The organism is Sediminicola sp. 1XM1-17 (assembly GCF_037203765.1).
Lineage (GTDB): Bacteria > Bacteroidota > Bacteroidia > Flavobacteriales > Flavobacteriaceae > Sediminicola.
Window position 1 is genome coordinate 57,672 of sequence record NZ_JBBCAS010000004.1, and the last position, 230,686, is coordinate 288,357.

The window sequence follows — 230,686 nt, forward strand, 5'->3', positions numbered from 1 at the left end:
AGGAATGGTAGATACTGGCGGCCCATTTTTGGTCTTCCAAGGCTATCTGTGCATTGGCTATTTTTTCCTCTGACTCGTACAATAAGGTGGCGATCAGGTCAATGACCACTCCGGCACATTCACCGACCCCAATGGCCTGAACATATTCCTCGGTATTCCCCCAATCGATGAAGTCGTCTTGGGTGAGGTTCTCGATATCTGCCAAAGGCTTTAAGAAATCATAGAAATAGATCTGGCCTTTCCCCACATAATAATCCACAAATGACTGTCCGTTGCCGTTGGCTTCAAAATCGTCCAATATCAGCCGTAATGCTTCCGGCCCCCTTTTACTGGGCACCTTGATTACCTTATCGGCAAACAATCCTTTACCGTTTCCAAAATTTCCACCTCCAAGCAATACCTGTAATGCCGGAGCAACCAATTTTTCCTTGGTCCGGATGGACATCCCCTGAAACCCTATATTGGCCATATTGTGCTGTCCACAGGCATTCATACAACCACTGATCTTGATGACCACATCAGGGTTCTTGATATATTGTGGATATTCGGTGGCAATCACCCTTTCCAATTCGGCGGCAATACCTGTACTACTGGCAATCCCCAGATTACATGTATCCGTTCCGGGACAGGCCGTTATATCCAACGCTTTGTTGTAGCCGGCTTCGGCAAATCCCAATTTTTCCAATTCCACATAAAACAATGGCAATAAGCTGTCCTTTACATACGGGATCAGGATATTCTGACGCAACGACAAACGTATTTCCCCTGCGGCATATTTCTCTACCAAATCTGCCAAGGCACGAGCCTTATCTATATAAAAATCGCCAAGTTTCACCTTGATCCCTATGGCGACAAATCCTGTTTGTTTTTGAGGCACTATATTGGTGGCTTTCCAATTTTCAAAAGCCTCTTGATTATGAATGTTCACCTCCGGTGCTTTTACATCCGCTATTTTCGGTTGCGGATAGGCAGCTGCGTCAATAGGATACGTTTTAAATGGTATTGCTTTTTGCTCTGCTTCGAGCAACTCCCTAAAACCATCAAGACCTAAATCCTTCAATAAGAATTTCATCCTGGCCTTGGCCCTGCTCTTACGTTCCCCATAACGATCGAACACCCGTACCACCCCTTCCATCAAAGGAATGATCTGATCACTCGGCAAAAAAGAAAACAATTCATCTGCATGGCGTGGCTGGGAGCCCAGACCACCGCCCAACATCACCTTAAAACCGGGCACCCCATTTTCGAGCTTGGCAATAAAGCCCAGATCATGCATATACGACAGTCCCGTATCGGCGTCACTGGCAGAAAAGGACACTTTGAACTTCCTCCCCATTTCTTGGCTTATCGGGTTTCTTAAAAAGTATTGGAACAGGGCATGTGCATAGGGAGACACATCAAAGGGTTCCTCCCGATCTATACCTGCCGTTTCACTTGCAGTTACATTTCTTACCGTATTACCACAAGCTTCCCTTAATGTAACATCATCTTGTTCCAATTGGGCCCATAGTTCCGGAGTCCGATTAAGATCTACATAATGGATCTGAATGTCCTGCCTGGTAGTAATATGAAGTCGTCCTGTGGAATACTCCTCAGAAACATCACAGATCCTGCGCAATTGGTTGGACAATACTTTGCCATAAGGCAATTTAATACGTATCATCTGAACCCCTTCTTGACGCTGTCCATAAACCCCTCTAGCCAAACGGAGACTTCTAAATTTCTCCTCGTCCAATTTTCCTTCGTGGAACTGGCGTATTTTGGCCTCCAAATCAATGATATCCTTTTGTACTATCGGATTTTCTATTTCTGTTCTAAAACTTTGCATAGGAACGCTTCTCTAATGATTATTGACTGTTTTGTTACATTCCTATATATTCTATATACTTAATAGGATAATAATAACAAGAACGTTTATTTTATTTTGTTCTCAACATGGGTTAGTTTATAAAACCAACTCCAGCTGTTGTATTGGATTGGGTATCTATAAGTATAAACGACCCGTTGGATTTGTTGTCCTTGTAGGCATCAAAATAAATGGGTCTGCTCAATTTAATACTTACCTCCCCTATTTCGTTCAAGGCCAATTTGTTGTTGGCATCCGCTACACCTGTATAATCCGTGGATACCACATTTTTGATGGCATCTATCTTTGACAATACCTTATTGGTGTTGTGCTGAACCAGGTATTTTGTTCCTGGCAGCAATTGCTTTCCATCCATCCAACAAACGGTTGCGGTGATCTGCTTTTCTATTTTTGGCAGTTCGTTGCTTTTGACCAACATATCCCCCCTGGTGATATTGATATCATCCTCTAAGGTTATGTTGACCGAACTTCCGGCAACGGCCTCGTCATAATTTTTGTCAAAAAAGTAAATTTCCTTTACCCTGGATTGCGTCAAGGAAGGCAAAACGGTAACATTGTCACCCACTTTTAAGCTACCACCATATATTTTACCAGCATAGCCTCTAAAATCATGATATTCGTCCATTTTGGGTCGGATGACGGTCTGAACGGGAAAACGCACCTGACCTTTCTCATGGACATCGGCGACCTCCAAATTTTCCAGATGTCCCAGAATGGTATCGCCCGTGTACCATGACATGGCTTCCGTTCTTTTTACAATATTATCTCCTTTTAGTGCGCTAACCGGTATATAGCTTACCTGTTGCTCTTGGTAGGTACTCTTCGCATTCAAGGCCTCAAAATCCCTTTTGATATCATTGAAAACCGCTTCAGAATAGTCTACCAGGTCCATTTTGTTAACAGCAACAATCACGTCTTTGACCTTTAATAGGTTATTGATAAAGAAATGGCGATAGGTCTGTTCTATAACTCCTTTCCTAGCATCGATCAGTATAATGGCCACTTGGGAGGTTGATGCACCGGTAACCATGTTCCGGGTATACTCCACATGTCCCGGGGTATCGGCAATGATGTAACTTTTGGTAGGTGTGGAAAAGTAAATATGGGCCACATCAATAGTAATGCCTTGTTCCCTTTCCGCTACGAGTCCGTCAGTAGCCAACGAAAAATCCAAATAATCATACCCTCGCTGCCTGCTGCTGCGCTCTATGGCCTCCAACTTATCATCGGTAAGGGATTTGGTATCGTAAAGCAACCTTCCGATCAAGGTACTCTTCCCATCATCCACACTTCCTGCTGTTGCTATTTTTAGTACTTCCATTACTTTTTACGCCTCTCCCAAGGAGAGGATCTTTATTATGTTCTTATCTTTTGATTTTGGATTGTTGGATTCCGATATCGGACCAATGCTCTAGAAATATCCTTGTTGCTTGCGTTTTTCCATCGCCGCCTCGGAACGCTTATCATCTATTCGGGCACCGCGTTCAGATATTTTTGATTCCCTTATTTCGGAAACTACCTTATCAATGGTATCTGCATGGGATAATACGGCCGCCGTACAGGACATATCCCCAACGGTTCTAAACCTTACCGTTCTTTCCTCTACCTTTTCATCTTCTGCCCTAAATACCACTCCGTCTTCCGCTGACCAGATCAATCCATCTCTTTGAAATATTTTGCGCTTGTGGGCAAAGTATATGGATGGGATCTCAATGTCCTCTTTTTGGATATAACTCCAGACATCCAGTTCGGTCCAGTTGCTGATTGGGAAGACCCTAACATTCTGGCCTATCTCTATCTCCCCGTTCAACATATCGAACAATTCTGGACGCTGGTTTTTCTCGTCCCATTGTCCAAAGTCGTCACGAACAGAAAAAATACGCTCCTTGGCCCTCGCCTTTTCCTCATCCCTTCGGGCACCCCCTATACAGGCGTCGAACTTAAATTCCTCAATAGCATCCAAAAGTGTAGTGGTCTGCAACATGTTCCTACTGGCATATTTTCCGGTTTCCTCTACCACCTTGCCCTGATCTATGGAATCCTGCACCTTGCGGATGATCAGTTCAACACCCAGTTCTTTCGCCAGTTTGTCCCTGAATTCAATGGTTTCCGGAAAATTGTGCCCTGTATCTATGTGCATCAATGGGAATGGGATTTTTGCCGGAAAAAAGGCCTTTTGTGCCAATCTCACCAAGGTTATGGAATCCTTGCCACCCGAAAATAACAATACAGGTTTTTCAAATTGGGCCACAACCTCTCTAAAGATGTAAATGGCTTCATTCTCCAGGGCATTGTTGTCCAAAACCCTTGCTTGCAAACTTTTTGTTAGCTGTTGTGAATCTATTGTTGCTGTTTCCAAACTTTCTATTTTTTTATTTCCCATTCCATAAGGAAGTAGAAATGTTTAATTAATGCGCTCTTTACTTAAGTGTGCAATCCACACTCCCTGTTCTCCAATACTTTTGTCGGGTCAAAATACTTATGCTCATTGGGCAAACCAAGATGAGCGAGATATGCATCCAACTGGGCATCGTTCCAATGATAAAACGGACTCACCTTTAATACCCCATCCTTACTTTGGCTCAAGATATCCAAGGTATCACGCAAGGCGGTCTGACCCTTTCTCAAATTGGTGAACCAGACATCTGGCTTATGCTCCTCCATGGCCCTTTTAAAAGGCTCCAATTTTACTTGTTCCGTAAAAATGGCGTGCCTAGGGTCTTCAATATCGGGGATACCCATTATGGCATCCCTATGTGCGGCCGTCTGCTTGGGCACATATAATTTTATGTTCAATCCTAAGGTGTCAATCAACTCCTCGGCATGCCTATAGGTATTGGGGGTATTGTAGCCCGTATCGCACCAGATGACCGGAACATCTTTTTCAACATCCGTTACAGCATGTAAAATAGCTACTTCATAAGGCCTAAAATTTGTGGTAACCACCGCATTTTGGGCATATTGAAAAGCCCAGGAAATGATTTCCTCAGGTGGGATCCCTTTGAATTGGGCGTTTAGGTCTTTTATCTGTTGTTCCGTAAATTTCATTTTCCTTGATTTAAATACTTAAAAATTCAATGCCCGTTATTTGCCCCAGTTTATGGCATTCCATGCCCTTTCGTGAAAAAAGTACAACAACATCTTAGTGAACAGTTCCACCACACCAATAGAAATGGCCACTTTGGCAGTTCCTGTAACCATCCAAGAAATTAATATGGTATCCAAGGTTCCAATAATTCTCCAGCTAATAGATTTTACGATACTCCTCTTTGGACGCTCCGATTTTCTATCAGAACTATAGCTCGTACTATTTGATTTTTTATCTAATATCAATTGATCTGCAATCATGTGAAACAATTTAATCTAAATCCCTATAGATTTAGTAGAGTAAGCAAAAATAGAATTTATTTTGAAACTTGGACGCAAAAGAAAGATCAATATTACTTTTACCCTATAGTTTTAGTAGATTAATTAAAAATACCTGAGAATTTTGAGGATTTCCCATTGAAATCTGGCAGTAACCTAAAAAAATGTGCTTAAGAAATTAGATCGGCGAGGGTATTGTTACCAAAAACTTCCAATGTACTGTCCCTTACTTGAATCATAAGTTTGTGAACGGAACAGCTATCCTCATCGGGGCAGTCACTGCACTTTTCGTAAAAATTGAGACTAACGCAAGGCACCAGGGCAATGGGTCCTTCCAAAACCCGCATTACCGTGGTCATAGGGATATCCTTTGGCTCCTTTATCAGGTAGTAGCCCCCTCCCTTTCCTTTTTTGGAGCCCAAAAAGCCCGTTTTACGCAAGGTGAGCAGGATGCTTTCCAAAAACTTTTGGGAAATATTCTCGTGCTTGGCAATTTCGGCAATTTGCACGGGCTCCCTATCCTTTTGGATGGCCAAAAAGGTGAGTGCCTTTAATCCGTATTTGGTCTTTTTAGAAAGCATCCCACGAATATAGGAAAATTTGGAATTGCTTAGTACTACCGATACTCCTGTTTTTTTTGGAGGTGGTCCATTCCTACCAATTAACCTAGGGCTTGATCTATATCGGCAATGATGTCATCAATATGTTCCAATCCTACGGATACTCTCACCATACCATCCGTAATCCCGGCTCCCAACCGCTCTTCCGATGTCAGTTTACTGTGGGTGGTTGAAGCAGGATGGGTCACAATACTGCGTGCATCCCCCAAATTGGCGGACAATGACAGTAATTTAATGGCATCGAAGAATTTTTTTCCAGCCTCTACCCCGCCCTTCACATCAAAGGCAACGACACATCCTCCAGCTTTCATTTGCTTCTTTGCGATTTCATATTGGGGGTGCGACTTCAAAAAGGGATATTTTACCCAATTGACCTTGGGATGTTCCTCCAAGAATTGGGCTAGCTTTAGGGCATTTTCACAATGGCGGTCTACCCGTACCGACAAGGTTTCCAAACTTTTGGAAAGGACCCAGGCATTGAAGGGCGAAAGGGCTGGACCCGTAATGCGGGAAAACCTATATACCTTGTCCATCAATTCCCTGCCTCCAACGGTGATCCCTGCCAGGACACGGCCTTGACCGTCCATCAGCTTGGTCCCAGAATGAATGACCAGATGCGCACCAAATTTTATGGGCTGCTGTAAATAGGGTGAAGCAAAACAATTGTCCACAATAAAGATCAAATTGTGTTTTTTGGCAATCTTGCCCAAAACTTCAAGATCCAAGATATCTACCCCCGGATTGGTCGGAGATTCTGCATAGATTATTTTGGTCCTTGGGGTGATCAGGCTTTCAATGGTATCTACCTCGTTTATATTGAAATAACTGGTATTGATGTTCCACTTCGGAAAAAATTGGGTGAAAAGGCTGTGGGTAGAGCCAAAAATACTACGGGAAGAGATGATATGGTCACCACTTTCCAAAAGAGCCGCAAAGGTTGAAAAAACGGCTGCCATACCCGATGCAAAGGCAAACCCGTCCTCAGCTCCTTCCATTTTACATACCTTCTCTATAAACTCGGATGAATTGGGATTGCTGTATCTGGAATAGATATTCCTTTCTTTTTCCTCGGCAAAGGATGCCCTCATATCCTCGGCATCCTCAAAAACAAAACTGGAGGTCAGGTACATGGGCGTCGAATGCTCCAAATACTGACTTCTTTCCATTTGGGTCCTTATGGCTTCCGTTTCAAACTGTCTTTTTTTCATAATCAACTTTTCTCTGTAATTCGTAATATATCTCCAAAAACCCCTCTAGCGGTCACCGCAGCTCCGGCTCCTGCACCTTGGATCACCAAAGGCTTTTCACCATAAGATTCTGTATAGATCTCAATGATGGAATCCGATCCCTTCACTTGGCCCAAGGCACTTTCTTTGGGTACCGATATCAATTTTACCTGCAATACGCCTTTCTCCTTTTGAAGATCCCCGGAAAGGTCTCCTACATACCGCAGTACATGGTTGGGCTTTTGTTCTTTTTTGATTTTTTCAAACTTTTCATCCAACACGTCCAAATGTTGTAAAAAATCCGAAACAGACCCCTCCCTTAATTCATTGGGGATCAAGTTTTGTATTTCAATATCTGCAAACTCGTTGCTCAGGTCAAGCTCCCTCGCTAGGATAAGTAGTTTTCTGCCCACATCATTTCCGGAAAGATCCTCCCTGGCATCCGGTTCTGTGAACCCTTTCTCCATGGCCTCCTTTAGAATACTGGAAAATGGTGTGTCTACCTCTGAAAAGGTATTGAAAATATAGCTCAAGGAACCAGAAAAAACTCCTTTTATCCTGGTGATATTTTCCCCGGACATGTGCAATAATTTGATTGTATCTATCAAGGGCAATCCTGCTCCCACATTGGTCTCGTAAAGGTATTGCTTTTGATGCTTGTCCAACTCTTCCCGCAGCAATTGATAGAAATCATAACCCAAGGTATTGGCGATCTTGTTGGAGGATACCAGATCGAAGCCGTTTTCCACAAAATCGAAGTAATGGGCCACAAAATCCCGATTGGCAGTATTGTCTACAGCGATCAAATTTTCCAAATGATGGTTCCTGGCAAAATCAAAAATATCCTGTAATTGATATTCCAGGCCTTTTGAAACAATATCCGACTTCCAATTCTTGGATATGCCTTTCGAATTAAAGAGTACTTTTTTGGAATTGGCAACCGCAAAAACATTGAGGTGTATGCCGTTCCTTTTTTCTATCTTCTTGGAAGATTTCAATATCTGGTCAATTAGGGTTCCCCCTACATTTCCATGCCCAAAAACGGCAATGTTCACCTTTTTGCTGATGCCAAATATCTGGCCGTGCATTACATTGAGTGCCTTGTGCAGGTCCGATTTTTTAAGCACCAAACTCACGTTCTTCCCCGATACCGTATTATTGAACAACAAGGGTACTATTTGGTTTTTTATCAGGGCATTATATGGCTTGTGAAAAGTGCTCAAGTCCTCCCCTATGATGGAAATGATAGAAACATCCTCAACCACGGTGATCATACTGATATCCTGGGAATGGAAATCGTGTTCAAACTCCTTTTCAAGGGCCATCTTTGCCAAGACCGACTTGTCGGTGGCCACAACCAATCCGATCCCCCTCTCAGAAGATCCTTGTGAAATAATGCTCACACTGATTTTATTATCGCCCAAGGCCCTAAAAATCCTGGCATCTACCCCTACCTTGCCCAAGAGACCGCGACCTTCCAAATTAATCAGGGACATATGTTCAAATACAGAAAGGGATTTGATGCCCTCCACATCGGTTTTTGCACTGATAAGGGTACCCTGGTTGTCATTATTGAAGGTGTTCAAAATCCGTAACGGAATATTTTTCTCGATCAACGGAATAATGGTCTTGGCATGCAATATGGTCGTTCCAAAATTGGCCAGCTCATTGGCCTCCCCATAAGAAAGCTCTGAAATAATCTTGGCATCTGGCACCAAATCCGGATTCGCCGTAAAAATCCCGTCCACATGGGTGTAGCTCTGCAACTCTTCGGCATTGAGGTAGTTAGACAACAAGGAGGCGGTATAATTACTGCCGTTCCTTCCCAAGGTCGTAGTTGCATTGTCTGTGTTTGAGGCAATAAAACCTGCAATGACCGCAACACTATCTGTTTCCAATTTCCCAAATTCATAGACCACATTATCCCTGGAAAGGCCATCCAAAACTTGGGCATCCCCATAGGTGCCATCGGTTTTAATCAAGTTTCTCGAATCCAACAATTTGGCCTTGACACCTCTTCCGATCAATAGTTTTGTCAACAGTTTGGCAGAAATCAGTTCCCCATAGGACAACACCTGGTCCTTGATCTTGGAGCTATAATCGCCTAGAAGGGACACCCCTTCCAGCAATTTGACGAGTTCAGAGAATTCCTTGGACAAATCCACATTGTTGTAGGTATGTCTTTGATACCTCTCAAAAGCTTCAAAATCCTCGGAATAATCCTTTCCATGGGCCGCCTTATCCAAAATGGCCTCCAACTGGTCGGTTGCGTTATCTCTGGCAGACAATACCACCGCAATTTTTTCGCCATCGTTCACCTTGGAGGTAATGATATCCAATACCCTATCTATTCCCTCCCCATTGGCCAAAGATTTTCCACCGAACTTCAATACTTTGATCCTTTTGGAATCCCCGTTTTGATCAAAAATACCTTTGAGCAATTCCTGCACCTGATCAAATTCTATCAAAAAAGCATCGTGTCCGTGGAGCGAATGGATTTCGCCATAGGTTACCTTACTATTGGCCTGGGCCCATTGTTTAAAAGTCTCTTTATTTTCTTTTGCAGTAAAAAACAGATCCGAATCTACCCCTATGATATGAATATTGGTATCGCTCTTTTGCAATTTCAAAAACCGATCCTCTCCTCCTCTGGTCACATCTATGGTCTTTAATAATTGATTGGCCAATTTGTAGGCCGATAGTTGAAAGCGTTCCTGTAATTTATTCCCATGGTGCAACAACCAACTCTCTACGTTAAATACTTTTAACTCTTCATTGGTGCTTCTTTGAAAGCGCTCCTTAAATGACTCGGGGGTCCTGTAGCACAGCATGGCATGCATACGGGCATCTTGGACAGGCTGTTTGGAATTCACCAAAAACTGTTCTTGGATCTGACAATTGGCAATCAACCAATCTGTAGATTTCCAATCCGAGGCCACTGGAATCAGATGTTCGGTAAGATTGGGCTTTAGAACCGCCATTTCCCAGGCAATACCTCCTCCCAAAGAGCCACCGATCAAGGCATATAGCCTTTTAACTTCCAATAAATCCAACCCTTGCAAAAAGATATTGGCAATATCCCTGGCTACAAAATCTTTATAGTTATCAATCACAAAGCCATCGTACCCATTGCCAGGCACATTAAAACAGAGGACAGTATATTTTTTGGTATCAATACACTTATCATCACCAATCAAGGCCGACCACCAACCGTGTTCCCCGGCGACATCAGAATTTCCGGTAAGCGCATGGTTTACCAGCACGATAGGGGCGGTGTGCAATTCTGGACCGAAAAGCTGATAGGACAATGAAATATCCAAACTGCTCCCACTATAGGTCTTGTAATTATCAATCTTTAAATGCTTCAACATATGGCAGTCAAATTAAAGGTGAACTTTTCACATAGATTTCCGATCAGGGTCATCAAATATGATGTTCAACAGAATAAAATCCGATAAAATTAAAAAAGCCAAACCCTCTATCGCCTCTATGGCGATCAGGTAAATCAAAAAAAGTTAAAAAGAAAAGACGGTTGCCGGGGCAACCTTTTTTGTTATCTGTCCCAAATGAATTGGGCAGAATTTAGCACCTTCATTGCTATTGGAGCAAAGGGTTGCTAAGGCTTCATAGGGTCTATTCCCTCCGCCTTTCTTGATAACTATTCAATACGTGTTTGAACTTTAGGTCTACAAATATAGGTTCGGAATATTTAAATTCCGTATACTCTTCAATAAAATTACAATTGGAAGGCCGCTTTCACTTTGTCTATGGCGTCCAATTTTTCCCAAGTAAACAACTCTACTTCCTTTTCGATCCGACCGTTATAGGGCGATTCAAAAACTTTGTTCACCTTTTGCGGCTCTTTGCCCATATGTCCATAGGCCGCTGTTTCAAAATAAATAGGATTGCGCAGTTTTAGGCGATCTTCAATAGCAAAAGGCCTCATATCGAATAATTCTGCTACCTTCTTGGCTATCTCACCATCACTCAAATTCACCTTGGCAGTGCCATAGGTATCCACATAGATAGATGTTGGTTTAACCACACCAATGGCATAACTCACCTGCACCAACATTTCGTCGGCAACTCCAGCTGCCACCAAATTCTTGGCCGCATGGCGGGCTGCATAGGCGGCACTCCTATCTACCTTGCTCGGATCTTTCCCACTGAAGGCTCCACCTCCATGGGCACCTTTGCCACCATAGGTATCCACAATGATCTTCCTTCCGGTAAGACCGGTATCCCCATGGGGACCACCAACAACGAATTTACCGGTCGGATTGATATGGTAGGTAATATGATCATCGAACAATACTTGCAAGGATTCCGGCAGTTGTGCCTTTACCTTTGGAATAAGGATCGTAATAACATCCTTTTTTATTTTTTCCAACATCACCTCATCATCGGCATCAAACTGATCATGTTGGGTTGAAACCACAATGGTATCTATGCGTTGGGGTACGTTCTCATTGGAGTATTCAATGGTCACCTGTGCTTTGGCATCCGGTCTCAAATAAGTGATTTCCTTATTTTCCCTTCTCATCAAAGCCAATTCTTGGAGTATTTTATGGGAAATGTCCAACGCCAAAGGCATATAGTTTTCCGTTTCCTTGGTAGCATACCCAAACATCATTCCCTGGTCACCGGCGCCCTGCTCTTCTTTGGCACCCCTGTCTACCCCTTGGTTGATATCCTTGGATTGTTCATGGATCAAGGAAATAACCCCACAGGAATCCCCACTAAATTGGTATTCCCCTTTGGTGTATCCTATTTTATTGATGACATCCCTGGCTATTTGCTGTAAATCCAAATAGGTATGGCTCTTGACCTCCCCGGCAAGGATTACTTGCCCTGTGGTCACCAATGTCTCACAAGCTACCTTGCTTTCCGAGTCGAAGGCCAAAAAATTGTCCAACAAGGCATCACTAATTTGATCTGCTATTTTATCTGGGTGTCCCTCACTTACCGATTCCGAGGTGAATAAATACGCCATAAATTCCAATCTTTTTTTTAATTGAGTATTGGATTTGACGTAAAGTGGTAAAGAAGTTTACATACTGAAAGAACTTCAGTAGGAACTGCTTTAGCATTTTTAAGAACCCGGAACGTTTCCGGAACTCGAGGTTGCAATCAGTCAAATCCTTCCTCTTCAAATTGTCGGACAAAAGTAGGAGAATTCAAATTGACGACAAAATCTTTAACAACAAATTACACCGGCTTTCAAATTTGACCAATATTCGACCTATACATTGGGCACTCCTGTGAACTTCCATTGACGTAAAAAACAGTGCCATTTTTTTCATCGTATATTCTATGAAAGATTTTCACTTCATTACGATAACTTGTATCTTGTGGCCCCCAAACAGTTTAATGATACTGGTAACATTGGGCACTAATCACAAACATTAAAGATTATGCATATAGCGGTTGCTGGAAATATAGGAGCAGGAAAAACGACCCTGACCAGATTACTGGCCAAACATTATAAATGGGAAGCTCATTTTGAGGATGTGGTGGACAATCCCTACCTGGACGATTTTTACAATCAAATGGAACGCTGGAGTTTTAACCTGCAGATCTATTTCCTCAATAGCCGATTCCGACAAATTCTACAGATCCGCGAAAGCGGAAAGAGTATTATACAGGATAGGACCATTTACGAGGATGCCTTTATTTTTGCACCCAACCTTCATGCAATGGGACTAATGACCAACCGCGATTTTACCAATTATTCCAGTCTTTTTGAACTTATGGAAAGCTTGGTACAAGCGCCAGATCTTATGATTTATCTGCGCAGTTCCATTCCGAATCTGGTAAATCAGATCCATAAGCGCGGTAGGGATTACGAAAACACCATTTCCATTGATTACCTCAGTAGATTAAACGAACGTTATGAGGCTTGGGTGGAAGGATATGAAAAGGGGCCCCTTCTGATCATTGATGTGGATAAATTGGACTTTGTAGACAACCCAGAGGATTTGGGATTGATACTTAATAAAATTGACGCCGAAATAAATGGCCTATTTTAAGTCAAACACCTACCCAAATTAATAGTAGTTAATGATTCTACTAATGTTGAAATAAGAATACAACTTATTTCAACACGATCAATCCATTTTTTAGGGCATGTTGAATGGCTTGGTCGCTGTCTTCTACCATTAGCACTGGAATATCCTTATAGTCCCTGTACAAACCAGCTACACGTAACATTTTTTTCCGGTGCTTCACACTGCGCAAATAAATAGCCTTAATCCTATCTGGATACATTTTGGCTATTTCCAGATAGATATCGGCATCCTTCTCCCCACTATCTCCGATAAGTACAAATGCCAATGAAGGATACGTTTTTAGAATATTCAAGATCTCATGGTTTTTATGTGGGCGATGGTCTGGCCCCTTCAACTTATGTCTATTGAAAAATGCACCCAAGCTCCGCAATAAAATGGGGCCCTTGGGAAAGTTATTGTTTTTTAAAAAGAATTTTAGATATAGGTATAAATTCCACGGACTGTTACTCACATAAAAAATAGGGTTCGATTTATCACCAGGAGCACCCCTGTGCAACAAATGATAAAATTCCGGTGCTCCCGACAAGGGAATCCTTCTATCTGGGGTTTTTAAAAAGGTGTTATACAAAACCCGCCATTTTAACCAGGACATCATACCTGTATGCAGAATGGTATCATCAATATCGCTAATAACACCAAAATCAGAGGACAGGGAAGGAATCAACATTTCCCCGGGAAATCGGTTTTCAAGTTGAATATTTCTTTTTATGGATTCATCTGCATAGGAAACTTCAAAAGCCAACCAACCCTCCTCATTGCACATAGACTGTAGATTGGTTTTATTCAAGGCCAACAAAAAATAGCCTTCCGCATCCGTTTCAAACTCATGGAAATCCCCATTGGGAAGTTTCAGTTTGATTCGGCAATTGGCAACAACGTCCGTCCCGAAACGTTTCCAAGAATTTATTAAAAGGTGAATAACATTTTTTTTTGTTAGATCAATATTCTCATCCTCAAGGGCACGGCCCTTAATGTACAAATGAGTGTCAGAGCCATATGTTTGAAAGACAGTAATCTGTAAGGGGTCCGTGCTCCTAAATAATCCCATATCTTAAAATTTAATTTTTCAGGTCCAGATCCATTTAAAGACACCTTCCTGTACAATATATATCATTGTAAATGTGAATATAATTATTTCCCCCAAAAGACATCTCCTTGAATTACAAAACAGACCATGCAGCCTTAAAAATATCATATCCACAGCGAGAAAATTTCAATCCCACTTAACTATATTATTGGTACGTAAAAATGTAAAAGCCGCCCATGTTTTATGGGCGGCTTTTATTGTAAAGGTCAACACGTTTTTACCTATTGTGCTATCTGAACCTTTACATCTTTTCTAAAAGATTCTACCTGTACTTTGACCTCATCAGGGGTACCTACAAACTTTTTTTCCTGTACAACTTCTTCCCCGTTCACCATGGTGGTATATGTAACAATGGCCTCAGCAGCAGCATTGTCCATCACCATCATCTCCACACGGACCTCCTGTTCCGTCTGGGCTACCCCGTTTTCAACGGCATGACCTCCCAAAATTGGGGCGATCACCAACCCGATCAAACAGGTAAGCTTAATCAGAATATTCATGGACGGACCTGAAGTATCTTTAAATGGATCACCAACAGTATCACCGGTTACCGCAGCCTTATGGGCATCGGAACCCTTATAGGTCATTTCACCATTGATTTCAACCCCTGCCTCAAAAGATTTCTTGGCGTTGTCCCAAGCACCCCCAGCGTTGTTTTGGAATATAGCCCACAACACTCCGGATACGGTAACACCGGCCATATAACCTCCAAGCATTTCTGCGATCAACTGGTCGTTGTCCGAGTATACCAACTTTCCGAGCAAGACAATAGCGATGGGAAACCCTATGGTCAAAATACCCGGCAACATCATTTCGCGCAGGGCTGCCTTGGTAGATATCTCCACACACTTACCGTACTCTGGTTTACCGGTACCTTCCATAATACCTGGAATCTCTTTAAATTGCCTACGTACCTCATACACCATGTCCATGGCCGCCTTTCCTACGGAGTTCATCGCCAAGGCCGAGAACACCACGGGAATCATCCCACCGACAAAGAGCATCGCCAAAACTGGCGCCTTAAATATGTTGATACCATCTATTCCCGTAAAGGTCACATAGGCCGCAAACAAGGCCAAGGATGTCAAGGCCGCAGAGGCAATAGCAAAACCTTTTCCGGTAGCAGCCGTGGTATTCCCCACAGAGTCCAAAATATCGGTACGTGTACGCACTTCTTTGGGCAGCTCACTCATTTCTGCAATCCCCCCGGCATTGTCCGAGATGGGTCCAAAGGCATCAATGGCCAATTGCATGGCCGTTGTTGCCATCATGGCCGAAGCAGCCAGAGCTACCCCATAAAATCCTGCAAAAGCATAAGACGCCCAAATAGCGGCTGCAAATATCAGCACGGTAGGGAAGGTCGAAATCATCCCAGTTGCCAATCCGGCAATGACATTGGTTCCAGCACCTGTACTCGATTTTTGAACAATCGCCAATACCGGCTTAGTCCCCAAGCCCGTATAGTACTCGGTGACAGATGAGATAATCCCTCCTACTGCCAAACCTACCACGGTAGCATAAAATACCCTCATGGAGGAGATATCTTTCAATCCTTCTCCGAAGAATTCCATTTTCATGGTTTCGGGCAGCATATATTTTACCAATATAAAGCAGGTCACAAGGGTCAATCCAATGGAAATCCAGTTTCCAATATTCAATGCTCCCTGTACCTGGGCCTCTTTGGCATCATTACTTTTTATTTTGACCAACATGGTCCCGATGACGGAAAACAAAATTCCAAAACCAGCAATGGTCATCGGCAACAAAATAGGTCCGATGCCTCCAAAAGCGTCTTGGATATTTCCTCCCATATCCTTGATCACATAATTCCCCAAAACCATGGCCGCAAGTACGGTAGCAACATAGGATCCGAACAAATCGGCACCCATACCGGCTACGTCTCCTACGTTGTCACCAACGTTGTCCGCAATGGTGGCCGGGTTACGGGGATCATCCTCGGGGATTCCCGCTTCCACCTTACCTACCAAATCGGCTCCCACATCGGCAGCTTTGGTATAAATACCTCCACCCACACGGGCAAAAAGGGCTATAGACTCGGCTCCCAAAGAGAATCCTGCCAAAGTTTCGAGAACAATGGTCATATCCTCGGTAGAAGTCCATGTACCGTTCATAAAGAAATGGAACAGTATGATAAAGAATGCGGTAAGCCCCAATACTGCCAGTCCGGCCACTCCCAATCCCATAACGGTACCACCGCCAAAGGATACTTTTAATGCTTGGGGCAAACTGGTACGTGCTGCCTGTGTGGTCCTCACGTTTGTTTTGGTTGCAATCTTCATTCCCATATTTCCTGCCAAAGCAGAGAAAAAGGCTCCAAAAACAAAAGCCACAACAATAAGGATATGTGTTGTAGGAACAATAAATGAAATTACGGCCAAGGCAATACTGGCTCCAATGACAAAGAAGGTCAGTAATTTGTATTCCGCCTTAAGAAATGCCAATGCGCCTTCATAGATGTGATCGGAAATCTCTTTCATCTTTCCATCTCCAGCGTCTTGTTTTAAAACCCAGGCTCTTTTTACCCACATAAAAAGTAGCCCAATGATTGCCATAATTATTGGCACATAAATCATAATTGAATCCATTCGTTAGTTTGTTAAAATTTTAGCTGGACTAAAGTAGTAAAATCAATTAGAAATAAAAAAAGCAATATTCCGCTAAGAATATTGCTTATATGATAAAAATTGTTATGCTATTTTATTAGGAAATGGTCACATCGCTAAGTGGAACATCACTATCCGCAAAACGGTTGATACACTTCAATACAATTTCTTTGGCTTCGCTGACATCTCCCCATCCGCCAACATCAACTTTTTTCTTTTCCAAATCCTTGTAAACCTGGAAGAAATGCTCGATCTCCTTGATAAGGTGAGGGTTCAATTCACTTAGGTCATTTACTTTGTTCCAGATAGGATCCGAAACGGGCACACAGATTACTTTTTCATCTGGACCTTTCTCATCGGTCATATGGAAAACACCAATGGGCTTCACCTCCATTACACATCCAGGAAACGTGGGCTCGGTCACCAATACCAACACATCCAAAGGATCCCCATCCAACGCCAATGTTTCTGGCACAAAACCATAATCGGCCGGATACATCATTGAAGAAAAGATCATACGGTCGTATCGAATCTTCTTCAATTTAAAATCATACTCGTATTTGTTTCTGCTCCCTTTTGGGATTTCAATTAGAACATCGAACGATGTTATTTCTTCTATACTCATGTTTTATTAAATTGTGGTGCAAATATAATTGAAAAAAACCAGTAGACCTTAGAAAAAAGGCACCATGGCCGATATGTTCCTAAAAACTAAACCCAAATGATCCCGTAACGCCAAACGCCCTAGCATCAGGATTTTCCAAATAATTTCCCCTAAAGTTAAAATCGATCCGTAGAATTCTAAATATATTCCCTACCCCCAGGGAGTATTCGTAATACATCTTATTGGAAGGTGCCATCAACGGCACATTGGTTGGACTGCTCAATGCAATATTCTCATCGGAAAGGTCTCCCCAGGCGCCCCTGATTCCCACGATCTCCCTCAAATTCCATTTTCTCATAAATGGGATCCTAGAAAACAACCGCCCATTAAAATTATGCTCCAAATGCACGGAAGCATAGGTATCGGTTACAAATTCATAAAAATTGAGGTTGGCAAAACTGCCGTATACAGAGAACAAGGTCTGGTTTCCGGGTACCACATTGAGCAGCCCCAAGGGAACCTCCCCAAACGTTTTGCCAACTTCCACCGTACTCAATAACCTGCCCCATCCCAATTGCCACGGCTGGCTATAGGAGAATTGGAGTTTTCGATAATCAAAATCACTTTCCATGACACCTTCCAGCCCTTGACTATAGCTTAGGAACATGGTACTAAAATCATCATTAATGTTACGCCTTTCCACGCCGTACCCTATCGTCCTTTTCCCTGGAGTGTATACCACCTGGGTGCTGATCTCGAATTGCTTGATTTCAGAGGAAACCCCCGTTGGGGATGAGGGATCCACATAATCCAGGCTAAAAAGATCGGGCAATGCGGAACTGAGCGTTCTAAATGAGCTGCCCACTCCAAATTTCAGATTGGTAATTGGCTCCATCTCCATATTGAATGCCGTAAGGTTGATGTTGCTGAGCCTATTGTTGGCGCCAACGGTGAGCACGGAGGACGATGCTTGGCTACGCCCCAGAACATCAGTGGTTGCCGTTAAGCTGATCCCCAACTGACCGATATCCCTGCGATTTCCTCCGGAAATGATCAACCTGTTCTTTTTGTCGACCAACCATTTGGCAGAGAATCCATGCTTAAATTTATGGTCCCCGAAACCGTGGGCCAAATATCCTTCCAAGCGCCATGGGTCATTTTGCCCAAAATAGGTACGCGCCCCCATCCTTAAGCGCAAGCCCTCTGCCTCGTTGTAACCAAAAACGGTAAAAACGCTGCCGATATCAATGTTCCATTTATCAATTTCTATATAACCACTGCCCAAAATACTGGCTACATTATAGATCGATTTAAATTTGGGAACGGTACGCAGCGTGTCCAATAGTTGGTAGATCCCCTTTTCGTCCTTGTTCAAGGGCTCCAACCTGTTATCTACCCAAAAATCATCCTGCTTCTCGAAGACCGATGGGTCAAATTGATTGGCATCCGCCTTATAGAATTCCCTAGGTTTGGGAATATCAAACATATAATTATTGTAAACAGTGGTCCTTTTGCCGTATACCCCCCTTGCCTTCTCCTTTTTGCTGAAACTAAAATCACTTAGCATATAATCCCGCTTCAATAGAAAAACAGAATCGTTCAGCACTTCAAATTCCTGTTCAATATAAATATCCTTGACCCAGTTGATATTGGCACTACGCGTAACTTCCAAATTTATTTTCTTTATGGCGAAGGTGGTATCGTTCACCCAAAAATCGCCCTTAAAGGTCAGTTCATTCTTGCGCCTCGGATAGTAAATAATGTTGTAGCACCATTTATTGCCTATAAACGCACTGTCCGCCAAGACATAATTGTAGGTATCCACCCCGGTCTTGGACAAGGGACTTGTAAAACTCTTATCGAAAAATTTTATATAGTTGTTGTAGATATCGTAATCCGAGTACAAATCCTTGACAAAGGCTATTAATGCCTGGTTATTGCTGAACCCCGAGTTTTTATTGCCCAAAATGTCCTCCTTCGTCTCAGCCAATTTGTTATCCCCATATACTTTTGAAAAGGTCTCATTTAAAAATATGGGCAGATAGGTCTTCCCGGTTATCCGGGATGTATCCAGATCTTCAAATACAAATTCCATTCCCCTAAAGAGCCTGCTCTTGATCAGGGCACTATCTATGGTATTCAGATCAAATTCAACCTTTTCATATTTATCATATTGATATTGTTTGAATTTGCTGACACCATTCTCCCTTTTTTTCGCCCAGATCTTCTTCAGGATATCTATGGCCGGATTGTTTTTTTTGGATTGCTTGCCCATATAGACCACCACTTCATCCAATTGCTCACTGGATTCCACCAAGACCGCTTTTAGATCGTAATTGATCTTGGCCGACAAGGGCAGCTCCAATTTATCGTAACCGATAAACGAAATAACCAAAGCATTATAGGTCTCATCGGACTCCATATAAAACACCCCATTGTCATTGGTAATGGTTCCCTGGGAAGAATTCTTGAACAGCACATTGGCAAAGGCTACCGGTTCTCCGGCCTCGTCCACAACAACACCACTGACCTTGGTCTGTGCATTGGACCACAAAAAGGCAAGAAAAAATAAAGACAATAGAATTCTTTTCATGAAGCAATACGTATGATTATCGGGAACTATCACAATGAATTCCCGAAAGCTTTGTTGTCAGGGGTTCCATTATTTTACAAACCACAACACCTATCATAAAAACAAAAGCTTTGCCGACACTTGGTCGACAAAGCTAAATTACCTTAACAAAACAATGTTATTTATTTATATAACACTTTTTTAACTGCCTTGATCACATCGTTGTGGTTTGGCAACCATTCCTCCAATAAAACTGGAGAGTATGGCGCTGGCGTATCGGCAGTATTTATTTTAATGATAGGCGCATCCAAGTAATCAAATGCCTGGGATTGTACCTGATATGTTATTTCTGTGGCAACGTTTCCAAATGGCCAAGCCTCTTCAAGGATAACCAATCTGTTGGTCTTTTTAACAGATTTTAATATGGCATCGTGGTCCATAGGACGTACGGTACGCAAATCTATGATCTCACAGCTGATACCTTCTTTTTCCAATTCCTCGGCAGCGGTATAAGCCTCTTTTATAATTTTCCCAAATGATACTATGGTTACGTCATTCCCCTCTCTCTTTATATCTGCAACACCCAATGGAATGGTATATTCACCTTCTGGGGTCTCCCCTTTATCACCGTACATTTGTTCCGATTCCATAAAAATAACCGGATCATCATCCCTAATGGCCGCCTTTAGAAGACCTTTTGCATCATAAGGATTGGAAGGCACAACGACTTTAAGCCCGGGACAATTGGCGAACCAGCTCTCGAAAGCCTGTGAGTGGGTTGCTCCCAACTGACCGGCAGAACCTGTAGGACCTCTAAACACAATAGGACAATTGAACTGCCCACCAGACATTTGCCTGATCTTTGCGGCGTTGCTAATGATCTGGTCAATACCAACCAATGCAAAGTTAAAGGTCATGAATTCAATGATAGGCCTGTTTCCACCCATGGCAGAACCAACTCCAACACCTGCAAAACCCAACTCGGAAATAGGAGTATCTATGACCCTGTCCGGACCAAATTCGTCCAACATCCCTTTAGAAGCCTTGTAAGCCCCATTATATTCCGCAACTTCTTCTCCCATTAAATAAATGGACTCATCACGTCTCATTTCCTCGGACATTGCCTCCGCTATGGCTTCTCTAAATTGTATTGTTCTCATGTATAATAGAGTAAAGTTTTTCTTTTCGTCTTAAAACGCAAGCAAAAATAGGAAATTATATGTCAATTAATACCCTGAAAGAATCAAAATAACAACAAATTTACTATGCATGCATAGCAAATTAAAAAATAAAAGTTATCTTTGGGAAATTCATTTTTAAGAAAAAGAAAAACTATAAATCAAAATGAAAATACTCGTTTGCATAAGTAACGTTCCGGACACAACTTCAAAAATAAATTTTACCGACAATGACACCAAGTTTGATACCAATGGGGTTCAATTTGTCATCAATCCGAATGATGAATTTGGACTCACAAGAGCTATGTGGTTCAAAGAAAAGCAAGGTGCCACGGTACATGTTGCCAATGTTGGTGGGGCCAATACAGAACCTACCATCAGAAAGGCCTTGGCCATTGGGGCAGATGAAGCCATTAGGGTAAATGCAGAACCTACGGATGGTTATTTTGTTGCCCAGCAATTGTCCGAAGTAGTAAAAAATGGCGGTTACGACCTTGTTATCGCAGGAAGGGAATCCATTGATTACAACGGAGGAATGGTACCGGGCATTATGGCCACAATGTTGGATATGAACTTTATCAACACTTGCGTGAATCTCGAAATCGATGGCGATAAGGTCACGGCTATCAGAGAAATAGACGGCGGTAAAGAAAAATTGGCCACTTCCCTACCCCTGATCATCGGAGGTCAAAAAGGACTAGTGGAAGAAAGCGATCTTAGAATCCCGAATATGAGGGGAATCATGATGGCACGCCAGAAAAAATTGAATGTGGTGGAACCGGTTGATGCCAAAGCTACCACCAAAGATGAGAAATTTGAAAAACCGGCACCTAAAGGGGCGGTCAAATTGGTCAGTGCGGACAATATTGATGAATTGATCAATTTGTTGCACAATGAGGCCAAGGTCATCTAATCCAATCCCGCTATTTCACGGGATTACCATCAACCACGATAGTTTTATCAACACAAAATTTAAAAAATGTCAGTTTTAGTATATACAGAATCAGAAAACGGAAAGTTCAAAAAGAACGCCTTCGAAGTAGCATCCTATGCTTACGAGGTTGCCCAACTATTGGGAACTACGGTTACGGCCATCTCCTTTAACACCTCCAACAACGAGGCGTTGGGAGCATATGGGGTCACCAAGGTTTTGGACGTCAGTAACGATAAGTTAAAAACATTTAATGCCAAGGCGTACGCCAATACCATTGCAGAGGCTGCCAAAAAAGAAGGCTCCAAGGCAATTATTGTCAGCTCCAGTACGGACACCAAATATTTGGCACCGATTGTCTCAGCCAAATTAGAGGCAGGATATGTACCCAATGTGGTAAGTACCCCGGAAAGCGCAAGTCCGTTTACCGTAAAAAGAACAGCCTTTAGCAATAAAGGTTTTGCACATACAGAGATCAACACGGATATTAAAATTGTGGGCGTATCCAACAATGCCTTTGGCGTCAAAGAAAACAATACTACGGCAGCCGTGGAAGCATTTGACCCGACCATTACGGACGCTGATTTTTCCACCAAATCCACAGAGGTTGATAAGGTAGTGGGGAAAGCCACCATCGCCGATGCCGACATTGTGGTCTCTGGTGGCCGTGGATTAAAGGGACCGGAGAACTGGGGAATGATCGAAGAATTGGCTGATGTTCTCGGTGCAGCAACCGCTTGTTCAAAGCCCGTTTCCGATTTGGGCTGGAGACCTCATGGGGAACACGTGGGACAGACTGGAAAGCCCGTAGCCAGCAACCTTTATATTGCCATTGGTATCTCTGGAGCTATACAGCATCTAGCAGGGGTAAGCTCTTCCAAGGTAAAAGTTGTCATAAACACAGACGCCGAAGCCCCATTTTTTAAAGCGGCCGATTACGGAATTGTAGGGGACGCTTTTGAAGTGGTACCGGAACTCATCGAAAAATTAAAAGAATTTAAGGCACAAAACGCTTAATTTTTGTTAAATTGTGCCCCTTAAAGGGCTGTTAAATATTAGGACAAACCTTTTATTTTAACAGCCTTTTTTTGTTTATTTAATGATATGAGTTTAGTTAGATTAAAAATAAAAGGGATATCCTACAGCCAAACACAAAATGGCGCGTATGCCCTTATATTGAATGAAGTTGACGGCGACCGCAAACTACCAATAGTCATAGGCGCCTTTGAGGCTCAATCCATTGCCATAGCTTTGGAAAAGGAAATTAAACCCCCAAGACCCCTTACCCACGATCTTTTTAAGAATTTCGCTGATAGATTTGAGATCATTGTCAAACAAGTGATCATCCACAAATTGGTAGATGGGGTATTTTATTCCAGTATTATCTGCGAAAGGGATAAGATTGAGGAAATCATTGACGCAAGAACCAGTGACGCCATTGCTTTGGCACTTCGCTTTAATGCCCCCATATTTACCTATAAGACCATTTTGGACAAGGCCGGGATATTTTTAAAATTTTCCTCCAAGGACAAGGAAAAAGAAGAGAGTACGGAGAGCATTATGGTAGATGAAATACTTCAGGAAGGCGAAACCGTGGAAATAGATAGCGGTGCCTCTGATGCATACAAAGAATTATCACTAGAAGAATTACACCAAGAATTGGATAAGGCAGTAACCAATGAAGACTACGAAAAAGCTGCAAAACTAAGGGACGAAATATCTAAGCGTCAGCGCTAAACCAAAAATTGTTTTATGAAATATAGCTTTTTGATTACCCTATCAATATGCCTGACCGTTTTCTCCACTTTTGCACAAGAACCAGTCCTTACAGACACCATACAGCAAGTAACCACCCCCATAACCGATAATAGCACGCCTGCACTGCTGGCCACTTCCTCAGAAATTGTCCCGAACCAAGGATTCACCACCCAAGGTCTTTTCAGGGGAATTTTGGGTATGGCCGTATTAATTTTGATATCCGTACTTTTTAGTTCCAATAGAAAGGCCATCAATTGGAAAACGGTGGGAATAGGTCTCTCCCTTCAGTTGATGATAGCCATTGGCGTTTTGCAGGTCCCCTTTATACAAATGGTATTCGAAAAAATAGGACAGGTATTTGTAAGCATCTTGGATTTTACCAATGCCGGTAGTAAGTTTTTGTTTGAAGGCCTGGTGGTGGACATGGATACTTTTGGATTTATCTTTGCCTTTCAGGTATTACCTACCATCATTTTCTTTTCAGCCCTTACCTCCGTGCTGTTCTACTTGGGAATTATCCAAAAAGTCGTTAGGGCACTGGCGTGGTTACTGACAAAAACCTTGGGGATCTCCGGAGCAGAAAGTCTTTCTGTGGCCGGTAATATCTTTTTGGGACAAACCGAAGCCCCCTTGCTCATAAAGGCCTATCTGGAAAAAATGAACAAGTCTGAAATGTTGTTGGTCATGATCGGCGGAATGGCCACTGTGGCAGGAGCTGTATTGGCCGCCTACATTGGGTTTTTGGGTGGCAGCGACGAAATGTTGCGACTTCAATTTGCCAAGCATTTACTGGCAGCATCCGTCATGGCAGCACCGGGAGCCATTATTATCTCCAAAATACTCTATCCACAGACAGAAGAAGTAGTAACCGATGTAGCGGTATCCACAGAAAAAATTGGATCCAATATCCTTGATGCCATTGCCAACGGAACCACCGAAGGATTAAAATTGGCGGTAAACGTTGGGGCCATGCTCCTAGTTTTTGTTGCTTTTATCGCGATGCTCAACGGAATCTTTGGTTGGATAGGTGAAATTACCACCATCAACAGTTGGATTGCCGCAAATTCATCTTACGACAAACTATCCCTGGAAGCTATTTTAGGGACCATCTTTGCCCCTTTGATGTGGCTGATAGGGGTTGCCGACAAAGATATTTCCCTTATGGGACAGTTATTGGGAATCAAATTGGCGGCCAGCGAATTTATCGGCTATATCCAATTGGCGGAATTAAAGGATGTGGTCAATGGCACCCATTTGGCCTACAACAAATCGGTCATCATGGCCACCTATATGCTATGTGGATTTGCAAATTTTGCCTCTATTGGCATCCAAATTGGGGGAATAGGATCCTTGGCGCCAAACCAAAGGAAAACCTTGTCCGAATTTGGTATGAAGGCAGTATTGGGAGGGTCCTTGGCTTCTTTATTGTCCGCAACCATTGCAGGGATGATCTTGGGATAATTCCTCCAGACAAAGCAAAATATTGCTGGTTGATAAGTTTTTATAAGTAGGAAAGTAGAATAACGTCATTTTTTTTACTCTTTGTTTATTTTCGTATCAGATAGTACCACAGTTTTACTTGTGGCCATAAGAAGAATGACCCATGAAACAATACCACGACTTACTCCGACACGTTCTAGCTTCTGGCAATCAAAAAGGAGACCGTACCGGAACAGGCACGATTAGTGTTTTTGGATATCAAATGAGATTTGACCTCAGCGAAGGGTTCCCTATGGTGACCACAAAAAAACTGCATCTTAAATCTATTGTACACGAATTGCTTTGGTTCCTCAAAGGAGACACCAACGTTACCTATCTACAAGAAAATGGGGTGCGCATCTGGAACGAATGGGCCGATGAAAATGGAAACTTAGGACCGGTTTACGGCTATCAATGGCGTAATTGGAACGGAGAGGAGATAGACCAGATCAAAGAGGTCATCCATTCTCTGAAGACCAATCCTAATAGCCGCAGGATGTTGGTATCCGCTTGGAACCCAAGTGTTTTACCGGACACCTCAGTCTCATTCTCCGAAAACGTCGCCAATGGAAAGGCGGCATTACCTCCTTGCCATGCCTTTTTCCAATTCTATGTGGCAGATGGAAAACTGTCTTGCCAGTTGTACCAACGCAGCGCAGATATCTTTTTAGGAGTACCTTTCAATATTGCTTCTTATGCACTCTTCACCCTGATGATGGCCCAGGTATGCGATCTGCAACCTGGAGAATTCATCCACACTTTTGGGGATGCGCATATCTACAACAACCACCTGGAGCAAGTAGAACTTCAATTGAGCAGGGAACCCAGGCCATTGCCAAAGATGGTCCTAAACCCCGATGTAAAGGATATTTTTGATTTTAAATTTGAGGATTTCACCTTGGTAGACTATAACCCACATCCTCACATCAAAGGAGCTGTAGCTGTATAGGATCATGTAACATCCCTTTATACTTTATTTCTTTTTGTGCAGCTGCGTCAATCTTTTGTATAGCCAAGATGCTGAACGCACCTACAGTATAAATGAAATAAGCACTTTTCCCAATTTTAAAGAAATCAAGTGCACCAACCCCAACAACCTTGAATGCTTCAAATTCCAGATCAATGAGCACATCAGGAGAAACTTTCGGTATCCTATGGAAGCCAAGTTGTCCGGAAAGGTCTATATTCAATTTACCATAGACCCTTTTGGAAATACGGTGGATATAAGGGCCAGGGGTAGCCATAACATATTTGAGAAGGCAGGTATTGAGATCATTGAAAAAATAAAAGATTTAGAACCTGCAACAATAGACGGAAAAGCAATTGCACTAACCTATAGCCTCCCTATCACCTTTAAGGGTATTAATCCTGGGGAAATCTTTGAGGACACAGAAGAAAGCCATGCCATACAACCCTATAATGAAGTCCATGAGGCCCCTCTATATGAAGGGTGTCAGGGTGCCAAAAATAAATCAGCATGTTTTCAAGAAAAACTCAATCGCGACATCACCGATTTTGTCCATCGTAGCATTAAAAATATCCCCGACCATTCGGTTAAAATATATTTTGAAATTAAAACAGATCTTACAATTTCAGATCTTGTGATTATTACTTCCAATAAACATACAAAAAAGTCGTACGAAACATTTTTTGATAGCCCGCTAAAGATCATAGCCCCAGCAAAAGATGGTAATGGCGACAACATCACAACATATTATACCACAGATTTAAAGAGTATTTCTCGAGAAGTACGTCAACGATAATTCTTTTTATGTCGTACTAAAATTCCCGGATCAAAACAATTCAAGCGGCTTAGGGTCAATCGTTGTGCTATATGGGTCAAAACGAAAAAAGATAAATTAAGTATCTTTATAAGTATCAACCCAAGTACGATGATCCTTACCGCAACACTCTTGGATTTCTTTACCGAAACCAGAAAACATACCGAAAACATATGCGCCCCACTGGAAATAGAGGACTATGTGGTGCAGCCCATGGAGGACGTTTCTCCCCCAAAATGGCATTTAGGGCACAGTACTTGGTTTTTTGAGGAATTCATTCTTAAGAAATTCAAAAAGGATTACAAGGTCTTTGATGCCGACTTTTCCTTTGTATTCAACAGCTATTACGAATCGGTGGGCAAAAGGGTCGTACGCTCCGATAGGGGCAACCTCTCCAGACCATCGGTGGACAAAGTTTATGAATATCGGGATCACGTTACAACCGCCATTCAAAATCTATTTACCGAACGTACCGATCAGGAATTGGATTCTTTATTGGAGATCGGGATCCATCATGAGAAACAGCACCAAGAATTATTGCTGACAGATATCAAGTATATTTTGGGGAACAACCCTTTGCTCCCCTCCTACGGTAAAACGCTTCAAGAACAACCAACAGAGAACCATACACAGGAATGGATAGCGATGGCCGAAGGCATCTATGACATAGGGCATCATGGAAATGAATTTTGCTACGATAATGAGCTGGGATACCATAAGGTCTTTTTGCATGCATACCAAATTTCATCCACCCTGGTCACTAATGGGGAATACCTCGAATTTATAAATGCCGGTGGGTATGAACATTTTGAATATTGGCACGCCGACGGATGGGATTGGGTAAAAACCCAGCAGATCAAAGCACCACTATATTGGCACCTTATTGATGGATCATGGCATAACTATACGTTGGCAGGTTTACAGTCCGTATTACTGAAGGCTCCCGTTACACATCTCTCCTATTACGAAGCCTTTGCCTTTGCACAGTGGAAAGGGGTGCGCCTCCCCACAGAATTTGAATGGGAAGCCGCACAAAAGTTGTTTCCTTGGGGAAAACGATGGGAATGGACAGAGAGTGCATACCTACCCTATCCCAACTATATTAAGGCCGAAGGTGCTCTCGGGGAATACAATGGAAAATTCATGGTAGGACAAAAAGTCCTCCGGGGCGGCTCCATAGCCACACCAACAAAACACACTCGGTCAACCTACCGAAATTTCTTTCCACCCTCGGCAAGGTGGCAGTATTTCGGGCTAAGACTGGCAAAATAATTTCGATATATTAAACATGCAAGACAACACCCGCACGATATCAATGTCCCAATTTGAACAAGAAGTGTATTCAGGATTAACGGCCTCTCCAAAATATTTATCCTCCAAATATTTCTATGACGAGAAGGGAGACAAAATTTTCCAGGATATCATGGCCATGCCCGAATATTACCTGACCAATTGTGAGTACGATATCTTTGAAAATCACAAATCGGATATCATCAAACTATTTACCCAGGAATCAAAAAGTTTCAATCTTATCGAATTGGGAGCTGGGGACGGCAAAAAGACCAAAATACTTCTAAAGCACTTGACCGCAAGCCATATTGATTTTAAATATCTTCCTATTGATATCAGTCAGAATGCCTTGGACCAATTGGAAAAATCGTTGCAGATTGAGATGCCGACCTTACAAACAGAAACCCTTCAGGGCACCTATTTAGAAACCTTGGAAAGGATAAATTCACTGAGGGACACCAAAAAAGTCATTCTCTTTTTGGGTTCCAATGTTGGTAACTTAATGCACCAACAGGCCGTGTCATTTTTACAACAGGTACAAGAATCCATGAAGGAGGACGACCTCTTCTTTGTAGGATTCGACCAGAAAAAACACCCTCAGACCATTTTGGATGCCTATAATGACAAGAGCGGAATTACCGAGGCCTTCAATAAAAATATCTTGATTCGCATCAATAAAGAACTCAAGGCAAATTTTATTCCCGACAAATTCTTACATTGGGAGACCTATGATCCCGAAACAGGGACCGCCAAAAGTTTTTTGGTATCCAAGGAGGAGCAGCTTGTGAACCTTCAAGATTTGGACCTTACTGTCTCTTTTAAGCAATGGGAGAGCATACATACCGAAATATCCCAAAAATATGACGATGAGATTGTTTCATGGCTCGCCGATAGATCCGGATTAAAAATTGTCGCCCAATTTTCGGACCACAAGAAATATTATAAAAATTACGCCTTTAAAAAAATATAGAAAATGAAAGCCATTTGGAACAATACCGTAATTGCAGAAAGTGATGAGACCGTAGTTGTGGAAAACAACCACTATTTCCCTGCAAATAGTATAAAGCAAGAATATTTTAAGCCCAGCGATACGCACACCACATGTGCATGGAAGGGCAAGGCATCGTATTATTCCCTAGAAGTAGACGGGAAGGAAAACAAGGATGCGGCCTGGTACTATCCAGAAGTTAGCGAATTGGCAAAATCCATTAAGGGCCATGTCGCATTTTGGAAAGGAGTCACCATTGAAAAATAGTCCAATGGTGACCTTTCTATAATTTTTTAAAGTGCCAGGATAGGATTCTCGGTACCAGCAAACTCATTCCACTTAAAACCATCGGCTTCAGCTTCGGTAGCGTATTCACCATCTATCAAATACTTAAATTCATAAGTGTTTTCTACAGGTAGGTCAAACGCTCCCTTAAAGGTACCGTTCTTCAATTTTTTCAAAACATGTTTCTTTGGATTCCAATCATTGAAATCACCTACTACAGAAACTTTTTTTGCATCCTCAGCAGGCACAGTAAAAGTTACTTTACAAACTGGTTTAGTCTTTAGATATTGTTTAGCAATTGCCATAATTCCATTATTAAATTATAGCACAAAAAAACGGATTAAAAAGCTCATTGACAATGATTTACATCACAATTATCATTTTGATAAAATTTAGGGGTCTTTTAATAAACTTTAACAACAAAGCATCGAAATAATTCTGATGTCTCTAAAGCCTACTTCATTGATTTTAGCACCTTTACTATTTTCTGGAGGTCTTTTTCTGTATTGTAAATGTGAAAACTCAATCGGATTCCCCCTCCTCTTTGGGCGCAGAGCACATCTTTTTCCGTCAATAGTTGAAAAAGTTTTTCTCCCCCTTTAATATTAAAAATAGTACTGTGGTCCTGACGGTTCACTACGGCCTCTTCCAACAGGCCCAAAGCCGATAATTCCTTTTTGGCCAATAGCGAAAGTTCCTTAAGATGTGCCGTGACATGGTCCATGCCAATTTTATTCAGGAAATCCAATGAAAATTTAAGGCTCCCAAAATTCAGGGTATCCAAATGTCCAGGTTCAAAATGCTTGCTAAACGTAATATTATCTTTGGCGGACAAATCTATATTGGCAGAATTGAATCCAATGGATTTAGGAGTAAAATAGCTTTTAATCCCATCTTTGAACAACATGAAGCCGTTCCCATAACCTGCCAATAGCCATTTATAACCACTGGCGCCCAGAATATCTATCCCCGATTCCTCAAAGTGAAAACTTTCGGTACCACAGTATTGCGTACCATCAGCAATTATGATCAAAGCGGGATAATCCTTCTTCAAGGTCTTTAAAAAACCCAGATCTATTTTAATACCATTGGTCCACTGCACCAGACTCAGTGCCAATACGGTAATCCCCTTGGCTTTTACCGCTTCCAAGATATCCCGCTCCAATTGTTCCCCTATGCCAACCTTGAAAATGTTGAACCCCCTATTTTCAAAGGGCCAATTCAGGGACGGATAATCCCCTTCCAGCAACAATACTTTCTGCTCTTTGGGCAAACCTTCCAACAAGAGATTCAAACCAATGGAAAAATTGGGCAGTAGGGCCACATTGGAGGGATCGCAACCGAAGAACTGTCCCACTGTTTTTCGTGTATTTCCAATCATTTTGTTCGATTTCGCCTTCATGATGCTCCCTTCGATCAAAAAATCAAGGTCGTGCTCCTGACGCCAGTCCAACAAATCATCGTAGAGCAATCCTGAGGCGGCAGTATTGGCATAAACATATTGGTTGAGGATGGGAAACTGCTTTATGATCTTTTGCATATGGAACTGAAATGTGAATTGGTAATTGACTTATCTTTGTAAGTAAAGATACTTATTCCATGTTTTCCAAAAATAAAAAGACATCAAAAATAGATGTAGAACAACACGAGTTATTAGAACACGCCCACGTCAGAATCCGAGAGAAAAAAAGGTTGTACAACCATTTTATAGTCTTCCTGGTTGGGAGTGTTTTTTTGGTACTGATCAACAAAATTCTAAAATATGGGGAAGCCTATGATTGGTTTATCTGGGCCATTACCTTTTGGGCCTTCCTGTTTGTGATCCATGCGGTAAACGTACTACTTGCCAAAAAGTTTATGGGCCTGGATTGGGAACGTAGGCAGCGGGAAAAATTAGTCGAGAAACAGAAGCAAAAGATTGCCGAAATCCAAAAAGAAATAGAGACGGAGTTTCCGCTGAGCAATATCAACCAAAAAAAAGATCAGTGGGAAAATTAATCATGATAGCCGCCGTAGCGGAGAACAATGCCCTTGGCAAGGACAACGACCTCTTGTGGCACCTTCCGGACGATTTTAAACGTTTCAAGACCTTGACCACCGGACATAAGATTGTCATGGGAAGAAAGACTTTTGAGAGCTTTCCCAAACCTTTGCCCAATAGACACCATATCATCATTACCAGGGACAAGGATTACCATGTGGAACACCCCAATTGCACCATTGTACACTCCTTAGGGGACGCTTTGGATTTAGTAAAAGGTGAGGACACCTCTTTTATTATAGGCGGTGGAGAAATCTACACCCTGGCCATGCCATTTTGCGATGTTCTGGAGGTTACCAGGGTTCATGGAACCTATGATGCCGATGCTTATTTCCCTACCATAGATCCATCGGTCTGGACATTGGAACGCGAAGAATATCATGCGAAGGATGAAAAGCACGCTGTAGATTTCACCTATAGGACCTTTATTAGGAAAGGTATTTAGAAATCCAGATAGGCCGTTTTATGCTTGGCCTCCACATCAGAGAGAAAACTGGCCAGAATATCAGGATCTGCATTGGTATAAAATTGGTGATCCCCCTCTTTCTCCGGATTTGCCAAAAGGTTGTTCTCCTTTAATATGGCCATGGTCTGCCTAGCAATGGCGGCACCGGAATCCAAAATTTCCACATGTGGCGGAATCATTTCTTTAAGTACCGGGATCAGATAAGGATAATGCGTACAGCCCAGTACCAAGTAATCCATACCGGCAGCCAACATAGGCTCCAGATAGGTCTGTAACAATTTCTTTGTTTCCTCTGAATGTACCTTCCCAGCTTCAATCAAGGGCACCAGTCCGGTACCCACCTGCACAACCTTGTTGATATGGCCCGCATGGTTCTGTGATGTGGCAAAAAAGAGTTCGCTGGATAAGGTACCCTTGGTAGCCAACACCCCAACCGTCTTTGATTTGGAACGCAGTGCAGCAGGTTTTATCGCCGGCTCTGTTCCAATAAAGGGAACGTTATACTGTTTTCGAACATGGGAGATGGCGTTGGTCGTTGCCGTATTACAGGCCACAACGATCAGCTTGCAGCCTCTTGACAACAAAAAGTCGATGTTCTTGACACTCAACTGCAGAATCTCCTCTTTTGATTTTTCACCGTAGGGGGCATTTTTGCTATCCGCCAAATAAATGGTATCCTCATTGGGGAGCAATTTCTCAATTTCCCTCCAAACCGAAGTACCTCCCACGCCAGAATCAAAAATGCCGATTGGCCTATTATCCATATTGCTCATTCTGCAATTAAAAGTATGAAGTTACACCCTAATTCCCATAGGAAATTTTATAAAATATAGTATTGGGAACAACCGTGTACGATGTGCTAAAATAAAAAAACCACACAATTGCTTGTGTGGTTTTTTATGTGATAAGGTTCTAATTTCTTAGAAGCCCAATTGCTTCTTCACATCTGGCAACAGGTCTTTTCCTTTGGCCACGATCAATCCACCACCTTGGGTAGCATCGATCACATAGTCGTATCCTAGGGAAGCGGCAACTTTTTCAATCGCTGCTTTGGCTTTCTCGGTGATAGGACCCATTAGCTCACCTTGCTTCTTTTGCAATTCTTGGTAAGCAGCCTGCTCGGCCTCTTTGATGTTCTTGTCGAATCCTTGTAATTCCAAAGCTCTCTTCTCGTTCTCTTCTGGAGTCTTGGAAGCAGATTCGTTGGAATACTGGGTATACTTATTTTTAAGTTCGGTCATAGAACTTTCGATATCGGCCCTATATGTTTCCTGTAATTTTTTCAATTCTGCTTGTGCCTTTTTCATTTCGGGCATTTGAGACAATAGTTGTTCCACATTGATATGTGCTACCTTGCTCTGAGCGTTGACAAAACTAGTAGCTCCTACAAACAATACAATCGCTACAGCTATTTTCTTTAAGTGTTTCATGATTTTGATTACTATTTACGTGTTAAATTAATGGTTTCAAACTTCTATATGTGTCAATTCCTAGTTGACGGTATCCTTCTTTACTTCGCCTTCTTTTCTTTCTTCTGCTTTCGCTTTTCTTTGGGCCTCACGTTCCTCGAGCAATTTTTTACGTCTTTCCTCGTAGGCTTTTTTGCGCTCTTCCCTTAATTTCAACTGCTCCGCTCTTTTTTCCTCTGCACTTTGCTCCCTTGCTTTTTGAGCAGCCTCCGCATTTTGAATCCTTTCCTGTAACTCCTCGCTGATGACCTCTTCTTCCGGTTCGTCGTCACCTCCAAACGCATCCAAGCGACTATCTACATCATTCCCATTCAAAGGCTTGCTGATTCTCCTGGTCCTAGCAATACCTCTGAGCACCAAGTCACTGATATCGTGCCTTTTTTCGGAATACAACATTACAACATCCGCAGAACTATCAAAAATAAAATCATATTTTTTGTTGGCACCAATCTTCTGGACCTCATTAAAAACCTGATCTTGTATGGGCTGTATCAATCTGCGCTTTTGCAAGACCAGATCCCCTTGGGGTCCAAAACGATCTTGTTGGTATTGAAACATTTCATTCTCCAGCACTTGAATCTCCTCTTCCCTTTCAGCAATCAGCTCATTGGTCAAAAGTACCTTTTCGGCCATTAGATCCTTCTTCATCTGCTCTACAACGCTCTGCTTTTGTTCTATCTCCACTTTCCATTTCTGGACCTTGCCCTCCAACTGTGCATTGGCTTCCCGATACTCCTCTACATTTTCCAAGATGTATTCCATATCCACATAACCGATTCTTACCCCACGTTGGGCAAAAATGGCTGTAGAGAAGAATACAGCTGCTATAATTAAAAGAACTTTCGTTTTCATCCTGTTTACTTTTTAGTATATAGAAAATATCGTGCCAAAATAAGTAAATAATTTAAAATGAATATATTTCATATCAAAGCACGTATGGGAAAGCCCTTTGGTTTCTTAGAATTGCTGTCCGATAATAAAGTGGGTCTGCCATCCGCTGGGACCAACAGAACCTGGAATATTATCACTATCAAATCCGTAACCAAAATCTATTCCCAAAAGACCAAAGGCTGGCATAAAGATACGCAATCCTACCCCTGCAGATCTTTTAATCTGAAATGGATCAAAATTACTAAAACTGTTGAAGGAGTTACCACCTTCCAAAAAGGCAAGGCCATATATGGAGGCCGATGGCTTAAGGGTCAAAGGATACCTCAATTCCAAAGAGAACTTATTGTATACAACCCCACCTTCTTGCTCCTGCCTTCCGGTAGCTTGATTTATGGTAAAAGGTGTTAAAGATTGATTTTCATAACCTCTTAACTGCACTACATCCCTACCATCCAGGGTAAAGTTACCCAGACCGTCTCCACCAACAAAGAAACGCTCAAAAGGTACATTGCCAATGGCGCTATTGTAATTACCTAGGAAACCAAATTCTGCATTGGTTCTCAAAACCAACTTATCCACTAGATTGGTATACCAATCTCCCTTGAATTTCACCTTATAATACTCTTGCCATTTAAAACGTTCACGATCTACCGCTTCCAAAGCCTCCACATCCTGATTTTCAATGGCCGTCTGCTCATCTTCATTTAATTGGGAATAATCCTTGCCATTAAACAGAGAATAAGGAGGAGTAAATTTGGCCGTGATCTCAAAACTAGAACCTCCAAGCGGAAAGATAGGGTTAGGTCCTGAGGATTTACGGGACAACCCAAAAGTATATGCCAAAGAGTTCGATTTTCCATTTCCAAAATTGAACAATCCAATATTGTAATCCTGGAAGTCATATAATTGATAGCTCAAAGAGTGTGATATCGTAAAGAAATCGTCTGGCCACTGCAAACGTTTGGCCAAACCTAGTGAAACACCAGTAATGGAAAACTGCCTATCCTTATCTATATCTCTATTTACAAAATCAAATTGAAACTGTTGTGTCCTTGAAAGCGACATGTTGAACCTTACCGGTTTTTTACCACCCAACCAAGGTTCGGAAAAGTTAAGGCTATACACCCTAAAAGTCCTACTGGCCTGTAAACGCAAGGACATGGTCTGCCCATCTCCCATCGGAACCGGTTTATAGGCCTCGCCATTAAATATATTCCTCAAAGAGAAATTACTAAAGGATAGCCCTAAGGTACCAATGAACCCACCGCCACCATAACCACCTTGCAATTCTATCTGGCTTGATCCGGATTCCACCAAGCTATAGTTGATGTCCACTGTACCGTCATTCGGGTTTGGATTGATAATGTCTGGCTTGATGTTCTCTGCATCAAAGAAGCCCAACTGGCCCAATTCACGGATACTACGGATTATATTGTCCTTGCTGTACTTCTGTCCGGGACGAGTCCTAAGTTCCCTAAAAATAACATGGTCATTGGTCTTGTCGTTTCCTTCAACTGTTACATGGTTCAAGAAAGTTTCCTTCCCTTCAATAATACGGATCTCAAAATTGATGGTATCGTTTTGGGCAGAAATCTCCACTGGGTTTACGCTGGAGAACAGGTATCCATTGTTCTGATATAAATTGGTAATATCCTCACCATCAGGTTTGCTATCATCTGCAATACGCTTTTTCAGTAATACCCCATTATAGGTATCTCCTTTTTTAATACCCAAAACTTGGCCCAAGATACGGTCCGAATACACGGTGTTTCCAACAAAGTCTATATCCCCAAAGTAATATTTGTTGCCCTCTTCTACCTGAATTTTAAGTTTGATATTATTCTCGTCTACCTTTACAATGGTATCGGAAATTACCCTGGCATCCCTGAATCCGTTTTCGGCATACTTCTCAATCAATGAAGTCAGATCCTCCTTGTAGTCGGCCTCAATATATTTGGATTTCTTCCAGAAGCGGTAGAATTTCTTTTGCTTTGTATTCTTTAGGGATTTGGCCAGTTTTTTATCGGAAAGCTGTTCATTTCCAACAAACTCAATATCGTTGATCTTAACCTTATCCCCCTTTTTGATGTTGATCACCATTTTCTGGGTATTGCTACCAACGGTATCCGCAGCAGTAGCAATGGTGACCTTGGTGTTCAGGTATCCTTGCTTTTTATACTTGTTCTGAAGGTAGTTTTTGGTATTGGCAATTAAACTTTCCGTGATTTTCTTGCCTTTTTTAAGGTCAGTATCCTTAATAATATCCTCTACCTTTCTTTTCTTGACACCATAAACGGTAACTTCTGACAAGGTTGGGCGTTCCAGAATATTCAGTTCAAGAAATATTTTATCGTCCTCAATATTGGTAATATAAAAGGCAATATCACTAAAAAGCTCCAAGCCCCACAACTTGTTGATTACGGCACTAATTTCTTCACCCGGAATGGTAATGGGCTGTCCTTCCCTAAGTCCGGTATAGGTTTTTACCGTCTGCTCGTTGTAACTCTGTAGGCCCGTTACTTCCAGGCCTCCCAAAATATACCTTTTCCCATCCTCATAGGACGTGTCCTGTGCGGTGGTCAAAGTGGTAAAAAAAAGGAGTAGGATTGTTGTTAAAAGTTCAAAGGATATGAACTTTCTCATATCGCTAGTTAAGTTGTTCGCTAGTTTTTCCAAATCTTCGTTCTCTGTTTTGGTAATTTATAATGGCCTCTACCAAATGATGCTCTTTAAAATCGGGCCAAAATACATCAATAAAATATAATTCGGCATATGCAATCTGCCAAAGTAAAAAGTTGCTTATTCTATGCTCTCCGCTAGTCCTAATTAGCAGGTCCACATCGGGCAAATCATGCGTGTAAAGATGGTTATTTATAATCGTTTCGTCAATCTTTTCGGGAGAAATTATATTATTTTTAACTTTGATACTTATTTGCTCCACGGCGTTCCTAATCTCCTCCCTTGCGCCATAGCTCAGGGCCAAGGTAAGGGTCATTCCAGAATTTTCCGCCGTTTTGTCCATCACTTCTTTCAGCTCCTTATTGGCCTTCTTTGGCAAGGAGTCTATATTCCCTATGGCGTTTAAACGGATATTGTTCTTGTTCAGGGTTTTGAGCTCTTTTTTCAAGGAAGAGACCAAAATTTTCATCAGGGTATCCACTTCAATTTTGGGCCTATTCCAATTTTCCGTGGAAAAAGTGTACAGAGTGAGGTATCCGATACCGATCTTAGCACAATTTTCCACAGTTTCCCTAACCGTTTTCACGCCGTTCTCATGACCGAAAACACGTAGTTTTCCCTGTTTTTTGGCCCACCTTCCATTGCCGTCCATGATAATGGCCAGATGCGCTGGTAAATTCTGATTTTTGATATCTTCCAAAGTGTTCATCATCCCATATTACTCAAAGCAATCACGGCAAGGTTTCCTACCAAAGGTATAGGTCAGGGTCAACCCTGAAAAAACGTACCAATCATCACTAAAAACATTCCCAAATCTAAACTGTTCATAATTGGATCCCGCAGGGTTACTGCCATCCAAATTATCTGTAAAGGTATATCTCCCTCCTATTTCCGCACCTAAAATCAGGTACTGGTTTATTCTTGCCTTGGCACCTACCGTCATAGGAATCGCAAAAGAACCATCTCTTTGCCCTCCTTCAATCTCCTGCAACTGCCCTGCATCAAAATAAGCGTAATCATACCTAAAGTACGTTAGCCCGGTATACAGATAAGGCGTGAATGCCGGTCCCAACCGATGTAAATTGTACTCCACAAAATTAAATTCCAATCCTGCGGACACTTCCAAGATGGAATTGTCCATCACATAACCCCTATTTTGTCTCGAGGGCATGTCCGATTTAAAATCATCGGCAGTGAACTTACCATATATAGCGCTTGCACGCCAAGCATACCTTTTGCTTTTATTCCATTTGAACAACCCACCGACGGCCGGGCCCGAGGGCAAAATATAATTGCTCCTACCCACATCCCCTATATTATTTGCACCTCCGGCAAAAACACCGACTTCGTAGGTCTGCGCGCTCAATTGACCAAATAACATGGCTAGAATTACAACAAAAAATGTCCTCATAAATCCTAAAAGTTTGCAAATATAACCATTTCAGCTTTTTAGCCTAGTTAAATGAGCATACATGTGTTCTCAATTTGATAAACAATTTTTAGCTTCGTTTATTGTCCAAGACAGGGGTCAATTTCGGCGATCCTCCCCCCATAACAATTTGTTGCGAAGTGTTTTAAAAAAACTCTCAGAAGTATATTCGATCATCTTGATGGTGAAGGCCGCTTTTTTTACCAAAACCTCCCTACCGTTTTCCAAGGTTGCAATACGGGAATCCAGGGAAAGCAGATGGTATTCCTCACGGCCGGAAACACGTAGTCTTATTTCGGTATTGTCCGAGACCACCAAGGGCCTCGCATTTAGATTATGGGGGGCAATAGGCGTCAAAACCAATGATTTTGCAGTAGGCGCAATGACCGGCCCACCACAGCTCAAAGAATACCCGGTAGAGCCGGTGGGTGTGGAAACAATGAGTCCGTCTGCCCAATAGGATGTAAGGTACTCATTGTTCAAATGGGTCTCTACCGTGATCATGGAAGTAGTGTCCTTACGGCTGACAGTTATTTCATTGAGGGCAAAATTGAGATCCCCAAATTCAGGAATATCCTCATCGGCATGCACCTCCAACAGACTTCTCTCTACGATGGTATAGGCCCCGGCAACAAATTCCTGTACCACTTTGCGCACATCTTCCTTTTTAAAGGTAGACAGAAACCCCAACCTACCTGTGTTTACCCCTACTATGGGGATATCGAGTTCCCGTACATAGGTAATGGCACGCAGAATGGTCCCATCCCCTCCAAAACTCACGAACATATCAAAGGAATTGTCCAGACCGTTCAAGATGTTGAACGTCTTGTGGGGCGAGAGTTTCCCCGATGCATACAAAAGCTCGTAGAATTCCTCTTCAAAATAGGCTTCGGAGTCGGACTTGCCAAGCTCATCCAACAAAGCAACAACATATTCCAGGGCATTATTTTGGTACGTTTGACCGTAAATGGCAATCTTCATAAATACTAGACGTTAAGATATTTGTCCAAATAATCGGAACGCTGCTTTAGATTCTCCATGAACTGATCGTCCGTATTGCCAAAAAGTATGGTGTAGTTATATCTCCTAAAAGTCTGCATGATATCATTGATCTCGGAAGCCCCTATTTTAATGGTCACCTCCACCACGTCATTTTTCATTTCGGTAACAAAACCGCCCAACAACTTGCTATTATTGCTTTCCACAATTTGAGCGATCTCACTAAAGGAATAATCTTTTATTCCTTTGCTCAGGACCAAAACTCCGCCAGGTTCGGTAAAAAACGGCGTATCTATAAAGACCGATACCACATCTGCCAAATTGTAATACCCAATCAGATTTTGATCTTTATCCATAACGGGCACCAAATTGGCCTCATTTCTTGCAAAAGCCTCCAACACGTCCAACCACGAGGTCTCCGTGTTTACAAAAAACGACTCCAAGTTATATCGGTAATCCTCAATCTTTTTACTTCCTTCAAAAGTCTCCAGATCGTTTTCACTGAGAAGTCCCATAAATTTATCCTCATCGGTCACCGCCACATGGGAATAGGTGGTGTTCTTAAAGAATTTGATGACTTCCTTTAAGGAATCCCCTATTTTGAATACGGGGAGGTTTCTAATAATGCGGGATTGAATCTCCATAATTCTTAAATATAATGCAAATTACTAATTTAAAATGGCAAAAAGCATGCCTTATTTGTATTTTTGCGAGGATAAATTCAGCATTAGAACATGACAAAACTTAGTGTTAACGTAAATAAAATAGCCACCTTGAGAAATGCAAGGGGCGGAAACGTCCCCGATCTGATCAAGGTAGCCATGGATATAGAGGCTTTTGGAGCACAAGGTATCACCATACACCCGCGCCCTGATGAAAGACATATAAGGTACCAAGATGCCAGGGATCTGAAAAAGGTGGTGACCACCGAATTCAATATTGAAGGCAATCCGGTAAAAAAATTCATGGATCTGGTTTTGGAGGTAAAGCCTACCCAGGTCACATTGGTACCCGACAGTGTGGATGCCATTACTTCCAACGCAGGCTGGGACACCCTTAAACACAAAGATTTCCTGAAGGACGTGATCGCCACCTTCAAACAACACGGGATACGAACCTCCATTTTTGTGGATGCCAATACCAAGATGGTGGAAGGTGCCGCAGAAACCGGAACGGACAGGATTGAGCTTTATACCGAAAGTTACGCCAAGGCTTTTATGGAGGGCAATGCCGAACGCAGCAGGGCCGGAATACTTCCTTTTATAGAGGCCGCCAAAGTGGCCCATAGCCTTAATTTGGGAATCAATGCGGGGCACGACCTCAGTTTGGACAACATACAATATTTCAAGGAGAACACTCCGCACCTACTCGAGGTCTCCATAGGGCATGCCCTTATCTGCGAGTCCCTCTATCTTGGTCTGGAGAACGTTGTGAACATGTATTTAAACAAGCTCAAATAATGCCGTTATTACATTCGAATATTTTAGGAAAAGGAAGCCCCTTATTGATTCTTCACGGCTTTTTGGGTATGTCGGACAATTGGAAAACATTGGGCTCCCAATATGCAGAGGAAGGCTTTGAAGTTCACCTGTTGGACCAGCGCAACCACGGAAAAAGCTTTCACTCCAATGATTTCAATTACGATCTGCTGGCCAAGGACGTATTGGAGTATAAACAGCACCACCAATTACAGGAAGTCATTGTTATAGGGCATTCCATGGGCGGAAAAACGGCCATGCAATTAGCCTGTGCCTACCCCAATGTGGTGTCCAAATTATTGGTAGCGGACATTGCCCCCAAATACTACCCTCCACATCACGATGAGATCCTGAATGGCCTGAATGCCCTAGATCTCAACAGTATCGAGTCCAGAACCGAGGCCGACAAACAGTTGGCGAAACACATTTCAAATTTTGGGGTGCGACAGTTTCTATTGAAAAACCTGTACTGGGAAAGCAAGGAAAAGCTCGGATTTAGGTTCAACCTTGCCGTGCTGAGCACCAAAATGGAAGAAGTGGGCGAAAACATAGGTTCTACCGCCAATTTCCAGGGTCCCACCCTATTTTTAAGGGGCGATAGATCCGAATATGTAACCCCACAGGACCTTCCCGAAATAAAAAGACACTTTCCCTTGGCCGAATTGGACACTATTGAAAAGGCAGGTCATTGGCTTCATGCCGAAAATCCGGAATCCTTTTTTGAGAAATCCATGGCCTTCATGAAAGGCTAAAAGAAAAATGACTCGAAAAGACCTCGTGTCCATCTAACATAAAATGCCATGCCAAGGTGTAGAAAATTCAATCAAAATATAATCCTTGGGCCAATTGGGATTACAATTAATTGTTTACATTTATTACGAAAAACAGAGACCAGACCTAAACGTTAGATACATGAAACTCATTCTTAGAATCCTTTTGAGCGCCCTTGCTGTTGTGATATTGGCAAAAATTCTGCCCGGTATAAGTGTGGACACCTATACCACAGCCATTATCGTTGCCATTGTCCTGAGTATTCTGAACTTTATTGTAAAACCCATATTGGTCATTTTGACCCTCCCCATCACCATCTTGACCCTAGGACTTTTCCTGCTGATTATCAATGCCATAATCATACTTTTGGCAGACAATCTAATTTCCGGTTTTGACGTCAGCAACATATGGTGGGCGCTTCTTTTCAGCCTTTTATTGTCCTTCCTACAATCTATATTATATTCTCTCCTGAAAGAGGATAAAAATAATTGAGTTACCGTTTGACATTCAGTAATTTAAAAACTTGGCGGACTTATTAAAATGTACTACTTTTGCATCCCATTTTATTTATGTAAAATTCGATACTAGAGATGAACATCACAAAAGAGCAGATTGACGAGTTAAATGCTGTTGTAAAAGTTGCCATTACAAAGGACGATTACAAGGACAAGGTAGAAAATATTTTAAAAGACTACAGAAAGCAAGCCAATATCCCAGGTTTTAGAAAAGGCCAGGTTCCTATGGGCTTGATAAAAAAGCAATACGGGAAGGCCGTTTTGGTTGACGAAGTAAACAAACTTCTACAGGACAACCTTAACAAGTACCTTACCGAAGAAAAATTGGATGTTCTTGGAAACCCGCTTCCAAAACAACAGGACAATTTTAACTGGGATGCCGAAGAGCTCGATTTCGAATTCGAATTAGGTTTGGCCCCAAGTTTTGAGATTGACTTAAAATCCAAAAAAGCCATAACCCATTACCAGATTGTTGCTGACAAGAAAATGATCGAGGAGCAAGTGGAGCGTATCCAAAAACAATACGGGAAACTGGTAAACAAACAAGAGGTTGGCAAAAAAGATGAGATCACCGGAGTTTTCAAAAATGAAGAAGAAGGGATAGACAAGAAGTCGACTCTTGAAATGGATCAGATCTCCAACAAAAAAGTTACGGACAGCCTATTGGGCAAAAAAGCAGGAGATGCGGTTACCTTAAAGACAAAAGGTCTTTTCAAGGAAGATCACCTACTTGCCAATACATTGGGTGTTCAGGCAGACAGAGCTGAAAACTTGGATATTGAAGTTACTTTCACCATCGAAGAAATCAACGAAAGGGAGCCTGCCAAATTGGACCAGGAATTGTTCGACAAACTTTTTGGAAAAGATGTTGTCACTTCCAAGGAAGAGCTAGAGGCCAGAATAAAAGAAGATTCCGAAAAGCAGTTTGAACAACAGGCCGATCAGAAATTATTGAACGATGTTACCGAGTATTTCATTGAGAACACCAAATTTGACCTTCCTGCGGAATTCTTGACAAAATGGATACAAACCACCGGAGAGAAGCCATTGACCGAGGAAGAGGCAAAAGCAGAATACGAAAAATCCGAAAAGGGATTGCGTTACCAATTGATCGAAGGCAAGATCATCAAAGAAAATGATATTCAGGTACAGTTTGAGGAGCTGAAAGATTTCGCCAAAGGATTTATCAAAACACAAATGGCCCAATTTGGACAATTGGATCCCAAAGAGGAAGAATTGGACAATATTGCTGCAAGAGTTTTGTCAAACCAAGACGAAGTTCGTAGATTGTCCGAACAATTGATGAGCCAGAAGCTATTGAAATTATACAAAGAGAAAGCAAATTTGAAAACTAAAGAAGTGACCTACGAGAACTTTGTGAAAGAAGTTTATGGGTAGTTTTCAAAAATAATTTAAGTATCTTTACGGTGCCGGAAATTATTTTTCGGCACCTTTTTTTGTTTCAAAAAAATATCGAAGAAAACACATGGATTACGGAAAAGAGTTCAAGAACTACGCTATAAAAGACCAAGGGATCAGCAGCACGTACTATGACAAAATCATTAGTACCATGTACCCATCGGCAATGACCCCGAACATCATCGAGGAGAGACAGTTAAATGCCATTGCAATGGATGTTTTTTCCAGGTTGATGATGGATAGGATCATTTTTTTGGGAACAGGCATCAATGACCAGGTTGCCAATATTGTTCAAGCACAATTATTGTTTTTGGAAAGTGCAGATGCCTCCAAGGACATTCAGATCTACATCAACTCCCCAGGGGGAAGTGTATATGCAGGTCTTGGAATCTACGACACCATGCAATTTATAAAGCCCGATGTGGCCACCATATGCACAGGAATGGCTGCCTCTATGGGCGCCGTATTGCTTTGTGCCGGTGAAAAAGGAAAACGAAGTGGGCTGACACATTCCCGTGTTATGATCCACCAACCTTTGGGAGGAGCACAGGGGCAGGCAAGTGATATAGAAATCACTGCAAGGGAAATCCTAAAACTAAAGGATGAATTGTACCAGATCATCGCAAATCACTCAGGACAATCCTTTGAAAAAGTAAGTGATGACAGTGACAGGGATTACTGGATGAAAGCCAACGAAGCCCTGAAATACGGGATGATCGATGAAATTTTAGTAAGGGATACCAAATAATCCCGACAAAGGAAAAGCACATACGGAAAGAAATTTTCGTACAGATAAACCAAAAACCCAATAACTGCGTTATTGAGTTTTATGTTACCCCCATTATTATGGCAAAAGAAAACTTAGAATGCTCTTTTTGCGGAAGGAAAAAACCGGAAACCAATCTATTGATTGCCGGCTTGGATGCACATATTTGTGACCGATGTATTGAGCAAGCGCACGGAATCGTTGCCGAAGAATCCAAACAATCCAACAAGAACGATCTATCGTCTGAATTGACTCTTAGAAAACCTTTGGATATCAAAGAATTCTTGGATACGTTCATCATTGGACAGGACAGGACCAAAAAGGTGATGTCCGTTGCTGTGTACAACCACTACAAGCGTTTGTTACAGCCCAAGAGCAAGGAAGATGATATTGAAATCCAAAAGAGCAATATCATCATGGCCGGGCAAACGGGAACCGGAAAAACATTGATGGCCAAAACCATTGCCAAAATGTTGAATGTTCCCTTGGCCATTGTAGATGCCACGGTTTTGACCGAAGCAGGTTACGTGGGAGAAGATGTGGAAAGCATCTTGACAAGATTGCTTCAGGCTGCGGATTACAATTTGGAAAAAGCGGAACGAGGTATCGTTTTTATTGATGAAATAGACAAGATTGCCCGTAAAAGCGACAACCCCTCCATTACCAGGGACGTTTCCGGGGAAGGAGTACAGCAGGGATTGTTGAAACTCTTGGAAGGTACCGTAGTGAACGTTCCACCAAAAGGAGGACGCAAGCATCCGGACCAGAAATTTATTGAGGTCAATACAGAAAATATCTTGTTTATTGCAGGTGGCGCCTTTGATGGTATAGAACGTATCATCACCAAACGCTTGAACATGCAGGCCGTAGGTTATAGCGCTTCCAAAGCAGAGGACAATCTGGACAATAACAATATCCTACAATATATCATCCCAAAGGACTTAAAAGAATTTGGATTGATCCCCGAGATCATTGGGCGACTACCAGTCCTTACCCATATGAACCCCTTGGACGAGGAAACATTGCGTGCCATCCTTACCGAACCCAAGAACGCCATTATCAAACAGTATGAAAAATTGTTTGCCATGGACGATATCAGCTTTAAGATTACTGATGAAGCGCTAAACTACATCGTAAAAAAAGCTATTGAGTACAAATTGGGTGCCCGAGGATTACGATCACTCTGTGAGGCTATTTTCACGGATGCGATGTTCGAATTGCCAAGCAGTGATGAAAGGGAATTCAAAGTAACCAAATCCTATGCAGAGGAGAAACTTTCCTTTGTGACCTTGAAAAAACTAAAAGCAGCTTCTTAGGACTGAAGCTGCTTTTTTATTGCCATACCCAAAAGGTCCTTACAAACCTTTTGTATAATTTTCTCATCGGAATACAGTTCGTGCCCAAAGTTGGGTACAATATCAAATTCCAAATCCAACTTTTTCGCCCAGGCATCGGACGGTCTAAATTCATCCTTACCTCCATACACCAAGGTTGTTCTGCATTTCGGTTTTTCCGATTCATTTCTGATCCTGGTGGCCGAAACGGTATACAGCGATTTCATTTTCAAACCTGCCAGTGCGGCCTTCCATGCTATGGTCCCTCCGGTACTGAATGCCAAAAAATGACTGGGTACGGATTCCTTCTTCAATAGATGTGCTACTGCCGTGTTTATACCGCCGTTTACAAAGGCCTGATGTACATTTTTATTGGAGTCAATAGCCAAATCTATATTTGCCAATTGTTGGCAATCATAAAATTCGATATCAAAATGCTGTTGCAAATACCCTAAATAAGAAGTGATCCAGAGTCCTTTTTTTGCACCCCACATATCTGATAATACTACAAGTCGTTCTGCCATAATGAAAAGTTTTAAAGGTTAATAGGGGGCTGTTATTAACGACAATTTGCGTCATTATCCGCTAAAAACAATATTTACTTGTTCATTTGCAGCAATTCTTCGACATAAGTGCGTTCGTTGGACAATCTGGGTATCTTATGCTGTCCTCCCAATTTGTCCTTGGATTTTAGCCAATCATAGAACAGATTCTGTCGTGCTATGTGTACTTTGGGCATTCTCAAGGTCATGCTATTGTACCGCTTTGCCTCATAATCGGAATTCAGGGATTTAAGGGCATTGTCCAGTATTTCCGTGAAATATTCGATCTCTTCGGGCTCGGTCCTGAATTCTATGATCCATTCATGCGCCCCTTTCTCCTTATCGCTCATAAATATGGGAGCTGCGGTATAATCCTTGATCTCGGCACCCGTTTTTTTACAGATACTTTTAAGGGCCTCTTCCGCATTCTCTATGATCAACTCTTCCCCAAAAACATTGATATGGTGCTTGGTCCTGCCCGTTACCTTGATACGGTAGGGGTCTGTAGAGGTAAAACGCACGGTATCCCCTATCTTATAGCGCCAGAGTCCGGCATTGGTAGTAATAATGATGGCGTAATTCACCTTGGTCTGTACTTCCCACAATGGGATTACCCTTTGCTCCAAGGTTCCATAATGGTCCATGGGTATAAACTCATAGAAAATACCGTAATCCAACATCAACAAAAGGTCATCGGCATGGTTCCGGTCCTGTATGGCAAAAAACCCTTCGGAGGCGTTATATATTTCGTAATAGTTAAAGTTCTTTCGGGGCAACAACAGTTTGTACTGCTCTTTATAGGGACCAAAATTGACCCCTCCATGGAAATAAACCTCCAAATTTTCCCAGACCCTGAACAGATGTTCCTTCCCAGTTTCTTCCAGCACATTGTTCAACAGCACCAACATCCATGAAGGCACTCCTGCCAAACTCGTCACATTTTCCTGTACACTCTCCTTAATAATGGCATGCATTTTGGATTCCCATTCACTCATCAAGGAAACCTTGTTGCTGGGGGTACTGCTCAATTCTGCCCAGAATGGCATGTTATCTATGAGTATGGCGGAAAGATCCCCAAAAAAGGTCCCGTTATCCTGATACAACTCCTTGCTGCCACCCAGACGGAGACTTTTTCCCGTAAACAATTGGGAATTTTCGTTGTTGTTGAGATAAAGGCACAGCAGGTCCTTCCCCGACTTGTAGTGGCAATCTTCCAGCGCCTCTGAACTTACGGGTATAAACTTACTTTTGGCATTGGTGGTGCCACTGCTTTTGGCAAACCACTTGATGGATGTGGGCCAGAAAATATTTTGCTCCCCTTTTCTGGTCCGTTCTATCATGGGTTCTATCTCTTCATAAGAGACAATGGGCACACGCTCTGCAAAGGTTTTGTAATTAACAATGGATTCAAAGCCGTATTTTTTTCCTATTTCCGTGTCCTCGGCAATGGTCAATAATTGGCGCAACACCTCTTCCTGTACTTCCCCCGGATATTTCAGGAAAAGTTCTATCTGGTGATCGCGCTTTTTCAACAACCAAGATGCTATTGAATTAAATAATGGTATGGGCATTTTTCGGTATCTTTATCCTAAAATGATAGGCTTTAATCTAATGGCTAATTTCATTAAAAATAGCTTTTAAAATTATCATTTTCAAATTGAAATTTAATTTAAAAAAATGCTTTTATGCAGTTTGAAGGAGTCTTAAAAAAAATGCAAACAGAATTAGGGAATCCTATTCAATATTATCTGGTTTTTGAAAACGACTTTCTAAATGTCAACCAAGTGCTGGACAAAGAGTTGGAAATAAAATTTATAAAATACCAGTGCCTCAATTGTCATTTGGACAAAACCATCTACAGACAGGGATTTTGCCGAAATTGCTTTTTTGAAATTCCTTCCGCCGGTGATTGGATCATGAGACCTGAACTGAGTACGGCGCATTTGGACCAGGAAGATAGGGATTTGGAGTACGAAAAGAAGGTACAGCTACAACCACACATTGTCTATCTGGCCAATTCCAGCAACATAAAAGTAGGGGTCACCAGAAAATCCCAAGTCCCTACAAGATGGATCGACCAAGGGGCGCACGAGGCCATAGAGATCGTAGAAGTGCCAAATCGCTATTTGGCCGGAATTACCGAGGTTGCCCTTAAAGACCATATTGGCGACAAGACCAATTGGCGAAAAATGCTTACCAACAATGTGGATGATGAGGATCTGGTGGCCTATAGAAACAAATTGAGGCAGTACATCCCGGAGGAAGCTGCCCCATATTTTATTGAAAGCAACCAGGAAAGCCACATGGAATTCCCTGTATTGCGCTATCCGGAAAAAGTAAAAAGCCTAAACCTTGAAAAGACCCCACATTTTAAGGGGATCCTTAAAGGCATCAAGGGCCAGTATCTCATCTTTGAGGATAATACCGTTTTCAATGTCAGGGGCAGCGAGGGCTATTATATTTCCCTGGGGATTAGTTAACGCTGTCCTTTTTAACCTCGGCTTCTTTCTTCTTCTTGTTCAGAAAACCTCCCAGCACACCTGAGGCAGCTTCTTTTATTGCGTCTTTCTTGGGTGTGGTACCGGTTTTTGTGGCAGCGGTATCTTGGGTTTTCGTCTTATTCCCTATCAGGCCTCCCAGAACTTCCTTCACTCCCTCTTGTCCACCAGACTTTTGGGCCGTGGAGTCCTTCGTTTTGGCATCACCTCCCAATAGACCACCTATCAAACTTTTCGCCTTATCCTTGCCCTGGTCCATCAACTTTTGCTTCTGTATTTCCACCAGTTGGGAGGTTAGGTTTTTTACGCCACTGGTAAGGTCCGTACTTACTTTGGGACTGTTGTACATTCCTCCGATGTTGGCAGTAACGGGAATGGTCAACCCTTCCAAGGACTTATCATCTATTTTAGCAAGGAGGTTATTAATTTCCTTGCCCAAATACTTTGCAGGGACCTCCAAGGTAGCGGCATAGTTCAATTTTTGATCGAAGGTATGGCTACCGGCCACGTTGATGGCTATATCCTGATACTTGATGGTGAACGGCTTTACTTTGACGATCCCATCCTCAAAATTCAGGGCCGTTTTCAGCTCCTTTAAATCCAACTTCTTAAAATCGATGAAATTCAATGCCCCGTCCAAACTGGACAACACCTGTGATTTTTCCGAATCGATCTTTTCTGTAAACAAAGAGGCAAGGATATTCCCCGATAAGCTGATCAGATCAGGGGTAAAATCGTCCTTCAGATTTCCCGACAGTGCAATATCGGAATTAAGCGTACCTTGAAGTACATTGGCTATAGGTGCCAAAACTTTGAAAAGCTCCAAGGATTTAAAAGTTTCCCCTATCTTAAAACTGTCCATTCCCAACTTCATGGCGAAGGTTGGTGTTTCGCTTTTGGTGGACACCTCCCCACTGAATGCCATCTTTCCATCAAATATGGAAGAGGTCATATTCACAAGTTCCGCCTTTTCGTCTTTGATCTTAAGAGTTCCCGAAACATTTTTCAGGGTAAGATTATCATAGAGCACATTGTTCGCCGTGGCATTTATGGTACAATCCAAAAACGAAGGTATTTTGATCTTTTCTTCGGCTACGGGCGCGGCCTCGGCTTTGGCCTCTGCACCGCCCTCTCCTTCCGTTTCTGCCACCATAAAATCATTAAGGGCAAAAGTGTTTGATTTAAGATTGAAATTGCCCTCTACCTGTTCATCGTTGAACATAAAGCCCAAAAGGTTGTTGATAGTTCCGGTAACATCAAAATCTGTCTTTCCGGTTGTTCCCTTCAATTCATTCAAGGTCACCGTTTTTGGATTAAAAGTCACGGCCGTTTTTTCCAATTTCACGGCATTGGGGATCTCGGCCGACTTATATTCGAACCCCTGAAGGGTCAGATTACCACTTGTGTTGGTATTTTCATACTGTTTTTTCTCTACCGTGGCCATATCAAAGGCGGTAGTAATATCTGCCGTCAGGATTCCCTTTAGATCCAAATCTGCAGGAACCGGATACGCCTTGGAAATATTGGCCAGGTTCATTTTACCGTCCACGTGGGCATTGACCTTGGTATTCCCCATAAGGTCGCGAATATTGGCCACCATATTGAACTTGTCCTGATCGATCATAAAACTCAGCTTGCGGATATCCACAAAGGTATCTTCGGTAATCCCAGTGGTATTGGTAATTTCCGTATCAATAAAGACATTGCTCACCGATTTTGGCAGATCAGGGTATTTAAAGGATGCATTGTCCGATTTGATGTCAATTTTAAACTGTGGAATATGAAGATCATCCACGATACCCGTAAATTTCCCTGTAACAATAAAATTACCGGTAGTCTTTACATTTTCTATGTTTTTGGAATAGGTTTCCGGAATCACCGCCAAAAAGTTTTTGAAGTCCGATGAAGGAGTCTTAAAACTGATGTTCACCTCCTGTCCTTCTTCCAACATCTTTACGTAGCCTTCAAATACCAAGGGCAATTGGTTCACCAAGGCCTCGTTCTTCAGGAAGGTGTATTTCTCCTCTTTTAGGTCCACCCCGATCAGGGCTTTTAGCTGTACCGGGTTTTTGTTCAAATAATTGGTACTGTCCATCTCAAAAGAGACCAAGGCAGTGGTCTGTGTATCCAACTCCGATTTCTCCAAGGAAAGATCCCCCGTCCCGTTGTGGTTCATCTCTGCAATTTCCAATCGCATATTGGATGCCATGTCATGGTAAACAACGGTGGAGTTCAGAATTTCATATTTCTGTAGGGTAAGCAAAAAATTGTCATCCGTCTCCTGGGCGTCGGGGCCCTTGTCCAGGGCAATATCGTAATTGGCGTTTTCCGCCATATCATATTTAATGTTCAATTGGGCACCATCCACTTTTAGGTAGGTAAGCTCAATGGGCTCTTGGGAATCGTTGAACAATTCCATCACGGACATTTTCAGCTCCACCTCTTTGGAGGCGAACAAAGTATCCCCGGCAAAAGGGGCCTTGTTTATCAGGGAGATCCCTTCCAAGGTAACTGTGGCGTTAGGGAAACTTTTGAAGAAACTAAGATCGGCTTCCGCAAAATCAAAGGTAGCGTTGATACTTGTATTAACCTTTTCCTTGATCAGTTTGGTTATTTTTCCTTTGAGAAAAAATGGTGCTGCAATTAGTGTTCCTACGAGGACCACCAAAACAATACCTGTTATTTTTAATGCTTTATTTTTCATAAATACCTAAGCGTTTTGCATTGCGATAAACAATTTTACAGCAATGTATTTCATTATTACCTTGAAACAAAAACAATTGAAATTTTTTATACTTCCAGATCTATTTCCTGTCCTATTTCAAGTTTAAACCGTTTTCTAAATATATGTACGAAAAAATACAAAAAAGGAGTGTCTATAAATGCTATTAAAATCTTAAAAATAAATCCACTTACCACAAGACCGTAAAACATACTCCATGGAATCACCTGAAAAACACACAATAGGCCAACTACGGTGAAGGTATCTATAAACTGCGAAGAGAAGGTAGAAAAGTTGTTCCGCAGCCAGAGCAGCTTGCCTTTGGTAATGCGTTTCCAAAAGTGATAGATGGCTATATCCACGTATTGTGCCAGCAGATAGGCAATCATTGAGGCCAGAACCGCCACGGGCGACAGGGCAAAAACCGTATTGAAAATCTCATCATTAACAGGGGATGAATCTACCGCTGGCGCCACGTTTGCCAAATATATGATCCCCATGGAAAAAAAAGAGGCAAAAATACCGGCGGTCACGATCTGATTGGCTTTTTTGGCCCCATAGATCTCAGAGATAAGATCGGTGATGAGAAAGGTAATGGGGTACGGCAAGATCCCAACTGAGATCACAAACAATGGAGCACCAAAAATGGTGGCATCCTCCCCAAAAGGCATCCAATAAAAGAATTTTTGAAAAATAAGGTTTGAAACCACCAAGGAGGTGATAAAAAGCGCACCCAAATACAAGTATATGGTATGCGCAAATTTCTTATCCCTATAGGTCATATTTATTTGATGTTAAGCACAAAGGGCATTCTTGCCTGAACACCTTTCTGCTCCATGGCCGCTTTCACCTGTTGTAAGATTCCATAGATCTCCGTACCTACTTCTTCTTTGATAAATGCCTGTTTGGCCTTGGCACTGCTGCCTCCCAGATCTTCCATCAACTGCTCAAATCCGGTTTTGTATTTTGGAAAATTTTTGATGCCGTAAGAGGACAGTCCCACCATGGAGGCCGCTTCCTCTATGGCTTCCTCCAGGCCGCCAAGTTCATCTACCAACCCCAGTCTTTTGGCATCTACGCCACTCCATACTCGACCCTGCGCCAAACTATCGGCATTGGCAATGGATATATCCCTTCCCTGTGCTACTCTTGAAAGAAATGTCTTATAGGTAGATTCCACTCCTTCCTGAACGGTCTTCCTAAAGGTATCGCTCATCGGCTCAAATAGGGAATAGTCCACAGAATTCCTATTGGTTCCCACCTGTTCCGCATTGACACCAATATCTGCCGCCAATTCGGTCATATTGGGCACTACGCCAAATACTCCTATGGATCCGGTGATGGTCGTAGGCTCAGCAAAAATCTTATCCGCGCCCACGGCAATATAATAGCCTCCCGAAGCGGCTACATCCCCCATGGAGACTACTACCGGCTTCATTTCTTTGGTCAGTTCCACTTCCCTCCATATAATATCCGAGGTCAGTGCACTACCACCCGGAGAGTTCACCCTAAGGACAATGGCCTTGACAGATTTGTCTTCCCTAGCTTTGATGAGGGCGTCATTGATAATATCGGCCCCTATGACATTTGGACCCCCCTCTCCATAAATAATTTCGCCCTGGGCATAGATGACCGCAATTTTATCGGACCCAGTGTGCAACTTCTTTTTCTTGGCATACTTAATATAATCGTTAAGATCTACATAATTAAGATCCCTATCGTTTTCAATACCCGCAGCATCCCTCAATTTGGATTCATACTGATCGTAATACAGGATATCGTCAATCAATCCGGAGGCCTTGGCATATTCAGGCGTTCTGGCCCCAAGGGTATCAGCAATGATATTTAGGTTTTCTGGACTGATATTTCTACCATCCGAGATATCGTGCACCATAGAAGACCACAAGGACCCTATCAATTCTTTGATCTGTGTCCTATTGGCATCACTCATCTCATTGGATAGGAAGGGCTCCACGGCACTTTTGTATTTCCCATGACGGATCACCTCCATTTTGATCCCCGTTTTTTCCTGCAGCTCCTTAAAGAACAAAACTTCGGACGAAAGTCCTTTAAAATCCATCATTCCCACAGGGTTCATGAATATTCCATTCGCAACGCTGGAAAGGTAGTAGTCCTTCTGCATATAAAAATCCCCGTAGGCATATACAAATTTCCCGCTTTCCCTAAAGTCCTTTAGGGCCTTGCGAATTGCTTGTGTCTGCGACATTCCTGCCAGGATATAATTGTTGTTTATACTGATCCCTTTGATATTCTCATCTCCTTTGGCAACATGGATAGCATGTAATATTTCATCCAATCCCTGGGATCTATCGAACAAACCAGCGAAAGGATCTGCGTCTGCATTCCCAACAAAATCGCTTATGGGGTCCTCAAGATGAAGTTCCAAAATGGAATTTTTCTTGATACTCACACTGTCCTCGGCACCCCCAATAAGGCTGCCCAGAATAATAAACATGACAAACAGGATCCCAAACGCGAAGAGGGTACCCAATATTGAGGCCAAAAGATTCCTTAAAAAATTCATTCAGTAGAAATTAAATTTGCGGTTCCAAAGATAGGCATTGTAAACGTTCTGCATTCACAACATCCTATCTAACTAGTCGTAAACTATTACAATTTGTTACAAAGAATTATTTCAATTGTTTTATGGATTATCCTGAATTAAGTCGGTTTCTTTTATTTATTTTGCTTTCCCAATTATGAATAATTCCAAGACCACATATCTCTCTATAGGAAGCAACCTGGGTGACAAGTTGAATAACTTGCAGGAAGCCGTCTTTGCCATTCAGAAAAAGGCAGGATTTATAACCGCCGTCTCTTCTGTTTACAAAACTCCGGCCTGGGGTTTCCAAGGGGACAATTTTTTAAATGCATGCTTGTCCCTACAGACCTTTTTGTCCCCGGAACAGCTCTTGGAGGCCATCCTGGACGTGGAAACCTCCTTGGGAAGGACTAGGAACCTTGAGGAAGGTTATCAGCCCAGGACCATAGATATAGATATCATTTATTACGAATACGAGATCATCCATACCGAGAATTTGGTGATCCCCCATCCAAATCTACAAAAAAGGAGATTTGTCTTAAGGCCATTGGCGGATATCGCCCCACAATTTTATCATCCCATTATCAATAAGGACACTAGAAATCTATTGCAGGAATGCCCTGATAAGAGTGTCGCGGAAAAAACCTTACTTAAATTGTACAAGAGCAAAGAAGAACTTTTTTCCAAACTACATTTTATAACGATCGAAGGGAATATTGGTGCCGGGAAAACTACCTTGGCCAATATGATCGCCGACGACTTTAATGCCAAACTGGTTTTGGAACGATTTGCGGACAACCCCTTCCTACCCAAATTTTACGAGGACCAATCCCGTTATGCCTTTCCTCTGGAGATGTCTTTCTTGGCCGATCGTTACCAGCAGTTTACGGACGATACCTCACAATTTGACCTGTTCAAAAATTTCATGGTCAGCGATTACGATATCTACAAGTCTCTCATCTTTGCCAATGTAACCTTACAGGAGGAGGAGTTTTCACTTTATAGGAAGGTGTTCACCTTTATGCACAAAGAGATAAAGAAACCGGATATTTTCATCTATCTATATCAAAATTCCGAGCGTTTGTTATCGAACATCAAAAAGAGGGGGCGCGATTACGAGCAGAACATTTCCTCTGAATATTTGGAAAAAATCAATAGGGGTTATCTCGATTTTATCAAGAGTTCCCCGGAGCGCAGGAGCCTGATCATTGATGTCAGCGAGCTCGATTTTGTTCAGAACCAGAAGGATTATGAGTATATCTTGGATGAAATACAAAAATTCACCGTTTCCCTGCCATAGGCCACTTATTTTTGCCCAATTATTGTATAAATCAAACAGATTTACTTAATTGCAGTGCAAAACCAAGCGAAACTAACTAACTCAAACTTTTAATCAGACCCAATTTCACGATTGGGTCTTTTTATTTTCCGGCGGTTTTGGCGGCCTTTTTTATTTTTGACCACAGGTCCCAGACCACTACGCCCGCACTTACCGATATATTCAAGGAGTGCTTGGTACCATACTGCGGTATTTCAATGACCTTATCACAGGCCGTGACCACGTCTTGGGCCACCCCTTTAACTTCGTTTCCAAAGACCAGCACCTGTTTTTTATCTGAAGTAGGGTTATAGTCGTTGAGCATGATGGCATGTTCCGCCTGTTCTATGGCCAAGGTCTCGTACCCCAAAAGCTTACATTCCTCTACCAGTTCCAAAGTATCCTGGCGATACTCCCAAGCGACGCTATCGGTTGCCCCCAGTGCAGTCTTGTGGATATCCTTATGGGGAGGGGTGGCAGTGATACCGCACAGATAAATTTTCTCTACCAAAAAAGCATCGGCGGTCCTGAACACGGATCCTATATTGTTAAGGCTTCTAATGTTATCCAAAACTATAATGATAGGAGACTTTTCTGCCTCTTTAAATTCACCTACATCCAGCCTGTTAAGTTCGCTATTTTCTAATTTTCGCATGTATACTTTTTGTTTTCGTCATTTTCTGCCCAGCATATAACCTTAAAGCCCGACAGCCTAAAAGTTATTCCCAAAATATCAACAATGGTTTGCCAACCCTAAAGAAAATGGTACTTTCGTTCCTATAAGATATCTGCAAAAATAAGTTAATAAAATCGCTTTGGCCAATTCAAAAAAAACAAAAAAGGTAACCCCTTTAATGCAACAGTACAATACCATCAAGACCAAATATCCTGATGCCCTATTGTTGTTCCGTGTAGGCGATTTTTATGAAACTTTTGGAGAGGACGCCGTCAAGGCCTCCAAGATCCTGGGCATTATCCTGACCCATAGGAACAATGGGGGCGACCGCACGGAATTGGCCGGCTTTCCGCACCATTCCCTGAACACCTATTTGCCAAAATTGGTAAAGGCTGGGCAACGGGTGGCCATCTGCGACCAGCTTGAAGATCCCAAACAGACCAAGACCATCGTAAAAAGAGGGGTCACGGAACTGGTAACCCCGGGAGTGGCCTTCAATGATGATATCCTGAATGCCAAGGACAACAATTTCCTTTGTGCCGTTCATTTTGGCAGAAAGACCATAGGGGTCTCCTTTTTGGATATTTCCACGGGAGAGTTTTTGACTTCCGAAGGAACCGAGGAGCAGATCGATAAACTGCTTCAAAATTTTTCACCCAACGAGGTTTTGGTTTCCAAAGCGAACAAAAAGGAATTCTTGGAAGTTTTTGGTAAGCAGTTCCATACCTTTTTTACGGAAGACTGGATCTTCCAGGAGGATTATGCCCTGGAAACGCTCACCAACCATTTCAAGACCAACACCCTTAAAGGTTTTGGGGTAGACCATTTAACCTATGGGGTGGTAGCTTCAGGAGCCGTCTTGCATTACCTATCGGAAACCCAGCACCACCAATTACAACACATCAATAGATTACAGCGTATAGCCGAGGAGGAATATATATGGATGGATAGGTTTACCATCCGAAACCTGGAACTCTACCACTCCACCAATCTCAATGCCGTCACCTTATTGGATGTCATTGACAAGACCATATCCCCTATGGGCGGACGCTTGCTTAAAAGGTGGTTGGCGCTGCCACTGAAGAATATTGAAAAGATAAGACGTAGGCACCAGGTCATTTCCTATTTGTACAAGGAACCCACTACACTTCAGAAACTCCAGCACAACATCAAACAAATGGGCGATCTGGAGCGCTTGATCTCCAAGGTGGCCACGGGGAAGATCAGCCCCAAGGAGGTAATCCAGCTAAAAAATTCATTGGAGGCTGTTGTCCCTGTCAAGCAACTGACCACCAAAAGCCCCAATGAGGCCGTAAAACTCATAGGCGACCAATTGCACTCCTGTGAGCTGCTACGGACCAAGATCAAGGAAATGATCAGTGAGGAGGCACCAGTAAACATTTTAAAAGGAAGTACCATAGCCCAAGGATATTCCGCAGAACTGGACGAACTACGGGGCTTGGCCTTTTCCGGGAAGGACTACCTCAACAAAATGTTGGAAAGGGAAACCAAAAACACTGGTATCACCTCCCTTAAGATAGCCTCCAATAATGTATTTGGCTATTATATCGAGGTCCGCAACACGCATAGGGACAAGGTGCCGGAGGAATGGATCCGCAAGCAGACCTTGGTCAATGCAGAACGATATATCACGGAGGAGCTCAAGGAATATGAGTCCAAAATTCTGGGTGCCGAGGAGCGCATCCAAAATTTGGAACAGCAACTGTTCTCCCAGTTGATTGTTTGGATGCAGGAATATATCTCCCCGGTACAGAACAATGCGCAACTGATAGCGCAGCTCGACTGCCTTTGTGGGTTTACCCAACTGGCAAAAGACAACAATTACGTGGCTCCGACCATGAACGATTCTACGGAATTGCTCATAAAAAATGGCAGGCATCCGGTCATAGAAAAGCAACTGCCATTGGGCGAGGCCTATATTGCCAATGATGTGACCCTGAACCGGGAGGAACAGCAGATCATTATGATCACGGGACCCAATATGAGTGGTAAATCGGCCATCCTGCGTCAAACGGCCTTGATCGTGCTTCTGGCACAGATGGGAAGTTTTGTTCCTGCAGCATCCGCAGAAATTGGCTATGTGGACAAGATCTTCACCCGTGTAGGTGCCAGCGACAATATTTCTATGGGAGAATCTACCTTTATGGTGGAGATGAACGAAACCGCCTCTATTTTGAACAACCTCTCAGAACGCAGTTTGGTATTGTTGGATGAGATTGGACGCGGTACCAGCACATATGACGGTATTTCCATAGCCTGGGCCATCTCGGAATATCTACATGAGCACCCGGCAAGGGCGAAAACCCTCTTTGCTACCCATTACCATGAGATCAATGAGATGACGGCCACCTTTCCGAGGATCAAAAACTACAACGTGTCCGTCAAGGAACTGAAAGACAACGTGCTTTTCTTGCGCAAGCTCACCCCTGGGGGCAGCGAGCACAGTTTTGGAATCCATGTGGCCAAAATGGCGGGGATGCCCCAACAGGTGATCCATAAGGCCAATAAAATTCTGAAGAAATTGGAGAAATCCCATTCCAACGAAGAGCTCACCGATAATTTGAAGGCGGCCCAGAATGAAATGCAGTTGAGCTTTTTTAATTTGGACGATCCCTTGTTAGCACAGATCAAGGAGGAGATCCTTCATTTGGACATCAATACCCTCACTCCGGTGGAGGCCCTGATGAAATTGAATGAGATTCAACGTTTGCTGTCCAAAAAGAAGAACGCCTAATCATTACGGTATTCCCCTATTCCATTGGTTTTTAGGATGTTTGAATGCGGTCTATGGCCGATGGTTATTGGGGTCTATTTTTTTTATTTCTTTTTAAACAAATTTCTTTGCCTTTTATAGAATTGTATTAAATTTGCATCCGCATCAGACAAAGATGCTGCCCTTTGGGGCATATGTTCTTAACAATCGCGAAAATAGCTCAGTTGGTAGAGCGCCACCTTGCCAAGGTGGAGGTCGCGGGTTCGAATCCCGTTTTTCGCTCCATTTTTGATCGAAAAATTGGTGTTGCGGCCAGCACTTCTTTTAGCGCCGTTTTTCGCTCATATTACAATCCACGTTCTACCAATGGTAGGACCGCTGCGCAAGCAGAGGCTCGAGTGGTGGAATTGGTAGACACGTTGGACTTAAAATCCAATGGACATTAGTCCGTGCGGGTTCAAGTCCCGCCTCGAGTACAGATGAAGAAAAGACCAAAGCGAAAGCTTTGGTCTTTTTTGTTTTAAGTGCTGAGTCAAATTTATTTGAGCGAAAGCGGGCAAAACAAAAATAACAGTCCTGAAAGGAACGGCCTTTTCTTCTCAACATGTTCGAACGGGACTCACCGAACGAAGTGAGGTAATTCTCGCCTTCCAAATCAATACCATATTTAATAGATTAATTACCCAAGCTTTCTTGTTTTAAGTGCTGAGTCAAATTTATTTGAGCGAAAGCGGGCAAAACAATAATAACAGTCCTGGAAGGACCGGTCTTTTCTTCTCAACATGTTCGAACGGGACTCACCGAACGTAGTGAGGTAATTCTCGCCTTCCAAATCAATACCATATTTAAATAGTAAATCGAGGCTTCTTTGTTTTAAGTGCTGAGCCAAATGTATTTGAGCGAAAGCGGGCAAAACAAAAATAACAGTCCTGAAAGGACCGGTCTTTTCTTCTCAACATGTTCGAACGGGACTCACCGATCGAAGTGAGGTAATTCCCGCCTCAATTTCCTCAAAATTTTAACTGATAAACATTTGCCAAATTTATTTGAAAAAAAAGGCAAAACACAATTATGGCTCATTGCGCATGATATTATCCAAAAACACTCTTGAAAGCACTACTTATACACTATAAAATCTGTGATGGTCTCAGCCAACAACTCTCTGCCATATGAGTTCCAATGGCCATCATATATAAGTGTCGTCTCCTTTTTGGCATTCTTAAATGTGTTTGAAAAATCTATATATTTAATTCCCTGATCATTACAAAAAGCAATAAATTTTTTGCCGGCTTGTCGGCCATCATACAATAATACTGTTTTGGTTTTATCAAATCCGTACCTGTCAATGAGATCATTAAAGTTGGAAATTCTTGACATTTCCAAATCATCTTTTTTCTCAACGCTACTGTTATATGCATAAACCGGATTAAAGTTTTTTATACCTTTCGTTTTATCGCTTATATAGTTTTTCACGCTTCCAAGTAAACCTATGTCTGTCAGATATATAAAAAGCTTACTACTTTTTAATGTTTTGTGTAATATGGTATTGGCCCTCGAAATTCGATCATAATCCGGCTCATAATAGGACCTCTCAAAATCATTCTCAAATTTCAAATAGAGGAAAATTTTATCCACATTGAGAAATTCTTTTTTATAGGCATGCAATAAATGCATCTGGTCGGCCATATCATACCCCCCAATACCATATTCCAACACTTTGACTGAATCCAATTTTGATTCTATCATCTGCCCCAAGGAGTTCTTATAAGGTTGATGGAACCCTTCTATAAAAGAATCACCAACTAGGGCAATTTCATACGAATCCATTTTTGGTTTAACGGTATTTACCGTATTGAATCCATTCTGATTAATTCTAAATTCAGTAACATGTTGCCTTCTGTTTCCAGTAACATTGAAACCTCTTTGATTTGGAACTCGCTTTTCAACACCAAATTCATCTATATATCTTTTAGGAGTTTCAGAGTATAAATGAAAAATCCTGACCAAACATTCAATTATCAGAAAAACTACTACGAACGAAACGCATAATTTGTAAATCAATTTTCCCATGAGCTATTAAAATTGAAAATATATGAAAGACCTTCCGCTATTGTTATAAAATAATATCATGGCAAATACAACAAGACTATAGGTAGCCAAGCGCACTCCCCTATATTTAAATTGAAATGGCTTACGCTCATTTCTCCTTATTACATATTCATAGATGACGAAAACAGCAAGAAGAAGGTAAAAATCCAACATCCTATAACCATCGGGATGAATATATTCGTGATAGGAGAATTGATCAACAATCTGATTGATATATCCAAAAGCATCCTTTAAGTTAGGAGATCTAAAAAAAATCCTGGAAAAACTCACGAGGGAAAAGGTCAAAAGCACCTGCAAACATTCTTTAAAGGTTGGAAATATAGTTTTTTCAGCTATCACGTTGTCCGCATAAATTCTATTTCTACCCATTAAAAAAACAGGTATGTAAAACAAAGCATGCAAGCCTCCCCAAATGATAAAGGTCCAATTTGCACCGTGCCAAAAACCACTGACCAAAAAAATGATTATTATATTCCGTACCGAAAGCAGTTTTGACACCTTCGAACCGCCCATGGGAATGTACAAGTAGTGCCTAAACCAGGTAGATAAGGATATATGCCATCTTTGCCAATATTCGGCTACATTTCTGGAGAAATTTGGAAACTTAAAATTACTTTTTAATTCAATTCCCAATAGTTTGGCTGAACCAATTGCAATATCGGTATACCCACTAAAATCACCGTAAACCTGAAAGCTAAAAAAAACAATCCCCAATACTAAAGTTGAAGCTGGGTACACGTGATAATTGGCAAAAATATCGTCCACTATAGGGGCTAGGGAATCTGCTATAACGATTTTTTTGAACAAACCCCACAATATCAACTTTAATCCATCTGCCGTTTGATCGTAATTAAAAACTCTTTTAGAAGTAATTTGAGAAAGCAAATTCGAAGCCCTTTCAATAGGACCAGCTACCAATTGAGGAAAGAAGCTGACAAATGCCATAAATGCAATAAAGTTTTTTGTGGGCTTTATTTTTTTATAATAAATATCCATCGAATAAGACATCGTCTGGAAGGTATAAAAAGAGATCCCGACTGGTAACAGGACACTCAAAGACCAAGCACTTTTTATCTGGTATCCAAAAAAACTGCTCATATCCAAGAAGGAATCAATAAAAAAATTAAAGTATTTATAGGTGCCTAAGAGGGCCAAATTAAAAAATACACTAGCCAATAACCATCTTTTACTTAAAATTGGATTATCCCTATGTCTAAATATTTGTAGCCCTACACAATAATCAACAATGGTACTTAGAAATATCAACGACAAAAAACGAATATCCCAACAGCCATAAAAGAAATAGCTAACCACAATGATAAAACTATTCTGTTGGGCAATATTTTTGTTTAAAACGAGCCAATAAACCGCAAATACAATTGGCAAGAATAAAAAATAGTCAAAAGAATTAAATAACATAAGCGTTTAAAAATCAATTAGTCCTCTTCTATCCCTAGGTACCAACACAATAATAATACATTAATCAGCTCTTATAAATTATATTCACATAATCGATTAAAATCCTAGGACCTTCAAATTAATTCTGATATGAAATAAATTCACTCTACCTTTCCATTTTATGGTTTGATATACTCTGTCTATAGCCCAGGACGCATTTGGATTTGATCTTTTAGCTCTTAAAAAATAAGAGTCTATTCAGCATTTAGAACAGGGGGAAGGTTACTAATAACTCATTAAGCGAAAATAATCAGTAATATTTTAAGACACAAGTCTTTAATAAGATCTTCATCGATTTTAAAAGGCCTTTGACATGATAATGAACCACGGGTCGTAATCCGTAAAGGATCAACCATACTTCTTTTCAATTTTCTGCCATTTTTTATTAAAAAATCAATCCAAAATCATTTTATCAAGAAACTAATCCTTCATCCCATTAAGAATTTGGTTTCTTTAACACATTAAAGACTTGATGACGTAACGCCCATTGGCAGTAAAACAAATAGCCTACCATCTCTTTTTCAATGAATTAACCACCAAATCATGCATTTCATCCTCTATTTAGGTATTTGGAAGTCTGAAAACCGAAGGGACGGGTTACTGAATTTCATTTGCGTGATCTAAGAATAGGACACTTAAGAAAATGAAAAAAACACACTGATCTTACTTGCTTTGGTCCTAGTTATTTTTACCGGCTGCAGTAAAGATGACAACACTGAATCCGCTCTTGTGAGCAAGGTATTTCAATTGAATACTGTGTCCGACTCCAACATTAGTGGAACGGCTACTTTATTCAAAAAAAGAAAGGATTAACGGAAATAGTATTGCAGATCAGCAGCTCTTTAACCGATATCCACCCTGCTAAAATCTACTTGAACAATGTTGCTCAAGGTGGTGAAGTAGCTAATACTTTAGCCGCAATTGAGTGTGACTGTGAATCGAGCACAACCTTGGTTTCCAAATTGGACAATGGAACTGCCATTTCCTACGATGAACTTGTAAAGTTTAATGGACATTTAAAAATCCATCAAAATGAAGATCACATGGAAGTCATTATTGCACAGGGCAACATAGGCGCCAACGTACAATAATCAAGAAAATGAATTACCACTAAAAACCCCTGGCTGTTGGTCAGGCTTTTTGTTTACTATTGTTTTACCTACTTCATGATGATCTTTCTAAGGGATGTCCCATAAGGCGTTTCTAAAACAATGGCGTAAACACCTGCTGGTTTGCCAGAGATATCCATGGAAATATTATACGAAGATTCTCCTCTTGCTTTTTCTGAGGCTATCAATGCATTATTGGCAAAACTGAATACCTTAATGCTCACATTTCCCCGTTCGGATAGCTTAATTTGAGTATTGAATTGTCCATTTGTTGGGTTCGGGAATATGACAAAATCCTCAACAATCTTCTTTTTGAATTCTATCTCCTCCTCATTCACAGTTCCATCTTTCGCCAAGACCAAAACCTTTTTGGTCTGTTGGGCACTGCATGGTCCGCGATGGGTAATAATTCCTATTTCGTATTCGCCTGGGCTATTAAAAACAAGTTCAGCTTCATCATTATCCTTTTTAACCACTGTTGCTTCTTCTGGAATTATCCACTCTAATCTTTCCGGCAATGGATAACTGATATCTACCAAAATTAAAGGTTCCCCAACGAATACTTGACTGGACACCGCAAATTCAGCACTGATCTCCTCTGTACTTACATCTATAAAAATAGCACCTTGGGCAGTACAGCCATGTTGACCTTCCACTACCAATGTATAGTTCCCTGTTTTGGTCAATATTACTTTGGACTCTGTACTGGTATATCCTTGATCCGAAGACCACGAATAGGTTGCCGTTGGGTCGGCCACTGTGGCATCCAATTCCAGCTGCTGTCCGTCACACAAAACCCTATCCTCACCAAGGTCAACCCATAGAGGAAGAGGATCTTCCAAGATATAAGTCCGGGTTATTGGTCCATCGCCAAAACCGCTGATTGTTACTGTGTATGTCCCTGCTGGAAGTCCGTTAATATCGCTAGTAGTATCTCCTGTACTCCACGAATAGGAAAACACTCCGTTTCCTTTATTTACAACAACCGATATACTTCCATCCGTAGTCCCCGCACAGGTAGGTGACACCATTGTTCCCTCTACAATATCAGGCTGTGAGACTACATAACTTTCACTGATTGTACAGCCATTTCCATCGGTAATCGAAACTTCGTATGTATCCGCCGAAAGGTTGTCTATTCGATTTGTTTCCCCAACGAATGCATTATCTGAAAGTCTGTTCCATCTGATGCCATATGATCCTGAGCCTCCTGAAATTTCCAAGGCAATACTCCCATCGTTTGCCTGATATTCCGACACATCCTTTAGATTGGCACTTGCAATTCGTAATGGATCGGAAGGCGCCTCAATGGTAATACTCCTTTCTGTAAAACATCCATTTGCATCTACCACCTCAATAACATAATCACCGGCGAGCAGTCCGCTCAAATCTTCTGTGGTTTCTCCGTTGTCCCAATAATATTGATAGGGTTCGGTTCCTCCAACAACTGAAATTGCTATATTTCCCGTCGCTTCACCATAACAAAGCACATCAACCTTCCCATCTATATAAATTTCCAATACATCCGGTGCAACTACAGTTAGTGGGGCACTATCAACGGATATCGAATTGGCATCTGTAACACGTACAAAATATTCTCCTGTAGATAAATCACCTATAATTCCTGAATCTTCAGATAACAGGGTGTTCGAACCATTTTGAACAGCAAACCATTGGTAGGTATAAGGCGCCACACCTCCGTCTACAGTGGCGGTCAATTCCGCAAAATCGTCATTATAACAATCAAGGAATACAGTTTGAGTCAAACTGGCTATCAATTCACCAGGCTCGGCAATCCTAAAATCACGAGTAAAATAACAGCCATCGCCATCAATAATATTATTGGCATCTCTTAATACAAGGGTATAAGTCCCACCTTCCAAATTACTGATATCCTCATCGGTTGAAGTAAAACCATCATCGGAAGACCATTGATAACTGAAAGGAGCTGTCCCTCCGAACACAGTAATGGAAATTGCGCCATCGGCCGTGTTAGCGGCGGTAAGGTTTTTTTCCTGATCAACAATAATTCCTAATTCTTGTGGTTGGGTTATAACACCACTTGTAAATACTTCGCAATTATTAGCGTCTCGTACCATTACTTCATAGTTGCCAGCCACCAGTTTATTGAACTGATTATTGTTTTGAAAATTGATCCCATCTATTGCATATGAAAAAGGTGGAGTACCTCCGCTAACATTTACTTGTAGTACTCCATCACCGCCACCAAAACAGGATACTTCAGTAGGCACTATATCGACTGATAGATTTTCGGGCTCTAAAACCGTAATTTGTCTACTTGTTACCGGCGGATTAGCTGTTTCATCAGCTATGGTTAGCGTATAAATTCCGGCAGGAACATCCACTAAATCCTTGCCTGCTGTACTGATTACGTTATTTGACGCCACCTCTCTCCATTCAAAAGTGATGTTCCCATTACCGGTTACAGTTGAAGTAATTCTGCCAGAAGATTCACCTTTACAACGTACATCCGTTACCTCAATATTGGTAATGGCAAGCGGCCCTGGCTCGCCTACATTAAATTCTCCCGAAAATGTACATCCATTATCATCCGTAACCAACACTTGGTAAGCTCCTGCGACAAGGCCTGTTAAATTTTGCGCTGCACTACCATTCACATTTGGGCCTGACCATTCATAAGAATAGGCTCCAGTGCCACCAATAACTTCCAAATCAATTGCCCCATCCGAACCGCCGGTGGTAGTAGCATTAGTTATGCTTGTTTTTGTAGTATCGATAGCAATGGCAACCGGCTCAACAACCTCAACATTATCTTCAAACAAACATCCATTCGCATCCCGTACGGTAACCAAATAAATTCTTGCCGATAAATCGGCAAAGGTGTTGCTGTCTTGAAATCCGAAGCGGTCATCAATGGCAAATTGATAGGGAGCTGTTCCACCCGAAGCGTTGATGGTAATTTGACCATCACTCCCATTAAAGCAAGATGTTCCTATTGGGGTTATACCACCTCCAAGGGCTTCCAAAGGCTCCGATATTGAAACTGAAGCGGTCACTGCAGGATCGCCTGAGGCATCCGTTAGATCTAGATTATAGGTCCCTTCTGAGAGTCCGACTATATCTGCCTGGTTTGGTACTGAAAAGCTTGGGTCACCATCTTTTGTCCAAATAAAAGTAAAAGGAGGCGTTCCAGAAACCTCAACAGTTATACTTCCTGTTACATCCCCTTTGCAAAGTACATCGGTTGCATTTAGGGAAGTAATACCCAAGGGTCCAGGTTCGGTAATGGGTATTGGACCAAGATTTACGGAACAGTTATTAGCATCCGTCACTACCACTTGATATTCCCCAGCTGTGAGTCCGACTAAATTCTGTTGTTCCGAGGTAAAACCATTGGGTCCCGACCAAGCAAAACTATAGGGTCCTGTTCCTCCGGATGATTCTATAAAAATTTCCCCATCATTGCCGCCGTTGGTGGTTACGCTCTTCCTTTGTTCCGTTATTTCCGAAACCATAAGTTGATCAGGTTCATCAATAAATATAGAGGCTGAAGGGGCTGACTCACAACCGTTTTCATTTCTTACCGTTACCCTATAAAAACCAGGAGGTAAATTCGTGATGGTATTGCCATTAAGAGGTATCCAGTCCGACTCTATTGGCGCCAACTCAAAAGTATATTCATAATTGGTCCCCCCTGAAAGAACTAAAACAATGGAACCATCATTACTACCATTACAACTGACATCATTTGGAACTGGGCTATCCATGACCACAGGATCAGGTTCATTTATCAAATAGGTAGCGGTAGTGGTACTAAAGTTGTCCGGATCGTTAAAATCTGCATCTGAGACCCTACCGGATGATACTCTCAACACGTAGTCCCCTGCCTCACTAAGATTATTCAGTGCTATGGTACCAGATGTTCCTAATTGAATAGCAGAAGCAGTTCCATTAATGATCCATTGGTACTTGTAATTTGTGGTATAATCAATAACTTCCGCACTTACATGACCGTCGGAACCCCCAAAACAACTAATCTGATTGGTTTGTTCCGAAGCGAGATCAGGTACAGGATCTGAGGTCACTACTATGTTTTCAGAGGTGATTTCACATCCCTTGGAATCAGTAATAGTAATGCGATAGGTGCCTATTTCTAAATTAGAAAAATCTACTCTTTTGATTTGTGGATTGTTTACAACTGTCGCATTACCTACCTCATTGAAATCAGAGGTTCCTGAGATTTGCTTTTCAAGTTTGAAAGAATAGTTCGGAGTTCCACCATCATACTCAATTGTAACAAAGCCATCAGCACTTGTATTCGAGGAGGCTCTTCCTGAATTTGGATTACTAAAAAATAAAGGGCTAATTGATTTAATAGCTATTGGATCTGTAGGCTCACTTATACAACCACTTTGACTTCTAGCTAGAAAAACATAATTACCTCCATCCAAACCAGAAATAGTTGGAGAGCTCTGCCAACTATCAGGGACTCCCTGTATACTATATTCCAAGGAAGCATCCGTGTTTGGCGCATATCCACCACCAGTTCCGACAATAGTAACACTTCCTGTTTCCCCTGCGCAATTGGGTTGGTTTATATTTTCTGGTGGAATAGAAATATCAATTTGGGTTGGCCTACTAATTGTAAATTGTGGAGTGATTTCTCCGCTTTTTACATCCACGTCACCCTGGTTTGGAAAGTCGTATCTGACCTCCTGATAAATAATATAATAATCCGCATAATCGAAAGTATTCCCATTGGTATCTGCAAAGCTACCCTCCAATTCAGAATATGTACCATTAAAATCACCTCCTTCTACATCAAGTAAGGTTATCCCTAAGGGATCTGCAAAAACTTGATTCGGAAAAGACGGATTTTCAGCTTTGAGTTCAGTAGGGCTTGGGTCTTCAGGTGGTGTTCCTTGATAAATAAAATAGCGCATTTCATAACCCGCTTCAACATTCTTATCAAATGTAAGGGTTACAGTTCCATCATTGGCTCCGACACAGGTTTCGTTTGTTGATGACGTTTTCTTTAACTCAGGTGAGCAAGGTTTGATATCGATTACTGTACTATAACTAATAGGGTGATGAACAAATTTTGCTATTAGTTCAACTGGTTTATCAGTATAGTCTATGGAGTTTGTTGATAATTCAGATGCAGAAAAAACAATTGGATTTTCACCGTCATGGCCAACTAAGTAACGTTCTACACCGTTGGCCAGTTTATAATACCATTTATCTACCTCTAAATTATAACAATCTGAAATAATTGGAACTGAAATTGATTTGCACTCTTCAAAAGGTTTATTATTAATAGGAGGCAGTATATTTATTTTGTTAATTCGAACAACAGAATTAACCGATCCAGACCTTGCACTTGAGGTACCATTACTATTACAAAATGCCCTTAAGGTATTATTACAACTAGCAGAATCAAAGTTTAGAACTGCAGAATCACCGCAACGACCAAGAGGTAAATTTTCTATCTGAAACCATGAAACGTCAACAGAATATTCAATTATTTCAAAATCCAAATTCAATACAATAACAATATTTTTCTGACCATTAACCCCTCTAAAAGAATCAATAAGAACTTCCTCTGCATCTCCATTAGCCTTCAAAACACTTACGGTAGTACTTGCAGTTGTAACAGTTCCAGTAGAACTAAAATCACATTCAAGTTTGTAATAATTCTGGGAATATCCTGTTAAAACACAACCCAATAGTATAGCGAAAACCAATAAATATCTCCTCATAACCCTAATATTTTAAATTAACCTTTTGGATCATTGATGTCCGTCCCCCACTCAATACCAATTGCAACCCATAGGTATAATTGGTATTAATTTCTAAATCCACATCATTATAACCTTTGGCAGTACCTTCCAAGGTTTTGTACAATTTCAATCCAGCCTCCCCTTTCCCCCGGTACAACCTGTATTCCAAAACTTCTTGGTTCTTGACTCTCCATGAAAGGTTGATGAATCTTAGTTCTCGGTCTACCATCCCAGAAAATTTAAGATCCTCCCTATCCAAACTTTTACCTTGCCATACGACCGATAAGGATTCCGTGGGAATACTCTCCAAGTTTCCCCCATCTTTAGCAACCATAGTATAATTATATACATCGCGCTGTTCTATAGACGTATCCAGATATGTAGAATCGGATATTTTGTTGGTTGTCATTAGTTGCTCCCACAAGGCTTCCTTATCATCGCCCCTTTTTCGGTAGATGGCATGAGCCACAACATCTTCACTACTACTTGGAATCCAGTTGAGCTGAATCCCTGACTCTGTCACCAAATAATTCTTAAATACTGGTGGAGATGGTGGTGTAACATCTGGTTTTTCTACCGTCAATACCTCAGAGAATTTTGAACGGTTGTAACGCTGGTCCTCCGCCCTAATTTTGTAATACACTTCCCGATTCAAATTGTTCACCTGAATGGTGTCTGTATAACTTTCTCCTTTTAGCACTGTTTGAGTGACCTCACTAAATTCCAGCTTTGGGTTATTTGACCTAAAAATTCGATAGCCTCCAAGATCTTCTTCGAGATTTTTAGTCCACTCCAGCTTAATGATTCCCGTGGTATCCATCACCCCTTTTAAGCCAAACGGTGGGGCTGGTGGGGTCGAATCTATCGGTTGAACAAGGGTTGGAAAAGATTCGCTTTCCATTCCGTTTTTACCCATGGCAACCACCGTATAGTAATTGACACGTTTTAGTCCCATTATCCTCGTTTCCCTATCTATAGCTTTTATTGCGCTTTTTACTGTTTCAAAAGGGCCTTTATTGCCGGTGGAACGCCTTACCTCAAAACCTGAAATAAAATCATTTCCCTTGGGATCAAAATCCCAAAAAAGGACTACTTCATCGTCAGTAGGAATTTCCTTTTTGTAAATTCTGGGAGCATATTCCAACTTTTGTTCTGCCATGCCCGAAACCACTTCCGAACTAGGTCCTGTTTCTCCAAAAGCATTTTTTCCCTTGATGCGATAGTAATAAGTCATTTTATTGGGAATGGAATCCGTGTAGGATAGGGATATTTCTTTGGTGTTATTCGATTCCTGCGCACTAAAAATAGGAACCCCGTTCAACTGCTCAAAGCTAATAGCGTCATTGGAACGCTCCACATGGTAACTCGTATATATACCTTTTAGGAGATCAAAATTCCAATTCAGTGTAACATATCCATCTCCAAAATTTGGTGTCACACCTATTGGCTTTGGGAGCTCTTCATATAAATCTGGGCTAGCATATACGCTACCACTTTCGATATCAAATGCCATTTCTTGAGGAACAGCCACAGCAATAGAATACAAATACCTTTCACCCTGTTTTACTGTAGCATCCTCAAACGCCCACCCAGCCAACTTGGCCGCTTCATAGTTTTGTTCGGCCGCCAGAAGGGCAAAGGTAAAACGTTGCTCCAGCTCATCATTTACAGCATAGATACTGCCCATGGCACTTCCAGGAACCGATGTTTCAAAACTATCGCCATATAAGGCTTGGGCCAAGATGGCCGCATTTTGTTCTTTAGTCGCCAAGGCTTCCCATGCTTCCAAGGGAGCTGGTTTTAAGGGAGCTGAAACCAATACCTTCTTTTCAATTGGGATTACGGCCTCCCCGTTACGTGAAATGGTACTTCGTTCTATCAAAAAACCATATTCGTTTGCCTTTTTCCAAGCGCTCGGCTCATCCACAGCCCACCTTAACAATACCTTTTCCGATAAAGACCTTGAAATTACCTGTACGGCAGGAGCTTCTTGGGCCCTGAGGACATTCATCATCAACAATACTATGACAAAACTATATTTCACTTTCTTATTTTTATTGTAGGACCTATCCCAATCCTATTAATCATTCTTATATTTTATCTCGTAGCCCTTTTTATACAAATCTCCGGGAGTTCTATATATTAACTGCGCCTTAAAATTCCCCAAGGGCAATGCGGGAAACGAGCTTTGTATTAAATATATGTAGGCATCATATTTTACTTGATCTCCTCCTGAACTACTATATCTGTTCACGATTCTATGTCTTAGATAAATCATATCTGATTTATACTGGTACGGAAGATTGTAGACAAAAGGAATCCTATTTTTCACCCAAGCTGAATTAGGATTATTGTCCAGATTGTTTAGATATTCCTGACCGATATAAAAGGAACGGATGGGGGGCACTCCAAGAAGGTCTTCTTCCCTATTCACCCTTATATCCCCATCCAATGGATATTTCTCATAGATCAAAGGGTAAATCTTATTCTTATAATAGGAATCGGCCAACACGGCCTGGGCATAGATCATAGGTTTGGACCCGGTATACCTACCTCCCATTATTTCCATCTTCTCCAGATACTCGTAATCCGACACCTTAATAGAAAGGGAATGCACATCAGCATAAATAAAATTCGTCAGGTTGTCTATCACATTTAAATCGCGAATTTTATCCTTGAAGGAGGCATGTTGACTCGTTTTAAAGTCATATTCCAAAATGGATTTAGGAGCTCCATTGGAAATGGTCACATTTGCTGCCATTTTATTGGAGACCACCGCACTTCCCGAAGTATTTATGGTTTCTTTTTCCTGTGTGTTCGAGGCTACATCAAACCAATTGGTTGCTCCACCTTCCTCATCAGCCAGTAGATCGGTTTCTTCCATAACAATCTCTGTTTGTATGTCTGCTCCCGGAGGAAATGCCATCAGATTAAGATTGTAAGATGTATTCAAAACCATATCAGGGATATCATAGAAAACTGTGGCTTTCCCCCTATCATAATTCAAATTGGTTCGAACACCCTGACCGTTTGAATTCGATACAAACTCGGCACGCATCTCATATCCGCCATCAAACAGATAGTGCTGGGCCGTTTTCATCTTTACATACCCTTTATTAAATTCCTCAGGATAGAAGCTCTTTTGATCAAAGACCGGATACATATAGGCGATATTTTCCAAGGGGATATGGTCCGGGGCCTTATCAGTTTTAAATATTACCTCCATTTTTTCAATGACAGGCTTCCCATTTTCTACCATGGTCTGGTAGGAGCCGCCTATTTTTTCATCAAAACTGACTTCCACCATTACCTTTACCTCTTTTTCTGAGGGCAAGGTTTCTTCTGGTTTGAAGGTAACGGCATCATTAGTATCGTTCCACTCCAAGGTTCCCATCAGTTCCTTTCCTTCCGATGTGACTTCAAAATTTTGTAACTGTAGTTTAAATGTCCTTATACCGTCCTCTAGATCTACCGTAAAATCTTTATTGGCAGCATAATTAAAAATAGCCTGAGGCGCAGCAAAGACCGAAACGTCATCGCTCTTATCCCTTGGGGTTATATCCGATATCATAGGTACGCCCACGGCATTGTTAATATTCTCAAGTTCGCACTCTTCCCCCATCTCTACTTTAAGACGCATACGTCCCTTGACCAATCCGCCCAAAATATTGTAGTACATCCCCACATAGCCCTGTACATAAACGGGATTGGGAAATTGCCCCCTCAGCATTGCTGCAACTCCAGCTTCTGCAATTTGAAAATTCCCTTTGACAAATACCAGATTTACTTTTACTCCAAATTCCCCGTAGAGATAGGCATACACCTGCCCCATTGAATACCACCCGTCATTACCAACGGGACCGGGGTGACCTACACATTTGGCATTTGGGTAATAGGCATGCATGACATCAAATCCGGCGCCGGCTTCCAGTGCCGCATAAAAAATGGCAAATTCATAATTCTTGCGATAAGCAAAATTGAGTCCAAAAGCAAAACCCTTTCCTGCTGCCAATTGATTCTCCTGCCTATTGCCGTTCAGCATATCGCTACCCAAAATTTTCACTACCTGTGGATGTGGATCCAATTGGGACGGGAGCTCCGTTCCTGTCATAAAATACCCCCCAACTTCCAATTCTTCCGTTCCCAAGGCAAAAATCAATGACAGCCTTCGTTGTGGTGATCCTATGTGCAAATACCAATCATTGGGACCGGTGTGGATTTTAGCCCAACCAGCCAAGTTGTTATCTCCACCCCCTCGAATTCCCTCGGTATCCATATAGAGTTCAAAATCCCCATCGAAAGTGCGATTGACAAAGTCTTTCTCTATCCCGATATATACTCCGATCTTCCCTGAAGAGGCCACATCACGAACGGGAATAGCTTCTTTTGACAGTTCCAAATAATTTCCATATTTTGAAAGCTGCTCCACCAATTTTGGATTCTTCTCGGCAAAATCATTGATCTTTTCTTCGAGTTTTGAAAGTTCTTCAAGCTCTTTGGTGCCATCGTTAGATTCACTGGCCATCATTGCCCCTTCACCGGTGAACCCAATCCTATTGAGTCCGCCATGGGTATTGAATTCCATTTCCAAATACGCCTTACCATTGAAAGCATCCGGATTGGGCGTGCCTATTTTTACGCCGGCCCGAAGTCCTAGTCCATACGCTTCATTAGGTCTATATACCGCAGAAGAAGGAGTGAACCCATCCTTATTGCCCCATAATTTTTTCATTTTATAGGAGACACCCCCTACCAAGGAAGTGATCAATAATTTGCTGTTTGATGAGGCACTATTGTTTTCTGTCCAGATATCCACATTCCAATATCTAAATTCCTTTTTGCCAAAAATGGCCTTACCACGTGCTTTAAAATCGAGCTCCTTTATCGTGGCGGTTAAATCCCCCCTGAAACCATCTCCATACCAGCTATGGTCCTCCATGATTTCCAATTCTCCTTTGAGAGCCACCCCACTTTTCTCGTAGTCGATTTTAATTCCATCGACTTTTACGCTTTCAAATTTCCAGTTCTGAATAGATGCTCCTTTGTCCAACTGCCCTAAAATGGCCATACTGGTGGTAGCATGGGAACCTTCACCATCCAAGTTTAAAATGAGATCAAAAGAAAGTCCCAATTGATCTACAGGAGTGATAAGCTCCAGATCCGAAACCGAGGCGGGAAAGCCCATCAGTTTCATTTCCCCGGTAAAACCGAAAGATTTGGCACTAAAGGCCTTTTTTCCTGGTTCCGTTTCCAATTTCAGTTCCTCAAAATTTATTCCCGGAAAGCTAAACCCTTTACCATCCTTTTCCAGTTCTTCCTTGGAAGGCGGTTCCTCTCCGTCTTTGAGTCCTATTTTTCCTATGACCGATAGTTGTCCGGTAAGATTGGCATAGGGGTACACATTCCCATCTTTCACATCGATCCCCACTTTGGAGTTTCGTTCCAACAGTATTTCTCCTAAGAACACCGGGGCTTTATAATCACTTTTTCTACCTACTTCCAACCCATAGCCATTAACATCTATATAGCCCTTGTACTCTATAGGCTCCTTTAAAATAGGAACGGAAATATCGCCACCCATGGAACCCCCAGTGAGGGAATTCATTGCTAGGGTAATGCTCACATCTTCTACGGTAAAGGCCCATTTTCCTGCTGCGCCTTCCCCAACATTTAAAACATTTTCCCCAAAAAAAGTTCCTGAAACGCCTTGGCCGTCCAAAATCAGATCTTTGGCGCCAAATTCTACACGACCTTCCGGAGCATTGTTTTTTTCGATGCCCTTGGGCAGCATTACACTGACTTCCTTGGCATAGAATCCTCGCCATAACTTTCTGTCGGCATTACTATATATGGCGCTGTATTCCTTTGGGAATTTTATGCCCGAAGCATTCTTGCTATCACTGAGATCCAATACGGCACGTTTTACATTGAAACCCCAACCTTTGAGTCCGACCACCTCAAATTTGGGTAGGGTCACATCTAGCAGCACATCATTCCAGCCATTGGCCTGAATGCTAAAGGAAGCCCCTACATAACATTTGTTATTCACTACATTCTCTGTATCCTTTAGGTACTGATTGTCCCTACTATCCCCACACACATAGTTGCCCCCGCTGGTAATGGGCAGCAATACATTACGGGAAATCCGCAGATCACCTTCTAGGCCAATAGATTTTAGGCCAGAGCAATCAAATTCTACGTATGATTGATCACTAAAAGCCCCTGTTTCCAGATCGATGCCACCTTTTAAGGTCAGCAACCAATTGTCCCCATTCATGGGAATGGCCTGATTGCCCAAGAGCACTAGTTTCATATCCACGAGAAGGGCACCATCATGTGAGAGTTTGATCCCTTCGGCGCCAAAATACAGGACGCGTTCTGATAGACTATCCTCGGCTTTTTCCGGGATGGTGAGTTTTGCCCAGGCTTTAAATTCTGCATATTGGGGCGTGAATTTCACTTGGGAAATAGCAAGTTGCACGGTGTTGCCAGAGGTAGAATCTTTTTTACTGAGGCCAACCGGTAATTGGAGTAATTCTTTCCCGGTAATAATTTCTACAAAATTCCCTAGTTTTTGAACCGCTTCAAATGCCCTTTTAGCCTGACTCACCAAGGTATCCACCTTTGGATTACTGGTATAATGGGCTTTAAGGTATGCCTGATTGAATTCCGGAGCTCGGTTGAGAAAAGGAACCTTAAAATTGTTGTTTTCTTTTAACTTCTGATCTAGGATTGGGAAGGATCTAAAGGTCTTTGTTTCTTCTAATGTTTTGGGAGCATTATGATTGTTTTTAATTCCAAATACAGAGGTATTGAAAAATGCCGATTGCTGCAATTTGGCCAATTGCTGTTGTATGGCCGACTTGGTCTTTGTAGAGTCACCAGGGTTTGACAAATTATTGTCTGTACCAGTAGTTACCCAAACATCATTACTTATATATGCTGGAACCTTTTCATTTGTAGAGAAATTGTTTGGAGAGGCCCACAAGAAGCAAGTCCACAATAGTAGTATAATGTATAGGTAGTTTTTCGTCATAATTGTTGGTTATGGTTGGTGTTTTCTACTCATCTTATTTTTTAATTATTTCAATTCTCACCGTTGATGGCACGAGCGTGACGCTCGCGCTAGCGGGGTTACCCCATAGGACGCAACTCCATAATAGTAAGATGATGTATAGGTAGTTTTTTGTCATAATTGTTGATTATGATTTTTAAGCTTTTTATTTGCTTCTGCGATTACCCTATCAATATTTGCATCATGTTCTGAATCGCTTTTTAGTGTTTCAGCTATAAATACTCTAAGTGGTAGGCAAGCATTACAAGTAATTTCAATTTCTATATTGGTATTTATTGTTGGAAACCCAGTACAATTTTCTGAATTGACTTCAATTTTGTTTAAATCATAATCGTTGGGCTGTAACCAAATTCGATATGCTTTGTTACCTAAATCATCTCTTAAGGCAGTGAAATCTCTTATTTTTGACTTAAATGATGTTTTAAATTGTTCTTTAAAATCGTTTTTCAACTCAGAATATTGATATAGTTGTAATATTAAGGTCACTATACCACTGGCAATTAGTGTCATTAAAATTATATACCATAACATTCCAATTTTTTCAGGAAGGGTTTCGGAAAAATCGCCTCTAATACGCCCACCGGCTTTCGGTAAAAAGCCAAAAGGGATAAACGCACCAAATAAAGCAATGGCAATTGCTCCTAAAAAAAACTTTACAGCTGTACTTTTAATCTGTTGTAGTCTTTTTGAGATTTTTAAATTATCTTCTTGACTGGTTTTTTCCCTAGGCATCGTGCTCTTTAATTAAATTTTCCGGTAAAGGTTTATCTATGTTATAATAAACCCTTTCTGGTACATTTATATCCCCATTTTTATAAAACGCACCTTTTATGGCATCGCCATTTAACAATATTTCTCCTTTAAAAATTAATTCAATATTTTCTCCATAATAATAGTTCCATTTCATTTTAATTTTATTTTTATTTAATAGTTTGTAACTGCCTATTGATACAGGATCTTTATCATCTTCGATAATTTTTTTTAAATTTTTAAATTTAATTGCTCTATTTATTTTTGGAATTTTCCCAAATAAATCATTAGAATGATTTTTGTTATATGTTGACGCGAATTGAGTAGCCACATTTTTATTGTATATATATATGTATATATTAATTAAAGATTTGGAAAATCCTCCTTGAACATCATTTTCTGATATTATTTCTATAGGAGTTATAGTTCGGTATTCTTTACCTGTTATTTGCATTCTAATATTTCCAATTAGTTATCCAATCCATATTACTTAAATCCACCTCATCAAGGTTTAAAGATGTACCATCCTTGAATTTTACAATCTTTACATCTCTATCTCTTAAATATTTTATTTCTTTAGCAAAACCACTTGGTGCATATAGACCAGTAATTTCATTTTGGTCAACTCGACCATTCTTCCACGCCTTAAACAAATCTTGATGAATTGGGTTTGTTGTAAATATAATTTCAATTTTATCTTTATTTTCTATTAAAAAGTCTAAATACTTTACATTGAAATCATCAAAGAAATTAGCGGTATTGGGCATACCTGCCATTTCATCCGGTAGGTTTAGTAAAGATATACTGCCACCTTTGAGAACCTCAGGGCTATTTTCAGCAAAACGGTAGTTTTTATACATGTTCAATTGGTCTAGAACGTCTTTTGTGCCCAATTCATATTCGGCACCTGTTGTTCTTGATGGGTTATAACTTCCTAAATACACATTCAACTTATCCGTATATCTGACCAAAGTGCCTTTTGAACCAAAATTTAGTTGTTTGGTAGTTCTATCAAAACCGTGTATAAATTTTAACTTGTCGATTAGTTTTTCGTAGTCATCAGCGGTAACAAGCGGATCTAAAAGTTTTGCTCCATCAGAGGATAAAAACCCCCAGCCTAAAGGTATTTGTTTTTCTGCATCAAAAAAGAGTAAACGACCATCTTTAGCATCCGGAACCAGCTTTACGTAAAATTTAGAATCTCGACTTAGATATTGGGTATGTTCCAAAGTACTATTTTTTCCCAAATTCCAAAATGTTCCCGCACGTACCTGTTCGATTATAGCTTCTCCGGAATCGGTTTCTCCAACTTTGTATGTAAATGATTTAAATCTACCAGCAATACTTTTAGTATTACCTAGTATATTGTTTTCTGTTTTAAGAATTTTTCCAGCATTTGTAAGAAACACTGATTTCACAAGGGCAAGTTTAGCCTTTTTTAATCTTTCAAGTATTTTTGTAACTCTATTTAAATCAGAAGTTTTCCCTGCATCAGAGGCATCTTTAATAATTTTTAAAAATAATACCTCAATATATTTAACAGCTTCTTTTTCATCAGATACCAAAGTCAGTAATTTGCTTTCATTTAAATTATCGAAGCTATCAAAAACACTATTCAGCTGAACTAAAGAAGGAATATCGTTCGAGCCACTATAATTTTTAGCAACCTCTGAAATTATCTCTCGCATAGGTCTGTCACCCAATGTTGCTAGATTGTCAAACGCACCTGCTACCCCAGTTGCTGTCGAAAAAATATCTAATGCGGTCTTTAACTCTGCTAATTCTGCATTATCACTTATTGAAGTAGATACAATACCAGTTCCAGAACTTACCAAATCTGAAACCAACAATATTTTCCTCAATTTGCTAAGTCCTTTTATAGAATTCAAAGTTCCACCAGTGCCTATTAAGGAGGCTACGTCAAAAGAAGTGCTAATTCCTTGTAGTGTAGTTTCTTTATTTCCAGAATCTGAAACATAAGCAAGGGCTATGGCTGGTAAAGGAATATTACCTGTATACCCAATAGCCTGTTCGTATTCCTTAAGAAGTGTAATATTTGATTTGTTAGTAAATAATACCAGATCAAAAGGTTTAAGATCTGGATCAGGTGAAAATATTACTCCCGAACTTGAAAACCCTAAATCATCAGTCTGTTTAAGGCGGATGGTACCATCAGCCATAAAATCATAAGAAATATCTTTTATTTTCAGATTTTTAGTAATGGCATCATCTGAAAGTTTATCTACTATTTGTGTCCAAATGTTATTTGATAAAATTTCAATCCCTATATTTTTAATGAAATTGTTGTATTCAAAAACAAATATTCTATCTCCTATATTATCAATTGCTTCTGACAATCTTTTCTCATAAAAATCTGTAGCTCCTAGAATGAGCTTTGTAAATAGGACAATTAGTTCTTTTCTATTATTGGAAGTAAGATTAAAAAGAATATCATCATCAACATTAGTAAATAACTGCTGGTATAGATATTTATCGTTGTCTGGCAAATTACTGTAGTAATTCTTACTTTCAATTTTTGTCAGCAGAATTCCCTTATCCGTAGAGTTAAATTCGTTTACCGCAACGTTTAATAAATGAAGAACACTTTTCTCGTATTGGGTGGTGAATGTGCTACCCTCCGTGATTTCCCCTTGGGAAAGTATTTTACTTATTAGTCTATAGATCAATTCAACGTTAAGAGTTCTTACGATATCTTGTTCACTAGCTGCATTAATCGTATTTGAAATTTTAGCTATCTCTGTAATATCGATTAAATCTGGGTCATCTTTTATTGTGTAGAGAAAACTATAGGCTTCTTGTTGCTGCTTTTGAACGTAGTACATTAAAAAGGAATAATATTCCTTCAAATAATTAAATCTATTCTTGGGAATCTCCTGTTTTTCATCACATTGATAATAGCCAGATGATGTTACATCTTCTGGATCCATATCACCTGTAGCAACATAATTACAATCGCAATAGACTTCAATTAAGTCCTTTTCAAAGGCATATCGAGTTTGGATATAGTCAGGATTACAAGCTTGCCAATTATCAAACCAATTTGGATTAGCACTCTTTTCAAATAAAGATTGATAAGCATGGGCAACCTCTAATATTCGATTCTTTAAGAAAAGAGATTCATCCTCAGAAGAATAATTAAAAACCTGTTGAAGAATTTCTTTTTTATAACTGGTTTGTGAATTTCCGAACATCCCATTTGTCCGTAATGATTTTGTTTTCCGAACGTTACCGGAAATCTGATATGGCCATATTGGAAAATCAAATATTTCTGGAATTTTTTTAGAAGTTCCATCATATGCCTTTGTCGTTGTGCTTTCTACAAGGTAAAGTTTAGCCTCATCCACAGAGCTTGTCAAAAACATAATATGGAATTTACCATTATTAGAAGAAGACTTAAATTGCTCATCCTTATTATTTTCTGAAAAATACCCTTCAAAAATACCTTCAGTAATCTTGGATTTATATTTAGTAGGTTTTCCCCCCTCTAAAAGTTTAAAACTGAACAATGTACCTGGCAGGGATTTACTGTCTAACCCCGGGTTTTGTATACCGTAATAAAAAGTAACGTCCAATACATCAGAAGGCAAATCAACAAAGTCCCCTGCAGGTGTGACAAAAGTGAAAGTACTATCTACATTTTTTCCAAAATTCTCAGTGACTTTTGCAAATGACACATCAGAACCTGCAAATGCCCAGTTTTGGCCATCCTCCTCATCCTGGAAAACATAAAATTTTAAGGCAGGGTTATGCAATTGTGCCCAATGCATATGGGGCAACAGACTAGCATCATCTTTATAGTCCATCAACCAATCGGTTGCTCCTTGTGCAGAACCGTATTCTGTAAATGGATGTTGTAAGGCAAATACACCATGGCCTAACTCATGGGCAATGGTAGTGGCCAGATCATCTTTCCCTTCCTCAGCAACTGTAAGATCTCCATTGAACACAAAACCAAATTGCCTTTGTAAAGGCATAAACCCGCCAATGGATTTAGTGGTTTTTACTATCGAATCAAATACAAATAGATAGTAAGCATTAGAATTGTAAACTATCTTTGATTTTAGGTCTTCAATCACCGCTTTTTGCTCAGCATTGTAATTGGACAACCAAGGAGTATCACCAATTTCCAATTCATTATCCCCTCCCAATACATTTTTACTAAGTGAAGCTGATTGGGTACTTAAATTTAGGGTTGCTACCCCTTTCTTAAAGATGTCTTTTACAGCGTCTACAGTAGTTTGTGGTATAGACACCCCATCAACAGCCACCAAAACTACATTTACCGCTCTATCTGTTAAATGCCAAAGCTTAAAAGCACCTGCTGTTAATTGCCGTTCTTCTTCTGTTTTGGAAGGGACCACAGCATAAATGGTTTCATTTTCTAAGGTATATCTCCCTGTTAGCGTAAGCACAGGGGCACCATCTATTTCCTCCCAAGGAATCACTTCGCCCGACTTCGTTTTAAATATGAGGTCTTTTAGCGTGTAGTCTGAATTAGTAAACTCAACGTTCGCTCTTACCTTTATAACATCGCCTTTAGCCACTGCCTGATGTACCAGAGTGTATGGATTGCCATCTGCATCGAGAATAGTTACATATTCTTTTTTAAGTTTCTCACTATTGGTTTCTGGCATTTGGTCATAACCATACTTCCCATTATCCTCAAAAGTGACTATTATCCCTTTTGCCGTTAGGGCTTTTAACTCTCCATCTTGAGAAACACCTGTTACATTCCCAGTTGATACGGAACCAGCTGGATCTATCTTACCACCTTCGGTAATATATCCTCCAGCATCAACATGATATACATTGCCTTCACCATCTATAACAACCTTATCGTCACCTAAGGGACTGGTTTCTGTTGCTCCATTCTGAGGGTTTGTGATTATTAGAATACCATCTTCAATCTTAATATCATTCTCTGGATCCAATACCCAATTGATCCGAATTTCATCCAAATCATTATTGCCTTCAAAAGGTTCTCCTATCGCTTCAACTACATCCGTAACCGTCTCAATAGCCACATCCACATCTACAATATTCGCGAGGGTTGGGTCGTACATGGTGATTACGATACCCTCGGCCATTTGCTTATCGGTATTGATTAACACATTGGTAAATTCTACCCCTACCCTAATACTGTTCAAATAAGGAATGGTCACATAGCCCTTCCCGGTAAACCTGCCATTACTGCCGCTTACCTCCAATATTTTTACAGGAAAATCCCCGGCGGTGAACTGTTCCCCTATAGTAATTTTTGGTAAGGGTTCGGTATTATCTAAACTGAAGTCGGGCGTAATGCCGCACTCATACACACTGGCCTCATCATCGGCGATAAAGGTGGTAAACTGCCTTACCGTACTCCAATCGCTCTGGGTAACGACGCATTTTTTCTGTACCTGGTATTCGTAAACCGCCCCAGCCTTTAAGTCCCAAAGCGTAGTAGTATTGGAAGTGGTCCTATTAAAAAACCACTCATTACCGTTTCCTTTTTTGCGGTAGCGTACTGCATACTCCGGAACATCCGTAGAAAAATCGTCCCAAAAAATATTGGCATTGGTACTCCCCTTTACCTCGTGGTTTATAGCACTCGGTAAGCTACATACTCCAGCATAGCTGAAAGAATATATTTCACTATATCCCTGGTTTTTAAAGAGCCCTATTTCTTCCGTTCCTTGCCTGGCCTTGGCCTGTACCCGCCAGGCATAATTCTTATTGGATAGAAACAATGGATCGGACGGACCATACACATAGGTAGTGGCCGTAGTAGTGGTTTGAAAAATCGGGGGCGAACTCAGAAAGGCCGCTTGGGGATCTACATAATTATCCCAAATCTCCACAATACTAAGCTCGTACTCCACATTGCTCACATTGATCTGCCTAGGTGTCCACTGGAATACAATATTCTGGGGATTGCGCTCCTCTATATTGATCTTGTTATAGGGCGACACCAAAAATGGAGGCTCATTCTGAAAGATGACCGTAGTGGCACAGCTCTTTTGTGACAAGCGGTTGCCGGACAAGACATCTATAATTTCAAAACAGAACTGATAGGCCCCTTCCTTGATAGGTTGGCCATACACATTGGGAGCAATTCCTGTAATATTTTCAAATCTAAAATAAGGCGCCAATTCCACATTGGTAAGGGTCAGTGGGATCCCGCCTTCCAAAAAGAGTGTTGGCGCCCCAACTACAATATCATTACTCTGAAACGCAATCCCATTGCCCTGGAAATATGCTTTGAGTCGCACTTCCCTATTGGTAATGGTAAAATCATTGAGCACAATCTGCACCCTGAGTGGACTGTTTATGGTACTGGCATCGGCATAATTATTAATATAAATAGGTGATGGAGGAATGGCCTGCGGAATTACCTGTACGGGAAAGGCTTGGGCCGATACTACGTTTATATTACCAAGAACCAATAATACCCCTAAAACAAAGAAACGGGACACCATTGCTTTCCCCTTAGAAAGCATGCATGCCTTTCCAAAGAAAAAAGAATACCATTGTAGTAGACTGTGTAATAGTATCTCCATCCGTTAGTTTTTGTTGATGTATTTAAGTTCAAAAGTCTCTGGATTTACGGTCCTGAGCGACTTTTTATAATAAAAATCTATGATTTCATTTTCCAAGAGCTCTTCCAAGCGTTCCATATCCGCATTGACATCAAAATCCTTGTACGCCCTCGGCGCCATAGTCTCTTTGAATTCCTTTAGATCCCCAGTGGGTTGAGCCACAACCTCCATGTCTACAAATTCTGAAAACTGCTGTTGCATCCATCGGTGCCCCACCAATCTCTCCAACCGAATTTGTTGATCCTGTACTAGGATTTTATATGCTTTTTCCAACTCCTGATCTTCCAAGGATGTAATTTCTATATTGTGAATCGGATGCTGGTCCACCTTCAGTTTCTGGTCTACAAATAGTTGCTCCAATACCACATCCATTTTCCTCATATCGCGCTTTATTTTTTGAATAGTACTGAAAAGCGCTGCGTTATAAACCGGTTGAAAATCGCCATAATCATATAAGGCTGCTAAGAAACTAAGGGCATAATCTTTATAAGTTTCGTCCTTATCCTGTTTTTTGACAATGGCCAACAGCAGCACCAGTTCATCCTTTTTAAAGGTCGGTATAGCTGCAAACTGACTACTACCAAAAACGGTGGACAGCTGATTGTTGATATTGGGAATGGTTCCGCTATAGACTACATTTCTATACCTAAAGCTGATGGTATTCGCATTGGCATTGCGACCGCGAAGGTCAAGGTTGAGTTTAAAATTATCGAAGGTATAGCTATACCCAAAAGTAATAGTGACATCGGTGGTATTTGCCGTGGTTGCGTTTCGGAATAGGGTAAGCACATTAAGACTGAAATTGTGCTTTTGCAGCCAGACATAATTACCGCCCATCCTAAAATTATAGACACTTCCCTGTTGTTCCCCATTTTTAAAAGAGGTATTGTAGGAACTGGAAAGATTGGTGCGTAATTTTTTATCAAAAAATTGTTTGCCCACCGCCATGGTTGGTCCTAGGGTGAGGTTTTTATCTACCCCTATGGTATTATAGGAGGTGTTGGCCGCCAAGGAAATACTAAGCGCCTCTTTGGGATAACCCAAGGTATAAGCCGCCATACCATTGTAAAAAGTAGAAAGCCCACCTTCAATGGTCTCCCCTTCTTGTTGGTTGTTGGAATTCTGATAGACCAAATTTAAATTGGTGGTATGTTGTTTGGTCTCGGTCTGCTTTAGGATGTAATTGATGCCCAAATTGGCATTCTGGGAAATTTGCCGGTAGTTGAGCGTGTCCACATTGTCAAACTGATTCACCTGGTTGATATAATCAAACTGGTCACGGATGTTGGTGTACGATTGAAAGTTGGAATAAGACCCGTTTAGACCCAAGCGATCTGAAGCTGTATAATTTACATTAATGGAGGTCACGATCCGCTGTTGGTCCGAAGATTTGGCCTTGTCCAAATTATCTTGTTGCACCCCCGCATTTACACTTAAATTAACCTTTCCATCAAAGATGGTCTGATTGGCATTGACCGTAATATTCTCGAGATCATTGTTGAAAAAATAAGCCCCAAAGGTTTTATAATCTGGATCTATTCGTTCATAACCGGCACCTAAAGACCCATTACCAGCTGGATAATTAAAGGAGGCGTTTAACGCATTGTAATAATTGGTGCTTAGGTTTTCATTTAGAACAAAGGACAATAACCCTTTTTCGGTTCTTTCTTCGGTTAATCTGTTATCTTCCGTTACTCCTGAAATGGCGTATTCTATTCGAATTTGGGCCTTTTCAAAAAGCTGGAACTCGGACTCAAAGGATACTACCGTATTTTCTTTGGGAGTCAGACCCAATTCAATAGGAATGGGATTTTCCAAAGAATTCTCATCATCTTTTGCTTTAAAAAAGATGATTCCGAGTTTGGCGATTTCAAAATCGTAAGACGTTTTTAGTCCAAACCCCATGCGCTGATACGCCGTTAAGGCTTCCGGTGCTTCTGGGTTGTATTCTGTGGACCTTAGAAATCTGCCATACATGGCACTGATCTGAAAAGGCCCTTCCGGAGTTAGGTCTATTCCTGCACCCGTAAATTGATGTCCACTTAGTGTATATGGCGAAAAGGTCATCGCCACATCCCCCAAATGCGCAGCCACCCACTTATAAGAAGGATTAAAGCTGAACCTATTGAATTTAAAGGGATTCGGAAAATCGAATTCCTGATTGGAATAGGTAAACGAAAGCGGCACATTGTACAAACCAGCAATATTAAAATTTAAATTACCTGTTAGGTAATACGTCAATGCCTGCCTATTGGCGGCACCATCATAATACACCGCATTGGCGGCAAATCCTCCATTGTACCTTAAGAACTTTTCTTTGCCCAATTGGTCAAAATTTACAGATTGGGAAAAGGCAATTCCACAGCACATAAAAAAGGGAACAAAATATTTTAACAACGAAAATTTTCTTAAAAACTTAAATATAAGTTAAAATTTCAAAATAGAAGAATATTTTCGACAAACAACATTGAGATTAAATTTGAACCTATTGCCCCAATCGCTTAGTATTTATAACTCATACGGGAGATCGGCCCATGCCAAGTATAGAAAATAAACAAGGCCAAAATGGTCATTTGTTGAATATGCTTACATTTTAATGCTGTACATCGTTTTTATTTGCCGTTAAAAGGGAGAAATGCAATACAGACAAGTTTACAGCTACTTTTACAGTGTATAATCCATTAATTAAAAACAACTGTATGAAAGCTCCTAAATACCTACTAATCATGTTACTTGCAATTATTGCAAGTGGTTGTGGCAAAGACGACGCCACCGAAGTTATCCTAGCGAAAAATGTATTTGCATTGAGTCCGGTTGCAGATTCAAAAATCTCTGGCAACGTTTCCTTTGTGAAATACGAAGACGGCAGAACGGAAGTTATTTTGCAGATCAACAATTCTTCTGAAGACATACATCCTGCCTTTATTTATGCCAACAGCCTTGCGGAAGGAGGTCCTGTGGCCCTAACACTTGCTCCGATTGAATGTGATTGTGAGGAAAGTATTACCGTAGTATCCAAGTGGGACAATGGTTCACCGGTGAGCTATGAGGACCTGATCAATTTTGACGGTCACCTAAAAATACATCAGAACAAAGATCACCTGGAAATTGTTATTGCTCAAGGAAACATCGGAGCCAACGCACAATAATATACCTATTAAAATATTTTTAAACCCTAACCTCCACCGGTTAGGGTTTTTTGATACCTTTATTTAAGCAACCAGTACCGTGGTATATCTTATTTAAATTTGTTCAACTGTTAATTCCTCCGACGAAAATAAAATAGCTTTTACTACCTTTAAATTGGAATTGACCAAGAATGATAAAAAGAATTATCCGTATTTTTCTACTATTAGCAACCACACTGATATTGGTGTTGTTCATTAGTACTTTTTCAATCCAGCTCTTTACCCAAGGCAAGACCTACTATACGGCCAAAAATATCCCAAAAAATAAGGTTGGGATTATCCTTGGAACTTCCAAACGACTGACAACCGGAAAACCGAATCCCTATTACCACAACAGGATAGCGGCCACAGTAAGGCTCTTCAATGCTAAGAAAATTGAATTTGTTTTGGTCAGCGGAGATAATGCCACCCTGAACTACAACGAACCCTACACCATTAAAAAAGACCTGATCAAGGCCGGGATTCCCGAAGACCGTATTTTTTTGGATTATGCCGGTTTTAGAACATTGGACTCCATGGTAAGGGCCAAATATGTGTTTGGGTTGGACAGCGTTACCGTTATTTCACAAAAGTTCCATAATGAAAGGGCCATATTTCTGGCCGAAAGGAAAGGACTCCATGCCATAGGTTTCAACGCCAAGGATATTACAGGTAGCGATGGACTGAAAGTGCGACTCAGGGAATATTTTGCCCGGGTCAAGGTTTTTATTGACCTGACCTTTAATACCCAACCCAAATTTTACGGCAAGAAAATAGAGATTAAATAACATGAGTCATCCATCATTATTCCCTCCATTTTTTTTAATTACGAATCTTTAAAAAATAGTACATTAGGGGCATTAGCCAACCACAACCAAATGTCCAGATTAAAGATCCTCCTTAAAAACCTTGGTCCAGGCCTTCTTTTTGCCAGTATGGCCATTGGTACCTCCCATTTAGTATTATCTACCAAAGCCGGTGCCCAATATGGTTGGCTCATGGTGATCCCCATCATCCTTGCCAATGTACTAAAATATCCCTTCTTTGAATTTGGGGTACGCTATACCAACGTCACCAACAAAACACTGATTGAAGGCTATCTTAACAGAGGAAAAGGTTACTTGTGGTTCTACGCCCTGATCACCCTGGTTTCTACATTCACCATTTTGGCCACACTTTATGTGGTCACCTCCGGACTGTTCATCAACCTGTTCAAAATCAATAATGCATCGGTGAGTTGGGTGGCCCTGGGACTGTTTGTATTTATCAGCATTCTTCTGATTATCGGTAAATACAAGTTTCTGGAAACATCCCTTAAATTTGTGGTGACCATCCTTTTTATAGCCTTGATCGTGACCACCACCTTGGTCATTTTAAAAGGCAATGTGCCCGCCGATGAGACTTTTGTGCCCCTGCCCATCTTTAACGAAGTAGGCATATTGTTCCTAATTGGCCTTGTAGGATGGATGCCAACCGCGGTTGAAGCCTCTAGCTGGATCAGCCTTTGGACCATTGAAAAATTTAAAATGACCCATAGCAAATTATCCCTACAGGAAGCTATTCAAGAATTTAATGTGGGTTATTTTTTAACCGGACTCCTAGCCATATTCTTTATGGTCATAGGTTGGATGACCCTTTATGGCACCAATACCGAAATAAGTGGCAATGCTGTAGCTTTTTCCGACCAATTGATACAAATGTTCACAACCCACATTGGACAATGGACCTATGTTTTTATTGCCGTTGCTGCCTTTGCAACCATGTTCAGTACCTGTATGACCGCCCATGACGCACTGGCAAGGGTAAGTTTGGACATCATTGGTCTATTGTCCCCGAAAGCTAAGACCAAAGCCACCAAAATACAGTTTTCCCTGGCCATCATTGTGTTGTCTATGATCAACTTTGTGGTGATTACCGTTTTTAGCGGCAACATGGGGCAGTTGGTGGCTTTGGCCACATTTGTTTCTTTTGTCCTTGCCCCTATCATTGGATATATGAATCTTAAAAATGTGATGAGCAAGGATTTGCCAGTAGCGGCACAGCCCGGTAGAGGATTAAGGCTATTGACCTATTTGGGCATCGTATTTCTCAGTTTTTTTGCCATTTATTACTGTTGGATGATACTATTTTAACCTGACCGTAGAACGTAAAATCTATATTTTAATCAAGAGTTAACATAGAAAACTTGAAATATTCGTCTGAATTCAAGACCTTTACACCCTAAAGAGCGATAGTATGAGATTGATTAGCATCATAAGAAAGACCAAAAACGAAAAAAGGTACACCAAAAAAATGGGTAACTTCTATACCAAGGTGACCTATATCAAAAAAGCAATTTTGGGTATCCCAGTGCGTACTTTGCACAAATATCGCGAGACCTATTACGGAAAAGTAAAGGACTGCGAAACTTGTAACCTGGCCAAATAATTACTCCTTAAGCATAGTATTGTAGTTCAAGACTACAATCAAGGTTCTTTCGTTCTGTTGGTGCAACATATCCAAACAGAACACACCGTTGGTACAATTATTTGTAATCTTCTCCTCCCCAAAACCTACCGAAAACAGGATGTTTTCATTGGACACTCCTTTCTCTAGCAGGTACTTCTTGATGGCATCAGATCGATCTTGCGACAATCTAAGGTTATAGCTGTTACTCCCCCTACTGTCCGTATATGTGGCAATGCGCAATTGAAGTTTGGGAAACTTGGTCACGGCATCCACTACCTTGTTCAGCTCCATGGCTATTTCCGGGGTTATTGTACTCCTACCCTTGCCAAAATAAAACTTTTTAAGTTTTAATACCGTCTGATTTTCTTTCTCCTCTACCATATCCTCCAAGGCTATGATACCGATATCGAATACATCTTGCTGCAAACTGTCCAGCTCCTTGTCACGAAAGGTTACGGCATAGGTAGAATGTCTGTCGTTGGATGCCTCTACACGTATTATCTTTTGAAAAGGTACCTCTACAGCATAATTACCGTCCGCATTGGCATATATCTCCTTGATTAAGGATCCATCCTTATCCAACAAACGCACCTGAGCCTTTTCGACCCCTTGGTTTGTTGCCAGATTGAACACCTTCCCCTTAATGGCAAAAGTTTTTAGTCCAAGGGAAGCACTGCTAGTAAAGGAATAGATATCGTCATTTCCCTTACCACCTGCCCGATTGGAAGCAAAATACCCCATAAGACCTTGGGACGCCTTTTCCCTTATGATCAAACCGAAGTCGTCCGAAGCAGAATTAATGCCACTTCCCAGGTTGACAGGGATGCTGAATTCCTCATTGCCCCTGATGTTGGATTTGTAAACGTCCATCCCTCCCATACCATAAAATATATCGGAAGAAAAGTAAAGACTGTTGTCATAGATGTAAGGCGCTATTTCATTCCCGGCCGTATTGATCCTTGGACCCAAATTAATTGGGGACGACATGATCTGCCCATTATTGGTGTACACAAAATAGATATCTGTTCCACCATAGCCCTCGGGAAAGTTTGCTGCAAAATATAACTTACCCGTTGTAGACTCAAAAAATGGATAGTAAAATGATTTGCTCAGGTCCCGCAACAAGAATCTGAATGCCCCATTTTGATCTACCATTCCTATGGACAACGCATTTTTTCCATTCTCGTCAAAAGAAAGTGCATCACCATTGGCATTGGAAAGGATATAAAATATACTTTTCAACTCCTTGGCATAGTATGGTGTGGCCTCATGGAATATGGTTTCCGGAATTTTGTCAAAAGAATGTGATACCAAAACATCGCCATCTTTTTCTATACGTCCAATCATGATATCCATGTAGGATTCTCCTGATGGGGCATATTTTTCTTTGATATTCTCATTTCTGGCACTCGTAAAAAGGATACGATCATCATAAAATGTAGGCGAAAAATCTGCTTGGGGACTATTGGTCTGAATATTCAAAACTTCGATTCCACTTTCGGGTTGAGCTTTTAAAAGCTCTCTGTTGAAATCATAATTTTCGAGAATTTCTTCGGGGAACGATTTTTTTCTTGTTTCCAAAAAGGTACTGATCCTTTCCCTTCCTTCAGTCTTGGACATGGATTGAAGCATCTTATTGAAATACGAGTTGGACATGGTGGTATCTTTCTTGAAAATGTCCATATAGAGCTCACCGGACCTTTTATAGTCACCAGTTTTGAAATAAGCATCCGCCAAGTTCAAATATTGTTGCTTGTTCAGCTTATTTCTGCGCATCTCTACCTGATACTGTTTGATAGCTGCCTTATAGGAATAACTAAAAAACAGATCATCTGCCTTCGATCTTTTATCTTGCGCCGTGGTTATTGTTGCCAATAATAAGAAAACTAAAAGTGCTCTCAATTTCATGTTTCGTTACTTTTTAAAAGAATCTAGGGGTGTCTATTTGCTTTGATTTGCCCTTGGCATTTTTATTTCTATCCCTTTTACTTCCGTCACCTGACCCTAAATAGAACTTTAGGATTACTTCATGGGACCCGCTGTTGTACTCTCCCAAGCTATTGGTGTTGTAATCATAGGAGTAACCCAAAAATGCACTACTGGATATTTGAAAGCCGGCCAGACCGCTGACGGCATTGTCCACTCTATATGAGGCGCCTAGCGTAAATACATCGCTGATCAAAAAATTGGTGGATACGTTGATATTCACAGGTGCTCCCTTCAGGTAGTTTACCAAAAATGCCGGCTTGAATTTCAGTCCCTCCGACAAATCAAATATATAACCCCCAATTAAATTAAATTGCAACTTGTCATCTACCACGGTAGCCACTTCCTCATCATATATTCCATTGGTCAGGAAATTGGGCACGGACAATCCGGTATACCAGTTATCGGCATATAAAAATGCTCCCGCACCAATGGTGGGATAAAATTTGTTGATCGTCGATTGGTCCAATAACGGTTCATTGGGATTTTCGAAATTACCCTTGGAAAAATCCACGTTCAAAAACGAACCCCCGGCATCCAATCCAAAAGAGAGTTTGGTATCATTTGAAAACTGAACCTGAAAAGAATAGGCCAAGTCTACAAAGGTCTGTGTGGATGGTCCCAATTGATCGTTTATCACATTGAAGCCGATTCCATTTTTCTCATTGGCCAAAGGAATGTTCATTCCAAAGCGCATGGTTCTGGGCGCTCCTTCAATATCGATCCATTGAGCCCTGTAGAGACCTGCAATTTCTGTCTTTTCCACGGTACCCACATAGGCAGGGTTAAAACTACCTATATTATACATGTACTGGGTGTATTGCGGCTCCTTTTGCGCAACTACCTCAAAGGTTGCCATCAATACTACTATGCAACAAAATAAAATATTTCTGTTCCCCATTTTGCGTTTGCTGTAAAACATATTGCTATTTATCTTATGATTTGGATCCATCCTTTTCTCACTTCAGAACCCTCCCCTAGGTCTAGAATATAGAAATAGGTCCCTTTGGGCAATTCCCCATTGTCACCTTCACCTGTCCAGCTATTATCGTATCCTGTGATCGATAGGACTTGGTTCCCGTAACGGTCGTATATTTCCAAAGTATTGTTCGGATAGGTTTCAATATCGTTGATGATCAAAATATCATTGATCCCATCGCCATTGGGAGAGAATTGGTTGAAGATAAAACCGGGCTCATCGCTGGATCGCGGTGCAACTTCTACCGTGGCCGTCCCCACATTGTTGGCAGTATTACCATCCTCTGGGGAGGAACTCACCAGAGAAGCTATATTCTGGAAGGTACCCTCTCTGGGAACCGTAACCGTAATTGTTAATGTACTTACCTCTTCAGGGGCCACCGACATTAGTTCCCACCTCCCTGCTACTTCATCATAGATGCCATTGGAGGCCACATGGGATACATACTGAAACCCAAGGGAAGAGTCTATCAGTTCGTTGATGACCACATTTGCAACGGTGATCTGGCTCAGGTTGGTCAGGGTGACGGTGAATATTACCTGTCTTCCTTCGGTTGGACTGGCGTTATCTACCGTCTTCTCCAGCTGAAGATCAATCCTACAGGCTGCAGAAATATTTGGGATACAGGCATCGTCATTGGCAGGATCCAATTGGTCTACCACCCCGTCACTATCGGAGTCCATGGAATTGGAATCCAAGGCATCAATGATTCCATCCCCATCTTCGTCCAAGGGATTGGCCGTGTCATCACCTACTTCCACACCGTCCTCAATACCATCACCATCCGAATCGGGATTGTTGGGGTCTGTACCCAAGGTATTCTCCGTACCGTCCAATAGCCCATCGTTATCGGAATCTACCGTACATGAAACGACCGTAACGGTGACCGAGACAGATTCATTAGAACAGGGAGCTTCAGCCCCCGTTGTAGTATAGGTGAAAACATAATCACCATTGGCGAGACCTTCAAAATCCACAATGTTATTGGCACCTATGACCAATGATCCCGATGGGTCCGTATCAATGGTCCATGTTCCCGGATCAGCACCGGTCAACGTATCGTCCAGATCCAAAGTGGTAGGTCCGCCCGCAGCCACGCTACAAGAACCAATGTCCGTGGCGGTACCTGCATTGGGCTGTTCAAAAACGGTTACTGTGACCGGTACCCTTGCAGAGGTACAGTCGTTGGCCGAGGCCTCCACATAAAAGACTGTGGTGCTGCTTACATTTGGCGAAAAAGTTGCTCCCTCCGCCAAGATGGTTGTTCCAGTCTCGGAATCGAACCATCTGATAGTTGCTTCCTCGCTGACCGTAACGTTCAGGTCTACGGTACCTCCCTCACAAATAGGTTCTGGATCTTCCACGGAAATTTCCGGCGAAAAATTGAGCTCCAACTCCAAGGTAGCAGCTGGACTATAGCAGTCGTTTGCCGAATCATAGTAAAATCCGAAATAGGTTGCCGCGATGGTCACCACCGTATTGTTGAGCCTTCCGGATACATTATAGGGATCAGAGACCCTGCTCCAGACCAAGGTTAGTCCGGAAGGAATATTATTTACATATTCGTTCAGGTCCTGGTTGATGGAATCACAGAAAATGGTGTCCACCGCAGGATCCAAAGGGGGAGCAGTATTGCCGGCCGGACAGACCTCATCGTCAACAATTGTTCCGATACCTGTTGCATCTCCCAAGAAGACCAAGATATTGCTCACATTGCTCAAGGTCACCGTAAAATCCTCATCCTGTTCTACGGCACCATCATTGTTGATGGGTACCGAAATGGTCCTGCTTTCCCCACTGGCACCCGTAAAATTGAGAGTCCCACTAGTAGCAGCATAGTCTTGTCCAGCTATTGCACTACCATTGGATGTTGCGTAATCTACGGTAAAACTGCCCGCAGCATTACCAGTCAAGGTTACCGTAAAGATGGCTGGTCCAGTATTCTCGTTTACCACCACATCCCCAATAGTTAGATTGGCAGAGTCGTTATCCACTATACTGGCTGTACCGGTATTATTGGTAATATTGATTGTTCCTGAACCGTTCACATTGCTCAAGGTAACAATGAATGTTTCACTGGGTTCTACAAAAATATCATTCAGAATCGGGACTGTAATGGTACGATTTTGCCCATTGGTCCCTGTAAAATTTAAAGTGCCATTGGTTTCCGTATAATCCGAACCTGCACTTGCCGATTGGTCGGAAGTGGCATAATCTACCGTAAATCCGCTTGGCACATTACCCGTTAGTGTCACAATGAAGGACACGGAACCCGCTGCTTCGTTCACCGTAACGGTAGCTGAGTTAATTGCAATACTCGCTGTGTCGTTATCGGAGATATTTACGGTGGAATTTGAGGAGGCACCTATAGTATAACCTGTGCCAGCCACTATGGTCAAGGTTACCGATTCCGTACCTTCCACCAAGGAATCATCCAAAGGATTCAATGTCACCGTACTGGTCTGGGCACCATTGGGTATGGTCACAGAGCCGGACAATGCATTAAAATCTGTACCCGAATCAGCACTACCACTAACGTTATAATTCACTGTAATTGGAGAACCACTGATGTTGGTTGTATTTAGACTGATTGTGAATGTGCCCGTTGTAGGGCCAGCTTCCGAAGCGGTGGCATCTGTAGCTGAAATGGTGGCTATGTAATTATCATTGTCTTCGATGGTAACCGTGGCTGTGTTGTTGGGGGAGGCAGCCACTGCATAACCGCTGCCCGCAGCTAGGGTCAGGGTCACTATTTCGGCGCCCTCCACAAGAACATCGTTCACCGGACTTATCACAACTACTGCACTACTAGCAGCATTAGGTATAGATACGCTTCCACTTAATGTTCCATAGTCTGTTGTATTCGTTGCACTCCCCGAAATTGAATAATTTACAATGATGGGGACACCAGTAGTGTTAGCGGTACTTAGGCTTACCGTGAAAGTTCCCGTTGTGGAACTCGCCTCGGTGGCCGTGTCATCAGTAGCCACTATGGAGGCCGTGTAGGTGTCATTATCGGTGATGTTAACCGTGTCCGTATTGTTCGGCGAGGCAGCGACCACATATCCAGTTCCTGAAGCAAGGGTCAGTATAACCGTCTCGTTGCCCTCCACCAAGGCATCGTCAACAGGAGTTATGGTCACGGTCCCGGTGCTTGCCCCGTTCGCTATGGATACGCTGGTACCAATGGTGGCGTAATCAGCAGTATTCCCTGCGCTACCGCCTATGGAATAGTTCACCACTATGGGAGATCCCGTGGCATTAGGTGTGTTCAGGTTAATTGTAAAGGTTCCTGGATCTGCTCCTGCCTCCGAAGAAGCATCATCGGTAGCATTGATCGAGGCTATATAGGAGTCATTATCGGTGATGTTAACCGTGTCCGTATTGTTCGGCGAGGCAGCGACCACATATCCAGTTCCTGAAGCAAGGGTCAGTACAACCGTCTCGTTGCCCTCCACCAAGGCATCGTCAACAGGAGTTATGGTCACGGTCCCGGAGCTTGCCCCGTTCGCTATGGATACGCTGGTACCAATGGTGGCGTAATCAGCAGTATTCCCTGCGCTACCGCCTATGGAATAGTTCACCACTATGGGAGATCCCGTGGCATTTGGTGTGTTCAGGCTTACCGTGAAAATCCCCGTTGTGGAACTCGCCTCAGTGGCCGTGTCATCAGTGGCCGCTATGGAGGCCGTGTAGGAGTCATTATCGGTGATGTTAACCGTGTCCGTATTGTTCGGCGAGGCAGCGACCACATATCCAGTTCCCGAAGCAAGGGTCAGTACAACCGTCTCGTTGCCCTCCACCAAGGCATCGTCAACAGGAGTTATGGTCACGGTCCCGGAGCTTGCCCCGTTCGCTATGGATACGCTGGTACCAATGGTGGCGTAATCAGCAGTATTCCCTGCGCTACCATCTATGGAATAGTTCACCACTATGGGAGATCCCGTGGCATTAGGTGTGTTTAGGCTTACCGTGAAAATCCCCGTTGTGGAACTCTCCTCGGTGGCCGTGTCATCAGTGGCCGCTATGGAGGCCGTGTAGGTGTCATTATCGGTGATGTTAACCGTGTCCGTATTGTTCGGCGAGGCAGCGACCACATATCCAGTTCCTGAAGCAAGGGTCAGTATAACCGTCTCGTTGCCCTCCACCAAGGCATCGTCAACAGGAGTTATGGTCACGGTCCCGGTGCTTGCCCCGTTCGCTATGGATACGCTGGTACCAATGGTGGCGTAATCAGCAGTATTCCCTGCGCTACCATCTATGGTATAGTTCACCACTATGGGAGATCCCGTGGCATTTGGTGTGTTCAGGCTAATTGTAAAGGTCCCTGGATCTGCTCCTGCCTCCGAAGAAGCATCATCGGTAGCATTGATCGAGGCTATATAGGAGTCATTGTCTTCAATGGTTACCGTTGCAGTATTGTTCGGGGAGGCCGCAACGGTATATGAAGGGTCAGCTGAAAGTTCAACCACTATTGTTTCATTGCCTTCTACAAGGACGTCGTCCAAAACGGTCACCAAAATGTCTTCTGATCCTCCCCCAGCTACAGTATATCCAACGGTAATGGAACCGGATAGTGCCGTATAATCATCACCGGCCGTTGCAGTACTCGATCCAAGCACAGCGTAAAATACATCTACACTTCCGTCAACTGCAGCACCTGGAGCCACCGAAACTGTAAAACTAGTAGGTGTTGGACCAGCCTCTTGGCCATTACCATTTTGGATAATAGAAACCGTCGGAACCTGTCCATATCCATGTAATCCAAAAATTAAAAATACACCAACTAGGACAATCCTGCTTAAACTGTTATTTTTTATACTCTTGAGGTAGTAAGTATATAAATTTTCTAATATCATAGCTTTTATCCTAAAAACCCTGCTAAATTCGAATCCATATCAAGCTGAATTCTTGCAAAAAATAGGGGGTGTAATATTACGAAAAAAGTCGCCTACAGTCTAACTATCAAGGTTAAATCAGCAAATATCAGATAAATTGCAACAAAAAGCAGGACTGCCAATTTTTCATTCAATTTGAAACCTCAAATAGATCTATCTCATGAGCTGTATCCATCCTTTTATCGCTTGGGAACCGTCACCCAGATTCAACACATAGAAATAAGTCCCCTTAGGTAATTTGCCATTATCTCCGTCCCCTTTCCAACTGTTATTGTAGCCCTTGACGGATACGACCTGGTTTCCATTTCGGTCGAATATTTCCAAGGTATTGTTTGGATAGATTTCAATATCGTTGATGATCAATATATCATTGATTCCATCACCATTGGGAGAGAACTGATTAAACACATAGCCAGGATCATCGCTGGATCGCGGTGAAACCTCTACCATGGCCGTGCCCACATTATTGGCATTATTAACATCCGCTGGGGAGGAACTCACCAGAGAAGCTATATTCTGGAAGGTTCCCTCTCTGGGAACCGTTGCCGTGATAGTCAATGTACTTAATTCTTCAGGGGCCACCGACATCAGCTCCCACCTTCCAGCTACTTCATCATAGATACCATTGGAGGCCGCATGGGACACATACTGAAACCCTAGGGAAGAGTCTATAAGTTCGTTGATGACCACCTCCGCGACCGTAAACTGACTCAGGTTGGTCAGGGTGATGGTAAAGGTCACCTGTCTTCCTACGGTAGGATTGGCATTGTCCACGGTCTTTACGAGCTGAAGGTCAACTCCACAAGCTTCAGAAATATTTGGGATACAGGGGTCTTCATTGGCAGGGTCCAATTGGTCCATAACTCCATCGCTATCGGAATCTATGGTATTGGACTCCAAGGCATCAATGATGCCGTCACCGTCTTCATCCAATGGGCTATTGATATTATCACCCACTTCCACGCCGTCATTGATACCATCGCCATCCGTATCGGGATTGTTGGGGTCCGTGCCCAAGGTATTTTCGCTCACATCAAAGAGTCCGTCATTATCCGAATCCACGGCGCAAGTCGTTACCGCAATGGTCACGGAAACAGAATTGTCGGCACAAGGTGCTTGAGCCCCAGTAGTGGTATAGGTAAATACATAATCACCATTGGCCAAGCCCTCAAAATTGACAACATTCCCAGACCCTATCCTTATAGATCCGGAAGGATCTGTTGCAATGGTCCATCTACCTGGGTCTGCCCCAGTAAGTGTATTATCCAGATCCAAGGTGGTCTGTCCTCCTGAAGCCCCACTACAGACCGTTCTATTCGTTGCGACACCCGCATTTGGCTCTTCTAAAACTGTTGCGGTAACTGCCACCCTTTCAGAAGTACAGCCATTGGCCGCAGCCTCTACATAAAAAACAGTAGTCTCGCTCACGCTAGGCATATAGGATGACCCTTGTGCCAAAATGGTAGAACCTGTCTGTGAACGGTACCACCTTATGGTCGCATCTTCGCTCACCGTAACGTTTAGACTAACAGTCCCCGCTCCACAGATCGGTTGCGAATTTCCCACAGTAATCTCAGGTGAAAAATTGAGTTCCAGCTCCAAGGTCGCTGGTGGACTATAGCAGTTGTTTGCCGAATCAAAATAAAATCCAAAATAGGTAGCCGCAGTGGTCACAACGGTATTATTGAGCCGCCCGGAACCATTAAAGGGATCCGAGACCCTACTCCATACCAAGGAAAGTCCGGAAGGAATAGTATTCACATAATCGTTCAGGTCCTGGTTGATGGCATTACAGAAAACAGTATCCACAGCGGGGTCCAATACCGGGGCCATATCGCCGGCCGGACAATCGTCATCATCCACAATGGTGGCTAGACCGGTATCATCGCTAATACCTACTGCCGCGTTGCTCACCTTACTCAAGGTCATCTTAAAATCTTCATCTTCCTCTACAAGGGAATTATTGATTATTGGGACGGAGATGGTTCTTCGCTGGCCACTTTCTCCCGTGAAACCAATGGTCCCACTGGTACGTGTATAGTCCTGTCCCGCTTCGGCGGTTCCATTTGAGGTAGTAAAATCTACCGTAAAATTTTCCACGGAATTTCCGGTAAGTGTTACCGTAAATACTGCCGCTCCCCCATTTTCATTCACCACAACATCATCTATGGAAATATTGGATGTGGATGCCGCTTCATTATCTTCATTGGTGACCTGAATCTTGATATCATCGAGTTCTAGATAATCCTCGTCCTCTGTATCCTCATCTATTCCAATAACAATATTATATGTAATAGGCCCATCAAAGGCCACGTCATCCACAGGATTAACCCTTACCGTCCTTTCGTCATCCCAATTGGACCTCTTAAAAGTAAGCTTGCTCCGGGACAAGGTCCCTTCGGTCAAATCTTCCGAAACAAGAAACAACTCTACATCATCCGAGGGTCGGGAGTTCAGGACAACCTTAAATTCTACCGAAGAACCACCCTCAATGGTTGTCAATGTCTTGGGAGTCACACTAATTCCCTTTTGACCATAACCACAAAAGACTGATATGAATAACACACAGGCCATCACTGCCCTAAATTTTGAACGATACGTTATAGGCTTAAAAGTAGAGGGGACTAAGTAGTTTGTCTTCATATTTTGCCTAAAGATGGATTGGTTATTTACAACCCAAAGCAAGTCAAAAAAAATGGATTGAGCCACCCTCAATCCATGAAAGATTTAGCTCAATCCATTACTAGGTATTTTACAGATAAATTAGGACAGTTCAGCGGACATTGTTTCCGCTTCTCCATGTATTTTTTTCACCAATCCCTGCAATACTTTCCCTGGACCCACTTCTGTAAATAGGGTGGCCCCATCTTTTACCATGTTTTGTACACTTTGGGTCCATTTTACAGGAGCTGTCAATTGGGAAATAAGATTCTTTTTAATTTCTTCCGCATCGGTTACTGCCGTAGTGGTCACATTCTGGTAAATCGGACAGGTTGGCGCACTGAATTTCGTGTTTTCAATAGCCGCTGCCAATTCTTCCCTGGCTGGTTCCATCAAAGGGGAATGAAATGCCCCTCCTACAGGCAATACCAGTGCCCTACGGGCGCCAGCTTCCTTTAGTTTTTCACAGGCCGTATTGATAGCTTCCACTTCTCCGGAAATCACCAATTGTCCTGGGCAGTTATAATTTGCGGGTACCACCACACCTTCTATTTCCGAACAAATTTGTTCTACAACAGCATCATCCAAACCTAAAACGGCCGCCATGGTACTTGGTTGCAGCTCGCAGGCCTTTTGCATGGCCATAGCACGTTGGGAAACCAATTTCAATCCGTCTTCAAATGTCAAGACCCCATTGGCCACCAAGGCTGAAAACTCTCCCAAGGAATGACCTGCTACCATATCGGGCTTAAAACCATCTCCCAGCACTTTGCTCAATATTACAGAATGTAAAAATATCGCAGGCTGTGTTACCTTGGTCTCCTTCAAATCTTCCGCAGTTCCTTGGAACATAATATCTGTTATGGAGAACCCCAAAATGGTATTGGCCTTTTCAAAAAGCTCCTGGGCCAAGGGATACTTTTCATAAAGATCTAATCCCATTCCTACAAATTGTGCTCCCTGACCTGGAAATATATACGCGTTCATTTCATTTAAATTTAAGTTGAAACAAAAATAAGATTATTTGTATTAATGGGAAGTATTTGGGCAGTTCTAATGAATCTTATGGGCAAAAAACTGCCCGAAAAATGGTTCCATTACGATTTCTACAATCCCGTATCCCTTTCAAGAAACCCAGTATCCCTTATTATTCCTCTTTGAACCAACTGGAATATTTCACATAGGCATTGGCAATCCTATCAATTTCACCAGAGCTCAATTCCGGACTGATGTCCTTTATTTTTTTTGCCGGCATTCCTGCAAATATACTACCGGCAGGCACGTGTGTACCTTTGGTAAGCACAGCTCCCGCAGCTATAATACTATTGCTTTCCACAACACAATCATCCATCACTATGCTGCCCATACCAATAAGCACATTATCATGAATGGTACAACCGTGAACCAGGGCATTGTGTCCTATGGAAACATTACTGCCAATAGTGGTGGCCGCCTTTAAATAGGTACAGTGAATTACCGCCCCATCCTGTACATTGACCTTATCCCCCATTTTTATAAAGTTCACATCTCCTCGCAAAACCGCATTGAACCAAATACTGCATTGACTGCCCATGGTTACATCCCCTACAATGGTTGCGTTATCAGCGATATAACAATCTTCTCCTATTACCGGGGTTTTACCATTAACCGTTTTAATGACCATCTTTTAATTTTTAATTAATCTTATTGCTCTATTCAAAATACGATAAAAGTTGCTGCTTTCTGGAAGCGGCCACCAATAATTCCTTTCCGTTGGAAATCACAACACTCCCTCCCTTGCCCTTCCTGTACTTGACAACCTCATTGACATTGACCAGATAGGATTTATGAATGCGGGCAAAGGCAAAACCTGACAGTGCATCTTCAAAATATTTTAAGGTCTTGCTGACCACCAACCGCTGGTCTTCCAGATAGATCTCTGTGTAATTATCGTCGGCCTTGCAGTACAAAATATCGGCCACGTTCAGTACCTGAAATCCGTCTTGCTGTGGAAGGGTAATTTTTCCTTTGACTCTATTCAGTACCGGTGTCAGGATTTTATCCTCCAAAGCATTTTCGCGTTCCTTTACCTCCGCAACATAGGCAACTGCCTTTACCAATTCATCGATATCTATGGGCTTCATCAAATAGTAGGCAGCATGCTGGTTTAGGGCATCCATGGCGTACTGATTGTAAGCCGTCACAAAAATAGTCTCAAAAGTCCTATTTGGCAATTGGTCCAATAAATCAAAGGCATTGCCATAGGGCATTTCCACATCCAAGAATACGATGTCGGGATTGTTTTTCTCCAACAAGACCAACCCATCCTTGATGGTTGCCGCTTCTCCAAGTACGTTTACATTTTTACAATATTTTGCCAGGTAATTTCTTAAAATTTCCCGGCTATTGGCTTCGTCTTCTATGATCAATGCTGTTAGCCCCATTATTCCTTTTTTAAGATCAGTTCTACCTTGGTTCCCGTTTCATCCTCACGTAGGTCAGAAATTGTTACGGCCACCCTATCCTTGTACATATCGTTCAGGATGGCAATCCGTTTTTTGATATTGCCCATTCCTTTGGATCGCTGTTTCAATTGATTGGGGGTTTTTAGTTCCCCAGATTTTTTTCTGCCAATACCATCATCAGAAATTGTGATCAGGATCTCGTTATGTCCTTTTTCCTGTAATTCAATTTTCAAAAAACCCTTGTCCTCTTTATAACGAAGACCATGCCATATGGCATTCTCGATATAAGGCTGGAGCAGCATCGGAGGAATTTGGAATTTGTCGATCTCTATTCGATCATCCACATGAAGCTGGTACTCAAACTTATCGGGAAATCTACTGTGCTCCAATTTTACATAGAGCTCCAACAAATCCAACTCTTTGGTCAAGGGAATAAAATCCTCCTCTGAATTTTCCAATACCGATCTCATCAAGGTTGAAAAATCACTCAAAAACCTATTGGCACTTCGTTCATCACTTTTGGCAATATAATTATTGACCGAGTTGAGGGCATTGAAAATAAAATGGGGGTTCATCTGGGAACGAAGTGATTTTAGGGCCAATAAATTGTTGGCCAATTTTTGTTGCCTATTGCTCCGGTAGAAGAAAAACACCACCAAACCCATCAGCAATAATCCCAAGACCAGGGAATAAATGATCCATATCTGCCTTTTATTGCTTTCGGCAATCAGCTCTTGCTCCGTAAGCGCAAGATCGTATTTACTCTGTGATAGCTGCCGCTCCTGTTCCAATCCTGATATTCTGCTCTGTTTGGCCGCTATTTCCCGATTAAATCGTGCCGCCCTTGAGAGTTCCTGTTCTTTACGGACGTACAGGGTATCCACAACCGAAACATATTGCTGGTAGGTTTCCAAGGCTTTGGAATACTCCCCTGTATATTTGTACAATTCTGATAATTTCCGAGTGGCATCTTTTTGCACCACCAAATCGTCGTCGGCATCGGCCTCTTTTATACTTTGTTGCAGATAGGGAATAGCCTCACTAAGTTTATCTTGGGCGATATACGCATTGGCAATCTTGTAATTGATGCGTTGGGTAGTAATGGTATCTACCATTGTTGACGGTTTATTTTTGGCGACCTTGGATTTGGGAATCCTATTGAGTTCATCCAAACTCTTTTTGCGCAATTCAATTTCTTCCGAATATTGACTTTTTTGATTATAAAAGTCCGCCACCTTCTCCTTTTCCTGTACGGCACGCTGAGGCGCCTGCTTACTTGCCAATTTTAAGGAACTGTCATAAAATTCTTCAGCTTGTTCCATTTTATTATCCTGCGCATAGGCTGTGCCTATTTTAGAATTGAGATCGGTCATTTTTGGCGTGATCAAATTCTGCTTGGCCAACTGTAATCCCCTATTGTAATTCTTTAGGGCATCCATAATATTCCCTAGACCCATTTGTGCATCACCCAATCCTTCGTAAATCTCTACCTTCTGGTAAGGGATCATATCCCCACCTTTGACCAAAGCGAGAAAGATCCTTTCGGCATTATCATAATCTCTGTTCATGAGATAGGATTTTCCCAATAAAATTTCTGTTTTAATGGTCCTATTGTTCCTAAGGGCATCCAGGTAATTGGCAATCGCCAGATCATATTGCTTATGATAATGATAAATTTCGCCCAAGGCACTCAATGACTCGGCCATTTTCCCCTTGTCCCCCCTAGACCCCAATTTCAAAATGGATTTCGTTATAAAATCCAAACTAATATCAATGTTGGTCTTCTTGTATCGCAGAGCAGAATCCAACAACATCTGATGGGTAACCTTTGGATTGGATCGGTCGCCACCAGAGCTACCAGGAACATAACCTTCCACCAGAACCTTTAATTCCTCCTGATTTTTGACCATATAATACAAGGTCTGGAAATCTGAACCTTCAATGACCAACCGATCGCCAATAGCAACCTTAAGTTTAAACTCCCCAAGGCCATTGGTGGTCGTATAGCTACCTTTTCCGTTGGTCACACTCACCCCACTGATCGGAGTATTATTTTCTTTTCCAACCACAGTGCCTTGTAAGTCAAAAGTATTTCCCTTTGGTTTTACCTGTGATATCACCGTGGCAAAACAAAAAAGCAACAGGACTACTATATATTTTCTTTTGGGCATGTGGATTATTGATTGTGCTAAACTTAACTGATTTAAGTGATACTAAAAAATGTGAAAATCCGGATTCTTGACAAGTTTAGGCATCCTATACCCGCTTTACACATCCATAGGGTGCGTTCCCTCATTGCAATGTATGCTTCACTCATTGTAGGTTTTATAAATAAAAAGATGGATTTAGTTTTAAGGACAATTCAGTATTAATCAAAAACCAGAGAAATGAAAAATCTTATACTAACAATCAGTTTGGGCATTTTGACGATAAGTATGGTCAATGCCCATGGTGCCTCTACCCCAGCAAAGGACAATCCTGTATCACTAGGGTATTCCCCAGCTCTAAAAAAACTGGAAACCAAATCTAGACCAAAAGTTAAAATAGCGCTGTTATTGGACACCAGCAATAGCATGGATGGCCTAATCAATCAGGCAAAAGCCCAATTGTGGGATGTCGTGAACAAATTCGGCTATGTTAAATGTGGCAATGACACTAGGCCCCAACTGCAAATTGCCATCTACGAGTACGGTAATGACAATCTATCACCCAAAGAAGGATACATTAGGCAGGTGATTGGTTTTAGCGGTGATCTGGATGAGATTTCCGAAAAGCTCTTTTCCCTAACCACCAATGGCGGAGAGGAATATTGCGGGCAGGCCATACAGACTTCCCTGAACCAGCTGGAATGGGGCAAAAATGAGGACGATCTAAAACTTATATTTATTGCAGGGAACGAACCCTTTACCCAAGGCCGACTGAATTATTGGGACGCTGCCACCAATGCCAAAGAAAAGGACATTGTGGTCAATACCATCTTTTGTGGTGATTACGAGCAAGGCATCTCCACCAAATGGAAGCATGGGGCAACAATGACGGGTGGGGAATATATGGCCATTGACCACAACAGAAAAGTAGTGCATATGGTCACTCCTTATGACGAGGTGATCATACAATTGAATGCCCGACTTAACAAAACCTATATTTCCTACGGCGCTTTGGGAGCATCAAAAATGGCCATGCAGAGCAGACAGGACCAAAATGCAGAAGCTCTAGAAGAAGCTGTTATGGTAAAAAGAGCGGTGAGCAAAAGTTCCAGACTGTACAGCAATTCAGAATGGGATTTAGTGGACGCCTCCAAAAGCGCCGATTTTGACGTTTCAAAAGTTAATAAAGAGCAGTTGCCACAAGAATTAAAAAACAAGTCGGACCAAGAAATAGCCCAGTTCATACAAACCAAGAAGCAAGAACGGGATAAGATCCAAAAAGAAATACAATCGCTCAATTCCAAGCGCGAGGCCTATTTGGCAAAAAACCAAAAAGATCCCTCTGAGGGAGCATTGGAAAACGCACTTTTATCGGCCATAAAGAAACAGGCCATGAAGAAAAATTATACTTGGGAGTAGATCATAGATGCAAGCTTATGGCCCAAAAGCGATAGGCTTGTTTTTAATTGACAGCCGGACATTTACAATCAAACCTCTTTTCTGCCTGACCAAAGTCGTACCCTAAAGTGATCTGATGGAACCCTCCATTGTCAAATCTGATATCCCCCATTTGGTATGAATAGTTATAGGACACCAAAAACTGACCTATGTTGGCACCTACAATGGGTGTTACCAATTGTAATCTTTGTTGTCCAAAATCACCATTGGTCTGGAATTGGGCCCCATCAAAACTTCTTCTGTAGGACAAACCACCCCAAATAGTACCAAAAGGCACAGTCTTGTAAACCTTGGTGTTGATATCAATTGTTTTTTCTTTCGTAAAATCGGTCATCTGGAACAATACGGAAGGCTCCAACTGAATTTCTCTTTTTCCAAAAACATACCCTACTGAAAACAAATATCTCCTTAGGTTATCGAACTCCTGAGCCGTGTATAGATCACGCCCACTTCCCAGGGCATTCAATACTGCGGTATGGGCATAAAATTCCAAAAAGTTATATGAAAAGCCAAAATCCACATTGAAATAGGCAGCCGTATTTTTAACGCCCGTAATCAAGGGATCTGGAACGATGGATCTAAATTCGGTTTCATCCAAGCTGCTCAATATTACGCCAACACTGGCTCCAAATGACAATTGGTTCAAAAACCGTGCATCGCCTCCTAATTTCAAATGATGGGCATAAGTTCCTTTAAATCCGGTTTGGGAGTGGTAACCGTTGGCATCATTAAATAATATTCCCCCCAATCCACTATTTTCACCAACCCTGAAATTGGCATTAAAAGTCTGAAGGCTTGGAGCTTCATCTACATTGAACCATTGCTTTCTTGCCGTAAGTCTAATTTTACCCCCATCACTGATCCCCGCCATGGATGGATAGACCAAATAGTAATTGTCCGCGAGGTAGTCAAAATACACCGGTATTCCTTCCTGTGCCATGGCTGGTGTACTAAGAGCAAAAGAAGCCATCAAAGCTAAAAGAAGTCGTTTCATCTAAAAAATGGGGTAAATATTCCTAAACCGTCCAAATATAAAATATAACGGATGAAATACAACATTAGTATAAAGTGGGTAAAATAGGAATTCCTTTGTACTTTTGCATAAAATATTTTTCTTATGAAGGAGTACACCATTACCATATACGAAACTACCAACCCACAGATATTAAAATTTGAGACCAACCATTTCATAACCAAAAACAACAATTATGAATTTAAGGATATTGATCAGGCGAAGAATTCACCCTTGGCCCAGCAATTATTCTATCTTCCGTTCGTAAAAACAGTCTATATCTCTGGTAATTTTATTGCCTTGGAGCGTTATGATATTGTACAGTGGTCCGATGTCCGCGATGAAGTGGCACAACAGATTGTAGAATACCTCAACAGCGGTGCCCCTATTGTCCATGAAGAACTGGACCAGAAAAAGGTTCCCGCGACAGTGTATGCAGAAAACACACCAAACCCTGCAGCCATGCGTTTTGTATCCAATAAAATGTTGGTACCTACCGCTTTTGAGTTCAAAAATATTGATGAAGCCAAAGATTCTGCATTGGCAACTGCCCTTTTTAAGTTTCCTTTTGTCAAGGAAGTATTCTTTGATGAGAATTATGTGTCCGTAATCAAATACGACGTTGCAGATTGGAATGACATCACCTTGGAAATAAGGGAATTTATCAGAGAATTCCTTGCCGATGGTAAAGAAGTGGTTTCAGCTACCAGTGTTGCCAAACAAAAAGCGGAAGCTCCTTCCAGCCAAGTCCATACGGACAATTTGGACGACACCTCCAAAAAAATCATAGATATCCTGGAAGAATACGTAAAACCTGCCGTAGCCAGCGATGGTGGAAACATACTTTTCAAATCCTACGATGCGGAAAGCAAAACGGTAAATGTTGTTTTGCAGGGAGCATGCAGTGGTTGCCCTTCCTCCACTTTTACCTTAAAGAACGGCATTGAGAATATGTTAAAGAATATGATGGGTGATAAGATCAACGAGGTGGTTGCCCTTAACGGTTAATTTTTAGGAAAATCAAATACGTGTTAACAACAAAATTTTTAAAGCGCCTTTTATAGGCGCTTTTTTATGTCTTATAAACCCCTCTTTTGTACCTTCATAGCTAGAACAACTCCAAACGCATTATCTCTTATGGCCCACAAACACACCAACAACCTCATTCATGAGAGCAGCCCTTACCTTCTCCAACACGCCCATAATCCGGTACACTGGGAGGCATGGAGCAAAGAACTGATGGATCGCGCACAAAAGGAAAACAAATTGGTCTTGGTCAGTATAGGCTATGCTGCCTGCCACTGGTGCCATGTCATGGAACACGAATGTTTTGAGGATGAGGCCGTAGCCGCGGTCATGAACGAACACTTTATCTGCATCAAAATAGACCGGGAAGAGCGACCGGATATTGATCATATCTATATGGAAGCCCTACAAATGATGACCGGCAGTGGCGGATGGCCCCTCAATGTAGTGACCCTTCCCGACGGCAAACCCTTTTGGGGCGCCACCTACGTAAAAAAACAGGACTGGGTGACCGTATTGAAACAACTCTGGGATTTGTATCAGAAGGAACCCAAAAAGGTCATACAATATGCCGAAAATTTAGCCGAAGGAATCCGTACCATCAATTTGGTGGAGAGAAAAGAGGGAATTCCGGTAATCTCCATGCCAAATTTAAAGGAGGCCATTGCGCTATGGTCATCCTATTTCGATACATTTTTGGGCGGACATAAACGGGCACCAAAATTTATGATGCCCTGTAATTTGGATTTCCTCCTACATTATGCCCATGTGACCAAGGACGAAGCTATACATGACTATGTCAATGTAACCTTGACCCGCATGGCCAATGGGGGTATTTTTGATCATATCGGGGGTGGATTTTCAAGATATGCCGTAGACACAAAATGGCATGTTCCACATTTTGAAAAAATGCTCTACGACAATGGACAGATGGTTAGTGTATATGCCAAAGCATTTGCTGTGACCCAAAACGACCTCTACAAAAAGATCGTCGAAGAAACGATCAACTTTGTGACCAGGGAACTTATGGCCCCAAACTACGGTTTCTATTCTTCTTTGGATGCTGATAGTCTAAACAAGGAAGGAACGCTGGAGGAAGGAGCCTATTACGTATGGACAAAAACTGAACTGCAGCAATTACTGGGAAATGATTATAACGTATTCCAGGATTATTACAATATCAATGAATATGGGCACTGGGAGCATGGAAACTACGTGCTGATCAAAGATATACCCGATATGGAAATTGCGGAGAGACACGGACTGACGGTTACGGCATTGGGTGATATTATAGAGGGCTGCAAAAAAATCTTAATAAAGGAAAGGGACAAAAGGAACCCACCCCGATTGGATGATAAGATATTGACCTCTTGGAACGCATTGATGCTTAAAGGCCTGGTGGATGCCTCCAAATACCTAAGGAACGATGACTATTTAAAACTTGCGATCAAGAATGCAAATTTCATCCTGACACATTTGACCGATAAGGAAGACGGACTCTTTCACAACCACAAAGATGGCAGAAGTACCATATCCGGTTTTTTAGAAGATTATGCTGCCTTGATAGATGCCTTTTTTGCGCTCTACGAAGCCAGTTTTGAAGAGAAGTGGTTGCTAAAAGCCAAGGCATTGCTGAACCATTGTATCAAAAACTTTTATGATGATAAAAGTGCCCTGTTCTTTTTTACTGCAAAAAATGATGATTTTATAATACGAAGGTCCTTGGAGGTATCCGATAATGTCATACCCGCTTCCAATAGTATCATGGCCAATTGTTTATTTAAATTTGGAAAACTTTTCCCTTCTGAAGCCTACAGTACCATTGCCCAACAAATGCTTTTGAATGTTCAGGAGAATTTTGCCAAAAATGCCCAGGGCCACGCCCATTGGTTACATTTGGTATTATACCACCATTTTGACTTTTATGAAATTGCCATTATCGGAAGCGAAGCAGAAGACAAAAGAACAGAAATCAATGGCCATTATCTCCCGCAGGCCTTGGTGGCAGGTAGTCAAGAAGCTACAAGTACGCTACTAGTATTGCAAAATAGATTCGTGGAGCACCAGACCCCCATCTACCTCTGCCAAGATACAAGTTGCAAATTACCCGTAAACACCATTGAAGAGGCCCTATCACAGCTGAATGCCGGAAACAAGGATTAACAGTACTTTAAGCCCATAAACTTGATAGGAGACCCTATTTTTTGTTTTTTTGTGTTAAAATTTAGAAAAAGTATATGATAGAAATTGACAAAGTAGAAAAATACGCGAGTGATTTGACCCAATGGGCCATTGAGTTTTTACCAAATTTAATAGCTGCCGTGCTCATCCTATTCATAGGGTTATGGGTGGTCAAAATAATCAATAAACTAGTCCATAAATTCTTTGAGAAACAAGAATTTGACAAAGCTCTGGAGCACTTCCTACAAAGCTTTATCAGCGTTGCCCTAAAATTTCTGTTGTTTGTATTGGTGATAACGCAATTGGGCGTACAGTCGTCCTCATTGGTAGCCATAGTGGGTGCCGCCGGACTTGCAGTTGGATTGGCCCTACAGGGATCGTTGGCAAATTTTGCCGGTGGTGTATTGATTCTGATCTTCAAACCCTTTAAAGTGGGGGACTTTATTTCGGCCCAAGGGGTAGACGGTACGGTTACCGAGATTTCCATTTTCACTACAAAACTGAGCACCTTCGGAAATCAGATTGCCATAGTTCCAAACGGACAATTGTCCAATAACAATATCATTAATTACAATGCACAGGAAACCCGACGTGATAAGATTACCATGGGTATTGGATACGGTGCCAACATAAAAGAGGCCAAGGACATTTTATTGCAGATCTGTGCAGAAAATGAAACCATCTTAAAGGATCCAGCTCCGGTAGTTTATGTGGATGCCTTGGCAGATAGTTCTGTGAACCTATCCCTACGTTTTTGGGCCAAGAACCCTGATTTCTGGGATGCCCATTTTTATGTTATGGAACAAGCCAAATATAGGTTTGATGCCGCAGGAATTGAAATACCATTTCCACAAAGGGTTATGCACAAGGCCTAAACCTTCTTCTGCTGCAATACAAAATCTTTTAAGTAGTAGGGTTCGAAGTAAGCGACGTTTTCAAATTCGCTTGCTTCGAATTTTTTTTGGGATAACTGGGCCATCTCCCTTGCCGATGGTACTACCTTGGTATCCAAGACAACATTTTGATGCTGGATGATCTCCCTGCACTTTTCAGCCCCACTGCCTATGATATGAACGGAATGGGATTTTAAATATTCCCGAAACGAATCAGGGGTGATTATTTCAGCTTCGGTAGCTCTTATTTCTTGCCAATCACGGTCATATACTGCAGAATACACCTCCATTCTTCGTGCGTCCAATACGGGAACAATTAAGTGATCCTGGGATACCACAAGTTGGTGGGCCATACTCTCCAAGGTGGGAATTGAAATAAGTGGCACCTCCAAGGAAAAGCACAATCCCTTGGCAGCAGAAACACCGATACGAAGTCCGGTATAAGATCCTGGACCCTTACTTACCGCAACGGCATCAATATCCTGTAAAGAAAAGGAAGCCTCCTCCAAGACTTCCTTTATATAATTATGTAACTGTTCCGCATGGGAATAATTGGCACTATCATTTTCCTTGATCGCTAGTACCTTTCCTTCTTGCGCCAAACTAACCGAACAATTGGTTGTTGCGGTCTCTAAATTTAATATCAAAGCCATAATGGCTACAAATATACTTTAGTTTATGGTTATTGGAATACCAAAATAAAACTCTAATACCTTTAACCTGAAAATATAGTCATATTTTGTACGTATCAAATCCGCCTCGGCATTATCTACCCTAGCTTGGGACTGACTGAAATCGAAGGCATTCATGAGTCCTACTTCAAAACGCTCCCTTGTATACTCATAAGCAGTTCTTCTCGCCTCCAAGGTCTTTTGAGCAGCCTCATACGATTTAAATGTATTTTTCACATCAGCATATGCTTGGTTAACATTAGCCTCTAAAGCCAACTTATCCTGCTCTAACTGAAGTTTATTCCTATCTACATTAATTTCTGACCGCTTTATATTGTTTCTTACACTGAAACCATTGAAAATGGGGATAGACAATTGTGCTCCATAGGAAATACCATCGTTCATCCACAATTGGTCACCAAAACTAGTGGTCATAAAAGTATTGGTATTAGGATCGAAGGTAGGCTGATCAGAGTATCGGGTATTATAATTGAAAAAACCTCTTAAGGTAGGATAAAGTGCGCCCTTGGCAATATCGAGATCTTTTTCGGCCACATCCACATTGGATTCAGATAATTTTATGTCATTTCTGAAGGTAAGGGCCTTGTCAAAAATGGTCTTTGGCGAATTGTCCAGAATATTCGACGGAGGCACCATAAATTCTTGATCTACGATATCAAAATTATCATAATCCGTGATCTGTAACAATTGGGCCAGATTGATACGGGAAATAAACACAAGGTTCTCCGCGTTTACGATCTGTTGTTCCTGGTTGGCCGCCGTAGCTTCTACCTCCAATAAATCGCCTTTGGGCAGAACCCCCGATTCTACCAATTCCTTGGTGCGTTTCAAATCCTGTTCTGTGACGGCATATTGTGCCTTAAACACAATCAAGGATTCCTTGTTCAACAAAATTTGCAAATACGCATTGGCCACCGCCAACCCTATATCGTCCTTCAAATCCTCCAACCTGTATTGGCTGGCAATTGCCGCAAGTTTTGCACGGTTCAATCTGTGTATATTCCTGAGTCCATCAAACAGAACAGCGGAAGAAGACAATCCTCCTGAAGCCGTAATAATGGTCGTGGTTACTGGTTGGTTGTTGGTAGGATCAAAAGACAATCCTGTGTTCCCGGACACTGTTGAAGATGCACTCAAGCTTGGCAGAAAGCCTCCAATCGCATCAGATTTATCCAGTTCTACACTTTTCAAATCCAATTCAAACTGTTCAATCGTCAAATTGTTCTCGTAGGCATATTCAACACACTCCTGCAAAGTCCATTTCTTCATTTGTGCCGAAGCAGATCCTATGGAAAAAAGGACTAAAACTATAATTAATTTAACTTTCATTGGTAACTGTTTTTTGATGATTGAACTAGTTTAGTTTGTTTCTTCCTCCTCATCAGTTCCTTGCTTAATAGGTTCTGTCTTATTCCAAATCTTCACCTTATCGTCCTTGGTAAGCCCTTCTACAATTTCCACGTTCACTCCGTCCGAAATTCCTATTTTGACATCCCTACGCTCAAATTTCTGATCTCCAGTGGACACTTCCACATAGGGCTCATCCGTTGTTTTGTCAAATTGCAACAAGGCTTCGGGAATTACCATGACATCATCTTTCTTTTCCAAAACAAGGGATGCATTGGCACTATACCCGGCACGGATCAGAAAATCATCTTCTACGGTAACATCACCTTCTATCTTGAACTGAACAGCACCTGCCTCTTCCACACCTTTTGGTGCAATAAATCTAAGTTTGGCGTCAAATTCCTTATCATCAATAGCCCCAAGACTTATTTTTAAGGGCATGCCCAATTGCAACTTTCCTACCTCACCTTCATCTACCTTTCCTTCGAAGATCATCACACTCAAATCGGCAATAGTGGCTATGGTTGTCCCATCATTGAAGTTGTTGCTTTGGATCACCTGGTCTCCCTCTTTTACAGGTATCTCCAAAATTGTTCCGGACACCAACGCCCTAATATTGGTATTCGCTGTTGATGAACCACCGGCAGATCCCACACGGATAATCTGATAGTCGGATTGGGCATTCTGCAATTCAATCTTAGCCCTGTCATACTGTAATTGTTGGGTGTTGAAATCTTGGCTGGAAACCACCCCTTTATCAAAAAGAACTTTATTCCTATCGTACTCAATTTTGGCATTGTTCAATGCCACTTCGGCGTTCTTTACCCTTCCCCTAGCCTGGTTCAGCGATTGCTCATTGGGAACTACCTTAATTTTCGCAATCAGGTCCCCAGCTTTTACCTTGGCGCCTTCTTTGAGGTATATTTTATCGATTATCCCAGACACCTGAGGTTTGATCTGAACCTCATCTTCTGGAACAACTTTCCCTGTGGCCACGGTCTTCTTTTCTATACTGGCCGTAAAAGGGTTTTTTGTTTCGTATGTAATGGCGGATTTACTATTCGATTTAACGAAAAATGCCGCAGCCCATAATGCTCCCAACACTACGACTCCTATCAATACGTATTTTACAATTTTGTTCATTTTGTTCGTATTTATTTAATGATATAGTTTAGTTTATTCTTCTCTTAATGCGTCAATAGGTTTAATGCTGACCGCACGCTGTGCCGGTATCAAGCCTATCAAGGTACCCAAGATGACCATGATGGCCAAGGCTCCCAAAACATAGGGGATCGGGACTGTTGGATTGGCATATGGAAAATCTGAGTCCTGTGTTAACGTATTGATGAGGCTAAGTACTCCGGCACCCATGATGATCCCTATCACCCCAGCAATCATTGTTAGTAGGACCGATTCCAAAATAATTAGGGACCGTACTTCTCTTGGCGTTGCGCCCAGAGCGCGCCTGACCCCAAGTTCTTTGGTTCTTTCCTTTACGGAGATCAAAAGAATATTGCCAATGCCTATGACCCCGGCCAAAATAGTGGCAACACCTACCACAAGGGACAAAAAGGTCAACCCTTCTGCAAAGCCAACAATTCTGTTAAAAATCTCACCCAAGTTGAAGGATCCAAAAGCCCTCTCATCATCTGGGTTAACATTGTGAATATTTTTTAGTAGCGTTTTTACATCCTTCTCCACTTGTATCACATCTGCATCGTCAAAAGCTGCAATCGTCAACCAAGAAACATCTTCACCGGTGTTGTACAATTTTCTAAATGTGCTGAATGGAATGTAGATATCGGAATCGCTTTCAAAACCACCACCAGGCGTAAATTTGTGCACCCCAACAACTTGGAAAAACACATTGTCTATCCTAATAAAACCTCCTATAGGGTCTTCATCCTTTTCAAACAGTTCCTTTTGAGTACGTTCTCCTATGACACAAACTTTTCTTGCTTGGTCTATATCTTCGTCATTGATGAACCTGCCCCCGTCATATATCTTCTTGGTAGCTATCTTTGTCAATACAGGATAATCTCCATAAACAGCGTAATTACCAGACTTGGTTCCCCTAATAATCTGGGCCGGACCGCTACCAAAAACTCCTTTTACATTTCTAGGTGCGATAAATTGTATCTCTGAAATCCTATTTTCCAGTACGGTTACATCTTGCAATTTCAGTTGTAGTTGTCTCCCCGTTTTAAATCCTTTGTATGGCATACTGGTGCTTTGCGCCCAAGCGAACATACTGTTCATAGCCACATTTTCGAACTGTTTTTCAAAACCATTGTCCAGTCCTTTTGCCGCTCCCGACAAAACGATATAAATGAAGATACCCCACAAAACACCCACTACGGTGATGATGGTACGGGTCTTGTTCTTACTTATAGAACCGTAAATTTCCTGCCATGTATTTCTGTCAAATATAAATCGCATGTTATTCGTCTCTTAAGGCTACAATTGGTTTAATATCGGCAGCTCTCTTGGCAGGTAAATAGCCTGCAAGTGCTCCAAAGAAAATCAATACTATAGTGGCGGAAATCGCCATGGTTAAATTGATAAATGGATTGGTGATAAAGTAATCCTTCAAGGTATCCCCAAGGGAGCCTAAAATGGCGATTCCCAAGATCATCCCTATAAACCCGGAAACGGTAGTTATAAATACCGATTCCAACAATATGGTGCCAATAACAGATTTTGGAGTGGCACCCAATGCCTTTCTAATTCCAAGCTCCTTGGTGCGTTCCTTTACCACAAACACCATAATATTACTGATTCCAATAATTCCGGCTATAATAGTTCCAAAGGCCACAAAAGCTACTATCATTTGCAGTACCCGGGCAAATTGTTGGTTCTGCTTCAGTTGATCGGCAATATTCCGTATAAAGATGCCGCTCTCGTCATCTGGACTGATATTTTTCTTATCCTTGATGAACCTCGTCAGACTCCTGTCGAAGGCCATCGCACCGACATATCCAATTTCCGGTTTAAACCCAACGATAATTTGATCTATCTTATCTGTATTCTTTTCTATGAGCTGTCGTGTGGTATATGGAATATAAATCATTCTTTCCTCATTGTCGCCACCCTCGTCCTGAAACACGCCAATGACCATAAAGGCACTTCCGCCAATGTCAATATAGTTGCCTATGGCATTTTCTGAACCGAAAAGGTCCTGCTCCACCAACCTTCCAATCACCGCATATTTGGTTCTGTCAATGATATCAGCCTCATTCAGGTACCTACCCTTCATCATGATGGTCTTCTCTGCAAACTGATGGGCAGGACCTACCGCTCTATTGGAATAGTTGTTGGAATCATTCTTATATTTTACCAAGCTACTTCTAGAGATCCTCGGTGTGGAGTATTCCAAAAACATGGGGAAGTTTTTCTCGATGTCAGCCAAATCGCTATTGTCGAATTCTATCTGTCTATTGGCCTTATAGCCCTTGTATGGTTTTGTGGTCCTCCCCGGAAACACAAAAAATACGTTGGTGGCATCGTCTCCAAAAAAATCATCGAAGGTGTTGATAAGTCCGTTTCCAAAACCAAAAAGGACCACAAAAATAAAAATACCCAAGGCCACGGTAAAACCGGACAGGAAGGTCCGTAGCTTGTTCTTTTGTATCGTCTGGAAAATTTCTTTCCAATTGTCCCTACTAAACATATTGCGCAGCCCTTACTTGTTCAACCTTTTTATCTTCCAAGATCACCCCATCTTTCAAATGAACAATACGCTTGCACATATTGGCAATATCTGGCTCATGGGTAACAATCAAAATGGTATTGCCTTTATCATTAATTTTTTGGATCAGATCCATCACCTCATAGGAGGTTTTACTATCCAGGGCTCCTGTTGGCTCATCCGCCAATAACACTTTGGGTTCGGCCGCCATGGCCCGTGCAATGGCCACACGTTGCTTTTGTCCACCGGACAATTCATTGGGCAAGTGTCCGGCCCATTCCTTAAGACCTACCTGTTCCAAATATTTCAAGGCCTTTTCCTGTCGCTCTTTTCTGCCGACTTTCTGGTAATACAGGGGCAGGGCAACATTCTCCAAAGCTGTTTTATAGTTGATCAAGTTGAAAGATTGAAATACAAAGCCCAAAAATTTGTTTCTATAATTGGCCGCCTTGGTTTCGTTCAGATTCACAATTGGCACCCCATCCAAAGTATAGGAACCTTCATCCAATTCATCCAACATACCCAAAATGTTCAATAAGGTAGATTTCCCAGATCCCGAAGAACCCATAATGGCGACCAACTCACCTTCCTCTACAGAAAAATTGATACCTTTTAGAACATGGAGAGCATTACTTCCCATCTTATAGGATTTATGAAGATCTTTAATTTCTATCATAACAAATTGTATTGGGTGTTTGCGTTTTAATACGCTGATAGGACTCATATGAATCCAATTTGTTACAACATTTGGGCTAAATTATTTTCAAATGGGATATTTATTATTCTTTTAAAAGCCAGCTTTTTGAATTATTCCGGAATCTTTTATGTGGTCATGGTGCGCTCTAGGGGGAGGTATGAAAATAAAAAGGCCCGCCAACAGGTACATGGTTTGGGTCTTGGAGAAAACGGGAAGCACGGACCCCAAGAAGTATCCTGCAGTCAGGGAATCCCATAAATTTTCAGTATTATTTGAACAAAAGAAAATCTATCGGTTGCGGAGTGCTCCAGCCTATGGAGAGCATTATTAAGGCAGTAAAGAACAGAAAGATCCGCTATGAATCTAGGATCTCATTTTTCTATAAATGAAATAGAACAAACCGGCAACCAGGATATAGGGCACCGCCATAAGATAAACAATACCATTATTGATCCCTTCTGCCGCGGAAGTATCAGCCTCACTTTCAAGGACAGCACGACACATGGCACACTGGGCCTCAGCAAATTGGGGCAACAAAAACGCCAGTAGTACAAGGATGGTTATGATACTTTTATTTTGCATAGCGTCTTCTTTTATCAATAGCTATAGTAAGGTGATATCATTAAATATACAATGACCCCGGTAACGGCCACGTAGAGCCAAATAGGAAAGGTAATCTTGGCCAATTTTCTGTGCGCTTCAAATTTCTGAAGATAGGCCTTGGCATAGGTCCTCAACACCAATGGAATGATGGCTATGGACAGCACAATATGGGTGACCAGAATAAAATAATAAACCACCTTGATATATCCTTCCCCACCAAAAACAGTGGAATCAGAGGTCATATGATAGGCCACATACATCAGTAAGAACGCTAGGGAAAGCGCAATACAGGTGGTCATCAAGTTTTGGTGCAACTTGCGTTTGCCATTTTTTATGGCCCATACGGCCACCACCAACAATAGGGCGGTCAGACCATTGACGGACGCATAAATTGGAGGCAAAAACGAAAGAGGCTCCACGTTTGGCAATTTTACTCCAAACAATATGGCAACCACTACTGGTATTACAATGGATACCAAAGTTATCAGTTTATTAAATTTCTTTTCTCTTACAGTAATAGCATCCATCCTACTCTTCCAATAATTTTTTAATATCCTCCTTTAAAATAGCAATCTGTTCCTGTTCTCCCTGGTCGTTCTGTCCCTCAGACTCTGTAATGGTACCCCTATAATAAATAATCGGGTTTCCAAACTCATCTACCCTAGACCGGATAAACCCTTTTTTATCCACAAGCGCAAAAAGGCCTGAATGTTCAAAACCTCCCGGGGCATTCGGGGTCTGGGCCGCAAATATATTGAAGCCGTCATTGGCCAGATCATAGATCTCCCCACTGCTGCCGGTCAACAAATGCCAATCGATATTGGTTATCCCATAGGTTTCTGCATATTTCTTTAAGACCGATGGGGTATCATATTCAGGATTGATGGTAAAAGAAGCCACGCCAAAGTTTTCGAAATCCTTGAACTCCTCTTGAATCTCCACCAAATTCCTGTTCATTATAGGACAGATACTGGGACAGGTTGTGAAGAAGAATTCCACCACGTATACTTTTCCCCTATAATCCTTTTCAGTAATGTTAAGGCTATCCTGGTTAATCAAAGAGAATGGAGGCACCCTCCTTTTCTCACCATTGAATTCTATATACGATAGGGACCCACTATTGTCCTTAACGTTCATTCGGTCGTTTTGTACTACGGTTCCGCTCTTTACCCGATCTACGATCCTGGGTATAAAAATGATTCCAAAAATGAGCACAATCAATGAAACCCAAACATAGGTGTATTTATTCTTCATCAGTTGCTTCTTTCGGCGTTGTTTTTCTTTAAGGCCATGCGATATTCTGCAAAGATGATCTTAACATCATCCTCCATCTTATTGTTCAGATCGGCTACGGATGTGGTATTAAAACCGTACTTGGTGCCATTTCCATCATCATCCTTTCTTCCCCTTAGGCTTTTATCCTTGTCCACAATAAACACAAAGGGGGTACCCAGGTTTTCCTCTAAAATGATATCTGTTTTCAAGCTAGCGAACAAGGTCCTGATTTCATTGGGTTCCCCATAGACAAACTTCCACTTGGAAATATCTCCCAAACTACCTAGATCTTTCTTTAATTCCTCCACCTTGCCTTCTGTGCCCTTGGGCATGACCATGACGAACTGAAAATCATTGAATTCGTAAAATGGTTTGTATATTTTTTGATTCAAATTGAAAGCATTGCCCTTTTTAAGCGCTACCTCCTCACCCAAAAAGCCAAGTATGGTAATTTTATCCTGTAGGGTATACGTCGGGTCTATTTCAGAAATATCGGAGACATTCTCTGTCAGTATGGGAAGCTTTCCAAAATTATTTATACCAGATGCAAAAAAGAGATAGGCAACTATGGGAAGTATAAACAAAACAACTAAAACGAATACTTTTTTCATACTATATGGTAGGGTACAAAAATAAAAAAGACGGTATAAAAACCGTCTTTTAATTCTGTTAATTATACGTTAGAAATTCCATTTAATGAATCCATCCTTGTACACCTGAAAGATATAATCTGCTTCGAACAGCAAAATAAAGATCAGGTAGGCGACCAAGAAAATTGGTGTCCAAACTATAGTTCTTCTCAAAGAGCTTTTTTCATCCCGCAAGTGCATAAAATCCCATGCAATATAGTAGGCTTTAACCAAGGTAAGGATGATAAAGATCCAGTTCAGTGATTTCATTCCCAAAACGTAGGATTTGGTCAAAATTTCTGGCTTTATAATACCCAAGGCAACTTCAACTGCTGTGACCAAGGTTAAGAAAATCAATACTCCCCAAATTTTCTGGGTGTTCGACTTGAACTTCAATAGACCTCTAAAAATTTCTAATTTGTGTGCGTGTGCCATTTTATATGTTTTATATGCGCCTCCTATTCTTTAACCAGTATGGAGGTTGTATTTTTTTGAAATGATTATACCAAATAAAAGAATGTGAATACGAATACCCAAACCAAATCCACAAAGTGCCAGTAAAGTCCAACTTTCTCCACCATTTCATAATGACCCCTGCGTTCGTAAGTACCCAAGATCACATTGAAGAAGATAATCAGGTTGATGACTACTCCCGAGAATACGTGGAATCCGTGGAATCCGGTGATAAAGAAAAAGAAATCGGCAAACAAACGACTGCCATATTCATTGTGGATCAGATTTGCACCTTCTACCACATATTTTGCGTTCTCCAAAGATTTTAATGATTCTTCCCTACTAAGAACTGTCTTCTCTCCTTCTTCGTTCAACAATTCTGTACGGATCACAATATTGGAGTTGGCCTTAAAGCCTTCAACAACTTCATTTACGGAATATGTTGCCAAAGTACCTTCCTCTTCGAACCACAGTCCATTTTTACTCTCATGAGCAATACGCTCTTCAGGCAACTGGGCCGTAAAATCAGCCAATGCAGCACGTTCTCCGGTATCGGCCTTTACGAATTGCAGGATACGACCACCTTTGGTCTCGATAGCACCGTAATCCCCTTTGATAAAAGTTGCCCATTCCCAGGCCTGTGAACCAACGAAAATGGCACCACCGATAATGGTCAGGAACATATACCAGATAACACTCTTCTGTTTCATTTTATGACCAGCGTCTACTGCCAAAACCATCGTTACAGATGACATGATCAGGATAAAGGTCATAAATGCCACATAGTACATAGGGAAATTCCCGTGAAAGAAAGGAACGTGGGTAAATACCTCATCGGCAATTGGCCATGTCTCTATAAACTTAAATCTGGAAAATCCGTAAGCCGCCAAAAAGCCGGAAAAGGTCAAGGCATCAGACACAATGAAGAACCACATCATCATTTTACCATAACTTGCTCCTAGAGGTCGATTCTCGCTTCCGCCTCCCCAAACGTTTTCTTCTGTACCCGTTGTTACCGTAGTATCCATATATAAACTATCGTATTAATAAAATTTTCACAAATTTACATTTTTTTCGTCTACACAAAATTTTTGAGTTTTAAAAAATAGGAAAAATTTCATGTATTTCAGGAAGTAGTTGACATTTTCGCCTCTATTTCCCAGAATTCCCCTTTATTTAGTTTTAATAGAAATAAAAGAACAAGATGAGATAGACCCATAAGAGGTCCAAAAAGTGCCAAAAGGTAGCTCCCAATTCCAGTCCCAAGAACTCCTTGGAGGAATATTTTCCCTTGATCTGGTTGTACAACACCACCGAGAGGGATATTAATCCTGCAACCACATGCAGTATGTGGACCATAGCAATCAAAAAGATATAGGACATGGTAATACTACTGGTAGGCCCTGTAAAATAGTAACCTTGTGCAATCATTTCGGAAAACCCATTGAACTGCAAAAAGATAAAGGCAAGTCCCAATACAAAGGTGATCCACAACCAATTGGTGCACATCTTGCGGTTATCGGCCTTGATGGCAGATTTGGCCAGGATGTATGTTACGCTACTCATCACCAGTACCACCGTACTGTACAAAAATGAAGAGGGCAACTGCAGATCGGTGAGCCAATCTTCCCTTGTACTACTTACAATATAGGCACTGGTCCAGCCAGCAAAACCCATGATCAAACTTACTATCCCGAACCAGAGCATCATTTTCTTTGCCCTATCGTTCTTCTCCTTTGGAGTACCTGTTGTTAAATCCATAAATTGTTAAATAAATTTATCCACTACATATACCACCTGCATCAAGGTGATGTACGAAACACTTGCCAACATAAGACTCTTGGCAGATTTGTTATCTTTTCTTTCGTAAAGCCGCATGGCAAAAAACAGCATGACCAGCCCCATGATAAAAATAATAATTGCCGCTCCAATGGATAATTGGAGTCGACCTGTAATGCCAAAAACCGGGATTACAGAGATCACCATCATCCAAATGGTATACATGATAATCTGAAGTGCGGTCCCTTTGTCCTTCTTTCCCGTTGGAAGCATCTTAAATCCACCTTTCTTATAATCCTCATCGAGCATCCATCCCAAGGCCCAAAAATGGGGGAACTGCCAAAAAAACTGTATCATGAATAGTGTTCCCGGCTCTATCCCAAAATCATTGGTAGCTGCAACCCACCCGAGCATAAAGGGTATGGCTCCTGGAAAAGCACCCACAAATACCGAAAGCGGTGTTTTGGTCTTTAACGGGGTATAGACACTGGTGTATAAAAAGATGGAAATAGCACCGAACATGGCGGTCTTTGGATTGAGAATATAAAGGGACACCAAACCAATAATGGTCAGGACAACGGCGATGGCCATTGCGGTATTCACGGACATCCTACCCGAAGGGATAGGCCTGTTTTTGGTCCGGTTCATCAAGGCATCCAAATCTTTCTCGATGATCTGATTAAAAGCATTGGAGGCCCCAACCATACAATACCCACCAAATGCCAATAAGAAAAGGGACAGATAACTGATCTCTACGGCACCTAGAAAATAACCGGCAATTGAGGAAAAGACAACGCTTACCGCCAGCCTAGCTTTGGTAATCTCTTTAAAATCAGCAAAAACCAAAGACCATAAGGTACTTTTTGCTGTTTGAACCGCAGTCTTCATTTAGTATTTTTAAAAGGAGTGCAAAGATAAGACCCAATTGATTTTTTTCCAACCTATTACGGGTATTTATGTTATTTTGAAGTCACAAACCTATCTTTCACTCATAAACCATCTCAATTAAAGAATACAAACACCCTGCAGCCACTTTTCCCTAACCTGTTTTCCATCACATTTTGAGCCTTATGACAGAAAACTAAGGCTAATACCGCAACCTTGGCCAACATATGCTACATTCTCAAAAAGAAAACCCTGACCAAGGCCAGGGTTTTTATTGTTTTCAAAACAAATCCTATGGATCTAGGACCATTTTGGTCTAATAATTACTGTAGTTTAAAGGTAATCGGAATACTGAAAGGAACCCTTACCGCTCTACCCCTTTGTTTACCAGGAGTCATTTTTGGCAATCTGCTGATAATTCTTTCCGCCTCTTTTTCCAAGTTTTGGTCCGGTCCACGCATTCTAATGTTTCCAATGCTACCATCCTTTTGGATTACGAACATCACACTAACCCTACCTTGAACACCCATTTCTTGGGCTATTTCCGGGTAACGGAAGTTCTTACGGATATGATCTTGCATTTTTTCATTGAAACATGCCCTCTTATCCTTTTCGTTTTCACATCCAGGGAATACGGGTACATCTTCAATAACTGCAAATGGAACGTCAATTTCTTCTTCAACATCCTCAACGGCGATATCTTCCACCTCAATGATTTCCTCTTCTTGGGAAGTTTCAGTTGATTTTATCACTGTTTCCTCAACTTCAACCTCATCTTCAACAACCGTAATGATCTCAGGTGCTGCTGGTGGCGGTGGAGGTGGTGGAGTCTTGATCTGTTCCGTCATTGGAACTTCTTCATCCAACATATCTTCCACGTTCAAAGAAACGTCATATGTAGTCTGTTCATCGTAAGTTTTCCATTCCAAAGCACGCCATGTAATCAACATCACAACAAACAAGCCTATAACAAAGTACATGCCGCTGTTTTTTGTCAAATCTGCCTTTGGATTCTTTTTTGGTTCCATATAGTTAGTTTTAAGGTTTGCTAATTTAAATATTAATTTAATAAAAAAACAATTAATTTTTCCATTTTAACTGCCTTTTCCCAGAAAATTGGAGTTTTATGGACAGAGCACCAAATAAAGCCCCTAAAGTGTTCGCCAGGACATCAAATATATCTCCCTCCCTGGCAACAGTCAACTCACTTTGTATCACCTCAATAACTATACCATAAAGCACCATTACGGCAACAATAGTAATTATTGATTTCACAAGACCTCGTTTACCATGAGTTCTTTCCCTAATGGTCAAAGCCCCAAACACCGTCCCAACATAATAAAAAGTAAAATGAACCAGTTTATCCAAATTGGCTATTTCAAAATTTGGAAGGTCATTCTCTGAGAAAGAAAATAAGCTGAGCAGTGTTATGAACACCATCCAGCTTATAAATGCAATTGTAAATAGGCTGTTATTAAGCACCTATCAATTCCTTGTAATCTGCATCACTCAAAAGTCCATCAACTTCCGAAGGATCGCTTAACTTTATTTTGATCATCCACCCCTCTCCGTAAGGATCGGTATTTACCTTCTCGGGCTCATCTTCCAACAATGTATTAAACTCAACGATCTCCCCACTCAATGGAAGAAAAAGGTCGGAAACCGTTTTAACAGCTTCTACCGTTCCAAATATTTCTTCCTTATCCAAAGTTTCATCCAAGGTCTCCACTTCTACGTAAACGATATCACCTAATTCCCCTTGGGCAAAATCTGTGATCCCCACTGTTGCAATATCCCCTTCAATCTTAACCCACTCGTGGTCTTTGGTATACTTTAATTCGGACGGTACGCTCATGTCTTTAATTTAATTGTTAGAGCCGCAAATGTATGGGATTTTAGGAATCTATTCAAAAAAAGTAATTCATTATTAACAATTCACAAGAAAGCCCTGACCCAGTTCCAGAAATTCGGTTCTTACCAGCTTAATTACCAAAATTGTACCGTATGGTAAACCCAGTATTGATGGTAGACTGTGGGAAAGCCGTAGAAACCGCAAACTGGGAAAATGAGTAATCATAGAAGAACAGGGCGTTCAAGGTTTTGCTCAAGGCATAATCTGCGGTAAACTTTACAGACAATAGGTTTTGCCCCGATGTTATTTGGTTGTTCGTGATATCCAAATTCCTTATGATCGTGACATTGTCCCTTAAGGTAGCATCTGCCTTTAAGTTAAGATCCCCTTTGAAACGCTGTTTCTCTCCTCCAATATTGGTCACCAATTTTACATCTTTAAACCTATATCCAAGTCCAACCGTATATTCCTTTCCATTGATCTCCGTTAGTAGGTCGTTGTCAAAACTCAAGGAGAGTGCCCTATCCGTTCTTACCTCGGCCACCACACTCATTGAATTTTTCATTTCAAAATCGACCCTCATCAAGGGGTTGAACTGATCTGTCAACACCACATTATTGATAATATTATCCGGCAAAAAATCCCCGTTTTCAGGATCAATAGGCGTGTTCTGCTTCTCCAGATTGGTCTGGAATGAGTTGATACTATAGGCGGCCCTATATCCATGGCTCAAAGAAAAACGCTTGAATTTCTTCTTGAACCATTTGTTCTGCATCAAGCCGGTATATTTAATGTTCCAGTTTGGAATTGGAATTTCCCTGAAGGCATCCAGGTTCACCCTATCCACATCTTGGCCGGTATAGGCTGCAAAGAATGCCGGCAACAATACTTCTTGTTGGTTTTTGCCGTATCGTTCCGGAAATCCATCCGCATCCACCTGTCCTGTAGACTGACCCCTATCGGACACCAATCTATTGGCAATAGTGATCCTGTTGCTCTTGAACTCCTCAAAACTTTCCGAAGTAAATTCATCACTTTTCCCAAAGGAGGTACCGATCATGATCGTGGAAATACTAAAGTTTCCATAATTGTTCCCCAATAGGTTTTCATATTCAAATGTACCATCCGCCAATTGGTTGACCTTGAAATTCTCCTGATAACTTTCAGAGAATTGCCTATCGGCCACCAAATCTATGGTAAGGTCCTTTAAAGGTTGTGCCGTAGCCGTAATGTTCAGCTGCTTGTTGGCACGTTCGATAAATTGCTGGTTGAACTCAGAAAAAGTAGTCAACCATCCATTACGGGCAGCTTCAAAACGCACATCGGCCTGACTTCCGAACACAAATCCTATGGTTGGCTTTGCTGTCCCGATAAATCCGATGGACCTAGTGTATCCGGGAAGCACCTTACCATTGTTCTCACTGTAGTTCACATTGACCCGCTTCACCATGGTGAGGACATCTACGGCGGTATTGAAAAGACCGCTGGTTTTCTGTTGGGTCTTTTGTTCTGCTTCGTCCCTTTTGGAAAGGTTACCCGCCTTATCCCTTCTTGTATTGTTTGCGCTTGCCGCTTCTTTGGAGCTCCTTTTCTTCAGACCCAAATAATCATATAGCTTTTGCATCCCCAGGGAGGCAGTGATCGTATGGGTATTGGCATTTTGAATGGTATTGATGGAAACATTTTCCTGACCCGGTTCCAACCTAGCAATCTCGTTCAGGGCATCGCCTCCCCTTTGCCAATCAAAATTACTGGTGTAGCTGTATTGGGCATTGATAAAATCGAGGGCAGGAATCTTATTGAAAGGGACCTCATAGTTCAGTTGCATCTGCTGCGAATGTCTATTGGGCTCCCCAATATCCCAAAAGCCGTCCCATAGCCCTAGGGCCGGATCAATTCCAGAATCTTGATTTCCTTCTTCTTCGAAAAAATTACGGACAATGTTGTTGTTCGATGCCGTTAGATTCAATCTCAATGACTTGCTCAAGCTGTAGTTCAACGCATATTGCCAATTAAAAAGATAGTTTCGCTGTTGCAGTACAGGAAGATCCAAAGATTCTACCCCAGGTTCCAGAACATCCCTAAAACGCTGTTGGTTAAAAGACCTGTTAATATTGGAATTAATGGCAATACTGGTAGGCAACAGGTTAAAATTCAAATCCTTCAACCATTTCAGATAGCTACCATTGAACAAGGAATCCTTTTTAGCAAACGGTGCAATGGTGGCGGGTTTAAAATTATGGTTGTACACCATTCCTGTAACCACATTCTGGTCCCGTAATTCCGCGATCTGGAAATCCCTATGATCGGTTTCGTTATAGGAATAGTTGAACGTAAAATTTTCCACATCGTAGAAATTGGCATCGGCTTCCTCTCCACGGTTTTTTCTGACCCCTATAAGGTTGATACTGGTTCTTTTAGTATAATCCTCTGCCTGCTCCTTTATGGCATCTGCCTCCGCTTGGGAGCCTGCGGCCGACACCCGATCCTCCAACTTCAAATCGTCATATACAGGATCAAATTCTGGGGTGATCAGCGACTCTGATATCCCGTAGTTGAAAGGCAGCTGTATTCCCCATTTTTTTGGCAACAATTGTCCGACATTTACATTGGTCACCACATCATAGGAAACAGCATCTTCCCGAGATCTCTCATTGGGCATTTGATCTATACCACCAAATCCAGAAGTACTCTTGCTTCCCGTGGCGGAGAAGTTGGCAAAATCCGCAATATTGGCATCTACGGCAGCTACGGCGGCCCATCCCCCATTATTATCCAATCCGGCAAGACGTAGTTCGTTGAACCATACCTCTCCCCTTGCTGGCAAATTATCTATATTCTTAACCCCAACCATCAAACTTCTCAAGCTCCCCAAGGATGGGTTACCCCGAATTCCTATACGAACCCTACCGGGCGATCTGGGCGCAAATTCATCAACGGGCACTACCTCCCCATCTACAATTTCATAGAAATTGACGGTATTCAACGATTGGCTGGATATTCCCAACGATTTTACCTTGGAAAGATCGTCCAATGCAATGTCAATCTCGTTTACCTCTGGCCAAATGTCCGTATCCAAGGAAGAACCAAAAGGGGTAAACTGCAATGGAAGTTCTATTTGATAGAAGTTCTGGGTAAAATCTGTTCCAATCCTTAAAAAACCAACCAAAGGGGTCTCGTCATTGGTATAATCGCTGTCCACTATTTTTTCGGCATGCATGAACATCTTTAAACGCTCATACTGCCTAATATCAATATTTACATTTTTGAACACCCCTCTGGAATCCTCAGATTCCAAATTCTCCACTACAAAGGACAGGGATTGCTCATTTTGGCGGATTATAGTGTTGTTGTTGTTCAATTGCTCCCTGATGACACCTGGAGGGAGCACATAGGGAATAGGTGTTCTGGCATTGTTCTCTTCAATGTTGACCGTATTGACGTCAACAAAAGTACCATCATCAGCGGGATTGTTATCCACTTCCGGCTGTAGTGAGTTGGTATAGGTACGCCAATCGCCACGTACGAGATCCAAGGTAGCAAAACGCAGGGTTACGTCGTCTGAAAAGTTGGTAAGGTACATACGCATAAAACTGATGGACCTAAAATCACTGATGCCTCCAACGGCATCTGTAAAATCACTAAGTGGAATCTTATACTGTATCCACCTTCTGTTCAGGGTTGTCCCATTGGGCAACTGAGGGGTAACCCCTTCTTTTATATCGGTAACATACTTGTCATTGATGGTCGTATTCGGCTTAATGGCAATACGGTACTCGTAATAACTGTTGACCGTGTTCATAGTCAGATCCCTATCCACGTCTTCCACATCGGGCAAGGTGGTAGACCCCCTATTGGTGTTGGTCACCTGTACTGGAGAGTTTCCCTGTGGGTTGTTAAAATCCAAATACCTATTGAGAATACCACCCTCCCTGTTCAGGTAATATTGGTAGTTGTCCAATGCAGGGTCGGTAGCCGGATTATTTGAGTACAATGAGGATTCAGAAGCATCATCAAGACCGTCAAAACCCAAATCCTGCAATCCCCTATTGGTCTCATTGGTATCAAAAGCGTACACCAACGATTGTGTAGCAGGCACCTTTCCCCAAGTAGTTTCGGTCACCAGATCGTTGCTATTGACCCCCGGCAAACCATTTTCATATTGTTTTCTTCCGTCTTTTAGGATATCCTCAGATATGTTCCCAAAGTTGAAGACCAGTTCTCCACTGGAGGTCGTGTTACCGTCCACATAGGGATCCAATACCCAAAACTGAACAAACTCCACATTGGACTGTTCAAAGTTGGTACTGCTAAGGGCGCGCATGATCCCTCCCCATTTATTGTTGGGCTGTTCGCCACCAAAATTTGGGTTATTGTTATAGGGCCCTTTTAAATTAGGATAGTAGGATACATCCAAGGTGCTCTGCACGGTAGTTTGCCCTTGGGCAATATCTACCTGAGGAAAAACCTCATCTATAAACACCCTTCTGGTTGGATTGGTAGAAAGATCTGAATCTGTAATTCCTGTAGGCCTTTGATTGGTATAAAAAATGGGATCGATGGTGTACCAGGCCATTTTTGCCCTTTGGTACCCCGTTTCCAATCCATTCTTGCCATCGGTAAATTCCACAGGGGCACTGGCCAAGGACCAGCCCAGAGAAGAGCGGATATCTATCAGGGATTGTGCTCCCTCAAAATCATCCACATAGGTTGTGGTCTCCCCCTCAAAATCTGCATTTTTTGGCGACCCGGGCTGTAGCCATGCCACCTCTCCCCGAACCGACAGATTGGATGGAACATCGGTATCTATATTGGGTAATTTATTGGCCAATCTGGTAAGAAAGGGCACTTCGGTAGAAAAGTTCCCGTTCACACCGAAGATACTGTTGTTTACCGGCTCCACCCCATAGTTGGATTTTTGGGTCAGTGGACGCTCATTGAGATTCAATAAAGTAGCACCCAACAAAAAGTTCTTGTTGAATTGATGCTCTACATTCACCCCTGTAAATCTTCTGCTCTGTTGCCCAAATACCGCATTGTTCTCTACGGAAATATTAATTGGGGTATTGGAAGCCTCCAAACTGGGATCCAATATTTGAACCGTTCCCGCTTGATAGTTTACTGTATAATCTATACCCTCCTGTAATTGGCGTCCACCTGCCGTTACACGTACCGACCCTTGGGGCACGTTAAAAGCGCCAATGGGAATTCCGTTGCTGCCCTCGGATTTATATTGTCCCTTGATGATAAATTTATTTTTATCTGCGTCTTGAAGGGCAGCAGCCTTGGTCAGGGCATACATATTCCTAAAGACGTATTTCTGTTGGTTAACGTTGTAACCTTGGCCATCATTTACATCATAGTTTCCACCGCCCAGGGTTTCAAACAAATATTCCCCAAAGGGCTCTACCTTGGTGAAAATAATTCTTCCCGATTGTGTGTCGACCGTTATTCCTGGTACAAAGTCAAAAAAACCGTCCCCTCCACTCTGAATATCGTTATAGGTATTCAAACGGTCCAGATTAAAGACGTCCAAAAGGATTCGCTCCTCCAATGGTTTAGGGTTGTTCGGCCAACCAGCCCCTGGAGAGTTGTCTACCGGGGTAATATAATTTCTTGGGGTAGGATCCGAATACAAAATATTCAATTTGAAGTCGTCCTGACTCAACTGAAAGGCACCCGTAGAATAGATGTTTTTCATCATCAAGTCCCAAATTGGATCTATCACATTGGTGATATTACTTTTCAAAAGCTTTAAGACCAAAGTATTGTTGTTGACCACCGGATTCTGGGTACCTGAGGATACGCTGGTGGCATCGACTCCCCCGTTGGCAAATTCTCCTACTTGATAGACCTCTCCATTGAAGGTATATTGAAACGCAACAGCCAAAACTTCGTCATTGCTCAAGCGCTGGTTCAATGAAACATACCCCAACTGGGTATTGAATTGGTAGTCCCTCCCATTATCCAACTTACGCGCATTTTCCAATATGGCGTAGTCGAACCCCTGGTTCACATCATATGAAGGAACATTAAAACCGCTCTCAACAGTGGCAATATCCCTTACCTGTGGCGTCAAAGCCCCTCCATTACCAATCAATGCCGGATCGTAATCATTGGCATTGTTCCTGGGCAAATCTCCTGCGGAAGAAGAATTGAAAAATCCTGGCGGGTTACTGTTGAGCCTACCTATTCTTGTTTTGGAAGGCACTGCCTCCCCAAGATCCTGTAGGGCAACCACATTTCTTACGTTTAAGGTCTGCTGGCTTCTATTGGTCACCCACACTTCCAATCTAGTGATCTGAACCTGACTTCTGATGAACGGGTAATTTTCAAGGGCCCTATCGTAATTGTCCCTAAAATATTGTGAAAGGAAAAAATGCTTGTCCTCATCATAGTCCAAGGAAGAAAGGGAATAATCATTTAAGGTACCCCCACCCTGAGCCACTACGGTATTGCTCTGTGAGCGTTGTTCTGAAAAAACCGTTGTGACACTGGTCTTTCCAAATTGCAATTTTGTCTTTACCCCAAATAAACTCTGTGCCCCAGTGATCAAGGAACTGTTCAGCGGCATGTTCACATTACCGATCTCTATGGATTGGACTATATCATCTTCCGTGGGGGTGTAATCCAACTTTACCAAGTTCTGGAAGTCGAAGGTAGCCTCGGTATCGTAATTGGCGGTCACCTGAAGGCGCTCTCCAATTTTGCCCAGCATGCTCAAACTGATGCGCTGATCAAAATCGAAGGATAGGTTGGTCCTATTTCGTGGAGAAAGGGCCGGATTATCGTTCTTTTGCCAAATAACCCCCAAATCCATAGCTACGGAACCCTGGGGTATTACCTCTATGGTATTACCTCCAAAAATAGATTCGAAGAAATTGTTGTTTACATAAAAATTGGGCAGTAAATTTTTTCTCGCTTCCTCGCTTCCAGCCTTTCTTCCGGAATATGCATCCATTTTCTCCTTAAAGTAGGATTTCATATCCTCCTTTTTTACCAAATCCCGGTACTGTTCTGGAGTTAGAATTATGGGATAGCTTATATCGTATTTCCCCACACTTTCCGTGAAGATATAGCGATCCATTTTAGGATCATAGGTGTATTTTGCGACTATACTATTCGGGTTTTTCAACAATAGCCTTCCCAGGGCCACACCGGTTTTTGTGGAATCCACCTCCTGCTCCTCCGTCTCTTGACCGGATGCAGTTTGGAAGGTCCCGATAATAATGGCACCGATTAGTAAAAACTTAAATAGAAAAGATGTAAGAAATGATTTTGCCCCTGTTTTCAAACTTTTTACAAATTTTTAAGCGCCAGTTTAATAATATTCTCAACGCTTAGTGAGGGATCTTGACCCAAAACTTTATCCACCACTTTTTCTGCTTGTTTGCGGACAAATCCAAGAACCTCTAATGCTGATAACGCTTCATCCTTATTTGTATTGTTTGAAGTGGCCGAAACTTCATCTATATCGTAAATTTTAAGAATTTTGTCCTTTAAATCCAAAATTGCCCGTTGGGCCGTTTTTGCTCCAATCCCTTTAATTCCTTGGATTGTGGCCACATCTCCAGTTGCAATGGCATCCCTGACCTGCCCCGGTGACAAGGAGGACAACATGGTCCTGGCCGTGCTAGATCCAATACCTGAAACGGACAACAACAACCTGAATATTTCACGTTCCGACTTTTCTGCAAAACCGAACAGGGTATGGGAATCTTCTTTCACCTGCAAATGGGTAAAAAGCTGTATGCTTTCCGAATCTCCGATTTTTGAAAATGTATGTAGGGAAATATTAACAAAATATCCTACCCCTGAGCACTCTATGACTACGTGGGTAGGATTTTTTTCAACCAATTTCCCCTTAAGATGGGTGACCATAGATGTTGATTATTTAACCTCAGATTTTGCCTTCTTTCTTCGCTCCCTTTCTTGGGCATCCACAACGGCTACAGCGGACATGTTGACGATCTCATCTACGCTGGCTCCTAATTGCATGATATGGACAGCTTTACGCAAGCCGACCATAATTGGCCCAATGGAGTCCGATTTGTTTAATTCTTTTAGCAATTTATAAGTGATGTTGGCCGATTCCAAATTGGGGAACACCAAGGTGTTTACATTTTTCCCTGCCAATTTCGAAAATGGAAATTTGCTTTGGTGCAATTCTTTGTTCAGGGCAAAATCGATCTGCACTTCTCCGTCTACCACCAATTCGGGGTTCGATTCGTGCAAAATCTTTACCGCTTGTTTTACCTTAGCCGCATGTGGATGGTTCGATGATCCAAAATTGGCATAGGACAACATGGCCATCACTGGCTGGAATCCAAATGTTTTGGCAACATTGGCGGTCATTCTGGCAATTTCTGCCAATTCTTCCCCACTAGGATCTATATTAATGGCCGTATCGGATAAGAACAAAGGACCGCGATCGGTGATCATGATATTTACCGTCGCCACTTTTTTAACATCCGAAGCCTTGCCTATGACTTCAAAAATTGGTTTTACTACCGTTGGATAGGCCCTGGAATAACCTGAGATCATTCCGTCGGCATCTCCTTCCCTTACCATCATGGCCCCAAAATAATTACGCTCCCTCATTTTTATACGGGCACCATATAGACTAACGCCACTTCTGTTCCTGGATTCACAGTACTTAATGGAATACTTATCCTTGGTTTCATTGGATTCGTCACTGTTGGGATCAATAATGAGCACATCGGCATCAAATTCCAGCTCCTTTTTAAGCTCTAAAATAACCTCTTTTCTTCCTAATAAGATGGGAATAGCAATACCCTCGTCATAGCATATTTGCGCTGCTTTGAGCACGTCCAAATGATCTGCTTCGGCAAATACGATTCTTTTTGGGTTCGATTTTGCCCTGTTGTGGAGCAAGCGAACCACTTTATTATCGTTTCCGGAGCGCTGCATGAGCTCTTCTTTATATTTTTCCCAATCTTCAATGGGCATTTTGGCAACGCCACTTTCCATGGCGGCCTTGGCCACCGCTGGTGGGATTTCGGAAATAAGCCTAGGATCAAATGGTTTTGGGATAATATAATCCTTACCAAATGCTAGCCTGGTCTCACCGTAGGCAATATTTACCTGTTCCGGCACTGGAGCTTTGGCCAGTTCAGCCAACGCCTTTACAGCAGCCATCTTCATTTCCTCATTGATCTTTGTGGCCCTAACATCCAAGGCCCCTCTAAAAATAAATGGGAATCCAAGCACATTGTTCACTTGGTTGGGATGATCGGATCTGCCGGTCGCCATCACGATATCCTCTCTGGTCTTATATGCTATGTCATATGCGATCTCGGGATCCGGATTGGCCATTGCAAATACAATGGGATTTTTGGCCATGGACAGCAACATTTCAGGAGATACGATATTGGCAATGGACAGCCCAACAAAAACATCGGCATCAACCATAGCTTCTTCCAAGGTATCTATCTTTCTATCGGTGGCAAACTCCAACTTCTCTCCAGAAAGATTCTCCCTATCGCTACGGATCACCCCTTTACTGTCCAACATTACAATATTCTTACTGCTAGCCCCAAATGCCTTGTACAATTTGGTACAGGATACCGCGGCAGCACCGGCTCCACTGATAACGATTCGCACGTCTTCAATTTTCTTTTTCGTAATCTCCAGGGCGTTCAACAAAGCGGCGGCAGAAATAATGGCCGTTCCGTGCTGATCGTCGTGCATTACCGGAATATCCAGTTCTTCTTTTAATCTTCTTTCAATTTCAAATGCCTCAGGAGCTTTGATATCTTCCAAGTTGATCCCGCCAAAGGTAGGGGCGATCATTTTCACCGTTTCCACAAATTTGTCCACATCCTTGGTATCCACCTCAATATCGATCCCATCAATATCAGCAAAGATCTTGAACAAAAGACTTTTTCCCTCCATCACGGGTTTTGATGCTTCAGGTCCAATATCTCCCAATCCCAAAACGGCTGTTCCGTTGGATATTACTGCAACTATGTTTCCCTTGGCCGTATATTTATAAACGTTATCCTTGTCCTTTGCAATTTCCAAGCAAGGTTCCGCTACACCCGGAGAATAAGCAAGTCCCAGATCTCGCTGGGTAGCATAGGGTTTCGTAGGAACAATCTTAATCTTTCCAGGTTGCGGCTTGGCGTGATAGACCAAAGCCTCCCTTCTCCTTTTTTCTTTGCTCATATAAGTGTCATTTAAAAAAAACAAATTTAATGGTATTCTTTATATAAAAATGTTTTGGATGGATTAAAACAAAAAAAGCATCAACAAATGTGGATGCCTTTTTTAATTTTATCATAAATATCCCCACCAAAATATGAAAACGGTATTGATCCCTTTTCCTTTTGGCACCCCTTATAACCGGTAGATCAAATCTCAGTTTTAGGCACTTTCAGTCTCAGGGCCAACATTCCTGCAATTACAAAAAATACACCTCCAAATAATATGGCATTGATAGCGTTACCGCCCAAGAGGTATTTATAGATGGGACCAAATGTCAACGTTTCTATCCCCATTGGAATAACGATCATCATATTCAAAATACCCATATATACCCCACGGCGTTCTTGAGGAACCACCTTGGAGACCATGGTATAGGGAATACCCATCATTGCAGCCCATCCGATTCCAAATAACACCATGGGCACAAGCACCAAGGTTGGATCAGGAATAAAAGGGATGGCGAACAGAGCCAATGCAACACCCACCAAACTTATGGAATACACATTTTTACCCCCAAACTTTAATGTCAAAGGCACCAAAGCCAAGGCTACGACCATAGTAACAATATTATACGTCAAACTCATTTGGGCAGATTGGGATGCAGCTTGTGAAATGCCGTAATCCATGGTAAGCATGAATAAAGGAGTTATATACTGCCAGTATACGAATAAGGCGTACCATTGAAAGAGATAGACTGCGCCCAGTTTCCACATGAATATTGGCATATCCTTTACAGCACTTACGATTTCCCCAAAAGGTTTTGCAATTCGCTCCCCAAGTGGTTTTCCCTTGGTCTCATTAATTTCTGCCAATTCTTCTGGTGTAGGTGGAATTTCAGGGGTTTTTATGACAGACCATAATATGGTCGCAATGGAGAGTATACCTCCGATATAAAAGGAATAATAAATCCATTTGGGTATCTTTCCCCCAGCTTCAACCGTGTCCGCACCAAAGAGATATTGGAACAAAACAATGGACCCCATAGCCAATAGAATACCGGCACCAACAAAGAGACTTTGCATTTGATAACCGAGACTCAATTGCTTTTCTGGTAATTTATCTCCGACAAAAGCACGATAGGGTTCCATGGCCATATTATTACCAACATCCAAAATCCATAACAGCCCTACGGCGAACCATAATACCGGACTTGATGGAAATGCGAACAAGCACAAACTACCAATAATAGCCCCTATCAAGAAAAATGGCTTTCTCCTACCCCATTTCGGTGACCACGTTTTATCTGAAATGGCTCCAATGATCGGCTGCACGATCAAGCCAGTCACTGGACCGGCAATATTCAATATGGGCAACATGTCCTCTGGAGCTCCCAAAAAGAGAAATATGGGATTGATAGCTGTCTGCTGCAATCCAAAACTGTACTGGATCCCAAGAAATCCAACGTTCATATTAAAGATCTGCCAAAAACTTAACTTCGGTTTTATTATCATTTCAAGTACGTATTAGCCATGTATATTGAATAAGGTTTCTTTATGCAATTCCATGCCCATGGAGTGCCGAACAATGCCATAATTCAGAATAGTCAAATTTTTGTTTACTCTTCTTGAGGAATTCACAAAACCCACAGCTATCGAATATAGTATAATTAGAGCCTTCTTAAAAAAAACTTAAAAAGAAAATCAAAAATTTAACAACGAAAACGATGTAGTAGGATTTTGTTGTTACTTCAAGAAATCTATATTCCTGCTCAGTCCTGAAAATTTTGTTCGTTTCACCGCCGACTTTTGAAAGACCTTTTTGAAGACATCCTCGGTAATTTCCTCCCAATCTTTTTTGGTCATGGACAAAAGATCGGGATGAGGGTTAAAAAGTGGTTCGTTATGGGCTTTGGAAAACCTGTTCCAGGGACATACATCTTGGCAAACATCACAACCGAACATCCAGTCGTCCATTTTTCCCTTGAAGTCCGATGGTATTTGATTCTTTAGTTCTATGGTAAGATAAGAGATACACTTACTGCCATCTACCACATAAGGCTCTACAATGGCCTGGGTTGGGCAGGCGTCCAAGCAGGCGGTGCAGGTGCCACAATGATCGGTAACCCTATGATCGTACTCCAAATCCAAGTCGACGATAAGCTCAGCAATAAAATAAAAGGACCCCACTTGCTGGGTGAGCAGATTACTGTGTTTTCCTATCCATCCCAAACCGCTTTTTGCCGCCCATGCCTTGTCCAAGACCGGTGCCGAATCTACAAATGCCCGCCCGTTGACCTCTCCTATTTCGGTGGTCATGAATTCTTGAAGGGATTTTAATTTGGATTTTATAACGTGGTGATAATCCTGCCCGTAAGCATATTTGGATAGTTTGTAACTATTCTCATTTTGTTTTTGCTCTGGGTAGTAATTGAGCAATAGGGAAATGACAGACTTTGCTCCATCCACCAACAAACGGGGATCCAACCGCTTGTCAAAATGGTTCTCCATATACCCCATCTCCCCATGCATATTTCTATTGAGCCAACCCTCCAATCGAGGCGCTTCCTCTTCTAAAAATTCTGCCTTTGAAATACCGCATGATAGGAAACCAAGACGTTTTGCTTCCGATTTAATCATGGCGGTATGTTGTTGAATATTTTTCAATTATCGTGCTTCAAACCGTAAAGGTACATTCTTTGGCTTCAAAGATATCAACGGATTGATCTCCACCTCTTCCAAAGCGGTTTTGATCCTATATTTTCCAATAATTTCTGACACGGCAAGTATCATTTCATACATGGCAAAATTATTGCCCACACACATCCGGGGTCCGGCACCAAAGGGATAGTAATAATCCCCATAGTCCTTCTTATCGGCTGTTGCGAAGCGACTGGGAACAAATGCGGCAGGTTTTTCCCAAAATTCGGCATAACGATGCAATTCATAGATAGACATCAGTACCAAGGTATCCTTGGGCAAGGAAATATCCTCATAGACATCATCTTCCACAGCCATCCTATCAATCACATAAGCCGGGGGATATAACCTTAGTGCCTCATCCAAACATTGTTTTACCAATGGCAACTGCATAGCACCCTGCATGAGATCCAGCTCGGGATCATCGAAATTCACCTTGGATACCTCCTCAAACACCTGTTCTTGAATTTCAGGGTGCTTGGCCAATAAAAACAAGGCAAAGCCAAGAGTATTGGCCGTTGTTTCATGACCCGCCGTAAAGAGGATCAATACTTCATCTATCAATTGCCCATCGGGCATGGACGAACCATCTTCATAGCGTGCCTGAAGCAACATGTCCAAAAGATCATCCTTCTCCTGCCCTGAGTTTCTTCGCTCGTCTATAATTTCCAACAGCAACTTTTGTCCTTCTTTCGCCATTTCCAGATGCCTGTCTATTTTTCCACTTAATCGATACCACCATCGCAAATACGGCTGTCTCATCTCCTTGATGAGCATTCGCTGGTTGGCCTCGGTAATGTGTTGTAGTTTGGACATGCGTTCCCTGATGTCCGAACTGCTGAAAAGTGATTTCGCAACAACCTGAAATGCCAAGTCCCCCATAAGGGGAAAAACATCCTGTTCTATATTGGGTTTTATGCGCTGCAGCTCAAATAATATAGCTTCCCTGATGACACCCATTAAATTTTGTAACTTTTTCTTGTGAAAAGCTGGCTGTACCATCCTCCTATGGGTTCTCCAATGCTCTCCATTGGAGGTCAGGATTCCATGACCTATATATTTGGCGAGATCTACCGTCTGTAGGGGAGATTTTTCAAACTTCTTGTGCTGCTTTTGTAGAATATGTTTTATAAGTCCAGGGTTTCTGGTAAACAGTACCGTTTCCTTGGTAGTAAGCTGAACTTTAAAGCTATCTCCGTGAGCCTCAAAATTTTCATGGTGAAAGGGCAAGGGGTTTTTAAGGATCCTCCTTGCATTTTTTAATACTTGAAATCTGGATACTAACTTCAAAACATGAATTTAAAAGGGATGATAAGTAATTCTTTATAGCCCAATAAGACGATTTAGAACAGCCCCCCTTGGACACTTCCCTTGATCCTACCCAGATGTCTGTAGGCCAATTCGGTTACTTCCCTGCCCCTTGGGGTACGCATAATAAAACCCTGTTGGATAAGAAAAGGTTCGTAGACCTCCTCTATGGTTTCCGCACTTTCGGAAACTGCCGTTGCCAACGTTGTGATCCCTACGGGACCTCCTTTAAACTTATCAATGATGGTGGTCAAGATTTTATTGTCCATTTCATCCAGACCATGGGCATCTACATTTAACGCCTTTAGGCCAAAGCGTGAGATTTCCATATCTATTTTTCCGTTGCCCTTGATTTGTGCAAAATCGCGCACCCTTCTCAATAATGCGTTGCAAATTCTAGGGGTCCCCCGGCTCCTTCCGGCTATTTCAATGGCAGCATCTTGGGTGATCGGTGTTTTTAAAATATCTGCACTACGTTCCACGATGGTAGAAAGCAGTTCAGTGGAATAATATTGCAAGCGACTCTGGATTCCGAACCTTGCACGCATGGGCGCTGTCAACAATCCCGAGCGGGTAGTGGCACCAATCAAGGTAAATGGATTCAAGTTGATCTGTACCGATCGGGCATTGGGGCCCGATTCTATCATAATATCTATTTTGTAGTCCTCCATGGCAGAATATAAATACTCCTCCACAATGGGACTCAACCTATGTATCTCATCAATGAACAGCACATCCCGCTCCTCCAGGTTGGTCAACAATCCTGCAAGATCCCCTGGCTTGTCCAGCACTGGTCCGGATGTCATTTTAATGCCCACTCCAAGTTCATTGGCCAAGATATGGGCCAACGTGGTCTTCCCCAGTCCCGGAGGTCCGTGAAACAAGGTATGGTCCAAGGCCTCCCCTCTTAGGTTGGCAGCCTGAACAAAAATCTTTAAGTTTTCCAGGACTTGTTCCTGACCGGTAAAATCATCAAAGGAAATGGGGCGCAATGCCCTTTCAATATCAAATTCCTCGTTGGAAAAATTATTGGCCGTTGGATCTAGGTTCTCATTCATACTCCAACAAAGATAATGGAAATAGGCACTACTTTTTTAGTACAGGCTCCGTTAATTTATCACCCTAATCCTTCCGTTTGATGAGCTCAGAAGTGTCCAAAAACTCATGAACGGTAATTTTGGGATTGGCGTAAATATAGATCTTGGACGATCCGCTTGTTGATAATTCCAAGGATTCGTTTGCCCTAAGATAGGCACTTGACCCGCCTTCCAATTTGGCATCTATAACTTTTGCCTCATATCTTTCCGCCTTGAGATCGGCATTATCATGAAGAAGGTGTTGCATCATGTCCACTGCCCCTTCCATGACGGCCGAAGCATTGGAAAACAATTCCACAAAACTAGATTGTCCTACGGCATAAATCCGGGCTTCTGACCTCTCCTTCATATTCACATTGAGGGAATCTACCGCGAAATTAAAGTCGCCCGAACTTTTATCATCCATTACTAAACGTAACAATCCAGCACTTGCATTGAGTTCCATCCTGGCGGAACCCATAATATCAAGATCTAAAATATCGGTATTCAACGATTCCTTGGAAACCATCTTTCCGTCTTCCTGAACTATTTTTATCAAATCGTTGTAATAGACGGTAATTTCCAATTTCTTTCTAGACCGAATGTTGTAAAAAGAGGAAATATATAGAGTGCTGTCCTCCACCTTAAACTTCAAGATATCCATTAGGTTGTTATCGGCAACAACTTTATAGGATTCCATTGGTGCCTTAACAAGCTCTATATCCAAATCGTCCTTTAACTCGATGGTATGAAAGGCAGGGAGTTCTTCCTTCATCTCAGCAACTTCCCTATTCCCTTTTATTTTCGGTTTTCTTTGTGCCATAACACCCACATGGCATAGAAGCAACAGAAGTACAATTACATTTTTCATCCTAAATATTTATACCGCCCACGCGGTCTGTTTACTATTATTAAAGATATTATAAAAAAATTGAATACTGATTTATAAGGTTGGGAGATAAAAAAAGCCCCCAACTAAAATTAGCTGGGGGCCTTCACATATAATTGTTAACCTTAGTGGTTCATCTCTTCTTCGTTCTCCTGTAAAGGAGTCGTTTGTGGCACGAAATCCTGTCCTGCGATTATGTATTCCCCATTCTCATAGGTCTTACTGTAATCATAGGCCCAACGGTGTACTTCCGGAATTTTACCAGGCCAGTTACCGTGGATATGCTCTACAGGAGTAGTCCATTCCATGGTATTTGATTTCCATGGATTCTGCTCTGCTTTCTTACCGTAGAATATACTGTGTATAAAGTTGTACAAGAATACGATCTGGGCAGCACCTGCAATAAGAGCGAAGGTGGTGATCAATATCTGAACATCCGTAAGATCATCAAACATTGGGAATGCCGTGTTCTGATAGTAACGTCTTGGCACTCCGGCCATACCCACAAAGTGCATTGGGAAGAAAACCCCGTACGCACAGATGGCAGTGATCCAGAAATGAACATAACCTAAATTCTTGTTCATCATTTTTCCAAACATTTTTGGGAACCAGTGGTACACTCCCGCAAACAAACCATACAAGGCAGAGATACCCATTACCAAATGGAAGTGAGCAACTACGAAATACGTATCGTGAACGTTGATATCCAAGGTACTATCACCAAGGATGATACCTGTTAGACCCCCACTGATGAAGGTAGAAACCAAACCAATGGAAAATAGCATGGCAGGGTTCAACTGCAGGTTACCTTTCCATAGCGTGGTAATATAGTTGAAGGCCTTAACCGCAGACGGTATGGCGATCAATAATGTTGTAAATGTAAATACTGATCCAAGGAATGGGTTCATTCCAGAAATAAACATATGGTGACCCCATACGATTGTAGACAAGAACGCAATGGCCAATATGGAGGCTACCATCGCCCTATATCCAAAAATAGGCTTACGTGCATTGGTAGACATAACTTCAGAAGTAATACCCAAAGCTGGCAACAATACAATGTATACTTCAGGGTGACCCAAGAACCAGAACAAGTGTTCGTAAAGTACTGGAGATCCTCCTTGGTAATGCAACACTTCTCCTTGGATAAAGATATCCGACAGGAAAAATGATGTTCCAAAACTTCTATCCATGATCAACAACAACGCTGCAGAAAACAATACAGGGAAAGATATTACCCCAATTACCGCAGTAACGAAGAATGCCCAAATTGTCAAAGGCAACCTAGTCATGGACATACCCTTTGTACGCAAGTTGATCACAGTTACGATATAGTTCAAAGATCCAAGCAAAGAAGAAGCGATGAAAATTGCCATGGATGTCAACCACATGGTCATTCCCAATCCTGATCCCGGTTGTGCCATTGGCAATGCGGACAATGGAGGGTATACCGTCCATCCCGCCGCTGCAGGTCCTGATTCCAAAAACAATGAGGCAACCATGATTACAGAGGACAAAAAGAACAACCAGTAAGAAATCATGTTCAATAAACCAGAAGCCATATCCCTTGCACCAATTTGCAATGGAATCAATAGATTACTAAAAGTTCCACTCAAACCAGCGGTCAATACAAAAAATACCATGATGGTCCCGTGAATGGTAACCAATGCCAAATAAACATCGGCATCCATAACGCCACCTGGCGCCCATTTGCCCAATAAGGCTTCAAAGATCGGGAAAGATTCACCAGGCCAAGCCAATTGCATCCTGAACAATAGGGACATAGCAATTCCTATAAAACCCATTATCAAACCAGTAATCAAATACTGCTTTGCAATCATCTTATGGTCTTGACTAAATATGTATTTAGTTATAAAGGTTTCCTTATGATGATGCCCATGATCATCTGCGTGATCCTCTACATGTGCGTGTGCGTGTGCTGTTGCAGACATAATCCAATACTTATTTTATATTAATTTTCTTTTTATAGCCTTATTCCTGAGTTGAAGCCATTGTGGCAGCGAAGGTCTGTTGTTGCGCCATCCACTTGTTGTAATCCTCTTCAGATTCCACAATAATCTTCATTTGCATGTTATAATGTGATTTACCACATATCTTATTACATAGCAAGATATAATCAAACTCCCATGGTTCAGAGTTGGGCAATCCTTCAGCAGCTCTTTCTGCACGGATACCGTTTACTCTTTTTACCTTATCCACTACGTCCGGATTTAGACGCATTTCTTCTGTTGTAATCGTTGGTGTGTAGGAGAATTGTGTAATCATCCCCGGAACACAGTTCATTTGTGCTCTAAAATGAGGCATGTATGCAGAATGAAGTACATCCTGAGATCTCATTTTAAAATTCACTTTTCTACCTACGGGCAAATGCAATTCTTTAACGATGATATCATCTCCCGCGTTTGGATCAGATTCATCCAATCCCATCACGTTGGCTTTATCAATATCGATCATTCTTACGTTGGCCTCTCCAAGAACATTGTCCTCTCCACCATATCTTGCCGTCCAGTTAAATTGCTGGGCATATAGCTCTACTATCAAAGGATCGTCCTCGTCATTGATATCCATGATATTGGTCCATGTGTAAAGACCCCAAAGTATCAATCCGGCAAGCACTATAACAGGAATGATGGTCCAGATAAACTCCAATCTATCGTTATCAGCATAGAACAAGGCCTTTTTACCCTTTTCACCTCTGTATTTATACGAGAAGTAATGCAATAATGCCTGAGTGATGGTCTGTACGATGAAGATGATAATAAAAGAAACTATCATCAAGCTATCATATTCACCTCCATGTTCAGATGCAGCTTCAGGAAGCAAGACTTTGCTATATTTCCAAAAACTGAAAATGGTGATCCCATAAAGGAATATCAAAAATGCAAACATGAGGTAACCATTGTACTTGTTATCCTTGTCGTTTGCTATTTGTGAATTATCTGCCTTGATCTGGGACAATTCAAATATTTTGGTCATTTGCCAAATTGCAATTGCCACTAATACTAAAACAGCTATTGTTAATAATGCAGTCATTGTATGATTTGATATTATTCTTTAAAACTAATTCTAATAATGAAAATGCTTACTCTCTTCGATGAACGGATTACGTTTTGGAGTCATCGGAGCCTTTGTCATGGCCCTGAAGATCCAGAATATAAACAATCCAGCGAATAATAATACCGCTCCGATCTCAGGTATTCCAATAAACCATTGGTCCCCTACTGTAGATGGCATTATCATATTAAATATGTCCACGTAATGTCCACATAAAATCACCACTCCGGCCATAACGACAAACCAGTTCATTCTTTTGAAATCACTGTTCATCAACAATAGCACAGGGAACAAAAAGTTCATGGCCACCATTCCGAAGAATATCAATTTATAATCCGCGATACGCGTCACAAAATAAGTAACTTCCTCTGGTATGTTAGAGTACCATATCAACATAAATTGTGAGAACCATAGGTAGGTCCAGAAGATACTGATACCGAACATAAACTTTGCCAAATCATGGATATGACTGTTGTTTACCTCTGGCAAGAAACCTCTAGATTTTAAGTAAATGGTCACCAAGGCAATTACTGTGATACCTGATACGAACATACTGGCAAATACATACCAACCAAATAAGGTACTGAACCAGTGTGGGTCAACACTCATAATCCAATCCCAAGACATCATGGATTCCGAAATCAAGAACAATACCAAGAACGCAGCAGAAACTCTAAAGTTCTTCACGAAATTACTGTTGTCACTGGAATTATCCTGTGCGATAGACAATTTCCTTGAAAATTCACGGTACCCGATCCAAATAGCCAAATAGATTGCAGCCCTGATCAGGAAAAAGGTAGGATTTAAATAACCTGCCTTGCCCTGTAATAACTTATCCTCTGCCACTACTTCCGCATCCATCCAAACAAACAGATGGTTCATATGCATGGTAGATAGTACCAAGATTACAAATACAATGATTCCCCCAGGAACTATATATGCCGTAATACCTTCCATTACCCTGAACAACAATGGGGACCAACCTGCCTGTGCAGCCCGTTGTATGGCATAGAATGCCAAGGTACCCAACGCCAACATCATAAAGAAGAAGGCCGCAACATAAAGGGCAGACCATGGTCTGTTCTGTAGTTGGTGCAATAAATGCTCATCATGTGAAGAGTCGTGGGCCTCTGCCGTAGCAGCTGCTCCATGATCACCATCGGTAGCGTGCATAGCTTCCTCTCCATGAGCACTTCCATGCCCATCTCCGTGGCCAGCTACCATTTCCTTTGCTTCTTCAACATTGGACGGCATTGAAAGAAATCCTACTCCAACACCCAATGCGCCAACAACCATTAAAATAATTGAAGCAATTTTTAGTCTATTTGAAAAAGTGTACATACTTCTAAATCTATGTATTATTTTGTTAAGTCTTGTTTCAGTTTCATAACGTACTCAGCAACTTGCCAACGCTCCTTATGATTCAATTGGCCTGCATAAGACCCCATGGAGTTCAATCCATAATAAATGGTGTGGTAGGTACCACCTACACTTATATTACGTGCGGCATCATCATAACTTGGTACACCCAATATTTTTTCGCGCTCCACCAAGGTACCTTTTCCGTCACCTTTCTCGCCGTGACAAATGGCACAATATATATTGTAAAGCTCCATACCAACCTTCATGTTGTCTTCCTGCTGAAGTGAATCCAATGGACTGGCCTGTATTTTGGCCAACTCCTTGCCTTCAGGACCATTATCAAACTCGTAGGGCATTTTCCCCCTAGGAACGGTATGGTCCGCAGGAATCAGTGCTTCCTGCTGATTTGGAAGGAAATCTACTTTTTGATAGGTCTCATATCCAACAGGAACATACATGTTTGGCATGTACTGGTAGTTTGGGCTATTCTTATCAGCGCAAGATGCTACTGATAAAACCAATCCTAAAACAATTACTATTTTGCTAAAACTGTTCATAATACTATGACTACTTTTCTGTAATATTAATTTCCACTGCCCCTGTACTCAGCAACAACTCCTTTAATTCAGCTTCATTATCATGAATCTCAATCTCCATCAAGAAATGGTCATCCGTTGTTCTTACATCTGGATTCTCAGCTTCCTTGAAAGGCCACAATTTACTTCTCATATAAAAAGTGATCACCATTAAGTGGGCCGCGAAAAATACCGTCAACTCAAACATGATAGGAACAAAGGCCGGCATGTTCTCCAAATAGCTAAAACTTGGTTTACCACCTATGTCCTGGGGCCAATCTTGAATCATCATATAATTCATCATGGTAATGGCCACAGACAATCCCACACATCCATACATAAAGGACATGATTGCAAGTCTGGTTGGAGCTAGGCCCATGGCCTTGTCCAAACCGTGCACAGGAAAAGGGCAGTATACCTCTTCTATATGGAATTTGGCAGCCTTTACTTTTTTGACCGCGTGCATCAGCACATCGTCGTCATTATAAAATGCATGTATAACTTTAGATGACATAATTACTTCTTGTTATTTAAAATCTTAGCCTGTCCTGCCCAATCATCCCTTTGTGCCCTTCCTGGAAATGATCCAGTTATTGAGTCCAACAAGTCATATTCTTTTTGGGTCATTCTACTTACCTGAGCGAAGGTATATACTCCAATTTGATTCAGGGTAATTTCCATCTGAGGTCCTATTCCCTTTATCTGCTTTAGATCATCCGGAGTATCCACAGCGCTATCAAAAACACCTATCGACGTCAACAAGGCAGAAACCTGTTCTTTGGAATCCGCTTCTGGAAGCGACTTCTCCTCAACAATTTTTTCCTTTATATCAGCCACTCTGTTAATTTCATACATTGGCTTGCCGGCTTCTCTTAAGGTCTTGTATTTCTCCCCTGAAGATTTCAAGATAGACTTCACCTCTGCCTGGGCAATTACTGGGAAGGTTCTTGAGTACAATAAGAAAAGTACAAAGAAGAAACCAATGGTCCCTATAAATATTCCTATATCCACAAACGTTGGGGAGAACATGGTCCAAGATGATGGAAGGTAATCCCTGTGCAACGATGTAACGATAATTACGAAACGCTCAAACCACATCCCTATGTTCACCACAATGGAGATAAAGAAAGAGAACATGATGCTTGTTCGTAGTTTTTTGGACCACATGAACTGCGGTGAGAACACGTTACAGGTCATCATTGCCCAGTATGCCCAAGCGTAAGGACCGGTAGCCCTGTTCAAGAATGCATACTGCTCATATTCCACTCCGGAATACCAAGCCATAAACAACTCTGTGATGTAGGCACACCCAACGATAGAACCTGTAATCATAATTACAATGTTCATCAATTCAATATGCTGTATCGTGATATAAGCTTCCAAATTACTCACCTTTCTCATGATGATCAACAAGGTATTCACCATTGCAAATCCTGAGAATACCGCACCAGCAACAAAGTATGGTGGGAAAATAGTGGTATGCCATCCCGGTATCACGGACGTAGCAAAGTCAAAGGATACAATGGTATGTACGGAAAGTACCAATGGTGTGGCCAAACCTGCCAAAACCAGGGAGACTTCCTCGAAACGCTGCCAATCCTTGGCGCGACCTGTCCAACCAAAGCTCAACAAGCTGTATATCTTTTTCTGGAAAGGCTTTACGGCCCTATCACGGATCATAGCGAAATCGGGCAACAAACCTGTCCACCAGAAAACCAATGACACGGATAGATACGTTGATATCGCAAATACGTCCCAAAGCAATGGGGAGTTAAAGTTAACCCAAAGGGATCCAAACTGGTTGGGAATAGGCAGTACCCAATATGCCAACCAAGGACGTCCCATGTGAATGATCGGGAACAGACCTGCCTGGATCACAGAAAAGATGGTCATGGCCTCCGCTGAACGGTTGATGGCCATTCTCCACTTCTGTCTGAACAATAATAGTACTGCAGAGATCAACGTTCCCGCGTGACCGATACCTACCCACCAAACGAAGTTGGTAATATCCCAGGCCCAGCCCACAGTTTTGTTCAATCCCCAAGTACCAATACCTGTAGAAATAGTATAAATAATACAACCGATTCCCCAAAGGAACGCCAGTAGAGAAATGGAAAAAACAATCCACCACTGTTTGTTGGCTTTCCCTTCTACCGGAGCTGCAATATCAACGGTTACATCGTGGTAACCTTTGTCTCCAATTACTAGGGGTTTTCGTATAGGTGCTTCGTAATGCGACGCCATAATTTATAATATAGTTACTTTACTTTTTTATTATGCTTCGTTTGTATTTCTCACTTTAACGTGATAGAACACATTTGGTTTTGTACCCACATGCTCCAACAAGTGATACATACGGTCACTCTTCTTCAACTCAGCAACCTCACTCTCTTTATCGTTGATGTCCCCAAATACCATTGCCCCATTGCTACAAGCAGCCGAACAAGCGGTCTGGAATTCACTGTCCTTCACGGTACGTCCATCTCTCTTGGCGTCCAAAATACTCTTCTGTGTCTTTTGGATACACATGGAACATTTTTCCATGACACCGCGCGAACGTACATTGACATCAGGATTGATTACCATCTTACCTAAGTCGTTGTTCATATGGTAATCGAACTCATCGTTGTTGTTGTACAAGAACCAGTTGAAACGACGCACTTTATAAGGACAGTTGTTGGCACAATATCTTGTACCCACACATCTGTTGTATGCCATATGGTTCTGACCTTGACGGCTATGTGATGTAGCAGCTACCGGACAAACAGTCTCACAAGGAGCATGGTTACAGTGCTGACACATAACTGGCTGGAAGGCTACCTGTGGATTGGAAGCTGGATCTTCCAACTCTCCAAAACCACCCAAAGAACCTTTATCACCGGACAATCCGGCAAAACTCTCTTTTTTCTCATCATCCTGCTCAAAGGTTTCCTCAGAAGAATAGTATCTATCGATACGCAACCAATGCATATCCCTTGATTTTCTAACTTCTTCTTTACCAACAACAGGTACATTGTTTTCTGCGTGACATGCTATAACACAAGCCCCACATCCCGTACAGGCATTTAAATCTATGGAAAGGTTAAAGTGATGTCCTATAGATCTGTCAAAGCTATCCCACAAATCAACAGAAGTAGCCTCTACCTCTTGGTGATCCAACGACACTTTTGGTGTTACATTCCACTCATGGGAATCCTTGGTATTGAATATCTCCAAAGAAGTTTCCTTGATGATATCTCCCCTACCCATTAACGTTTTTTGCAATTGGACACACGCAAATTCGTGCATACCGGCAGATTTTTCAATACTAACCGCCTGTTGTCCCGCAAAACCTTGGTACAATGCATAGGCATTTACACCTGTCTGCATCTCTTCTTTCATCCCAGCTTTTCTGCCATACCCAAAAGAAAGACCCACAGAACCGTTGGCCTGACCTGGTTGAACGATCACCGGCACATTATCTATACTAACACCGTTGACGGTCAATTTGGCATAACTACCATTCAGACCTCCATTGGCAACATTTTCATTGATCAAACCTAGCTTTTCAGCATCGGCCTTGGAAACGGTAACATAGTTATCCCAAGACACCCTTGTAATAGGATCCGGGAATTCTTGCAACCACGGGTTGTTGGCCTGCTGACCATCACCCATTCCAATTTTGGAATACAAGCTCAACTCCATCCCAGTAGATGCAGAAGAGGCCAGACTATTGATTGCAGATGCCAATGGCACTACTGAAGCTTCCATAGTCCCAGCAACGGGTGCAGCTACTGCCTCACCTTCAACTACCGGAGCAGCAGACGCAGCAAAAACACCATCATGCAATGCCTGATTCCACTCTCCAGAGCCTAAAATTCCAGCTCCCCAAGTTTCCTTGATATAATCATAATAGCTCTTATCACTATCCATCCATTTCAAAAGGGCCGTTTGTAGCTGACGCGTATCAAACAATTCCTTGATCGTAGGCTGCATAAGACTATAATGTCCTTTTTTCATTTCTGCATCGCCCCATGATTCCAAATAATGGGATGCAGCACCAACATACTGAACCGCCATTGCAGTTTCCGTATTGTTCAGTGCAAAGGCAACAGAAAGATCTACTTTTTTAAGTCCTTCGGCAAAATCGGCACTGTTCGGCAAAGAATACATTGGGTTTACACCATCAATGATCACCGCTCCAACTGTTCCTGCATTCATATCGGCAATCAACTGATTAACCGCCGCAACATTACCTTGTCTTACATATTTTGGAGCCTTGGCATCAAAAGCCTTGCTCTGCAACATTTCATTGATTGCCAATACCACAGATTGCGCATTGACATCATCCAAACCTGTTACTACAACCGCATCAGACCCAGCTTTTTGGATCTCCTTTGCAGCAGCCTCAACAGCTTTGGCAACTTTTTCTGGCAAATCACCACCAACAGATGTTCCGTTCAATTGCCCGTACAACTTGGCCAAGGCCACTTTTTGTTGTGACGGAGTCAAAGCAACACGCTTATCCGCATTGGCACCGGCCAAAGACATATTTGATTCGAATTGTATGTGTCTGGACATTTTTCCATTCTTGGGCACGCGCCCTTTGGAATATCCACCATCATATCCTCCACCTTGCCAATCTCCCAAGAAGTCAGCACCGAAAGAAACAATCAATCCAGCTTTTTCAAAATCATAATCAGCCAAAGCCCTTTCGCCGTATTTGGCAGCAAAAGCACTTAAAGCCGCATCTTCGGAAACAGCATCGTAAACCACGTGGTTCACATTTCCAAAGGCCGCTTTAAAATCTCCCACCAACCTGGTAGTTGACGGACTCGCATAAGTCTGTGTCAAAATTGCGATCTGCTTACCTGAATTCTTCAAAGAACCAAGCTTGGCTTTTACCGCATTGTCAAGAACACTCCATTCAACAGGCTCTCCGTTGAACATAGGCCCCTGCAACCTTGTACTGTCATACAAGGACAATACAGAAGCCTGAACCCTGGCGTTAGCACCACCGTTCACTTTGGCATCGGTATTGTTCTCCACCTTTATTGGCCTACCCTCACGGGTCTTGATCAATATACTGGCAAAATCAAAACCATTGGCTATCGTAGTAGCATAGTAATTGGCCACACCCGGTATTATGCTTTCTGGTTGAACAACATAAGGTATGGACTTGATAACAGGTCCCTCACAAGCCGCCAACGTAGCTGCAGCCGTACTGAAACCTACATATTTTAGAAAGTCCCTTCTATTTGTTGAAGAGGATGCCAAATTGTCCTTATTCCCCAAAAACTCATCTACTGGGATATCCTGGACAAATTCGTTCTGTCTTAGCGTCTCAACAATGGAATCGTTAGGATTTAACTCCGCCTCGCTCTTCCAATATTTTTTGTTTGATGACATATGATATATCTGAAAATTATCTTCTTGTTAACCTTTATTAATAGTGACATTTACCACATTCCAATCCACCCATCTGAGCCGCTGTTAGCGTCTCAACACCGTACTTCTTGGAAAGCTCCTCGTGTATCTTATCGTAGTACTCATTACCTTCAACCTTCACGTTGGTCTCCCTGTGACAGTTGATACACCATCCCATTGTCAATGGAGAATACTGATACATAATTTCCATCTCCTCTACAGGACCATGGCATGTCTGACATTCAACCCCCGCAACAGAAACGTGCTGAGAGTGGTTAAAGTAGGCAAAATCCGGAAGGTTGTGGATTCTTACCCATTCTACAGGCTCTGATTTCCCAGTATACTTCTGGTTCTCCTCGTCCCAACCCACAGCTTTGTACAACTTTTTGATTTCACCTGTGTAAAAATCATTGGTGTATCCATTCGCCAGATCCTCGGCACTTGGCCCCTCAGGATTTCCTTTGTACTCGTAAATGGACTTATGGCAGTTCATACATACATTCAGCGCCGGTATTCCAGAATGCTTGGAAACCCTTGCAGACGAATGACAGTACTTACATTCTATTTTATTGTCTCCAGCATGGATCTTGTGGGAATAGTGGATCGGCTGCACAGGAGCATACCCCTGATCGATACCAACCTGCATAAAGTAGCCATACACATAGTAAGCACTTCCCAACAACAAGAAGATTACGGTAACCAATACCAAAAATTGATTTTGAGCGAATGCCTTCCAGATCGGCGTTCTCTTTTCTGCCTTCTCTTTTTCAACAACGACACCATTGGCCTCAGCGATACGTCTCAAGGTCTGGTTGACCAAAACAAGCATCACAACCAACAGTCCGAACACCAACACCAACGCACCCAAGATAAGCTCATTTGATATTCCGGATGCATCAGGAGCAGCACCAGGCACCGCACCTGGAACAGGAGGCACTACAGCCGCAACCGGAGGAGCATCGGTATACGCCAAGATATCATCGATATCCGCGTTGCTCAACGTTGGGAAAGCCGTCATGGCAGCTTGATTGTACTCATTGTAGATTTTCACAGCGGCAGGATCACCTGATTTGATCATCCCAGCACTATTCTTGATCCAAGAATACAACCACTCCCTGTCATGTCTTTCGGTAACACCGGCCAATGCAGGACCGGTCATTTTCCTATCCAAAGCGTGACAAGCGGCACAATTTTGATTAAACAGTTGCTTTCCTTTTGCCGGATCACCAGCACCTGCAGGAGCTTCTGCAGCAACCTCAGTATCTTCGACAACAGCCTCCTCTTGAGCAAAAAGAGATGTTGAAAACAGTAGAAACACTACTAAACTGATACCTAAAAACTTAGAAATTTGATTACGGTATGGAACCTTTTTCATATTAAAAATATTTCTATCGAAATCTTGGCACGATATTTACTTGTTAATACACAAGCTATACTTATCGCCGTTTAAATTGCAGACAAAAATACGACATAGACTTTATTTTGGAAATGTTAATGGATTGATAATTTATAATTTATAGCCATTCTAAATAGAATAAATTTATACCGGTTTCATGGATAAAAAATTACTTTTGCAAAAGTCTTTAATACTAAGCTAGATACATAATGAGAACAGTTTTCAGCACTTTAATATTGCTCTTTTTTTCTACGACAATTTTTGCCCAACAAGGCACAATTTCCATAGAACAAGATCCAAAAATTGATGCTTTGGTCCAAATTTACAAGGCAAGCACAGACATTGCCGATGTATACAGAATCCAAATATATTTTGGGTCCCTCAATGAAGCCAAAGAAATAAAAATGCAGGCCGAGGGCGATTATCCGGACTGGTATTCAAAAATTGATTTTATCACTCCGAGCTACCGTGTTAGGATAGGACAATTCAAAACCAAACTGGAAGCAGAACGCAACCTGATAGATGTCCGAAAGAAATACCCAAGCGCCCTGCTCATACAGCCTGAGAAGAAATAATCCAGATTTGGAACGTACTTAAAACAAAAAAAACCTGTCGCGCGACAGGTTTTTTTTGTTTCAAATATGAGTCTTATGCTTATTTCAGCTTCTTCTTAACAGCTACTTCCTGGAAGGCTTCTACAATATCGCTTTCCCTGATATCATTGTAGTTCTTGATCTGAAGACCACAATCGTACCCTTTGGATACTTCTTTCACGTCATCCTTGAAACGCTTCAAGGAAGCCAGTTCCCCAGTATAAATCACTACACCATCACGAATCAAGCGAATATTGGAGTTTCTAAAGATCTTACCGCTGGTCACCATACAACCTGCAATGGTTCCAACTTTGGATATCTTGAAGGTCTCCCTAATTTCCGCCGTACCGGTAATTTCTTCCTTCATTTCTGGAGAAAGCATACCTTCCATGGCATCCTTAAGATCATTTATCGCGTCATAGATAATGGAGTACATCCTGATATCTATTTCTTCTTTTTCAGCAATGGCCCTGGCATTACCCATTGGCCTAACGTTAAATCCTATGATTACCGCATCTGAAGCCGAAGCCAACAATACGTCTGATTCTGTAATCGGTCCGACCGCCTTGTGAATGATGTTCACTTGGATCTCGTCTGTCGACAGTTTCTGGAAAGAATCTGTCAATGCTTCCACAGAACCATCCACATCACCTTTCAATATGATGTTCAACTCCTTAAAGTCGCCCAAAGCAATACGTCTACCAATTTCATCCAAGGTGATGTGACGCTGTGTCCTTACAGACTGCTCTCTCATCAACTGAGCTCTTTTGGCCGCTATTTGCTTGGCTTCCCTCTCATCTTCCAAGACATTGAACTTATCACCCGCTTGTGGCGCTCCGTCCAATCCCAATATGGAAATAGGAGTGGAAGGTCCAACTTCTTTCACATTGTTGCCTCGCTCATCCTGCATGGCCTTTATTTTACCACTGCACGTTCCGGCAAGTACATAATCTCCAATCTTTAACGTTCCCGTCTGTACAAGGACCGTGGACACATAACCCCTACCCTTGTCCAAGAACGCCTCTACAACGGTACCTGTGGCCAAGCGATCCGGGTTCGCCTTCAATTCAAGAATTTCTGCTTCAAGCAAAACTTTTTCCAAAAGCTCTTTTACTCCTGTCCCCATTTTGGCAGAGATGTCATGGGATTGGATCTTACCACCCCAATCTTCCACCAAGAGGTTCATTTGCGCCAATCCTTCCTTGATCTTGTCTGGGTTGGACGTAGGCTTATCAATCTTATTGATCGCAAAGACAATAGGTACTCCCGCGGCCTGAGCGTGACTGATGGCCTCTTTTGTCTGTGGCATGATGGCATCATCCGCCGCCACAACAATAATGGCTATATCCGTAACCTGTGCTCCACGAGCCCTCATCGCGGTAAACGCCTCGTGACCCGGAGTATCCAAGAAGGCTATTTTCTGTCCGCCATCCAAGGTTACACCGTACGCCCCGATATGCTGGGTAATTCCCCCGCTTTCACCGGCAATAACATTTTCTTTTCTAATATAATCCAATAGGGAGGTCTTACCGTGATCCACGTGACCCATCACCGTAACTATTGGAGCCCTAGGCTGCAGATCTTCCGGAGAATCCTCAACTACCTCAATGGTTTCTTCGATATCTGCAGAAACAAACTCTACTTCATATCCAAATTCATCTGCAACAATGGACAAGGTCTCAGCATCCAATCTTTGGTTCATGGTCACCATGATCCCTAAGGACATACATGCAGAAATAATTTTGGTGGTAGGAACATCCATCATCACCGCTACCTCGCTCGCCGTAACAAACTCGGTAACTTTTAGGATCTTGCTCTGCAATTCTTGCTGCTCAAGATCTTTTTCCGTTTGCTGACGGTGCTGATCTCTTTTATCCCTTCTATATTTGGCTCCTTTTCCTTTTTTGGATTTCCCTTGAAGTTTTTCCAAGGTCTCACGTACTTGTTTTTGTACATCTTCCTCCGTAGGCTCCACCTTGGCAGCTTGACCAAAACGCTGACCCGGACCTTTCCTTCCCGGCGCATTTTTACCTCTTGGTCCCGTACCGGTAGGCCTTGGTCCTGAAGTTTGTCCCGGAGTACTTACAATACGTTTTCTTCTTTTCTTTTTATCAGAACTGTCACCAGCCTTGGAAGCTTCTTTTTTCTTCTTGGGCTTCGCAAATTTCGACAAGTCGATTTTGTCCCCTGTGATCTTGGGACCACTGAGTTTCTGATATTGTGTGGTAATCGTTTCCGATTCCTGGGTCTTTTCAGGTTCTTCGGCAGGAGCTTTTTTCTCTTCTGCTTTCTCAGTTTTGGCTTCCACCTTCTTTTCGGCAGGTTTTTCGGCCACTACTTTTTTGGCAGGCTCCTCGGCTTTCACCTCAGCTTTCTCTACTGGGGCGGCCTCTTCTTTCTTCTCCTCTACTTTGGCGGGTTCAGCGGCCTTTACAGGCGCTTCTTCAACTGCGGCCGGCTCTTCCTCCTTCTTTTTAGGGGAAAGATCTATTTTACCAACAGTTTTTGGTCCGGAAAGATCGGCCTTGGCCTTCACCACTTGTTCAGAAGCAGCTTTCTTCTCCCGTGCCAATCGCTTCTCCTCCTGCTCTTGCTCCAATTGTTGACGCAGCGCCTCCTTCTCCTTCCTCTTCTCTTCGCCAACTTCCTTGGATGCAACTTTCTTGCTCATATCCGTTTGGAACTCGTCCAAAAGAACTTGATACACCTCATTGGAAATTTTAGTTGTAGGCCTAGCTTCCACATCGTGACCTTTGGCCCCAAGGAAATCTACCGCCCTGTCCAGTGAAATATTAAGTTCCCGTAGAACTTTATTAAGCCTTATAGTTGCATTATCTGCCATAAATAGATATTCGTATTCTTATATTTTCCCGCTAATATATAGCTTAATCTTCTAATTCTTCTTTTAGCACACGCACAACTTCCAAAATAGTCTCCTCTTCCAAATCAGTACGCTTCACCAAATCATCCACATCCTGTTCAAGGACGCTCCTTGCTGTATCCAACCCAATTTTCTTAAGCTCGTCAATTACCCAGCCTTCAATTTCATCAGAAAATTCAGTCAATTCAACATCTTCTTCCACTCCTTCGCGGAATACATCAATCTCATAACCGGTCAATTGTCCGGCCAATCTTATATTGTGACCTCCCCTACCGATAGCCTTGGAAACCTCCTCTGGCCTCAGGTATACTTGGGCAGTCATTTTTTCATCATCCAATTTCACAGAGGAAACACGAGCCGGACTCAAAGCCCTGGTCACCAATAATTGGGCATTGCTGGTCCAATTGATCACATCGATGTTCTCGTTCCCCAATTCCCTAACAATACCGTGGATACGTGATCCTTTCATTCCCACACAGGCACCTACAGGATCAATTCTGTCGTCATAGGAATCTACAGCAACCTTCGCCTTCTCCCCAGGGATACGCACGGCCTTTTTAATGGTGATCAAGCCATCGAAAACCTCTGGTATTTCTTGGAAGAACAACTGCTCCAAAAACAATGGAGAGGTTCTGGACATAATAATAACCGGCTTGTTGCCTTTCAGCTCCACACTCTCTATGATCCCACGAACGTTGTCACCCTTCCTAAAGAAATCTGCAGGAATCTGCTTGTCCTTTGGCATGATGATCTCATTGCCCTCATCATCCAATAGGATAATGGCCTTATGTCTTATATGATGAACCTCAGCGGTGTAAATTTCACCCTCCAGATCCTTAAATTGCTTGTAAATGGTCGTATTATCGTGTTCATGGATCTTGGAAATAAGGTTTTGACGCAAGGCCAAAATTGCCCTTCTCCCCAAATCTATCAATTTCACCTCTTCGGAAACATCTTCACCCACCTCAAAATCGGGCTCAATCTTACGCGCTGCAGAAAGTGAGATCTCCTCGTTCGGATCCTCTACTTCACCATCCTCTACAACAACCCTGTTTCTCCATATCTCCAAATCTCCCTTATCCGGGTTGATGATGATATCAAAGTTGTCATCCGAGCCAAACTTTTTCTTTAGAGCGTTTCTAAACACATCTTCCAAAATCGCCATCAGCGTAACCCTGTCTATGAATTTATCATCCTTAAACTCGGAGAAAGATTCTATCAGCGCAATATTTTCCATTCTGAACTACTAATTAAAATTTTAATACAACTTTTGCTTCTTGAATATCAGAAATAGCGATCTCCTGCTTCTTCTGAACTGTTACTTTACCCTTGCCCACCGGTTTGGGTTCTCGTGCTTTCCACTCTAAAGTGATGCTATCTTCCGTTGCAGCCGTAAGTTTACCTTCAAAATTACTATCTTGAACCCTCACTTCCAATATTCTTCCTATATTCTTTTTATACTGCCTAGGCAATACCAACGGCGTAGTTGCCCCAGCAGATTCCACTTCTAGGGAAAAATCCTCTTCCTCCCTGTCCAAATTATGCTCAATGGCCCTGCTTACCGCCATGCAGTCCTTCAAGGCCACCCCGTTATCACCATCCAAGGTCACTTTGATCTTGTTGTCCGATGATATTTTAAAATCAATCAAAAAAAGCGATTGGTTCTCCTCGAGGGCCTGATTTAAAAGTTCTGTTACCTTGTCCTTCAACATAAATTTAAGTAATAAAAGAGGGGACTAATAGTCCCCTCATGAATACTTTATATTCTTTCAGCGGTGCAAATATACGATTTTTTATTTCACTTCCCAATCAATTTTTGATCAGGGGTTTATGGGAAACTCAAAAAGATATCAATTATTGTAGCACCTGACCATCGGGACTAAATTCTACGTCTTTTTTATCACCATTGTGCTTAAATTCCACATCATAAAAAAGCCCTTTGGAATGATGGTCCACCTCTTCCACTTCCACAATTTCATAGTCGTCATAAAGATCCTTTATCATATCGCGCACCTTTTCCGGCAAATCACCTTTATCCATGCTCCGTTCAGTTTCTATCCAATCCCCATTGGGCGAAAAATCGGCCCTGTAATGCTTTCCATCTTTTTTAAAGTTGGATTCATAATTCCCGTTGCTATCCTTATGCCAATCGGGATCGCCCTCACCGGGATACTTATTCTGAAATGAAGCCTTTACCTCTTTCGGAACACCATCCTGCGCTTTGGATTCACAAGAGATCAACAACATGCCGAGCAACATCAATAGCATCAATTTTTCTGCCCCCAGCATCATAGAAGACCATCTGTTCATGGTGCGCCTAGTTATCGTCTGTTTCTCCATCTACTTCTTCTTTTACATCCTTATACGCACCTTTAACCTCCTCTGCGGCTCTTTTTACACCTCTCTCAGACTCGCCCTCGACCTTTTCCATGGTCTCCTTGCCTTCAACTTCCTTTCTTTCCTCCCTGCAGCTGCCAAATACAATAACCAAGGAGCTTATCATCAAAATTTTAATTACATTCTTTCTCATTATCTTTTAATTTTAATTTAGTGTGTCATTCCGCTTTCCTTCGGGCAATTCCGTCAAAGGCTTCACTGCCTCCATGACTTTTTCGGATCCATAAAATTTCAAGGCCACTGCGAACGATATCACCGAGAGGATAATTCCGGTCATAAAAATGGTATAGGTCCATCGCAGGATTCGATACTTCCTACTGAGCACCGATCCCAAATAATACAGGTCCATGGTCAGCATTTCATATATGGCATCCTTATCCTCAACCGTTCTTTTTAGCGCCCTTATAAAATTGGAGATGGGAATCCGCTCAAAATTTCCAAAGAAGAGCAGGTTGATCTTCTCTTTCTCCAGGTTATCGACATCAAATTCGGTCTCCGTAACATTGGGCCTCGTCGCCAAAACAGACAATACCATGGAGGCAATACTGAACAGAATGAATATGGAGGTGGGAATCAATAGGTATGTATTTGACGGATCGTCCAAGATGGGCACTAGGTTGGCCAACAAAAGGGAAATGATAATAGCATTGACCGAAAGCAAAATATTGGCTTTTGTATCGGCAATATCACTGAGCTTCATATGATTCCTCAAGGTAACCCTATATAAGGTCTGCACCCCTCTTTGCGGACTCTTATCCTTCATTTTCACCTTGATCTCCGCCTTCCTATATTCCTTCTTGTCCTTCTTTTTGGCCTTGATGAGTTTCTTGAGATTGTCCTTTTTCCCCTCTTCCCAGTTGCCTTTGGCATATTCCGTGTAATATTGGTGCTTTCCGGCCAACTGCTTGATAAATTTGTTTCGCCATTTGAGCACAGGGATATCGTTTTGTTTTAAATGTGATTGCTCTTTGCGATATAATTCCAGTTTCGCATCCAGACGATCCTCACCGTAATAAGCCGTAACGGCATCATGCAAAAGCGCTGCTTCCGGGGATTGGGGCGCGCCCTTGGAATAAACGTCTGCAATCAATGCTTCTACCCGAGCGACGTTTTCTTCAGGGTACTCCTTTGATATTAAAAATTCTCTGGCAATAGCACTACTATGCCCCCCAACGCCCCCCTCGTCTACCGTATAACCCGTATTGAGAAACCAGGCCGCCAATACCAGAACCTCCTCAGTTCCATTTTTCAATTGGCCTTCCTCCAATAGTTTTTTGACGGTAGCCACAATTTCTTGGGTGCGTTGCACATTATGAAATTTATGTTCCTCGTCCAACTTGTTTTTAAGCAAATCCACTACAAAATCTTCCGTCTGTTTTATAAGATTTCCCATAGGTATCCACAATTATTTTTTCCCTTATCAAGATTCACAAAAGTCACTTGCTTTTGTCCAGGATAAAAATATTTAATGGGAACCGACCTTTAAGACCTTATTGCTAAAAATTATAACCCAATCCAACGCAAAGTGAACCACAACCACAAACACCCCGCCATCACTGACGAAAATCAATTGAGTCAATTTAAATCATAAAAGCGCACACATGTGCAGAAGTATCAGATTAATTTCGCCTATAACAACCCTAAAATCTAATACAATGAGAGACATATCTTGGAAATTAATTGGAGCATTACTTTTTACTTGGATCCTTGCTTTTTTTATGTTCCCACAGGGCGGGGAAATGATCCACATGTTGCCTTTGGTATCGGGCTATCTTATCATCAATAAGTTGATTACCGGACCCGAAGTATAAGGTCACCACACACAAACACACATCATAGTATCTATTTAAGATCCACAGCACAGGATCTTAACCCCTACCCATTATATCTTTTCCAAAACAAGATGGCCACTGCTATCCTTTCCAAGGGTATCCTTGCCTTGACCACCCCTTGTACTGCCCAATAGCATACTACCGGCTCCTTTGGAGCATACCCAGGGTTGGCCATTATCCAGAAATATAAAATTTATCGCAAAAAAAATCCCGATACTTTTCAGTATCGGGACTTCCATTTTGGATGTTGGCCTACTAGGACTCGAACCTAGAACGACTGGACCAAAACCAGCTGTGTTGCCAATTACACCATAGGCCAGCATTGCTTAAGAGCGTGCAAATTTAATACAAAGTTTAATATGCGCAAATATTTTGGGCAACAATATTAAAAAAATGAAAAAAAAGCTTGGGAAAGGTTTGCGAAAAATTTCAGTTCATATCTATTTTAATTAGTAAATTCGCCCCAACTGGTAAATTTGGCATACATGTTTTCGAAAGATTTTGAGAAATGGGATACCATCCTTGGATGGGTCGTTTTTTTTATAGCCCTTATCACCTATGGTATAACCGTTGAGCCCACGGGCAGTTATTGGGATGCAGGTGAATATATTGCTACTTCAGCAAAACTTCAGGTAGGCCACCCCCCCGGTGCTCCATTGCTACAGATGCTGGGTGCTTTTATATCCATGTTCGCCCTAGAGCCGGGACAAGTTGCAAAAATGGTCAATTATCTATCCGGTATCTCCAGTGCATTTACCATTTTGTTCCTTTTTTGGACCACCACCAATCTCGTGAGGAAATTGATTGGACAGGACAAATCCATGACCAACAGCCAGGCAATAGCCATCCTATCAAGCGGACTTATCGGGGCCTTGGCCTTTACATTTTCAGACAGCTTCTGGTTCAATGCCGTTGAAACCGAGGTATACGCCATGGCCAGTTTGATCATGTCCCTATTACTATGGCTGGGACTTAAATGGACGGACGACCTGGATGACCCTAGAGGCAATAGATGGCTTATACTCATGTCTTTTGTGGTCGGACTCACCTTTGGTATCCAATTTATGGGATTCTTGGCCATACCTTCCATTGGACTGTTGTACTATTTTAAAAAATATAAGACCACTACCGTCAAAAATTTCCTGATAGCCAATATTTTGGTTGTTGCCCTGTTGATGTTGGTCTATAAATTTTCCCTGACCTATGTCTTAAAGGTCTTTGGTTGGAGTGAGATTTTCTTTGTCAATACGATTGGTCTCCCTTTTAATTCCGGAACCATTATTATGGGCCTAATTTTTATTGGCGTCTTTGCTTACGGCCTGAACTATACTAGGAAAAATGACTATAGAAAGGCCAATACACTTGTCCTTTGCACCATGTTCCTTTTCCTGGGGTTCTCCTCTTGGTTGATGCTCCCAATAAGGGCCAATGCCAATACCATCATCAATGAAAACAACCCTTCGGATGCACGTTCTTTGCTGGCCTATTACAATAGGGAACAATATCCCGGGGTAGACAGCCCAATTTACGGTACTTATTACTCCAATTTATTTGCCACATCCGGCACCGAAAAGGATGATGAGCCAAAATATGAAAAGGATGAAAAGCTTGGCAAATATGTCATTGTTAACCATTACAAGGAGTCTATCCCCGGTCCCAACGTGGATCATGTAGGGTTACTTCCCAGGATGTGGAGCGAGCAAAATGCCGAGAATTACATGAAGTATTTCGAACCCTTGGATTTCAAGATCAAATCGGAGTACAGATCGAACGGAGAACTGCGTGATGCCGTGAACAAGTTTAGAAATGGCCTCGCCACGGGCGAAATACAAGAAGAGCAGTATATCCGATTTCTAAGGGAATTCAGTGAATATATTGAGGTAATACCGCCCACCGTTTGGCAAAACGTCAAATATATGTTCGATTTCCAGTTCGGATATATGTACTGGCGCTACTTTATGTGGAACTTCACCGGAAAACAGGATGACATACAAGGAAGGTACGATAACCATGGGAATTGGATCAGCGGCATTAATTTTGTGGACAACCTCTTTAGGGGCAGCCAAGAAAATCTTCCCAGTGACGTTCTGGAAAACAAAGGAAGGAACACTTACTTCTTCTTGCCCTTACTCTTGGGAATCATTGGCCTTATCTTCCAGTTCACAAAAAAACCAAAACAATTTTGGGTCTTGCTGGTATTTTTCCTTTTCACGGGAATTGCCATCCAATTTTATACCAACCCGGCCATTTTCCAACCTAGGGAAAGGGATTATTCCTTGGTAGGCTCCTTCTACGTATTTGCCATTTGGATAGGGATCGGGGTCTATGGACTGTTCGATGAATTCAAAAAACTGATCGCCCCTAAAATTTTGGCGCCGGCCTTGACCGTAATTTGCCTATTGGCGGTACCCGGGGTCATGGCATATCAAAACTGGGACGATCATGACAGGTCTAACAGGTTCACCGCACAATCAACGGCAAAAGCATATCTGGAATCTACCCAAGAGAATGCCGGGTCCATGTTGTTCACCATTGGGGACAACGATACCTTTCCGCTGTGGTATGTACAAGAAATTGAAGGATACAGAACGGATGTACGCGTAATCAACACCAGTCTTTTTGCGACGGATTGGTATATAGACCAAATGAAAAGACAGGCGTATGAAAGTGCTCCTATTCCTTCCCAACTGACCCACGATAAATATAAATACGGCTCTAGGGACGCTATATATTACCAAGGAGTAACAGATAGCCGTTGGGACATCAAGGACTTTATGAATTGGGTTGGAAGTGACAAACCACAGACCAAGTTCAAATATATCTTGCAGAAGCAGGGAGCCGACCTCAATGAGTATTCAGAGAGCAATCAGGATATCATTTACTATCCTACCAACAAGATCAGGATCCCGGTGAACAAGAAAAATGTTCTTGAAAGCGGTCTTGTGAAACTTAAGGATTCTGCCCTTATTGTTGATTATATTGATATTGACCTGCCAACAGGGGCCCTGCCAAAGAACAGGATCATGATGTTGGATGTAATTGCCAACAACGACTGGAAACGCCCTATCTATTTTTCGGGCGGCAGTTTTGACGATGGAGAATATATCTGGATGAAGGATTATCTGCAATTGGACGGACTTGTCTACAAGCTGGTACCCATCAAGACAGACCGGTTGAGCCCTTATGAAATGGGACGCATAGATAGCGACCTCATGTACGACATCGTAAAAAAATGGGAATGGGGCAATTCTGGCAGCCCAGATATTTACCACGACCCCCAAACGAGATCCCAAGGCCTTTCCTACAGAGGAAATTTGGCCCGCCTAACGGAAACCCTGATCAACGAAAGAAAGATCGATAAGGCCAAGGAGATCATCAATATTGCCATGAAAAATATGCCTCTGGACTATTTTGGATACTATGCCTTTGTGGAACCTTTCCTGGATGGGTATTATAAGGTTGGAGAAACCACCAAAGCCAGGGACCTGTTCCAAAGGCTGAAAAAGAAATACCAAGAGCGATTGGAATATTACGAGAATATACCTTTGAACGAGCAATATGAAAACATCAATGAGATCATTGCCGATATGGAAGGCTATAGAAGGAATATCGATATTCTAATCGCCAACAAGGACAAGGATCTTGCCGAAAAGGAAACGTTGATCTTCAATGAATACATTGACAAGTTCAGCCACTTCTATAAAGACGACATGTTGGAGGACGACCTCCCCATGGAGGAGGAGCTGGAAATTATGGACAGCATAGAAATTGAAGGTGATACCATTATGCTGGACACTGTGCCAGCTGCAATAGAAGAGTAGTGCAATAAAAAAGCGGGATGATGATCATCCCGCTTTTTTATTTAAATGTATTCGTTTAAAATACCGATCAGGGTGTTGGCATCCTGTTCGCCGCTTTGGCGCCAGACCATTTCACCTTTTTTATAGATCATTAAGGTAGGTAATCCTTTAACCCTAAGGGCCTGAGAGAGTTCTTTGTTCTTATCAACATCGATCTTAATCACCTTGCCTTTATCGCCCAAGGCTGCCGCAACATCCCTCAATACCGGATGCATAGCCGTGGATTGTTCATTCCATTCTGCATAAAAATCTAGCAGAACAGGCACGTTTAAATCAATAAGTTCACCAAACTTGGACATATAGAAACATTTCGGTTATCAATCAAAAGTAAGAAAAAATGTTAAATTACTAACGATAGCTTCGTATTTGTAGCAATTGGGTACCATAAAACTATACCGTGGTTTTCTTTTTTAGGGTAATTACGGTTATTTCTGGCCATATGCCCACCCTCCCGGGATATCCCAAAAAGCCAAAACCGCGGTTCACATTGATATACTGGCCCAATTCCTCATAGATCCCTGCCCAATACTTATACCTCCATTTTACCGGACTCCATTTTACCCATCCCGGAATTTCAATCCCAAACTGCATCCCATGGGTATGTCCGCTTAAAGTGAGGTGATAATGGTAATCATCGTGGATCACCTTGTCCTCCCAATGCGAAGGATCATGGCTCATCAATATTTTAAAGTCGTCCTTGGCAACATGCTCTTTTGTTTTATCGAGATCCCCCGCTTTCTTAAATCCGCCACGTCCCCAGTTCTCCACTCCCATCAGGGCAATTCTTGCTCCGTCCTTTTCCAAGAATCTACTTTCGTTCAGCAGCAGGTCAAAACCAATGTTCTTTTGAAGCACTTTCAAATCCTCAAGATTCTTCATCTTTTCCTCCGGTGTGTCCCAATCCACATAATCTCCATAGTCGTGGTTGCCCAAAACCGAGAATTTTCCATCTTTGGCCTCAAGTGTAGAGAACAATGTTATCCATGGGTGCATTTCCTCTGCTTTATTGTTCACCAGATCCCCCGTGAACAACAGCACATCGCTTTTTTGACTATTGATAAGGTCTATGGCATAGGCAATCTTTTTTGGGTCATCAAAACTCCCACTGTGCACATCCGAGATCTGGGTGATCTGATAATTGTGAAAGGCCTCTGGCAAATCATCAAATTCCAAATTATATTTCAATACCTTAAAGTTGTATTTGCCCCTGTACATGCCATACAATAGGGCACCAAAGGGAATGGCGGCCAGACCCATGGCCATAAGACTCAAAAAGCGCCTTCTTTCCGGAAAGGTAAATTCCTTGGCCGTACCAAATAATTTTTGGTACCCACCACTCATTATTCTAAAAATATCCTCTGAAAACAGAAAAGCAATGGTGATCAGTTTAAAGGTCAACATCGTCAACAATAAGCCAAAAGCATAACTTTTGGGCCTATTGAGAACACGTCCCGTATCATCTCCCACGGTAAATTGGTACACAAAATTTCCAAGTACCAAAAGGGACATGAGAATAAAGGCATAGTACACCCAGGGATAGCGGGAAACTGTTTTTAAGGCTTGAAGGGTATAGAGACCCAAGGCAAGGTAGATGACAATAAATATGACCCAACGAAGCATAAACTACTTTTTTAACAAAGATATTTCATAACCCAAGGAACCGCCCCATGAATAATTTATTTAACCAAATCCTTAACATTCCTGATGATTGCTTCATCCGTTATGGTCACCTCCCCTTCCTTGAGAAAGGAAATATTGTTCATGGTCATTGGTGGGGAGACATCCAATGTGCTGTAAAATTGTGTTCCCGATAAATGTACCGCTTTAAATTGTTTTTTCTTAAACTCAAGCACATTTTCAGGCCTTATCCCCCCTCCCGGCATAATCGTACAGATTGAAGCCCGCTCCATCAACCCCTCCAATAACGGCAATCCCTTTTGTGCCGTTGGCTCTTGGCCAGATGTCAATATAGTGGAAACTTCCAACCCTTCCAGCTGTGCCAGAGCCAGAAAGGGGTCCAACACCCAATCAAATGCCCTGTGAAATGTAAATTCCATCCCATGGGCAAGGTCCACCAATGCTCTGGTACGAGGAACATCTATCTTGAAATCTTTGGTCAACACCCCAGATACAATGCCTTCAAATCCCATATCCCTGCAAAATTCAATATCGTTCTTAAGCGTTTGAAATTCAGAGGAAGAATAGGTGAAATCCCCGCTCCTAGGTCGCAAGAGCACATGCACCGGAATGAAAATCTGCTCTTTTACACACTTCATCAACCCCGGGGAAGGAGTCAAACCGCCTACACCAAGTTCTACACAGAGCTCTATTCTATCGGCGCCTCCTTTTTGGGCATTTAGGGCAGATTCCAAAGAATTGGCACATACTTCTATGATCATAATCCCTATATTTAGATTCTTAAAAATAAGCAACCCGGACAGATGAAGCGTAGAAATTTCCTTAAAAATTCCACTATCGGTACGGCCGGATTGATTACCGCACCCATACTCGCTTCTTTTGATTCAACAGAATCCATTAATTCCCTGGACAATGTGGATCTGCCCATCCAATGGCCCATAGCTATCTGCACCTGGAATTTTGCCAATGCCACGGCCAAGGCCTGGGAGGTTCTTAGCGCAGGGGGCAATTCATTGGATGCCGTAGAACAAGGGGTCATGGTGGAAGAGGCAGATGTAAACAACCAGACCGTAGGCAAGGGAGGTAGACCGGACAGGGATGGCCATGTAACCTTGGATGCTTGCATCATGGACAAGGACGGCAATTGTGGTGCCGTGATCTACCTACAAAATATCACCCATGCCGTTTCCGTAGCCCGTAGGGTCATGGAGGAAACCCCACATGTAATGCTGGCCGGAAAAGGAGCTGAGCAGTTTGCCTACGAAAAAGGATTTAAAAAGGAAGACCTCCTAACGGACAAATCCAAGGCAGAATGGACAACATGGAAGAAAACCTCCCAATACAAGCCGGTTATCAATATTGAAAACCATGATACCATTGGTATGTTGGCCATTGACAAGAATGGTGAGATTTCCGGAGCATGCACCACCAGCGGCATGGCCTACAAATATGGTGGCCGTGTTGGTGACTCACCAATCATAGGGGCCGGACTTTTTGTGGACAATGAAGTGGGCGGTGCCACGGCAACAGGTGTAGGTGAGGAAGTAGTACGCACCGTTGGTAGTTTTCTGATCGTAGAACTCATGCGCCAGGGCAAAACGCCCCAAGAGGCCTGTGAGGAGGGCGTCAAGAGAATCATGGACAAAAACAAGGACAGGCGCGATTTTCAAATAGGCTTTATAGCCATCAATAAAAAAGGGGAAACGGGATCGTACTGCATACATCCCGGTTTTTCCTATAGCATGTACACCAAAGCAGGGCAGGTAAACAAGCCGTCAGAATCCTATATAAAACCATAAGTGCTTCCAAAAAGATGATAATCTTCGTAGCTTTGACAATAAATTAGACTACCCGAAATGGCAGAACAAAAAAGACTTTTTTTACTCGATGCATATGCGTTGATTTTCCGTGGATATTACGCCTTGATCAAGAATCCGAGAATCAATTCAAAGGGGATGGACACCTCGGCTGTAATGGGGTTTGTGAATTCCCTTTTTGATGTGATCAAAAGAGAAAAACCAGACCATCTGGCGGTCTGTTTTGATAAGGGGGGAAGTACCGAACGCACGGAAATGTTCGCAGACTACAAAGCCAATAGGGACGAGACCCCTGATGCCATCCGGCAGGCGGTCCCCTACATACAGGAAATCCTAAAAGCCATGCACATTCCCGTAGTGGAACTGTACGGATTGGAGGCGGATGATATTATCGGCACCCTAGCCAAACAGGCAGAAAAAGAAGACTACAAGGTGTTCATGGTGACTCCCGATAAGGATTTTGGCCAATTGGTTTCTGAAAACATATTTATGTACCGCCCTGCCAGAATGGGCAACGGGATAGAGATTTGGGGTATTCCAGAAGTAAAGGAACGTTTTGGGGTAGAACGCCCGGAACAGGTCATCGACTACTTGGGTATGATGGGGGACGCCAGTGACAATATCCCAGGCCTTCCAGGTGTGGGGGATAAAACAGCCAAAAAATTTATTGCCGAATTCGGATCCATGGAAAATCTTTTGGCCAATACGGACAAGCTGAAAGGCAAAATGAAGGAGAAGATCCAGGAGAATGCCGAATTAGGGATCCTATCCAAAAAATTGGCAACCATTTGCGTTACATGCGATGTTACTTTTGATGCGAAGGATTACGAACTTTCCATGCCCGATAGCGAGAAGGTGCAGGAACTTTTCGAGGAATTGGAATTCAGAAGATTAAAGGACCAGTTCATAAAATTATTTTCCGCCGAGGAAGAAACCACCACTGAACCGGTAACCAATACCCCTACCGCAAAAAAACAAGTGCAAGAAGCAGGGGGAGGCCAGTTTTCACTATTTGGTGGTGATGCCAACCAGCCCTCAGGAACCTTGGAGGCTATATCGAGCAGAAAATCCATCAACGAGGTTGCCCATGTCTATCAAAGTGTGGCCCCGGGAATGGGGATGAAATTATTTGTTCAAAACCTATTAAAGCAGTCCTCGGTATGTTTTGATACGGAAACAACATCTTTGAACCCACTGCAAGCACAATTGGTAGGTATCGCCTTTAGCTGGGAACCCGGCAAAGGATTTTACATTCCCTTCCCAGAAGACAAGGAGCAGGCGCAGGAAATCATAGAACAATTACGCCCCTTCTTTGAATCTGACGGCATTGAAAAGATAGGTCAGAACCTGAAATACGATATCAAGGTCCTGGACAAGTATAAGGTAAAGGTGAAGGGCAAGTGTTTCGATACCATGTTGGCGCATTACCTGATCAATCCGGATATGCGGCACAATATGGATGTGCTGGCAGAGACCTATTTGAACTACACACCCGTGTCCATTACCGAGCTTATTGGGAAGAAAGGGAAGAACCAAATGTCCATGAGGGAAGTCCCCTTGGAACAGCAGACCGAATACGCCGTGGAAGATGCCGATATTACCTTCCAATTGGCACAACATTTCAGACCGGAACTTAAAGAGGCCAAAACAGAGGATCTTTTCAACGATATAGAAATACCCCTATTACACGTGTTGGCCGATATGGAATTGGAGGGCATCAAATTGGACACCGCATTCCTACATTCCCTCTCCAAGGATTTGGACAAGGACATCAAAGACCTGGAAACAAAAATTTACGAGGCCGCAGGGGAAGAGTTCAATATTGGTTCCCCAAAGCAATTGGGGGAAATCTTATTTGACAAAATGAAATTGGTCGACAAACCCAAGAAGACCAAAACAGGACAATACTCCACCGCAGAGGACGTCCTGTCCTATTTGGCCAAGGACCACGCCATCATCCAACATGTGCTGGACTATAGGGGACTCTCCAAATTAAAAAGTACCTATATTGATGCGCTGCCAGAACAGGTAGAACCCACCACGGGAAGGGTACATACAGATTATATGCAGACCGTGGCAGCTACGGGAAGGTTGAGCAGCAACAACCCCAACCTACAGAACATTCCCATAAGAACCGAAAGGGGAAGGCAGGTGCGCAAGGCATTTGTCCCTAGAAATGAAGAGTACACCTTATTGGCTGCGGATTATTCCCAGATAGAACTTCGCATTATTGCAGCATTGAGTCAAGAGACGACCATGATAGAGGCCTTTAAAAATGGGGAAGACATCCACGCCTCAACGGCCTCAAAGGTATTTAATGTGCCCTTGGCAGAAGTAACCAGGGAGCAGCGCAGCAACGCCAAAACAGTCAATTTTGGTATTATTTATGGAGTATCGGCATTTGGACTGAGCAATCAGACAGATCTGTCAAGAGGAGAAGCCAAAGACCTTATTGACACCTATTATAAAACCTATCCCAAATTGCGAAACTACATCAGCGAACAGATAGATTTTGCCAGGGAGCATGGCTATGTTCAGACCGTTCTGGGAAGAAGAAGGTATCTAAAGGATATCAACGGTAGCAATGCGGTGGTCAGAGGTGCTGCGGAACGCAATGCTGTAAACGCCCCCATTCAGGGAAGTGCCGCGGACATCATCAAAATAGCCATGATCAATATCCATAAGAAATTGGAGGAAGGCAATTACAAGACCAAGATGCTACTGCAGGTTCATGATGAATTGGTCTTTGATGTATACAAACCAGAATTGGAAGAATTAAAGGCCATGATAAAAACTGAAATGGAAAGCGCCTACACCTTATCTGTTCCCCTGGATGTGGAATTGGGAGTAGGCAACAACTGGCTACAGGCACACTAAAGCAGCTAAAAAAAAATAAGAAAGCCCTTTTGGACATCCAAAAGGGCTTTTTTTATTCTACTTGTTTCTTGATTATCTTTTCTTGAATACTATTTCAGTACCTGTTAAGCTCTCGGCCTCAATATCCTCACCAGCTACAATCAGTGTACTATTCCTTAATTCAATGGTGGCAGTTTCCGACATCCCTGTTGCGTCGGTAATGGTCAACTGGTCCCCTTCCAAACTCCAGGTAGCTTCTTCTTCCTGAAAATTTACTGGACATGGAACGGATGTTGCACTGAAATCGATCTGAATATCATTGACCCCACTTCTGGTCACCAAGGTTCCATCGGCATTGAAGGTCAGGGCCAGCAGGTCACAATCCTGAGCAATCAATACATCAAATATTCCTTTGGCAAACAATAAATCCTGATTGTTTGAATCACTGACCTTCAATTCTGCCACATCCCAAGTACCCTCCAAGGAAGCTTCTCCCATTGCGTTATCTTTATCAGATGAACAGGAAAAACCTAGCAAAGCAATACATAGGAATCCCAATAAACTTCGTTTGATCATGTCTTTGAATTTATTTTTAGGACTTAACGAACAAATAGTGGTTTTATTTCATCAAAACAGCAGATTCTTGCTATTTGGCAAATCTGTAGGTAGCTTTTAACAAAAAGGTATTATCCAATTTTTCATTTAAAATTTGACGGTCCAGGCTCCGCCCCAATGTCTCCCTTGGATCACCCAGGCCCGTTACCCCCTGTGACCATACCAAGAATATTTCACTGCCCGGAATATATTCCCAGCGCAGGACCAGATTTGATCTGAACTGTACAAATGAAAAATCAGGATCTCCGATGTTGTAATCGATGGTTCCGTTCCTATCCTCGTCCACATTGTAAAAACCATTGTCCTTGGAAATTTGGTTATCATCATATACGGTGACCCGCTCTCCCAAGTCCTTGGCAATAGGATTGTTCACATAATTAAAATCCGTGTACCTGCCCCTTGAAATAAAAGGTTGTCCATAATACTGTATGGTCAGGTTGGGATTGATGGTATAATTGACCCTTAAGGTTGTAGCCCATGTGTCCTGTACGATGTTGGCCGTAATATACCGGGGCGTGTCATCAAATGACGTTTCCGTAACGTATTGCGTCTTGTTCGGGTTTTTTTCGAGCTCTGTTTCCAGATAAAAGCTCAGCGCATTAAAAGGCTGATAGTTTAACCTAGCCACGTAACGCTGAAAGGAAAAGTTGTCTTGTTTGGCCTGACTGTACACTTGGCCCAGGACAAAATTCAATTTTTTCCGCCTATCGGAACCAAAGAAAAAATATTCAAAATTTTCTTCGGAGAAGCGCCATCTTGGCCCGCCCCTTAAAAATGAAGTTATAAATATTCTGGGTTTATGTGCTGCGCCAAATTCTGCCCACCAGTTGTTCCTAAAAACAAACTCACTGTTGAGATCATATTGCAAACGGTTGAAATTACCTTCAAAATCATAGGTGCTCAACTGGCTTACCCCTATATATATGTTCCTGAATTTCTCCAAGGGCTTTATGGTCCTCCAGCTTACACTGGAATACTGCCTAACTTCATCGGCCTGTCGTAAGAACCCTATATCGTTGAGCTCCAATTCCGGGGATTTCCAACTAACCCCTGAATTGTACAACCAATGTCCACCCCCTGCCTTTCCACCTTCCAATCGGCCCCCGGTACCTGTTAGGGAGGTCCTGTTTGCATCTACCTCCACATGGCCGGCATCGACCCTTTGGAACAAATGGGTAATGGATTCCTGGGTTGCCCTTATCGATTCTTCACTTCCAAGTACATGACTTGCCACCATATTTCCTTCCACAAAATATTTACGATCCTTCCAGCTATGTCTAAAATCGACCCCCCCAGAATAGGCCGCCTGTCTTAAAAAATCCAAACCAGGCTCCAGATCCCGATTGGTGGCCGTAAATATCCCGCCTACATACGAATTCCTTTCATTGAAATCTTTTTGTGCCCTGGCCACCAAATAGTTGGTCAATGGCTCTACCAGTTCTTTGCGTTCCTGTCCACTATTATTGATTTCGGCAAACATCTTGCCCGTTACACTCTCCAAGACCCCAAGCGACCATCCATTCTTGGTTTTACCCGAAAATTTGGCCGCTCCCAAAATAGTGGTATTCTTGGGCTGTTGTACATATTCGCCGTTACCGACCGTTGCCCTCCCTTGAGGACTCCTGCCTATACGTCTTGAATAAAAGACATTGTCCTGGTTATTGGCGAACCTATAATCAAAAATATTTTTGTTCTCTACAAAAAAGGGGCGTTGTTCCTGGAAGAATATCTGAAAGCCATCCAAGGCTATGGCTCCGGGATCTGCCTCCACCTGTCCGAAATCTGGATTAATGGTCAGGTCCAGGGTCAGGTTGTTGGTGATGCCGATTTTGGCATCCACTCCCCCGTTCAATTGGGTATCGGAACCGTCCCGGAACGGGTTGCCGACTTCCTTGGGATAAGTATCCAGCTTGGCTACCGTAAAGGGTTGAATTTCCAATTGGCGTTGTGGTTCTATATCTATCAATCCCCTGAGTTCGCCAAATTCGCTGACCCATCCTGGGGCATCCCTTGGCACCCTCTGCCAAACCGACCGTTCTTCCTTTCGAAAAAGGATACGTTGCACTTGTAAGCCCCATACCTGCTCTTGGCTTTTTCCAAAACGAAGTTGACTGAAAGGAATCTTCAACTCTGCGGTCCAACCTTCCCCATCAATATTGGTCTTGGTATACCAAATGGGGTTCCAACTGGAATCCCAGTTGTTGCCGTTCTCAGAAATAAATTCGTCACCCTTTACACCGGCTGCGGATACGGAAAAGGAAAAGCCTGTCCTTTTGTCCAAATAACTGTCTATATTGACCTCTACGATATCCCCTTGAAATCCGTCACGTCGGGATAGGCGTTTCTCAATACTATCAGGGGCCTTATCAAAGGCCTGAATTCCGATATATAAATGTTTGGCATCATAAACGATCTTGAATCTGGTAGCAAATGTCGGTGGGGTATTCTCATCGGGCCTCCATTCTATAAAATCCCCAGCCCACTCCGATTCGTTCCATGCTGCATCATCCAAAACGCCATCTACCGTGGGTGCCTCATCCTCCCCGACCACATGGGTCGTATAGGAACGCTTGGCAATGGCAGAACTGGTCGTTTGCGCATAGACGAACGTGGTACACAATAGGGTGAAGAGAAACAGGTTTTGCTTAAGCATTTGGATTGGTTGAAAAAGGTTGTGACACTAAAGGACTCAAAAAACAATCAACTTGTTACAGTGTCGATTTCAATTTATATTTTTTTTAACACTATTTAATTATTTGATGGTCATGTTTGTAACCCAATATGGGCTGTATATAACACAACCTTAATTCTTTGAAAAAATAATCCCAAACAACCATTTGTATTTCAAGTTAATAGTTGTACATTTGCAGCCCGTTTAACGGGATTGAAGTGTTTAATAAATAAATAAATTAGTGTGGACACATTAAGCTATAAGACAATTTCAGCCAATAAAGCTACCGTTCAGAAGGAATGGTTATTGGTTGACGCTGAAGGGGAAACATTAGGAAGATTGGCTTCCAAAGTAGCAAAAATGCTACGTGGAAAGTACAAGCCTAACTTTACACCGCACGTTGATTGTGGAGATAACGTAATCGTTATCAATTCAGAAAAAATCAATCTTTCTGGAAACAAATTAGAGACTAAGACCTACATCCGCCACACAGGTTATCCTGGAGGCCAAAGGTCATTGACTGCTAGTGAGTTGATGGAAAAAAATCCTGCACAGGTTATTGAGAAAGCTGTTAAAGGGATGTTGCCTAAAAACAAATTAGGTGCTGAACTTTTCAGAAATCTTAAGGTTTACGTAGGATCTGAGCACAACCAAGAAGCGCAAAAACCAACAGCAATTAACTTAAACGAATTTAAGTAATGGAAGTAATTCACAAAATCGGTAGAAGGAAAACCGCTGTTGCTCGTGTTTATGTTTCAGAAGGAAAAGGAAACATCACAATCAACAAAAAAGACTTGAATGTATACTTTCCTACTGCAACATTGCAGTACAAAGTAAAACAGCCTTTCGCATTGACTAGCAATGACGATAACTTTGATGTGAAAATCAATGTTTACGGTGGTGGTATCACAGGACAGGCAGAAGCAATCCGTTTGGCTTTATCTAGAGCTTTATGTGAGGTTGATGCTGAGAACAGAGGTATCTTGAAGCCTGAAGGTCTTCTTACAAGAGATCCAAGAATGGTTGAACGTAAGAAATTCGGTCAGAAGAAAGCTCGTAAGAAATTCCAATTCTCGAAACGTTAATACTTTACTGTTTAAAGTATTGCGGTGGGTGGGATCGATCCCCGACATATTGATCCAAAAACGCCAAAGTCAACTTTGGCCATTTATTAAAGTTCATTGATATATCCTAACCAGTTTAGGGTAAATTTTAACCATGTTGTCGTTGTCCCAAAGGAACACATATGACACTTTGGTGCATAGTTTAGCATCTAAATGCTAAAGGCTACACTTAACAGTGTACCACTTTAGTATTGCTAATTCAACGGAACGTAAACTAGTACAAAAAAATGGCAAACAATATTGAAGTAAAAGACCTATTAGAGGCAGGTGTACATTTTGGTCACCTTACAAGAAAATGGAATCCAAACATGGCTCCTTACATTTATATGGAGCGTAACGGAATCCACGTTATCAACTTATACAAAACAGTTGCAAAATTAGAGGAAGCCAATGAGGCCCTTAAGAAAATTGCAGCTTCTGGTAGAAAAATTCTTTTCGTAGCTACCAAAAAACAAGCTAAAGACATCGTTGCTGAGAAAGCTGGAAATGCAAATATGCCGTACATCACTGAAAGATGGCCCGGTGGAATGTTGACCAACTTCGTTACTATCCGTAAGGCCGTTAAGAAAATGGCTTCTATCGACAGAATGAAAAAAGACGGTACATTCAACACTCTTTCCAAAAAAGAGCGTTTGCAGGTTGAGCGTTTGCGTGCCAAATTGGAGAAGAACTTAGGTTCTATTTCTGAAATGACCCGCCTACCAGCTGCTTTGTTTATCGTAGATACCATGCGTGAGCACATCGCCGTTAAAGAAGCATTAAAATTGAACATTCCAATTTTTGCTATGGTAGATACCAACTCAGACCCAAGACCAATCGATTATTTGATCCCATCCAATGATGATGCATCCAAATCTATCGAAGCTATCTTGACACATGTTACCAATGCCATTACCGAAGGTTTGGCAGAACGTAAGTCTGAAAAAACGGAGAACGAGCCAAAGGCTGCAGCTCCTAAAAAAGCTACAAAAGCGGATGACTTGACAAAAATTGAAGGTATCGGTCCAAAAATTGCCGAGGTATTCAACGAACAAGGCATCATGACTTTCGCTGACCTTGCTTCCAAAACTGAGGATGACCTAAAGGACATCTTGGTTGAGGCTGGTTCCACTTTTGCTTCCAACAACCCAGCATCATGGGCCAAGCAAGCGAAAATGGCTGCCGAAGGAAAATGGGCAGAGCTAAAAGAATGGCAAGAAACTGTAAAAGGTGGTGTAGAATAAACCCCTTTTTCCATACTATAAACTGAATATTAATTTAACATTGCCCTAAACCCAATTGCGTACCACGTAGTTACTTTAGGGCAATATTAAAACATACACAAAATGGTAAAGATTACCGCCGCAGAAGTAAACAAATTAAGACAGACCACAGGTGCTGGAATGATGGATTGCAAAAAAGCTTTGGTAGAAGCTGAAGGCAATTTCGAATCAGCCATCGAAATTCTACGTAAAAAAGGTCAGAAAGTAGCTGCCAACAGAGCTGATAGAGAATCTACAGAAGGAGCAGCTATCGCCAAGGTAAGTGCAGACAATACTACCGGTGTTGTTATCTCTTTGAACTGTGAGACCGATTTCGTTGCCAAAAACGATTCATTCGTTACTTTGGCCAACGAACTTGCAGACCTTGCGTTGAACTTTGACAAAAAAGAAGATTTTCTTGCTGCTGATTTCAAAGGAATCACCGTACAGGACAAACTTATAGAGCAAACAGGAGTAATCGGAGAAAAACTGGAAATCGGTGGATTCGAAAAATTGAGCGCTCCATTTGTAGGATCTTACATCCACGCTGGTAACAAAATTGCCACTTTGGTTGGACTTTCTGCTTCCGTTGATGGTGCAGATGTTGCCGCAAAAGATGTTGCCATGCAAGCCGCTGCAATGAACCCAGTTGCTTTGAATGAAGAAGGTGTTGACCAGTCTATCATAGACAAGGAGATAGAGATCGCCAAAGATCAATTGCGTCAAGAAGGTAAGCCAGAAGCAATGTTGGACAATATTGCAAAAGGTAAATTGAACCGATTCTTTAAAGACAACACCTTGGTAAACCAAGATTTCATTAAAGACAGCAAACAAAGCGTTGCACAATACGTTAAGTCTGTTGATTCTAAATTAGAGATTACAGGATTTAAAAGAGTAGCCCTTGGGTAATCTCTTGACAACAACCATAAAAAAGACCGCTTCCCAAAGAAGCGGTTTTTTTATGCCCTGGATTTATTGGCAACCATTAAGGAATGGGCCAAAATAGTCTTGCCCTACACTCTAATTACGCTATCGCAGCAATAATAAGGATTCCATTCCAGACACGCATCCCAATCAGGAGCATCATTTCCCCGTAGTATAATCTGCGCACCATCATTTTGAAATAAAAAAAGCGCTATCTGTTTGAATAGCGCCTTAGATTATGTGAAGGAACATTATTAACCCTTCATCCAAATATTTCTCAATTTCACTTGTTCCGGAGTGGCATCCTCCATGGGAACAATGGTCATTAGTTTTACCTTTGGCACACCAACCTTACCAGAAAGTTTTAGTTCCTGTCCATTGCGGACCACAACCATTTCTATTTCCTTGTCCGCGGACCAACCAAAGCTAGCCCCAATAATTGGTCTGATCGTTTCCAAAGAAATTTCAGCACCATCGATACTCTTGATCACATCTCCGCCCTTTGCTCCAAGATCATTGAAAAAGCTGTTCAGTACAATACCCTCCCTGATAAAAATAGCATCGCCATTATTTTGGTCCACATCGATATATGGAATATCACCATTTAAAAAATAACCACTTTCCTGCTCTATCTCCGTGGTGGTAAGCCCCACCTTGGACAGATAGGCACTATAGTCTATCGGGGTATCGCCTATTACATGTGTCCTAAAGAAATCCCCTATTTCCGGATAGGTCATTGCTGTTATTTCTCCAATCAGCTCCGCATCTTCAAACGGCACCTGATCCCCGTACTTTTTGGAAAGCTCTTTTAACAGCCACAACACTCCCTGCTCACCATTGCTCAAATCCCTTAAGGAAATATCAAGGGCCAAATTGATCAAGGTTCCTTTTTCATAGACATTGGCATAGTTGTCCTTATAAGGATCTTCCAAAATATTCTTGCTCATCACGGTAAAGGACATATCATCATCATATCGCTTGGAATTGTTGATCTTATCCATGATCCTTTTATAAAAATCGGCATCATCGATCAGACCCTGCTGAATCTGGAAGAGGTTCGCAAAATATTCGGTAGTTCCCTCGTACATCCATAGGTGCTCGGACATTTTAGGGTCGTTGAAATCAAAAAATTGGATTTCCTTGGAATGGACACTCAACGGGGTCACAATATGGAAAAACTCATGTGAAACAACATCCACCATGGCCTGCTCCAATCTGTCCAATGGCATTTGCTCCGGCAATACAACCACTGTTGAAGTATGGTGCTCCAAGGCCCCAAATCCTGAGGCATCGTCCTCAGCCAAAGTGGATAAATACAAAAGAATATTGTACTGTTCAGTACTGTTGATCTCCCCCAAAAAAGATTTCTGGGCTCCCATCATTTTTTGCATCCTTTCTTTTAAATCGGCAGCCCTGTAAACCTCATTAGGGGAATAGACCACCAAATTAACAGTGATACCACTTATTTCAAAAGATTCTGCAGTTGCTTTGGCATAAAGGATAGGATTGTCTATTACTTCAAAATACCTATTGGCAACAAAGACATCCACTCCATCTGCACTGCTTTTTTTGTTAAGGGAAGTTGTTGGCAACAGATCCTTGGGCGCATTTATGGCAAGCTCATAGGGCACCTCCTGCAAATCGTTAAAGTACCCCACAAATCCATGGAGATTGAGCATAAAATTCTCACCCTTCAAAATATTGGTCCCAGCAGGTGAAAATACCGCATCGGCAACCTCCCCTTCCGTATCATAGGTATCATTTACCTCATAGGTCACCCTATCCAAATTCTTTGCTCCGGCAATCCTCCAAGTATTGTCATCATCCTTGGAAAAGTTCATTTCCTTGCCTTTATAATCAAAAGCCTTGAAGTTTTCGATATACTTGCCATAGTTATCCTCACTATAGGTTCCCGGTACGGTTTTGGGTATAAAAAAAGACACCTCTTCCGTGGTAAAGGCGCCAGGGTCTACACTCACTTTTACCCTATCATTATCTACATTTACCAGATCAATAGCAGTTGCTATTGGCACATTTGAAGCTGGTACCAAATTCTTGGTAGCACCACAACTTACCAATGATAAGCCGGTCAATAAAACCAATATTATTTTTTTCATCTTATGAAATTTAGAAAATTCTTAAGGGCGGCTGAATTACACGACCGATTATCCTCCACAAGATTATAAAAATTAAAACAGAGAATCATAACTCTTGACAAATAATTAAGACTACAATACCCACTTACGACGGCTTCCATAAATTATTTTGATTATTTTTGCTTCGATTTAATCAAAACATACACCATGCAGTATAAAAGAATACTTCTAAAACTCAGCGGAGAGGCCTTGATGGGGGAAAGACAATATGGAATTGACCCCAAAAGACTTTCCGAATATGCAGAGGAAATTAAGAATATAGTTGAAAAGGGTATAGAAGTGGCCATAGTAATTGGTGGTGGAAATATTTTTAGGGGCCTATCAGGAGAGAACAATGGCATTGATAGGGTCCAAGGAGATCATATGGGTATGTTGGCGACCGTCATCAACGGCTTGGCCCTACAAAGTGCCTTAGAGGTGAAGGGCATCCCAACTCGCCTCCAATCTGCCATAAAGATCAACGAAGTTGCAGAACCTTTTATCAGAAGAAGAGCCATTCGGCATTTGGAAAAAGGCAGGGTGGTCATTTTCGGTGGTGGTACCGGAAATCCTTATTTTACCACGGATTCAGCTGCCGTTCTAAGGGCGATAGAAATTGAGGCCGATGTAATCCTCAAAGGAACAAGGGTAGATGGGATCTACAGTTCCGATCCGGAAAAGGACAAAAACGCAACCAAATTCAATACCATTTCCTTCGCGGAAGTATTGAACAAAGGATTAAAGGTTATGGATACCACAGCCTTCACCCTTAGTCAAGAAAACGAGCTCCCAATTGTGGTCTTTGACATGAACAAAAAAGGTAATCTCCTAAGAATAGTTTCAGGGGAAAATGTAGGGACCATGGTAAACATTTAATTTTTCTTACTTTTAGATAGTTTAGTTTTTAAATTTTAGCATATATGAACGAAGAAATTAGTTTTATAATTGATACGGCCAAGGAAGGGATGGATGCTGCCATAAAACATTTGGAAAAGGCATTTGTAAAAATAAGGGCAGGAAAAGCAAGTCCTATCATGCTTTCCAGTGTAATGGTAGAATATTACGGCTCCCAGACACCTTTGGGCCAAGTTGCCAATGTCAACACCCCGGATGCAAGGACCATTTCTGTTCAGCCTTGGGAAAAGAACATGCTTCATGAAATTGAGAAGGCCATCATGAACGCCAATCTAGGATTCAATCCCATGAACAATGGCGACAACATTATTATCAATGTGCCGCCCCTGACAGAAGAACGCAGAAAGGATTTGGTAAAACAGGCCAAAGCCGAGGCAGAAGATGCTAAAATTGGAATTCGCAATGCGAGACAGGAAGCGAACAAAGAAATAAGAAATGCCGATATCTCCGAAGATCTACAAAAAAATGCAGAGGCCGATATCCAAGAGCTTACCAACACTTACATCAAGAAAATTGACACCGTATTGGGCGTCAAAGAAGTAGAAATAATGAAAGTTTAATTCTATGATTATCTGAATGACAAAGAGCGCCAATTGAGTCGCTCTTTGTTTTTTGTACCCATCCTAATTACAATACACTTGTGAAAATCACCCTACTCTACTTTGTATTATTTTTCACAACACTGGGTTGGTCCCAGACAATTACAGGTATTGTGAGGGACAGCAAGACCAACAAACCCCTTCCTTTTGCCTCCATTGAGCCCAACACGGGGTCCGGGACCATTACAGACTATAACGGCCATTTTGAACTGGAGGGTCAAAACACCACCACCAATATCCGGGTTAGCTATATTGGCTACGCCCCTATGGAAGTACAGATCACGTCAGACAAAACCTTCTATCCCATTTCATTGGAACAAGCGACGGTAGAATTGGATGAAGTGATCCTGAATTCTTATGTCAGATCTGCTGAGGACATCATCAGAAACGCTATCGCCTACAAAAGGAATAACAATCCCGAGAAAATCTTGGACAGTTATTCCTTTAAGACCTACCATAAACTTTTGGTCACCGCCCCAATAGATTCCATTAATCCGGCCATAGACTCCATTTTTGTCCGGGACAATGGCAAATTGAACTTTAAAGAATTGGATTCCACCAATTTTAACCTCCAAAAACAATTGCTAAGGTCCCATCTTTACATCAGCGAAAAGGCCTCGTCCTTTAAATATACCAAGAACAAAGGGAGACAGGAGACCGTGAATGCCATCCGTATGGCAGGTTTTAAGGAGCCAATTTATGAGGTACTGGGACTTCAGTTCCAATCGTTTTCCTTTTATGACCCGGATTATATCCTTTTGGAGAACGAATATATAAATCCGTTGTCCTCGGCAGGGCTTAAGCATTACAAGTATAAGATCCTCGATGTAACCAAAAAGGGCTCTTCCTCTGCCTTTATGGTTTACTATTCCCCAAAAGAACACCATCCAACCCAAAATCTGGAAGGGGTCCTCTATATCAATACGACCACCTTTGCCCTGCAAAAAGCAATCGCCCAGACTACTGGTGTCTTTGAGGTAAAAGCCACACAGACCTTTAGTTATTATCCCAATGAAAATATTTGGTTCCCCCATGGCAAAGAAATAAAGATCAAAAAGGGTGACACCCCCGAAAGCCTATCCTTTTTGGGAAATAGGTTTGAATTGCGCAAGGGACAAAAAGACTCCACCCTCGTACATTCCAATCCACAGAACGCCGAAGACTTGGTGTACCTGATCTCCAAGGAGCACAATTTTGAAATTGCCCTGAACGAGCCCATAAAAATAAAAAGAAGGGGGCTTGCCGTCACCATTGAAGAAGATGCCTACGAAAAAAAAGAAGCCTTTTGGAAATCTTTTAGGACAGACACCATTTCACCCTTGGGCCAGGAGACCTATGTGTATATGGACAGCTTGGTGGATCAAAAAAAGATAGAGCCCAGACTGAACCGCACAAGAAAATTATTACAGGGCTACTATCCTACCAAGTATTTTGATTTTGACTTGAGGTACCTCCTCAAATACAACAACTACGAAGCCTTTAGACTTGGTCTTGGCGCCATCACAAATACCAATTTCTCCAATACTATTTTCCTTAACGGTTATGCCGTTTATGGTACTCTGGACAAAAAATTCAAGTACAGCTTTGGGGCCACTACCCGCCTGAACAAAGAGTACAATACCTGGTTGGGCGTAAACTACACGGACGATCTGGTGGAATCCGGCAGTTCCAAATATATCACGGACAAAAGAACTTTCTACTTGTTTGAACCTCGATTGTTCAACATCTCATCCTTCTATGCCACCAAAAGCACGGCAGTGTTTTTGGAGCACGACTTCACTTCCAAATTCAACAGTAGAATACAATTCTCAAAAAGTTTTATTGACCCAACCTACAACTATGCGTACCTCTTGGATGGCGAAAGCTACGACACCTACGACCTGACCGAAGCCACATGGAGTTTCCAATGGAACCCATTTTCAAAATATATGCAGGCCCCGGAGGAAAAGCGGACCCTGAAAGATGGGTTCCCGCAGTTCACCTTGCAGCTTTCCCAAAGCATTCCCAATGTGATGGACGGGGATTTCAATTTTACAAAAATAAATTTCAAAGCGTTCTACGTCAAGAGGTTCTTGAACAAGACCAGAACCGAAATATTGTTCAATAGCGGACTTGCCTTTGGCGATATCCCGCTTACCCATTTGTACCACGCTTCGCCGAACCAACCGGACGGGAGTGTCATCATGGACCGGTTTTCGGTAACCGGAAGGGAGAGTTTTGAAACCATGTTCTTCGATGAGTTCTTCTCGGACCGCTTTATTATGGGCCAGATCAGGCACACTTTAAGGCCTTTCAAGATCAATAACCGTATTAAACCACAATTGGCCCTTATCACCAGAAGTGTTATTGGTGATGTTTCCAATATTGAAAATCACCAAGGGCTGAACTTTGGGTCCCTGAACAAAGGTTATTTTGAGAGCGGAGTGGAACTGAACAGAATCTTGGCCGGTTTTGGACTCAGCTTCTTCTACCGACATGGAGCCTATCACCTCCCAACATTTGACGATAATATCTCATTTAAATTCACGTATTATTTCGGTTCTGGTTTTTAGGTACGTTAGCAATGATTTTCTACCTTTGGCACCTATAAAAATTATCAATGGTAGCTAAGCTAACACAAGGGTTCTGGGCAAAAACGGCCAGGCTGATCCTCCGTAATAGAATCTTGATCTTATTACTCATTGCTGCAATTACGGTTTTCCTTGCCCTTCAATGGGAAAATATGCGATTCTCCAATTCAGAGGCTAATCTGTTGCCGGACAATCACCCCATTAATCTGGAATACCTTGCCTTCTTGGAACAATTTGGGGAAGAGGGAAATGTGGTGGTCATTGCGGTTAGGGACAGCTCCCTATTTACTCCTGATAATTTCAACAGATGGAACAAGCTCAGCAAGCAATTGAGTGCCTTTCCGGAAGTAGACTTTGTCCTGTCCACAGAAAATTTACAAGAACTTGAAAAGGACAACGAGAAGCAGGAATTCGCCCTAAGGCCCTTTATCAAGAAAGCACCTACCACCAAAATAGAAATTGACAGTCTGACCAACCACCTGTTCAATGACCTCCCTTTTTATGAGGATGTATTGTTCAACAAAGAGAGCAAAACGGTAAGGACCCTGGTCTATTTGGATCAGGATATCGTGAATACCTCGGTTAGAAAGGATTTTATACTTCAAGATTTCAACAAGCTGATTGCAAATTTTGAAAAGGAAACGACAATGGATGTACATATTTCAGGTATGCCCTATGTGAGAACTATGAATTCCCAAAACATTATTGATGAAATCGGGAAATTCATTCTTGCTGCTTTGGGGGTTACCTCCTTGATATTCTTCTTTTTCTTTAGAAGCTTCAGGGCCACTTTTATTTCCATGTGCGTCGTGATCATCGGGGTAATGTGGGCCTTTGGTATCCTTGGCCTATTGCGCTATGAAATAACGGTTCTAACTGCTCTTATACCCCCATTGATTATTGTTATAGGTATCCCCAACTGTATTTTCCTGATCAACAAATACCAACAGGAGGTTAAAAAACACGGCAACCAGGCCCTTTCCCTGCAAAGGGTCATTTCCAAGATCGGGAACGCCACCCTGATGACCAATATTACGACCGCTTCCGGTTTTGCCACCTTTATCATTACGGACAGCAAGCTTTTAAAAGAATTTGGTATTGTGGCCTCCATCAACATCATTGGCATATTCATACTATCGCTCCTGATCATTCCTATCGTTTACAGCTTTATGCGCTTGCCCAAGACCAAGCACCTGAAGCACTTGAACACCAAGTGGATAGAAACCTTCGTGAACTGGATGGAACGCATTGTCCGGGAAAGAAGAATTACGGTATATATTGTCTCCATAGCACTTATAGTAGTGAGCATCATAGGCATGTACCAAATAAAAATTTCGGGCAGCCCCATTGAGGATATGCCCCAGAACGCTGAGTTCTTTAAGGATATCCGCTTTTTTGAGGAAGAATTCGACGGTATTATGCCCGTGGAAATTGTGGTGGATACCGAACGCAAAAAAGGGGTGCTAAAATCTACCAACTTGCGTAAAATGGATCAAATTGGAGAAGTGATCCAAGAAATCCCGGAGTTATCCAAGCCCATTTCCGTGGTCAATATGGTAAAGTATTCCAAACAGGCCTTTTATAACGGAATCCCCAAATATTACCAATTGCCCACCACCCAGGAAAGTACGTTTATCATGGATGTTGCCAGAAAATCATCCAATGACGGCAACTTGCTAAAGAGCTTCGTGGACAGTACCGGACAGACTGCGAGGATCACCACCTATATGAGGGACGTGAAAACGGAACGCATGGAAGAGATCCAAGAGAAGCTTCAGGAGAACATCGATAAGATTTTCCCTGCAGAGCGGTACAATGTCTACCTTACGGGCAAGGCACTCTTATTTTTAAAGGGAACCAAGTATCTGGTAAAAAACCTGATCATCTCCTTGGCCCTTGCCATAGGCCTTATTGCCCTTTTTATGGCGTATCTCTTCCGTTCTTTCAGAATGATCGTAATTTCACTGATCCCCAATCTTTTGCCATTGGCCATTACAGCCGGGGTCATGGGCTTTGCGGGAGTCCCTATAAAACCATCAACCATATTGGTGTTCAGCATCGCCTTTGGAATATCGGTGGATGATACCATCCATTTTCTGGCCAAATACAGGCAAGAACTGACCGCGAACCAATGGAAGATCAAAAAATCGGTCTATGCGGCCTTAAGGGAAACGGGAGTGAGCATGTTCTACACCTCCATAACGCTTTTCTTTGGCTTTTCTGTATTTATGATATCCAGCTTTGGGGGAACCGTGGCCTTGGGAGCGTTGGTTTCCGCCACCTTACTTTTCGCCATGCTGGCCAACCTTATTTTGTTGCCAAGCTTATTGCTGTCTCTGGAACGGAGCATCGCCAATAAAACGGTCCTTAAAAAGCCCCAGATAGATATTCTACCAAAAGAAGAACTCAACAGCAACGAAAAATAATATGTATAACCGTCTTTGAGGTCAATATGAGACCTCTAAACCGGTTGCTATTTACCAAAAAAGTTATCTTTACAATTTTAAATTAGAAGTATTTTCAAATGAAATCACACAGTATACAAGAGCTCTTGAGCGGCAAAAATTTACTACAGGAAGTCACCTTATACGGGTGGGTAAAAACTTTTAGAAGTAACCGTTTTATTGCATTAAATGACGGCTCAACCCTCAATAACATTCAATGTGTTGTAAACTTTGAAGATTTTGAAGATCACCTCCTGAAACAGATCTCCACCGGAGCGGCGTTAAAAGTCACCGGAACACTGGTAGAAAGCCAGGGAAAAGGGCAGGCCGTAGAAGTACAGGTAAAAAATGTTGTTGTTTTGGGAACGGCAGACCCGGAGACCTATCCCATACAACCCAAAAAACACTCCCTTGAATTTCTTAGGGAGAAGGCACACCTTAGGATCAGGACCAATACTTTCAGTGCCGTAATGCGCGTACGTTCTGCCTTGGCCTTTGCCATCCACCAATATTTCAGACAAAATGGTTTTTACTATGTGCACACCCCCATAGTAACAGGATCTGATGCAGAAGGCGCAGGTGAAATGTTCCGTGTGAGCACCTTGGATCCGAAGAACCCGCCTTTGACAGAAGAAGGGGAAGTGGATTACAGGGAAGATTTCTTCGGAAAGGAGACCAATCTTACGGTTTCTGGCCAATTGGAAGCCGAGGCCTACGCCATGGCCTTGGGCAAGGTCTATACCTTCGGACCTACCTTTAGGGCCGAGAACTCAAATACCTCCCGCCATTTGGCGGAATTTTGGATGATAGAACCCGAAGTAGCCTTCAATGACCTTGACGCCAATATGGATCTGTCCGAGGACTTCATCAAAAATGTCATCAACTATATCTTGGAACACTGCGCCGAGGACCTGCAATTTTTAGAGCAGCGCTTACTGGAGGAAGAAAAGTCAAAACCACAGGCCGAACGAAGTGAAATGGCCTTGATAGAGAAATTGAAGTTTGTAGCCGAAAATAATTTCAAAAGGGTTTCCTATACCGAGGCCATTGATATCCTTAAGAACTGCAAACCGAACAAAAAGAAAAAATTCCAATATATCATCGAAGAATGGGGTGCGGACCTGCAGAGCGAGCACGAACGTTATTTGGTGGAAAAGCATTTTCAGTGTCCCGTAATCCTCTTTGATTACCCCGCTAAAATCAAAGCCTTCTACATGCGCTTGAACGAAGATGGGAAGACCGTTAGGGCCATGGATATCCTATTTCCGGGTATCGGTGAAATAGTGGGTGGATCACAAAGAGAGGAACGTTTGGATGTTCTAAAACAAAAGATCAGTGATCTGGGCATTGACGAAAAAGAACTTTGGTGGTACTTGGACCTTCGCAAATTTGGTACGGCCGTGCACAGTGGATTTGGATTGGGCTTTGAACGTTTGGTACTTTTTGCCACGGGAATGGGTAATATCAGGGACGTAATTCCGTTCCCTAGAACACCTCAGAATGCTGAATTTTAATTAGAATTCTGTAACTTTATAAGAAAGCCTGCAACCCAAATATGCTAAAGCAACACTTACAGTTCAAGTTATCACAAAAATTATCTCCACAGCAGATCCAGCTGATGAAGTTGATTCAACTTCCTACACTTGCCTTTGAACAACGGTTAAAGCAGGAGTTGGAAGAAAATCCGGCCCTGGAAACAGGAAAAGAAGAAGTTGAGACCCAAGAGGACGAGTTTGGAGATATCTACGATAACGAGACCGACAGTGAAAATATAGCGGCCGAGGACATTAATATCGATGAATACCTGAGTGACGACGAGGTGCCCGATTATCGCACCCAAGCCAACAACTATAGTTCTGATGATGAGGAACGCACCATTCCATATGCTGCAGGGGTTTCTTTTACCCAATACCTGATCAACCAATTGAACACCGTATACCTCAGTGATGACGAATGGGCAATAGCTGAGTTTTTAGTGGGCAGTGTGGATGAAAGCGGCTATATCCGCAGGGCCATATCAGATATTACCGATGACCTGGCCTTCACCCAGAACATATATACCGACGAAAAAACGGTAGAAAAAATATTGAGGATCGTACAGGAACTGGATCCCCCCGGAGTAGGGGCCACCTCTCTGGAGGAATGTCTGATCATTCAACTGAAGCGGAAAGAACCGACACCCAGTACAGATCTGGCCATTGCCATCCTGGAAAAATCCTTTGAGCAGTTCACCAAAAAGCATTACACCAAACTGATCCAAAAGCACAATGTTTCCGAAGAGACCTTAAAGGATGCCATTTCGGAAATTGAACGCCTAAACCCAAAACCAGGGGGCTCCTATTCGGGGAACAATCGCATGGTAGAACATATCGTACCCGATTTTTCCATCAGGATCACCGATGGGGAGCTGGAACTGACCTTAAATGGAAGGAACGCCCCAGAATTGCACGTGTCCCGGGAATACAACAATATGTTGGAGGGCTACAAAAATGCCAAGGACAAATCCAAGTCCCAAAAGGACACCGTCATGTTCATCAAACAAAAATTGGACGCAGCCAAATGGTTCATTGATGCCATTAAACAGCGGCAGCAAACACTTTACGTGACCATGAATTCCATCATGAATTATCAAAAGGAGTATTTCATGACCGGGGACGAGCGCAAATTGCGACCTATGATCCTTAAAGACATCGCCGATGAGATTGGAATGGACGTCTCTACCGTTTCCAGGGTTGCCAACAGCAAATATGTGGACACTCCTTACGGCACAAGATTGATCAAGGACTACTTTTCGGAGTCCATGAAAAATGAGCAAGGGGAAGATGTCTCAACCAAAGAAATCAAAAAGATCTTGGAGACAGTCATTGGAGAGGAACAGAAGCGCAAACCACTTACGGATGATAAATTGGCCGCTATCCTAAAAGAAAAGGGCTATCCTATCGCCAGAAGGACCGTTGCCAAATACAGGGAACAATTGGGCATTCCCGTTGCAAGGATGAGAAAAGAAATATGATGAGGGCCTTCCATCAGCTTATCTCCTACTTGTTCCATCCCTTATTTACACCCATAGGAGGAACACTGATCTATTTTATCATTACCCCCAAGTACACCCCTTTGGAGATGCAGGGCGGAAACATCCTACCCATATTTATCCTTACGGTCATTATCCCTATCATCTGCTTTTTTATACTGCGCAATCTTGGATTGGTTACTTCGGTATTCATGCCATCCATCCAAGAACGCAAATACACGCTCTATATCAGCATTTCTTTACTGTTGATGATTGTCTATAAGGTAATACCCAATAATTACGCCAGTGAGCTCTTTTACTTCTTCTTTGGCCTGATTGCAGCGGCCCTGTCCTGTCTGTTGTTATTGTTCTTTAAATTCAAGAGCAGTGTACACCTCATTGGTATGGGAAGCCTTTGGATGTATCTGATAAGCCTCAGCATCCATTTTGAAATCAATGTGATCATTGCTATCAGCGCCCTTACCCTGGCCACGGGAATGGTAGCCACCTCCAGGCTCTATTTAAGGGCCCATACCAGAACCGAGCTGCTTGTAGGATTTTTGATCGGAACGGTAAGCCAACTGATGACCTTAAAATTTTGGCTATAGGATATAAAAGATAATCCCTATTCTCAGGGGCCTAACTTCTATGGGCTCCATAGAATCCATGGCCACCCCCTCCTCCAAAAGCTTGCTTAGGGCGTAGTACACATGAATATTCCAGGTATTGTATCCCACATTCAACATGAGTCCGTACTGAAACTTTCTGATATCGGGATTGGTAAAGCCAATTTTATCGGTATCACTGACAAATTTTGACCTTCCTTCAAATATATAAGCGAGTTTACCACCGGCATAGACCCGCCAAAATTTATAGTTCGTAGCATTGGAGTTCCTCCACCTGATTTCCAAAGGGAATTCTACCAAATGGGTCTCCAATTTACTTCTTTTAAAGTCATCACTGGAACCCAAAGCAGCATAGGATATGTCCCCGTTATTGTCTTCGGCAAACAGATTGGTATAATAGGAATTAAGGGCGTAGCCTGCGCCTATCCCAAATCCGAAGGTACGGGAACTATTTACAGGTATATCCTTTATAATACCTCCCATAAGCCCGTAGGAGAGGTTGCGCTGGGTAACATTCATGGGCTTGTTGAGCAAAAGGTTATAAGTCACCCCCGTATAAAATTGGTCCTCCAAGTACCGGCTATCCTCTTGGGTAACCGTGGAAATCTCCTGGGACCAACCTTGGAATACTATGCTGCCAATTACTAACAGGAACAGATACTTCTTCATATGAACAGACTAAAAGTAAGATTAAGATATATAAAAAAAACGCTCCAAATGAACTTTGGAGCGCTTAGATCTATAAACTAATAATTTTTAAGCTTACTGTAAATTTCTGAAAGCATCACCTTCAAAGGTTGTGTAGTTTACTTTCAGGGCATTCACTTTTCTCAATTCTAATTTGATATCGGAAATGATACCCATATTGGCATCTTTGTCCACCTTAAGTGCGGTAGTCAATACATTTTGCAATTCTTGTGGCTTTTTGGCCCTTTCCGCTAAAATATAATCTCCTACTTCGGAAGCACTGGCAAATTTATCGTTCAATTGAATCTTTGATTCCTTACCATAAACTTTCTCGTACTCACGTGTTGGTTTCCCAACATAGATATAGATTACCCTATCTTTCTTCTCCAGTTTCTTGATTTCGGAAGCGTTGGGCAATGTATTCTCCACTTTCAATGTACTATCTTTCATTACGGTTACCGTCATAAAGAAGAACAACAACATGAAAACAATATCCGGAAGTGAAGCCGTGTTCACTGCTGGTAAAGCAGCATCCTTTTTCTTATTGAATTTTGACATTTTATATTGTTTTAGTTCTCTTTAATTAGTCGTTGCAGTTTCTGCCTCAGATAATTTCTGTGGGAACAAATCTTGAATCCTCTGCACCCTATCCTTCAACTCATCCCTAACAGCTGATGGGGTTTCCGGGTTTAGGTACAAGGCTTCCATTTCTGTAAAATCCCTTTTGTACAATCTCTGCGCTTCTCTATTACGCAGATCGTTATACGCTCCTACCAATTCGTTCTGTACCGTTATGTACGTCCCGTATTTGGTTTCCCTATCGTTCTTTAAGGAAATAATAGCTTTGGTAGGGTTATCTGAAGAAGAAGCATCTCTTTTTCCCTTACAGTAGTTACAGTATTCCGGTGTTCCAGAAGCTGCGCCCCCGTTGTCCAAGAAAGCTGTTGCCTTCGCTCTAAGGTCCTTGATATTGGTCAATTCGTTCTCAACCAATAGCTGTCCGTTCCTGTTGATATTTACCGTAAAAATATTCCTTTCCTTAATGATCGGTGGTTCTTCGGTTGGCGGCTCTATCGGCGGCAACATACGGTCCAAACCTGCATCTGTCTCAATAGTGGTTGTCACTAGGAAAAAGATAAGTAATAAGAACGCGATATCTGCCATAGAACCGGCATTAACCTCTGGTGGTGCTCCTCTTCTGGCCATAGTATATCGTTTTTATTTACTAAACATTTTTTTAATTCCAGGAATGATCAACAGGACAACCGCGATAGCAGTCAGGATAAAAAATACATTCAATCCCATTCCAATTGTTTTCACGGTACTTTCCGTTGTTGGAATTCCTTTGTTCGCCATCTCGTTCAAGTCTACATCCGTACCACTTGCCAATCCGTAGGATATAGCAACAACAAGAAGTAAACCACCAAGGGTGAACAACGCTTTCTTTAAGTTTTCAGGCGTAGTGAACAAGTTTTTAAGGGCAAAAGCCAAACTAAAAACAATCGCTATTCCTAAAAGGATGTACGTGATAATGAACATAAGGTTCATAGACGTACTGTTAACCGCCTCTGAAGCCGGCATATCTGCACTGGGCAACTGGAACCATAATACGGCACCAATCAAACTCAGGGCGATCAGTATATATTTTAATATTTTGTGCATAACGCTTTTGTATTAAAGGGTGCGACTTATTTTTTGTGATCTACCAACATATCAATCAAAGCGATTGATGAATCTTCCATATCATTTACAATGCTATCAATCTTAGCAATGATGTAGTTATAGAAAATTTGTAGGATGATCGCAGTGATCAAACCAAATACCGTTGTCAATAACGCCACCTGGATATCACCAGCAATAAGGGAAGCACTCAAGTTACCTACCGCAGCAATCTTTTGGAAGGCCTGGATCATACCAATTACAGTACCCATGAAACCAAGCATCGGTGCTACAGCGATAAACAAAGTTAACCAAGAAACGTTTTTCTCCAATTGACCCATTTGAACACCACCATAAGCAACTACAGCTTTTTCGGCAGATTCAACACTCTCTCCAGCTCTATCCAATCCTTGGTAGAATATAGAGGCAACTGGACCTTTTGTATTTCTACAAACTTCTTTTGCAGCTTCAACACCACCAGAAGCCAAAGCATCTTCTACATTTTGCTTAAGTTTTGCTGTATTGGTGCTTGCAAGGTTCAAGAAAATAATTCTTTCAATAGCAACTGCCAAACCTAAAATCAAACACAAAAGAACGATACCCATGAATCCGGCACCACCTTGTATAAACTGTTCTTTCAATACTTGAGTAAAGCCTTTTTCTACTTCTGCAGGAGCTTCATCTTGCAACATTACTGCTGTTGTAGCGATTGAGGAAAGGTTAGAAACCAATGCCGTTGCTCCAACTTTTGCATTTACGGTATTTGTGCTTAGTACAAACAACCCAGCCATGGCCAGGATAGAGAATAATCTTTTCATTTCTTTGAAACTTAAAATTAGTTAGTTAATAGGGTTAAAGATAAAAAAAATTTGTTATTAAAAAATTAAAACTTAAAAGCAGAGAGGAAGGGATTCGAACCCTCGATACCCTTTTGGGGTATACACACTTTCCAGGCGTGCGCCTTCGACCACTCGGCCACCTCTCTATTCCTTTGTTTTCGGGAGGCCAAATAACAAAAAAATAATTAGTAAACGAAATTAAATCAGTTAATTTATTGCATTTCCCCTCTCAGGGAAGTTTCAAATATGGTTTTGAACAACTTAGCGGAAACATTGCTCCCCAAGAGATACATCAGCTTAGTTATGGCCGCTTCCGTTGTAATATCCTTACCATTAATAAGTTGCAGTTTCTGTAAATGTTCACTTGTTTCGTACTGCCCCATAATAACGCTTCCACCAGCGCACTGGGAAACGTTTACAATATGCAATCCATCGGCTATGGCATCCTTCAAATCTGATAGCAACCAAGCCTCCGTAGGGGCATTTCCAGCGCCATAGGTCTCCAACACAAGCGCCTTTAACCCCGGAATTTTCAGGATACTTTGCAAAACAGATCTGTTTAGGCCCGGAAAGAGTTTTAAAATGGCCACATTATTGTCCATTTGCTTATGCACAATGAACTTTTTGTTGCGATTCCCTACCCACAAATAATCATTATTCACCTTTAAATGCACCCCTGACTCGGCCAAGGCAGGGTAATTCAATGACCCGAACGCTTCAAAATGCTCCGCATTGATCTTGGTGGTCCTATTGGCCCTGTACAACTTGTACTCAAAATACAGACATACCTCTCTGATCACGGGTTTGTTATTTTTCTGCAGTGCCGCTATTTGAATGGAGGTAATCAGGTTCTCCTTGGCATCTGTCCTAAGATCCCCAATGGGCAATTGGGATCCGGTAAAAATTACGGGCTTTGCCAAATTCTCCAACATATAGCTCAGGGCCGAAGAGGTATAACTCATGGTATCGCTCCCATGTAGCACCACAAACCCATCGTAGGCCTCATAATGCTCCTCAATGATGTTGGCGATGGAAACCCAGTGCACAATATTCATATTGGAGGAGTCTATGGGCGTATCAAAGGACACACTATCTATACTACAGTCCAACTGGCTCAGTTCAGGAATGTTCTTGATCAACTTTTTAAAATTGAAGGCCTTCAATGCACCCGTAGCATAGTCCTTGACCATACCTATGGTTCCCCCGGTGTAGACCAACATGATCTTTGTCTTATCTTCCATACCTATACCTTTATTTATATCCCAAAAACATCTTTGGAATTGGCCGTTGTTATGTTGGCTATTTCTTCCCTGCTCCGGTTATAGATCCCTGCAAGCTTATCCAGTACAAGGGTCAAATAGGAGCTCTCGTTTCTTTTACCACGGTAGGGCACCGGTGCCAAATAAGGGCTATCTGTCTCCAAAACAAGGTGCTTAGGGTCTATCCGATCCAAGAAGGTGTCTATTTTACCGTTTTTAAAGGTGACCACCCCTCCGATCCCCAATTTCATGTTATAGCCAATGGCCTTTTGTGCCTGTTCATAATTGCCCGTAAAACAGTGAAAGATCCCATAGAGATCATCACTTTTCTCCCCTTCCAAAACCTCAAATATTTCATCAAAGGCATCCCTGCAATGGATTACTATGGGCAATTTATGCTTTTTTGCCAGTTGGATCTGAAATTTGAAGGCTTTTTGCTGCTCCTTTAAAAGGGTCTTGTCCCAATACAGATCGATCCCGATCTCCCCAACGGCGTAAAATTTGTGCCCGTTCAGCATTTCCTCCACATGCTGCAGCTCCTCTTCAAAATTTTCCTTTACATGGGTTGGGTGCAGGCCCATCATCAAAAAAATGTTTTCCGGAAAGGATTTTTCCAAAGCCAGCATGGACGCCGTGTAGGTGGAATCTATGGCCGGAATAAAAAATCGCTTCACCCCCTCCTCCATGGCTTTCTTTATGATCTGGTCCCTATCGCCGTCAAAGGCTTCACTGTATAAATGTGTATGTGTATCGGTAAGTATCATGCCGCAAAAATAGCCTTATCTTAGCCAAAAAAATAAATGAAAAGCCTCAAAAAATTTTTAAAGAGCAAAAATTACATCCAAGTGCCCTTGGTCCTTACCGCAACGGACCATTTTGAGATCATCGCAAAAATAAACAGCATCAGCGGTCGCTTTATTTTGGATACGGGCGCCTCCAATACCTGTATTGGCTTCGACAGGATAGCCTATTTTGGACTGGTGCCGAAGAGTTCCGAGATCAAGGCCGCAGGTGCAGGAGCCACCAATATGGATACCCAAATCTCGACAAAGAATACCATTGAAATTGGCACCTGGACCCAGAAAAAGGTGAAACTCGTGCTCTTTGATCTGGGCCACGTGAACCAAGCCCTCGTTTCCCATAACGCCCTTCCGGTAGATGGGGTGGTCGGGGCAGATATCCTCAAAAAAGGAAAAGCCATTATCGACTACGAAAAAAAACAAGTGTACTTTAAACAAAAAAAGGCCCGAAATTAACTTCGGGCCTCTCTGTTATATAGATTTTGAAGGCTATAGCTCCAATCCTTTGTTCACGTTATTGTCCATCAACAATTCAACCGGACTCTCCAAAGCTTCCTTAACGGCTACCAAGAATCCTACGGACTCCTTACCATCAATGATCCTATGGTCATAGGAAAGGGCCACGTACATAATTGGTGCAATAACCACTTTTCCGTCCTTGGCAATGGGTCTTTCCACGATATTGTGCATTCCCAAAATAGCACTTTGAGGTGGATTTATAATTGGTGTTGACAACATAGATCCGAACACCCCTCCATTGGTTATGGTAAAGGTACCTCCGGTCATCTCATCTACCGTAATCTCTCCCTCACGGGCCCTGATGGCCAAACGTTTCACTTCTGCCTCCACCCCTCTGAAAGAAAGGTTTTCAGCATTTCTGATCACAGGAACCATCAATCCTTTTGGCCCGGAAACGGCGATACTGATATCACAGAAATCATAGGAAATCATTTCCTTTCCATCGATCATGGAATTCACTGCCGGGTACATCTGCAAGGCCCTGATCACGGCTTTTGTAAAGAAGGACATAAATCCGAGTCCTACTCCGTGCTTGTCCTTGAACTGCTCCTTATACTGCTCGCGAAGCTCAAAAATTGGAGACATGTCCACTTCGTTAAAAGTGGTCAACATGGCCGTTTCGTTCTTTACCATGACCAAACGTTCCGCAACCTTACGGCGCAACATGGAAAGTTTTGTTCTGGTCTCCCCTCTTTGGCCACCTTTTGGTGTCCCCATAGATGGCACAGCTTTCACGGCATCCTCCTTGGTGATCCTGCCATCGCGGCCGGTTCCTTTGACGGTAGAGGCATCCATATTCTTTTCCTCCAATATTTTCTTGGCTGCCGGACTAGCTGTTCCGGATGCATAAGTTTCTTTAGCTTTTGCAGGTTCCGCAGGTTTTTCTGCCTTTTTAGGCTCTTCCTTCACGGTCTCTTTTTCTGCCTTGGCACTGTCTCCCTTATCACCACCTGCCGGTTTTTCCGCACTGGTATCGATCAAACAGACCACTTCGCCAACGGCAACCGCATCACCGACCTCAGCTTTTAAAGTGATGATCCCACTTTCTTCCGCAGGCAGTTCCAATGTAGCCTTATCGGAATCAACCTCAGCAATGGCCTGGTCCTTTTCTACATAGTCACCATCTTTTACCAACCATTCTGCTATTTCTACCTCGGTAATCGATTCCCCTGGAGAGGGAACTTTCATTTCTAAAATCATTATTTTATAATTTTAATGGATGCGTTATTAGTTTTTATTATTTCTTACCATGTTGTCCTTGGTCTTATCGAAAACATAGGTGATGATCTCCTGGTGGCGACGCTTGGCTCGAACCGCACTTCCAGCGGCTGGGGAAGCGTAGAATCTTCCTGATGCTACCCTAAATTTGCTCACATCACTGAAATGCATCAACATATGACTCCAAGCCCCCATGTTACGTGGTTCTTCCTGCGCCCAAACGATATCATCCGCATTTTTATATTTTGCCATGATATCCTTCATTTGAGTTGCAGGCAATGGGAATAACTGTTCTACCCTCACAAGTGCCACATCTTCCCTATTGTTCTCTTCTTTTACAGCCAATAGATCGTAATAGAATTTCCCGGTACAGAATACCAGACTCTTTATCTTTTTAACATCTGCAGTAGTATCATCAATAACCTCTTGGAAACTTCCATTGGCCATTTCATCTACAGTAGACACCGCCTTTGGGTGGCGCAGCAAACTCTTTGGTGTAAAAATGATCAACGGCTTCCTAAAATTGGATTTCATCTGCCTGCGCAACAAATGGAACATGTTTGCCGGGGTGGTACAATCTGCGATGTACATATTGTCCTTGGCACATAATTGCAGGTAGCGCTCCATCCTTGCCGATGAGTGCTCCGCTCCCTGTCCTTCATAACCGTGCGGCAACAACATTACCAGCCCGTTCTGAAGTTTCCATTTATCCTCGGCCGCAGAAATATACTGGTCGATCATAATCTGGGCACCATTGCTGAAATCCCCGAACTGCGCTTCCCATAAGGTCAGCGTATTGGGACTTGCCATGGCATAGCCATAATCAAAACCTACCACCCCGTATTCGGATAATAGGGAGTTGTAAATCTGGAATCTTCCCTGATCTTCGGAAAGCATATTCAATTGCATGATCTCTTCCTCACTTTCCTCTACCTTGACAACGGCATGGCGGTGGGAGAATGTACCACGTTCCACATCCTGACCGGACATACGTACGTTATACCCTTCCTGCAACAGGGATCCATATGCCAGGAGCTCCCCCATGGCCCAATCCAACTTGTCCGTTTCAAAGAACATGGTCTTGCGGTCCCCTATCAATTTTTCCACCTTGCGCAAGAACTTTTTGCCCTTGGGCAGTTCTGTTATTTTCTTGGCAATATCGGTAAGTTTCTTTTTATCGTAAGTGGTATCAATAGGCTTCATCATCTCCTCCTCTTGTACCGCTTCAAAACCTTTCCACTCATCTGCCATAAATGGCGTAATGACCGTTTTGTCAAGCTTTCTGGAATCCTCCAAATCCTCCTCAAGGGAAGCCTTGTACTCTTCTTCCAATTTTGGAACAAAACTATCGTCAATGATCCCCTCAGCGATCAATTTGGCCGCATAGAGGTCTCTTGTATTCTGGTGCTTTGCGATGGCCTTGTACAGCTTTGGCTGTGTAAATCTCGGCTCATCACCTTCGTTGTGTCCGTACTTTCTATATCCCAAAAGATCCAAGAAGACGTCCCTTTTAAAGGTCATTCTATATTCCAAGGCAAACAAGGCAGCATGTACAACCGCTTCCGGATCATCGGCATTGATATGCAATACCGGACTCAAGGTTACTTTGGCCACATCCGTACAATAGGTAGAGGTCCTCGCATCCAAATAATTGGTGGTAAACCCGATCTGGTTGTTCACCACAATGTGGATGGTTCCATTTGTCCTATATCCGTCCAAATCTGCCATTTGCACCAATTCGTAAACGAGCCCCTGACCTGCAATGGCCGCATCCCCATGAACTACAATGGGCAATACCTTGGAAAAATCGTCCGGGTAGTACTCATCCTGCTTGGCCCTGGTAATACCTTCCACAACGGCTCCTACCGTTTCCAAGTGGGAAGGGTTGGGCGCTATGTTCATTTTTATTTTGTTTCCATTGTCGGACATCCTATCGGAGGTCCAACCCAAATGGTACTTCACGTCACCGTCAAAAATATCCTGCTCGTAATCCTTTCCGTCAAATTCTCCAAAAATATCCTTTGGCGACTTCCCAAAAATATTGGTAAGCACGTTCAACCTACCCCTATGGGCCATCCCCATCACAAACTGCTCCACGCCCATTTCAGCTGCCCTTTCCACAACGGCATCCAAAGCTGGGATCAAAGATTCGTTCCCTTCCAGGGAGAACCTTTTCTGACCTACATATTTGGTATGCAGGAAACTCTCAAAAGCTACGGCCTGATTTAATTTTTTAAGGATATGTTTTTTGCGGTCGTTACTATAGTTTGGGTGGTTGTCATTGATGTTCAACCGGTTTTGGATCCACTCAATACGCTCCGGGGTTCTGATATACATATACTCCACCCCAATGGCATCGCAATAGATCCCTTGCAAATGCTGGATGATCTCCCTTAGGGTGCTGGCCCCAATGCCGATGATCTGGCCCGCAGTGAAAACGATGTCCATATCGGATTGCTCCAAACCGAAATTCTCTATATCCAGGGTCGGGGAATACTTTCGTCTTTCCCTGACCGGATTGGTCTTGGTAAACAAGTGGCCCCTACTGCGGTAACCATCTATAAGCTTTACGACCTGGAACTCCTTTTGAAGGGTTTGCGGTATTTCCACTGATTGCCCATTGGGCATTGCCACACCTACCGATGCTGATGGCAAATCCATATCATCCAACAAGCTTTCCTGACCAAAATCAAAACCTTGGAAAAACGCTCGCCAGCTCGGCTCAACGCTATCAGGATTTGTTAAATACTTGTCATATAGTTCTGCGAAAAAGGAAGTATGCGCAGCATTTAAAAAAGAATATTTATCCATGAAGGTTATCTCTGTCTTTTGAACAAAATTTAATCAAAAATACAACAATTAACATTTCCACGCTTACCTTAGGGGGGAATATTACAAAAATTAACGATTATTATGAAAAGACAGCATTACGTATCAATTCAACTCATTTTGGCTATTTTTTTAACGTTCAGCAGCTTTTCAGCCCTTGGTCAAGGATATCAAAACTCTGGGGATTTTTGGGGCAAGGTGCGCTATGGCGGGGGTGTCGGACTCGGATTTGGCCAAGATACGTTCACTGCCGTTCTGGCCCCCAGTGCCATTTACCAGGCCAGTGAGTATGTGGCCGTGGGAGCGGGACTCAATTTCAATTATTCAAAATTCCAGGACTCCAAACTGACCGCCTACGGTGGTAGTTTGATAACACTGGTAAATCCCATACGCCCCATACAACTATCCGCAGAATTGGAACAGCTACGGGTGAACAGGCGTTTTGAATATGAAGGAGCCGATATTGTGGACAACTACTGGTCGCCGGCACTATTCGCAGGGATAGGCTACAGCAATGGCAATGTGACCTTCGGTATCCGGTACGACCTACTCTACGATGAGGAAAAGAGTATTTATGCCGATCCCTTTATGCCCTTTGTCCGATTTTATTTCTAAAGGACAGCCTAGCTGTATTTGGCCTTGAACCAGACTTTCTGCCACTCCCTTTTTAGGACCAAAAAGGCAACCTCCTCGGCCACTTCCACCACATCTACTGCCTCAATGGCCTTGACCATGTTTTCGGGCACATCTATGATATAAAGTAGGTTTAGGTATTCTGCGAATCTTTCCATGATGAGCACATAGATCTTTTCATGGATGACCTTCTTTAGATCTTCTGGAGCTATGTCTTCGGTCAATTCAATAAAAATATTGGCCAACCCGAAATCTTTCATCAATTGGGCCACCAAATTGCCATACAAGTTTTCTGCTTCCGCTGCTTCCAGCAATTTTGTGCTATTGGGAAAATTTACTACCATATGCTATCTACGAACAATCCCAAGTTTTGGTTTATTCGTTTTTATAAACTTTTCCATTTTTCATGACAAAAGTGACCTTCTCCAAGGTTGCCACCTTATCCACGGGATTTTCGTCCACCGCCACAATATCGGCCAAATATCCGGCCTTCAATTTACCTAGACTTTCGGACATCCCCAACAGCTCGGCATTGGTTATGGTTGCTGATGCCAATGCTTCCATGACAGACATCCCACCTTCCACCATGTATCCAAATTCCCTCGCATTCAATCCGTGTGTAAAGACACCTGCATCGGTACCAAAGGCTATCGGCACACCTTTCTTATAGGCCCTTTTGAACATATCCGCTACCAAAGGCCCTACCTCTCTAGCCTTTTGGGCTACTACCTCAGGAAAATATCCGGGAATGGCCGCCTTTTCCACCACTTGTTTCCCGGCGATGATCGTTGGCACCAAAAAGCTGTTGTATTTTACCATCATATCCATGGTGGCATCACTCATGAAGGTACCGTGCTCAATGGTCTTTACACCCCCCATAATGGCCCTCTGCATCCCCTCGTCCCCATGGGCATGTGCCGCGGTCAGCATTCCATAATCTTTGGCAGTATCCGTAATGGCCTTTATTTCCTCTACGGTAAACTGGGGGTTGCTGCCGCTTTTGGCGACACTCAATACGCCGCCCGTAGCCGTTATCTTTATGACATCGGCACCGTCTTTGTAACGTTGCCGTACCGCTTTTTTACCATCTTCAGGAGAATTTACCACCCCTTCCTTTGGCCCCGGATCCCCCATCAGGTCCCGCTTCATCCCATTGGTGGGATCGGCATGACCGCCTGTAGTGGCGATGGACTTCCCTGCGGTGAAAATTCTAGGGCCATCTACCAACCCCTTGTTGATGGCGTTCCTCAAGGCGATGTTCACCCCGGTACCGCCCAAATCCCTAACGGTGGTAAACCCGGCCATCAAGGTGTTTTTGGCATAGACCGTGGATTCAAAGGCCACATCGGCCTCGTTCTGTACATACCTGTTGATATAGGTCTTGGGGTTGGACTCGCTTTCGATATGCACATGCATATCTATAAGTCCAGGTAGCACCGTTTTGTTTTTTAGATCGATGATATTAACGTTCTCCCCACCCAAAATATAACCGTTCCTGATCTCTTGGATCTTATCCCCGGAGACTATGATGGTTTTTTCGGACAAAACCTTTCCCGATTGTACATCCACGATTTTTCCACAGTGCAAATACGTGTCTTGAGCGGTTACCAAAAATGGCAGAATTGCCAGTACGGCAAGGAGTAACTTTTTCATATGATCTATCTATTTTTTCCTAACTTTCAATTCCCAGTCCCAGGCAGATTTCATGGCCTCGTCCAAGGTAGATTGAGCCTTCCAGCCCAGCACATTATTGGCTTTTGTGGTATCGGCATAGGCGGTGGTAATATCCCCTGCCCTGCGGTCCACAATCTTGTAGTTCAATTTGTTCCCGGAGACCTTTTCAAAACTTTGGATCACTTCCAGCACCGTACTTCCCGTTCCCGTACCCACATTGAACACCTCGTAATTTTCCTTGTTCTTACCTTGCAGCAACCGCTCCAGTGCTACCACATGGGCCTTGGCCAGATCCACCACATGGATATAATCGCGAATACAAGTACCGTCCGAGGTCGGATAATCATCCCCAAAGACCGATAGCTCCTTGCGCAGCCCTACCCCGGTCTGGGTAATAAAGGGAACCAAATTCTGGGGCACGCCAATGGGCAGTTCCCCAATGGCCGCAGAAGGATGGGCCCCCATCGGATTAAAATAGCGCAGGGCGATGGCGTTTAGGCCGGTGGCCACTTTACAGGTATCCCGGATAATCTCTTCCCCGATCTGTTTGGTATTCCCATAGGGCGATTCGGCCGGTTTTACCGGGGCGTCTTCGGTAATGGGCATGGTATCTGCCTGTCCGTATACCGTACAGGAAGAGCTAAAAATAAAACCCACCTTTTCCTTTTGGGAAAGCTCCTGTAGGACATACACCAAGGTATTGATATTGTTCTCATAATAGAGCAATGGTTTTTCCACGCTCTCCCCTACGGCCTTGGAGGCCGCAAAATGGATGACCCCTTGGATATCCCGGTGCCTTTTAAAAAAATCGGTCACCTTGGGTTTTTCCTTAAGGTCCAATTTTTCGAATTCCGGCTCTTTCCCAGTAATGGAGGTGATACGCCCCAACACATCTTGGGATGAATTGGAGAGGTCGTCAATGATGACGACCTCAAATCCTTTATTTTGCAATTCTACTACGGTATGCGACCCTATAAATCCCAAACCTCCCGTAACGAGTATCTTCATTTCAATTAACCGTTAATGAACTTAATAATTGTTTGAGCAATAAAATCGATCTGCTCATCGTCTAGCTCGGTATGCATGGGCAGAGAAATAACCTCTTTGACCAATTGGTTGGTCACCGGAAAATCGGCCTCCATGTACCGGTCATCCACATACGCCTTTTGACGATGCAATGGAATCGGGTAATATACTCCGCAAGGGATTCCCTGTTCTCCCAAATGTTTTACCAAAGCATCCCGTTGTCCGTTCATGATACGCAGGGTATACTGATGGAACACATGACAATCGCAGGTATCACAAATGCCCTCACATCCGTTGACAGTCTTGGGCACCCGGATATTTGGCTGTCCCTGGAAGGCCTTTGAGTATTTTCTGGCCGCATCCCTTCTCTTGTTGTTATAGGTATCCAAATGGGGCAATTTTGCCCTCAGTACCGCTGCCTGCATAGAATCCAATCTGGAATTCACACCAACCACATCGTGGTGGTACCTCTCGTACATCCCGTGGTTTACAATACCCCTCAAGGTATGCGCCAGGTCATCGTCATTGGTGAAAATGGCCCCGCCATCTCCGTAGCAGCCCAAATTTTTGGAAGGGAAGAAGGATGTTGCCGCAACATGCCCTATGGTCCCGGCCATCACTTTGGTTCCGTCTGCCGAGGTATGGGTAGCCCCAATGGCCTGGGCATTGTCTTCAATCACATATAAATTGTGCTTTTTGGCAATCTCCATGATCGCATCCATATTGGCACACTGGCCGAACAAATGCACGGGAACAATCGCCTTGGTCTTCGGCGTAATGGCCTTTTCCAAAGCCGCAATATCTATATTGAAGGTATCCGGATCCACATCTACCAATACCGGGGTAAGCTTCAATAAGGCGATGACCTCCACCGTTGCGGCAAAGGTAAAATCGGCCGTGATCACCTCATCCCCCTGCTCCAATCCCAGTCCCATCATCGCTATTTGAAGGGCATCCGTACCATTGGCACAAGGAATCACATGCTTGACCCCCAAATAGGTTTCGAGCTCCTTTTGAAAGGCATGAACTTCCGGTCCGTTAATAAAAGCTGTGGTTTCTAGTATCTGGGTCAGGGATGAATTGATCTGTTCTTTAATCGACTGGTATTGCCCGTTAAGGTCTACCATTTGTATTTTCTTCATCTTCATTATTTATATAAACAATAATACAAAAATAAGGAACTGAAGCCAAGGTATTGTTCTAAAGAAGCGTATTTTAGCCCGAAACGATTACCGAGTGTTATTTCTATATAATTTAGCCGTACTGACAGCGTCCTTTCTCCTCCGATTGATCGCCAATTTTAGTCCCAAGCTACAATTGTTCGTGAACGGTAGAAAAGATGTGTTTTCCCAACTGGAACAACAGCTTTCCCAGGAAGCCCAAGTCATCTGGGTGCATACCGCATCCCTGGGGGAATTTGAACAGGGCCTGCCCATTATAGAAAAACTCAAATTGGCCTATCCCGATTTCAAGATCTTGGTGACCTTTTTCTCCCCTTCAGGTTATGAAGTAAAGAAGAATACGCCCGTGGCCGATCTGGTCCTATACCTTCCCTTGGACACCAAAAAGAATGCTGAAAGATTTATTGCATTGGGCCGACCAAAACTCGCCATTTTTGTAAAATATGAGATTTGGCCCAATTATTTACAAGAACTGGCAGCGCAAAAGATCCCCACCCTGTTGATATCCGCCATTTTTACCAAAAGACAGATATTCTTCAAAGGCTACGGCGGTTTTATGCGTAGGGGACTGGCATCCTTTTCCCATATTTTTGTACAGGACAAAAACTCGCTGGAGCTTCTAAAGTCCATCAACATCCACCATGTCACCATAGGCGGGGACACCCGCTTTGATAGGGTCTCGGAAATTCTGGCGCGCAACAATGCACTCCCCTTTATGGATACCTTCAAACAGGAAAACCTGTGCATGGTGGCCGGAAGTACATGGCCAGAGGATGAGGCCGTCCTGCTGGACTATATCAACAGACCTTCCCAGCAGTTGAAATATGCAATTGCCCCCCACAATATCAAGGACACCCATATCCAAAAGCTCAAAGGGGCCATAACCAAAAAAACGGTGCTATTTTCTGAATTGGACAGGGCCGATATCAGCAATGCCGAGGTTCTGATCATAGATACGGTGGGACTCCTCACCAAGATCTACAGCTATGCCGATATCGCCTATGTGGGCGGCGGATTCGCAACCGGACTCCACAATACCCTGGAACCGGCGGTTTTTGGGATTCCAGTGCTCATAGGCCCACAATATCAGGGCTTCAAGGAGGCCGAGGACCTGGTAGCCCTACAAGGCGTACTACCGATATTGAACAAAACGGACTTGCAAAAAACCATGGACGAATTGGTGCAAAACACGGCATTCCATCAAAAGACAGGGGATATCAATACCACCTATATCAACCAAAACAAAGGGGCCAGCACCAAAATACTGGACCATATAAAATCCATTTTATAGCGTCCTGAATTTCAATTTGGTGACGCTTCTTGCTTTCATGGGACCAATTTCCTTTTGTTTTCATTTATCAAAATGCCGTTTGTTTTTTTAGTATGTTTACATACTTTGACCAACCAACCATGAACAATCGCATACTCAGAATCTCCCTTACGGCGGCCCTGGCCGGATTCCTATTTGGATTTGACACCGTAGTGATCAGCGGGGCCAATTTGCCCATCAAAGAACTATGGAACCTCTCGCCCTGGTTCCATGGCACCTTTATTATGTCCATGGCCCTATGGGGCACCGTTTTGGGATCCCTTTTTGGAGGTATTCCATGTGACCGCTTTGGCCGGAGAAAAACCTTGTTCTGGATCGGGGTACTATATTTCCTGTCCGCGATGGGCTCTGCAGTGGCAACGGACCCTTATATGTTCTCATTCTTTAGGTTTATAGGCGGACTGGGCGTAGGCGCCTCTTCCGTAGCGGCACCCATTTATATATCTGAAATATCCACGGCCCAAAATAGAGGGAAGCTGGGAGCCCTGTACCAGTTCAATATTGTCTTCGGTATATTTATCGCCTTTATTTCCAATTACCTGCTCAAGGGATTCGATGGCGCCAACGATTGGCGCTGGATGCTAGGGGTGGAGGCCATCCCTGCCCTGATCTATTCTGTCATGGTGCTGCAGGTACCGGATAGTCCCAGATGGCTGGTCATCAACAAAAAGGATGAGGCTGGGGCCCTAAAGATGCTCACCTATATCTCGGACAAAGCCCAGGCCATAGTGAAACTGGCGGAAATAAAAGCTTCCATTGGGGTAAAGACCACCAAAGAGGGACTCTTTGAAGGGAAATACAAAAAACCGTTGGTCCTGGCATTTTTGATCGCCTTTTTCAACCAGCTTTCGGGCATCAACTTTGTGCTCTACTACGCCCCAGAGATCTTGGAAAGGGCCGGATTGGGCGGGAAGGAATCCCTCTTCAACTCCATCTCCATTGGGATCATCAACCTGATCTTTACCCTGATTGGCATACAGTTGATCGATAGGCTGGGAAGAAAACAATTGATGAAAATAGGATCCTTGGGCTATATTGCCAGCTTGTCCATGGTAGCCTGGTGCTTCTATACAGGGGCAAGCTCTACCCTTCTACTCATCTTTATCTGTGCCTTTATCGCTTCCCATGCCATTGGACAGGGGGCCGTGATCTGGGTCTTTATATCCGAAATATTCCCCAACAAGGTCAGGGCATACGGACAATCCTGGGGTACCGGGGTACATTGGGTATTTGCAGCGGTCATCACCCTGATCACCCCTATCTTTTTGGACAGTACCGATGGGGTCTTTAAGGACAACCCTTGGCCGATCTTTATATTCTTTGCCTTTATGATGGTGCTACAATTGTTTTTTGTGATCTTTATGATGCCGGAAACAAAGGGAATTACCTTGGAGGATCTGGAAAGGAAATTTACCAAGGAGTAAACAAAAAAAAACGACAAGAAGCGCTTGTGACCAACTACGGGCGCATACTTGCCATATTTATAATTTATTGACCGTATTTAGTCGAAATTTTCAATGATTCCATTGAGAATTAGCAATTTATTACGTAATTTAGGACAAAGGTTCATCAAATGGAAATGGAAAACGAATTAACCATCGGCATAAAAATCCTGAACGGATTTCTCAGGATTATGGTCGCGGTACTGATAGTTATATTGGTAGCCGTAATTTTTTGCTTGATATTGGCGGCCTTTGGTTTCTTTTAGACCAATAGGCCAATTCCCTGAGCCTTAACCTGACAATATTTTTTTAAACCTACTGCAGATTTTTTACCCTAAACACCAAGAAGCTGGTGTATTCTTTTATGGTCAAAAATGAAATTCTTAAGCCTGTTCCAAATATTCCATCAGCATCGGGATCTTGTCCACTTTGTCTGCCGTCAAGGGTTTTTGGACAAAATGGATGATGTTCCCATAGTTTTTCGACTTTTCCATATCCAGGATATCCACGGAAGAGGTCAATACGATCACGGACATCCTGCCCTCTAGGCCGTGTTGGTATACGGCATCCAAAAACTCCCATCCGTCCATGACCGGCATATTGATATCCAACAACACCAAATGGGAGACTGCCGCCCCTTCCGCCCCTTGGAAATATGCCAATGCTTCAGCTCCATTTTCGAGCTGTACCACCCCTTGGGAAGTGTATTTCCTTAGAATCCTAAGATTCACGAATTGTATGATCGGATCGTCATCCACAAGAACAATCTTATTCATCTTGATACAGTTGATTGGTTTTTAAATCATTTGTAATCTGTGCAATATCCCTGGTGATCTGGTCTATTTCATTGGAAGCATTTCTAATCTCCTTCAACAAAAATTCTTGGTCTCCCTCATTGTTTTCCTCCGGATCCAACAATAAATTGGTGAGGCCCATCATCCGCACCAAGGGTGCCCTGAGCACATGGCTCTGCATCCATGCGATCTTGTTGAATTTGATATTTTGGGATTCAATGGTCTCGATATGCTTGGTAAGCCCGGAAATATCAAAAGCTACCACCTGTCGGCACACCCGTTCCTTAAAGGTAATAGGGTTGCTGTGGATACGTACATCGAAAACCTCCCCATTTTTCTTCCGGTGCTTGAAGGCCCCGTTAAAGACCCTACGGGCATTTGTTCTCACATCCGCTATCTCCTTCATTAATGGGGTAATCTCCCCTTCGGGCCTAATATCGGAAAGGGTTAGCTCCATAAATTCCTCCCTGCTATATCCATAGCAATCTACGGCAGCTGAATTGACATCCAGGAACTTGAGGGTCTCCAGATCGTACACCCAAGAGGGTTGGGGCGATAAATGGAACAGGTCGTTGTATTTCTTTTCGGAATCCCGCAATTTCTCCAAATACCTATTCTCTTCCGAAACATCGCGCATGGATCCCACCATTCGGAAAGGTCCACCATGGTCATTTCGCAGTATACTGGCCTTCTCATGGATATCTATATAGGTACCATCGCCCTTTAGATAGCGATATTTCGCCTCAAAATAATTCTCGTCCGGGTTGCGGAGCAGGTCTTTCAGCAGGCCCAACACCCGTTGGACATCTTCGGGATGCATATGGTTAATCCTGGTCTGAAGGGTGACTTTCCTTTTGGGCAGTTGATGTCCAAAATGTTTTTCATAGCCCGAGCCCCAATACACATCTTCATTGATGATGTCCCAATCATAAATTACCTCTTTGGTAAGGTCCGCGATCCTTTGAAATCGCTTATTGGCTATTTTTGCTTTCAGTACGTAATTGTTCCGCTCCGTGATATCACAAATGGCACCTACCATACGGACGGCCTTTCCATTGGCATTGCGGATGATAAAGGCCTTATCGTTCACAATAACGAAATTGCCGTCTGCCTTTTTGAAGCGGTATTCCTCTTCCCAGGTTTCATGGTCCTCCTCCAAAGATTTTTCAAAGCTGGCCTCTACCCGCACCCTATCTTCAGGGTGTATATTTTCTGCCCAAAGGGTCAAACCGGCCTTGGCATACTCATCGGGCTTGTGCCCATAGGTCTCAAAGAATATATCGTTCCAGTGCAGGGTCTCTTTGACCAGGTCCAGATCCCAGATGGCATCCGAGGTGGCCTTGGACAGGTAGGTCAATCGTTGCATGGCCTCTTCCAGTTTGGTGTAATCCTGTTTCTGCTGGGTAATATCCTCAATGGTACCCACCATTTCCACTACAATACCTTCTTTATCGCGGATGAGCGTATTGCTTGCTACCAAAAACCATTTCCAGGAGCCGTCCTTGTGTTTGATCCTATAGGCAACCTCATAATGGTCAATATGACCCTTTAAATAGTCCTTCCAATTGTCTTTTAGCCCCTCCAAATCTCCAGCGTGTATCATGGATTCCCATTTCTCCATGGTCAATGGCTGTAATTCTGTTTCAGAATAGCCCAATAATTGTGCCCATTTTGGATCAAAATAAAGGACCTGTTTTTTCAGGTTACAGGTCCACAGGCTCAATTTGGAATTCATGACAATATTACGGTTCACTTTCTTCTGCATGGCGAGCTCCTCCTGCACCAACTGCAATTTCTTTTCGGACTCCTGAGCCTCAAGGGTAGTGGATATTTGGGAAGCCACGGTCAACAAGGCCTTTTCCTGCTCGGCAGTCAACTGAAAGGTTTGGGCATAGAATAGGTGCAGCACCCCAAGGGCCACCCCCTCCCGGGTCTTTATGGGACAACCGACATGACCTGAAATTGCCTTATGATCAGCATCCAATACCAGTGGTTCAAGACCTACTTTTTTAAGACAAAAAATGATATCCAAGGAATTGGACGAACTAAGGGTTTGGGCCACCAAGTTGCCCAAGGTCTTTTGATCCTCTCGACGGATTAGGGAACCAAGGGAGCAACTGATCTTCCCGTCTCCATCTAGGTGCGAGAAACCTACCGCAGATGCCCCACCAATCAACTTGGCCAGATCGAGCATGGGTGCTATGGTATCCAAGGAGTTATTTTCCACTTGTGGTGACGGTTATTTGGGAATTAAAAAAAATGGTCTTTTTCATGGCCTCTTATCATTTATTACTAGGGTACTCTTTCTAATCCACTGACCTTCAGTTTACTAATACAATCATCTATAGACCTTAAAAAAAGGTCCTATATTAACAAGATGTTAGAACTCATAAGTAAGAAAAATATTATAACATATTCAAGATTTGTAGGGCAAAATTAAGGTTTATTTCCAATGGGTATGTACACAAAAGAAGTTTTTAAGCCGAAACGAATGAGCCTTAATGACAACAGTTCCCATACCATACCCCATTATAGCAACTACCCAAGAACCATAGGAATACCACTGCCTTCATTTTTGAAAATATGTGTGGCAAAAAAAAAAGATGTAACTCAGCAAGTTTCATCTTTTTGTATTGGAAAGGGGAAGTTTGTTAATCGTTCTTGCCCTTCATCATTTTGTTCCAATAGAGATATGGCAACCCATATTTCTTTAGCATCCACAATCCCCAATGCTCTTTGGCACTATTTAAAACAAGCATTTGCTTTAATTTGGGGTCAGGGGTAAAGGTATTTTCATAATCCAACTCTGCCAACACCATTTTACCATAATCGGTCACAAGCGGACAGGAGGAATAGCCATTATATGCTTTTGTCCCAATTGTGTTCTGTTTGATCAACATATCTAAATTCTTGAGATGGCCCACTACTATGCTTTATCCTTTACTGAACCATGGTTGCTGTGTTACTTTAAAATCTGGCTCACACCCTAGGTCTCATACTAGATAGCCTTCTTTACCGTTATACTGTCTTATGTAATTGATGTAGTTCATCGAAAAAAAGTAGGGTAAAACCATAGTCAGTTGTTTTACCATACATAAACCCAAATATTTAATAATTACTACTATGAAACAATTGAATCAAATGCTTGGACTTGCACTGCTCAGTGCATTTACATTAATCTCCTGCTCCAAGGAAGAATCCGCTTCGGATTCGGGGAAACTGGCGCTAAGCGCAAAAAGCACCACTTCGGCAACATCATCTTCCAAACAAGGGACCACCTCCAAGAGCGTGGCGGAAGGGATTGAAATCACCGACTTCGTCATCAACCTGGTGGAATTTGAACTGGAAATAGATGTGGAAGAATTTGAAATGGAAGGGGATCAGAACGAAGATTGGGATGACGACGGTTACTTCGATTTTGAAGATGAGATAGAGTTGGAAGGCCCCTTTACCCTTGACCTGATGGCGGGACAGATCAGCTTTCTGAATGTGACCGTTCCCAACGGCCGCTATGAGGAAGTGGAGTTCAAGATCAACAAAAGCAAGGATGTGAACAGTGAGATCTTTGACAAATCCGTACTGATCAAAGGCTTCGTAAACGATGTTCCCTTTGTCTTCTGGCATGATTTCATGGACGAGATAGAGATCGATTTTGAAGATCCTACAGTGGATGTTACCATTTCCAATAACACCGAGAACTTGGTGATCGATTTTAACCTCTCCCTTTTGTTCAATTCCGTTAACGGGGTAGACCTCAGTGGGGCAATGGATGGCAACAACGATGGCCTTATAGAGATATCGCCACGCGATACAGACGGCAACAACGATCTGGCACAATCCATTCGAAACAAAATGAAGGATATCATTGACTTGTTGGAAGATTAACCCAAGAGTATAAAGTAGTATAAAAACCTAGCTTCACTGCTGGGTTTTTTTTTGTCAAAAAAATCAAACCATACCTCCAAAAAAACACAAAAAAAGCCTCTCGTCTCCGAAAGGCTTTTGTGTTTTTTAATGTGGTGTCATACACCTCTATACCTTTGGCTGCCCTTTTCAGGGGCTGCCAATACTTAAATTTTTACGCGTTCCTGTTCCATGCTCTGCACCAATCGGGCAACAAACCATTTGGTATTGCTGGCGAACTGTGCTATTTTTTTGAAAACAACAGGTAGGTCGTACGGTTGAAAATCGAATCGCAGGATTACCTCCGGTATTTCGATACCACGGATCTCCAGTCCTCCCTCAATCTGAAAATCGAGAAACTCAAAACGCGACGTAGGTTTTACGCTCTTGTTACTAAGAACAAAACTGTTACCGGTTTTGGCCAAATAGAACCTAAAGGCGGTATATTCCCCAGCCGGCAACTGCAACATACTTTTCGACCTTAAAAAATGTCCCGTATGCAGCCCTTTGATCTGTAGCACCCTTGGTGGGAAATTTTCGATTTTATGTTCCTGCCCATCTTTATCAATGGCGGAAATACTGCCAATATTAAGGTTCATTTCGGAAATCCCCATTTTGGTAGCCTGGATACTCTGAAGCACCAAATCCTTCTGTTGCTTTCCTTCGGTTTCCCACTGCCCTAATACATCAAATGAATAGGGAACAGTCTGCCATATTGTTGGATAAAATTTTACTTTCTTCATAATTGTATAGTTTAAAAAATTATACAGGGCAAATGTCCGACAGAAGTGCGGACCAAAACTCCGCTCCATTTGCCATTTTCTATGCTATATTACCTTTTTATGACAATATTAAGAATCCTTTAAGTTAATATTACACAAAATCAAGGGGTTAGATACAAAAACAACGCCTACCATTCCTAAACATCTTGGGTTCGTTGAACCCTATTTCAGGGTTAAAACCACGCTTTTATTTTTCCTTTCAAAAATTATATTTTAGTTTTGCCTAAATTTATTATTAGACATATAAATGAAATTGATTTAGGACGTATGAAGTATCTTTTTTATATTTTCGTTATAATGACCACTTTTGTGGGTGCACAAGACCAGAAAGCGACGGTTTCCGGAAAGGTTACCTCCCAAGGCAAACCCATTCCCTATGCCAGTATCTATGTCAAGGGAGGGACACAGGGCAGCAGCACCAATGAGGAAGGCCGGTTTCAGATGACCGTACCCTCGGGCAAAATTTCCCTGGTGGCCCAATCACAGGGCTACAGGACAGCGACCAGGACCGTTACCCTAATAGCGGGGGAAAACACCGTGATTGATTATGACCTTTCCGAAATAGATGAAACTTTGGACGAGGTGGTGGTTACCGGCACACGTACCGAAAAGCGGAGAACGGATTCGCCCGTGATCGTAAACCTGATCAATAGTGAGACCCTGCAACAGGTAACAGCAACGGATCTTTCCGAAGGCCTGCGTTTTCAGCCCGGTCTGCGGGTAGAGGTAGATTGCCAGACCTGCAACTACAGTCAAATACGCATGAACGGCCTACAGGGCGGCTATTCTCAGATCCTCATCAACGGTAGGCCTATTTTCAGTCCCCTTACCGGACTCTATGGTCTGGAACAGATTCCGGTGAACATGATAGAACGCATCGAGGTGGTCCGTGGTGGCGTATCGGCCCTTTATGGCTCCAGTGCCATTGGGGGTACGGTAAATGTAATCACCAAGATTCCCAAACAAAATGGGTACAGCATTGGGTATTCGTACCAAAATATCAATGGAGGTGCAGACCAGAACCTGATCAACGGAAATGCCACCATCATTAACGATGCCGCCAATGCGGGCGCCAATTTTTTCCTGAGCAACAGAACGAGGTCTACCTATGATGCCAATGGGGACAACTTCTCCGAACTCCCCGAGCTCAAGGACAATTCCTTTGGAATGAACGCCTTTTATCTGCCCACGGAAAATTCCAAACTGGAAGCCAGTATCAGCAGCCTCTATGAATACCGTTATGGGGGTGAGATGGTGGAAAAACCTGCCTTCTTAACACAACAAAGTGAGGAGCGGGACCACCACGTACTGATGGGAAGCCTGGATTACCAGATCAATTTTGACAATAGCTCCCTGATCCTGTATTACGGGGGACAGCGCACCGATCGCGACCACTATACCGGTATTGTTCCAGATGATGAATCCGAAAGACAGGAATTTATTGCCAATCCGCCCTACGGCACTTCAGAGGTCACCACCCACCAAGGGGGTGTTCAGTACAACCAAAAGTTCAACAACTTTCTTGGAGGTACCACCGTGCTCACTGGGGGTACTGAATATATCTATGACGATGTTATGGACAACATAGCATCCTACAATTACCTGATTGACCAAACGACCAAAAATCTGGGGATTTTTGTTCAGAACGATTGGGAGCTTACCAAAAGCCTGAATTTTCTCTCGGGCTTCCGTATAGACAACCATAATCTGGTGGACAAGGCCATTTTCAGTCCACGTCTGTCCCTACTTTACAAATTGCAGGAGACTACCCAGTTCAGACTCGGATGGGGAACCGGTTTTAGGGCACCCCAAGCCTTTGATACGGACCTGCACATTGCCTTTGCTGGAGGTGGGGTGTCCAGGATCTCGCTAGCTGATGACCTGGTAGAGGAACGCTCCAACAGCTATACCGCTTCCATGAACTACGACAAAGCCAGTGAGCATTTTATTGGCGGGTTTACCATAGAGGGCTTTTATACCCATTTGGACGATGCCTTCTACCAATTTCCATTGGGAGAGGACGAATTTGGGGAACGGTTCGAAAAAAGGAACGGCAGCGGTGCCACCGTAAAAGGCGTCACGCTGGAGGCACGGGCCAATTTTGATTATGTGGTGGAGGTGGAGGCCGGTTTTACGCTCCAATCGAGCTTGTTCGATGATCCGGTAGAAAATATCGAAGGGCTTCCTACCAAAAGGGAATTTCTGAGGACGCCCAACGATTACGGCTATGCCACGCTATCCTATACCCCTACCAAAAAATTTAGCGCTAGTGCTAATTTGATCTATACTGGACAGATGGATATTACCCACTTTGGGGGGGAAGGCACCGGACAGACCGTAGATGAATACAAGGTTACCCCTACCTTTGCAGAACTGAGTTTACGTGCGGGCTACACTATAGACCTGCCAAAATTAAGTACGGCACTGGAACTGTTCGGAGGGGTAAAGAATATCACCAATAGCTACCAGGACGATTTTGATACGGGCAAAAACAGGGATAGCAATTATATCTATGGGCCTGCGGCACCACGAACCGTTTTTGTTGGACTAAAAATAAATTCATTGTAGGGATGAAAATCATAGGGATCTTCATAATATATGTTTCTGTATTGATGCTGGCCAGCCCCGCCCTTTCCCAGTCGGGCAACAAGGTGCAATGGCTCGATTTCCACCAATTGGAAGATTCCCTAAAAACGAGCCCCAAAAAGGTGTTCATCGATTTTTATGCCGATTGGTGCGGCCCCTGTGTAAAGATGCAAAAAGAGGTTTTTACGGATCAAAAAATTATTACCATCCTGAACAAGGAATACTATGCCGTAAAAATGAATGTAGAAAGTAGGGATACCATTAGATTCGGTAACCAGGTTTTCGTCAACGAACGGATCAACAAGAGAAATCCGGTACATCAGATCCCCTTGTTGATGGCCCGGCAAAAGAACAAGCCCTTCTCCCTTCCGGCACTGGTCTTTATGGATGAGAACTTTGAGGCCAAAGCCCGTTATTTTCAATATCTGAATGTGGAACAGCTCTACGAAATTCTGTCGCAATAAACAGAGTTGACCCTTCCTGTACCATACCGGACCAAAAGCCCAATCCATTTATAGCCTTTTTGGATCGGTTTACCCTGATTTTCCATCTGTTTGTATCGCATAGGCTACCAATGGCACAAATTTACCCCCATAAGAGTTATCGGTCGCCGTCCGCCTCTCTTTATGGCGTATCTTAGTAGATGACAATCAGCCTATTGGCCACGCAACCCCCTTGGATATGAACACCATTTTTTTCAAGAAACTCCTTGGTGGCCTGGTCTTGCTTGGCACCACCTTTTTTATAGTGCCCAAAACCGGGGTCAAGGAAGGCAGCATCACCAATCTCTACGATGCTTTTGGGAAAAATCCCACGTTGACCAAAGACTTCGGATTTTCCTGTATCACCCGCTATGGGGGCAAGACCATCCTTTTCGATTCCGGCAGCAATGCCGATATTTTTAAGTCCAACACCACCAATTTGGGGATCAATTTGGCACAGGTGGATATTGTAGTGGTCTCCCACGGGCATTTTGACCACCTCAACGGTTTGGATTATCTGCTCCATGTAAACCCCAAGGTAAAAATCTATTTCCCTTTTGATATTTTTTGGGGTGCTCCCGTACCTTTTGATGCTACGGGGCAGGAGCCATCCGTAACCGATTCCTTGCCCCGACACATGCAGTATTTTGATGGGGAAAGTACCAAATTCACTGTGGCACAGAGCGGACGGTTTTGGAATGCCGATATAGCGTTTGTAAAGTCTACCCAAGAAATTTTGCCCGGCCTCACCTTGGTTGCCACCACCTCTCCCTATATGGGCTATTTTTCCTGCTACCCCGGCAAAAGCTTTGTAGAGGGGCAGTTTGACACCCATAAGGACGATTGCAAACAGACGGGCCTACCAGAGCTTTCATTATCTATGAGTACGGACAAGGGTGAAGTACTGCTGGTGGGCTGCTCCCATTCCGGAGTGGAACATATCATAGCCGAAACCAAAAAACAGACCAACAACAAGATCGATCTGGTATATGGGGGTTTCCATTTGCTTCCCTTTGATAGAATGCAAACGACCCTTTTGGTAGATAAAATAAAAGACGAGCTGCAAGTACGCCGCGTTGCTCCCGCCCATTGCACGGGACATCTGGCCTTTAAAATACTGGAGGAGCACTATGGGGCCGACTATATCTACGCCGGCTTGGGCGAAACCATTTCCTATTGATGAATCCCCAACCATAAAACTACATATCAGAAATAAGTGCCCTATTTTTTTGATTCCTATGCCCAAGAGAAGGTGGAGGATATTTAAAGAATACCTGTTTTTCATCAACTGGGGACCGGTGACCACTAGCGGGAGAACAGTTTCCATGTAAAAAAAGGATGTCAATGGGGATTGGTAAAATGTGGTGGGTGCCGATAGCTATCGGGAGGACCGATGATTTTGAATAGTCCCAATATCAAACGATGAACTGCTACCCAACGGTAAATGCTGTGTTACCTCTGAGCCAGAAAATTCGCAAGACTTACAGCTATACCAATTAGGACGGAAAATTGAACTAATTTCTACAACCGATCTTGGCATACCTTTGGTAAACAAACCACTATGGATAACAGTTATGGCCCATCATAAAAAAATGCCCCTGACCAAAAATAGGCCAAGGGCATTCTTATAAAAAAAGCTGTCCTTACAAGGGCTACTCCACGGCAATATTGAATGTAGCGGCAAGATCTGTTTCTCCACCGGCATCTGCCAAGGAACCATCATTTGGTTTCTTGGGTTCGTGGCGTAGGGTAAAGGTAAGGGTACCGGAACTTACGGCTCCTGCCGTTAATGTAAATTCCGTTCCCAAGGGGTTGCCGTTTCCATCAAAGTTTTCGTACGCAGTGCTTACGTCCAGTCCACTACCAACGGTATAAAAAAACTGGTGCTCCGCGCTTTCGCCCTCTACCTCTTCGGTAATATTCTCTGCTGGGGTTACCGTTTCGTTCAATACGGACAAGCTGCCGTTGTATTGCGTACCGGCCGCTAGATTTCCAGAAACCGTTACTTCCGGCGCATTGGGACCGTCCCCATCCAGATCACGGGTCTGTAAGGTTATGGCCGTACCGCCTCCAACCGGGGAAAGGGTTACCGTAAGGGTGGTGATCACTTCTTCTTCATTAACGGCTATTGGCGTATCGTCACCATTTGAGCAGCCTGTAAACAAAATACCGGCCAAAAATAGGGCGCTTAAAATTGTCTTCTTTTTCATTGTTGTGGTTTTAATATTAATAATTGTATTTAAGATTTAATAAAAAGTTTCTTCCCAAATCGTCCGCGTAATAGCGCAGGCGGTTCAGGTAGTTCCGGTATGAGGTATCCAATAGGTTGGTTACGGTAAATCCAAGGGTAAGCTTGGATCTTTGGTCCATATATAGATCTATACTGGAACTAAAATTGAGCAAATGGTAAGCCTCTGGTGGGGTACTCACATCTACAGTTTCCATGGTTTCTGTTTCTGGTACAAAAACCTCAAAATTGTTGTCCGGAAATTCGTTCTGGCCAAACATATAATCGCTCTGCAGGGACAATTTCAAATTGCGGACATTGGGGTTTTGGTATACCACCCCATTTTGGATGTTCACGGGAGGCATATTGATCAGTGCCTCGTTCCGGGTGCGGTCATAGCCCTTGACCATGGAAAACTGGTGGTTGAAACGGAAATGCTCGGCAAAGGCCAAAGAGGCATCCACATCTACCCCCAACAATTGTGCATTGGTCTGGCGGTATTCCCACACCTGAAAATTGCCCCTTACCGTCTGTTGTATTTCCTTAGGTTCTATTACCATAAAATCGGTTATGGTATTGATATAGGGGTTCACTGAAAATCCAAAAACGGTGTTCTCCCGCTGGAAGGTCAGGGACAGCTTATGGGATACTTCCGGACCAAAGCGCAGATCACCCAACTCTATTCGGGAGGCAGAATGGTGCAGCCCTTCACTAAAAAGTTCAGAGGGATTGGGTGCGCGTGAGGCCAAGGAATAATTGAAAAACAGGTTGTACTGTTCGTTAAAGGAATATGTGGCCCCGGCCGTGGCAGAGGTATTGTAAAAATCCAATTTTGGATTGGTGAGGATCTGGTTGCCCACCTCCTCCACCACGATCTCGGGAAACAGTTCATCATAGTTCCGCGCTTCCCAAAAGGAGGTCCGGTAAAATTTGAACACATCCATATAGTTGTAGTCAAAACGCAGCCCGGCCTCTACCACCAGGTGCTCCCCAAACCGGTAATCTGTAATGGCATAGACCCCAAGATCGTATTTGTCATAATCTGGTATCAAACGTCTTACCCCGGTATTGGGATCCGCAAAGTTGTTCTGGTAGCGGGCCATGGCCCCCACCTTTAGGGTTCCGGCATCAAACAGGTCCCGGTCCAGATCGAGCATCAGGGTATGGGTATCCAGTTCCAGATCCAGGGAAGCATTATCCGCATCTTCCCCCCTACGGATATCGTATTCCTGACGGTTGTTCCGTTGAAAATCATATTGAAGGCTAATTTTACCCACGCCCTCGAAACGTCGGAACACTTTTAATCGGGCCAAATGGTGGGTCACCTCCTGCCTGGGGTTTCCTATGTCATAGGTAAAATCCCTGATGATGAGCGGCCGGTCGCTATTGATTGCCCGGACCTGGTCTTGGGCACCCCCCAGATGGGAGGCCCGTAAGATGCCGATATCGTTTTTAAAGAAGGAATAGTAGCCTTCCACACCGTATTCCAATTCGTTGAGTCCAAAGCGCAGGGAGGCGTTCCGCTCAAAAATTCCCGTATTGCTAAGTACGTAATCTGGGGCCTCAAAATCGCCAAAACGCTTTACCGTACCCTGAAGGGTTCCGTACCAACCACTCTTGTAGCTTTTGGTGACCTGGGAGGTTACCGATGAGCCCCTGCCATTGGATGAGGCGCTCATAATCGTCTTGCCGAACAAGGTATCCTTGCGGGCCACTTTGGCGGCCTCGGCAACAATAACACCCCCAACGGCATCGCCACCGTACCGCAGGGCCCCGGCCCCTTTGATCAGGGTAAGGTTGCTTGCAGAATTGACATCAATGTTGGGTCCGTGCTCCGCACCCCACTCCTGATCTTCCATACGCACCCCGTTGTTGACAATGATAATACGGCTGCTGTGCAAGCCGTTGACCATGGGTTTTACCACGGTATTGCCCGTATTCAGGGAAGAGACCCCGCTAATACTGTTCAGGGCATCGCCCAGGGTACCACTGCTGAAATCTTCCAACTGCGCATTGGAAATCTTATTCTCAAAAAGGGTCTTGGTCTGGTTCCTGTAGGCCTCCCCTTCCAGTACAACCTCATTGAGCTCCTCCAAATGGTGTTCCAGCAGAAAATTGTTGGTGGTATTGCCATCTACCCTTACGGTAAATCCCTTGGACAGGCAATAGGGGTGCGACACCTGAATGGCGTAGGTACCCTTGCAGAGTCCGGTAAAGGTGTACTTACCATCCAGATCGGAGAGTACCGCTTGTTCCGTTCCGGCAAGGATCAGAGTGGCACCCGGTAAAAGGGAACCATCATGCAGGTCCTTTACAGATCCTGATAGGGTATAATTGCAATCTTGTGATAAGGAGATACTGCTACATAATAGCAGTACAAATAGAGCGTAATAGCGCATAGTACTTCTTGAATTAAAATATTGGAACCGGGTGGTGTGGTCTTTTAACCTAGTAGGTATGGCGGTGCCCGTAATTGGGTATTGGTATGTTTAAAAGAACTGAATAAAGGGGATGAAAATTGACATGCCTCCTTTTTCAGGACGGTGGGCAGCAACAGCTCGGTGTTGTTGGTCACACTGTAATGGTAAGTGGATTGGTGAAAGTGACAAATTTGGCAATCTGTGGCCTGCTCATGTACATGAGCCACCTGCTCTTTGCAAACCTGATGTTCGTGACCTTGAAAAACATGAGATAATTGAATAGCATTGGGCAGCATTAAAGCTGTAAGCAGCAATAATGCCGTAAAAACACGTACAAATTGTTTTTCAATTCCCATGGGGGCGTTTTGCTTTCGCTATTCCTAACGTTGGAAGCCCGAAGATATAAAACAATTTTGAAAATTGAAATTTTTGTTGAACCATCATAGGGCAATACGGGGGTTAGAGGACAGTTTCTAGCGTAGCAGGTTCAACAGAATGTGCTGATCAGTGTATTCATTACTGAAATAAATGAGGTTTAGCCCAATATATCTTAAAGCTCTATACATGAAATGTGGTTGAATTGCCCCTTACCTAATGGCATGACAAATACGCTCCCCCAATCCTATAAAATCCCAAACGAGTCAAAGATCAAACCAACATTGTCAACCCACCTAAAATCATCTTCATAATTTTATGCGTGTAACCAATGTTACTGCACAACTGTTTATGAATTGGTATTTTTAATACTTCAAAAACAAAGACGATGATGAAAATTGAACAATTTGAATATAAACCTTTGGCCCACTATTCCTATATCCTTATCAGTGATGGGGAAATGGCCATTATTGATCCAGAGCGTAATCCTATGCATTATTACGCTTATGCCAAGGCCAATAATGCCACTATAAAAGCGGTCTTTGAAACACACCCCCATGCAGATTTTGTAAGTTCCCACTTGCAGATCCATGAGGAAACGGGTGCCACGATCTACAACAGTGAAAAGTTGGGAGCAGATTATCCCCACCAACCCTTTGATGAGGGCAACAGCATTAAAATTGGCAAAGCCACCTTGGGCGCCATCAATACCCCTGGCCATTCCCCGGACAGTATTACCATCGTGGCGAAAGAAGGGGACCAAACCGTGCTCTTTACGGGCGACACCCTCTTTATTGGTGATGTAGGTCGCCCTGATCTACGTGAAAAAGCTGGGAAGATGCAGGCCAAACGCCAGGTGCTTGCCGAAGCCATGTACCAGACCATTCAGGAAAAGTTTACCCATCTGCCCGATGATGCCATCGTATACCCCGCACACGGTGCCGGCTCCCTCTGTGGCAAGAGCATGAGCGATGCCAATAGCAGCACCTTGGGCAACGAACGTATGGGGAATTGGGCGTTTAAAAAACAGACCAAAGAGGAATTTGTAGACCACCTGCTCGACAGCCAGCCCTTTATCCCTTCCTATTTTGGATACAATGTGGATATCAACAAGACGGGGGCAGCAACCCTTCGCAAAGCCTTGGCCGCTGTGCCCTTTAAAATGGGTGCCACCGCCAAAGGAGTGATCGTTGATGTACGGTCGGAATCAGACTTTAAAAAAGGGCATCTCCAAGGCAGTATCAACATTCAGGCGACTTCAGAGGATTCCAAGTTCGAAACCTGGTTGGGGGCCATCGTACAACCCGAGGAGAAATTCAGTTTGGTCATCGATAAGCCCGAGGATCTGGAACCCATGTTGGAGCGGGTAGCCAAAATTGGATATGAAAGGCAATTGCAGACCGTACTGACACTTGCCAAGGAAAGTTTGCTAAAAATGAAGCCCTTGGATCTTCAGGATTTCAAGCAGCATCCCGATAAGTATACCATCGTAGATATCCGTAACCAGAGTGAGATCAACGAGGGCAAGTTTTTTGAACAGGCCTTGGAGCATCCGCTCAACGAACTCAGGGAAACGGCCAATAAAATCCCTACGGACAAACCGGTGGTGGTCCATTGTGCCGGCGGGTACCGTAGTGCTGCCGGGAGTAGTATTCTGGAATCCGAATTGGATGGGGTTACGGTTTTTGATTTGAGCGAGGATGTGAATGAATTTAAAAAATAAGTAGGGCGAGCATCAGGCAGATTGCTTCACTGCGTTCGCAATGACGGTCGCCAAGGGTCATTGCGAGCGGAACGAAGTGGAGCGCGGCAATCTCATCAATGGAACCAAGAAGGGACAGATTGCTTCACTGCGTTCGCAATGACAGTCGCCAAGGGTCATTGCGAGCGGAACGAAGTGGAGCGCGGCAATCTCATGAAAGGGACACCAATGGGACAGATTGCTTCGGCCAAAACGCCTCGCAATGACAGCCAGGGAAAAACAGATTGCTTCACTGCGTTCGCAATGACGGTGGGAAAAAGGACCGTGCAATAAATAAAAAGTGAAATGAAAGAAGGCTTTGTATACATACTCACCAATAAAAACAACACAACTCTTTACGTTGGGGTTACTTCCAATTTAATAATGCGCGTACAAGAACACAAAGAGAAAAAGGATAAAAATTCGTTTACGGCCAGATACAATCTAAATAAATTGGTGTATTACAAAACGTTTCAAAACATAGGTGATGCCATTGCCAGGGAGAAACAATTAAAAAGTGGCAACAGGGCCAACAAAATAGATTTGATAGAACGTGAGAATCCAGAGTGGAAGGATTTAATTGAGGGGTAATGCTAACTGTCATTGCGAGCGGAACGAAGTGGAGCGCGGCAATCTCATGAAAGGGACACCAATGGGACAGATTGCTTCGGCTAAAACGCCTCGCAATGACGGCGGGGAAAAAACAGATTGCTTCACTGCGTTCGCAATGACGGTAACGGACAGGCCTTGCAATGACGGTTCGAATGTGCCTAAAAACACATATATTTTTGAGAACGCTATCAATTTTAAAATTATAAGTTTAAGTTAGCCCCTTGAAAAAATTGATCATAATGGTGAGGATGGCCAATACATCCCATTTTTCACAGTAAACCATAAGATTTGAGACCTGTTGTATTGATAATTGATGATGATCTGGTATCCCAATATTCCACAAGATATGTGGTATCACAATGTGCGCCAGATGCACTGATCTACGTGAGCGATAGTGCAGAGGAAGCCCTTATTCAATTGTCCCAGCTCCAATCGGCCAGAAAAGCTTTACCGGACATCATTTTCCTCGACCTAATTATGCCGGGCATGGGAGGTTGGGAATTTATCAAAAGATTTCAAAAAGTCCCGGGTCTCAACAAAGAAACTAGAATCTATGTATTATCCGCTTTTACCAGCGTTAAGGACAGGGATACGGCAAAAAACAATTCGGTCATCGCTGGTTTTTTTGACAAGCCGATAACCAGGAACATTGTCAAGTCCATCTTTACCTCCCGTACACCTTAATCCCAGTCCTGTATTTATAAATCTTGACTATCCTATTATTATTTATTACCTGTAATTTTTTAAGATAGCACCACCTTATTGCAACTTGCATATTTTATATAACTAAAAAAACCCCAAGGGCAAGGCTCCTGGGGTGTTGGTATGAGGTCCAAACTATGTTAAGATGATCGTAGTGGAATTTTCTGCTACAGTGCCTCGGCTTTAGGTTCTTTGGGAGCCTTTAGATTGATATCCAAAAGATTGACATCCTCATTGGACACAAAATTATAATACCCAAAAAATTCGAAGCCGTGTTTCTTCAATACCTTCATCAGGTCGTTCACCAATAGTTCACGTTCTGTATGGGTAATTGGCTTATCGTTCCTCTTGTAATAGAAACCGTTTACTTTTAGATTTTTCTCCATGTTAGATTTGGGGTTTGCATGTTTATTATCAAGCCCCTTTCGGGCGCTTAACAGGTTAAGTTTAGTCGGACAATAACTCTTTGGGAAGCTCTTGCGCCGTTGCCAATTGAAAACGTCCAATTCTGGCCCATATTGTACATATACCTAGTATTTCAACGAAAAATACGCACTCGTTTTATCTCCAAATTTCTAAAAACCTGGGAGTCAATTGACAAGAGTCCAAAAAGTTAATTTGAAAAAATTACACCCCCCAACATGTTTGCGTTCTCTCGATATCACAAGACCGTTCCGATTCAAAAACCATATCTTATTTCAAATGCTTTTCCAAAAATTCTACCACTCGTACGTAGGCAGTAATGCGATTGTCCATCTTACGAATACCATGTCCCTCGTCCGGGAACCTAAGGTATACAACCTCGCCTCCATTATCCCTAATCCCCTTCACGAAACGGTCCGACTCTGTAATCGGATCCCGTGGGTCATTGGCACCATGGAGTACCATTACGGGATCTTTTACCTGATCTATATAAGTCATGGGAGAGATAGACTCAAAGAATTTTCGGTCTTCCGGATCATCAATATCCCCGTATTCCAACCGATCACTGGCCTTTAGGGCAGGAGATGCGCCTTCCAGTGCGGTGATCCAGTTGGACACACCAACAAAGGCGACACCACAACTGAAGACTTCAGGTAAACGAGTCATGGCCGCCATGGTCAGATAACCACCGTAAGAGCCACCCATAACGGCCACTTTATCCTTATTGACAAGCCCTTTTTCGGATAGGTAATTTACCGCGTCTTCAAGATCGTAAAGTTCACTTTCCCTTTTACGCTTATCATTCTCACGGGCATATGTTTTCCCATAACCCGTGGATCCCCGGAAATTTAGATCGAATACGGCAAATCCCTGGGCTGTCAAATATTGGGTAACCGCACTAAAAGTGGGCCTGGCCTGTGCGGTAGGACCTCCATGGACCAGCAGTACCAAAGGAGTATCTTTGTTCATTAACTCTACCGGATATAAAAGCCCGTGTACGGTGAGTCCGTCCCGTGCTTGGAAACTATGAGCCACGGGCTGTACCATCCTTTCAAGATCCAAACCGGCATTGTTGGAACGGGTCACACGGTTTACCTCCTTACTTCCAACAGTCCCTGCCCAAAGATCTCCGGGCAATTTGGGACCAAAAACATTGGCCAATAGGGTTTCACCATGCTTCGCTCTTTTTAGGTTGAACACTCCAGCGGGCCAGTCAGGGGGCGTAATTTCCGATCTATTATCGAGATCCAAAATATGATGCTTGCTAAATCCGCCATCATTGGCTACCCAGTGCAGTATATTTTTCTTATCATCATACAGTATCTGTTCAATATCAAAATCTTTTTGGAGTATATATTCCAATTTAGCGGTTTCAAGATCATAACGGGCCACACCCAAATACTCCGAATCCTTATTGGTTCGCAGAAAAAAGGAACTACCGTCCAGTTTCCATTCTATATCAGAAAACTGTGACCTGTCCCCTTCACTGCTGATGGGGATCAATTTAGCATCTGCAATATTCAACAGGAAGAGATTATTGGCGTCTTCGGCAATACTTTCCATAATTACAACTTGGTTGCCATCGGGTGAAAAGGAAATGGGATAATATCCCATGCTCCCCTCATATATTTTTTTGTCCGTATTGGTACTGATATCAAACACGTGAATATCGTAATCGGTTCCATTCCGCTCTGTAGTCGCATATACAAATTGGGAACCGTCTTTATTGAAATCCCCAAACTCACGGAAGGCGTCAGAAGGTGCCAATAATTCTTTTTCGTATAATCCATCAGCGGACACCAGGTAATAGCCCATACGTTCATTCCCCTCCTTGTCCGTGGCATATAGAACTTCATTGTGATCTGGACGCCATTGGTGAAAAGTGACCGAGTTTCCATAAGTGATTTGAAGTGGGGCGGACAGCCGTACGGTTTCAGTGACCCAAATCTGGGGCTCCCCAGATAAATCGGTTCGATAGGCCACATGCACTCCATCAGGGGAAAGTGAGGGGGCATAAGCATCCTGCACATTAAGGAATCGTACAATATCCGGTTCTTCGGCCCCCGCCAATGCGACCCTATTGGGTACTGCTACCGGAATGTCCGCGTCAAAGTTGTCTTTTTTTTGTTCCTGTTGTTTGTCCCCGCAAGCCATCAGTAACAGCAACGGCAGAAAATAGTGTGATAGTTTCATACAGTTATCATTTAAAAAGGTAATGATTTATTTTGGCCCATGAGTGGGCTTTCGGAGGTGGAGAAAAGATACTAAATTATTTTCTTTTAAAGCACGTATTCACTCCAAAAACATCACGTTTCGGATCCTTTTATACTTGAAAATCAGCCACATATCGAAAATTTACATATCTTTAAGACCCTATCCGTTCCGGATAGCATTCCGTTCCCCCTTAACTTTAAAAACCAGCCTATGAGAACTGTCAGTATATTGTTATGGCTCCTGTTCCTGCTTTCCTGTGGAACAAAGGAAGAATCGGGAACCGTTAAAGAAGCGGTTACATCAAACACCCATTACACCGGTCCCATTATCGACATGCATTCCCATGCCTTTGGACCAGAGAGTGGCCTTAATAGGCAATTGGGAAGGGCGTATACAAACCCCTTGACCGAAAAGACGTATGTTGCCGCGGCCAGTATGGAAGCAGCAAAAAACCAGACTCTGGAAATCTACCGCAAGCACAATGTGGTAAAGGCTATGGTAGGATCAGGGGAATTATGGACCGAGGAAGCACCGGAGCTTGTGATGATCGGAAATGGGTATGAACATTCCATAAATGAGCTTCGCCATCGCCATAGTGCTGGCAAACTACAAGTACTGGGGGAAGTGGCTCCCAATTATGAGGGCATTCTTCCTACCGATGAAAAAATGGCACCCTATTTTGACCTTGCAGAGGAACTACAGATCCCTATTGCCTACCATCTGTATCCCGGAGGACCTCCCGGTGGTGCCTATTTTGCCTACCCAATGACCAGGGCCATACAGGGAAAGCCACTACAAATGGAGGAGGTCCTTTTTGCACGTCCAGAGATGAAGATTTATATCATGCATGCCGGCTGGCCCTATTTGGAAGATATGAAGGCGTTGATGTTTGCACATTTACAGGTTTATGTAGATGTGGGTGTCATCAACTGGATGCTACCAAGGGCCGAGTTCCATCATTTTTTAAAAGGACTTGTCGATGCAGGTTTTGGCAAACGCATTATGTTTGGTGTGGACCAAATGGTCTGGCCACAAAGTATAGAGGAAGCTATTGAAAGTATACAATCGGCCGACTTCCTGACCCTGGAACAAAAAGCGGATATCTTTTATAACAATGCGGCACGCTTTATGGATTTCCCTGAAGAAATGATCCAAATTCACAAGAACATTGCCGTAGGCACCAATTAGTATATCAATGAGAGCGGAACAAAGTGGAGCGCGGCAATCTCATGAAAGAACCGGAAACATACAGATTGCTTCGGCCAAAAGCCCTCGCAATGAGGGCTACGAAGAACAGATTGCTTCACTGCGTTCGCAATGACGGTGGGAAAAAGCAAATGATGGCCCGATCTACCGATCTCCTGATAGCTATCGGGATCGGGATCGGGGCCACCGTTAACATTTGGGAGGCTTTTAATCTTAGGTTCTATAAGTGAACTTCATGCTACAGCTATCTTGTTCCATTATTATAGTTATAATCAATTACCGTTTCATCAGCATATAATTTGCCTCCTTCGGCCTTGATTTTTGCCGAGGCAGGAACTAACACCAATAAACAAGACGACTCACCTTTCACCGTAAAAGTAAAGTCGTACTTGGTTTTTTGGGAAATAAACTTACGCTCAATGGCATCGTAAATTTTCAAATTTTTGTCCCCTAAGGATATCACCACGTCCTTGGTTTCCTTATTTGGGTTGTAATACAAATAACTTGGATATGCTTTTCCGCGATAGAAATCGGTGGCCAAAAGGTCCAATTGAAGGATATTCTCAACATTAGTTTTTGAAATAATGGCTCCGGCAATCCCTACGTGCCCACTTCCGTAAACACTAAACTGGGAAACTTTTGGATTGTCCTTATTCCATTTCATACCATCCCCTATGGCTACAGGGGCTTTGATATCCAGGTACAATCCTTCCTCCTCATAATGGGAACGTTTTATGAGCGCCTCATAGGCAAGAACACCTTTGGTATGTTCCTTTTCTTCAGGAATGGTTTGATGGTCGTCCGGAATTTCATAAGGATAGAAAAACTTGGAAGCATTGGCAGCATTCAGCATCCATTTCCCAATGGTATTGGCATAGCGTTGATCGTATCGGACCATAGGAACCAAGGGCCACATGGTATCGTAGGTATTCATCAAAAACGCAAAACCGTCATTGTGCGTGGTACTCCCCACTAACCCGGAAACATCATACCCGTTCCAATTATCATCCAGTACTCCCCAGCCTTCCCTACATGCTGAAGTGCCATCAAAGGTCCAATCTAGGACTTTGGCAAAATTGTAATTGGTACCTTGTTCCGCATTCATTCTCGCGGCGATATAAGCTCCAAAAGGCATTAATATTTCATAGAAGTAATTGTCCTTTTGGTCCAAAAGTGCTTCCAAGGAGGATTTGGCACCATCCAAATACTTTTTATCATTAAATTTTTGATAAGCGGAATACAACACATAGGAATGACCCGCTGCGGCATCTTGCTGGGTGCATATCCATGATTTGCTCGGGGTCATGGTCGAATAATCAAAAAAGGAATAATCGTAGTTCCCATCCAACACAGCATCGGCCTCATAAAATTTATCCGCCACAGATCTAAGAATTGTATCGTATTCATTTACCTCCGGATAAAGATCCGCAACGGCATAAAACATCACATTGGGGTACACATCATACCACCAATCCCTGGCATATCCCCCTCCGAGCTGAGCCACTTCCGGACCAGTGTTGTTCATCATTATATTCCAGTTGTTTTCACTGTTGAAATAGTTTTTTAACATCCGCACATAGTTATCACCGTTCTGGTTGGACTTGTCTATGCCCACCAAACTCCCGCCTAGGACGGAGCCAATACTTGCTAATGATTCGTGAAAAATGCCGTCATAATGCTCCATCCCTTGTCTCACATCTCCCATGGCCGTGTAAATGCCGTAGGTTTCTTGATCGAAGTTCTTTCTAGAATTATCCTTCCAGATCAGCGGCCAATATTTTCCGGTCTGATTTTCATCATACACCTTGGTATCATAATCCCGTGCCAAGGTCTTAAAATCCATGATCTTAAATGGCTTTGGCAGGTTTGGCATGGAATCTATCCTCTGAACTCCCAGTTGGACTATTGGATGGGCTTCCTCAAACATATTCTCTTTTGGTGCATCGCTACAGGAGCCAAGTCCAAGATATAAAATGGACAATAGGATTAGACGTAGATTAAATGTTTTCATTTTCTAATGTATTTTGTTGTTTTAATAATTGTTTTGCAATCACAATGGCCACAAGTTGTAATGATCCTATGATCAGAAGGGCATATCGTAAGGCTATATCGGCATCCCCAAAATAGGCGATTGCCAAAAAAGTCCCCGCTCCAATAACCCTACCAAAAAACAACCCAAATTCATGATTGAGGATATAGGAAAATTCGTTTCTATTCTCCAATTCAGAAAGCAGATCAATTACTTTCAGTTGCATTGGAAAGTAGGCTATGTCCAAAATAGGCCTGGCGATCAATAGCAAAAAGATAAAAATGATCACCCCTACCGAGCTGAACAATACAGCGTTGAACATAGAGGCCAAAAAGAAACAGATTAAACCAAAACTGAAAATATAGAGTCGGTGTTTTGGCTTAGATATCTTTCCTAAGATAAGCATTATTATGGCCGCGATGATAGCACCAATGGATTGGGCCGTTCCCAAAGCGCCTTCAGAGGCAAAAAATTTCATCATTAAAATAGCGGGTGCAGTTACGATAAAACCTTGGGCCAGGCCTTTTAGCAAGGCCATTTGCAGCATCTTATTCCATAGTTTATGGAACTTAAAATATAGGAATTTCTCGCTCTTGGGCTTTTCATACGTACCAAAATGAAATATTATGGAAGCAATAATAGTTAAGATAAAGACCCCAATGGTAACGACCTTATAACCCGAATTTACGCCCTCGTTGGAACTACCATTTCCATTCATTAAATACCATCCAATTACTATGGGAACCAATACTGCAGTGGTCGTATAAAAGAAGGTGTCAAGGCCGTAATAAAAATTCCTGGTTCTATCCGAGGTGGTGGCAAGGACCAAATAATCCCTATTGGACCAGTACAGTCCAAATGACATCCCCATGATCAGGCCTGCGAAAACCAACCCTGAATAAGAAATATCCTCCAAGGACATCATAAATAACATGGATACTCCACTGAGCATCATCCCCAAGGAAAACAGCCTTTTGATATTAAACCTGTTGAGCAGGTATCCATTGATATAAAAAGTTATGGGTATCCCTGTATAAATGGCCAATTGGTATAACATTACCTTAGAAGGATCATTGGAGTTCCGCATGATATAGGATGCGACAAAAATGTCTATCACAGGCATCACAAATGCGTAGACCAAATTTGTCAATATCAATATTTTGGCACTCTTTGAGAAATCTTTCAGCCCTATTTTAGCAACTACTCCCATGACTTGATTAGTGATTTTAAAATTGATTCAACAGATAGTGTTGCCAAGCAGACATGCTCATCTGAAGCTCCGTAGTATACCTTAATTTCG

The 230,686-nt window shown here is 42.6% G+C and carries 178 protein-coding genes, 4 tRNA genes, 1 pseudogene and 1 riboswitch (2 of these 184 only partly in view); of the genes and pseudogenes, 62 read left to right on the forward strand and 121 right to left on the reverse strand.

Features of this window, described 5'->3' with window-relative positions; genetic code table 11:
* The 9 genes from WAA86_RS07445 to metK form a co-directional block, all read right to left on the reverse strand.
* Nucleotides 1-1,828, reverse strand: the 5' portion of a protein-coding gene (locus tag WAA86_RS07445) for a HEPN domain-containing protein (RefSeq protein ID WP_337300371.1). It extends 263 nt beyond the left edge of the window; 1,828 of the gene's 2,091 nt are visible here — the first part of the coding sequence; its start codon is at nt 1,826-1,828; its stop codon lies beyond the left edge, outside the window.
* Between the two features lie 112 nt (nt 1,829-1,940).
* On the reverse strand, nt 1,941-3,188 hold the full coding sequence (locus WAA86_RS07450; RefSeq protein ID WP_337300372.1) for a sulfate adenylyltransferase subunit 1: 1,248 nt from the start codon (nt 3,186-3,188) through the stop codon (nt 1,941-1,943).
* Between the two features lie 90 nt (nt 3,189-3,278).
* Entirely contained in the window at nt 3,279-4,250 is a 972-nt protein-coding gene (gene cysD, locus WAA86_RS07455) for a sulfate adenylyltransferase subunit CysD (protein WP_337300373.1), read from the reverse strand.
* Between the two features lie 41 nt (nt 4,251-4,291).
* Entirely contained in the window at nt 4,292-4,915 is a 624-nt protein-coding gene (locus WAA86_RS07460) for a phosphoadenosine phosphosulfate reductase domain-containing protein (RefSeq protein ID WP_337300374.1), read from the reverse strand.
* 36 nt (nt 4,916-4,951) lie between these two features.
* Nucleotides 4,952-5,215: a DUF2061 domain-containing protein gene (locus WAA86_RS07465; RefSeq protein WP_337300375.1), complete on the reverse strand. Its 264-nt coding sequence runs from the start codon at nt 5,213-5,215 to the stop codon at nt 4,952-4,954.
* A gap of 188 nt (nt 5,216-5,403) precedes the next feature.
* Entirely contained in the window at nt 5,404-5,814 is a 411-nt protein-coding gene (locus WAA86_RS07470; RefSeq protein ID WP_337300376.1) for an RrF2 family transcriptional regulator, read from the reverse strand.
* Between the two features lie 80 nt (nt 5,815-5,894).
* Nucleotides 5,895-7,061, reverse strand: coding sequence for a trans-sulfuration enzyme family protein (locus tag WAA86_RS07475; RefSeq protein ID WP_337300377.1), 1,167 nt, complete (start codon nt 7,059-7,061; stop codon nt 5,895-5,897).
* A 2-nt stretch (nt 7,062-7,063) separates the two neighbouring features.
* On the reverse strand, nt 7,064-10,450 hold the full coding sequence (gene thrA / locus WAA86_RS07480; protein WP_337300378.1) for a bifunctional aspartate kinase/homoserine dehydrogenase I: 3,387 nt from the start codon (nt 10,448-10,450) through the stop codon (nt 7,064-7,066).
* Between the two features lie 179 nt (nt 10,451-10,629).
* A riboswitch (SAM riboswitch) is annotated at nt 10,630-10,740 on the reverse strand.
* Nucleotides 10,741-10,815: 75 nt separating this feature from the next.
* A complete protein-coding gene (metK, locus tag WAA86_RS07485; RefSeq protein ID WP_337300379.1) occupies nt 10,816-12,072 on the reverse strand; it encodes a methionine adenosyltransferase in 1,257 nt (418 codons plus the stop codon).
* 421 nt (nt 12,073-12,493) lie between these two features.
* Between metK and WAA86_RS07490 the strand changes: the two genes are divergently transcribed.
* On the forward strand, nt 12,494-13,108 hold the full coding sequence (locus tag WAA86_RS07490; protein ID WP_337300380.1) for a deoxynucleoside kinase: 615 nt from the start codon (nt 12,494-12,496) through the stop codon (nt 13,106-13,108).
* A 64-nt stretch (nt 13,109-13,172) separates the two neighbouring features.
* On the opposite strand, the gene WAA86_RS07495 is transcribed toward WAA86_RS07490, so the two are convergent.
* The 5 genes from WAA86_RS07495 to WAA86_RS07515 form a co-directional block, all read right to left on the reverse strand.
* Nucleotides 13,173-14,195 carry an App1 family protein gene (locus WAA86_RS07495; protein ID WP_337300381.1) on the reverse strand — a complete coding sequence of 341 codons (1,023 nt, stop codon included), beginning with the start codon at nt 14,193-14,195 and terminating at the stop codon, nt 13,173-13,175.
* Between the two features lie 260 nt (nt 14,196-14,455).
* Entirely contained in the window at nt 14,456-16,840 is a 2,385-nt protein-coding gene (locus WAA86_RS07500; RefSeq protein ID WP_337300382.1) for a sodium-translocating pyrophosphatase, read from the reverse strand.
* Nucleotides 16,841-16,955: 115 nt separating this feature from the next.
* The gene (locus tag WAA86_RS07505) at nt 16,956-17,483 is read right to left on the reverse strand and encodes an inorganic diphosphatase (protein WP_337300383.1); all 528 of its coding nucleotides are present in this window, start codon (nt 17,481-17,483) and stop codon (nt 16,956-16,958) included.
* A 79-nt stretch (nt 17,484-17,562) separates the two neighbouring features.
* Nucleotides 17,563-20,055 (reverse strand): DUF5686 family protein, encoded by a 2,493-nt coding sequence (locus tag WAA86_RS07510; protein WP_337300384.1) that lies wholly within the window; start codon nt 20,053-20,055, stop codon nt 17,563-17,565.
* A 161-nt stretch (nt 20,056-20,216) separates the two neighbouring features.
* Nucleotides 20,217-21,194, reverse strand: a complete 978-nt coding sequence (locus WAA86_RS07515) for a pyruvate dehydrogenase complex E1 component subunit beta (protein ID WP_337300385.1) — start codon at nt 21,192-21,194, stop codon at nt 20,217-20,219.
* 184 nt (nt 21,195-21,378) lie between these two features.
* On the opposite strand from WAA86_RS07515, the gene WAA86_RS07520 reads away from it, so the two are divergent.
* The 9 genes from WAA86_RS07520 to WAA86_RS07560 all read left to right on the forward strand — a co-directional run bounded on the left by WAA86_RS07520 (nt 21,379) and on the right by WAA86_RS07560 (nt 29,706).
* Complete coding sequence (locus tag WAA86_RS07520; RefSeq protein WP_337300386.1) at nt 21,379-22,125, forward strand: electron transfer flavoprotein subunit beta/FixA family protein; 747 nt, start codon at nt 21,379-21,381, stop codon at nt 22,123-22,125.
* Between the two features lie 66 nt (nt 22,126-22,191).
* Complete coding sequence (locus tag WAA86_RS07525; RefSeq protein ID WP_337300387.1) at nt 22,192-23,160, forward strand: electron transfer flavoprotein subunit alpha/FixB family protein; 969 nt, start codon at nt 22,192-22,194, stop codon at nt 23,158-23,160.
* A gap of 87 nt (nt 23,161-23,247) precedes the next feature.
* Nucleotides 23,248-23,880: a bifunctional nuclease family protein gene (locus tag WAA86_RS07530; RefSeq protein ID WP_337300388.1), complete on the forward strand. Its 633-nt coding sequence runs from the start codon at nt 23,248-23,250 to the stop codon at nt 23,878-23,880.
* Between the two features lie 15 nt (nt 23,881-23,895).
* Complete coding sequence (locus WAA86_RS07535; protein ID WP_337300389.1) at nt 23,896-25,362, forward strand: NupC/NupG family nucleoside CNT transporter; 1,467 nt, start codon at nt 23,896-23,898, stop codon at nt 25,360-25,362.
* Between the two features lie 142 nt (nt 25,363-25,504).
* Nucleotides 25,505-26,329, forward strand: coding sequence for a thymidylate synthase (locus tag WAA86_RS07540; RefSeq protein WP_337300390.1), 825 nt, complete (start codon nt 25,505-25,507; stop codon nt 26,327-26,329).
* 55 nt (nt 26,330-26,384) lie between these two features.
* A complete protein-coding gene (locus WAA86_RS07545; RefSeq protein ID WP_337300391.1) occupies nt 26,385-27,143 on the forward strand; it encodes an energy transducer TonB in 759 nt (252 codons plus the stop codon).
* A 129-nt stretch (nt 27,144-27,272) separates the two neighbouring features.
* On the forward strand, nt 27,273-28,433 hold the full coding sequence (egtB, locus tag WAA86_RS07550) for an ergothioneine biosynthesis protein EgtB (RefSeq protein WP_337300392.1): 1,161 nt from the start codon (nt 27,273-27,275) through the stop codon (nt 28,431-28,433).
* A gap of 16 nt (nt 28,434-28,449) precedes the next feature.
* On the forward strand, nt 28,450-29,421 hold the full coding sequence (locus WAA86_RS07555) for an L-histidine N(alpha)-methyltransferase (protein ID WP_337300393.1): 972 nt from the start codon (nt 28,450-28,452) through the stop codon (nt 29,419-29,421).
* Between the two features lie 3 nt (nt 29,422-29,424).
* Entirely contained in the window at nt 29,425-29,706 is a 282-nt protein-coding gene (locus WAA86_RS07560) for a DUF427 domain-containing protein (protein WP_337300394.1), read from the forward strand.
* A gap of 26 nt (nt 29,707-29,732) precedes the next feature.
* Here the strand turns inward: WAA86_RS07560 and WAA86_RS07565 are convergent, their stop codons facing one another.
* Nucleotides 29,733-30,029 carry an isoamylase early set domain-containing protein gene (locus WAA86_RS07565; protein WP_337300395.1) on the reverse strand — a complete coding sequence of 99 codons (297 nt, stop codon included), beginning with the start codon at nt 30,027-30,029 and terminating at the stop codon, nt 29,733-29,735.
* 149 nt (nt 30,030-30,178) lie between these two features.
* Nucleotides 30,179-31,264, reverse strand: a complete 1,086-nt coding sequence (locus WAA86_RS07570; RefSeq protein ID WP_337300396.1) for an aminotransferase class V-fold PLP-dependent enzyme — start codon at nt 31,262-31,264, stop codon at nt 30,179-30,181.
* Between the two features lie 59 nt (nt 31,265-31,323).
* Between WAA86_RS07570 and WAA86_RS07575 the strand changes: the two genes are divergently transcribed.
* The gene (locus WAA86_RS07575) at nt 31,324-31,722 is read left to right on the forward strand and encodes a 2TM domain-containing protein (protein ID WP_337300397.1); all 399 of its coding nucleotides are present in this window, start codon (nt 31,324-31,326) and stop codon (nt 31,720-31,722) included.
* Between the two features lie 2 nt (nt 31,723-31,724).
* Complete coding sequence (locus WAA86_RS07580) at nt 31,725-32,210, forward strand: dihydrofolate reductase (RefSeq protein WP_337300575.1); 486 nt, start codon at nt 31,725-31,727, stop codon at nt 32,208-32,210.
* Here the strand turns inward: WAA86_RS07580 and murI are convergent.
* From murI to WAA86_RS07620, 8 genes are all read right to left on the reverse strand, one after another.
* Complete coding sequence (gene murI, locus WAA86_RS07585; RefSeq protein ID WP_337300398.1) at nt 32,207-32,995, reverse strand: glutamate racemase; 789 nt, start codon at nt 32,993-32,995, stop codon at nt 32,207-32,209. The two genes, WAA86_RS07580 and murI, sit on opposite strands and share 4 nt — an antisense overlap.
* Nucleotides 32,996-33,151: 156 nt before the next feature.
* Nucleotides 33,152-33,661 carry an OmpH family outer membrane protein gene (locus WAA86_RS07590; protein WP_337300399.1) on the reverse strand — a complete coding sequence of 170 codons (510 nt, stop codon included), beginning with the start codon at nt 33,659-33,661 and terminating at the stop codon, nt 33,152-33,154.
* A 60-nt stretch (nt 33,662-33,721) separates the two neighbouring features.
* The gene (locus WAA86_RS07595; protein ID WP_337300400.1) at nt 33,722-34,552 is read right to left on the reverse strand and encodes an OmpH family outer membrane protein; all 831 of its coding nucleotides are present in this window, start codon (nt 34,550-34,552) and stop codon (nt 33,722-33,724) included.
* A gap of 105 nt (nt 34,553-34,657) precedes the next feature.
* A complete protein-coding gene (locus tag WAA86_RS07600) occupies nt 34,658-37,234 on the reverse strand; it encodes a BamA/OMP85 family outer membrane protein (RefSeq protein ID WP_337300401.1) in 2,577 nt (858 codons plus the stop codon).
* A 4-nt stretch (nt 37,235-37,238) separates the two neighbouring features.
* Nucleotides 37,239-37,979 (reverse strand): isoprenyl transferase, encoded by a 741-nt coding sequence (locus WAA86_RS07605; protein ID WP_337300576.1) that lies wholly within the window; start codon nt 37,977-37,979, stop codon nt 37,239-37,241.
* A gap of 9 nt (nt 37,980-37,988) precedes the next feature.
* Nucleotides 37,989-38,681 (reverse strand): type IX secretion system protein PorG, encoded by a 693-nt coding sequence (porG, locus tag WAA86_RS07610; RefSeq protein WP_337300402.1) that lies wholly within the window; start codon nt 38,679-38,681, stop codon nt 37,989-37,991.
* Between the two features lie 117 nt (nt 38,682-38,798).
* Nucleotides 38,799-39,680, reverse strand: a complete 882-nt coding sequence (locus tag WAA86_RS07615) for an NAD kinase (protein WP_337300403.1) — start codon at nt 39,678-39,680, stop codon at nt 38,799-38,801.
* Between the two features lie 5 nt (nt 39,681-39,685).
* Nucleotides 39,686-40,342, reverse strand: coding sequence for a CBS domain-containing protein (locus WAA86_RS07620; protein ID WP_337300404.1), 657 nt, complete (start codon nt 40,340-40,342; stop codon nt 39,686-39,688).
* A 90-nt stretch (nt 40,343-40,432) separates the two neighbouring features.
* Here WAA86_RS07620 and WAA86_RS07625 point away from each other — a divergent pair, with 90 nt between their 5' ends.
* The 6 genes from WAA86_RS07625 to clpX all read left to right on the forward strand — a co-directional run bounded on the left by WAA86_RS07625 (nt 40,433) and on the right by clpX (nt 45,963).
* The gene (locus WAA86_RS07625) at nt 40,433-41,158 is read left to right on the forward strand and encodes a pyridoxine 5'-phosphate synthase (RefSeq protein WP_337300405.1); all 726 of its coding nucleotides are present in this window, start codon (nt 40,433-40,435) and stop codon (nt 41,156-41,158) included.
* Nucleotides 41,158-41,928 (forward strand): alpha/beta fold hydrolase, encoded by a 771-nt coding sequence (locus WAA86_RS07630; RefSeq protein ID WP_337300406.1) that lies wholly within the window; start codon nt 41,158-41,160, stop codon nt 41,926-41,928. Before WAA86_RS07625 ends, WAA86_RS07630 begins: the two co-directional genes overlap by 1 nt.
* Before the next feature lie 160 nt (nt 41,929-42,088).
* On the forward strand, nt 42,089-42,439 hold the full coding sequence (locus tag WAA86_RS07635) for a phage holin family protein (protein ID WP_337300407.1): 351 nt from the start codon (nt 42,089-42,091) through the stop codon (nt 42,437-42,439).
* Between the two features lie 98 nt (nt 42,440-42,537).
* On the forward strand, nt 42,538-43,860 hold the full coding sequence (gene tig / locus WAA86_RS07640; RefSeq protein WP_337300408.1) for a trigger factor: 1,323 nt from the start codon (nt 42,538-42,540) through the stop codon (nt 43,858-43,860).
* 88 nt (nt 43,861-43,948) lie between these two features.
* On the forward strand, nt 43,949-44,629 hold the full coding sequence (clpP, locus tag WAA86_RS07645) for an ATP-dependent Clp endopeptidase proteolytic subunit ClpP (RefSeq protein WP_337300409.1): 681 nt from the start codon (nt 43,949-43,951) through the stop codon (nt 44,627-44,629).
* Between the two features lie 98 nt (nt 44,630-44,727).
* Entirely contained in the window at nt 44,728-45,963 is a 1,236-nt protein-coding gene (clpX, locus tag WAA86_RS07650) for an ATP-dependent Clp protease ATP-binding subunit ClpX (protein WP_337300410.1), read from the forward strand.
* Here the strand turns inward: clpX and WAA86_RS07655 are convergent.
* Nucleotides 45,960-46,505, reverse strand: coding sequence for a hypothetical protein (locus WAA86_RS07655; RefSeq protein WP_337300411.1), 546 nt, complete (start codon nt 46,503-46,505; stop codon nt 45,960-45,962). The two genes, clpX and WAA86_RS07655, sit on opposite strands and share 4 nt — an antisense overlap.
* Before the next feature lie 74 nt (nt 46,506-46,579).
* The gene (locus WAA86_RS07660) at nt 46,580-48,094 is read right to left on the reverse strand and encodes a GH3 auxin-responsive promoter family protein (RefSeq protein WP_337300412.1); all 1,515 of its coding nucleotides are present in this window, start codon (nt 48,092-48,094) and stop codon (nt 46,580-46,582) included.
* 114 nt (nt 48,095-48,208) lie between these two features.
* On the opposite strand from WAA86_RS07660, the gene WAA86_RS07665 reads away from it, so the two are divergent.
* Complete coding sequence (locus tag WAA86_RS07665; RefSeq protein WP_337300413.1) at nt 48,209-49,003, forward strand: DUF2797 domain-containing protein; 795 nt, start codon at nt 48,209-48,211, stop codon at nt 49,001-49,003.
* Here the strand turns inward: WAA86_RS07665 and WAA86_RS07670 are convergent.
* The 3 genes from WAA86_RS07670 to sppA form a co-directional block, all read right to left on the reverse strand.
* Nucleotides 48,996-51,725 (reverse strand): AsmA family protein, encoded by a 2,730-nt coding sequence (locus WAA86_RS07670; protein WP_337300414.1) that lies wholly within the window; start codon nt 51,723-51,725, stop codon nt 48,996-48,998. The two genes, WAA86_RS07665 and WAA86_RS07670, sit on opposite strands and share 8 nt — an antisense overlap.
* 86 nt (nt 51,726-51,811) lie before the next feature.
* Nucleotides 51,812-52,525, reverse strand: a complete 714-nt coding sequence (locus WAA86_RS07675) for a queuosine precursor transporter (protein ID WP_337300415.1) — start codon at nt 52,523-52,525, stop codon at nt 51,812-51,814.
* 2 nt (nt 52,526-52,527) lie between these two features.
* Complete coding sequence (sppA, locus tag WAA86_RS07680; RefSeq protein WP_337300416.1) at nt 52,528-54,288, reverse strand: signal peptide peptidase SppA; 1,761 nt, start codon at nt 54,286-54,288, stop codon at nt 52,528-52,530.
* 175 nt (nt 54,289-54,463) lie between these two features.
* Here sppA and folK point away from each other — a divergent pair, with 175 nt between their 5' ends.
* Nucleotides 54,464-55,606: a 2-amino-4-hydroxy-6-hydroxymethyldihydropteridine diphosphokinase gene (folK, locus tag WAA86_RS07685; protein ID WP_337300417.1), complete on the forward strand. Its 1,143-nt coding sequence runs from the start codon at nt 54,464-54,466 to the stop codon at nt 55,604-55,606.
* 121 nt (nt 55,607-55,727) lie between these two features.
* On the opposite strand, the gene WAA86_RS07690 is transcribed toward folK, so the two are convergent.
* A complete protein-coding gene (locus WAA86_RS07690) occupies nt 55,728-56,279 on the reverse strand; it encodes an RNA methyltransferase (protein WP_337300418.1) in 552 nt (183 codons plus the stop codon).
* Between the two features lie 199 nt (nt 56,280-56,478).
* Here WAA86_RS07690 and mutS point away from each other — a divergent pair, with 199 nt between their 5' ends.
* The 3 genes from mutS to WAA86_RS07705 all read left to right on the forward strand — a co-directional run bounded on the left by mutS (nt 56,479) and on the right by WAA86_RS07705 (nt 59,510).
* Nucleotides 56,479-59,055, forward strand: a complete 2,577-nt coding sequence (mutS, locus tag WAA86_RS07695; RefSeq protein ID WP_337300419.1) for a DNA mismatch repair protein MutS — start codon at nt 56,479-56,481, stop codon at nt 59,053-59,055.
* A gap of 188 nt (nt 59,056-59,243) precedes the next feature.
* Nucleotides 59,244-59,319 (forward strand) — tRNA-Gly (locus WAA86_RS07700).
* 107 nt (nt 59,320-59,426) lie between these two features.
* A tRNA-Leu gene (locus tag WAA86_RS07705) sits at nt 59,427-59,510 on the forward strand.
* Between the two features lie 640 nt (nt 59,511-60,150).
* On the opposite strand, the gene WAA86_RS07710 is transcribed toward WAA86_RS07705, so the two are convergent.
* Nucleotides 60,151-61,104 carry a hypothetical protein gene (locus WAA86_RS07710; protein ID WP_337300420.1) on the reverse strand — a complete coding sequence of 318 codons (954 nt, stop codon included), beginning with the start codon at nt 61,102-61,104 and terminating at the stop codon, nt 60,151-60,153.
* Nucleotides 61,105-61,110: 6 nt separating this feature from the next.
* Nucleotides 61,111-62,562: an MBOAT family O-acyltransferase gene (locus tag WAA86_RS07715; RefSeq protein ID WP_337300421.1), complete on the reverse strand. Its 1,452-nt coding sequence runs from the start codon at nt 62,560-62,562 to the stop codon at nt 61,111-61,113.
* A gap of 863 nt (nt 62,563-63,425) precedes the next feature.
* Between WAA86_RS07715 and WAA86_RS07720 the strand changes: the two genes are divergently transcribed.
* Entirely contained in the window at nt 63,426-63,692 is a 267-nt protein-coding gene (locus WAA86_RS07720) for a hypothetical protein (protein ID WP_337300422.1), read from the forward strand.
* A gap of 68 nt (nt 63,693-63,760) precedes the next feature.
* Here WAA86_RS07720 and WAA86_RS07725 read toward each other — a convergent pair whose 3' ends face one another.
* The 7 genes from WAA86_RS07725 to WAA86_RS07755 all read right to left on the reverse strand — a co-directional run bounded on the left by WAA86_RS07725 (nt 63,761) and on the right by WAA86_RS07755 (nt 86,266).
* Nucleotides 63,761-69,451, reverse strand: coding sequence for a T9SS type A sorting domain-containing protein (locus tag WAA86_RS07725; protein ID WP_337300423.1), 5,691 nt, complete (start codon nt 69,449-69,451; stop codon nt 63,761-63,763).
* Between the two features lie 4 nt (nt 69,452-69,455).
* Entirely contained in the window at nt 69,456-71,516 is a 2,061-nt protein-coding gene (locus WAA86_RS07730) for a fibronectin type III domain-containing protein (RefSeq protein ID WP_337300424.1), read from the reverse strand.
* A gap of 36 nt (nt 71,517-71,552) precedes the next feature.
* Nucleotides 71,553-76,508 carry a hypothetical protein gene (locus tag WAA86_RS07735; RefSeq protein ID WP_337300425.1) on the reverse strand — a complete coding sequence of 1,652 codons (4,956 nt, stop codon included), beginning with the start codon at nt 76,506-76,508 and terminating at the stop codon, nt 71,553-71,555.
* A 153-nt stretch (nt 76,509-76,661) separates the two neighbouring features.
* Nucleotides 76,662-77,279 (reverse strand): hypothetical protein, encoded by a 618-nt coding sequence (locus WAA86_RS07740; protein WP_337300426.1) that lies wholly within the window; start codon nt 77,277-77,279, stop codon nt 76,662-76,664.
* Nucleotides 77,272-77,751 (reverse strand): hypothetical protein, encoded by a 480-nt coding sequence (locus WAA86_RS07745; RefSeq protein ID WP_337300427.1) that lies wholly within the window; start codon nt 77,749-77,751, stop codon nt 77,272-77,274. Before WAA86_RS07745 ends, WAA86_RS07740 begins: the two co-directional genes overlap by 8 nt.
* Before the next feature lies 1 nt (nt 77,752).
* Nucleotides 77,753-83,455, reverse strand: coding sequence for a fibronectin type III domain-containing protein (locus tag WAA86_RS07750; protein WP_337300428.1), 5,703 nt, complete (start codon nt 83,453-83,455; stop codon nt 77,753-77,755).
* Nucleotides 83,456-83,860: 405 nt separating this feature from the next.
* Nucleotides 83,861-86,266: a hypothetical protein gene (locus WAA86_RS07755; protein ID WP_337300429.1), complete on the reverse strand. Its 2,406-nt coding sequence runs from the start codon at nt 86,264-86,266 to the stop codon at nt 83,861-83,863.
* Between the two features lie 356 nt (nt 86,267-86,622).
* On the opposite strand from WAA86_RS07755, the gene WAA86_RS07760 reads away from it, so the two are divergent.
* The 4 genes from WAA86_RS07760 to WAA86_RS07775 all read left to right on the forward strand — a co-directional run bounded on the left by WAA86_RS07760 (nt 86,623) and on the right by WAA86_RS07775 (nt 89,490).
* Nucleotides 86,623-87,045 (forward strand): hypothetical protein, encoded by a 423-nt coding sequence (locus WAA86_RS07760; RefSeq protein WP_337300430.1) that lies wholly within the window; start codon nt 86,623-86,625, stop codon nt 87,043-87,045.
* 170 nt (nt 87,046-87,215) lie between these two features.
* Entirely contained in the window at nt 87,216-87,851 is a 636-nt protein-coding gene (locus WAA86_RS07765) for a SanA/YdcF family protein (protein WP_337300431.1), read from the forward strand.
* 90 nt (nt 87,852-87,941) lie between these two features.
* Nucleotides 87,942-89,195, forward strand: coding sequence for an NRAMP family divalent metal transporter (locus tag WAA86_RS07770; protein ID WP_337300432.1), 1,254 nt, complete (start codon nt 87,942-87,944; stop codon nt 89,193-89,195).
* Nucleotides 89,196-89,298: 103 nt separating this feature from the next.
* On the forward strand, nt 89,299-89,490 hold the full coding sequence (locus WAA86_RS07775; RefSeq protein WP_337300433.1) for a hypothetical protein: 192 nt from the start codon (nt 89,299-89,301) through the stop codon (nt 89,488-89,490).
* Here WAA86_RS07775 and WAA86_RS07780 read toward each other — a convergent pair whose 3' ends face one another.
* The 8 genes from WAA86_RS07780 to WAA86_RS07815 all read right to left on the reverse strand — a co-directional run bounded on the left by WAA86_RS07780 (nt 89,491) and on the right by WAA86_RS07815 (nt 104,650).
* Complete coding sequence (locus tag WAA86_RS07780) at nt 89,491-91,419, reverse strand: OmpA family protein (RefSeq protein ID WP_337300434.1); 1,929 nt, start codon at nt 91,417-91,419, stop codon at nt 89,491-89,493.
* Nucleotides 91,420-91,432: 13 nt separating this feature from the next.
* Nucleotides 91,433-92,419, reverse strand: coding sequence for a PorP/SprF family type IX secretion system membrane protein (locus WAA86_RS07785; protein ID WP_337300435.1), 987 nt, complete (start codon nt 92,417-92,419; stop codon nt 91,433-91,435).
* A gap of 8 nt (nt 92,420-92,427) precedes the next feature.
* Nucleotides 92,428-97,335: a Calx-beta domain-containing protein gene (locus tag WAA86_RS07790; RefSeq protein WP_337300436.1), complete on the reverse strand. Its 4,908-nt coding sequence runs from the start codon at nt 97,333-97,335 to the stop codon at nt 92,428-92,430.
* Between the two features lie 192 nt (nt 97,336-97,527).
* Complete coding sequence (locus WAA86_RS07795; protein WP_337300437.1) at nt 97,528-100,017, reverse strand: gliding motility-associated C-terminal domain-containing protein; 2,490 nt, start codon at nt 100,015-100,017, stop codon at nt 97,528-97,530.
* A 120-nt stretch (nt 100,018-100,137) separates the two neighbouring features.
* Nucleotides 100,138-101,022 (reverse strand): ACP S-malonyltransferase, encoded by an 885-nt coding sequence (fabD, locus tag WAA86_RS07800; protein ID WP_337300438.1) that lies wholly within the window; start codon nt 101,020-101,022, stop codon nt 100,138-100,140.
* Between the two features lie 160 nt (nt 101,023-101,182).
* Nucleotides 101,183-101,698: a gamma carbonic anhydrase family protein gene (locus tag WAA86_RS07805; protein WP_337300439.1), complete on the reverse strand. Its 516-nt coding sequence runs from the start codon at nt 101,696-101,698 to the stop codon at nt 101,183-101,185.
* A 28-nt stretch (nt 101,699-101,726) separates the two neighbouring features.
* A complete protein-coding gene (locus WAA86_RS07810; RefSeq protein WP_337300440.1) occupies nt 101,727-102,458 on the reverse strand; it encodes a LytR/AlgR family response regulator transcription factor in 732 nt (243 codons plus the stop codon).
* Nucleotides 102,458-104,650 (reverse strand): histidine kinase, encoded by a 2,193-nt coding sequence (locus tag WAA86_RS07815; protein ID WP_337300441.1) that lies wholly within the window; start codon nt 104,648-104,650, stop codon nt 102,458-102,460. The genes WAA86_RS07810 and WAA86_RS07815 overlap by 1 nt, the downstream gene beginning before the upstream one ends.
* A 216-nt stretch (nt 104,651-104,866) precedes the next feature.
* Between WAA86_RS07815 and WAA86_RS07820 the strand changes: the two genes are divergently transcribed.
* A complete protein-coding gene (locus tag WAA86_RS07820) occupies nt 104,867-106,045 on the forward strand; it encodes a vWA domain-containing protein (RefSeq protein WP_337300442.1) in 1,179 nt (392 codons plus the stop codon).
* 43 nt (nt 106,046-106,088) lie between these two features.
* Here the strand turns inward: WAA86_RS07820 and WAA86_RS07825 are convergent, their stop codons facing one another.
* Nucleotides 106,089-107,078, reverse strand: a complete 990-nt coding sequence (locus WAA86_RS07825; RefSeq protein ID WP_337300443.1) for a PorP/SprF family type IX secretion system membrane protein — start codon at nt 107,076-107,078, stop codon at nt 106,089-106,091.
* Nucleotides 107,079-107,201: 123 nt separating this feature from the next.
* On the opposite strand from WAA86_RS07825, the gene WAA86_RS07830 reads away from it, so the two are divergent.
* The 3 genes from WAA86_RS07830 (at nt 107,202) to WAA86_RS07840 (ending at nt 111,178) form a co-directional block, all read left to right on the forward strand.
* Nucleotides 107,202-108,104 carry a NifU family protein gene (locus WAA86_RS07830; RefSeq protein WP_337300444.1) on the forward strand — a complete coding sequence of 301 codons (903 nt, stop codon included), beginning with the start codon at nt 107,202-107,204 and terminating at the stop codon, nt 108,102-108,104.
* Nucleotides 108,105-108,233: 129 nt separating this feature from the next.
* A complete protein-coding gene (locus tag WAA86_RS07835) occupies nt 108,234-110,285 on the forward strand; it encodes a thioredoxin domain-containing protein (RefSeq protein WP_337300445.1) in 2,052 nt (683 codons plus the stop codon).
* Nucleotides 110,286-110,359: 74 nt separating this feature from the next.
* The gene (locus tag WAA86_RS07840) at nt 110,360-111,178 is read left to right on the forward strand and encodes a mechanosensitive ion channel family protein (protein WP_337300446.1); all 819 of its coding nucleotides are present in this window, start codon (nt 110,360-110,362) and stop codon (nt 111,176-111,178) included.
* On the opposite strand, the gene tsaB is transcribed toward WAA86_RS07840, so the two are convergent.
* Genes tsaB through WAA86_RS07870 form a run of 6 tightly spaced genes read right to left on the reverse strand, consistent with a single transcriptional unit; the run spans nt 111,175 to nt 117,599 of the window.
* Nucleotides 111,175-111,849 (reverse strand): tRNA (adenosine(37)-N6)-threonylcarbamoyltransferase complex dimerization subunit type 1 TsaB, encoded by a 675-nt coding sequence (gene tsaB, locus WAA86_RS07845; protein ID WP_337300447.1) that lies wholly within the window; start codon nt 111,847-111,849, stop codon nt 111,175-111,177. The two genes, WAA86_RS07840 and tsaB, sit on opposite strands and share 4 nt — an antisense overlap.
* 18 nt (nt 111,850-111,867) lie before the next feature.
* Nucleotides 111,868-113,217 (reverse strand): TolC family protein, encoded by a 1,350-nt coding sequence (locus WAA86_RS07850; RefSeq protein ID WP_337300448.1) that lies wholly within the window; start codon nt 113,215-113,217, stop codon nt 111,868-111,870.
* 30 nt (nt 113,218-113,247) lie between these two features.
* On the reverse strand, nt 113,248-114,378 hold the full coding sequence (locus WAA86_RS07855; RefSeq protein WP_337300449.1) for an efflux RND transporter periplasmic adaptor subunit: 1,131 nt from the start codon (nt 114,376-114,378) through the stop codon (nt 113,248-113,250).
* A gap of 33 nt (nt 114,379-114,411) precedes the next feature.
* On the reverse strand, nt 114,412-115,674 hold the full coding sequence (locus tag WAA86_RS07860; RefSeq protein ID WP_337300450.1) for an ABC transporter permease: 1,263 nt from the start codon (nt 115,672-115,674) through the stop codon (nt 114,412-114,414).
* Nucleotide 115,675: 1 nt separating this feature from the next.
* Nucleotides 115,676-116,905 (reverse strand): ABC transporter permease, encoded by a 1,230-nt coding sequence (locus WAA86_RS07865; protein ID WP_337300451.1) that lies wholly within the window; start codon nt 116,903-116,905, stop codon nt 115,676-115,678.
* On the reverse strand, nt 116,898-117,599 hold the full coding sequence (locus WAA86_RS07870; protein ID WP_337300452.1) for an ABC transporter ATP-binding protein: 702 nt from the start codon (nt 117,597-117,599) through the stop codon (nt 116,898-116,900). Before WAA86_RS07870 ends, WAA86_RS07865 begins: the two co-directional genes overlap by 8 nt.
* Nucleotides 117,600-117,725: 126 nt before the next feature.
* Here WAA86_RS07870 and WAA86_RS07875 point away from each other — a divergent pair, with 126 nt between their 5' ends.
* Nucleotides 117,726-117,878 (forward strand): hypothetical protein, encoded by a 153-nt coding sequence (locus WAA86_RS07875; RefSeq protein ID WP_337300453.1) that lies wholly within the window; start codon nt 117,726-117,728, stop codon nt 117,876-117,878.
* A gap of 105 nt (nt 117,879-117,983) precedes the next feature.
* Here the strand turns inward: WAA86_RS07875 and WAA86_RS07880 are convergent, their stop codons facing one another.
* The 27 genes from WAA86_RS07880 to WAA86_RS08010 form a co-directional block, all read right to left on the reverse strand.
* Nucleotides 117,984-118,202 carry a hypothetical protein gene (locus WAA86_RS07880; protein ID WP_337300454.1) on the reverse strand — a complete coding sequence of 73 codons (219 nt, stop codon included), beginning with the start codon at nt 118,200-118,202 and terminating at the stop codon, nt 117,984-117,986.
* 14 nt (nt 118,203-118,216) lie between these two features.
* Entirely contained in the window at nt 118,217-118,750 is a 534-nt protein-coding gene (locus WAA86_RS07885; protein WP_337300455.1) for a DUF420 domain-containing protein, read from the reverse strand.
* Between the two features lies 1 nt (nt 118,751).
* Nucleotides 118,752-119,477 carry an SCO family protein gene (locus WAA86_RS07890; protein WP_337300456.1) on the reverse strand — a complete coding sequence of 242 codons (726 nt, stop codon included), beginning with the start codon at nt 119,475-119,477 and terminating at the stop codon, nt 118,752-118,754.
* Complete coding sequence (locus WAA86_RS07895; protein ID WP_337300457.1) at nt 119,477-120,109, reverse strand: hypothetical protein; 633 nt, start codon at nt 120,107-120,109, stop codon at nt 119,477-119,479. The genes WAA86_RS07890 and WAA86_RS07895 overlap by 1 nt, the downstream gene beginning before the upstream one ends.
* Before the next feature lie 69 nt (nt 120,110-120,178).
* Nucleotides 120,179-120,562 (reverse strand): cytochrome C oxidase subunit IV family protein, encoded by a 384-nt coding sequence (locus tag WAA86_RS07900; RefSeq protein WP_337300458.1) that lies wholly within the window; start codon nt 120,560-120,562, stop codon nt 120,179-120,181.
* Between the two features lie 65 nt (nt 120,563-120,627).
* Complete coding sequence (locus tag WAA86_RS07905) at nt 120,628-121,608, reverse strand: cytochrome c oxidase subunit 3 (RefSeq protein WP_337300459.1); 981 nt, start codon at nt 121,606-121,608, stop codon at nt 120,628-120,630.
* 154 nt (nt 121,609-121,762) lie between these two features.
* Nucleotides 121,763-122,341, reverse strand: coding sequence for a cytochrome c oxidase subunit 3 (locus WAA86_RS07910; RefSeq protein ID WP_337300460.1), 579 nt, complete (start codon nt 122,339-122,341; stop codon nt 121,763-121,765).
* Nucleotides 122,342-122,347: 6 nt separating this feature from the next.
* Complete coding sequence (cyoE, locus tag WAA86_RS07915) at nt 122,348-123,247, reverse strand: heme o synthase (RefSeq protein ID WP_337300461.1); 900 nt, start codon at nt 123,245-123,247, stop codon at nt 122,348-122,350.
* Nucleotides 123,248-123,567: 320 nt separating this feature from the next.
* A complete protein-coding gene (locus tag WAA86_RS07920; protein WP_337300462.1) occupies nt 123,568-124,272 on the reverse strand; it encodes an energy transducer TonB in 705 nt (234 codons plus the stop codon).
* 52 nt (nt 124,273-124,324) lie between these two features.
* Nucleotides 124,325-124,684, reverse strand: a complete 360-nt coding sequence (locus WAA86_RS07925; protein ID WP_337300463.1) for a VanZ family protein — start codon at nt 124,682-124,684, stop codon at nt 124,325-124,327.
* A 34-nt stretch (nt 124,685-124,718) separates the two neighbouring features.
* On the reverse strand, nt 124,719-125,099 hold the full coding sequence (gcvH, locus tag WAA86_RS07930) for a glycine cleavage system protein GcvH (protein ID WP_337300464.1): 381 nt from the start codon (nt 125,097-125,099) through the stop codon (nt 124,719-124,721).
* A 127-nt stretch (nt 125,100-125,226) separates the two neighbouring features.
* Nucleotides 125,227-132,390, reverse strand: coding sequence for a T9SS outer membrane translocon Sov/SprA (gene sov / locus WAA86_RS07935; protein ID WP_337300465.1), 7,164 nt, complete (start codon nt 132,388-132,390; stop codon nt 125,227-125,229).
* 5 nt (nt 132,391-132,395) lie between these two features.
* Complete coding sequence (gene ruvA, locus WAA86_RS07940) at nt 132,396-132,977, reverse strand: Holliday junction branch migration protein RuvA (protein WP_337300466.1); 582 nt, start codon at nt 132,975-132,977, stop codon at nt 132,396-132,398.
* Between the two features lie 9 nt (nt 132,978-132,986).
* Complete coding sequence (locus tag WAA86_RS07945; RefSeq protein ID WP_337300467.1) at nt 132,987-135,284, reverse strand: NADP-dependent malic enzyme; 2,298 nt, start codon at nt 135,282-135,284, stop codon at nt 132,987-132,989.
* Nucleotides 135,285-135,469: 185 nt separating this feature from the next.
* A complete protein-coding gene (locus WAA86_RS07950) occupies nt 135,470-136,732 on the reverse strand; it encodes an MFS transporter (RefSeq protein ID WP_337300468.1) in 1,263 nt (420 codons plus the stop codon).
* A 273-nt stretch (nt 136,733-137,005) separates the two neighbouring features.
* The gene (gene queG / locus WAA86_RS07955) at nt 137,006-137,899 is read right to left on the reverse strand and encodes a tRNA epoxyqueuosine(34) reductase QueG (protein ID WP_443217575.1); all 894 of its coding nucleotides are present in this window, start codon (nt 137,897-137,899) and stop codon (nt 137,006-137,008) included.
* A 27-nt stretch (nt 137,900-137,926) separates the two neighbouring features.
* Nucleotides 137,927-139,249 carry a cytochrome P450 gene (locus WAA86_RS07960; protein ID WP_337300470.1) on the reverse strand — a complete coding sequence of 441 codons (1,323 nt, stop codon included), beginning with the start codon at nt 139,247-139,249 and terminating at the stop codon, nt 137,927-137,929.
* Nucleotides 139,250-139,302: 53 nt separating this feature from the next.
* The gene (gene ruvB / locus WAA86_RS07965; protein ID WP_337300471.1) at nt 139,303-140,325 is read right to left on the reverse strand and encodes a Holliday junction branch migration DNA helicase RuvB; all 1,023 of its coding nucleotides are present in this window, start codon (nt 140,323-140,325) and stop codon (nt 139,303-139,305) included.
* A gap of 64 nt (nt 140,326-140,389) precedes the next feature.
* The gene (locus tag WAA86_RS07970; protein WP_337300472.1) at nt 140,390-141,214 is read right to left on the reverse strand and encodes a GIN domain-containing protein; all 825 of its coding nucleotides are present in this window, start codon (nt 141,212-141,214) and stop codon (nt 140,390-140,392) included.
* Nucleotides 141,215-141,357: 143 nt separating this feature from the next.
* Nucleotides 141,358-143,184, reverse strand: coding sequence for a cytochrome c oxidase subunit I (locus WAA86_RS07975; protein WP_337300473.1), 1,827 nt, complete (start codon nt 143,182-143,184; stop codon nt 141,358-141,360).
* A 40-nt stretch (nt 143,185-143,224) separates the two neighbouring features.
* Nucleotides 143,225-144,286: a cytochrome c oxidase subunit II gene (locus WAA86_RS07980; RefSeq protein WP_337300474.1), complete on the reverse strand. Its 1,062-nt coding sequence runs from the start codon at nt 144,284-144,286 to the stop codon at nt 143,225-143,227.
* 33 nt (nt 144,287-144,319) lie between these two features.
* On the reverse strand, nt 144,320-145,648 hold the full coding sequence (locus WAA86_RS07985) for a quinol:cytochrome C oxidoreductase (RefSeq protein ID WP_337300475.1): 1,329 nt from the start codon (nt 145,646-145,648) through the stop codon (nt 144,320-144,322).
* Nucleotides 145,649-145,665: 17 nt separating this feature from the next.
* A complete protein-coding gene (locus WAA86_RS07990) occupies nt 145,666-146,226 on the reverse strand; it encodes a c-type cytochrome (protein WP_337300476.1) in 561 nt (186 codons plus the stop codon).
* A gap of 10 nt (nt 146,227-146,236) precedes the next feature.
* On the reverse strand, nt 146,237-146,758 hold the full coding sequence (locus tag WAA86_RS07995) for a DUF3341 domain-containing protein (RefSeq protein WP_337300477.1): 522 nt from the start codon (nt 146,756-146,758) through the stop codon (nt 146,237-146,239).
* 2 nt (nt 146,759-146,760) lie between these two features.
* Nucleotides 146,761-148,488 (reverse strand): NrfD/PsrC family molybdoenzyme membrane anchor subunit, encoded by a 1,728-nt coding sequence (gene nrfD, locus WAA86_RS08000; RefSeq protein WP_337300478.1) that lies wholly within the window; start codon nt 148,486-148,488, stop codon nt 146,761-146,763.
* Between the two features lie 30 nt (nt 148,489-148,518).
* Nucleotides 148,519-151,632: a TAT-variant-translocated molybdopterin oxidoreductase gene (locus tag WAA86_RS08005; RefSeq protein WP_337300479.1), complete on the reverse strand. Its 3,114-nt coding sequence runs from the start codon at nt 151,630-151,632 to the stop codon at nt 148,519-148,521.
* Between the two features lie 37 nt (nt 151,633-151,669).
* Nucleotides 151,670-153,025, reverse strand: coding sequence for a c-type cytochrome (locus tag WAA86_RS08010; protein ID WP_337300480.1), 1,356 nt, complete (start codon nt 153,023-153,025; stop codon nt 151,670-151,672).
* 230 nt (nt 153,026-153,255) lie between these two features.
* On the opposite strand from WAA86_RS08010, the gene WAA86_RS08015 reads away from it, so the two are divergent.
* Nucleotides 153,256-153,621, forward strand: coding sequence for an SPOR domain-containing protein (locus tag WAA86_RS08015; RefSeq protein WP_337300481.1), 366 nt, complete (start codon nt 153,256-153,258; stop codon nt 153,619-153,621).
* A 79-nt stretch (nt 153,622-153,700) separates the two neighbouring features.
* On the opposite strand, the gene infB is transcribed toward WAA86_RS08015, so the two are convergent.
* The 6 genes from infB to WAA86_RS08045 all read right to left on the reverse strand — a co-directional run bounded on the left by infB (nt 153,701) and on the right by WAA86_RS08045 (nt 160,310).
* Nucleotides 153,701-156,481: a translation initiation factor IF-2 gene (infB, locus tag WAA86_RS08020; RefSeq protein WP_337300482.1), complete on the reverse strand. Its 2,781-nt coding sequence runs from the start codon at nt 156,479-156,481 to the stop codon at nt 153,701-153,703.
* A 43-nt stretch (nt 156,482-156,524) separates the two neighbouring features.
* Nucleotides 156,525-157,757 (reverse strand): transcription termination factor NusA, encoded by a 1,233-nt coding sequence (nusA, locus tag WAA86_RS08025; protein ID WP_337300483.1) that lies wholly within the window; start codon nt 157,755-157,757, stop codon nt 156,525-156,527.
* Nucleotides 157,758-157,770: 13 nt separating this feature from the next.
* Nucleotides 157,771-158,232 carry a ribosome assembly cofactor RimP gene (rimP, locus tag WAA86_RS08030; RefSeq protein ID WP_337300484.1) on the reverse strand — a complete coding sequence of 154 codons (462 nt, stop codon included), beginning with the start codon at nt 158,230-158,232 and terminating at the stop codon, nt 157,771-157,773.
* A gap of 142 nt (nt 158,233-158,374) precedes the next feature.
* Nucleotides 158,375-158,860, reverse strand: a complete 486-nt coding sequence (locus WAA86_RS08035; RefSeq protein WP_337300485.1) for a PepSY-like domain-containing protein — start codon at nt 158,858-158,860, stop codon at nt 158,375-158,377.
* Entirely contained in the window at nt 158,838-159,050 is a 213-nt protein-coding gene (locus tag WAA86_RS08040; RefSeq protein ID WP_337300486.1) for a hypothetical protein, read from the reverse strand. Before WAA86_RS08040 ends, WAA86_RS08035 begins: the two co-directional genes overlap by 23 nt.
* Nucleotides 159,051-159,062: 12 nt before the next feature.
* The gene (locus WAA86_RS08045) at nt 159,063-160,310 is read right to left on the reverse strand and encodes a Pycsar system effector family protein (protein ID WP_337300487.1); all 1,248 of its coding nucleotides are present in this window, start codon (nt 160,308-160,310) and stop codon (nt 159,063-159,065) included.
* A 262-nt stretch (nt 160,311-160,572) separates the two neighbouring features.
* Between WAA86_RS08045 and WAA86_RS08050 the strand changes: the two genes are divergently transcribed.
* A complete protein-coding gene (locus WAA86_RS08050) occupies nt 160,573-160,728 on the forward strand; it encodes a hypothetical protein (RefSeq protein WP_337300488.1) in 156 nt (51 codons plus the stop codon).
* A gap of 71 nt (nt 160,729-160,799) precedes the next feature.
* Here the strand turns inward: WAA86_RS08050 and WAA86_RS08055 are convergent, their stop codons facing one another.
* Entirely contained in the window at nt 160,800-160,988 is a 189-nt protein-coding gene (locus tag WAA86_RS08055; RefSeq protein ID WP_337300489.1) for a hypothetical protein, read from the reverse strand.
* A gap of 8 nt (nt 160,989-160,996) precedes the next feature.
* Nucleotides 160,997-161,068, reverse strand: a tRNA-Gln gene (locus WAA86_RS08060).
* A 166-nt stretch (nt 161,069-161,234) separates the two neighbouring features.
* On the opposite strand from WAA86_RS08060, the gene WAA86_RS08065 reads away from it, so the two are divergent.
* On the forward strand, nt 161,235-164,570 hold the full coding sequence (locus tag WAA86_RS08065) for a glycosyltransferase family 117 protein (RefSeq protein WP_337300490.1): 3,336 nt from the start codon (nt 161,235-161,237) through the stop codon (nt 164,568-164,570).
* A 41-nt stretch (nt 164,571-164,611) separates the two neighbouring features.
* Here the strand turns inward: WAA86_RS08065 and WAA86_RS08070 are convergent, their stop codons facing one another.
* From WAA86_RS08070 to WAA86_RS08080, 3 genes are all read right to left on the reverse strand, one after another.
* The gene (locus WAA86_RS08070; protein WP_163691579.1) at nt 164,612-164,908 is read right to left on the reverse strand and encodes a thioredoxin family protein; all 297 of its coding nucleotides are present in this window, start codon (nt 164,906-164,908) and stop codon (nt 164,612-164,614) included.
* Between the two features lie 91 nt (nt 164,909-164,999).
* On the reverse strand, nt 165,000-166,229 hold the full coding sequence (locus tag WAA86_RS08075; RefSeq protein ID WP_337300491.1) for a metallophosphoesterase: 1,230 nt from the start codon (nt 166,227-166,229) through the stop codon (nt 165,000-165,002).
* A 56-nt stretch (nt 166,230-166,285) separates the two neighbouring features.
* A complete protein-coding gene (locus WAA86_RS08080; RefSeq protein WP_337300492.1) occupies nt 166,286-167,008 on the reverse strand; it encodes a copper homeostasis protein CutC in 723 nt (240 codons plus the stop codon).
* 42 nt (nt 167,009-167,050) lie between these two features.
* Between WAA86_RS08080 and WAA86_RS08085 the strand changes: the two genes are divergently transcribed.
* Together WAA86_RS08085 and polA are read left to right on the forward strand one after the other, a co-directional pair.
* Nucleotides 167,051-168,046 carry an isoaspartyl peptidase/L-asparaginase family protein gene (locus WAA86_RS08085; RefSeq protein WP_337300493.1) on the forward strand — a complete coding sequence of 332 codons (996 nt, stop codon included), beginning with the start codon at nt 167,051-167,053 and terminating at the stop codon, nt 168,044-168,046.
* A 57-nt stretch (nt 168,047-168,103) separates the two neighbouring features.
* Nucleotides 168,104-170,941, forward strand: a complete 2,838-nt coding sequence (gene polA, locus WAA86_RS08090) for a DNA polymerase I (protein WP_337300494.1) — start codon at nt 168,104-168,106, stop codon at nt 170,939-170,941.
* Between the two features lie 72 nt (nt 170,942-171,013).
* Here the strand turns inward: polA and WAA86_RS08095 are convergent, their stop codons facing one another.
* Nucleotides 171,014-171,496 carry a lipocalin family protein gene (locus tag WAA86_RS08095; protein ID WP_337300495.1) on the reverse strand — a complete coding sequence of 161 codons (483 nt, stop codon included), beginning with the start codon at nt 171,494-171,496 and terminating at the stop codon, nt 171,014-171,016.
* A gap of 70 nt (nt 171,497-171,566) precedes the next feature.
* The gene (locus WAA86_RS08100; RefSeq protein ID WP_337300496.1) at nt 171,567-174,188 is read right to left on the reverse strand and encodes a DUF5916 domain-containing protein; all 2,622 of its coding nucleotides are present in this window, start codon (nt 174,186-174,188) and stop codon (nt 171,567-171,569) included.
* 261 nt (nt 174,189-174,449) lie between these two features.
* Here WAA86_RS08100 and rplM point away from each other — a divergent pair, with 261 nt between their 5' ends.
* The 4 genes from rplM (at nt 174,450) to tsf (ending at nt 177,480) form a co-directional block, all read left to right on the forward strand.
* Nucleotides 174,450-174,905 (forward strand): 50S ribosomal protein L13, encoded by a 456-nt coding sequence (rplM, locus tag WAA86_RS08105; protein WP_337300497.1) that lies wholly within the window; start codon nt 174,450-174,452, stop codon nt 174,903-174,905.
* The gene (rpsI, locus tag WAA86_RS08110; RefSeq protein WP_337300498.1) at nt 174,905-175,291 is read left to right on the forward strand and encodes a 30S ribosomal protein S9; all 387 of its coding nucleotides are present in this window, start codon (nt 174,905-174,907) and stop codon (nt 175,289-175,291) included. The genes rplM and rpsI overlap by 1 nt, the downstream gene beginning before the upstream one ends.
* A 266-nt stretch (nt 175,292-175,557) precedes the next feature.
* Nucleotides 175,558-176,553: a 30S ribosomal protein S2 gene (gene rpsB / locus WAA86_RS08115; RefSeq protein WP_337300499.1), complete on the forward strand. Its 996-nt coding sequence runs from the start codon at nt 175,558-175,560 to the stop codon at nt 176,551-176,553.
* 102 nt (nt 176,554-176,655) lie between these two features.
* Nucleotides 176,656-177,480, forward strand: coding sequence for a translation elongation factor Ts (gene tsf, locus WAA86_RS08120; RefSeq protein ID WP_337300500.1), 825 nt, complete (start codon nt 176,656-176,658; stop codon nt 177,478-177,480).
* Between the two features lie 269 nt (nt 177,481-177,749).
* Here tsf and WAA86_RS08125 read toward each other — a convergent pair whose 3' ends face one another.
* Nucleotides 177,750-179,612, reverse strand: coding sequence for a M61 family metallopeptidase (locus WAA86_RS08125; protein ID WP_337300501.1), 1,863 nt, complete (start codon nt 179,610-179,612; stop codon nt 177,750-177,752).
* Between the two features lie 186 nt (nt 179,613-179,798).
* Between WAA86_RS08125 and pyrH the strand changes: the two genes are divergently transcribed.
* The 7 genes from pyrH to WAA86_RS08160 all read left to right on the forward strand — a co-directional run bounded on the left by pyrH (nt 179,799) and on the right by WAA86_RS08160 (nt 189,776).
* On the forward strand, nt 179,799-180,506 hold the full coding sequence (pyrH, locus tag WAA86_RS08130; protein WP_337300502.1) for a UMP kinase: 708 nt from the start codon (nt 179,799-179,801) through the stop codon (nt 180,504-180,506).
* 44 nt (nt 180,507-180,550) lie between these two features.
* Nucleotides 180,551-181,105, forward strand: a complete 555-nt coding sequence (frr, locus tag WAA86_RS08135) for a ribosome recycling factor (RefSeq protein ID WP_337300503.1) — start codon at nt 180,551-180,553, stop codon at nt 181,103-181,105.
* Between the two features lie 80 nt (nt 181,106-181,185).
* A complete protein-coding gene (locus tag WAA86_RS08140) occupies nt 181,186-183,696 on the forward strand; it encodes a DUF5686 and carboxypeptidase-like regulatory domain-containing protein (protein ID WP_337300504.1) in 2,511 nt (836 codons plus the stop codon).
* Between the two features lie 47 nt (nt 183,697-183,743).
* Nucleotides 183,744-186,140, forward strand: coding sequence for an efflux RND transporter permease subunit (locus WAA86_RS08145; RefSeq protein ID WP_337300505.1), 2,397 nt, complete (start codon nt 183,744-183,746; stop codon nt 186,138-186,140).
* A gap of 98 nt (nt 186,141-186,238) precedes the next feature.
* A complete protein-coding gene (gene asnS / locus WAA86_RS08150; RefSeq protein ID WP_337300506.1) occupies nt 186,239-187,672 on the forward strand; it encodes an asparagine--tRNA ligase in 1,434 nt (477 codons plus the stop codon).
* Between the two features lie 41 nt (nt 187,673-187,713).
* Nucleotides 187,714-189,171: an RNA polymerase factor sigma-54 gene (rpoN, locus tag WAA86_RS08155; protein ID WP_337300507.1), complete on the forward strand. Its 1,458-nt coding sequence runs from the start codon at nt 187,714-187,716 to the stop codon at nt 189,169-189,171.
* Nucleotides 189,168-189,776, forward strand: coding sequence for a hypothetical protein (locus WAA86_RS08160; RefSeq protein WP_337300508.1), 609 nt, complete (start codon nt 189,168-189,170; stop codon nt 189,774-189,776). Before rpoN ends, WAA86_RS08160 begins: the two co-directional genes overlap by 4 nt.
* Here WAA86_RS08160 and WAA86_RS08165 read toward each other — a convergent pair.
* The 8 genes from WAA86_RS08165 to WAA86_RS08200 all read right to left on the reverse strand — a co-directional run bounded on the left by WAA86_RS08165 (nt 189,771) and on the right by WAA86_RS08200 (nt 195,002).
* A complete protein-coding gene (locus tag WAA86_RS08165; RefSeq protein ID WP_337300509.1) occupies nt 189,771-190,463 on the reverse strand; it encodes a porin family protein in 693 nt (230 codons plus the stop codon). The two genes, WAA86_RS08160 and WAA86_RS08165, sit on opposite strands and share 6 nt — an antisense overlap.
* Before the next feature lie 93 nt (nt 190,464-190,556).
* Nucleotides 190,557-191,039 (reverse strand): ExbD/TolR family protein, encoded by a 483-nt coding sequence (locus tag WAA86_RS08170; RefSeq protein ID WP_337300510.1) that lies wholly within the window; start codon nt 191,037-191,039, stop codon nt 190,557-190,559.
* Between the two features lie 21 nt (nt 191,040-191,060).
* A complete protein-coding gene (locus tag WAA86_RS08175; RefSeq protein WP_337300511.1) occupies nt 191,061-191,687 on the reverse strand; it encodes an ExbD/TolR family protein in 627 nt (208 codons plus the stop codon).
* A 12-nt stretch (nt 191,688-191,699) separates the two neighbouring features.
* Complete coding sequence (locus tag WAA86_RS08180; protein WP_337300512.1) at nt 191,700-192,143, reverse strand: hypothetical protein; 444 nt, start codon at nt 192,141-192,143, stop codon at nt 191,700-191,702.
* A gap of 26 nt (nt 192,144-192,169) precedes the next feature.
* A complete protein-coding gene (locus WAA86_RS08185) occupies nt 192,170-192,958 on the reverse strand; it encodes a MotA/TolQ/ExbB proton channel family protein (protein ID WP_337300513.1) in 789 nt (262 codons plus the stop codon).
* A gap of 79 nt (nt 192,959-193,037) precedes the next feature.
* Nucleotides 193,038-193,125 (reverse strand) — tRNA-Ser (locus tag WAA86_RS08190).
* A 66-nt stretch (nt 193,126-193,191) separates the two neighbouring features.
* Complete coding sequence (locus WAA86_RS08195) at nt 193,192-194,220, reverse strand: asparaginase (RefSeq protein ID WP_337300514.1); 1,029 nt, start codon at nt 194,218-194,220, stop codon at nt 193,192-193,194.
* 14 nt (nt 194,221-194,234) lie between these two features.
* Nucleotides 194,235-195,002 (reverse strand): TatD family hydrolase, encoded by a 768-nt coding sequence (locus WAA86_RS08200; protein WP_337300515.1) that lies wholly within the window; start codon nt 195,000-195,002, stop codon nt 194,235-194,237.
* A 36-nt stretch (nt 195,003-195,038) separates the two neighbouring features.
* On the opposite strand from WAA86_RS08200, the gene WAA86_RS08205 reads away from it, so the two are divergent.
* Nucleotides 195,039-195,494, forward strand: coding sequence for a retropepsin-like aspartic protease family protein (locus WAA86_RS08205; protein WP_337300516.1), 456 nt, complete (start codon nt 195,039-195,041; stop codon nt 195,492-195,494).
* 33 nt (nt 195,495-195,527) lie between these two features.
* On the opposite strand, the gene odhB is transcribed toward WAA86_RS08205, so the two are convergent.
* Together odhB and WAA86_RS08215 are read right to left on the reverse strand one after the other, a co-directional pair.
* A complete protein-coding gene (gene odhB, locus WAA86_RS08210) occupies nt 195,528-196,757 on the reverse strand; it encodes a 2-oxoglutarate dehydrogenase complex dihydrolipoyllysine-residue succinyltransferase (protein ID WP_337300517.1) in 1,230 nt (409 codons plus the stop codon).
* Between the two features lie 27 nt (nt 196,758-196,784).
* Complete coding sequence (locus tag WAA86_RS08215; RefSeq protein ID WP_337300518.1) at nt 196,785-199,586, reverse strand: 2-oxoglutarate dehydrogenase E1 component; 2,802 nt, start codon at nt 199,584-199,586, stop codon at nt 196,785-196,787.
* 102 nt (nt 199,587-199,688) lie between these two features.
* Here WAA86_RS08215 and WAA86_RS08220 point away from each other — a divergent pair, with 102 nt between their 5' ends.
* Nucleotides 199,689-200,219 (forward strand): alpha-ketoglutarate decarboxylase, encoded by a 531-nt coding sequence (locus tag WAA86_RS08220; protein ID WP_337300519.1) that lies wholly within the window; start codon nt 199,689-199,691, stop codon nt 200,217-200,219.
* Nucleotides 200,220-200,227: 8 nt separating this feature from the next.
* Here the strand turns inward: WAA86_RS08220 and WAA86_RS08225 are convergent, their stop codons facing one another.
* The 4 genes from WAA86_RS08225 to WAA86_RS08240 are packed head-to-tail and all read right to left on the reverse strand — an operon-like array spanning nt 200,228 to nt 204,079.
* Entirely contained in the window at nt 200,228-200,581 is a 354-nt protein-coding gene (locus WAA86_RS08225) for a hypothetical protein (RefSeq protein WP_337300520.1), read from the reverse strand.
* Between the two features lie 31 nt (nt 200,582-200,612).
* Nucleotides 200,613-201,890: a metal-dependent hydrolase family protein gene (locus tag WAA86_RS08230; RefSeq protein ID WP_337300521.1), complete on the reverse strand. Its 1,278-nt coding sequence runs from the start codon at nt 201,888-201,890 to the stop codon at nt 200,613-200,615.
* A 9-nt stretch (nt 201,891-201,899) separates the two neighbouring features.
* Nucleotides 201,900-202,919, reverse strand: coding sequence for a UDP-glucose 4-epimerase GalE (galE, locus tag WAA86_RS08235; RefSeq protein WP_337300522.1), 1,020 nt, complete (start codon nt 202,917-202,919; stop codon nt 201,900-201,902).
* A 5-nt stretch (nt 202,920-202,924) separates the two neighbouring features.
* Nucleotides 202,925-204,079, reverse strand: a complete 1,155-nt coding sequence (locus WAA86_RS08240; RefSeq protein ID WP_337300523.1) for a DegT/DnrJ/EryC1/StrS family aminotransferase — start codon at nt 204,077-204,079, stop codon at nt 202,925-202,927.
* A gap of 94 nt (nt 204,080-204,173) precedes the next feature.
* On the opposite strand from WAA86_RS08240, the gene WAA86_RS08245 reads away from it, so the two are divergent.
* Both WAA86_RS08245 and WAA86_RS08250 read left to right on the forward strand, forming a co-directional pair.
* Nucleotides 204,174-205,409 carry a 3-deoxy-D-manno-octulosonic acid transferase gene (locus tag WAA86_RS08245; RefSeq protein WP_337300524.1) on the forward strand — a complete coding sequence of 412 codons (1,236 nt, stop codon included), beginning with the start codon at nt 204,174-204,176 and terminating at the stop codon, nt 205,407-205,409.
* Nucleotides 205,410-205,528: 119 nt separating this feature from the next.
* Entirely contained in the window at nt 205,529-206,872 is a 1,344-nt protein-coding gene (locus WAA86_RS08250; protein ID WP_337300525.1) for a sugar porter family MFS transporter, read from the forward strand.
* A gap of 401 nt (nt 206,873-207,273) precedes the next feature.
* On the opposite strand, the gene WAA86_RS08255 is transcribed toward WAA86_RS08250, so the two are convergent.
* The 3 genes and pseudogenes from WAA86_RS08255 to WAA86_RS08265 all read right to left on the reverse strand — a co-directional run.
* Nucleotides 207,274-207,666 (reverse strand): response regulator, encoded by a 393-nt coding sequence (locus tag WAA86_RS08255; protein WP_337300526.1) that lies wholly within the window; start codon nt 207,664-207,666, stop codon nt 207,274-207,276.
* On the reverse strand, nt 207,659-209,911 hold the full coding sequence (locus WAA86_RS08260; protein WP_337300527.1) for a PAS domain-containing protein: 2,253 nt from the start codon (nt 209,909-209,911) through the stop codon (nt 207,659-207,661). Before WAA86_RS08260 ends, WAA86_RS08255 begins: the two co-directional genes overlap by 8 nt.
* 424 nt (nt 209,912-210,335) lie before the next feature.
* Nucleotides 210,336-210,554 (reverse strand): annotated as a pseudogene (locus WAA86_RS08265) (NAD(P)/FAD-dependent oxidoreductase); the annotation flags it as partial.
* A 253-nt stretch (nt 210,555-210,807) separates the two neighbouring features.
* Between WAA86_RS08265 and WAA86_RS08270 the strand changes: the two are divergent.
* On the forward strand, nt 210,808-211,569 hold the full coding sequence (locus WAA86_RS08270) for a hypothetical protein (RefSeq protein WP_337300528.1): 762 nt from the start codon (nt 210,808-210,810) through the stop codon (nt 211,567-211,569).
* A gap of 185 nt (nt 211,570-211,754) precedes the next feature.
* On the opposite strand, the gene WAA86_RS08275 is transcribed toward WAA86_RS08270, so the two are convergent.
* The gene (locus WAA86_RS08275; RefSeq protein ID WP_337300529.1) at nt 211,755-212,330 is read right to left on the reverse strand and encodes a hypothetical protein; all 576 of its coding nucleotides are present in this window, start codon (nt 212,328-212,330) and stop codon (nt 211,755-211,757) included.
* A gap of 306 nt (nt 212,331-212,636) precedes the next feature.
* Between WAA86_RS08275 and WAA86_RS08280 the strand changes: the two genes are divergently transcribed.
* The 3 genes from WAA86_RS08280 to WAA86_RS08290 all read left to right on the forward strand — a co-directional run bounded on the left by WAA86_RS08280 (nt 212,637) and on the right by WAA86_RS08290 (nt 216,617).
* The gene (locus WAA86_RS08280; RefSeq protein ID WP_337300530.1) at nt 212,637-214,937 is read left to right on the forward strand and encodes a TonB-dependent receptor; all 2,301 of its coding nucleotides are present in this window, start codon (nt 212,637-212,639) and stop codon (nt 214,935-214,937) included.
* Between the two features lie 2 nt (nt 214,938-214,939).
* Nucleotides 214,940-215,419 carry a thioredoxin family protein gene (locus WAA86_RS08285; RefSeq protein ID WP_337300531.1) on the forward strand — a complete coding sequence of 160 codons (480 nt, stop codon included), beginning with the start codon at nt 214,940-214,942 and terminating at the stop codon, nt 215,417-215,419.
* A gap of 217 nt (nt 215,420-215,636) precedes the next feature.
* Nucleotides 215,637-216,617, forward strand: coding sequence for an MBL fold metallo-hydrolase (locus WAA86_RS08290; protein WP_337300532.1), 981 nt, complete (start codon nt 215,637-215,639; stop codon nt 216,615-216,617).
* A gap of 472 nt (nt 216,618-217,089) precedes the next feature.
* On the opposite strand, the gene WAA86_RS08295 is transcribed toward WAA86_RS08290, so the two are convergent.
* Genes WAA86_RS08295 through WAA86_RS08305 form a run of 3 tightly spaced genes read right to left on the reverse strand, consistent with a single transcriptional unit; the run spans nt 217,090 to nt 220,440 of the window.
* Nucleotides 217,090-217,647 (reverse strand): type 1 periplasmic binding fold superfamily protein, encoded by a 558-nt coding sequence (locus WAA86_RS08295; protein ID WP_337300533.1) that lies wholly within the window; start codon nt 217,645-217,647, stop codon nt 217,090-217,092.
* A gap of 16 nt (nt 217,648-217,663) precedes the next feature.
* Nucleotides 217,664-220,063 carry a TonB-dependent receptor gene (locus WAA86_RS08300; RefSeq protein ID WP_337300534.1) on the reverse strand — a complete coding sequence of 800 codons (2,400 nt, stop codon included), beginning with the start codon at nt 220,061-220,063 and terminating at the stop codon, nt 217,664-217,666.
* Nucleotides 220,064-220,107: 44 nt separating this feature from the next.
* Entirely contained in the window at nt 220,108-220,440 is a 333-nt protein-coding gene (locus WAA86_RS08305) for a hypothetical protein (protein ID WP_337300535.1), read from the reverse strand.
* A gap of 410 nt (nt 220,441-220,850) precedes the next feature.
* Here WAA86_RS08305 and WAA86_RS08310 point away from each other — a divergent pair, with 410 nt between their 5' ends.
* From WAA86_RS08310 to WAA86_RS08320, 3 genes are all read left to right on the forward strand, one after another.
* Nucleotides 220,851-222,182, forward strand: coding sequence for an MBL fold metallo-hydrolase (locus tag WAA86_RS08310; RefSeq protein WP_337300577.1), 1,332 nt, complete (start codon nt 220,851-220,853; stop codon nt 222,180-222,182).
* A 324-nt stretch (nt 222,183-222,506) separates the two neighbouring features.
* The gene (locus WAA86_RS08315) at nt 222,507-222,791 is read left to right on the forward strand and encodes a GIY-YIG nuclease family protein (protein ID WP_337300536.1); all 285 of its coding nucleotides are present in this window, start codon (nt 222,507-222,509) and stop codon (nt 222,789-222,791) included.
* A 309-nt stretch (nt 222,792-223,100) separates the two neighbouring features.
* Nucleotides 223,101-223,496, forward strand: a complete 396-nt coding sequence (locus tag WAA86_RS08320) for a response regulator (protein ID WP_337300537.1) — start codon at nt 223,101-223,103, stop codon at nt 223,494-223,496.
* Nucleotides 223,497-223,681: 185 nt separating this feature from the next.
* Here WAA86_RS08320 and WAA86_RS08325 read toward each other — a convergent pair whose 3' ends face one another.
* Both WAA86_RS08325 and WAA86_RS08330 read right to left on the reverse strand, forming a co-directional pair.
* On the reverse strand, nt 223,682-223,900 hold the full coding sequence (locus tag WAA86_RS08325) for a hypothetical protein (protein ID WP_337300538.1): 219 nt from the start codon (nt 223,898-223,900) through the stop codon (nt 223,682-223,684).
* 307 nt (nt 223,901-224,207) lie between these two features.
* Nucleotides 224,208-226,130 carry a S9 family peptidase gene (locus tag WAA86_RS08330; protein ID WP_337300539.1) on the reverse strand — a complete coding sequence of 641 codons (1,923 nt, stop codon included), beginning with the start codon at nt 226,128-226,130 and terminating at the stop codon, nt 224,208-224,210.
* A 231-nt stretch (nt 226,131-226,361) separates the two neighbouring features.
* Here WAA86_RS08330 and WAA86_RS08335 point away from each other — a divergent pair, with 231 nt between their 5' ends.
* The gene (locus WAA86_RS08335; RefSeq protein ID WP_337300540.1) at nt 226,362-227,339 is read left to right on the forward strand and encodes an amidohydrolase family protein; all 978 of its coding nucleotides are present in this window, start codon (nt 226,362-226,364) and stop codon (nt 227,337-227,339) included.
* 41 nt (nt 227,340-227,380) lie between these two features.
* Entirely contained in the window at nt 227,381-227,587 is a 207-nt protein-coding gene (locus WAA86_RS08340; protein ID WP_337300541.1) for a hypothetical protein, read from the forward strand.
* Nucleotides 227,588-227,601: 14 nt separating this feature from the next.
* Here the strand turns inward: WAA86_RS08340 and WAA86_RS08345 are convergent, their stop codons facing one another.
* The 3 genes in view from WAA86_RS08345 to WAA86_RS08355 are tightly spaced (each overlapping or abutting the next) and all read right to left on the reverse strand, a layout consistent with a single transcriptional unit that may run on beyond the window.
* A complete protein-coding gene (locus tag WAA86_RS08345) occupies nt 227,602-229,368 on the reverse strand; it encodes a hypothetical protein (RefSeq protein WP_337300542.1) in 1,767 nt (588 codons plus the stop codon).
* Nucleotides 229,355-230,596, reverse strand: a complete 1,242-nt coding sequence (locus WAA86_RS08350) for an MFS transporter (RefSeq protein WP_337300543.1) — start codon at nt 230,594-230,596, stop codon at nt 229,355-229,357. Before WAA86_RS08350 ends, WAA86_RS08345 begins: the two co-directional genes overlap by 14 nt.
* On the reverse strand, nt 230,587-230,686 hold the 3' end of the coding sequence (locus WAA86_RS08355) for a glycoside hydrolase family 130 protein (protein ID WP_337300544.1). Its footprint extends 959 nt past the window's final position; only the last 100 of its 1,059 coding nucleotides appear in the window; its start codon lies beyond the right edge, outside the window; its stop codon occupies nt 230,587-230,589. Before WAA86_RS08355 ends, WAA86_RS08350 begins: the two co-directional genes overlap by 10 nt.

Bases quoted from the DNA above. Each gene is read 5' to 3' on its own strand.
- WAA86_RS07450 (WP_337300372.1), bottom strand. From the start codon at position 3,188: ATGGAAGTACTAAAAATAGCAACAGCAGGAAGTGTGGATGATGGGAAG.
- cysD (WP_337300373.1), bottom strand. From the start codon at position 4,250: ATGGGAAATAAAAAAATAGAAAGTTTGGAAACAGCAACAATAGATTCA.
- WAA86_RS07460 (WP_337300374.1), bottom strand. From the start codon at position 4,915: ATGAAATTTACGGAACAACAGATAAAAGACCTAAACGCCCAATTCAAA.
- WAA86_RS07465 (WP_337300375.1), bottom strand. From the start codon at position 5,215: ATGATTGCAGATCAATTGATATTAGATAAAAAATCAAATAGTACGAGC.
- WAA86_RS07470 (WP_337300376.1), bottom strand. From the start codon at position 5,814: ATGCTTTCTAAAAAGACCAAATACGGATTAAAGGCACTCACCTTTTTG.
- WAA86_RS07475 (WP_337300377.1), bottom strand. From the start codon at position 7,061: ATGAAAAAAAGACAGTTTGAAACGGAAGCCATAAGGACCCAAATGGAA.
- thrA (WP_337300378.1), bottom strand. From the start codon at position 10,450: ATGTTGAAGCATTTAAAGATTGATAATTACAAGACCTATAGTGGGAGC.
- metK (WP_337300379.1), bottom strand. From the start codon at position 12,072: ATGGCGTATTTATTCACCTCGGAATCGGTAAGTGAGGGACACCCAGAT.
- WAA86_RS07490 (WP_337300380.1), top strand. From the start codon at position 12,494: ATGCATATAGCGGTTGCTGGAAATATAGGAGCAGGAAAAACGACCCTG.
- WAA86_RS07495 (WP_337300381.1), bottom strand. From the start codon at position 14,195: ATGGGATTATTTAGGAGCACGGACCCCTTACAGATTACTGTCTTTCAA.
- WAA86_RS07500 (WP_337300382.1), bottom strand. From the start codon at position 16,840: ATGGATTCAATTATGATTTATGTGCCAATAATTATGGCAATCATTGGG.
- WAA86_RS07505 (WP_337300383.1), bottom strand. From the start codon at position 17,483: ATGAGTATAGAAGAAATAACATCGTTCGATGTTCTAATTGAAATCCCA.
- WAA86_RS07510 (WP_337300384.1), bottom strand. From the start codon at position 20,055: ATGAAAAGAATTCTATTGTCTTTATTTTTTCTTGCCTTTTTGTGGTCC.
- WAA86_RS07515 (WP_337300385.1), bottom strand. From the start codon at position 21,194: ATGAGAACAATACAATTTAGAGAAGCCATAGCGGAGGCAATGTCCGAG.
- WAA86_RS07520 (WP_337300386.1), top strand. From the start codon at position 21,379: ATGAAAATACTCGTTTGCATAAGTAACGTTCCGGACACAACTTCAAAA.
- WAA86_RS07525 (WP_337300387.1), top strand. From the start codon at position 22,192: ATGTCAGTTTTAGTATATACAGAATCAGAAAACGGAAAGTTCAAAAAG.
- WAA86_RS07530 (WP_337300388.1), top strand. From the start codon at position 23,248: ATGAGTTTAGTTAGATTAAAAATAAAAGGGATATCCTACAGCCAAACA.
- WAA86_RS07535 (WP_337300389.1), top strand. From the start codon at position 23,896: ATGAAATATAGCTTTTTGATTACCCTATCAATATGCCTGACCGTTTTC.
- WAA86_RS07540 (WP_337300390.1), top strand. From the start codon at position 25,505: ATGAAACAATACCACGACTTACTCCGACACGTTCTAGCTTCTGGCAAT.
- egtB (WP_337300392.1), top strand. From the start codon at position 27,273: ATGATCCTTACCGCAACACTCTTGGATTTCTTTACCGAAACCAGAAAA.
- WAA86_RS07555 (WP_337300393.1), top strand. From the start codon at position 28,450: ATGCAAGACAACACCCGCACGATATCAATGTCCCAATTTGAACAAGAA.
- WAA86_RS07560 (WP_337300394.1), top strand. From the start codon at position 29,425: ATGAAAGCCATTTGGAACAATACCGTAATTGCAGAAAGTGATGAGACC.
- WAA86_RS07565 (WP_337300395.1), bottom strand. From the start codon at position 30,029: ATGGCAATTGCTAAACAATATCTAAAGACTAAACCAGTTTGTAAAGTA.
- WAA86_RS07570 (WP_337300396.1), bottom strand. From the start codon at position 31,264: ATGCAAAAGATCATAAAGCAGTTTCCCATCCTCAACCAATATGTTTAT.
- WAA86_RS07575 (WP_337300397.1), top strand. From the start codon at position 31,324: ATGTTTTCCAAAAATAAAAAGACATCAAAAATAGATGTAGAACAACAC.
- WAA86_RS07580 (WP_337300575.1), top strand. From the start codon at position 31,725: ATGATAGCCGCCGTAGCGGAGAACAATGCCCTTGGCAAGGACAACGAC.
- murI (WP_337300398.1), bottom strand. From the start codon at position 32,995: ATGGATAATAGGCCAATCGGCATTTTTGATTCTGGCGTGGGAGGTACT.
- WAA86_RS07590 (WP_337300399.1), bottom strand. From the start codon at position 33,661: ATGAAACACTTAAAGAAAATAGCTGTAGCGATTGTATTGTTTGTAGGA.
- WAA86_RS07595 (WP_337300400.1), bottom strand. From the start codon at position 34,552: ATGAAAACGAAAGTTCTTTTAATTATAGCAGCTGTATTCTTCTCTACA.
- WAA86_RS07600 (WP_337300401.1), bottom strand. From the start codon at position 37,234: ATGAGAAAGTTCATATCCTTTGAACTTTTAACAACAATCCTACTCCTT.
- WAA86_RS07605 (WP_337300576.1), bottom strand. From the start codon at position 37,979: ATGAACACTTTGGAAGATATCAAAAATCAGAATTTACCAGCGCATCTG.
- porG (WP_337300402.1), bottom strand. From the start codon at position 38,681: ATGAGGACATTTTTTGTTGTAATTCTAGCCATGTTATTTGGTCAATTG.
- WAA86_RS07615 (WP_337300403.1), bottom strand. From the start codon at position 39,680: ATGAAGATTGCCATTTACGGTCAAACGTACCAAAATAATGCCCTGGAA.
- WAA86_RS07620 (WP_337300404.1), bottom strand. From the start codon at position 40,342: ATGGAGATTCAATCCCGCATTATTAGAAACCTCCCCGTATTCAAAATA.
- WAA86_RS07625 (WP_337300405.1), top strand. From the start codon at position 40,433: ATGACAAAACTTAGTGTTAACGTAAATAAAATAGCCACCTTGAGAAAT.
- WAA86_RS07630 (WP_337300406.1), top strand. From the start codon at position 41,158: ATGCCGTTATTACATTCGAATATTTTAGGAAAAGGAAGCCCCTTATTG.
- WAA86_RS07635 (WP_337300407.1), top strand. From the start codon at position 42,089: ATGAAACTCATTCTTAGAATCCTTTTGAGCGCCCTTGCTGTTGTGATA.
- tig (WP_337300408.1), top strand. From the start codon at position 42,538: ATGAACATCACAAAAGAGCAGATTGACGAGTTAAATGCTGTTGTAAAA.
- clpP (WP_337300409.1), top strand. From the start codon at position 43,949: ATGGATTACGGAAAAGAGTTCAAGAACTACGCTATAAAAGACCAAGGG.
- clpX (WP_337300410.1), top strand. From the start codon at position 44,728: ATGGCAAAAGAAAACTTAGAATGCTCTTTTTGCGGAAGGAAAAAACCG.
- WAA86_RS07655 (WP_337300411.1), bottom strand. From the start codon at position 46,505: ATGGCAGAACGACTTGTAGTATTATCAGATATGTGGGGTGCAAAAAAA.
- WAA86_RS07660 (WP_337300412.1), bottom strand. From the start codon at position 48,094: ATGCCCATACCATTATTTAATTCAATAGCATCTTGGTTGTTGAAAAAG.
- WAA86_RS07665 (WP_337300413.1), top strand. From the start codon at position 48,209: ATGCAGTTTGAAGGAGTCTTAAAAAAAATGCAAACAGAATTAGGGAAT.
- WAA86_RS07670 (WP_337300414.1), bottom strand. From the start codon at position 51,725: ATGAAAAATAAAGCATTAAAAATAACAGGTATTGTTTTGGTGGTCCTC.
- WAA86_RS07675 (WP_337300415.1), bottom strand. From the start codon at position 52,525: ATGACCTATAGGGATAAGAAATTTGCGCATACCATATACTTGTATTTG.
- sppA (WP_337300416.1), bottom strand. From the start codon at position 54,288: ATGAATTTTTTAAGGAATCTTTTGGCCTCAATATTGGGTACCCTCTTC.
- folK (WP_337300417.1), top strand. From the start codon at position 54,464: ATGAATAATTCCAAGACCACATATCTCTCTATAGGAAGCAACCTGGGT.
- WAA86_RS07690 (WP_337300418.1), bottom strand. From the start codon at position 56,279: ATGCGAAAATTAGAAAATAGCGAACTTAACAGGCTGGATGTAGGTGAA.
- mutS (WP_337300419.1), top strand. From the start codon at position 56,479: ATGCAACAGTACAATACCATCAAGACCAAATATCCTGATGCCCTATTG.
- WAA86_RS07710 (WP_337300420.1), bottom strand. From the start codon at position 61,104: ATGGGAAAATTGATTTACAAATTATGCGTTTCGTTCGTAGTAGTTTTT.
- WAA86_RS07715 (WP_337300421.1), bottom strand. From the start codon at position 62,562: ATGTTATTTAATTCTTTTGACTATTTTTTATTCTTGCCAATTGTATTT.
- WAA86_RS07725 (WP_337300423.1), bottom strand. From the start codon at position 69,451: ATGAGGAGATATTTATTGGTTTTCGCTATACTATTGGGTTGTGTTTTA.
- WAA86_RS07735 (WP_337300425.1), bottom strand. From the start codon at position 76,508: ATGACGAAAAACTACCTATACATTATACTACTATTGTGGACTTGCTTC.
- WAA86_RS07740 (WP_337300426.1), bottom strand. From the start codon at position 77,279: ATGCCTAGGGAAAAAACCAGTCAAGAAGATAATTTAAAAATCTCAAAA.
- WAA86_RS07745 (WP_337300427.1), bottom strand. From the start codon at position 77,751: ATGCAAATAACAGGTAAAGAATACCGAACTATAACTCCTATAGAAATA.
- WAA86_RS07755 (WP_337300429.1), bottom strand. From the start codon at position 86,266: ATGTGCTGTGGAATTGCCTTTTCCCAATCTGTAAATTTTGACCAATTG.
- WAA86_RS07760 (WP_337300430.1), top strand. From the start codon at position 86,623: ATGTTACTTGCAATTATTGCAAGTGGTTGTGGCAAAGACGACGCCACC.
- WAA86_RS07765 (WP_337300431.1), top strand. From the start codon at position 87,216: ATGATAAAAAGAATTATCCGTATTTTTCTACTATTAGCAACCACACTG.
- WAA86_RS07770 (WP_337300432.1), top strand. From the start codon at position 87,942: ATGTCCAGATTAAAGATCCTCCTTAAAAACCTTGGTCCAGGCCTTCTT.
- WAA86_RS07775 (WP_337300433.1), top strand. From the start codon at position 89,299: ATGAGATTGATTAGCATCATAAGAAAGACCAAAAACGAAAAAAGGTAC.
- WAA86_RS07780 (WP_337300434.1), bottom strand. From the start codon at position 91,419: ATGAAATTGAGAGCACTTTTAGTTTTCTTATTATTGGCAACAATAACC.
- WAA86_RS07785 (WP_337300435.1), bottom strand. From the start codon at position 92,419: ATGTTTTACAGCAAACGCAAAATGGGGAACAGAAATATTTTATTTTGT.
- WAA86_RS07790 (WP_337300436.1), bottom strand. From the start codon at position 97,335: ATGATATTAGAAAATTTATATACTTACTACCTCAAGAGTATAAAAAAT.
- WAA86_RS07795 (WP_337300437.1), bottom strand. From the start codon at position 100,017: ATGAAGACAAACTACTTAGTCCCCTCTACTTTTAAGCCTATAACGTAT.
- fabD (WP_337300438.1), bottom strand. From the start codon at position 101,022: ATGAACGCGTATATATTTCCAGGTCAGGGAGCACAATTTGTAGGAATG.
- WAA86_RS07805 (WP_337300439.1), bottom strand. From the start codon at position 101,698: ATGGTCATTAAAACGGTTAATGGTAAAACCCCGGTAATAGGAGAAGAT.
- WAA86_RS07810 (WP_337300440.1), bottom strand. From the start codon at position 102,458: ATGGGGCTAACAGCATTGATCATAGAAGACGAAGCCAATAGCCGGGAA.
- WAA86_RS07815 (WP_337300441.1), bottom strand. From the start codon at position 104,650: ATGCCCAAAAGAAAATATATAGTAGTCCTGTTGCTTTTTTGTTTTGCC.
- WAA86_RS07820 (WP_337300442.1), top strand. From the start codon at position 104,867: ATGAAAAATCTTATACTAACAATCAGTTTGGGCATTTTGACGATAAGT.
- WAA86_RS07825 (WP_337300443.1), bottom strand. From the start codon at position 107,078: ATGAAACGACTTCTTTTAGCTTTGATGGCTTCTTTTGCTCTTAGTACA.
- WAA86_RS07830 (WP_337300444.1), top strand. From the start codon at position 107,202: ATGAAGGAGTACACCATTACCATATACGAAACTACCAACCCACAGATA.
- WAA86_RS07835 (WP_337300445.1), top strand. From the start codon at position 108,234: ATGGCCCACAAACACACCAACAACCTCATTCATGAGAGCAGCCCTTAC.
- WAA86_RS07840 (WP_337300446.1), top strand. From the start codon at position 110,360: ATGATAGAAATTGACAAAGTAGAAAAATACGCGAGTGATTTGACCCAA.
- tsaB (WP_337300447.1), bottom strand. From the start codon at position 111,849: ATGGCTTTGATATTAAATTTAGAGACCGCAACAACCAATTGTTCGGTT.
- WAA86_RS07850 (WP_337300448.1), bottom strand. From the start codon at position 113,217: ATGAAAGTTAAATTAATTATAGTTTTAGTCCTTTTTTCCATAGGATCT.
- WAA86_RS07855 (WP_337300449.1), bottom strand. From the start codon at position 114,378: ATGAACAAAATTGTAAAATACGTATTGATAGGAGTCGTAGTGTTGGGA.
- WAA86_RS07860 (WP_337300450.1), bottom strand. From the start codon at position 115,674: ATGCGATTTATATTTGACAGAAATACATGGCAGGAAATTTACGGTTCT.
- WAA86_RS07865 (WP_337300451.1), bottom strand. From the start codon at position 116,905: ATGTTTAGTAGGGACAATTGGAAAGAAATTTTCCAGACGATACAAAAG.
- WAA86_RS07870 (WP_337300452.1), bottom strand. From the start codon at position 117,599: ATGATAGAAATTAAAGATCTTCATAAATCCTATAAGATGGGAAGTAAT.
- WAA86_RS07880 (WP_337300454.1), bottom strand. From the start codon at position 118,202: ATGCAAAATAAAAGTATCATAACCATCCTTGTACTACTGGCGTTTTTG.
- WAA86_RS07885 (WP_337300455.1), bottom strand. From the start codon at position 118,750: ATGGATGCTATTACTGTAAGAGAAAAGAAATTTAATAAACTGATAACT.
- WAA86_RS07890 (WP_337300456.1), bottom strand. From the start codon at position 119,477: ATGAAGAATAAATACACCTATGTTTGGGTTTCATTGATTGTGCTCATT.
- WAA86_RS07895 (WP_337300457.1), bottom strand. From the start codon at position 120,109: ATGAAAAAAGTATTCGTTTTAGTTGTTTTGTTTATACTTCCCATAGTT.
- WAA86_RS07900 (WP_337300458.1), bottom strand. From the start codon at position 120,562: ATGGCACACGCACACAAATTAGAAATTTTTAGAGGTCTATTGAAGTTC.
- WAA86_RS07905 (WP_337300459.1), bottom strand. From the start codon at position 121,608: ATGGATACTACGGTAACAACGGGTACAGAAGAAAACGTTTGGGGAGGC.
- WAA86_RS07910 (WP_337300460.1), bottom strand. From the start codon at position 122,341: ATGGATTTAACAACAGGTACTCCAAAGGAGAAGAACGATAGGGCAAAG.
- cyoE (WP_337300461.1), bottom strand. From the start codon at position 123,247: ATGAAGACTGCGGTTCAAACAGCAAAAAGTACCTTATGGTCTTTGGTT.
- WAA86_RS07920 (WP_337300462.1), bottom strand. From the start codon at position 124,272: ATGGAACCAAAAAAGAATCCAAAGGCAGATTTGACAAAAAACAGCGGC.
- WAA86_RS07925 (WP_337300463.1), bottom strand. From the start codon at position 124,684: ATGGTGTTCATAACACTGCTCAGCTTATTTTCTTTCTCAGAGAATGAC.
- gcvH (WP_337300464.1), bottom strand. From the start codon at position 125,099: ATGAGCGTACCGTCCGAATTAAAGTATACCAAAGACCACGAGTGGGTT.
- ruvA (WP_337300466.1), bottom strand. From the start codon at position 132,977: ATGGTCACCCATCTTAAGGGGAAATTGGTTGAAAAAAATCCTACCCAC.
- WAA86_RS07945 (WP_337300467.1), bottom strand. From the start codon at position 135,284: ATGAGCAAAGAAAAAAGGAGAAGGGAGGCTTTGGTCTATCACGCCAAG.
- WAA86_RS07950 (WP_337300468.1), bottom strand. From the start codon at position 136,732: ATGAACGTTGGATTTCTTGGGATCCAGTACAGTTTTGGATTGCAGCAG.
- queG (WP_443217575.1), bottom strand. From the start codon at position 137,899: ATGATTAAATCGGAAGCAAAACGTCTTGGTTTCCTATCATGCGGTATT.
- ruvB (WP_337300471.1), bottom strand. From the start codon at position 140,325: ATGAATGAGAACCTAGATCCAACGGCCAATAATTTTTCCAACGAGGAA.
- WAA86_RS07970 (WP_337300472.1), bottom strand. From the start codon at position 141,214: ATGAAAAATGTAATTGTACTTCTGTTGCTTCTATGCCATGTGGGTGTT.
- WAA86_RS07975 (WP_337300473.1), bottom strand. From the start codon at position 143,184: ATGTCTGCAACAGCACACGCACACGCACATGTAGAGGATCACGCAGAT.
- WAA86_RS07980 (WP_337300474.1), bottom strand. From the start codon at position 144,286: ATGACTGCATTATTAACAATAGCTGTTTTAGTATTAGTGGCAATTGCA.
- WAA86_RS07985 (WP_337300475.1), bottom strand. From the start codon at position 145,648: ATGTACACTTTTTCAAATAGACTAAAAATTGCTTCAATTATTTTAATG.
- WAA86_RS07990 (WP_337300476.1), bottom strand. From the start codon at position 146,226: ATGAACAGTTTTAGCAAAATAGTAATTGTTTTAGGATTGGTTTTATCA.
- WAA86_RS07995 (WP_337300477.1), bottom strand. From the start codon at position 146,758: ATGTCATCTAAAGTTATACATGCATTTTATAATGACGACGATGTGCTG.
- nrfD (WP_337300478.1), bottom strand. From the start codon at position 148,488: ATGGCGTCGCATTACGAAGCACCTATACGAAAACCCCTAGTAATTGGA.
- WAA86_RS08005 (WP_337300479.1), bottom strand. From the start codon at position 151,632: ATGTCATCAAACAAAAAATATTGGAAGAGCGAGGCGGAGTTAAATCCT.
- WAA86_RS08010 (WP_337300480.1), bottom strand. From the start codon at position 153,025: ATGAAAAAGGTTCCATACCGTAATCAAATTTCTAAGTTTTTAGGTATC.
- WAA86_RS08015 (WP_337300481.1), top strand. From the start codon at position 153,256: ATGAGAACAGTTTTCAGCACTTTAATATTGCTCTTTTTTTCTACGACA.
- infB (WP_337300482.1), bottom strand. From the start codon at position 156,481: ATGGCAGATAATGCAACTATAAGGCTTAATAAAGTTCTACGGGAACTT.
- nusA (WP_337300483.1), bottom strand. From the start codon at position 157,757: ATGGAAAATATTGCGCTGATAGAATCTTTCTCCGAGTTTAAGGATGAT.
- rimP (WP_337300484.1), bottom strand. From the start codon at position 158,232: ATGTTGAAGGACAAGGTAACAGAACTTTTAAATCAGGCCCTCGAGGAG.
- WAA86_RS08035 (WP_337300485.1), bottom strand. From the start codon at position 158,860: ATGGAGAAACAGACGATAACTAGGCGCACCATGAACAGATGGTCTTCT.
- WAA86_RS08040 (WP_337300486.1), bottom strand. From the start codon at position 159,050: ATGAGAAAGAATGTAATTAAAATTTTGATGATAAGCTCCTTGGTTATT.
- WAA86_RS08045 (WP_337300487.1), bottom strand. From the start codon at position 160,310: ATGGGAAATCTTATAAAACAGACGGAAGATTTTGTAGTGGATTTGCTT.
- WAA86_RS08050 (WP_337300488.1), top strand. From the start codon at position 160,573: ATGAGAGACATATCTTGGAAATTAATTGGAGCATTACTTTTTACTTGG.
- WAA86_RS08055 (WP_337300489.1), bottom strand. From the start codon at position 160,988: ATGGAAGTCCCGATACTGAAAAGTATCGGGATTTTTTTTGCGATAAAT.
- WAA86_RS08065 (WP_337300490.1), top strand. From the start codon at position 161,235: ATGTTTTCGAAAGATTTTGAGAAATGGGATACCATCCTTGGATGGGTC.
- WAA86_RS08070 (WP_163691579.1), bottom strand. From the start codon at position 164,908: ATGTCCAAGTTTGGTGAACTTATTGATTTAAACGTGCCTGTTCTGCTA.
- WAA86_RS08075 (WP_337300491.1), bottom strand. From the start codon at position 166,229: ATGCTTCGTTGGGTCATATTTATTGTCATCTACCTTGCCTTGGGTCTC.
- WAA86_RS08080 (WP_337300492.1), bottom strand. From the start codon at position 167,008: ATGATCATAGAAGTATGTGCCAATTCTTTGGAATCTGCCCTAAATGCC.
- WAA86_RS08085 (WP_337300493.1), top strand. From the start codon at position 167,051: ATGAAGCGTAGAAATTTCCTTAAAAATTCCACTATCGGTACGGCCGGA.
- polA (WP_337300494.1), top strand. From the start codon at position 168,104: ATGGCAGAACAAAAAAGACTTTTTTTACTCGATGCATATGCGTTGATT.
- WAA86_RS08095 (WP_337300495.1), bottom strand. From the start codon at position 171,496: ATGATCAAACGAAGTTTATTGGGATTCCTATGTATTGCTTTGCTAGGT.
- WAA86_RS08100 (WP_337300496.1), bottom strand. From the start codon at position 174,188: ATGCTTAAGCAAAACCTGTTTCTCTTCACCCTATTGTGTACCACGTTC.
- rpsI (WP_337300498.1), top strand. From the start codon at position 174,905: ATGGAAGTAATTCACAAAATCGGTAGAAGGAAAACCGCTGTTGCTCGT.
- rpsB (WP_337300499.1), top strand. From the start codon at position 175,558: ATGGCAAACAATATTGAAGTAAAAGACCTATTAGAGGCAGGTGTACAT.
- tsf (WP_337300500.1), top strand. From the start codon at position 176,656: ATGGTAAAGATTACCGCCGCAGAAGTAAACAAATTAAGACAGACCACA.
- WAA86_RS08125 (WP_337300501.1), bottom strand. From the start codon at position 179,612: ATGAAAAAAATAATATTGGTTTTATTGACCGGCTTATCATTGGTAAGT.
- pyrH (WP_337300502.1), top strand. From the start codon at position 179,799: ATGCAGTATAAAAGAATACTTCTAAAACTCAGCGGAGAGGCCTTGATG.
- frr (WP_337300503.1), top strand. From the start codon at position 180,551: ATGAACGAAGAAATTAGTTTTATAATTGATACGGCCAAGGAAGGGATG.
- WAA86_RS08145 (WP_337300505.1), top strand. From the start codon at position 183,744: ATGGTAGCTAAGCTAACACAAGGGTTCTGGGCAAAAACGGCCAGGCTG.
- asnS (WP_337300506.1), top strand. From the start codon at position 186,239: ATGAAATCACACAGTATACAAGAGCTCTTGAGCGGCAAAAATTTACTA.
- rpoN (WP_337300507.1), top strand. From the start codon at position 187,714: ATGCTAAAGCAACACTTACAGTTCAAGTTATCACAAAAATTATCTCCA.
- WAA86_RS08160 (WP_337300508.1), top strand. From the start codon at position 189,168: ATGATGAGGGCCTTCCATCAGCTTATCTCCTACTTGTTCCATCCCTTA.
- WAA86_RS08165 (WP_337300509.1), bottom strand. From the start codon at position 190,463: ATGAAGAAGTATCTGTTCCTGTTAGTAATTGGCAGCATAGTATTCCAA.
- WAA86_RS08170 (WP_337300510.1), bottom strand. From the start codon at position 191,039: ATGTCAAAATTCAATAAGAAAAAGGATGCTGCTTTACCAGCAGTGAAC.
- WAA86_RS08175 (WP_337300511.1), bottom strand. From the start codon at position 191,687: ATGGCCAGAAGAGGAGCACCACCAGAGGTTAATGCCGGTTCTATGGCA.
- WAA86_RS08180 (WP_337300512.1), bottom strand. From the start codon at position 192,143: ATGCACAAAATATTAAAATATATACTGATCGCCCTGAGTTTGATTGGT.
- WAA86_RS08185 (WP_337300513.1), bottom strand. From the start codon at position 192,958: ATGAAAAGATTATTCTCTATCCTGGCCATGGCTGGGTTGTTTGTACTA.
- WAA86_RS08195 (WP_337300514.1), bottom strand. From the start codon at position 194,220: ATGGAAGATAAGACAAAGATCATGTTGGTCTACACCGGGGGAACCATA.
- WAA86_RS08200 (WP_337300515.1), bottom strand. From the start codon at position 195,002: ATGATACTTACCGATACACATACACATTTATACAGTGAAGCCTTTGAC.
- WAA86_RS08205 (WP_337300516.1), top strand. From the start codon at position 195,039: ATGAAAAGCCTCAAAAAATTTTTAAAGAGCAAAAATTACATCCAAGTG.
- odhB (WP_337300517.1), bottom strand. From the start codon at position 196,757: ATGATTTTAGAAATGAAAGTTCCCTCTCCAGGGGAATCGATTACCGAG.
- WAA86_RS08215 (WP_337300518.1), bottom strand. From the start codon at position 199,586: ATGGATAAATATTCTTTTTTAAATGCTGCGCATACTTCCTTTTTCGCA.
- WAA86_RS08220 (WP_337300519.1), top strand. From the start codon at position 199,689: ATGAAAAGACAGCATTACGTATCAATTCAACTCATTTTGGCTATTTTT.
- WAA86_RS08225 (WP_337300520.1), bottom strand. From the start codon at position 200,581: ATGGTAGTAAATTTTCCCAATAGCACAAAATTGCTGGAAGCAGCGGAA.
- WAA86_RS08230 (WP_337300521.1), bottom strand. From the start codon at position 201,890: ATGAAAAAGTTACTCCTTGCCGTACTGGCAATTCTGCCATTTTTGGTA.
- galE (WP_337300522.1), bottom strand. From the start codon at position 202,919: ATGAAGATACTCGTTACGGGAGGTTTGGGATTTATAGGGTCGCATACC.
- WAA86_RS08240 (WP_337300523.1), bottom strand. From the start codon at position 204,079: ATGAAGAAAATACAAATGGTAGACCTTAACGGGCAATACCAGTCGATT.
- WAA86_RS08250 (WP_337300525.1), top strand. From the start codon at position 205,529: ATGAACAATCGCATACTCAGAATCTCCCTTACGGCGGCCCTGGCCGGA.
- WAA86_RS08255 (WP_337300526.1), bottom strand. From the start codon at position 207,666: ATGAATAAGATTGTTCTTGTGGATGACGATCCGATCATACAATTCGTG.
- WAA86_RS08270 (WP_337300528.1), top strand. From the start codon at position 210,808: ATGAAACAATTGAATCAAATGCTTGGACTTGCACTGCTCAGTGCATTT.
- WAA86_RS08275 (WP_337300529.1), bottom strand. From the start codon at position 212,330: ATGAAGAAAGTAAAATTTTATCCAACAATATGGCAGACTGTTCCCTAT.
- WAA86_RS08280 (WP_337300530.1), top strand. From the start codon at position 212,637: ATGAAGTATCTTTTTTATATTTTCGTTATAATGACCACTTTTGTGGGT.
- WAA86_RS08285 (WP_337300531.1), top strand. From the start codon at position 214,940: ATGAAAATCATAGGGATCTTCATAATATATGTTTCTGTATTGATGCTG.
- WAA86_RS08290 (WP_337300532.1), top strand. From the start codon at position 215,637: ATGAACACCATTTTTTTCAAGAAACTCCTTGGTGGCCTGGTCTTGCTT.
- WAA86_RS08295 (WP_337300533.1), bottom strand. From the start codon at position 217,647: ATGAAAAAGAAGACAATTTTAAGCGCCCTATTTTTGGCCGGTATTTTG.
- WAA86_RS08300 (WP_337300534.1), bottom strand. From the start codon at position 220,063: ATGCGCTATTACGCTCTATTTGTACTGCTATTATGTAGCAGTATCTCC.
- WAA86_RS08305 (WP_337300535.1), bottom strand. From the start codon at position 220,440: ATGGGAATTGAAAAACAATTTGTACGTGTTTTTACGGCATTATTGCTG.
- WAA86_RS08310 (WP_337300577.1), top strand. From the start codon at position 220,851: ATGAAAATTGAACAATTTGAATATAAACCTTTGGCCCACTATTCCTAT.
- WAA86_RS08315 (WP_337300536.1), top strand. From the start codon at position 222,507: ATGAAAGAAGGCTTTGTATACATACTCACCAATAAAAACAACACAACT.
- WAA86_RS08325 (WP_337300538.1), bottom strand. From the start codon at position 223,900: ATGGAGAAAAATCTAAAAGTAAACGGTTTCTATTACAAGAGGAACGAT.
- WAA86_RS08330 (WP_337300539.1), bottom strand. From the start codon at position 226,130: ATGAAACTATCACACTATTTTCTGCCGTTGCTGTTACTGATGGCTTGC.
- WAA86_RS08335 (WP_337300540.1), top strand. From the start codon at position 226,362: ATGAGAACTGTCAGTATATTGTTATGGCTCCTGTTCCTGCTTTCCTGT.
- WAA86_RS08340 (WP_337300541.1), top strand. From the start codon at position 227,381: ATGAAAGAACCGGAAACATACAGATTGCTTCGGCCAAAAGCCCTCGCA.
- WAA86_RS08345 (WP_337300542.1), bottom strand. From the start codon at position 229,368: ATGAAAACATTTAATCTACGTCTAATCCTATTGTCCATTTTATATCTT.
- WAA86_RS08350 (WP_337300543.1), bottom strand. From the start codon at position 230,596: ATGGGAGTAGTTGCTAAAATAGGGCTGAAAGATTTCTCAAAGAGTGCC.